The sequence below is a fragment of the Streptomyces sp. NPDC027189 genome, assembly GCF_055566975.1.
Window position 1 is genome coordinate 1 of the sequence record NZ_JBVHRI010000008.1, and the last position, 230,686, is coordinate 230,686.

The 230,686-nt window shown below is 69.8% G+C and carries 191 protein-coding genes, 5 tRNA genes, 5 pseudogenes and 2 riboswitches (1 of these 203 cut by a window edge); of the genes and pseudogenes, 143 read left to right on the plus strand and 58 right to left on the minus strand.

The window, feature by feature from the left end; translation table 11 throughout:
• Positions 1-380: 380 nt before the first annotated feature.
• The 3 genes from ACZ4RZ_RS20755 (at position 381) to ACZ4RZ_RS20765 (ending at position 3,034) form a co-directional block, all read left to right on the plus strand.
• Positions 381-1,154, plus strand: a complete 774-nt coding sequence (locus tag ACZ4RZ_RS20755) for a polysaccharide deacetylase family protein (RefSeq protein WP_467746966.1) — start codon at positions 381-383, stop codon at positions 1,152-1,154.
• Entirely contained in the window at positions 1,154-2,335 is a 1,182-nt protein-coding gene (locus ACZ4RZ_RS20760) for a YncE family protein (RefSeq protein WP_467746494.1), read from the plus strand. The genes ACZ4RZ_RS20755 and ACZ4RZ_RS20760 overlap by 1 nt, the downstream gene beginning before the upstream one ends.
• A gap of 90 nt (positions 2,336-2,425) precedes the next feature.
• The gene (locus ACZ4RZ_RS20765) at positions 2,426-3,034 is read left to right on the plus strand and encodes an ADP-ribosyltransferase (RefSeq protein ID WP_467746495.1); all 609 of its coding nucleotides are present in this window, start codon (positions 2,426-2,428) and stop codon (positions 3,032-3,034) included.
• Positions 3,035-3,059: 25 nt separating this feature from the next.
• On the opposite strand, the gene ACZ4RZ_RS20770 is transcribed toward ACZ4RZ_RS20765, so the two are convergent.
• Complete coding sequence (locus ACZ4RZ_RS20770) at positions 3,060-3,698, minus strand: GNAT family N-acetyltransferase (protein WP_467746497.1); 639 nt, start codon at positions 3,696-3,698, stop codon at positions 3,060-3,062.
• 82 nt (positions 3,699-3,780) lie between these two features.
• On the opposite strand from ACZ4RZ_RS20770, the gene ACZ4RZ_RS20775 reads away from it, so the two are divergent.
• Entirely contained in the window at positions 3,781-4,695 is a 915-nt protein-coding gene (locus tag ACZ4RZ_RS20775; protein ID WP_467746498.1) for a helix-turn-helix domain-containing protein, read from the plus strand.
• 48 nt (positions 4,696-4,743) lie between these two features.
• Positions 4,744-4,956: an EF-hand domain-containing protein gene (locus ACZ4RZ_RS20780; RefSeq protein ID WP_467746499.1), complete on the plus strand. Its 213-nt coding sequence runs from the start codon at positions 4,744-4,746 to the stop codon at positions 4,954-4,956.
• A 65-nt stretch (positions 4,957-5,021) separates the two neighbouring features.
• Here ACZ4RZ_RS20780 and ACZ4RZ_RS20785 read toward each other — a convergent pair whose 3' ends face one another.
• On the minus strand, positions 5,022-5,942 hold the full coding sequence (locus tag ACZ4RZ_RS20785) for an AraC family transcriptional regulator (RefSeq protein WP_467746500.1): 921 nt from the start codon (positions 5,940-5,942) through the stop codon (positions 5,022-5,024).
• A gap of 101 nt (positions 5,943-6,043) precedes the next feature.
• Here ACZ4RZ_RS20785 and ACZ4RZ_RS20790 point away from each other — a divergent pair, with 101 nt between their 5' ends.
• Together ACZ4RZ_RS20790 and ACZ4RZ_RS20795 are read left to right on the plus strand one after the other, a co-directional pair.
• Complete coding sequence (locus tag ACZ4RZ_RS20790; protein ID WP_467746502.1) at positions 6,044-7,039, plus strand: zinc-dependent alcohol dehydrogenase family protein; 996 nt, start codon at positions 6,044-6,046, stop codon at positions 7,037-7,039.
• A gap of 81 nt (positions 7,040-7,120) precedes the next feature.
• Positions 7,121-7,801, plus strand: a pseudogene (locus tag ACZ4RZ_RS20795) (NADPH-dependent F420 reductase); the annotation flags it as partial.
• Positions 7,802-7,853: 52 nt separating this feature from the next.
• Here the strand turns inward: ACZ4RZ_RS20795 and ACZ4RZ_RS20800 are convergent.
• A complete protein-coding gene (locus ACZ4RZ_RS20800) occupies positions 7,854-8,399 on the minus strand; it encodes an MOSC domain-containing protein (RefSeq protein ID WP_467746503.1) in 546 nt (181 codons plus the stop codon).
• A 38-nt stretch (positions 8,400-8,437) separates the two neighbouring features.
• Here ACZ4RZ_RS20800 and ACZ4RZ_RS20805 point away from each other — a divergent pair, with 38 nt between their 5' ends.
• Positions 8,438-9,112, plus strand: coding sequence for an HAD-IA family hydrolase (locus ACZ4RZ_RS20805; RefSeq protein ID WP_467746505.1), 675 nt, complete (start codon positions 8,438-8,440; stop codon positions 9,110-9,112).
• Here ACZ4RZ_RS20805 and ACZ4RZ_RS20810 read toward each other — a convergent pair.
• Positions 9,086-9,643, minus strand: a complete 558-nt coding sequence (locus ACZ4RZ_RS20810; protein ID WP_467746507.1) for a glycoside hydrolase family 25 protein — start codon at positions 9,641-9,643, stop codon at positions 9,086-9,088. The genes ACZ4RZ_RS20805 and ACZ4RZ_RS20810 overlap by 27 nt on opposite strands.
• A 209-nt stretch (positions 9,644-9,852) precedes the next feature.
• On the opposite strand from ACZ4RZ_RS20810, the gene ACZ4RZ_RS20815 reads away from it, so the two are divergent.
• The 5 genes from ACZ4RZ_RS20815 (at position 9,853) to ACZ4RZ_RS20835 (ending at position 14,969) form a co-directional block, all read left to right on the plus strand.
• Positions 9,853-10,752, plus strand: a complete 900-nt coding sequence (locus ACZ4RZ_RS20815) for a helix-turn-helix domain-containing protein (RefSeq protein WP_467746508.1) — start codon at positions 9,853-9,855, stop codon at positions 10,750-10,752.
• 182 nt (positions 10,753-10,934) lie between these two features.
• A complete protein-coding gene (locus ACZ4RZ_RS20820; RefSeq protein WP_467746510.1) occupies positions 10,935-11,900 on the plus strand; it encodes an SMP-30/gluconolactonase/LRE family protein in 966 nt (321 codons plus the stop codon).
• Between the two features lie 35 nt (positions 11,901-11,935).
• Positions 11,936-12,832 (plus strand): MBL fold metallo-hydrolase, encoded by an 897-nt coding sequence (locus tag ACZ4RZ_RS20825; protein WP_467746967.1) that lies wholly within the window; start codon positions 11,936-11,938, stop codon positions 12,830-12,832.
• A gap of 82 nt (positions 12,833-12,914) precedes the next feature.
• Entirely contained in the window at positions 12,915-14,360 is a 1,446-nt protein-coding gene (locus ACZ4RZ_RS20830; protein WP_467746512.1) for a carboxylesterase/lipase family protein, read from the plus strand.
• Positions 14,361-14,468: 108 nt separating this feature from the next.
• On the plus strand, positions 14,469-14,969 hold the full coding sequence (locus ACZ4RZ_RS20835; protein ID WP_467746514.1) for an SRPBCC family protein: 501 nt from the start codon (positions 14,469-14,471) through the stop codon (positions 14,967-14,969).
• A 233-nt stretch (positions 14,970-15,202) separates the two neighbouring features.
• On the opposite strand, the gene ACZ4RZ_RS20840 is transcribed toward ACZ4RZ_RS20835, so the two are convergent.
• From ACZ4RZ_RS20840 to gcvT, 5 genes are all read right to left on the minus strand, one after another.
• Positions 15,203-15,817 (minus strand): type IV toxin-antitoxin system AbiEi family antitoxin domain-containing protein, encoded by a 615-nt coding sequence (locus ACZ4RZ_RS20840; protein WP_467746515.1) that lies wholly within the window; start codon positions 15,815-15,817, stop codon positions 15,203-15,205.
• A gap of 261 nt (positions 15,818-16,078) precedes the next feature.
• Entirely contained in the window at positions 16,079-17,446 is a 1,368-nt protein-coding gene (locus tag ACZ4RZ_RS20845; RefSeq protein WP_467746517.1) for an L-serine ammonia-lyase, read from the minus strand.
• Between the two features lie 155 nt (positions 17,447-17,601).
• Positions 17,602-18,864, minus strand: a complete 1,263-nt coding sequence (gene glyA, locus ACZ4RZ_RS20850; RefSeq protein ID WP_467746519.1) for a serine hydroxymethyltransferase — start codon at positions 18,862-18,864, stop codon at positions 17,602-17,604.
• Between the two features lie 13 nt (positions 18,865-18,877).
• Entirely contained in the window at positions 18,878-19,255 is a 378-nt protein-coding gene (gcvH, locus tag ACZ4RZ_RS20855) for a glycine cleavage system protein GcvH (RefSeq protein ID WP_399081345.1), read from the minus strand.
• Positions 19,256-19,375: 120 nt separating this feature from the next.
• Positions 19,376-20,494, minus strand: coding sequence for a glycine cleavage system aminomethyltransferase GcvT (gene gcvT / locus ACZ4RZ_RS20860; protein ID WP_467746521.1), 1,119 nt, complete (start codon positions 20,492-20,494; stop codon positions 19,376-19,378).
• A gap of 34 nt (positions 20,495-20,528) precedes the next feature.
• Positions 20,529-20,641: riboswitch (glycine riboswitch) on the minus strand.
• Positions 20,642-20,744: riboswitch (glycine riboswitch) on the minus strand.
• A 174-nt stretch (positions 20,745-20,918) separates the two neighbouring features.
• Here gcvT and ACZ4RZ_RS20865 point away from each other — a divergent pair.
• From ACZ4RZ_RS20865 to ACZ4RZ_RS20910, 10 genes are all read left to right on the plus strand, one after another.
• The gene (locus ACZ4RZ_RS20865; RefSeq protein WP_467746522.1) at positions 20,919-21,587 is read left to right on the plus strand and encodes an AAA family ATPase; all 669 of its coding nucleotides are present in this window, start codon (positions 20,919-20,921) and stop codon (positions 21,585-21,587) included.
• A 130-nt stretch (positions 21,588-21,717) separates the two neighbouring features.
• Entirely contained in the window at positions 21,718-22,494 is a 777-nt protein-coding gene (locus ACZ4RZ_RS20870) for an enhanced serine sensitivity protein SseB (RefSeq protein WP_467746524.1), read from the plus strand.
• A 180-nt stretch (positions 22,495-22,674) separates the two neighbouring features.
• Positions 22,675-23,472, plus strand: a complete 798-nt coding sequence (locus ACZ4RZ_RS20875) for an enhanced serine sensitivity protein SseB C-terminal domain-containing protein (RefSeq protein WP_467746525.1) — start codon at positions 22,675-22,677, stop codon at positions 23,470-23,472.
• A 464-nt stretch (positions 23,473-23,936) separates the two neighbouring features.
• A complete protein-coding gene (locus ACZ4RZ_RS20880; RefSeq protein ID WP_467746527.1) occupies positions 23,937-24,935 on the plus strand; it encodes an ABC transporter permease in 999 nt (332 codons plus the stop codon).
• 59 nt (positions 24,936-24,994) lie between these two features.
• On the plus strand, positions 24,995-26,746 hold the full coding sequence (locus tag ACZ4RZ_RS20885; protein ID WP_467746529.1) for an ABC transporter substrate-binding protein: 1,752 nt from the start codon (positions 24,995-24,997) through the stop codon (positions 26,744-26,746).
• 72 nt (positions 26,747-26,818) lie between these two features.
• Positions 26,819-27,826, plus strand: coding sequence for an ABC transporter permease (locus tag ACZ4RZ_RS20890; RefSeq protein ID WP_467746531.1), 1,008 nt, complete (start codon positions 26,819-26,821; stop codon positions 27,824-27,826).
• The gene (locus ACZ4RZ_RS20895) at positions 27,823-28,920 is read left to right on the plus strand and encodes an ABC transporter ATP-binding protein (RefSeq protein WP_369249329.1); all 1,098 of its coding nucleotides are present in this window, start codon (positions 27,823-27,825) and stop codon (positions 28,918-28,920) included. Before ACZ4RZ_RS20890 ends, ACZ4RZ_RS20895 begins: the two co-directional genes overlap by 4 nt.
• Positions 28,917-30,428 (plus strand): ABC transporter ATP-binding protein, encoded by a 1,512-nt coding sequence (locus ACZ4RZ_RS20900; RefSeq protein ID WP_467746533.1) that lies wholly within the window; start codon positions 28,917-28,919, stop codon positions 30,426-30,428. The genes ACZ4RZ_RS20895 and ACZ4RZ_RS20900 overlap by 4 nt, the downstream gene beginning before the upstream one ends.
• A 96-nt stretch (positions 30,429-30,524) precedes the next feature.
• Positions 30,525-31,916 carry a M1 family metallopeptidase gene (locus ACZ4RZ_RS20905; RefSeq protein WP_467746535.1) on the plus strand — a complete coding sequence of 464 codons (1,392 nt, stop codon included), beginning with the start codon at positions 30,525-30,527 and terminating at the stop codon, positions 31,914-31,916.
• A 66-nt stretch (positions 31,917-31,982) separates the two neighbouring features.
• The gene (locus ACZ4RZ_RS20910; RefSeq protein WP_467746537.1) at positions 31,983-32,648 is read left to right on the plus strand and encodes a trimeric intracellular cation channel family protein; all 666 of its coding nucleotides are present in this window, start codon (positions 31,983-31,985) and stop codon (positions 32,646-32,648) included.
• On the opposite strand, the gene ACZ4RZ_RS20915 is transcribed toward ACZ4RZ_RS20910, so the two are convergent.
• A complete protein-coding gene (locus ACZ4RZ_RS20915; RefSeq protein ID WP_467746538.1) occupies positions 32,548-33,789 on the minus strand; it encodes an alpha/beta hydrolase in 1,242 nt (413 codons plus the stop codon). The two genes, ACZ4RZ_RS20910 and ACZ4RZ_RS20915, sit on opposite strands and share 101 nt — an antisense overlap.
• Before the next feature lie 154 nt (positions 33,790-33,943).
• Here ACZ4RZ_RS20915 and ACZ4RZ_RS20920 point away from each other — a divergent pair, with 154 nt between their 5' ends.
• On the plus strand, positions 33,944-34,804 hold the full coding sequence (locus ACZ4RZ_RS20920; RefSeq protein WP_467746539.1) for a thioesterase family protein: 861 nt from the start codon (positions 33,944-33,946) through the stop codon (positions 34,802-34,804).
• Between the two features lie 14 nt (positions 34,805-34,818).
• On the opposite strand, the gene ACZ4RZ_RS20925 is transcribed toward ACZ4RZ_RS20920, so the two are convergent.
• Positions 34,819-35,427 (minus strand): TIGR03086 family metal-binding protein, encoded by a 609-nt coding sequence (locus tag ACZ4RZ_RS20925; RefSeq protein ID WP_467746541.1) that lies wholly within the window; start codon positions 35,425-35,427, stop codon positions 34,819-34,821.
• A gap of 103 nt (positions 35,428-35,530) precedes the next feature.
• Here ACZ4RZ_RS20925 and ACZ4RZ_RS20930 point away from each other — a divergent pair, with 103 nt between their 5' ends.
• Positions 35,531-36,493 (plus strand): helix-turn-helix transcriptional regulator, encoded by a 963-nt coding sequence (locus ACZ4RZ_RS20930; protein ID WP_467746543.1) that lies wholly within the window; start codon positions 35,531-35,533, stop codon positions 36,491-36,493.
• Between the two features lie 136 nt (positions 36,494-36,629).
• Positions 36,630-37,025 carry a hypothetical protein gene (locus ACZ4RZ_RS20935; protein WP_467746544.1) on the plus strand — a complete coding sequence of 132 codons (396 nt, stop codon included), beginning with the start codon at positions 36,630-36,632 and terminating at the stop codon, positions 37,023-37,025.
• Positions 37,026-37,071: 46 nt separating this feature from the next.
• Here the strand turns inward: ACZ4RZ_RS20935 and ACZ4RZ_RS20940 are convergent, their stop codons facing one another.
• The gene (locus tag ACZ4RZ_RS20940; protein ID WP_467746545.1) at positions 37,072-37,698 is read right to left on the minus strand and encodes a TetR family transcriptional regulator; all 627 of its coding nucleotides are present in this window, start codon (positions 37,696-37,698) and stop codon (positions 37,072-37,074) included.
• A 183-nt stretch (positions 37,699-37,881) separates the two neighbouring features.
• On the opposite strand from ACZ4RZ_RS20940, the gene ACZ4RZ_RS20945 reads away from it, so the two are divergent.
• From ACZ4RZ_RS20945 to ACZ4RZ_RS20955, 3 genes are all read left to right on the plus strand, one after another.
• The gene (locus ACZ4RZ_RS20945) at positions 37,882-38,049 is read left to right on the plus strand and encodes a hypothetical protein (RefSeq protein ID WP_467746547.1); all 168 of its coding nucleotides are present in this window, start codon (positions 37,882-37,884) and stop codon (positions 38,047-38,049) included.
• A gap of 77 nt (positions 38,050-38,126) precedes the next feature.
• A complete protein-coding gene (locus ACZ4RZ_RS20950; RefSeq protein WP_467746549.1) occupies positions 38,127-38,444 on the plus strand; it encodes a DUF4190 domain-containing protein in 318 nt (105 codons plus the stop codon).
• A 275-nt stretch (positions 38,445-38,719) separates the two neighbouring features.
• Positions 38,720-39,889: a cysteine desulfurase family protein gene (locus ACZ4RZ_RS20955; RefSeq protein ID WP_467746551.1), complete on the plus strand. Its 1,170-nt coding sequence runs from the start codon at positions 38,720-38,722 to the stop codon at positions 39,887-39,889.
• Between the two features lie 42 nt (positions 39,890-39,931).
• On the opposite strand, the gene ACZ4RZ_RS20960 is transcribed toward ACZ4RZ_RS20955, so the two are convergent.
• Positions 39,932-40,594, minus strand: coding sequence for an N-acetylmuramoyl-L-alanine amidase (locus tag ACZ4RZ_RS20960; RefSeq protein WP_467746552.1), 663 nt, complete (start codon positions 40,592-40,594; stop codon positions 39,932-39,934).
• Positions 40,595-40,654: 60 nt separating this feature from the next.
• On the opposite strand from ACZ4RZ_RS20960, the gene mnmA reads away from it, so the two are divergent.
• A complete protein-coding gene (gene mnmA, locus ACZ4RZ_RS20965; protein ID WP_467746554.1) occupies positions 40,655-41,776 on the plus strand; it encodes a tRNA 2-thiouridine(34) synthase MnmA in 1,122 nt (373 codons plus the stop codon).
• A gap of 52 nt (positions 41,777-41,828) precedes the next feature.
• On the opposite strand, the gene ACZ4RZ_RS20970 is transcribed toward mnmA, so the two are convergent.
• Positions 41,829-42,605, minus strand: coding sequence for an alpha/beta fold hydrolase (locus tag ACZ4RZ_RS20970; protein ID WP_467746556.1), 777 nt, complete (start codon positions 42,603-42,605; stop codon positions 41,829-41,831).
• A gap of 37 nt (positions 42,606-42,642) precedes the next feature.
• Positions 42,643-42,966, minus strand: a complete 324-nt coding sequence (locus ACZ4RZ_RS20975) for a DUF427 domain-containing protein (RefSeq protein WP_467746557.1) — start codon at positions 42,964-42,966, stop codon at positions 42,643-42,645.
• Positions 42,967-43,016: 50 nt separating this feature from the next.
• Here ACZ4RZ_RS20975 and ACZ4RZ_RS20980 point away from each other — a divergent pair, with 50 nt between their 5' ends.
• The 15 genes from ACZ4RZ_RS20980 (at position 43,017) to ACZ4RZ_RS21050 (ending at position 61,974) form a co-directional block, all read left to right on the plus strand.
• On the plus strand, positions 43,017-43,556 hold the full coding sequence (locus tag ACZ4RZ_RS20980; RefSeq protein ID WP_467746558.1) for an LOG family protein: 540 nt from the start codon (positions 43,017-43,019) through the stop codon (positions 43,554-43,556).
• A gap of 7 nt (positions 43,557-43,563) precedes the next feature.
• Complete coding sequence (locus ACZ4RZ_RS20985) at positions 43,564-44,262, plus strand: SDR family oxidoreductase (protein ID WP_467746559.1); 699 nt, start codon at positions 43,564-43,566, stop codon at positions 44,260-44,262.
• 31 nt (positions 44,263-44,293) lie between these two features.
• Positions 44,294-45,301 carry a methionine synthase gene (locus ACZ4RZ_RS20990; protein WP_467746561.1) on the plus strand — a complete coding sequence of 336 codons (1,008 nt, stop codon included), beginning with the start codon at positions 44,294-44,296 and terminating at the stop codon, positions 45,299-45,301.
• Between the two features lie 15 nt (positions 45,302-45,316).
• The gene (gene ligA, locus ACZ4RZ_RS20995) at positions 45,317-47,509 is read left to right on the plus strand and encodes an NAD-dependent DNA ligase LigA (RefSeq protein ID WP_467746562.1); all 2,193 of its coding nucleotides are present in this window, start codon (positions 45,317-45,319) and stop codon (positions 47,507-47,509) included.
• A gap of 260 nt (positions 47,510-47,769) precedes the next feature.
• A complete protein-coding gene (locus tag ACZ4RZ_RS21000; protein WP_467746564.1) occupies positions 47,770-50,010 on the plus strand; it encodes a putative bifunctional diguanylate cyclase/phosphodiesterase in 2,241 nt (746 codons plus the stop codon).
• 421 nt (positions 50,011-50,431) lie between these two features.
• Positions 50,432-50,728, plus strand: a complete 297-nt coding sequence (gene gatC, locus ACZ4RZ_RS21005) for an Asp-tRNA(Asn)/Glu-tRNA(Gln) amidotransferase subunit GatC (RefSeq protein WP_015036350.1) — start codon at positions 50,432-50,434, stop codon at positions 50,726-50,728.
• Positions 50,729-50,732: 4 nt separating this feature from the next.
• Positions 50,733-52,226 (plus strand): Asp-tRNA(Asn)/Glu-tRNA(Gln) amidotransferase subunit GatA, encoded by a 1,494-nt coding sequence (gatA, locus tag ACZ4RZ_RS21010; protein ID WP_467746566.1) that lies wholly within the window; start codon positions 50,733-50,735, stop codon positions 52,224-52,226.
• Positions 52,223-52,465, plus strand: a complete 243-nt coding sequence (locus ACZ4RZ_RS21015; RefSeq protein ID WP_189188880.1) for a hypothetical protein — start codon at positions 52,223-52,225, stop codon at positions 52,463-52,465. Before gatA ends, ACZ4RZ_RS21015 begins: the two co-directional genes overlap by 4 nt.
• Positions 52,466-52,481: 16 nt before the next feature.
• The gene (gene gatB / locus ACZ4RZ_RS21020; RefSeq protein ID WP_467746568.1) at positions 52,482-53,996 is read left to right on the plus strand and encodes an Asp-tRNA(Asn)/Glu-tRNA(Gln) amidotransferase subunit GatB; all 1,515 of its coding nucleotides are present in this window, start codon (positions 52,482-52,484) and stop codon (positions 53,994-53,996) included.
• A gap of 100 nt (positions 53,997-54,096) precedes the next feature.
• Positions 54,097-54,390 carry a hypothetical protein gene (locus tag ACZ4RZ_RS21025; RefSeq protein WP_467746570.1) on the plus strand — a complete coding sequence of 98 codons (294 nt, stop codon included), beginning with the start codon at positions 54,097-54,099 and terminating at the stop codon, positions 54,388-54,390.
• Positions 54,391-54,573: 183 nt separating this feature from the next.
• A complete protein-coding gene (locus ACZ4RZ_RS21030) occupies positions 54,574-56,817 on the plus strand; it encodes an MMPL family transporter (protein WP_467746571.1) in 2,244 nt (747 codons plus the stop codon).
• On the plus strand, positions 56,795-57,370 hold the full coding sequence (locus ACZ4RZ_RS21035) for a GNAT family N-acetyltransferase (protein WP_467746573.1): 576 nt from the start codon (positions 56,795-56,797) through the stop codon (positions 57,368-57,370). Before ACZ4RZ_RS21030 ends, ACZ4RZ_RS21035 begins: the two co-directional genes overlap by 23 nt.
• 35 nt (positions 57,371-57,405) lie before the next feature.
• On the plus strand, positions 57,406-58,032 hold the full coding sequence (locus ACZ4RZ_RS21040; RefSeq protein WP_467746575.1) for a hypothetical protein: 627 nt from the start codon (positions 57,406-57,408) through the stop codon (positions 58,030-58,032).
• A gap of 490 nt (positions 58,033-58,522) precedes the next feature.
• Positions 58,523-61,636, plus strand: coding sequence for a helix-turn-helix transcriptional regulator (locus ACZ4RZ_RS21045; protein WP_467746576.1), 3,114 nt, complete (start codon positions 58,523-58,525; stop codon positions 61,634-61,636).
• Between the two features lie 38 nt (positions 61,637-61,674).
• The gene (locus ACZ4RZ_RS21050; protein WP_467746578.1) at positions 61,675-61,974 is read left to right on the plus strand and encodes a DUF6191 domain-containing protein; all 300 of its coding nucleotides are present in this window, start codon (positions 61,675-61,677) and stop codon (positions 61,972-61,974) included.
• A 57-nt stretch (positions 61,975-62,031) separates the two neighbouring features.
• Here the strand turns inward: ACZ4RZ_RS21050 and ACZ4RZ_RS21055 are convergent, their stop codons facing one another.
• Both ACZ4RZ_RS21055 and ACZ4RZ_RS21060 read right to left on the minus strand, forming a co-directional pair.
• Positions 62,032-63,195, minus strand: coding sequence for a PQQ-dependent sugar dehydrogenase (locus ACZ4RZ_RS21055; protein ID WP_467746579.1), 1,164 nt, complete (start codon positions 63,193-63,195; stop codon positions 62,032-62,034).
• Positions 63,196-63,287: 92 nt separating this feature from the next.
• Complete coding sequence (locus ACZ4RZ_RS21060; protein ID WP_467746581.1) at positions 63,288-64,295, minus strand: aldo/keto reductase; 1,008 nt, start codon at positions 64,293-64,295, stop codon at positions 63,288-63,290.
• Between the two features lie 75 nt (positions 64,296-64,370).
• On the opposite strand from ACZ4RZ_RS21060, the gene ACZ4RZ_RS21065 reads away from it, so the two are divergent.
• From ACZ4RZ_RS21065 to serA, 6 genes are all read left to right on the plus strand, one after another.
• On the plus strand, positions 64,371-65,312 hold the full coding sequence (locus tag ACZ4RZ_RS21065; protein WP_467746582.1) for a 2-hydroxyacid dehydrogenase: 942 nt from the start codon (positions 64,371-64,373) through the stop codon (positions 65,310-65,312).
• A gap of 388 nt (positions 65,313-65,700) precedes the next feature.
• Positions 65,701-68,787, plus strand: a complete 3,087-nt coding sequence (locus ACZ4RZ_RS21070; RefSeq protein ID WP_467746584.1) for a putative bifunctional diguanylate cyclase/phosphodiesterase — start codon at positions 65,701-65,703, stop codon at positions 68,785-68,787.
• 227 nt (positions 68,788-69,014) lie between these two features.
• Complete coding sequence (locus ACZ4RZ_RS21075; protein WP_467746586.1) at positions 69,015-70,871, plus strand: acetolactate synthase large subunit; 1,857 nt, start codon at positions 69,015-69,017, stop codon at positions 70,869-70,871.
• A 20-nt stretch (positions 70,872-70,891) separates the two neighbouring features.
• Positions 70,892-71,419, plus strand: a complete 528-nt coding sequence (gene ilvN, locus ACZ4RZ_RS21080; RefSeq protein WP_189188894.1) for an acetolactate synthase small subunit — start codon at positions 70,892-70,894, stop codon at positions 71,417-71,419.
• A 156-nt stretch (positions 71,420-71,575) separates the two neighbouring features.
• Positions 71,576-72,577: a ketol-acid reductoisomerase gene (gene ilvC / locus ACZ4RZ_RS21085; protein WP_189188895.1), complete on the plus strand. Its 1,002-nt coding sequence runs from the start codon at positions 71,576-71,578 to the stop codon at positions 72,575-72,577.
• A 419-nt stretch (positions 72,578-72,996) separates the two neighbouring features.
• Positions 72,997-74,586 carry a phosphoglycerate dehydrogenase gene (gene serA, locus ACZ4RZ_RS21090; protein WP_467746588.1) on the plus strand — a complete coding sequence of 530 codons (1,590 nt, stop codon included), beginning with the start codon at positions 72,997-72,999 and terminating at the stop codon, positions 74,584-74,586.
• 60 nt (positions 74,587-74,646) lie between these two features.
• Here the strand turns inward: serA and ACZ4RZ_RS21095 are convergent, their stop codons facing one another.
• Both ACZ4RZ_RS21095 and ACZ4RZ_RS21100 read right to left on the minus strand, forming a co-directional pair.
• Positions 74,647-77,622, minus strand: coding sequence for an ATP-binding protein (locus ACZ4RZ_RS21095; protein WP_467746590.1), 2,976 nt, complete (start codon positions 77,620-77,622; stop codon positions 74,647-74,649).
• A 316-nt stretch (positions 77,623-77,938) separates the two neighbouring features.
• Positions 77,939-79,507, minus strand: a complete 1,569-nt coding sequence (locus ACZ4RZ_RS21100) for an MFS transporter (protein WP_467746592.1) — start codon at positions 79,505-79,507, stop codon at positions 77,939-77,941.
• A gap of 110 nt (positions 79,508-79,617) precedes the next feature.
• Between ACZ4RZ_RS21100 and ACZ4RZ_RS21105 the strand changes: the two genes are divergently transcribed.
• On the plus strand, positions 79,618-80,229 hold the full coding sequence (locus ACZ4RZ_RS21105; protein ID WP_467746594.1) for a TetR/AcrR family transcriptional regulator: 612 nt from the start codon (positions 79,618-79,620) through the stop codon (positions 80,227-80,229).
• A 251-nt stretch (positions 80,230-80,480) separates the two neighbouring features.
• Here the strand turns inward: ACZ4RZ_RS21105 and ACZ4RZ_RS21110 are convergent, their stop codons facing one another.
• Positions 80,481-81,833: a PucR family transcriptional regulator gene (locus ACZ4RZ_RS21110; RefSeq protein ID WP_467746596.1), complete on the minus strand. Its 1,353-nt coding sequence runs from the start codon at positions 81,831-81,833 to the stop codon at positions 80,481-80,483.
• 168 nt (positions 81,834-82,001) lie between these two features.
• On the opposite strand from ACZ4RZ_RS21110, the gene ACZ4RZ_RS21115 reads away from it, so the two are divergent.
• From ACZ4RZ_RS21115 to ACZ4RZ_RS21125, 3 genes are all read left to right on the plus strand, one after another.
• The gene (locus ACZ4RZ_RS21115) at positions 82,002-82,928 is read left to right on the plus strand and encodes a proline dehydrogenase family protein (protein WP_467746597.1); all 927 of its coding nucleotides are present in this window, start codon (positions 82,002-82,004) and stop codon (positions 82,926-82,928) included.
• 236 nt (positions 82,929-83,164) lie between these two features.
• Positions 83,165-84,796 carry an L-glutamate gamma-semialdehyde dehydrogenase gene (pruA, locus tag ACZ4RZ_RS21120; RefSeq protein ID WP_467746599.1) on the plus strand — a complete coding sequence of 544 codons (1,632 nt, stop codon included), beginning with the start codon at positions 83,165-83,167 and terminating at the stop codon, positions 84,794-84,796.
• An 86-nt stretch (positions 84,797-84,882) separates the two neighbouring features.
• Entirely contained in the window at positions 84,883-85,746 is an 864-nt protein-coding gene (locus ACZ4RZ_RS21125) for an alpha/beta fold hydrolase (RefSeq protein ID WP_467746601.1), read from the plus strand.
• Positions 85,747-85,777: 31 nt separating this feature from the next.
• On the opposite strand, the gene ACZ4RZ_RS21130 is transcribed toward ACZ4RZ_RS21125, so the two are convergent.
• The 3 genes from ACZ4RZ_RS21130 to ACZ4RZ_RS21140 all read right to left on the minus strand — a co-directional run bounded on the left by ACZ4RZ_RS21130 (position 85,778) and on the right by ACZ4RZ_RS21140 (position 89,008).
• Complete coding sequence (locus tag ACZ4RZ_RS21130) at positions 85,778-85,984, minus strand: DUF5988 family protein (protein ID WP_467746603.1); 207 nt, start codon at positions 85,982-85,984, stop codon at positions 85,778-85,780.
• Positions 85,985-86,059: 75 nt separating this feature from the next.
• Positions 86,060-86,944: an alpha/beta fold hydrolase gene (locus ACZ4RZ_RS21135; protein WP_467746605.1), complete on the minus strand. Its 885-nt coding sequence runs from the start codon at positions 86,942-86,944 to the stop codon at positions 86,060-86,062.
• A gap of 105 nt (positions 86,945-87,049) precedes the next feature.
• A complete protein-coding gene (locus ACZ4RZ_RS21140) occupies positions 87,050-89,008 on the minus strand; it encodes a glycoside hydrolase family 97 protein (RefSeq protein ID WP_467746606.1) in 1,959 nt (652 codons plus the stop codon).
• A 152-nt stretch (positions 89,009-89,160) separates the two neighbouring features.
• On the opposite strand from ACZ4RZ_RS21140, the gene ACZ4RZ_RS21145 reads away from it, so the two are divergent.
• Entirely contained in the window at positions 89,161-89,700 is a 540-nt protein-coding gene (locus tag ACZ4RZ_RS21145; protein ID WP_467746608.1) for a GNAT family N-acetyltransferase, read from the plus strand.
• A 7-nt stretch (positions 89,701-89,707) separates the two neighbouring features.
• On the opposite strand, the gene ACZ4RZ_RS21150 is transcribed toward ACZ4RZ_RS21145, so the two are convergent.
• Positions 89,708-90,640 carry a LysR family transcriptional regulator gene (locus ACZ4RZ_RS21150; protein ID WP_467746609.1) on the minus strand — a complete coding sequence of 311 codons (933 nt, stop codon included), beginning with the start codon at positions 90,638-90,640 and terminating at the stop codon, positions 89,708-89,710.
• 66 nt (positions 90,641-90,706) lie between these two features.
• Between ACZ4RZ_RS21150 and ACZ4RZ_RS21155 the strand changes: the two genes are divergently transcribed.
• Both ACZ4RZ_RS21155 and ACZ4RZ_RS21160 read left to right on the plus strand, forming a co-directional pair.
• A complete protein-coding gene (locus tag ACZ4RZ_RS21155; protein ID WP_467746611.1) occupies positions 90,707-92,140 on the plus strand; it encodes an MFS transporter in 1,434 nt (477 codons plus the stop codon).
• Between the two features lie 204 nt (positions 92,141-92,344).
• Complete coding sequence (locus ACZ4RZ_RS21160) at positions 92,345-92,473, plus strand: hypothetical protein (RefSeq protein WP_467746612.1); 129 nt, start codon at positions 92,345-92,347, stop codon at positions 92,471-92,473.
• 112 nt (positions 92,474-92,585) lie between these two features.
• Here ACZ4RZ_RS21160 and ACZ4RZ_RS21165 read toward each other — a convergent pair whose 3' ends face one another.
• Positions 92,586-94,145, minus strand: coding sequence for a purple acid phosphatase family protein (locus ACZ4RZ_RS21165; RefSeq protein WP_467746614.1), 1,560 nt, complete (start codon positions 94,143-94,145; stop codon positions 92,586-92,588).
• Between the two features lie 142 nt (positions 94,146-94,287).
• On the opposite strand from ACZ4RZ_RS21165, the gene ACZ4RZ_RS21170 reads away from it, so the two are divergent.
• The 4 genes from ACZ4RZ_RS21170 to ACZ4RZ_RS21185 all read left to right on the plus strand — a co-directional run bounded on the left by ACZ4RZ_RS21170 (position 94,288) and on the right by ACZ4RZ_RS21185 (position 100,075).
• On the plus strand, positions 94,288-95,331 hold the full coding sequence (locus ACZ4RZ_RS21170; protein ID WP_467746616.1) for a 3-isopropylmalate dehydrogenase: 1,044 nt from the start codon (positions 94,288-94,290) through the stop codon (positions 95,329-95,331).
• A 376-nt stretch (positions 95,332-95,707) separates the two neighbouring features.
• Entirely contained in the window at positions 95,708-96,796 is a 1,089-nt protein-coding gene (locus ACZ4RZ_RS21175; protein ID WP_467746618.1) for a branched-chain amino acid aminotransferase, read from the plus strand.
• A 124-nt stretch (positions 96,797-96,920) separates the two neighbouring features.
• Positions 96,921-99,566 carry a CHAT domain-containing protein gene (locus ACZ4RZ_RS21180; protein ID WP_467746620.1) on the plus strand — a complete coding sequence of 882 codons (2,646 nt, stop codon included), beginning with the start codon at positions 96,921-96,923 and terminating at the stop codon, positions 99,564-99,566.
• Entirely contained in the window at positions 99,563-100,075 is a 513-nt protein-coding gene (locus ACZ4RZ_RS21185; RefSeq protein ID WP_467746622.1) for a hypothetical protein, read from the plus strand. Before ACZ4RZ_RS21180 ends, ACZ4RZ_RS21185 begins: the two co-directional genes overlap by 4 nt.
• Here the strand turns inward: ACZ4RZ_RS21185 and ACZ4RZ_RS21190 are convergent.
• A complete protein-coding gene (locus ACZ4RZ_RS21190; protein WP_467746624.1) occupies positions 100,000-101,454 on the minus strand; it encodes a cytosine permease in 1,455 nt (484 codons plus the stop codon). The genes ACZ4RZ_RS21185 and ACZ4RZ_RS21190 overlap by 76 nt on opposite strands.
• A 145-nt stretch (positions 101,455-101,599) precedes the next feature.
• Between ACZ4RZ_RS21190 and ureA the strand changes: the two genes are divergently transcribed.
• The 5 genes from ureA (at position 101,600) to cimA (ending at position 107,732) form a co-directional block, all read left to right on the plus strand.
• The gene (ureA, locus tag ACZ4RZ_RS21195) at positions 101,600-102,292 is read left to right on the plus strand and encodes an urease subunit gamma (protein WP_467746625.1); all 693 of its coding nucleotides are present in this window, start codon (positions 101,600-101,602) and stop codon (positions 102,290-102,292) included.
• Complete coding sequence (locus tag ACZ4RZ_RS21200; RefSeq protein ID WP_467746627.1) at positions 102,289-103,959, plus strand: urease subunit alpha; 1,671 nt, start codon at positions 102,289-102,291, stop codon at positions 103,957-103,959. The genes ureA and ACZ4RZ_RS21200 overlap by 4 nt, the downstream gene beginning before the upstream one ends.
• A gap of 9 nt (positions 103,960-103,968) precedes the next feature.
• Positions 103,969-105,036 (plus strand): agmatine deiminase family protein, encoded by a 1,068-nt coding sequence (locus ACZ4RZ_RS21205; RefSeq protein WP_467746629.1) that lies wholly within the window; start codon positions 103,969-103,971, stop codon positions 105,034-105,036.
• A gap of 19 nt (positions 105,037-105,055) precedes the next feature.
• Entirely contained in the window at positions 105,056-105,667 is a 612-nt protein-coding gene (locus tag ACZ4RZ_RS21210; protein WP_467746630.1) for a TetR/AcrR family transcriptional regulator, read from the plus strand.
• 460 nt (positions 105,668-106,127) lie between these two features.
• Positions 106,128-107,732 carry a citramalate synthase gene (gene cimA / locus ACZ4RZ_RS21215; protein ID WP_467746632.1) on the plus strand — a complete coding sequence of 535 codons (1,605 nt, stop codon included), beginning with the start codon at positions 106,128-106,130 and terminating at the stop codon, positions 107,730-107,732.
• A gap of 158 nt (positions 107,733-107,890) precedes the next feature.
• Here cimA and ACZ4RZ_RS21220 read toward each other — a convergent pair whose 3' ends face one another.
• Entirely contained in the window at positions 107,891-109,768 is a 1,878-nt protein-coding gene (locus ACZ4RZ_RS21220) for a ricin-type beta-trefoil lectin domain protein (RefSeq protein ID WP_467746633.1), read from the minus strand.
• A gap of 273 nt (positions 109,769-110,041) precedes the next feature.
• On the opposite strand from ACZ4RZ_RS21220, the gene ACZ4RZ_RS21225 reads away from it, so the two are divergent.
• Both ACZ4RZ_RS21225 and ACZ4RZ_RS21230 read left to right on the plus strand, forming a co-directional pair.
• The gene (locus tag ACZ4RZ_RS21225) at positions 110,042-113,062 is read left to right on the plus strand and encodes a glycoside hydrolase family 3 protein (RefSeq protein WP_467746635.1); all 3,021 of its coding nucleotides are present in this window, start codon (positions 110,042-110,044) and stop codon (positions 113,060-113,062) included.
• 214 nt (positions 113,063-113,276) lie between these two features.
• Positions 113,277-114,629, plus strand: a complete 1,353-nt coding sequence (locus ACZ4RZ_RS21230; RefSeq protein WP_467746637.1) for a hypothetical protein — start codon at positions 113,277-113,279, stop codon at positions 114,627-114,629.
• Between the two features lie 360 nt (positions 114,630-114,989).
• Here the strand turns inward: ACZ4RZ_RS21230 and ACZ4RZ_RS21235 are convergent, their stop codons facing one another.
• Entirely contained in the window at positions 114,990-115,607 is a 618-nt protein-coding gene (locus tag ACZ4RZ_RS21235) for a YceI family protein (RefSeq protein ID WP_467746639.1), read from the minus strand.
• A gap of 275 nt (positions 115,608-115,882) precedes the next feature.
• On the opposite strand from ACZ4RZ_RS21235, the gene ACZ4RZ_RS21240 reads away from it, so the two are divergent.
• The 4 genes from ACZ4RZ_RS21240 (at position 115,883) to ACZ4RZ_RS21255 (ending at position 120,706) form a co-directional block, all read left to right on the plus strand.
• On the plus strand, positions 115,883-116,380 hold the full coding sequence (locus ACZ4RZ_RS21240) for a hypothetical protein (protein WP_369249404.1): 498 nt from the start codon (positions 115,883-115,885) through the stop codon (positions 116,378-116,380).
• Positions 116,381-116,382: 2 nt separating this feature from the next.
• The gene (locus ACZ4RZ_RS21245; RefSeq protein WP_467746641.1) at positions 116,383-118,704 is read left to right on the plus strand and encodes a polysaccharide lyase 8 family protein; all 2,322 of its coding nucleotides are present in this window, start codon (positions 116,383-116,385) and stop codon (positions 118,702-118,704) included.
• A gap of 154 nt (positions 118,705-118,858) precedes the next feature.
• Positions 118,859-120,457, plus strand: a complete 1,599-nt coding sequence (locus ACZ4RZ_RS21250; RefSeq protein ID WP_467746643.1) for an acyl-CoA carboxylase subunit beta — start codon at positions 118,859-118,861, stop codon at positions 120,455-120,457.
• A 57-nt stretch (positions 120,458-120,514) separates the two neighbouring features.
• On the plus strand, positions 120,515-120,706 hold the full coding sequence (locus ACZ4RZ_RS21255) for an acyl-CoA carboxylase subunit epsilon (protein ID WP_467746645.1): 192 nt from the start codon (positions 120,515-120,517) through the stop codon (positions 120,704-120,706).
• Between the two features lie 148 nt (positions 120,707-120,854).
• On the opposite strand, the gene ACZ4RZ_RS21260 is transcribed toward ACZ4RZ_RS21255, so the two are convergent.
• The 8 genes from ACZ4RZ_RS21260 to ACZ4RZ_RS21295 form a co-directional block, all read right to left on the minus strand.
• Positions 120,855-121,436, minus strand: coding sequence for a GTP-binding protein (locus ACZ4RZ_RS21260; protein ID WP_099502672.1), 582 nt, complete (start codon positions 121,434-121,436; stop codon positions 120,855-120,857).
• Positions 121,417-122,007: a DUF742 domain-containing protein gene (locus ACZ4RZ_RS21265; protein ID WP_362032203.1), complete on the minus strand. Its 591-nt coding sequence runs from the start codon at positions 122,005-122,007 to the stop codon at positions 121,417-121,419. The genes ACZ4RZ_RS21260 and ACZ4RZ_RS21265 overlap by 20 nt, the downstream gene beginning before the upstream one ends.
• A gap of 94 nt (positions 122,008-122,101) precedes the next feature.
• Positions 122,102-122,515, minus strand: a complete 414-nt coding sequence (locus ACZ4RZ_RS21270) for a roadblock/LC7 domain-containing protein (RefSeq protein WP_054219305.1) — start codon at positions 122,513-122,515, stop codon at positions 122,102-122,104.
• 10 nt (positions 122,516-122,525) lie between these two features.
• A complete protein-coding gene (locus tag ACZ4RZ_RS21275; RefSeq protein WP_467746648.1) occupies positions 122,526-125,765 on the minus strand; it encodes a nitrate- and nitrite sensing domain-containing protein in 3,240 nt (1,079 codons plus the stop codon).
• Positions 125,766-126,115: 350 nt separating this feature from the next.
• On the minus strand, positions 126,116-126,691 hold the full coding sequence (locus ACZ4RZ_RS21280) for a GTP-binding protein (protein ID WP_054235412.1): 576 nt from the start codon (positions 126,689-126,691) through the stop codon (positions 126,116-126,118).
• Positions 126,672-127,070, minus strand: coding sequence for a DUF742 domain-containing protein (locus ACZ4RZ_RS21285; protein ID WP_095936861.1), 399 nt, complete (start codon positions 127,068-127,070; stop codon positions 126,672-126,674). The genes ACZ4RZ_RS21280 and ACZ4RZ_RS21285 overlap by 20 nt, the downstream gene beginning before the upstream one ends.
• Before the next feature lie 112 nt (positions 127,071-127,182).
• Complete coding sequence (locus tag ACZ4RZ_RS21290; RefSeq protein ID WP_037764993.1) at positions 127,183-127,596, minus strand: roadblock/LC7 domain-containing protein; 414 nt, start codon at positions 127,594-127,596, stop codon at positions 127,183-127,185.
• A 9-nt stretch (positions 127,597-127,605) separates the two neighbouring features.
• Positions 127,606-131,388, minus strand: coding sequence for a sensor histidine kinase (locus ACZ4RZ_RS21295; RefSeq protein ID WP_467746649.1), 3,783 nt, complete (start codon positions 131,386-131,388; stop codon positions 127,606-127,608).
• Between the two features lie 598 nt (positions 131,389-131,986).
• Between ACZ4RZ_RS21295 and ACZ4RZ_RS21300 the strand changes: the two genes are divergently transcribed.
• From ACZ4RZ_RS21300 to gltX, 3 genes are all read left to right on the plus strand, one after another.
• Positions 131,987-132,175, plus strand: coding sequence for a hypothetical protein (locus ACZ4RZ_RS21300; protein WP_467746650.1), 189 nt, complete (start codon positions 131,987-131,989; stop codon positions 132,173-132,175).
• Between the two features lie 120 nt (positions 132,176-132,295).
• Positions 132,296-133,072, plus strand: a complete 777-nt coding sequence (locus ACZ4RZ_RS21305; RefSeq protein ID WP_467746652.1) for a fumarylacetoacetate hydrolase family protein — start codon at positions 132,296-132,298, stop codon at positions 133,070-133,072.
• Positions 133,065-134,540 carry a glutamate--tRNA ligase gene (gene gltX, locus ACZ4RZ_RS21310; RefSeq protein WP_467746654.1) on the plus strand — a complete coding sequence of 492 codons (1,476 nt, stop codon included), beginning with the start codon at positions 133,065-133,067 and terminating at the stop codon, positions 134,538-134,540. Before ACZ4RZ_RS21305 ends, gltX begins: the two co-directional genes overlap by 8 nt.
• 423 nt (positions 134,541-134,963) lie before the next feature.
• Here the strand turns inward: gltX and ACZ4RZ_RS21315 are convergent, their stop codons facing one another.
• On the minus strand, positions 134,964-135,200 hold the full coding sequence (locus ACZ4RZ_RS21315) for a hypothetical protein (protein WP_467746655.1): 237 nt from the start codon (positions 135,198-135,200) through the stop codon (positions 134,964-134,966).
• A 90-nt stretch (positions 135,201-135,290) separates the two neighbouring features.
• Positions 135,291-135,629: a hypothetical protein gene (locus ACZ4RZ_RS21320; protein WP_467746657.1), complete on the minus strand. Its 339-nt coding sequence runs from the start codon at positions 135,627-135,629 to the stop codon at positions 135,291-135,293.
• 386 nt (positions 135,630-136,015) lie between these two features.
• Here ACZ4RZ_RS21320 and ACZ4RZ_RS21325 point away from each other — a divergent pair, with 386 nt between their 5' ends.
• The 7 genes from ACZ4RZ_RS21325 to ACZ4RZ_RS21355 all read left to right on the plus strand — a co-directional run bounded on the left by ACZ4RZ_RS21325 (position 136,016) and on the right by ACZ4RZ_RS21355 (position 138,353).
• On the plus strand, positions 136,016-136,975 hold the full coding sequence (locus tag ACZ4RZ_RS21325) for a FlgD immunoglobulin-like domain containing protein (protein ID WP_467746658.1): 960 nt from the start codon (positions 136,016-136,018) through the stop codon (positions 136,973-136,975).
• A 36-nt stretch (positions 136,976-137,011) separates the two neighbouring features.
• Positions 137,012-137,746 (plus strand): HAD family hydrolase, encoded by a 735-nt coding sequence (locus ACZ4RZ_RS21330; RefSeq protein WP_467746659.1) that lies wholly within the window; start codon positions 137,012-137,014, stop codon positions 137,744-137,746.
• Between the two features lie 91 nt (positions 137,747-137,837).
• A tRNA-Gln gene (locus ACZ4RZ_RS21335) sits at positions 137,838-137,909 on the plus strand.
• A 42-nt stretch (positions 137,910-137,951) separates the two neighbouring features.
• Positions 137,952-138,024: transfer RNA gene (locus ACZ4RZ_RS21340), tRNA-Glu, on the plus strand.
• A gap of 62 nt (positions 138,025-138,086) precedes the next feature.
• A tRNA-Glu gene (locus ACZ4RZ_RS21345) sits at positions 138,087-138,159 on the plus strand.
• 21 nt (positions 138,160-138,180) lie between these two features.
• Positions 138,181-138,252 (plus strand) — tRNA-Gln (locus tag ACZ4RZ_RS21350).
• A 28-nt stretch (positions 138,253-138,280) separates the two neighbouring features.
• Positions 138,281-138,353 (plus strand) — tRNA-Glu (locus tag ACZ4RZ_RS21355).
• Between the two features lie 53 nt (positions 138,354-138,406).
• Here ACZ4RZ_RS21355 and ACZ4RZ_RS21360 read toward each other — a convergent pair.
• Complete coding sequence (locus ACZ4RZ_RS21360) at positions 138,407-139,051, minus strand: MerR family transcriptional regulator (RefSeq protein WP_467746661.1); 645 nt, start codon at positions 139,049-139,051, stop codon at positions 138,407-138,409.
• Positions 139,052-139,160: 109 nt separating this feature from the next.
• Between ACZ4RZ_RS21360 and ACZ4RZ_RS21365 the strand changes: the two genes are divergently transcribed.
• Positions 139,161-139,679, plus strand: coding sequence for a DUF4188 domain-containing protein (locus ACZ4RZ_RS21365; RefSeq protein WP_467746663.1), 519 nt, complete (start codon positions 139,161-139,163; stop codon positions 139,677-139,679).
• 74 nt (positions 139,680-139,753) lie between these two features.
• Here ACZ4RZ_RS21365 and ndgR read toward each other — a convergent pair whose 3' ends face one another.
• Positions 139,754-140,470: an IclR family transcriptional regulator NdgR gene (gene ndgR, locus ACZ4RZ_RS21370; RefSeq protein ID WP_015036427.1), complete on the minus strand. Its 717-nt coding sequence runs from the start codon at positions 140,468-140,470 to the stop codon at positions 139,754-139,756.
• 191 nt (positions 140,471-140,661) lie between these two features.
• On the opposite strand from ndgR, the gene leuC reads away from it, so the two are divergent.
• The 4 genes from leuC (at position 140,662) to ACZ4RZ_RS21390 (ending at position 143,997) form a co-directional block, all read left to right on the plus strand.
• The gene (gene leuC / locus ACZ4RZ_RS21375; protein ID WP_467746664.1) at positions 140,662-142,086 is read left to right on the plus strand and encodes a 3-isopropylmalate dehydratase large subunit; all 1,425 of its coding nucleotides are present in this window, start codon (positions 140,662-140,664) and stop codon (positions 142,084-142,086) included.
• A gap of 5 nt (positions 142,087-142,091) precedes the next feature.
• On the plus strand, positions 142,092-142,685 hold the full coding sequence (gene leuD / locus ACZ4RZ_RS21380; RefSeq protein ID WP_467746665.1) for a 3-isopropylmalate dehydratase small subunit: 594 nt from the start codon (positions 142,092-142,094) through the stop codon (positions 142,683-142,685).
• 301 nt (positions 142,686-142,986) lie between these two features.
• Entirely contained in the window at positions 142,987-143,217 is a 231-nt protein-coding gene (locus tag ACZ4RZ_RS21385; RefSeq protein WP_189188943.1) for an SCO5555 family protein, read from the plus strand.
• A 138-nt stretch (positions 143,218-143,355) separates the two neighbouring features.
• On the plus strand, positions 143,356-143,997 hold the full coding sequence (locus ACZ4RZ_RS21390) for an HU family DNA-binding protein (RefSeq protein ID WP_467746667.1): 642 nt from the start codon (positions 143,356-143,358) through the stop codon (positions 143,995-143,997).
• Between the two features lie 78 nt (positions 143,998-144,075).
• Here ACZ4RZ_RS21390 and ACZ4RZ_RS21395 read toward each other — a convergent pair whose 3' ends face one another.
• Complete coding sequence (locus tag ACZ4RZ_RS21395; protein ID WP_189188945.1) at positions 144,076-144,279, minus strand: hypothetical protein; 204 nt, start codon at positions 144,277-144,279, stop codon at positions 144,076-144,078.
• 102 nt (positions 144,280-144,381) lie between these two features.
• The gene (cofC, locus tag ACZ4RZ_RS21400; protein WP_467746668.1) at positions 144,382-145,020 is read right to left on the minus strand and encodes a 2-phospho-L-lactate guanylyltransferase; all 639 of its coding nucleotides are present in this window, start codon (positions 145,018-145,020) and stop codon (positions 144,382-144,384) included.
• A 144-nt stretch (positions 145,021-145,164) separates the two neighbouring features.
• Between cofC and ACZ4RZ_RS21405 the strand changes: the two genes are divergently transcribed.
• From ACZ4RZ_RS21405 to ACZ4RZ_RS21415, 3 genes are all read left to right on the plus strand, one after another.
• Complete coding sequence (locus ACZ4RZ_RS21405) at positions 145,165-145,953, plus strand: lysophospholipid acyltransferase family protein (RefSeq protein WP_467746669.1); 789 nt, start codon at positions 145,165-145,167, stop codon at positions 145,951-145,953.
• Complete coding sequence (locus ACZ4RZ_RS21410; protein ID WP_467746670.1) at positions 145,950-146,960, plus strand: NAD(P)H-dependent glycerol-3-phosphate dehydrogenase; 1,011 nt, start codon at positions 145,950-145,952, stop codon at positions 146,958-146,960. The genes ACZ4RZ_RS21405 and ACZ4RZ_RS21410 overlap by 4 nt, the downstream gene beginning before the upstream one ends.
• A 208-nt stretch (positions 146,961-147,168) precedes the next feature.
• Positions 147,169-148,326, plus strand: coding sequence for a D-alanine--D-alanine ligase family protein (locus ACZ4RZ_RS21415; protein ID WP_467746671.1), 1,158 nt, complete (start codon positions 147,169-147,171; stop codon positions 148,324-148,326).
• A gap of 21 nt (positions 148,327-148,347) precedes the next feature.
• Here the strand turns inward: ACZ4RZ_RS21415 and ACZ4RZ_RS21420 are convergent, their stop codons facing one another.
• Entirely contained in the window at positions 148,348-148,857 is a 510-nt protein-coding gene (locus ACZ4RZ_RS21420; protein WP_467746672.1) for a DUF3515 domain-containing protein, read from the minus strand.
• A 20-nt stretch (positions 148,858-148,877) separates the two neighbouring features.
• Positions 148,878-149,111 carry an Lrp/AsnC family transcriptional regulator gene (locus ACZ4RZ_RS21425; RefSeq protein WP_028802415.1) on the minus strand — a complete coding sequence of 78 codons (234 nt, stop codon included), beginning with the start codon at positions 149,109-149,111 and terminating at the stop codon, positions 148,878-148,880.
• A 206-nt stretch (positions 149,112-149,317) separates the two neighbouring features.
• Here ACZ4RZ_RS21425 and ACZ4RZ_RS21430 point away from each other — a divergent pair, with 206 nt between their 5' ends.
• Positions 149,318-150,283 (plus strand): thiamine-phosphate kinase, encoded by a 966-nt coding sequence (locus ACZ4RZ_RS21430; protein WP_189188951.1) that lies wholly within the window; start codon positions 149,318-149,320, stop codon positions 150,281-150,283.
• Positions 150,280-151,077, plus strand: a complete 798-nt coding sequence (gene thiD / locus ACZ4RZ_RS21435) for a bifunctional hydroxymethylpyrimidine kinase/phosphomethylpyrimidine kinase (RefSeq protein ID WP_467746673.1) — start codon at positions 150,280-150,282, stop codon at positions 151,075-151,077. The genes ACZ4RZ_RS21430 and thiD overlap by 4 nt, the downstream gene beginning before the upstream one ends.
• A gap of 105 nt (positions 151,078-151,182) precedes the next feature.
• Here thiD and ACZ4RZ_RS21440 read toward each other — a convergent pair.
• Together ACZ4RZ_RS21440 and rpmB are read right to left on the minus strand one after the other, a co-directional pair.
• Positions 151,183-151,647 (minus strand): annotated as a pseudogene (locus ACZ4RZ_RS21440) (hypothetical protein); the annotation flags it as partial.
• 427 nt (positions 151,648-152,074) lie between these two features.
• A complete protein-coding gene (gene rpmB, locus ACZ4RZ_RS21445; protein ID WP_003993230.1) occupies positions 152,075-152,260 on the minus strand; it encodes a 50S ribosomal protein L28 in 186 nt (61 codons plus the stop codon).
• Between the two features lie 259 nt (positions 152,261-152,519).
• Between rpmB and ACZ4RZ_RS21450 the strand changes: the two genes are divergently transcribed.
• A complete protein-coding gene (locus ACZ4RZ_RS21450; protein ID WP_467746674.1) occupies positions 152,520-154,253 on the plus strand; it encodes a DAK2 domain-containing protein in 1,734 nt (577 codons plus the stop codon).
• A gap of 281 nt (positions 154,254-154,534) precedes the next feature.
• Here ACZ4RZ_RS21450 and ACZ4RZ_RS21455 read toward each other — a convergent pair whose 3' ends face one another.
• Together ACZ4RZ_RS21455 and ACZ4RZ_RS21460 are read right to left on the minus strand one after the other, a co-directional pair.
• On the minus strand, positions 154,535-157,558 hold the full coding sequence (locus ACZ4RZ_RS21455; RefSeq protein ID WP_467746675.1) for a tetratricopeptide repeat protein: 3,024 nt from the start codon (positions 157,556-157,558) through the stop codon (positions 154,535-154,537).
• Positions 157,555-159,393: an HSP90 family protein gene (locus tag ACZ4RZ_RS21460; RefSeq protein ID WP_467746677.1), complete on the minus strand. Its 1,839-nt coding sequence runs from the start codon at positions 159,391-159,393 to the stop codon at positions 157,555-157,557. The genes ACZ4RZ_RS21455 and ACZ4RZ_RS21460 overlap by 4 nt, the downstream gene beginning before the upstream one ends.
• Before the next feature lie 167 nt (positions 159,394-159,560).
• Here ACZ4RZ_RS21460 and recG point away from each other — a divergent pair, with 167 nt between their 5' ends.
• From recG to mutM, 8 genes are all read left to right on the plus strand, one after another.
• On the plus strand, positions 159,561-161,774 hold the full coding sequence (gene recG / locus ACZ4RZ_RS21465; protein ID WP_467746678.1) for an ATP-dependent DNA helicase RecG: 2,214 nt from the start codon (positions 159,561-159,563) through the stop codon (positions 161,772-161,774).
• Between the two features lie 91 nt (positions 161,775-161,865).
• Positions 161,866-162,498, plus strand: a complete 633-nt coding sequence (gene rsmD, locus ACZ4RZ_RS21470; protein ID WP_467746969.1) for a 16S rRNA (guanine(966)-N(2))-methyltransferase RsmD — start codon at positions 161,866-161,868, stop codon at positions 162,496-162,498.
• A 26-nt stretch (positions 162,499-162,524) separates the two neighbouring features.
• Positions 162,525-163,004: a pantetheine-phosphate adenylyltransferase gene (coaD, locus tag ACZ4RZ_RS21475; RefSeq protein WP_467746971.1), complete on the plus strand. Its 480-nt coding sequence runs from the start codon at positions 162,525-162,527 to the stop codon at positions 163,002-163,004.
• A 99-nt stretch (positions 163,005-163,103) separates the two neighbouring features.
• Entirely contained in the window at positions 163,104-164,174 is a 1,071-nt protein-coding gene (locus ACZ4RZ_RS21480) for an ATP synthase F0 subunit B (RefSeq protein ID WP_467746680.1), read from the plus strand.
• Between the two features lie 237 nt (positions 164,175-164,411).
• Complete coding sequence (locus ACZ4RZ_RS21485; RefSeq protein WP_467746681.1) at positions 164,412-165,056, plus strand: YceD family protein; 645 nt, start codon at positions 164,412-164,414, stop codon at positions 165,054-165,056.
• A 2-nt stretch (positions 165,057-165,058) separates the two neighbouring features.
• Positions 165,059-165,232 (plus strand): 50S ribosomal protein L32, encoded by a 174-nt coding sequence (gene rpmF / locus ACZ4RZ_RS21490; RefSeq protein ID WP_028802425.1) that lies wholly within the window; start codon positions 165,059-165,061, stop codon positions 165,230-165,232.
• Positions 165,233-165,251: 19 nt separating this feature from the next.
• The gene (rnc, locus tag ACZ4RZ_RS21495) at positions 165,252-166,109 is read left to right on the plus strand and encodes a ribonuclease III (protein WP_467746683.1); all 858 of its coding nucleotides are present in this window, start codon (positions 165,252-165,254) and stop codon (positions 166,107-166,109) included.
• A gap of 169 nt (positions 166,110-166,278) precedes the next feature.
• Entirely contained in the window at positions 166,279-167,139 is an 861-nt protein-coding gene (gene mutM / locus ACZ4RZ_RS21500) for a bifunctional DNA-formamidopyrimidine glycosylase/DNA-(apurinic or apyrimidinic site) lyase (RefSeq protein ID WP_467746685.1), read from the plus strand.
• Here the strand turns inward: mutM and ACZ4RZ_RS21505 are convergent.
• Positions 167,112-167,522, minus strand: coding sequence for a winged helix-turn-helix transcriptional regulator (locus ACZ4RZ_RS21505; protein ID WP_467746687.1), 411 nt, complete (start codon positions 167,520-167,522; stop codon positions 167,112-167,114). The genes mutM and ACZ4RZ_RS21505 overlap by 28 nt on opposite strands.
• 100 nt (positions 167,523-167,622) lie before the next feature.
• Here ACZ4RZ_RS21505 and ACZ4RZ_RS21510 point away from each other — a divergent pair, with 100 nt between their 5' ends.
• Entirely contained in the window at positions 167,623-168,222 is a 600-nt protein-coding gene (locus ACZ4RZ_RS21510) for a flavodoxin family protein (protein WP_467746689.1), read from the plus strand.
• 72 nt (positions 168,223-168,294) lie between these two features.
• Here ACZ4RZ_RS21510 and ACZ4RZ_RS21515 read toward each other — a convergent pair whose 3' ends face one another.
• The gene (locus ACZ4RZ_RS21515; protein WP_467746691.1) at positions 168,295-168,474 is read right to left on the minus strand and encodes a hypothetical protein; all 180 of its coding nucleotides are present in this window, start codon (positions 168,472-168,474) and stop codon (positions 168,295-168,297) included.
• A gap of 144 nt (positions 168,475-168,618) precedes the next feature.
• Between ACZ4RZ_RS21515 and ACZ4RZ_RS21520 the strand changes: the two genes are divergently transcribed.
• From ACZ4RZ_RS21520 to ACZ4RZ_RS21540, 5 genes are all read left to right on the plus strand, one after another.
• A complete protein-coding gene (locus ACZ4RZ_RS21520) occupies positions 168,619-169,845 on the plus strand; it encodes an acyl-CoA dehydrogenase family protein (protein WP_467746693.1) in 1,227 nt (408 codons plus the stop codon).
• 5 nt (positions 169,846-169,850) lie between these two features.
• The gene (locus ACZ4RZ_RS21525; RefSeq protein ID WP_467746694.1) at positions 169,851-171,083 is read left to right on the plus strand and encodes a CaiB/BaiF CoA transferase family protein; all 1,233 of its coding nucleotides are present in this window, start codon (positions 169,851-169,853) and stop codon (positions 171,081-171,083) included.
• Positions 171,080-171,862 carry a crotonase/enoyl-CoA hydratase family protein gene (locus ACZ4RZ_RS21530; RefSeq protein WP_467746696.1) on the plus strand — a complete coding sequence of 261 codons (783 nt, stop codon included), beginning with the start codon at positions 171,080-171,082 and terminating at the stop codon, positions 171,860-171,862. The genes ACZ4RZ_RS21525 and ACZ4RZ_RS21530 overlap by 4 nt, the downstream gene beginning before the upstream one ends.
• Positions 171,863-171,930: 68 nt before the next feature.
• The gene (locus tag ACZ4RZ_RS21535; protein ID WP_467746698.1) at positions 171,931-172,917 is read left to right on the plus strand and encodes a 3-hydroxyacyl-CoA dehydrogenase NAD-binding domain-containing protein; all 987 of its coding nucleotides are present in this window, start codon (positions 171,931-171,933) and stop codon (positions 172,915-172,917) included.
• On the plus strand, positions 172,914-173,816 hold the full coding sequence (locus ACZ4RZ_RS21540; RefSeq protein WP_467746700.1) for a 3-hydroxyacyl-CoA dehydrogenase: 903 nt from the start codon (positions 172,914-172,916) through the stop codon (positions 173,814-173,816). Before ACZ4RZ_RS21535 ends, ACZ4RZ_RS21540 begins: the two co-directional genes overlap by 4 nt.
• 100 nt (positions 173,817-173,916) lie before the next feature.
• On the opposite strand, the gene ACZ4RZ_RS21545 is transcribed toward ACZ4RZ_RS21540, so the two are convergent.
• Positions 173,917-174,882, minus strand: coding sequence for a CAP domain-containing protein (locus tag ACZ4RZ_RS21545; RefSeq protein WP_467746973.1), 966 nt, complete (start codon positions 174,880-174,882; stop codon positions 173,917-173,919).
• A 153-nt stretch (positions 174,883-175,035) separates the two neighbouring features.
• Here ACZ4RZ_RS21545 and ACZ4RZ_RS21550 point away from each other — a divergent pair, with 153 nt between their 5' ends.
• The 4 genes from ACZ4RZ_RS21550 to ACZ4RZ_RS21565 all read left to right on the plus strand — a co-directional run bounded on the left by ACZ4RZ_RS21550 (position 175,036) and on the right by ACZ4RZ_RS21565 (position 181,761).
• Complete coding sequence (locus ACZ4RZ_RS21550; RefSeq protein WP_467746701.1) at positions 175,036-175,317, plus strand: acylphosphatase; 282 nt, start codon at positions 175,036-175,038, stop codon at positions 175,315-175,317.
• Positions 175,318-175,697: 380 nt separating this feature from the next.
• On the plus strand, positions 175,698-175,901 hold the full coding sequence (locus ACZ4RZ_RS21555; protein WP_028802434.1) for a hypothetical protein: 204 nt from the start codon (positions 175,698-175,700) through the stop codon (positions 175,899-175,901).
• A 208-nt stretch (positions 175,902-176,109) separates the two neighbouring features.
• Positions 176,110-180,093, plus strand: a complete 3,984-nt coding sequence (locus ACZ4RZ_RS21560) for an AAA family ATPase (RefSeq protein WP_467746703.1) — start codon at positions 176,110-176,112, stop codon at positions 180,091-180,093.
• A 249-nt stretch (positions 180,094-180,342) separates the two neighbouring features.
• A complete protein-coding gene (locus ACZ4RZ_RS21565) occupies positions 180,343-181,761 on the plus strand; it encodes a sugar porter family MFS transporter (protein WP_467746704.1) in 1,419 nt (472 codons plus the stop codon).
• Positions 181,762-181,853: 92 nt separating this feature from the next.
• Here the strand turns inward: ACZ4RZ_RS21565 and ACZ4RZ_RS21570 are convergent, their stop codons facing one another.
• Together ACZ4RZ_RS21570 and ACZ4RZ_RS21575 are read right to left on the minus strand one after the other, a co-directional pair.
• Positions 181,854-182,843 carry an LLM class flavin-dependent oxidoreductase gene (locus ACZ4RZ_RS21570; protein WP_467746706.1) on the minus strand — a complete coding sequence of 330 codons (990 nt, stop codon included), beginning with the start codon at positions 182,841-182,843 and terminating at the stop codon, positions 181,854-181,856.
• 47 nt (positions 182,844-182,890) lie between these two features.
• Positions 182,891-184,351: a cytosine permease gene (locus ACZ4RZ_RS21575; protein WP_467746707.1), complete on the minus strand. Its 1,461-nt coding sequence runs from the start codon at positions 184,349-184,351 to the stop codon at positions 182,891-182,893.
• A 130-nt stretch (positions 184,352-184,481) separates the two neighbouring features.
• Here ACZ4RZ_RS21575 and ftsY point away from each other — a divergent pair, with 130 nt between their 5' ends.
• On the plus strand, positions 184,482-185,693 hold the full coding sequence (gene ftsY / locus ACZ4RZ_RS21580; protein ID WP_467746709.1) for a signal recognition particle-docking protein FtsY: 1,212 nt from the start codon (positions 184,482-184,484) through the stop codon (positions 185,691-185,693).
• A gap of 108 nt (positions 185,694-185,801) precedes the next feature.
• Here the strand turns inward: ftsY and ACZ4RZ_RS21585 are convergent, their stop codons facing one another.
• Positions 185,802-186,464, minus strand: a complete 663-nt coding sequence (locus tag ACZ4RZ_RS21585; protein WP_467746710.1) for a bifunctional DNA primase/polymerase — start codon at positions 186,462-186,464, stop codon at positions 185,802-185,804.
• 447 nt (positions 186,465-186,911) lie between these two features.
• Here ACZ4RZ_RS21585 and nsdA point away from each other — a divergent pair, with 447 nt between their 5' ends.
• From nsdA to ftsH, 6 genes are all read left to right on the plus strand, one after another.
• A complete protein-coding gene (nsdA, locus tag ACZ4RZ_RS21590; RefSeq protein WP_467746712.1) occupies positions 186,912-188,387 on the plus strand; it encodes a transcriptional repressor NsdA in 1,476 nt (491 codons plus the stop codon).
• 337 nt (positions 188,388-188,724) lie between these two features.
• Positions 188,725-190,065 (plus strand): ammonium transporter, encoded by a 1,341-nt coding sequence (locus ACZ4RZ_RS21595; RefSeq protein WP_467746713.1) that lies wholly within the window; start codon positions 188,725-188,727, stop codon positions 190,063-190,065.
• Positions 190,062-190,400, plus strand: coding sequence for a P-II family nitrogen regulator (locus tag ACZ4RZ_RS21600; protein ID WP_054235369.1), 339 nt, complete (start codon positions 190,062-190,064; stop codon positions 190,398-190,400). Before ACZ4RZ_RS21595 ends, ACZ4RZ_RS21600 begins: the two co-directional genes overlap by 4 nt.
• A gap of 41 nt (positions 190,401-190,441) precedes the next feature.
• Complete coding sequence (locus ACZ4RZ_RS21605; RefSeq protein WP_467746715.1) at positions 190,442-192,889, plus strand: [protein-PII] uridylyltransferase; 2,448 nt, start codon at positions 190,442-190,444, stop codon at positions 192,887-192,889.
• Between the two features lie 132 nt (positions 192,890-193,021).
• Positions 193,022-194,572 (plus strand): signal recognition particle protein, encoded by a 1,551-nt coding sequence (ffh, locus tag ACZ4RZ_RS21610; protein ID WP_467746716.1) that lies wholly within the window; start codon positions 193,022-193,024, stop codon positions 194,570-194,572.
• A 118-nt stretch (positions 194,573-194,690) separates the two neighbouring features.
• Positions 194,691-196,616, plus strand: a complete 1,926-nt coding sequence (ftsH, locus tag ACZ4RZ_RS21615; RefSeq protein ID WP_467746717.1) for an ATP-dependent zinc metalloprotease FtsH — start codon at positions 194,691-194,693, stop codon at positions 196,614-196,616.
• A gap of 152 nt (positions 196,617-196,768) precedes the next feature.
• On the opposite strand, the gene ACZ4RZ_RS21620 is transcribed toward ftsH, so the two are convergent.
• Positions 196,769-197,626, minus strand: coding sequence for an SAM-dependent methyltransferase (locus ACZ4RZ_RS21620; protein WP_467746719.1), 858 nt, complete (start codon positions 197,624-197,626; stop codon positions 196,769-196,771).
• Between the two features lie 198 nt (positions 197,627-197,824).
• Between ACZ4RZ_RS21620 and proS the strand changes: the two genes are divergently transcribed.
• The 21 genes and pseudogenes from proS to ACZ4RZ_RS21725 all read left to right on the plus strand — a co-directional run bounded on the left by proS (position 197,825) and on the right by ACZ4RZ_RS21725 (position 217,288).
• Entirely contained in the window at positions 197,825-199,240 is a 1,416-nt protein-coding gene (proS, locus tag ACZ4RZ_RS21625) for a proline--tRNA ligase (protein WP_467746721.1), read from the plus strand.
• Between the two features lie 250 nt (positions 199,241-199,490).
• A complete protein-coding gene (locus ACZ4RZ_RS21630; protein WP_054235363.1) occupies positions 199,491-200,087 on the plus strand; it encodes a hypothetical protein in 597 nt (198 codons plus the stop codon).
• A gap of 389 nt (positions 200,088-200,476) precedes the next feature.
• Positions 200,477-200,896, plus strand: a complete 420-nt coding sequence (gene rpsP / locus ACZ4RZ_RS21635) for a 30S ribosomal protein S16 (protein WP_467746723.1) — start codon at positions 200,477-200,479, stop codon at positions 200,894-200,896.
• Between the two features lie 2 nt (positions 200,897-200,898).
• Positions 200,899-201,138 carry an RNA-binding protein gene (locus ACZ4RZ_RS21640; RefSeq protein WP_005479813.1) on the plus strand — a complete coding sequence of 80 codons (240 nt, stop codon included), beginning with the start codon at positions 200,899-200,901 and terminating at the stop codon, positions 201,136-201,138.
• A gap of 84 nt (positions 201,139-201,222) precedes the next feature.
• Complete coding sequence (gene rimM, locus ACZ4RZ_RS21645; RefSeq protein WP_467746725.1) at positions 201,223-201,771, plus strand: ribosome maturation factor RimM; 549 nt, start codon at positions 201,223-201,225, stop codon at positions 201,769-201,771.
• Complete coding sequence (trmD, locus tag ACZ4RZ_RS21650) at positions 201,771-202,592, plus strand: tRNA (guanosine(37)-N1)-methyltransferase TrmD (protein WP_467746727.1); 822 nt, start codon at positions 201,771-201,773, stop codon at positions 202,590-202,592. The genes rimM and trmD overlap by 1 nt, the downstream gene beginning before the upstream one ends.
• 132 nt (positions 202,593-202,724) lie before the next feature.
• Positions 202,725-203,075, plus strand: a complete 351-nt coding sequence (gene rplS, locus ACZ4RZ_RS21655; RefSeq protein WP_030675924.1) for a 50S ribosomal protein L19 — start codon at positions 202,725-202,727, stop codon at positions 203,073-203,075.
• 45 nt (positions 203,076-203,120) lie between these two features.
• Positions 203,121-203,837 carry a signal peptidase I gene (gene lepB / locus ACZ4RZ_RS21660; RefSeq protein ID WP_467746729.1) on the plus strand — a complete coding sequence of 239 codons (717 nt, stop codon included), beginning with the start codon at positions 203,121-203,123 and terminating at the stop codon, positions 203,835-203,837.
• Positions 203,830-204,924 carry a signal peptidase I gene (lepB, locus tag ACZ4RZ_RS21665; RefSeq protein ID WP_467746730.1) on the plus strand — a complete coding sequence of 365 codons (1,095 nt, stop codon included), beginning with the start codon at positions 203,830-203,832 and terminating at the stop codon, positions 204,922-204,924. Before lepB (ACZ4RZ_RS21660) ends, lepB (ACZ4RZ_RS21665) begins: the two co-directional genes overlap by 8 nt.
• Positions 204,809-205,741 carry a signal peptidase I gene (gene lepB / locus ACZ4RZ_RS21670; protein ID WP_467746731.1) on the plus strand — a complete coding sequence of 311 codons (933 nt, stop codon included), beginning with the start codon at positions 204,809-204,811 and terminating at the stop codon, positions 205,739-205,741. The genes lepB (ACZ4RZ_RS21665) and lepB (ACZ4RZ_RS21670) overlap by 116 nt, the downstream gene beginning before the upstream one ends.
• A 182-nt stretch (positions 205,742-205,923) precedes the next feature.
• Positions 205,924-206,700, plus strand: a complete 777-nt coding sequence (lepB, locus tag ACZ4RZ_RS21675; RefSeq protein ID WP_467746733.1) for a signal peptidase I — start codon at positions 205,924-205,926, stop codon at positions 206,698-206,700.
• 1 nt (position 206,701) lies between these two features.
• A complete protein-coding gene (locus tag ACZ4RZ_RS21680; protein ID WP_467746974.1) occupies positions 206,702-207,229 on the plus strand; it encodes an NUDIX hydrolase in 528 nt (175 codons plus the stop codon).
• A 55-nt stretch (positions 207,230-207,284) separates the two neighbouring features.
• Positions 207,285-207,593, plus strand: coding sequence for a DUF2469 domain-containing protein (locus ACZ4RZ_RS21685; protein ID WP_003965949.1), 309 nt, complete (start codon positions 207,285-207,287; stop codon positions 207,591-207,593).
• Positions 207,594-207,748: 155 nt separating this feature from the next.
• Positions 207,749-208,120, plus strand: coding sequence for a YraN family protein (locus tag ACZ4RZ_RS21690; protein ID WP_467746735.1), 372 nt, complete (start codon positions 207,749-207,751; stop codon positions 208,118-208,120).
• A pseudogene (locus ACZ4RZ_RS21695) lies at positions 208,120-209,172 on the plus strand (YifB family Mg chelatase-like AAA ATPase); the annotation flags it as partial. The gene ACZ4RZ_RS21690 and the pseudogene ACZ4RZ_RS21695, both read left to right, overlap by 1 nt.
• 158 nt (positions 209,173-209,330) lie before the next feature.
• Positions 209,331-210,425: a site-specific integrase gene (locus ACZ4RZ_RS21700; RefSeq protein WP_467746736.1), complete on the plus strand. Its 1,095-nt coding sequence runs from the start codon at positions 209,331-209,333 to the stop codon at positions 210,423-210,425.
• Positions 210,422-213,070, plus strand: a complete 2,649-nt coding sequence (locus tag ACZ4RZ_RS21705; protein WP_467746738.1) for a tyrosine-type recombinase/integrase — start codon at positions 210,422-210,424, stop codon at positions 213,068-213,070. Before ACZ4RZ_RS21700 ends, ACZ4RZ_RS21705 begins: the two co-directional genes overlap by 4 nt.
• Entirely contained in the window at positions 213,067-213,642 is a 576-nt protein-coding gene (locus ACZ4RZ_RS21710; protein ID WP_467746740.1) for a DUF6262 family protein, read from the plus strand. Before ACZ4RZ_RS21705 ends, ACZ4RZ_RS21710 begins: the two co-directional genes overlap by 4 nt.
• A gap of 274 nt (positions 213,643-213,916) precedes the next feature.
• Complete coding sequence (locus ACZ4RZ_RS21715; RefSeq protein ID WP_467746742.1) at positions 213,917-214,981, plus strand: ABC-three component system protein; 1,065 nt, start codon at positions 213,917-213,919, stop codon at positions 214,979-214,981.
• Positions 214,978-215,454 carry an ABC-three component system middle component 2 gene (locus ACZ4RZ_RS21720; RefSeq protein ID WP_467746743.1) on the plus strand — a complete coding sequence of 159 codons (477 nt, stop codon included), beginning with the start codon at positions 214,978-214,980 and terminating at the stop codon, positions 215,452-215,454. Before ACZ4RZ_RS21715 ends, ACZ4RZ_RS21720 begins: the two co-directional genes overlap by 4 nt.
• Positions 215,447-217,288: a hypothetical protein gene (locus ACZ4RZ_RS21725; protein ID WP_467746744.1), complete on the plus strand. Its 1,842-nt coding sequence runs from the start codon at positions 215,447-215,449 to the stop codon at positions 217,286-217,288. The genes ACZ4RZ_RS21720 and ACZ4RZ_RS21725 overlap by 8 nt, the downstream gene beginning before the upstream one ends.
• Before the next feature lie 365 nt (positions 217,289-217,653).
• On the opposite strand, the gene ACZ4RZ_RS21730 is transcribed toward ACZ4RZ_RS21725, so the two are convergent.
• The gene (locus ACZ4RZ_RS21730) at positions 217,654-220,068 is read right to left on the minus strand and encodes a DEAD/DEAH box helicase (RefSeq protein ID WP_467746746.1); all 2,415 of its coding nucleotides are present in this window, start codon (positions 220,066-220,068) and stop codon (positions 217,654-217,656) included.
• Between the two features lie 358 nt (positions 220,069-220,426).
• A pseudogene (locus ACZ4RZ_RS21735) lies at positions 220,427-220,984 on the minus strand (3'-5' exonuclease); the annotation flags it as partial.
• 1 nt (position 220,985) lies between these two features.
• Between ACZ4RZ_RS21735 and ACZ4RZ_RS21740 the strand changes: the two are divergent.
• Both ACZ4RZ_RS21740 and ACZ4RZ_RS21745 read left to right on the plus strand, forming a co-directional pair.
• Complete coding sequence (locus ACZ4RZ_RS21740; RefSeq protein WP_467746747.1) at positions 220,986-227,888, plus strand: polymorphic toxin-type HINT domain-containing protein; 6,903 nt, start codon at positions 220,986-220,988, stop codon at positions 227,886-227,888.
• An 83-nt stretch (positions 227,889-227,971) separates the two neighbouring features.
• Positions 227,972-228,337 (plus strand): DUF2750 domain-containing protein, encoded by a 366-nt coding sequence (locus ACZ4RZ_RS21745; RefSeq protein ID WP_467746749.1) that lies wholly within the window; start codon positions 227,972-227,974, stop codon positions 228,335-228,337.
• Between the two features lie 267 nt (positions 228,338-228,604).
• Here ACZ4RZ_RS21745 and ACZ4RZ_RS21750 read toward each other — a convergent pair.
• A pseudogene (locus ACZ4RZ_RS21750) lies at positions 228,605-229,322 on the minus strand (group II intron reverse transcriptase/maturase); the annotation flags it as partial.
• A 352-nt stretch (positions 229,323-229,674) separates the two neighbouring features.
• Here ACZ4RZ_RS21750 and ACZ4RZ_RS21755 point away from each other — a divergent pair.
• Positions 229,675-230,686: the 5' portion of an MFS transporter gene (locus ACZ4RZ_RS21755; RefSeq protein WP_467746751.1), read on the plus strand. It continues 287 nt past the right edge of the window; 1,012 of the gene's 1,299 nt are visible here — the first part of the coding sequence; its start codon is at positions 229,675-229,677; its stop codon lies off the right edge, out of view.

The window sequence follows — 230,686 nt, forward strand, 5'->3', positions numbered from 1 at the left end:
GGCGGGCAGGCGAAACCACCCACTGGCGGGCAGGCGAAACCACCCACTGGCGGGCAGGCGAAACCACCCACTGGCGGGCAGGCGAAACCACCCACCGGCGGGCAGGCGAAACCACCCACCGGCGGGCAGGCGAAACCACCCACCGGCGGGCAGGCGAAACCACCCACCGGGGCAAGCCCGACCCACCCACTGGGGCAAGCCCGACCCGCCCACCGGCGAACGCGACCCGCGCAGCCCTCTGAGCGGGCCAATCGCCGCTTTTTAGGTCAACTCGCCCTTAAATGGTGCGAGTGACCACGCCCGCGCACCCCGCGCACCCCCCTCACCCTTCCCGCGAGGCCGACACCGTCGCCCACCCCGCACCGGACCGACGTACGGCGCTGCGCACGGGCGTCGCACTCGCCGCCGGAACACTGACCGCCGGCTGCTCCACAGCAGGCGCCGCAGCCCCACCCCCGGCGGCCCACAGCGCACCCCGGGCCACCCCTGCCACCCACACCGCGTCCCAGGCCCCAGTCCCACCCCCCGCCCGCACCCCCCGCCGCTTCCCGAACCAGCCCGAGCAGATCACCCACGGCCCCCGCACCCGCCCTCAAGTAGCGCTCACCTTCCACGGCCAGGGCGACCCCACCATCGCCGAGGCGGTCCTCGGCGAAGCCGAGAAGGGCGGCGCCCGCGTCACCGTGCTCGCGGTGGGCACCTGGCTCGACGAGCACCCCGACATCGCCCGCCGCATCCTCGACGGCGGCCACGACCTCGGCAACCACACCCTGCGCCACCTGGACATCAACGCGATGTCGGAGGCGGACGCGCACGCGGAGATCCGCGGCTGCGCGGAGCGCCTGACGCGGCTCACCGGCTCGATCGGCACCTGGTTCCGACCGTCCCGCACTCCCCACGCCTCACCCCTCGTAGCACGGCTCGCCCGCACCGCGGGCTATCCGCACACGCTCTCCTACGACGTCGACTCGCTCGACTTCACCTCGCCGGGCGCGCCTGCCGTCACCCGCAACATCCTGGGCGAAGTCCGCGCCGGATCGATCGTGAGCCTGCACTTCGGGTACGCGGACACGGTCGCCGCACTCCCTGCCGTCCTCGAAGAACTCCACCGCCGCGGCCTGCACGCGGTCACCACCACGGAGCTGCTGAGCTGATGCACCACACCACCATCAAGCGCGTACTGATCGCCGGCGCCGTCCTCGCCGCGCTCGCGGGCTGTGGCAGTGAGCCAAAGGAACACGCGAACGAGGCCCTCGGCACCAAGGCCGCCATCCAGCCCGCCCCGCCGACGAAGAAGGCGGTCCAAGGGCTGCCCGGCATGCCCCCCGTGCTGGACCCGACGGACGTCTACGCCGCCGACCGCCCGAACAGGCTCTCCCCAGTGGTCAAGGACTTCCCCGCCCGCGTCTACGTCCCCAACACCCAGTCCAACACCGTCACGGTCATCGACCCGCGTACGTACCAGGTCATCTCGACGATCCCGGTCGGCGCCCTGCCCCAACACGTGGTCCCCTCATGGGACATGAAGACCCTGTGGGTCAACAACGACAAGGGCAACACCCTCACGCCCATCGACCCGAAGACCGGCAAGGCGGGTAAACCGGTCAGCGTGCACGATCCCTACAACCTCTACTTCACGCCCAACGGCACGTACGCCATCGTGATGGCCTCCCTCGACCGCGAACTGGTCTTCCGTGACGCGCACACCATGAAGCGCGTGAAGACCGTGCCGGTCAGCTGCTACGGCGTCAACCACGCCGACTTCTCCCTCGACGGGCGCTACTTCATCGTGTCGTGCGAGTTCAGCGGCGAACTGCTGAAGGTCGACACGCAGAAGATGAAGGTGGTCGCGCAGGAGAAACTGCCGTTCAACGGCTCCATGCCGCAGGACGTGAAGATCTCGCCGGACGGCAAGAGGTTCTACATCGCCGACATGATGGCCAACGGCGTATGGGTCCTGGACGGCGACAAGTTCACCAGGCCGACCCTGCTGCCATCCGGCAAGGGTACCCACGGCCTGTACGTCAGCCGCGACTCGCGCGAGATGTACATCTCCAACCGAGGCGAAGGCACCATCTCCGTCTTCGACTTCACGCAGAACAGGCTCACCAAGAAGTGGTACCTGCCCCAGGGCGGCAGCCCCGACATGGGTGGCGTCTCCGCGGACGGCAAGGTCCTGTGGCTCTCCGGCCGCTACAACTCCGAGGTGTACGCCATCGACACCCGTACCGGCATCCTGCTCGCCCGCATCCCGGTCGGTAGCGGCCCGCACGGCCTCGCGGTGTACCCGCAGCCGGGCCGCTACTCGCTCGGCCACACGGGCATCTTCCGCTGACGGGCCCGCAGTTGACATCGGGCGGATGACACGCCGCCGTACGGGTGATGATCCCCGACCCGCCGCCGCGGAACCGTGATCGTGCTCCTCGTGATCACAACTCGCCTGCGGCGGCGGGCCGCTGCCGTCGTCCTCTCCCTCGGGGCCGTCTTCGCGACGTCCGCCGCGACCCCCGCCTCTCCCGTCCCGGCGACGGCAACCAAGTCGGCCGCGCCCGTCTGTCCCCAGTTCGCCGACCCGATCAAGGCGGCCGCCGACCGCCGCGTGAACGTCGCACGCATCACCCCCGACCCGGTCTGGCGCAGGACCTGCGGCACGCTCTACCGCAGCGACAGCCGTGGCCCGGCGACCGTGTTCGAGCAGGGCTTCTACCCGAAGGACGTCGTCAACGGGCAGTACGACATCGAGCAGTACGTCCTCGTCAACCAGCCCTCGCCGTACGTGTCGACGACGTACGACCACGACCTGTACAAGACCTGGTACAAGTCCGGCTACAACTACTACATCGACGCGCCCGGCGGCGTGGACGTCAACAAGACCATCGGCGACACCCACAAGTGGGCCGACCAGGTCGAGGTCGCCTTCCCGGGCGGTATCGCGCGCCAGTACATCATCGGCGTCTGCCCGGTCGACAAGAAGACCAAGACCGAGATCATGAGCGACTGCGCGAGCAACCCGAACTACGAGCCCTGGCACTGACCTCCGAGCGACCCCGGGGACCCGCTCAGCGGGTGATGAGCAGCGCCTCCGACCCCACCGGACGGTAACCGGCCGCCTGGAACGCCCGCAGACTGCGGGCGTTCCCCGGCGAGATCTGGGCCCACACCGGTTCGCCCCCGCTCAGCTGCCGGGCCGCCGAGACGAGCGCACGCCCCAGCCCTCGGTGCCGTACGCCCTCGTCGACCTCGACCGCGGCCTCCAGCCGGCCCGCGACGCCGCGCCCCATCACGAGCACGCCGCCCTCGGTGGCCCACACCCGCACGTCGTCGCGGCGCCTGCGGGAACTGACGACCCGCGGATGGTCGGGGTCGTGGATCTCCTTCAGCTCGAGCGGTGGCTCGCCCGGGAGCGGGGAGCCGACCGTGAGCACGTCGATGGTGTCGCCGGCCCGCCCGGTACGCTCCATCAGCGCCGCGAGGAACCGCGCGTTCATCGGCGCGGCGAGCGCGTCGCAGTCCACCGAGGCCAGCGCCTCGCGCACCCACCGCGGATCCTCGTCGGTGAAGACGACCGTGTGCGCCGTGAAGGCGATGACCCCCGCGTCCCGGTGGGAATGCTGACGCACGACGGTGAGAGAGCCGTCGGGAGGCGGAAAGACACCACGAGCCGCCGCGTTCAGAATGTCCCGCAGAGTGTCAGCCACGACCGCGCCCCCGCACCTCGAGTCCCCACGTTTGCGTGCTCACCTTGAGTCTCCACCCACTGGAAGGCCCACACTCCCAGACATGATCGATGACGGCACCGGACTTTTCACCATCGGAGAGCTGTCCCGGAGCACCGGCCTGTCCGTCCGCACCATCCGCTACTGGTCGGACGAGGGTGCCCTGCCTCCGGTGGCCCGCTCCTCGGGCGGCTACCGCCTGTACGACGCCGCGTCCGTCGCCCGCCTGGAGCTGATCCGCACCCTGCGCGAACTGGGCCTGGGCCTGGACGACGTACGCAAGGTGCTGGCGGGCGAGACGACGGTCGCGGAGGTGGCGGCCGCGCACGTGGTGGCGCTGGACGCGCAGATCCGGTCCTTGAAGGTGACCCGGGCGGTGCTGTCGACCGTGGCGCGACGCGGTTCCACCGCGGAGGAGATGACACTCATGAACAAGCTGGCGCGGCTGTCGGCCGCGGAGCGCAAGCGCATCGCCGACGACTTCATGGAAGAGACCTTCGGGGGCCTCGACACCGCGGACCCCGACATCCGCACCAGGATGCGATTCGGCCTCGCCGAGTTGCCCGAGGACCCCACGCCGGAGCAGGTGGACGCGTGGGTGGAGCTGGCCGAGCTGTTGCAGGACAAGGGCTTTCGCGCGCGCATGCGGAAGATGATCGAGTTCAACGCGGCGGACCGGGGGCCGGACGTACCGGCCGGCACCTCCCTGTGGTTCATGAGCCGCCTGGTGCAGCTCGCGGGCGAGGCCCTGGAGCAGGGCGTCGACCCCGAGTCGCCCGGGGCCGAGGAGGTGCTGGGCCCGTTGCTCGGCAACGCCGACCGGGCGGCCGTACTGGAACGCCTGGAGTCCGCGGCGCATGTCGAGATGGCCCGTTTCCGGGAGCTGAACGCGCTGGTCCGCGGCACGGAGCCGCTGTCCGCGCACCGTGCGGAGTTCGCCTGGGTGGTCGCCGCACTGCGTGCTCGGCTCGCCCGTTAATCTGACCTCCGTACACATGGCAGTAATGCACTACGAAGGGGCGGATCGGTGGCGGACATCGAGGAAGCACGCAAGCAGTTCGAGCGGATCGATACGGACGGTGACGGTTTCATCACCGCTGCCGAGTTCAAGACCGCCCTCGCCCAGGGCGGCGACTGGAACGTCACCGAGTCGGTGGCGGAGGTCATCATCGCCAGCCGTGACCTCAACGGCGACAAGGTCCTCTCGTTCGACGAGTTCTGGGCCCACCTGAGCAAGTGACACCCGCGAAGGGGCGCCCCCGGTGATCCGGCGGGCGCCCCTTCGTCACGCAGCGCGGGAGGCGCTCAGGAGGCGCGCCTGCGGTACTGCCCCGGCGCCACCCCGTACTCCCGCTTGAACGCCTTGGCGAAGGCGAACTCGGAGGTGTAGCCGGTGCGTTGGGCCACCTGGCGCAGGGGGATGTCGCCGGTGCGGAGCAGGCGGCCCGCGGTCGTCATGCGCCACCAGGTGAGGTACGTGAGCGGGGGCTCGCCCACCAGCGCGGTGAACCGTCGGGCGAATGCCGCGCGGGAGAGGCCGCCGAGGGCGCCGAGTTCCTCGACCGTCCAGGGGTGGGACGGGGCGCCGTGGATGGCACGCAGGGCCGCCGCGACCGCCGGGTCGGCGAGCGCGGCCGACCAGCCGGTGGGATGCCCTGAGCCGTGCCGCTCGCGCTGCCACCAGGCGCGCAGGATGTACAGCAGGAGCGTGTCGAGGAGCGAGTTGACGATCGTGTCGGAGCCCGGCTGGGGCTCCTCCAGCTCCATGCCGAGCAGTTCGACCGCGGCTCGCAGCGAGCGGTGGGCGCCGACGCGGGCGGGGAGGTGGACCACCTCGGGCAGCTCGGACAGAAGCGGATGCGCGCGGGCTCGGTCCAACTGGTAGGCCCCGCACAGCAGAACGGTCGACGTGCCTGTCGACGGCCGTGGAGGCGGAGGTTCCGGCCACGTACCGTCGGGCCGCAGCCGTACGTCTACGAGCGGTACGTCCACGCCGCTGGCCAGCGCGTGACCGCGGCCGTGCGCGAGGAATGCGATGTCGCCGGGGCCGAGCGCCACCGGCTCCCCCTCCGCGGGAAGCAGCCACGCCGAACCCTGCAGCACCACATGGAACCCGGCCCCGTCCGAGGACTCGAAGCGCATCCCCCAGGGCGCGTACTCGTCCCGGCGCGAGGAGTGCGGGCGCCCGGTGCGCATCGTGGCGATGGCGTCGCTGAGTACGTCCATGCCCATACGGTAGCGCGCGGGCACCATGGCGAGACGAACGGACAGAAAAGCGAGACCAACAGGCATGGATCGTCTCGCACCGTGCTCCTAGCGTCATGGGTATGTCATCAACCGCTTCACGCACCGTGCTCTTTCACGAACTCGGCGGCCCGGACGTCCTGAAGATCGAGGACGTCGAGGTGGCCGCCCCCGGCCCCGGTGAAGTCCTCGTACGCGTCGAGGCGTTGGGCCTCAACCGCGCCGAGGCCCTGTTCCGCGCGGGGACGTACTACTACCAGCCCACCCTGCCCGCCTCGCGGCTCGGCTACGAGGCGTCCGGCACCGTCGAGGCGGTCGGCGAGGGCGTCACCGACTTCGCCGTGGGCGCCCCCGTGACGACCGGCCCCGGCATCGAGATGAGCGCCCAGGGCGTGTACGCGGAACGCGTCGTGCTGCCCGACACCGCGGTCGTGCCGCGCCCGGAGACGGTGGACGCGGTCACCGGCGCCGCGGCGTGGCTGACGTACACGACGGCGTACGGCGCGCTCCTGGAGACCGCGGGACTGAAGCCCGGCGACCATGTCCTGATCACCGGCGCGTCCAGCGGTGTCGGCACCGCCGCGATCCAGGTCGCCCGCCGCATCGGTGCGATTCCGCTGGCCACCACCCGGTCCGAGGCGAAGAAGCGCCGGCTCCTCGATCTCGGGGCGGAGCATGTGATCGTCTCCGACGACGAGGACGTGCCGAAGGAGGCCCGGCGGCTCACCGGCGGGCGCGGGGCGGAGGTGATCTTCGACGCGATCGGCGGTCCCGGCTTCCGTCCGCTGGGCGAGGCGCTCGCGGAGGGCGGTGCGATGCTCGTCTACGGCTGGCTCGATCAGCGACCGGCCGAGCTCCCCTGGAACTGGCCGCTCACCGTCCACGCGTACGCCCATCCCGCCCTGACCTCGACGCCGGCAGGCCGCCGCCGCTCCACGGCCTTTCTGAACGCGGGCCTGCGCGACGGTGGCTTCCGGCCACCGGTCGCCGAGGTCTTCGAGGGGCTCGACCGCATCGGGGACGCCCACCGTCTGATGGAGAGCAACGCGCACTTCGGCAAGATCGTGGTGAAACCCTGATGGCGGTCACCCGGGTGCCGTACACCCCGGAATAGCGAGTCCGCACCCGGGGTTGGTGACCCCCATCAGGACCATCAACCCCGGAAGGGCCTGGCACTCATGAAGATCGGCATCATCGGCGCGGGCAACATCGGCGGCAACCTCACCCGGCGGCTCACCGCCCTCGGTCATGACGTCTCCGTCGCCAATTCCCGCGGTCCCCATACACTCACCGCGCTCGCCGAGGAGACCGGGGCGACACCCGTCAAGGTCGAGGACGCGGCACGCGGCGCCGAGGTCGTCGTGATCACGGTCCCGGTGAAGGCGGTCCCGGACCTGCCGTCCGGGCTGCTCGACGAGGCGGCGGACGGTGTCGCCGTCATCGACACCGGCAACTACTACCCCCAGCAGCGCGACGGCAGGATCGCCGCGATCGAGGACGAGGGCCTCACCGAGAGCCGCTGGACGGCCCAGCAGATCGGCCACACCGTCATCAAGGCCTTCAACGGCACCTACGCCCAGGACATCCTGGACCGCCCCCGCCCGGCCGGCGCCCCCGACCGCATGGCCCTCCCGGTCGCCGGTGACGACGAGGCCGCCAAGCGCGTCGTCCGCGCCCTCGTCGACGACCTCGGCTTCGACACCGTCGACGCCGGCGGCCTCGACGACTCCTGGCGCCAGCAGCCCGGCACCCCGGTCTACGGTCTCCAGGAGGGCCTCGACGCGGTGACGAAGGCCCTCGCCGAGGCACCCCGGGGGCGCTCGGCGGACTTCCGAGCGTGATCCCGGGTGCTCCAAGCGGTCTCGGGGAGTCCAGGCACGCCCCCGAGACCGCTTAGACGATCCGCAGCGGCTGGTGCGGCCCGTCCGGCAACTCGACCTCGACCGGGTCCCCGGGCCGCACCACACCGGCTTTCCGTACGACACTCATGACACCGGACTTGTAGACGACGCCGTCGCCCCCGTCCTCCCTTCCGACGACCTGCTTCAGCAGCCCCTTCTGGAAGTTGTCGATCTGTGCGCACGGATTCCGCAGCCCGGTTATCTCGACGACGGCGTCGTCCCCGAGGCGCAGCAGCGCCCCGACCGGCAGCCCCAGCAGGTCGACCCCCCGAGTGGTGACGTTCTCCCCGAGCTCCCCGGGAGCGACGACGAACCCGGCCTCGCGCAGCTCGTCGAACAGCTCCTCGTGCATGAGGTGCACCTGCCGCAGATTCACCTGCGACGGATCCTTCTCCATCCGGAACCGGTGCTTCACCGTCGTCCCGGCATGCACGTCCCCCTCCACCCCGAGCCCGGCGAGCAGCTTGATGCTCTCCCGGTTCGGCTTGGTGAACGAGTACGTCCCGTTGCTGCTGACCGCTGTGACGGTCCCGCCCATGTCCTGCTCTCCGCTCGGCCGATGGCATGATCACGTCCGTGACCAGCGAAATCGTAAGGCCCGCTGCCGGAAAGTACGTCCTGTTCGACGTCGACGGAACGCTGATTGACGCGGTGGACAACCAGCGCCGTGTCTGGGGGACATGGGCGACGCGTTACGGGCTGGACCCTCAGCAGGTCCACCGCGTGGCGCTGCGCACCCGCCCCATGGAGACCTTCGCGACCGTCGCCCCGGATCGCGACCTGCGGGAGTGCCTGGCCGCCCTGCACGAGCTGGAGGACGAGGACGTACGCTCCGGCGTCTACTCCGCCTTCGAGGGTGCCGCGGAGCTGCTCGCCGCGCTGCCGCCCAGGCGCTGGGCGCTGGTCACGTCGAACTACGAGCACCGGGTGCGCGGCCGGTTCGCCCGGACCCGTCTACCCGTTCCGGAGGTGCTCGTCGACGCCGCCGCCGTCGAGGAGGGCAAGCCGTCGCCGGGGCCCTACCTGCTGGCGGCGAAGCTCCTCGGCGCCGAGCCGGCCGACTGTCTCGTGGTGGAGGACGCGCCGTCGGGAGTGGAGGCCGGGCTGCGTGCCGGAATGACGGTGTGGGGAGTCAACGCTCCCGAAGTGGACGGCGTCCACCGCCACTTCGGGAGCCTGCGCGAGGCGGTGCCCGAGATCCTGGCCTTCGCGGCCGGGGAGCGGTCAGTCGCCGCCCGCCCAGTCGACTAGCGCCGCCTTGCTCGTGAAGTCGGCGACGTCCTTGTCCAGGGGGTCGTCGGTGTACTGGTGGAAGCGCCACTTCGCCTGGATGCGGGGCTTGCCCGCGGTCACGTAGTCGGCGATCCACAGGCCGTCGCCCGCATACGAGGTGGTGTCGACGTTCAGCCAGTAGTTGCGGTTGGTGTAGAGCACGACCCGGTGATCGGGGCGGAGTTCCTTCACCTTGCGGATGAAGCGGTCCTTCTCCGCGTTGCTCGCGTGGGTGCCGTCGCCGGTCGTCTCCCAGTCGACGGCGAGCAGGTCGCCCGCCTTCTCCGGGGCCTTGCTGACGAAGTACTCGGCCTGCGCCGTGATGTTGCCGGGCCACAGGAAGTGGTAGAAGCCGACCACGCAGTCGGCGTCACGGGCCGTCTTCACCTGGGCGGTCAGCTTCGGATTGACATACGAGCGGCCCTCCGTCGCCTTGATGAAGACGAAGGAGAGGCCGTCGGTGTCGTACGAAGAGGACTGGTAGGCGCTCACGTCGATGCCGCGCAGCATGGGGACTCCCTGAAGTGCCGGTGGGGGGAACAGGAGTTGTGGTTGATTCCTGCCCCACCCTGGCACGAGTGATCCCCGCCCGCGGCGGGAACCTCAACCTCCGCTCTGCGGGGGCAAGTTCACACTGTCCGGCCGGTGAGCCTGACCCGCTGATGCCTATCCACAGCTGGGGCAGGCTGTGCGTTTCGGGTCGGCCCATACTCGGATCCATGACCGGAAAATCGCAGCTCGGGGACTTTCTGAAGGCGCGGCGCTCTCAGCTGCGTCCCGAGGATGTCGGGGTGCCCACCTACGGGGAGCGTCGGCGTGTGCCGGGTCTTCGGCGCGAGGAGTTGGCGCTGCTGGCGGGTGTGAGCGCCTCGTACTACACCCGGCTGGAGCAGGGGCAGTCACTGAGTGCGTCGCCCGAGGTGCTGGACGCGATCGCCGGGGCTCTGCGGCTGGACGAGTCCGAGCGGCGGCACCTGCACGACCTGGCCCAGGTGGACAGGCATCGCCTTCGGAGCCGGCGGCCTGCGCCGGAGCGTATGACGGAGGCGACGGGTCAGTTGCTGGACGTGCTGGCCGATGTTCCCGCGATCGTGCTCGGCCGGCGCAGTGACGTCCTGGCGTGGAATCGCCTGGGCCACGCGCTGTTCGCCGGGCACCTGGACCCTGGCGCCCCGGACCTGTCGGCGCAGCGTCCCAACATGGCCAGACTGGTGTTCCTCGACTGTCATACCCGCGACCTTTACACGGACTGGCCGAGCAAAGCCAGGGCGGTGGTGGGGAATCTGCGCCTGGTGGCGGGCCAGTACCCGGATGACGCGGCGTTGCACGCGCTGGTGGGTGAACTGAGCGCAAAGAGCACGGAGTTCGCCTCGATGTGGGCCGACCATCGGGTCAGGGCGTGCACCGTCGCCGCCTATGAGATGCGGCACCCGCTGGTCGGCCTGCTGACCGTCGTTCAGCAGACCCTGAGCCACGGGCCGGGACCCAACGTCGTGGTCGCCACCACGGAGGCGGGCTCGCCCTCGCGGGCGGCGCTGGCCCTGCTCGCCCAGGCCATCACCCAGGACCCCATTACGGCCGACCCGGCGCAGCCGGGGCCCCGGGCCGGCACTGGCTGACCTCACACAACGTCACCGGGCGCTCGGCCTGCATCGGCGAGCACCCTTCCCACCCGGGCACGGCCGACGACCGGCCGCGCCCGGAGCAGCCCCGGGGCCGCATGGCCCCGAGCAGAAATTCACCCACCCAACCCGTGCGTCGACGTGTTGCTGCCGCATGCCCGAAAACCAGTGAAGGAACGATGCTCAAGAAACTCTCCACGTCCGCGGTGTCGGCGGCCGCCCTTGTCGTGGCCGCTGCCGCGGCGCTCACTCCGGCGTCGGCGTCGGCCGGCTCCGCCCCGCTGAGCAGCGCGCGGATCGCCGTGCACTTCGACCTGGCCAAGGGCCAGACGCCGGAGAACATCGCTCTGGCACCCCACGGCGCCGCGTACGTCACCTTCGCCCAGGGCCGCCAGATCGCCGAGGTCTCCCCCAAGGGCAGCACCCGGATCCTGGCCACCCTGCCCAAGCCGGCCGACGGCGGTATCCACACCCCGGTGCTGGGCTTCCCGCTGACCGTCGGCATCGTCCTTGCCCACGACGGCACCCTGTACTTCCTGTACGCCACAGGCACCCCCGACCTGACCGGCGTGTGGCGCCTGCGCCCCGGTGGCGAACCGCAGCGGATCGCCGCGCTACCCGCCAACGGCCTGCCGAACGGCCTGGCGCTGGACCGGCGCACCCGCACCCTCTACGTCGCCGACTCCGTGCTCGGCACCGTGTGGAGCGTGCCCACCACCGGGGGCACCCCCACCGCCTGGTCCACCGCACCCGAACTGGCCTCCACCGGCTTTCTCGGCGCCAACGGCCTGAAGATTCACAACGGGGCGGTCTGGGCCACCAACCTCGACAAGGGCACCGTCCTGCGCATCCCCATCCTCCGGGACGGGCGCGCCGGTTCGGTCCGGACCAAGGCCACCGGTCTGCCGGGGATCGACGACTTCGCCTTCACCGGTCGCGGCGACCAGTTGCTGGCCGCCCTCGACGGCCCGAGCGAGGTCGCGCTTGTCCAGCCCGACGGCAGCCACTCCACCGTGCTGAGCTCCGCCGACGGCCTGCAGAACCCCACGTCCATCGCCCTGCGCGGCGACACCGTCTACGTGCTGAGCGCCGGCTGGATCACCGCCAAGGACCCCAACCTGATCCTCGCCCACCTGAACGACTAGGAACCCACACCGTACGGAGAAGAACCATGCAGGAGATACACGAGATCACCTTGGGCGATGTCACCATCACCCGGATCGAAGAGATGCACGGGCCGATCATGCCCGCGGACCAGTTCTTCCCGGACCTGCCCGAGCAGGCATGGCAGGACCATCGCGAGACGCTCGTGCCCGATCACCTGGGCGCCGATGACGCCATGGTCCATGTCGCCATGCAGACCTGGCTGCTGCGCAGCGGCGGCAGGACCATCCTGGTCGACACCGGCGTCGGCAATGACAAGCCCCGCCCGGCCGTCGCCGTGTGGGACCACCTGCAGCTGGACTACATCGGCAACCTCGCCCGCGCCGGTGTGCGGCCGGAGGATGTCGACCTGGTGGTCAACACCCATCTGCACGTCGACCACGTCGGTTGGAACACCCGGTTGGTCGACGGCGCCTGGGTACCCACGTTTGTGAACGCCACCTATCTGATTCCCAAGGCCGACTTCGAGTTCTGGAACCCGGCGAACAATCCGGACGTCGCCGGCGGCGTCAACGAGAACGTGTTCGAGGACAGCGTCGCCCCCGTGCACGCCGCAGGCCAGGTCCAGCTTTGGGAGAGGAGCCACGCCATCGACGTGCACCTGCGCCTGGAAGCAGCCCCCGGCCACACTCCCGGATCCAGCGTCGTCAAGCTGGAGTCCGGCAGCGACCGGGCTCTGCTCGCAGGCGACTTGATGCATACGCCGCTGCAGGTCACACACCCGGACCACAACAGCTGCTTCTGCCAGGACCCCGCGCAGGCCCGCACGACCCGCCGCAGGCTGCTCGGTTGGGCCGCCGACGTCAACGCCCTCGTGCTTCCTGCCCACTTCAGCGGCCACAGCGCCCTGGAGGTCGAGGACAAGGGAAGCGGCTTCGCGATCAAGAAGTGGGCGCCGTTCGCCCGGTACTGACACCGGCTCCCCACCCGCCGCCGCTCCGGCCGACCCGGAGCGGCGGCGCCCACAGGAGCAACCAGCAGCGAGGAGAAGCGAGATGGCGCCTGCCGATTCCGCCACTGTCACCACTACCTCCGGCCCGATCCATGGCCGCCACCATGTACACGGCACGACCTTCCTCAACGTGCCCTACGCCGCACCACCCGTCGGGCACAGGCGTTTCGCCGCGCCAAGCCCTCACACCAGGTGGACCGAGGTCCGTGACGCGACACGGCCTGGACCGACCGCACCCCAGCCCGTCCGGGACGCCTTCGGCACCCTCGACATGTCGCCTTACTTCGGCCCGGGCTGGCAGCGCTGCGACGACTACCTCACCATGAACATCTGGGCACCTCTGCCGGACGGACCGACGCGGCCGGTCATGGTGTTCGTGCACGGCGGAGGTTTCGTCGCCGGCTCCAACCGTGCACCGCTCTACGACGGAACGGCATTCGCCCGCGACGGCGTCGTCCTGATCACCGTCAACTACCGCCTGGGCGTCCCCGGCTTCCTGCACCTGCCGGACGCGCCGGACAACCGCGGAATGCTCGACGTCCTCGCCGCCCTGCGCTGGATCCAGGACAACATCGCCCGCTTCGGCGGCGACCCCGGCAACGTCACCCTCTTCGGCCAGTCAGCAGGAGCCGCCATCGTCGGCGGCATCCTCGCCGACCCGGTCTCCTGCGGCCTTGTCCGGCGGGCCATCATCCAAAGCGGCACCGGCACCGGCGCCTTCACCCCGGACCAGGCAGGCATCGTCACCACGCAGGTCGGACGCGAGCTGGACATCGAGCCCACCGCCAAAGCCCTGGCCGACTTCCCCGCCGCGCGCCTCGTCGGCATCCTGCCCCGCCTGACCGGCCTGGATCTGCGCACGCCCACCCACCACGATCCGCTCGGCGGCATCACCGCCTTCAGCCTGGTCAGCGAGCAACAGCCCGCCACCGCGGTCGCCGCCGGCCGCGGAAGCGACATCGACCTGCTGATCGGCTCCAATCTCGACGAGGGCAGCCTCTACCTGGCCCCGCTGGGAGTCCTGGCAAGCACCACCGAGACCGATGTCCGAGACACCGCAGCACGCTTCCACTCCTGCCCCGACGACGCCGTCCGCGCCTACCGAGCACAGCACCCGTCCGCTACCGCCGCGGAACTGCGCACCATCATCCTCGGCGACGGGCTCTTCAGAGCCGGCACCCGGCAGCTGGCTGCCGCACACGCGATCGCCACGCCCGGGCGGACGTACTGCTACGAATTCGCCTGGCGCTCCGACGCGGTCGACGGACAACTGGGCGCCAGCCACGTGATGGAGTTGCCCTTCGTCTTCGACCGCTTGTCGCTGCCCTCGCTGCGCGGCCCCCGAGGACTGCTCGGCAGCGCCGAACCGCCCGCCGCGCTCGCCACCCGGGTCCACCGATCATGGGTGAGTTTCGCCGAGACCGGCAGCCCCGGCTGGCCCGCCCACCAATCGGCCGGGGGGTACGTCCAGCACCTCGGCGCCACCTGACAGGCACTTGCCACCAGTACCAGCGACCCGTCCCGTGTCCGGCGGCTCAGCCCTGGCAGCACCCCGGAGCGCATAGCCCCCGCTGCCGCACCACTCCCAGGAGATTCCATGAGCATCACGACCCCCGACCAGAACACATGCGAACGCCCGCAGGCCGAGGACTTCCACTTCACTCGGAAGGCGTGGATCGCGGCCGCCCCGTCGAAGGTCTACGACCTTGTGAGCGACGTGTCGATGATCAGCACCTGGAGTCCGAGCGCGAGTCAGGTGAGCTACGACGAAGGAGCAGGCCCGCAGACCGGCTCCCGGTTCAGCGGACGGAACAGGCGCGGCGGGAAGGAATGGACGAGCCGCTCGCAGGTGCTCCACGCCCAGCCCGGCGAGGAGTTCGCCTTCGTCGTCGACGGTCTTGTGCAGTGGACCTGGACCTTCCAGCCGCTCGGCACCGGGACGGTGGTGCAGCAGTCCTGGCAACTGCTGGGCCTTGACCCGGTGCTGGGCAGCACTCGCGCGGACCTGGAGGCCCTGCTCGCGCACATGGCGGACAGTGTCGAGACCACGCTGGTCTCCCTCGCGCACTGGGTCAGCGAGGAGAACGCCACCTGCTGACCCCCACGGTGCCCCTGGGCTGCACGAGCAGGGCCGGCGAGCCGAACTTCGCTGAGGTCCGCTCAGGTCTGCGTTGTCGTTGACCAGCCTGGTTCCTGTGCGATAACGACTCGGGTTGACCATCAGGCGAGCACCGGGCCCAGCTCGTCAACACTCCGGTGCCACGCGAGCCGCACGACGAACCGGCGTACTCGTAACGCGGCCGGCGGTGGTGTCGCGTGTGGGGTTGGCCATCAGGCGAGCACCGCTTCCACGGCGGGGCGGATGGTGGAGAGTGCGCCCAACTCGCGGGCGATGTACTGGAGTTCGCTGACCCCGCCGCGTCCGCTTCGGCGCAGGTAGCGGCCGAGTGCGGACAGGGCGAGGGTCTCGCCGATGCGGCTGCGGTGGCGCATCGCGTCGACGACGCTGCGGGCCGCGTTGTACAGGGGGATGGTCTCTCCCGGGGCTGCTTCGAACCGTTCGACGCCGAGAGTGAAGGTCTTCGAGGTGTACTGCGCCACTACGGTCGGCGGATAGGAAATCGTGGGGCGGCGTGAACCGCGCGGTACGGCGATGTGTACTGCTGCCGGGATGTCGTCGATCAGCTCGTGCAGGGCCAGGGCGGACTCACCGCACACGACGGCGCGAGGAGCCCGCGCGCACACGGCCAGCAGATCCGCGTGCGCGGTCTCCGGCGCGTCTGCCCGCCGGTACACCCCACGGGACAGTTCGTCTATCTCCCCCTCCGCGACCAAGGACGCCAGATCGCGGGGGGAGAGCAGTGCCTGTCGTGCCTGTGCCGTCGTGAACGTGGGGGCGAGGCCGGCCAGCCGCTGCTCCAGGCGCGGGTTCTCCGCAGCACTCATGTATCGAATGGTACCCCTCCACCGAGCTTGGGGGATCGATTTGATACATTCTGGCGGCGGCTGACGGTCAGGGCGGATCGGAACCGTGACCGAGGATGTCACGAACCCCCAGGTCGGACGCCTGTCCCGGGGGATTTCCCGGGGAATTTTCGGGGACTTTCAAGCCTGTCTCAGGGACATTTCGGGGACTTTCCGCCGTGTAAGCAGGGAAGGCCCTGACAGCGCTGAAAGTTACGAACGCGCAGGTCAGGGCCCATCCCCTCAACACTCGATGATGTTCACCGCGAGCCCGCCCCGCGCCGTCTCCTTGTACTTGACGCTCATGTCGGCGCCGGTTTCCTTCATGGTCTTGATGACCTTGTCGAGGGAGACCTTGTGGGAGCCGTCGCCGCGCATGGCCATCCTGGCGGCGGTCACGGCCTTCACGGACGCCATGCCGTTGCGCTCGATGCAGGGGATCTGGACTAGGCCGCCGACCGGGTCGCAGGTCAGGCCGAGGTTGTGCTCCATGCCGATCTCGGCGGCGTTCTCGACCTGTTCGGGGCTGCCGCCCAGGACCTCGGCGAGGGCGCCGGCGGCCATCGAGCAGGCGGAGCCGACCTCGCCCTGGCAGCCGACCTCGGCGCCGGAGATGGAGGCGTTCTCCTTGAAGAGCATGCCGATGGCGCCCGCGGCCAGCAGGAAGCGGACCACGCCGTCCTCGTCGGCGCCCGGCACGAAGTTGATGTAGTAGTGCAGGACCGCCGGGATGATGCCCGCGGCGCCGTTGGTGGGGGCGGTGACCACGCGGCCGCCCGCCGCGTTCTCCTCGTTCACGGCCATCGCGTAGAGCGTGATCCACTCCATCGCGTGGGCCAGCGGGTCACCCTCGGCGCGCAGCTGGCGGGCCGAGACGGAGGCGCGGCGGCGGACCTTGAGTCCGCCGGGCAGGATGCCCTCGCGGGACATGCCGCGCGACACACACGCCTGCATCACGCGCCAGATGCCGAGGAGCCCTTCGCGGATCTCCTCCTCGGTGCGCCAGGCCCGCTCGTTCTCCAGCATCAGGGCGGAGATCGACAGGCCCGTCTCGCGGGTCAGTCGCAGCAGCTCGTCGCCCGTGCGGAAGGGGTACTTCAGGACCGTGTCGTCCAGCTTGATGCGGTCCTCGCCGACGGCGTCCTCGTCGACCACGAAGCCGCCGCCCACGGAGTAGTACGTCTTCTCCAGCACGAGCTCACCGGAGGCGTCGTACGCGAAGATCGTCATGCCGTTCGCGTGGTACGGCAGCGCCTTGCGGCGGTGCAGGATCAGGTCGTCGTCGAAGGAGAAGCCGATCTCGTGCTCGCCGAGCAGATTGATCCGCCCCGAGGACTTGATCTGCTCGACCCGCTCGTCGGCCCCCTCCACGTCGACCGTCCGCGGTGACGCGCCCTCCAGGCCGAGCAGCACCGCCTTGGGGGTGCCGTGTCCGTGTCCGGTCGCGCCCAGGGAGCCGTAGAGCTCGGCGCGTATGGAGGTCACCGGGGCCATCAGTCCCTCGTTGCGCAGCCGCCGGGCGAACATGCGGGCCGCGCGCATCGGCCCCACCGTGTGGGAGCTGGACGGCCCGATGCCGATCGAGAACAGGTCGAAGACCGAGATGGCCACGGGGACTCCTTGGTGGGTTTCGCCTGACGCCGTTGTCGGGCGGAGGTGGTGCATGGGGCGGGGCACCGCGCTCGTTGTCCAGTGTGCGCGGTGCCCCGGACGTTCGTACGAAAGGAACCGTACGAACCAAAACGTACGACAGAAAGCGTACGAAATTACTTCAGGCCGGGGTACAGCGGGTGCTTGTCGGCCAGAGCGGACACCCGGGACTTGAGGGCCTCCGCGTCGTAGGACGGCTTCAGCGCCTCGGCGATGATGTCCGCGACCTCGGTGAAGTCCTCGGCCGTGAAGCCGCGGGTGGCGAGGGCGGGCGTGCCGATGCGCAGGCCGGAGGTGACCATCGGCGGGCGCGGGTCGTTCGGGATGGCGTTGCGGTTGACCGTGATGCCGACCTCGTGGAGGCGGTCCTCGGCCTGCTGCCCGTCCAGCTCGGAGTTGCGCAGGTCGACCAGGACCAGATGCACGTCCGTGCCGCCCGACAGGACGTCCACGCCCACGGCCTTCACGTCGTCCTGGACCAGGCGCTCGGCCAGGATCCGCGCGCCGTCGAGCGTGCGCTGCTGGCGCTCCTTGAAGTCGTCCGAGGCGGCGATCTTGAACGAGACGGCCTTGGCGGCGATCACATGCTCCAGCGGACCGCCCTGCTGACCCGGGAAGACCGCGGAGTTGATCTTCTTGGCCAGCTCGGCCGTCGAGAGGATCACGCCACCGCGCGGGCCGCCCAGCGTCTTGTGGGTGGTGGTCGTGACGACATGGGCGTGGGGCACCGGGTTCGGGTGCAGGCCCGCCGCCACCAGGCCGGCGAAGTGCGCCATGTCGACCATGAGGTACGCGCCGACCTCGTCCGCGATCCGGCGGAACTCGGCGAAGTCCAGCTGGCGCGGGTACGCCGACCAGCCCGCCACGATCAGCTTCGGCCTGGACTCCTTGGCGAGGCGCTCGACCTCGGCCATGTCGACCTGACCGGTCTCGTCGTTCACGTGGTACGCGACCACGTTGTAGAGCTTGCCGGAGAAATTGATCTTCATGCCGTGGGTCAGGTGCCCGCCGTGCGCGAGGTTCAGACCCATGATGGTGTCGCCCGGCTTGAGCAGCGCGAACATCGCGGCAGCGTTGGCCTGGGCGCCCGAGTGGGGCTGCACATTGGCGTGCTCGGCGCCGAACAGCGCCTTGATGCGGTCGATGGCGATCTGCTCGACCACGTCGACGTGCTCGCAGCCGCCGTAGTAGCGGCGACCCGGGTAGCCCTCCGCGTACTTGTTGGTCAGGACCGAGCCCTGGGCCTCCATGACCGCGACCGGAGCGAAGTTCTCCGAGGCGATCATCTCCAGGGTGGACTGCTGGCGGTGCAGCTCGGCGTCGACGGCGGCGGCGACGTCCGGGTCGAGTTCATGCAGGGGCGTGTTCAGAAGCGACATGTTCTACGACCTCTCAGCCGGCGGAAAAGGCGGTGTACTCGTCGGCGGAGAGCAGGTCGGCCGGCTCCTCCGCGACGCGCACCTTGAACAGCCAGCCGCCCTCGAAGGGCGCGGAGTTCACCAGCGACGGGTCGTTGACCACGTCTTCGTTGATCTCGGTGATCTCGCCGTTGACCGGGGAGTACAGGTCGCTGACCGACTTCGTCGACTCCAGCTCGCCGCAGGACTCACCCGCGGTCACCGTGGAACCGACCTCCGGAAGCTGGGCGTAGACGACATCGCCGAGCGCGTTGGCCGCGAACTCGGTGATGCCGACCGTCGAGACGCCGTCCTCGGCGACCGACAGCCACTCGTGCTCCTTGCTGTAGCGCAGCTGCTGGGGGTTGCTCATGGCCTGAATTCTCCTGTACGCGGGGGAGTGCTGGTGAATGGGGGGACTGCTGGACCTGCCGGTGAGCAGGGAAGAAGCGCGCGGTGTCGCCTTTGGCTACGTCTGGACCGCGCTCAGTCTCTACTTCTGACGCTTGTAGAACGGCAGCGCCACGACCTCGTACGGCTCGTGGCTGCCCCGGATGTCCACACCGACTCCGGCCGTGCCCGGAGCGGCGTGCGCGGCGTCGACGTACGCCATCGCGATCGGCTTGCCCAGCGTGGGGGACGGGGCGCCGGAGGTGATCTCGCCGATCACCTTGCCCTCGGCGACGACCTGGTACCCGGCGCGCGGGACGCGACGGCCCTCGGCGATCAGGCCGACGAGCACCCGTGGCGGGTTCGCGGCAGCACGCTCGGCGGCGGCCTCCAGGGCGGCACGCCCCACGAAGTCGCCCTCCTTCTCGAACTTCACGACCCGCCCGAGCCCGGCGTCGAAGGGGGTCAGCGAGGTGCTCAGCTCATGCCCGTACAGCGGCATGCCCGCCTCCAGGCGCAGCGTGTCGCGGCAGGACAGGCCGCAGGGGACCAGCCCGACCGGGGCGCCCGCCTCGGTCAGCGCCTGCCACAGCTTCTCGGCGTCCGAAGGGGACACGAACAGCTCGAAGCCGTCTTCGCCGGTGTAGCCGGTGCGCGCGATCAGCGCCGGGACGCCCGCGACCGTGCCGGGCAGACCCGCGTAGTACTTGAGGCCGTCCAGGTCGGCGTCGGTCAGCGACTTGAGGATGCCGGGGGACTCGGGGCCCTGCACGGCGATCAGCGCGTACGCGTCACGGTCGTCGCGCACCGACGCGTCGAAGCCCGCGGCACGCTCCACCAGGGCGTCGAGCACGACCTGCGCGTTGGAGGCGTTGGCGACGACCATGTATTCGGTGTCGGCCAGCCGGTACACGATCAGGTCGTCGAGGATGCCGCCGTCCGCCTGGCAGATCATGGTGTAACGGGCGCGGCCCACGCCGACGGAGGCGATGTTGCCGACGAGGGCGTGGTTCAGGAGCTCGGCCGCCTGCGGGCCGGTGACGGTGATCTCGCCCATGTGCGAGAGGTCGAAGAGACCGGCCTTCGTGCGGACGGCGAGGTGCTCGTCGCGCTCGGAACCGTAGCGCAGGGGCATGTCCCAGCCCGCGAAGTCGGTCATCGTCGCGCCGAGCGAACGATGCAGGGCATCGAGCGCGGTGTGACGGGGTGCGTTGCTGCTCATCGGTGGGGCTCCCAAGGCATGACGGCGAGGTCGTTCCTCCCCATCTGTCATCGGAACCTGAGAGGTTCATCACGACCCCGCGAAACGGTGGTCCTGACTTGCACCTTGGGTGGAGCCACTGGTCAGCGGCCCGCTTTTCAGATGTGCCTCGCCCGCGCGGTAACGGGGCCTGAGAGATTCAAGGGAGGGACTTGCTCCTTCGGCGCCCCGGCACGTCGTACGTGACCGGGAACTCTCCCGCGCGGATTCAAGCGGCCGGTATGCAGTTGGCGGGCACATCATTGCACGCGCCGTCCGATCCCGGCAGTCCGCATCTGTAACCGGCCTGTGGCAGTCCGAGTACGGAAACAGGAAGCATCGCGCATTACCTTCTCTTTACACTCGACGGGGATGGGACTCCAGACCCAAGGGGAGGACGATCACGGTGAACAGGACCTCGGCGTACGCGACGACCTCGGGCATCGCGCTGCCCAAGCAGCCCGGCGCCCGGGCCCGGGAGGCGTGCGGCCCGCTCCCGACGGCCGTCGTCCGCGACCTCAGGGACCGCGCGGGACGCAGCCCGCACGGGCTGTACTTCGGGGCGTCCGACCTCGTCGTGGTCACCGGGCTGCCGGGCAGCGGCAAGTCGACGCTGATGCGCCGGACCGTCACGGGCGCGCGCATCGACTCCCAGGACACCCGCGACCGCTGGGACGACCGGACGGCCCGCTGGCTGCCGTACGCGGTCTACCGCCCCCTGGTCCGCCTCGCGCACTACGCGGGACTGCGCCGCGCCCTGCGCTCCGGCGCCGGAGTCGTCGTGCACGACTGCGGTACACAGGCCTGGGTGCGCCGCTGGCTCGCCCGCGAGGCGCGGCGCCGGGGCGGCGCGCTGCACCTGCTGCTGCTCGACGTCACGCCGGGAACCGCCCTCGAGGGCCAGCGCGAGCGCGGCCGCGGCGTCTCGCGGTACGCGTTCGCGCGCCACCGCGGCGCGGTCACCCGGCTGCTGCGCTCCGTCGAGAAGGGCGACCTGCCGGAGGGCTGCGGCTCGGCGGTCCTCATGGACCGGGACGCTGCGGACGTGCTGCGCCGGATCGACTTCGGCGGCTGAAGGACCGTACGAGCCGATGCCGGCAAAGGTCGTACGAAACAGGCGTACGAGATGGTCGTACGAGCCCACTAACCTTGCCAGCCGGAACACCGGAGCACCCGAACAGCGGTTCACAGCAGGCGGTAGACAGATGGACTTCCCCGACTTCCCGGCACAGGCGCACCCCCATCCGCACGGCGGATGGCCAGGCAACGAACTGGAGGAGGTGCTGTCGGCCTCCCTCGGCGTGCCCTCGGCGGGTGCCCGCATCGTCGAGGTCCTCGGCCGCAGCTTCGTCTGGGTACCCCTGCCGAACGGCGGCGGGCCGCAGTCCGGGCCGCTCGACCTGCCCACGCTGGAGATCGAGGGCCAGGCGTACGTCCCTGTCTTCAGCTCCGAGGAGCAGTTCCGCCAGGTCACCGGCGGACACATGGCGTACACGATCGCGCCCGCCGTCGAGTTCGCCCGCGGGCTGCCCCCGCAGGTCGGCATCGCGGTCAACCCGGACGGCGTGGTCGGCGTACCGCTGCCGCCGCTCGCCGTCGCCGAGCTGTGCCGGGCCGGGCGGACCCCGCTGGACGGGCCCGCGAGCGGCGGCCGGGTGCGGCTGTTCGAGCCCGACTGGCAGGAGGACCCGGTGGACTTCCTGTCCGCCGCCTCCGCCGAGTTCGCCGAGACCGGCGTCGTGCTGACCGCCCGCCGCTGCCTGGCCAGTATCGAGACCGCCGACCCGGTCATGTTCATCGGTGTCGAACTCTCCCAGTGGGAGGGCGACCTGCGGCCGCTCCCCATGGAGGCGTTGGGCCGAGCCCTGAACAAGGTCGCGGTGCGGTGGCCGGTGAACCTGGTCCTCCTGGACGTGGCCCAGGACCCGGTGGGCGACTGGATGCGCGCCCAAGTGCGGCCCTTTTATCAGCAGGCCCACTAGGAGCGCCCTTCTTGGGCGCGGGGCTGTGACCTATGCGGCTCCGCCGCGTGGGCACGAGGAACCACGGTCGGCCCGCAGCCGCGAGACGACATCAAGTCCCGAGCTCTTGCGCGGCTGCTGTCGGCGGCTCCACTTAAGCTGGTTTCATATCCGGGGCAACTTCTCGAAGGGGCGGTACAGGTGAGCGCCAGCAGCACCGCGGCCGGGCAGGTCGAGCACATGCTGCGCCAGGTGACGCCCGGGCGCTACGACGCCTACGAGGCGCTCCTTCGCGCGCTCGCGACCCCGTCGTCCGGCCAGATCTGGATGCTCCTCTGGCACGGCCAGGCCGGTTCTCCGGACGCCCAGTACGGGAACATGGAGGTGGACGGCTTCGGTTACGCGCCCTGTGTCACCTCCGCCCAGGAGCTCTCGGCCAGCGGCTGGAACCGCTCGTACGAGGTCGTCGACGGCCTCGACGTCGCCCGCACCCTGTACCCCGACCACTTCGGTCTCTGGCTCAATCCGCACGCCCCGGGCGGCGGCGTCGGCATCCCCTGGCTGGACCTGCGCCGCATCGCCACCGGCCTGGAGCGCCAGCCCGCGGGCCCGCTCCGGCTCTCCGAACCGGGCATCGAGATCCCGCAGTTCTACGCCCTCCTCTCGCAGAACGCGCACCGCACCTCGGCCGTGCGCTCGCTGCGCCGCGCCTGGGTGCAGCCCGCGCTCGGGGCGCCGTATCTGGCCATCGGCCTTGACGTGTACGACACTTCGCCGCCCGCCGTCGACTCGGTGCGCGCGATGATGCAGCAGTCCATCGGCGCGGTCCCGGACGGGCTGCCCGTCTCGACCGTCGCGATGTCCGACGAGTACGACCCGGTGGCGATGTGGCTGCGGGCCAACGCCCGGCCGTTCTACGACCGCGAGGCGCACGCGGCTCCGGCGCAGGCACCGATGGCCGGCGGCTACGGCTATCCGCCGGCCCGCGGCGGCTACTGACCGCGGGACCGGGGCCCGGGGATCCCGGATCGGGCCCGGCTGTCATCATGACCTCGTGCGGCCGTGTCGCGCCCCGCGCCTCGCGGCTGACCTGCGCGGGAGGGAGCGTAAGGGTCAAATGTCCGCATTGCGGATGATGCATACCGAAAGGGTGCCTCTTGGGTCTTTTCGACCCAATTGCCCCCCGTCCGGCCCGCGTTACCCACTGTTCGGATAACGGAATCCCCTTGAGCGCATCACGGTTGCGCATACTTTCTCCGTCAGGCCTGGCACGTGATCGTGCGGGCACTGAAGACTCCCCTGTCAGACATGGGGTCATCGATCCTGTGAGCGAGTGCAAGTCGAAGGATCAGCCGGGAAACCACTCCGCACCATCTGCGGTCCCTCCCGGCATGCAAGTGAACCAAGCCGCAGACAGCGGCGGGCGTAGGCCGGTCACCACCGGTCAGAGGGGTCGGGTCACTGTGACCGCACCGATCGAGACCACCGGGGCGGCAACGGAAGCACAGCCGGAGGCCGTGCTTGCCGGTGTCGACAAGGGGCAGATCGAGGGCCGTTCCCTGGGACAGATCGCCTGGACGCGCTTCAAGCGCGACAAGGTGGCGGTCGCCGGCGGTGTCATTGTCGTGCTGCTCATCCTGGTGGCCGTGCTCGCGCGGCCCATCCAGGCGATGTTCGGGCTGGACCCGAACGCGTTCCACCAGGAGCTGATCGACCCGAACACCTCGCTGCCCAAGGGCGGCATGGGCGGGATGAGTGGGGACCACCCGCTGGGTGTGGACCCGAAGTTCGGGCGCGACATCGCCACTCGCATCCTGGAGGGCTCCTGGGTGTCGCTGGTGGTCGCCTTCGGCGCCACGATCCTGTCGAACGTGATCGGCGCGATCCTGGGCGTCGTCGCGGGCTACTACGGCGGCCGGGTCGACTCGATCATCAGCCGCCTGATGGACACCTTCCTCGCCTTCCCCCTCCTGCTCTTCGCCATCTCCATCTCCGCCACCCTGCAGGGCGGCGCGTTCGGCCTCGAAGGGCTCCCGCTCCACCTGAGCGTGCTGATCTTCGTCATCGGCTTCTTCAACTGGCCCTACCTGGGCCGGATCGTGCGAGGCCAGACCCTCGCCCTGCGCGAGCGGGAATTCGTGGACGCCTCCCGGGGCATGGGCGCCAAGGGCCCGTACATCCTCTTCCGGGAGCTGCTGCCCAACCTGGTCGGCCCGATCATCGTCTACTCGACGCTGCTCATCCCGACCAACATCCTCTTCGAGGCGTCCCTGAGCTTCCTCGGGGTCGGTATCCAGCCCCCGCAGGCGTCCTGGGGCGGCATGCTCAGGGAAGCGGTCACCTTCTACGAGGTCGACCCGCAGTACATGATCGTGCCTGGCCTCGCCATCTTCGTGACCGTGCTGGCGTTCAATCTGCTCGGCGACGGTCTCCGCGACGCTCTCGACCCGCGCAGCCGCTGAGGCCGGCGGCACACCGAGAGCCCATCAAGTTTCCGACAATGGAGGGGAACCCGCCCATCATGCGAAGGTCAGCGCTGGCCGCAGTTGCGGCCATCGGCTCCGCGAGCCTGCTTCTCGCAGGCTGCAGCAAGGCCGATGACAACAAGAACGACGACAACACCAAATCAGCTGGGGCCAACGCAGCGACCAAGGATGTCGTCAACGCCTCCACGAAGAAGGGGGGCACGGTCACTTACGAGCTGTCCGATGTCCCGGACTCCTTCGACCCGGGCAACACGTACTACGCGTACATGTACAACTTCAGCCGGCTGTACGCCCGCCCGCTGATGACGTTCCAGCCCGGCGCCGGCGAGAAGGGCAACACCCTCGTCCCGGACCTCGCCGCGAGCAAGGGCGTCCCGAGCGACGGCGGCAAGACCTGGACGTACAAGCTGCGTACGGGCCTGAAGTACCAGGACGGCTCGGCGATCACGTCGAAGGACGTCAAGTACGCCGTCGAGCGCTCGAACTTCGCGCGTGACGTGCTCTCCCTCGGCCCGAACTACTTCCAGCAGTTCATGGCCGGCGGCGACAAGTACAAGGGCCCCTACAAGGACAAGAGCGCCAAGGGCCTGTCGTCGATCGAGACGCCGGACGACACCACCATCGTCTTCCACCTGAACCAGGCCTTCCAGGAGTTCGACTACCTGGTCGCGGCGCCGCAGACGGCTCCGGTGCCCCAGGCGAAGGACAAGGGCGTCGACTACGTCAAGAACATCGTCTCCTCGGGCTCGTACAAGTTCCAGAGCTACTCCGAGGGCAAGCAGGCCGTCCTCGTGCGCAACGAGAACTGGGACGCGGCGACCGACCCGCTGCGCAAGCAGTACCCGGACAAGATCGTCGTCAACCTGAAGGTCAACGCCGAGACGATCGACAAGGACGTCCTGGCCGGCGACGCGATCGACCTCGGTGGTACGGGTGTCCAGGCCGCGACCCAGGCCCAGGTTCTCGCCTCCGCCGACAAGAAGGCGGGCACGGACAACACCTACGGTGGCCGTCTCGTCTACATGGCGATCAACACCAAGGTGAAGCCGTTCGACAAGGTCGAGTGCCGCAAGGCCGTGCAGTACGCGATCGACAAGGTCTCGGTGCAGACCGCCGAGGGCGGCCCGATCCGCGGTGACATCGCCTCCACCGTCCTCCCGCCGGACATCCCGGGCTACGAGAAGTCGGACGTCTACGCGTCCGCCGGCAACAAGGGCGACGCGGCCAAGGCCAAGGAGCAGCTCAAGGCCTGCGGCAAGTCGACGATCAGCACGAACATCTCGGCGCGCAGCGACCGCCCGCAGGAGATCGACGCGGCCACCGCGATCATCAACTCGCTGAAGCAGGTCGGCATCAACGCCAGCCTGAAGCAGTACCCGTCGGGCAAGTACTTCACCGACTACGCCGGTGTCCCGAAGTTCACCGAGAAGAACAACATCGGTCTGATCATGATGCAGTGGGGCGCCGACTGGCCGTCCGGCTACGGCTTCCTGCAGCAGATCCTGAACGGCAAGGCGATCAGCCAGTCGGGCAACACGAACCTGTCGCAGTACGACAACAAGGACGTGAACTCCCTCCTGGCGAAGGCGATCGGCACTCAGGGCACCACTGAGCGCAACAGCCTTTACACCCAGATCGACAAGCAGACCATGGACGACGCCGTCCTCGTCCCGCTGACCTACTTCAAGGTCCTGCTGGCCCGCCCGCAGAACGCCACCAACGTGGTGTCCACGGCAGCCTTCAGTGGTCAGTACGACTACCTCAACATCGGCACCACGAAGAAGTAGCAGCCCCGGAAGGCAGGTGAAGGCATTGGTGCCCGCGGGCTTCGCGGCCCGCGGGCACCAGCGCCGATCCCCGTGATCTCGTACATCCTCCGTCGGACGGTAGCGGCAGTGATCCTGCTGCTGGTCGTCTCCGCGGTCACCTTCGCCATCTTCTTCCTGTTGCCACGGATGGCCGGCCAGACCGCCGACCAGTTGGCGCAGCAGTACATCGGCAAGAGCCCGTCGAAGGCCGACATCATCGCGGTCAAGCACAACCTCGGTCTGGACCAGCCCCTTTATGTCCAGTACTGGCACTTCATCAAGGGGATCGTGGCCGGCGCCACCTATAACCTGGGCCCCACCACGGTGCACTGTGACGCGCCGTGCTTCGGTTACTCGTTCAAGGACCACGTGGCGGTCTGGCCGGAGCTCACCTCCCGCCTTCCGATCACCCTCTCGCTGGCCGGGGGCGCCGCCGTGCTGTGGCTGATCTCGGGTGTGACGGTCGGTGTGATCTCCGCGCTCAAGCCGCGCTCGTTCTTCGACCGCACCTTCATGGGCGTCGCGCTCGCCGGTGTCTCGCTGCCCATGTTCTTCACGGGCAACCTGGCGCTCCTCCTCTTCACCTACCAGTGGCCGATCTTCGGCCGCACCTACGTCCCGTTCACCGAGAACCCCGCGCAGTGGGCCAACACGCTCTTCCCGGCGTGGTGTTCTCTCGCACTCCTGTACTCCGCCATCTACGCGCGGCTCACCCGCTCGGGCATGCTGGAGACGATGAACGAGGACTTCATCCGCACGGCCCGGTCCAAGGGCCTGCGCGAGCGCAACGTGGTGGTCCGGCACGGACTGCGCGCTGCGCTCACCCCGATCATCACGGTCTTCGGCATGGACCTCGGCCTGTTGCTCGGCGGCGCCGTGATCACCGAGACCGTGTTCTCGCTGCACGGCATCGGCGAGTACGCGGTGGATGGCATCACCGACAACGACCTGCCCAAGATCCTCGGCGTGACCCTGCTCGCCGCCTTCTTCGTAGTGATCGCAAATCTCCTGGTGGACCTGCTGTACGCCGCCGCCGACCCGCGGGTGAGGCTCTCGTGACCGAACTGTCCAAGACCGGCGCCGCGGTCGGCGAGCCCGTCTCCGCCCCGTCGGACGCGCCGAGCGCCTTCCTCGAAGTGCGCGACCTCAAGGTGCACTTCCCGACCGACGACGGCCTGGTCAAGTCCGTCGACGGGCTCAGCTTCTCGGTGGAGAAGGGCAAGACCCTCTCCATCGTGGGCGAGTCGGGCTCCGGCAAGTCCGTCACCTCGCTGGCGATCATGGGCCTGCACCGGCTCGGCGCGCGCGGCAAGAACGTCCAGATGTCCGGCGAGATCTGGCTGGGCGGCAAGGAACTGGTGAACGCCGACCCGGACGAGGTGCGCAAGCTCCGCGGCCGCGAGATGGCGATGATCTTCCAGGACCCGCTCTCGGCGATGCACCCGTACTACACGATCGGCAACCAGATCGTGGAGGCGTACCGCGTCCACCACAAGGTCGACAAGAAGACCGCGCGCAAGCGCGCCATCGAGATGCTCGACCGGGTCGGGATTCCCGAGCCCGCCAAGCGCGCCGACAGCTACCCGCACGAGTTCTCCGGCGGTATGCGCCAGCGCGCGATGATCGCGATGGCGCTGGTCAACAACCCCGAGCTGCTCATCGCGGACGAGCCGACGACCGCCCTCGACGTCACCGTCCAGGCGCAGATCCTCGACCTCATCCGTGATCTGCAGAAGGAGTTCGGCTCCGCGGTCGTCCTCATCACCCACGACCTGGGTGTGGTCGCCGAGATCGCCGACGAGGTCCTGGTGATGTATGGCGGCCGGTGCGCGGAGCGCGGTCCCGTCGACACGATCTTCGAGCAGCCGCAGCACCCGTACACCTGGGGTCTGCTCGGCTCGATGCCCCGCATCGACCGGGAGACCTCCGACCGGCTCATCCCGGTCAAGGGCCAGCCGCCGAGCCTCATCAACGTCCCCTCGGGCTGCGCCTTCCACCCGCGCTGCCCGTACGCGGACCTGCCCAAGGGCGATGTCACCCGTACCGTGCGCCCCGAACTGCAGCTGGTCGGCAGCGGGCACTACACCGCCTGCCACCTCTCGCAGGAGGACCGTACGCGGATCTGGACCGAAGAGATTGCGCCGAAGCTGTGAGTGAGACAAAGAAAACGGACGCCGCCGACGCGGTGATCCCGCAGCAGGCAGCGGCCGCCGAGGACCGCGCGGACTCCGCGAAGGGTTCGGACGAGCGCGAGGTCCTGCTCCGGGTCCAGGGGCTGAAGAAGCACTTCCCCATCCGGAAGGGCGTCCTCCAGCGCCAGGTCGCCGCGGTCAAGGCGGTCGACGGCATCGACTTCGAGGTCCGCAAGGGCGAAACCCTCGGCGTCGTCGGCGAGTCCGGCTGCGGCAAGTCGACCATGGGCCGGGTCATCACCCGCCTCCAGGACCCGACCGGCGGCACCATCGAGTTCGAGGGCCAGGACATCACCTCGCTCAGCGCGGGGAAGATGCGCCCGCTGCGCCGGGACATCCAGATGATCTTCCAGGACCCGTACGGGTCGCTGAACCCCCGGCACACCATCGGCTCGATCGTCTCGGCGCCCTTCCGGCTCCAGGGCGTGGAGCCCGAGGGCGGCGTGAAGAAGGAGGTCCAGCGGCTGCTCGAGCTGGTGGGCCTGAGCCCCGAGCACTACAACCGCTACCCGCACGAGTTCTCCGGCGGTCAGCGCCAGCGCATCGGCATCGCCCGCGCGCTCGCCCTGAAGCCGAAGCTGGTCGTGGCGGACGAGCCGGTCTCCGCGCTGGACGTGTCGATCCAGGCGCAGGTCGTGAACCTGATGGACGACCTGCAGTCCGAGCTCGGCCTGACGTACGTGATCATCGCGCACGACCTCTCCGTCGTCCGCCATGTCTCGGACCGCATCGCGGTGATGTACCTCGGCAAGATCGTCGAACTCGCCGACCGCACCTCGCTGTACGAGGCGCCGATGCACCCGTACACCAAGGCCCTGATGTCGGCCGTGCCGGTGCCGGACCCCAAGCGCCGGGGCGCCAAGAGCGAGCGGATCCTGCTCAAGGGCGACGTGCCCTCGCCGATCTCGCCGCCGAGCGGCTGCCGCTTCCACACGCGGTGCTGGAAGGCCACGGAGATCTGCAAGACGACCGAGCCCCCGCTGCTCGAGCTGAAGCCCGGTCAGCAGGTCGCCTGCCACCACCCGGAGAACGCCGAGGACCAGGCGCCGCAGGACACGGTGCTGCTGTCGGCGGCGAAGGAAGCGGTGGAGCTGGTGATTCCGGCGCAGTCCTCTCCGGAGGCGCCCGAGGCGTCGGAGGAGACTTCGGAGCCGGAGGCCGCCGAGCCGGTGGTCGCAACGGCGGCGGTCGCAACGGCGGCTGCCGACGAGGAGACGCCTGCCGAGGCCGAAGCCGAGGAAGCCGAAGCCGAGGAAGCCGACGACCCCGCGGAGGCGGAGACCGAGGCCGCCGAGACTGACGGCTCCGCCGAGACTGACGCCTCCGCCGTGACCGAAGCAGAGGAGACTGACGCCTCCGCCGAGGCCGAAGCCGAGGAGACTGACGCCTCCGCCGAGGCCGAGACCGAGGCCGCCGAGGCGAAGCCCGATGCGGCGGAAGCTGATCGTCAGGAGTCAACTGGCAAGTAGGCCATGACGGCTTGGCAAAGTCATGAACATGCTCGTACGGGAGAGTGCAGAGTCTCGCGTGTCCGTTAGTTCGGAACACGTTCGAAAGGGACGCTCATGGCACTCTCCCGTTCGGCACGTTCAGGAGCCCTCGCCACCGCGGCGGCCTCCTTCCTCCTCATCGCCGCCTCCTCCGCCCCGACCCCGGGCGCCGACGGCATCGGCGACCCCTACTTCCCGCAGCTCGGCAATGGCGGCTTCGACGCCAGCCACTACGACCTCGACGTGGCGTACAACCCGGACACCGACCGTCTCGACGGCCGTACGACTCTCACGGCGCGCGCCACCCAGAGCCTCTCCGCCTTCGACCTGGACCTCCAGAAGCTGGACGTCACGAAGGTCGAAGTGAACGGCAGACGCGCCGACTTCACACGGTCGGGCGACGAGATCCACATCACTCCGCGCGGCGCCCTGCCCAAGGGCAGGACCTTCACGGTGACCGTCACCTACGGCGGTGTCCCCGAAGCCCTCAACGGCCCCATCGTCTTCGGCTCCGACTACGGGTGGATGAAGACCACCGACGGCGTCTTCGTCGCCTGTGAACCCAACGCCGCCTCCACCTGGTTCCCGTCCAGCGACCACCCGTCCGACAAGGCCACCTACGACATCCGCATCAAGGCCCCCAAGGGCCTGACCGGCGTCTCCAACGGACGCCTCATATCGACGTACGACAGGGGCGGCCAGACCGTCACGCACTGGCGCGAGAGCAGGCCCATGGCCACCTATCTCGCGACCGCCACCATCGGCAGGTTCGACGTGAAGACGGGCACGACCCCCGCCGGGACGCCCATCTACGTCGCCATCGACCCGGTGCTCGCGAACAGCAACAGCGTCGACGTGTACAGCGTCACGGCCGAGGCCACCGACTACTGGTCGCAGGTCTTCGGGCCCTACCCCTTCGAGGAGACCGGAGCGATCGTCGACGACATGCCGGAGGCCGGCTTCTCGCTGGAGGTCCAGTCGAAGCCCGCGTACTCCGCCGTGCGTTCCGAGACGACCATCGTGCACGAGCTGGCCCACCAGTGGTTCGGCGACTCCGTCTCGGTGGAGCGCTGGAAGGACATCTGGCTGAACGAGGGCTTCGCGACCTACGCGCAGTGGCTGTGGTCCGAGCACAAGGGCATCCGCTCGGCGCACGACTCGTTCGTGGCCGGGTACAACGCGCGGCCCGCGGACTCCGCCTTCTGGCAGATCACGGTCGCCGACCCGCAGCGCGACACCATGTTCGCCTCCGCGGTCTACCAGCGCGGCGCGATGACGCTCCAGATGCTGCGCGAACGCATCGGCGACACCGCCTTCTTCAAGCTGCTGCCCGCCTGGACGAAGCTGCACCGCTACGGCAACGCGAACACCGCGGACTTCATCCGGCTCGCCGAGAAGATTTCCGGCCGGCAGCTGGACGACCTGTTCCAGACCTGGATCTACACCACCGGCAAGCCCGTGGTGTAGGTCGCAGGACCTGCCGCGAGCCTTGCTTTGTAAGGTGCACGCCCGTCGGCGGGTGAGAATGTTCGGGTGCTTCAGGAACTGTTCACCCCCTCCGTCCAGCATGTGCTCGACCTCGTGGGGATCTTCGTCTTCGCGATCTCCGGCGCGCTGCTGGCCGTCCGCAAGAACTTCGACGTCTTCGGCATCGCCGTACTCGCCGAGGTCACGGCGCTGGGCGGAGGGCTGTTCCGGGACGTGGTCATCGGGGCCGTGCCCCCGGCCGCGTTCACCGACCTCGGCTACTTCAGCACCCCGCTGCTCGCCGCCCTGCTCGTCTTCTTCCTCCACCCGGAGGTGGAGCGGATCCAGGTCGCCGTCAACGTCTTCGACGCGGCGGGGCTCGGCCTCTTCGCCGTGGCGGGCACCACGAAGGCGTACGAGTACGGGCTCGGCCTGACCCAGTCGGCCGCCCTGGGTCTCGCCACCGCGGTCGGCGGCGGTGTGCTGCGCGACGTGCTCGCCAACGAGGTGCCCTCGCTGCTGCGCTGGGACCGCGACCTGTACGCGGTGCCCGCGATGGTGGGCGCCACGATGGTCGTGCTGTGCATCCGCTACGACGTGCTGTCCCCGTTCACCAGCGGACTCGCGGTGGTCACCGCCTTCGTCCTGAGGCTGCTCGCGATGCGGTACCACTGGCGAGCGCCGCGTGCCTGGCACCGTCGCTCGACGGCAACTGAGCCGGAGACCCTGTAGCCGACTTGGCTCCCTTGGCGCCGGTGCCGATCTGCTGGGTCAGCCAGCGGAACACCTCCGGCACCTGTGGCCGCCACAGCCCCATGTCGTGACCGCCCGCGCTCCTCGGCAGCAGCACCACGTCCACGGTCGTCGGCGGCTTCGCGATCTGCTGGAGCGCCGCGCCCGCCTGGTAGCCGTCGCCGGACTCGCCGGAGAAGTAGAGCGCGACGCGCGGCGGGGTGCGGTAGGCGCGCAGCAGCAGGTAGGGGTTGTTCTGCCGGCGCAGTGACAGGCTCTGCGCGGCGAGGGACTTCCGTTCGCCGATCGGGTCGTTGTAGCCGGACAGGCTCGCCGCCGCCCGATAGCGGTCGGGGTGGGCGACGGCGAGCTTCGTCGCGCAGTGCGCCCCCGCCGAGTAGCCGGCGGTCGCCCAGCCGTCGGGAGCCGCCTCGGCGCGGAAGTTGTCCGTCACCATCTTGGGCACGTCGATGCTGAGCCAGCTGTCGGCGTTCACCGTGCCCGGGATGTTCGCGCAGCCCGTGTCCACCTTGGCCAGCAGCGTGGTGCGCGGGGCGACCAGGATGAACGGTGCCACCTGGCCTGCGCGCATCATCGGCAGCAGTTGCTCGTGCACCTTCAGCGAACCGAACCAGGCCTTGGCCGAACCCGGATAGCCCGGCAGCAGCTCGACGACGGGGAACTTCCGGTGCCGGTAGGCGGCTTCGTGGTACTGCGGTGGCAGCCAGACGTAGACCTCCGCGTTCACCCCCGACACCCGGCCCTTGAGCTGGGTGACGCGCACCCCGCCCGCCTGGTGCATGCCGGGACCGTCGGCCTGGGCGAACGTCTGCCGGACCTTGGGCAGTTGCTCGAGGGCGATCCCGCCGGTGCCGTCCGTGCCGAGGTCGGCGGCCTGCTGGACGTGGTTGCCGGTGCCGAGGAGGTCGGCCCAGTTGTCGTACAGGCTGTTGGCGTTGTTGACGAGGACGAAGACGAGGGTGATCGCGGTGCCCTGGGCGAACAGCAGCATCAGCAGCCGGGCGGCGCTGCGCACGGGCGCGGGGCCGCGGACTCGGGACCAGAGGGCCAGGGGCAGGACGAGGGCGAGGGCGAACAGCGCGATCGCGGTGAAGAGGAACGGCGTCCCGGTGAGGCTCATGTCAGTTCAGAGGAGAGACAGAGGCGATTGGTCACGGTCCATAACGGACACTTACCGAGAAATTGCCTAATCCTCACCCGGGGTGCCGGGCGGTGTCACATGGCCGAAACAGTCAAAGCTACCGCTTAGTAATTTCCTGTTGTACCGTTCAGGCATGCCAGAAGCAGCTTCGGTACAGGCCGTACGGGCCACGATCGGCGACAGCGAGTTCGACCGCGACACCGCGGTCACCCTGCGCGAACCCGGCGTCTATGACATCGACCTCTCCGCCGGGTGGACGATCATCAACGCCGTCAATGGCGGCTATCTGCTGGCCGTCCTGGGCCGCGCGCTCGCGGACGCCCTGCCGCACTCCGACCCGTTCACCATCTCCGCGCACTACCTGACCGCGTCCCAGCCGGGACCGGCCGTCGTCCGCACCGACGTCGTCCGCACGGGGCGGACGCTCTCGACCGGCCAGGCGTCGCTCCTCCAGTACGACGAAGAGGGCCGCGAGGTCGAACGGATCCGCGTCCTCGCCTCGTACGGCGATCTCGACACCCTGCCCGACGACGTCCGTACGACCGCGGAACCGCCCGCGATCCCGCCGATGGACCAGTGCTTCGGACCGCAGGACGCGCCCGCTCCGGTCCCCGGCAGCTCGGCCATCGCCGACCGGCTGTTCCTCAAGCTCGACCCGTCGACCCTGGGCTGGGCGCTCGGCGCGCCGTCCGGGAAGGGTGAGATGCGGTCCTGGTTCGGGCTCGCCGACGGCCGCGACGCGGACCCCCTCTCGCTGCTCCTCGCGGTCGACGCCCTGCCGCCGACCGCCTTCGAGATCGGCCTGTCCGGCTGGGTGCCGACCGTCGAGCTGACGGTGCATGTGCGCTCCCGTCCGGCCCCCGGCCCGCTGCGGGTGTCGATCACCACGCGCAACCTCGCCGGCGGCTTCCTGGAGGAGGACGCCGAGGTGTGGGACAGCGCGGACCGGCTGGTCGCGCAGTCCCGCCAGCTCGCGCGGGCCAGGCTCGGCTGAGTCCCGGCCCTGCCTCACACGGTGACGAGCGGCCGGCGGCCGAGCCAGGCCGCCAACCGCCCGTAGGCGTCGGCCCCTTCGGGGGCCGGCACCGCCGAGTCGAAGGGCAGCTCTTGGTCGTCGCGCTGCCCGTCGGGCAGTACGCGGTGGGCGATCGCGAGCGCGAACTCGGCCAGTTCCGGGTCGAGTTCGCACGGTCGGCCGAGACCCTCGGACAGGTCCCAGGTGTGGGTGACGGCCTCCATGACGTACCCGGAGAGCGCGTTGCGGCCGGGCGCCTCGCCCCACGGCACGCGCACGGGCGCGTCCATCCGGGTGTCGTCCGCCCAAGCCTTCAGGACCCGCGTCCTGGCGCCGTCGTACGCGGCCGGCCAGCCGTCGTCCCCGACCTCGTCCGCGAACGGGCGTACGGCGATCCCGTCGCCGCCCTCGCCGATCACCGCGATACGGCGGGTGCCGCCGACGATGTGCGACAGCAGGGTCCGTAGGTCGAAGTCGGCGCACGGAGTCGGAGCGTTGAGCTGCTCCGGTCGTACCGTCTTGACCAGCGCGGCGATCTGCTCGGCGGCGCGGGTGTACAGGGGGCGGGGGTCGATGGTGTTCGCGGTGCTCTTGGTGTTCATGGCTGACCTCTTCCGTGTGGCGGTGTGCCCCCACGTTCGCCGCATAACCTGACAGTTTCCGTCAACATTTGCACGGTCCTTCGACGAGCGCGATTCTGGGGGCGTGAAGTCCGACCGCCTGCTCTCGATCCTGCTGCTCCTGCAGACCCGCGGCCGTGTCCCCGCGCACGAACTCGCCGACCGCCTCGAGGTGTCGGTGCGCACCATCTACCGGGACGTCGAGGCCCTGTCCGCCTCCGGTGTCCCGGTCTACGCCGAGCGCGGGCGGCACGGCGGCATCGAACTGCTCGCCGGATTCCGTACGGACGTCACGGGCCTGACCGCCGACGAGTCCCGCGCGCTGTTCATCCTGGCCGCGCAGGGCGCGCACGCCGCACTCGGCCTGGACGCGGCGCTCGGCTCGGCGCTGCGCAAGGTGATGGCCGCGCTCCCCGCGCCGCACCGGCCCGCCGCCGAGGTCACCAGCCGCCGCATCCTGGTCGACGCGACGCGCTGGAAGGGCGGTCCGCAACCGGCTGTCGACCTGGAGGTGCTGCAGGACGCGGTCTTCAGCGACCGCCGGCTGCGGCTGCGCTACCGGCACAGCGGGGCCGCCGAGCCCAGCACGTACACCGTCGACCCGTACGGGCTCGTGTCCAAGGCCGGCGTCTGGTACCTGGTCGCGGACCGGCGCGGCAGGCCCCGGCTGTTCCGTGCCGACCGGGTGCGGACGGCCACCGTTCTGCCGGACCCCGTGAGGCGGCGTCCGGGCGTCGAACTCGGCGACGCCTGGGAGGTGTTGCGGCGCCAGGTCGAGGAACGTCCGGGCGGTCTCGATGTCACAGTTCGGGTACAGCGCTCCCGCCTCGACATGTTCCTGCGTCTCAATGCCTCCTCGCTCTCGGCGTTGCCCGAGGACGACGGCGCGAGCGAATGGGTCCTGGCCCGGCTGTCGTACGGCTTCATCCGCGAAGCGCGCACGTTGCTGGCCTTCGGGGACGCGGTGGAGGTCCTGGAGCCGCCGGAGGCGCGGGCGGAGCTGGCGGAAGCGGCCGCCGCCATCAGCGCGGTGTACGAGGGGGATTGAGCGCTGCGCGGGGGCCGTTGGTCCACAGCAAGGCACAGCTTCGGCACAGCGTGGCCCTACGTGGATCTGGTGCTCTGGCTCCCCGCTCATCCGGCTTTCATAAACCGGCCTCGTGACCTGACTGGGAGTCACCCTCATGAACCGTCGTGCGCGACTTGTCCCCGCCGTTGCCCTGCTGGCGCTCTCGCCGCTGCTCGCGGCCTGCGGCTCGGGCGACTCCTCGTCGTCCTCGAACAGCGGCACCTCCGGGCAGAACTGTCAGCGGCCGTCCGGCATGCCGAGCGGGGGTCCGTCCGGGCGTCCCAGCGGTGCGCCGTCCGGGATGCCGTCGGGCGGCGCGTCCGGGACGCCGTCGAACATGCCCACCGGGAAGGCGCCGTCCGGCAACCCCTCGGGCATGCCGAGCGGCGGTCCCGGTGGCGGTATGGGCGGCGGTCAGGGCGGCTGCGGCGGCGGCCCCGGCGGCCAGCAGGGCCAGGGCCAGCAGGGTCAGGGGCAGCAGGGTCAGGGGCAGCAGGCTGCCCAGGGCTGACCCAGGTCGGCTCTCCCAGGGGTGACGCGCTCGGTGAACGGGTGTGTCACCCCAGCCAGTTGTGGCGGCCGATGCTGATCAGCCGCATCTGGCGGCTCGTCACGCAGGCCACCCGCTCCCGCTCCTGATCGGACCCCTCCAGCGCTTCCAGGAAGGCGGAGGCCGCCATCAGCATGTGGTCGACGTACAGGCCCGCGAGCATCAGCAGATCGTCGTCGCTCCACCCCTTCGACTCGGGGTGTTCGGCCAGCGCGACCTTCACCTCCTCGGCGAACCGGGCCAGTTGCGCCCTGATCGCCTCCCGCACCGGCTGGACGCCGCCGTGCCGCTCGCGCGCGATGAAGCGGACGTGCGCCGGGTACGCCTCGACATGGCGGGCGATCAGGTCGACGGCGCGCGCGATGCGCTCGTCGCTGTCCCCGGGCGCGGACACCGTGTCCTCGATCATCGGGTGCAGGCTGCCCAGTGCCTCCTCGACCAGTGCCACACCGAGATCCGCCGTGGAGCGGAAGTGCCGGTAGAAGGCGGTCGGGGCGACTCCGACGGCGCGGGTGACCTCGCGCAGACCCAGGCTGCTCAGGCTCTGCTCCTCCAGGAGTCCCAACGCCGCGTCCAGGAGCGCCTGTCGGGTCTTCTGCTTCTGGGCCTGTCGGATGCCGAGAGTGTGACTCATACCATGCAGTTAACAACTGTTCTCTGTAATTGGAAAGCCGGGCGACGCGCTAGACTCAAGAGTCAGTGAACAAGTGTTACTACAACCGTTCACTGAGTCGTCAAGTCCCCGAAACAATCGGGCCTCACTGTCGAGGCATCGATCCCGGGGTCGGGACATCGAGACTTCCACGAGAGGCTTCTCATGCTGTTCCTCGTCGCCGCCCTCCTGCTGCTGGGTGTCGTCATGGGCTCCGTGGCCCACGCGCCGCTGCCCGTCACCCTCGTCGCCGCCGTCGTCATCGGCATCTGGCTCGCCGTCTTCGCGGTCCGCGAGCGCAACGCCCGCCGGCGCCACACCTCCGCCAACTGACCGCGGCGTCACACCTCCGCCAACCGACCGTTGGTGCCAATCCTCAACCAACCGACCGTTGGGAGCTGACCCACATCATGGAACTCACCACTACCCCCGCCAGCCGGACCGCTACCCCCGCCAGCCGGACCGCCACCCCCGCCACCCCCGCCAGCCGGACCGCCACCCGGGACGCCGACGGCATGGCCGTCGCCTCCTTCATCCTCGGCCTCCTCGGCCTCCTGGTCCTCAACGTCTTCCTGGGCCCCATCGCCATCGCCCTCGCCTCCGTCGCCCTCTGGCGCGGCACGACCCGCCGCGGCCGCGCCTTCCTCGGCCTCGGCCTCGGCGTCGCCGACCTGGTCGTCCTGGTGGCCTTCATGCAGTTCGACAGCACGGTGTCCTGGAACTTCTAGGGATACGGCTACCGTCTGCGGGCCCCGCAGGCGCTGTGGACAATCGTTCCGCAGGGCGCAGGGCGCAGGGCGCAGGGCGATAGGGGTCCCCCCTGTTCGAGCGAGGCCGAGAACTCGGGGGAGGGTGGGCACAGCCCGCAGCGCCGGGCGCGCCGCACAGGGGCCCAGCCCCGACGCCGGGAAGGCGCATCGCCAACCCCGGGTGCGGGCCAGGCGTACGACTACCCGTGGGGGGCAGAGGCCGTGGAGCGCGGGCCCGTAGAATCGGGCCCACCATGGCTTACCTCGACCACGCCGCGACCACCCCCATGCTCCCCGAGGCGGTAGAGGCACTGACCGCCCAGCTGAGCATCACGGGCAACGCCTCCTCCCTGCACGCAGCCGGCCGCCGCGCACGGCGAACCGTCGAGGAAGCCCGCGAAACCCTGGCGGACGCCCTCGGCGCACGCCCCAGCGAGGTGGTCTTCACCTCCGGCGGCACGGAGGCCGACAACCTCGCGGTGAAGGGCCTGTACTGGTCCCGCAGAGACGCCGACCCGGCCCGCACCCGCGTCCTCGCGAGCCCCGTCGAGCACCACGCCGTCCTCGACGCCGTCCACTGGCTCGGCGAACACGAGGGCGCCACGGTCGAGTACCTGCCCGTCGACTCGTACGGCCGCGTCCACCCGGACGCGCTGCGCGAGGCCATCGCCCGCAACCCCGACGATGTCGCCCTCGCCACCGTGATGTGGGCCAACAACGAGATCGGCACCGTGCTGCCGGTCCGCGAACTGGCCGACGCCGCCGCCGAGTTCGGTGTCCCGCTGCACTCCGACGCCGTCCAGGCCTTCGGTCAGGTCCCCGTCGACTTCGCCGCCTCGGGCCTCGCCGCGATGACCGTGTCAGGCCACAAGGTCGGCGGCCCGTACGGCATCGGCGCGCTGCTGCTCGGCCGCGAGTACAGCCCCGTACCCGTGCTGCACGGCGGCGGCCAGGAGCGCCACGTCCGCTCCGGCACGCTCGACGTGCCCGCGATCGCGTCCTTCGCCGTCGCGGGGCGGCTCGCCGCCGAGCAGCGCGAGTGGTTCGCCCGCGAGATCGGCGCCCTGCGCGACGACCTGGTCGAGGCCGTACGCAAGGCCGTGCCCGACGCGATCCTCGGCGGCGACCCGGCCGCCGGAGGCCGCCTGCCCGCCAACGCGCACTTCACCTTCCCCGGCTGCGAGGGCGACTCCCTGCTGCTCCTCCTGGACGCACAGGGCATCGAGTGCTCCACGGGCTCGGCGTGCACGGCGGGCGTGGCCCAGCCCAGCCATGTCCTCCTCGCCACCGGCACCGACCCCGACCTCGCCCGCGGCACCCTCCGCTTCTCCCTCGGCCACACCTCCACGGACGCCGACGTCGAGGCGGTGGCGAAGGCCATCGGCCCGGCGGTGGAACGGGCGCGCACGGCGGGACTCAGCTAGCGGAGGCCGGGCCTTCGCGCGCCGGGCCCTCCGGCGCGGGGGTCAGGTCTTCGCCGTACGAGCCTCACGGACGAGCCGTATGTACCGGTCCCAGTCCCAGTACGGCCCGGGATCGGTGTGGTCCGTCCCCGGCACCTCCACGTGGCCGATGATGTGCTTCCGGTCGACGGCGATGCCGTACCGGCCGCAGATCCCGGCGGTGAGCCGCGCCGAGGCCGCGTACATCGCGTCGGTGAACGACGAGGCGCGCTCGACGAAGCCCTCGTGCTCGATGCCGACGCTCCGCTCGTTGTACTCCCTGTTCCCCGCGTGGAACGCCACGTCCAGCTCGCGGATCATCTGTGTGATGTGGCCGTCCTTGCGGACGACGTAGTGGGCGGCCGCGCCGTGCCCCGGGTCCTGGAAGACCTTCACCGCGCTCTTGAAGCCGCCCTGGGTGACATGGATGATCACCCGGTCTATCGAGTAGTCGTCGGGCCGGTCCGCGCGCCGCCAGTTCGCCGCCGACGCCGCCACCCACTGGGCGCCCCGGAAGTCGACCGCACCCGCCACCCGCGGCTTCTCCACGCCGGGCAGCCGCCACCACAGGTGCCCGAGCTCGTCCCGCGCCAGCGCGGCCGTGCCCACGGCGGCCGCCGCACCGCCGATGAGCAGCGCCCGGCGTCCGATGAGCCGATCGCTGTCCCCGCCCTTTTTCTCCCCCATGCGATCTTCAACGGATACTCGCGGGCTCCGGTTCCCACGGCCCCGTACTCTGGAGGGGTTATGACTGACACCTCGCAGCGCCCCCTCCGCGTCCTCGCCGCCATGTCGGGTGGAGTGGACTCAGCCGTAGCCGCCGCCCGCGCGGCGGAAGCAGGCCACGACGTGACGGGCGTACACCTCGCGCTCTCCGCCAACCCCCAATCGTTCCGGACCGGCGCGCGGGGCTGTTGCACCATCGAGGACTCGCGCGACGCCCGCCGCGCGGCGGACGTCATCGGCATCCCCTTCTACGTGTGGGATCTTGCCGAGCGCTTCCGCGAGGACGTGGTCGAGGACTTCATCGCCGAGTACGAGGCGGGGCGCACCCCGAACCCGTGCCTGCGCTGCAACGAGAAGATCAAGTTCGCCGCCCTGCTCGACAAGGCGCTGGCGCTCGGTTTCGACGCCGTCTGCACCGGCCACTACGCCAAGGTGATCGTCCGCGACGACGGCACACGTGAGCTGCACCGCGCCTCCGACATGGCCAAGGACCAGTCGTACGTCCTCGGGGTGCTCGACGACCGCCAGCTCGCCCACGCGCTGTTCCCGCTCGGCGACACGGTCACCACCAAGGACGAGATCCGCGCCGAGGCCGAGCGCCGGGGCCTCGCCGTCGCCAAGAAGCCGGACTCGCACGACATCTGCTTCATCGCCGACGGCGACACCCAGGGCTTCCTGGCGGGCCGGCTCGGCAAGTCCGAGGGCGACATCCTCGACGAGTCCGGCGCGAAGCTGGGCACCCACGAGGGCGCGTACGGCTTCACGATCGGCCAGCGCAAGGGGCTGCGCATCGGCACCCCGGCCGCCGACGGCAAGCCGCGCTACGTCCTGGACATCTCGCCGGTCGACAACTCGGTGACGGTCGGCCCCGCGGCGTCCCTCGATGTGAGCGCGTTGACGGCCGTCAAGCCCCGCTGGTGCGGCGCGGCCCCGACCGGTCCCGGCACGTACACCGCTCAACTCCGCGCCCACGGTGGCGAGACGAGGGTGACGGCAGAGCTCGTCGAAGGCTCCCTGGAGGTCGCCTTCACGGAGCCGGTCCGCGGCGTCGCCCCCGGCCAGGCGATCGTGCTGTACGAGGGCACGCGTGTGGTCGGCTCGGCGACGATCGCGACGACCACGCGCGCGAAGGCAGCCGTTTAGCCGGCCTCTCGGCCGGTTCGACCGGTTTCTTCGGCCTCCTCCGTCGGCCGGCTCAGCCGAAGAACTCCGCCAGGAGCGGCGCGAGGGCCTGAGGGTCCACCATGTGGGTCTGGCCCTCCAGCGTGCGGTACGACCCCTCGGGCGCCGTGTCCGCGACGGCACGGGCCGCCGCACGCAGCCACTCGGGGCTCGCGCCGCCGGCGACGGAGAGCACGGGCACGGTGACCGAGGCCAGCCGGTTCCGGGGCACCAGGCCGTCGCCCATCGCCGCGTTGTCGTACGCCAGCGTGGGCGCGATCGCCTCCATGTCCGGCCAGGCCGGGGACTGGCGGGCGCCCGCGATCATCTCAGGGGGAGTGCCGGCGAGCGCCATGAAGAGCTCGACGGCGTCCCCGCGCCGGTCCTCGCCGAGGAGCTCGGTCAGCCGCTCCGTGTACTCCCGGCGCTCCTTGCCGCCGCCCTCGTAGACGGCGAACGGCGTTTCGTAGACGGCGACTTTGCTCACGGGCAGTCCGCTCGCCGCCGCCTCCAGGACCAGTGCGCCGCCCGACGAGATGCCGTAGAGCGCGGCGCTGCCCCCGGACGCCTCGATCAGGGCCGCGATGTCCTCGACCTCACGGGCCACCGCGAACGGCGCGGTGTCGCCGCTGTCGCCGCGCCCCCGGCGGTCGTACGTGACCGCGCCGAAGCGGTCGGACAGGGCCGCCGCCAGGGGCGCCAGCGTGGCGCCCGTACACATGGCGCCGCCGACCAGGACGACCGCCGGGCCGTCACCGTGACGTTCGTACGCGATGGGGGTTCCGTCGCGCGAGAGGGTCTTCTTGTCCATGCCTGTGGAGACTGCCGCAGGGCACGGAACTAATCGGTCATGACACTTCCACTTCGTAGAAGCAAAGGTGGTCCTTGATCTGGGCAACGTCCGGCTTGGGGTCGGGGTAGGACCAGACGAGGTCGGGAGCGTCCGGCAGTGACCAGTAGGACGCGTCGCCCTTGAAGGGGCAGTGCGTGTGGGTGTCGGAGGCCGTCAGCAGGTCCAGGCGGACGTCCTCGGGCGGGAGGTAGTAGCGCACGGGGCAGCCGGTCTCGCGCAGCACCAGGGGCCGGGCGCTCTCCGCCAGGACCTGGTCGCCGTGCACGACGCGTACGCGCTCCGTGCCCTGTTCGATCGTGATCGTGTGTCCGTTAGCCATACCTGGACAGCACACGCGGGACCCGTGTTCTTCCCTCGTACCGTAGGCACATGAATATCTGCGTCTTCCTCTCCGCCGCCGACCTCGACGACCGTTACACGCGTCCCGCGCGGGAGTTCGCCGAACTCCTCGGCAAGGGGGGTCACACGCTGGTGTGGGGCGGTTCGGACGTCGGTCTGATGAAGGTGGTCGCCGACGGTGTGCAGGAGACGGGCGGGCGGCTGCTGGGCGTCTCCGTGGACTTCCTGGCGGCCAAGGCCCGCACGGGCGCCGACGAGATGGTCATCGCACGTGACCTGGCCGAGCGAAAGGCGCTGCTCCTGGCGAAGGCCGACGCCGTCGTGATCATGGTGGGTGGCACCGGGACGCTGGACGAGGCGACCGAGATCCTGGAGCTGAAGAAGCACGGGAAGACGGAGAAGCCGGTCGTGCTGCTCAACACGGAGGGCTTCTACGACGGCCTGAAGCAGCAGTTCCGGCGCATGGAGGACGAGGGTTTCCTGCCCAGGCCCCTCACCGACCTGGTCTTCTTCGCCGAGGAGCCGGTGGGCGCGCTGGCCTACCTGGAGGAGAGTCACGGCACCCAGTGATGCGAGCATGGCGGGCATGGCTACACATGTGATCACCGGGGCGGGTTCCGGCATCGGCGCGGCCGTCGCCCGCCGCCTCCACGCGCGCGGGGACGAACTCGTGCTGCACGCGCGCGACGCCGGCCGCGCCAAGGAGCTGTCGGCCGAGTATCCCGGGGCGAAGACCCTGGTGGGCGACCTTGCGGACCCGGACAGGCTCTCCTGGGCGTTCTCGCACCAGACGCTCCCGGACCGCATCGACTCCCTTCTGCACATCGCGGGAGTGGTCGACCTGGGCCCGGTCGGCGAGCTGACCCCGAAGTCCTGGCGCCACCAGCTCAACGTCAATCTGATCGCCCCCGCCGAGCTGACCCGCCACTTCCTGCCCCAACTCCGGGTCGCTCACGGCCACGTGGTCTTCGTGAACTCCGGCGCCGGCCTCAACGCCCACGCCGACTGGTCCGCGTACGCCGCCTCCAAGCACGGCCTGAGGGCCCTCGCGGACTCCCTCCGCCACGAGGAACACGCGAACGGCGTCCGCGTCACCTCCGTCTACCCCGGCCGCACGGCAAGCCCCATGCAGGCCAAGGTCCACCAGCAGGAGGGCAAGCCGTACGACGCCTCGAAGTGGATCGACCCGGAGTCCGTGGCGACCACGATCCTGATGGCCATCGACCTGCCGCGCGACGCGGAGGTCAACGACCTGACGGTACGACCGGGGCGCTGACCTCACGGGAAGCATTCCGTAGGCTTCCGGGGTGAGCGAAAACAGCGAGTTCAGGTTCGGTCCGGCGACCGGGGTCGGGTCCATGCCGGGCGGGGATGCCCGGGAGGCCGCCAAGACGGTCACGGGGTCCTTCGAGGACTTCCCGTATCTGCCCGAGCTGCCCGCCCGCGGGCCCGGCGCGGACATGATCGGGCGGACCGCCGGGATGCTGGTCGAGCTGTACGCGCGCGTGGAGCCCAGCGGCTGGCGGATCGGGGACCGGCCCGGGCGGGACACCAAGCGGGCCAGGTCGTGGCTGGGGGAGGACCTCGACGCCCTGGAGGAGTTCACGCAGGGGTACGAGGGCCCGCTGAAGGTGCAGGCCGTCGGCCCCTGGACGCTCGCCGCCGCGCTGGAGTTGAAGAACGGCGAGGTGGCCCTCTCCGACGCGGGTGCGTGCCGGGACCTCGCCGGGTCGCTCGCCGAGGGGCTGAGGCTCCACCTCGACGAGGTGCGGCGGCGCGTCCCCGCTGCCCGGATCGTCCTCCAGCTCGACGAGCCGTCGCTCATCGCCGTGTTGCGCGGGCAGGTCAAGACCGCCAGCGGCTACCGGACCCACCGGGCCGCGGACCGCCAGGTCGTCGAGGCCACGCTGCGGGACGTCATCGGGGTTCACGGAGGCGGCCCGGTCGTGGTCCACTCATGCGCACCGGACGTGCCGTTCGCCCTCCTGCGCCGGACGGGCGCGGCGGCGATCTCCTTCGACTTCGCACTCCTCACCGAGCGTGACGACGATGCGATCGGTGAGGCCGTGGAAGGCGGTACGCGGCTCTTCACCGGTGTCGTCCCCAGCGTGGACGGCCCGTTGTCGGACCCTGCCGGTAGCGTCATGGGTGTCAGAACGCTGTGGCGCAGGCTGGGGCTGCATCCGGGACTTCTCGCGGAGGCGGTCACGGTCACTCCGTCGTGCGGGCTCGCGGGAGCTTCCCCCGACTTCGCCCGCAAGGCACTCGCCCACTGCGTCCGGGCGGCGAGATCCCTCGCGGACAACCCAGAGTAACGGGAGGACAACACGGTGGCCGGCGACAAGCAAGCGGAGACGACGGTGCCCGCCGAGGCACGGGAGAAGCACGCGCAGCTCGCTGAGCAGATCGAGGAGCACCGCTTCCGGTACTACGTGAAGGACGCCCCGGTCGTCAGCGACGCGGAGTTCGACAAGCTCCTGCGTTCCCTGGAGGCGCTGGAGGAGGCGTACCCCGAGCTGCGCACCCCCGACTCGCCGACCCAGAAGGTCGCGGGGGCGTACGAGACGGAGTTCACCGCCGTCCAGCACCGCTCGCGCATGCTCTCCCTCGACAACGCCTTCAGCGACCTGGAGCTGGCCGCCTGGGCCGAGCGCGTCGCCAAGGAAGTGGGCACCTCCGACCACCACTTCCTGTGCGAGCTGAAGGTCGACGGCCTCGCGGTCAACCTCACCTACGAGCACGGCCGCCTCACCCGCGCGGCGACCCGCGGCGACGGCCGTACGGGCGAGGACATCACCCCCAATGTCCGTACGATCGCGGAGATTCCGGACCGCCTGAAAGGTGACCGAGTCCCGGACCTCGTGGAGATCCGCGGCGAGGTCTACTTCCCGATGGAGAAGTTCGAGGAGCTCAACGCCCGCCTGGTGGAGGCCGGCGACAAGCCCTTCGCCAACCCGCGCAACGCGGCGGCGGGTTCGCTGCGCCAGAAGGACCCGCGCGTCACCGCGACCCGCCCGCTGCACATGGTCGTCCACGGCATCGGCGCCCTGGAAGGTTTCGAGGGCCTCACCCGTCTCTCCGAGGCGTACGAGTTGCTGCGCTCCTGGGGCCTGCCGACCACGCGGTACGCCAAGGTGGTCGACGACCTCGACGGCGTACGGGAGTTCATCGCGTACTACGGGGAGAACCGCCACTCCGTGGAGCACGAGATCGACGGCGTGGTCGTCAAGCTCGACGAGATCCCGCTCCAGGGTCGGCTCGGCTCCACCTCGCGCGCGCCGCGCTGGGCGATCGCCTGGAAGTACGCGCCCGAGGAGGTCAACACCAAGCTGATCAACATCCGCGTCGGTGTGGGGCGTACGGGCCGGGTCACGCCGTACGCGCAGGTCGAACCGGTCACGGTCGCGGGCTCCGAGGTCGAGTTCGCCACCCTGCACAACCAGGACGTGGTGAAGGCCAAGGGCGTCCTCATCGGCGACACGGTCGTGCTGCGCAAGGCCGGTGACGTCATCCCGGAGATCCTCGGCCCGGTCGTCGACCTGCGCGACGGCAGCGAGCGGGAGTTCGTGATGCCGGCCGAGTGCCCCGAGTGCGGTACGGCGCTGCGGCCCATGAAGGAGGGCGACGTCGACCTGCGCTGCCCGAACGCGCGTACGTGCCCGGCCCAGTTGCGCGAGCGGCTCTTCTACCTCGCGGGCCGCAAGGCGCTGGACATCGAGCACTTCGGGTACGTCGCCGCGGCGGCCCTCACCAAACCGCTGGAGCCGGCCGAGCCGCCGCTGGTGGACGAGGGCGACCTCTTCGACCTCACCATCGAGCAGCTGCTGCCCATCAGGGCTTACGTCCTCGACCAGGACAGCGGTCTGCCCAAGCGCGACCCGAAGACCGGCGAGGAGAAGATCGCCACGGTCTTCGCCAATCAGCAGGGCGAGCCCAAGAAGAACGCGATCGCGATGCTGGACAACATCGCGGCCGCCAAGGACCGTCCGCTCGCCCGCATCCTTACGGGTCTGTCGATCCGTCATGTCGGGCCGGTCGCGGCCGAGGCGCTGGCGCGCGAGTTCCGCTCCATCGACCGGATCGAGCAGGCCACCGAGGAGGAGCTCGCCACCACCGAGGGCGTGGGGCCGATCATCGCCGCCTCGCTCAAGGAGTGGTTCGCCGAGGACTGGCACCGCGAGATCCTCCGCAAGTGGCGGGCCGCCGGGGTGCGGATGGAGGAGGAGGGTGCCGGCGAGGACGAGGGGCCGCGCCCGCTCGAAGGGCTCACCGTCGTCGTCACCGGCACGCTCGAACACCACACGCGGGACGGCGCGAAAGAGGCTCTGCAGAGCCGAGGAGCGAAAGTGACCGGTTCTGTCTCGAAGAAGACATCATTCGTCGTGGTGGGCGAAAATCCTGGTTCGAAGTACGACAAGGCAATGCAGTTGAAGGTTCCGGTTCTGAACGAGGAGGGCTTCGCCGTCCTGCTCGAACAAGGGCCGGACGCAGCGGCGGAAGTCGCGCTTTCGATCGAGGAGTAGCGGTTGAAGGCCACCCGTTCGGCGCATATCAGATGCATACGGGTGGCCGGGTCGCATTCGGGCAACCGTCGACGACCGGTGCCCGTGGAAGCCTTCTGCGGCCTACTGTTGAGGTGTGCGCCTGCCGTGCCCAGCTGCGGTTGGGGCATCCCCTGCTCTTCGAGAGCCTGGGGAAGGGTTTTCAGACGCGGCGCCGTTGGCAGTTGTCGCCGTCAACGGACCGAGTGGCGTGGGCACCGCCGGCTGTGAGAGGGACGGGAATGGAACCGACCGAGAGCGCCGCCCCCGACTCACGGCTGCGCCTGCGCCGGATGACCGGCGCATGGATGGCCGGACTTCGAACGGGGCGGCCTTCGGAGCACGTCGGCACGGACGGCCGAGACTCCGACTCCCTCACGGCACCCACCGCTCCCGGCGTCGGCAGGCTCACCGCCGAGCGCGGCACCGGCCTGCCCGGTCACGATTCCGAACGGCACGTGTCCTGGCCCGTGCTGCCCGCGGCGGTCGTCGCGGCGGCCGGGTTCGTCCTGGGCGCCGGCTTCTACCGGGCGTTCAGCGGCGACCACGCGCTCTTCCCGTCGGGGACCGTCGGCTGGTCGCTGGCCGTGCTGACCGGCATCATCGTCGGCCATCTGGTCGCCCTCGGCCGGGCCCGCTGGTGGGGCGGCACCGGCTCCGGCGCGGCGCTCACTCTCGCGGTCCTGCTGCTGTACGGCTGGGTGCCGGCCGGAATGGTCAGCCTGACCGTCGTCGTCCTGGTCGGCGTCGCGCGCCGCAACCGCTGGCGTCAAGGCGTGCTGCACGGCGCGGTCGACATCCTCGGCATCGGCGCCGGAGCGCTGGTCCTGGCCGCGTGCGGGCGGTTCCCGTCCGTCGAGACGCCCTGGAACCCGGAGAACTGGACGTTCGCCGCCGCTCCCGAGGTGGCGCTGGTCGCGGCCGCGTATCTCGCGGTGACCCGCACCCTGCTCTGGTACCTGCACGCGCCGCGCACCGGCGGTCTGCCCACCGTCGCCCGTACGGCGCTGGTCAGACAGGGGCTCGTCGCGGTCGCGCTGCTCGGGATCGCGCCACTGATCTGCGTGGTCGCCATCGCGCTGCCGATCCTGCTGCCGCTGTTCTCGATACCCCTGATCGCCCTCGACTCCACGCTGTGGATCGCCCGCGCCCGGGCGGAGGAGCAGCTGCGCGACCCGCTGACCGGGCTGCCCAACCGGCAGTGGCTGCTCGAACGCACGTGGACGGCCCTGGACGATGCCGAGCGCATTGGTGCGCGTTCCGCCCTGATGTTGATCGACCTCGACCGTTTCCGTTCCGTGAATGACACGCTGGGGCATCTCGCCGGCGACCGGCTGCTCCTCCAAATAGCCGACCGGCTGCGGCTGGCGCTGCCGCGCGGGGCGGAGGCCGCGCGGCTCGGCGGCGACGAGTTCGCCGTGTTACTGCCGGTCGCCGACTCCACCACGTCGGCCACTCGGGTCGCCCGGGGCCTCGTCGCCGCACTCGGCTCGCCGCTCGACCTCGACGGACTCACCCTCGTGCTGGAGGCCAGCGCCGGGCTCGCCGTCTTCCCCGACCACGCGCTCGACGCGGAGGGGCTGCTGCGGCGGGCGGACGTGGCGATGTACCAAGCGAAGCGGGACCGTACGGGGGTGGAGGTGTACGAGTCCAAGCGGGACTCCAACACCCCCGACCGGCTCGGTCTGCTCGGTGATCTGCGCCGGGCCCTCGACGCCGGTGACGTCGAACTGCACTATCAGCCGAAGGTCCGCTTCGACGGGCAGGTGGCCGGCCTCGAGGCGCTGGTCCGCTGGGTGCATCCCGAGCGCGGGAAGGTGCCGCCGGACGAGTTCATCGCCATCGCCGAGTCGTCCGGGCTGATGCCCCACCTCACCGAGTACGTGCTGGAGACGGCGCTCGGACAGGTCGCGCGCTGGCGGGCGCAGGGCCTGAACGTGCCGGTCGCGGTGAACGTGTCGCCACGCGATGTGCACACCCCCGGGTTCGCCGGCGCGGTCGCCGCGCGGCTCGCCCGGCACGGGGTCCCCCCGGGGGCCCTGCAGCTGGAGATAACGGAACACGTACTCCTGGAGGACCCGCAGCGGGCCGCGGACACCCTGGCCGGGCTGACCGGGCACGGCGTGAAGATGTCGCTGGACGACTTCGGTACGGGGTACTCCTCGCTCGTTCATCTGCGCCGGCTGCCGGTCAGCGAGCTGAAGATCGACCGCTCGTTCGTCGCACGGCTCGCCGTGGACACGGAGGACGCGGAGATCGTGCGCTGCACGGTCGACCTCGCGCACTCGCTCGGGCTGCTCGTCGTCGCCGAGGGCGTCGAGGACGACGAGACGTGGGAGCGGTTGCGGGACCTCGGCTGTGACGCGGTGCAGGGGTGGCTGGTCGCCGCCGCGATGCCCGCCGATGAGGCCACGGCGTGGCTCCGCGCCCGGGGCTCGCGGGGGTGGCAGCGGCCGCGGGCGGCCTTGCCGGCCGCCGAGTAGGCCCGACGGTTCGCTGTCGGGTGCGGGTGCGGGTGCGGGTGCGTGGGCGTTTCGCCTTCGTCTCCCACCCGCGCACCGCCCGTCACTGTTACCCGCGCAGTGGACCTCTCCCGTGGGGGATCACCACCACCTTCGGCCACCCGTAGCGGGCAGGTTCCCAGCGCCCCTTCAGGTGCGCGGGGAACTGCGCGACCAGCCACAGTCGGCCCGCAGATGAAGAACGTCGGGGCCGTCGGGAGCCACGGACGGACGGGCGGGCGCCGACGGTGAGGAACCCCCACAGGAGAGGTCCACTTGTCGGGTAACCGGCACGGTCGGTGCGCGGGTGGGCGAGCCCCGGAAGAAACCCGTGCGCGGGCATCCGTACCGGCGCCATAGGATTGGGCCCAAACCACACACACTCACCCCAGAGGATCGCTGCATGCCTGGCATCACGCGCGAGGAGGTCGCCCACCTCGCACGGCTGGCGCGTCTGGAGCTGAAGGGCGAAGAGCTCGACCACTTCGCAGGCCAGCTCGACGACATCATCGGCGCGGTCGCCCGCGTCAGCGAGGTCGCCGACCAAGACGTACCGCCGACCTCCCATCCGCTGCCGCTGACGAACGTCATGCGTGCGGACGAGGTCCGTCCGTCGCTCACCCCCGAGCAGGCGCTCTCCGGCGCCCCGGCCCAGGAGCAGCAGCGTTTCAAGGTGCCGCAGATCCTGGGGGAGGACTAATCACATGACGGACATCATCAAGCTGACGGCGGCGGAGATCGCCGCCAAGATCGCGGCGGGCGAGCTCACCGCCGTCGAGGTCACCGAGGCCCACCTCGCCCGTATCGAGGCCGTCGACGAGAAGGTGCACGCCTTCCTGCACGTCGACCGGGAAGGGGCGCTCGCCCAGGCCCGCGCCGTCGACGCGAAGCGTGCGGCGGGCGAGAAGCTCGGGCCGCTCGCCGGTGTGCCGCTCGCGCTCAAGGACATCTTCACCACCGAGGGCATCCCGACCACCGTCGGGTCGAAGATCCTCGAGGGCTGGATTCCGCCGTACGACGCGACCCTCACCAAGAGGCTGAAGGCCGCCGACGTCGTCATCCTCGGCAAGACCAACATGGACGAGTTCGCCATGGGCTCCTCCACCGAGAACAGCGCGTACGGGCCCACGGGCAACCCCTGGGACCTCACCCGCATCCCCGGTGGCTCCGGCGGTGGCTCCTCCGCCGCTCTCGCCTCTTTCCAGTCGCCCCTCGCGATCGGCACCGACACCGGCGGCTCCATCCGCCAGCCCGCGGCCGTCACCGGCACGGTCGGCGTCAAGCCGACGTACGGGGCCGTCTCCCGTTACGGCATGGTGGCGTTCTCCAGCTCCCTCGACCAGGGCGGGCCGTGCGCCCGTACGGTCCTGGACGCGGCGCTTCTGCACGAGGTCATCGCCGGGCACGACCCGATGGACTCCACGTCCATCGACGCGCCCGTCCCGCCGGTCGTGGAAGCGGCGCGCAACGGCTCCGTCGCCGGCATGCGCGTCGGGGTCGTCAAGCAGTTCCGCGGCGAGGGCTACCAGGCCGGTGTCGTGCAGCGCTTCGACGAGGCCGTCGCCGTGCTCAAGGAGCTGGGTGCCGAGATCGTCGAGCTGGACTGCCCGTCCTTCGACCTCGCGCTGTCGGCGTACTACCTGATCGCCCCGTCCGAGTGTTCGAGCAACCTCGCGCGCTTCGACGGCCTGCGCTACGGCCTTCGCGTCGGCGACGACGGCACCCGCTCCGCCGAGGACGTCACCTCCCTCACCCGTGAGGCGGGCTTCGGCGACGAGGTCAAGCGCCGCATCATGCTCGGCACGTACGCGCTCAGCTCCGGCTACTACGACGCGTACTACGGCTCCGCGCAGAAGGTCCGTACGCTCATCACGCGCGACTTCGAGAAGTCGTTCGAGCAGGTGGATGTGATCGTCTCCCCGACCACCCCCACCACTGCCTTCCCGATCGGCGAGCGCGCCGACGACCCGATGGCGATGTACCTCGCGGACCTGTGCACCATCCCGACCAACCTGGCCGGCAACTCCGCCATGTCGCTGCCCTGCGGTCTCGCGCCGGAGGACAACCTCCCGGTCGGTCTGCAGATCATCGCCCCCGCGATGAAGGACGACCGTCTGTACAAGGTCGGCGCCGCCGTCGAGGCCGCCTTCGTGGAAAAGTGGGGCCACCCGCTGCTCGAGGAGGCTCCGTCGTTGTGAGTAAGGCACTGTCCAAGGCCAAGGGCTTCAAGAAGTCCAAGTCCGGTACGTACCTGTCCATCGCGACCACCGCGTTCGGTGCCGTCAGCGTCGCCAAGCAGGCCAAGAAGGCCCGCTCCGAGCACGACACGCTGCGCCTGATCGACGCGGCCGTGTCCGCCGCCGCCATCGTCACCGGCCTCGCCATCCTCTACCGGGAGCTCAAGCGCCTGGGCGACGACGACGTCCTGCTGGGCTGAGAGGGAAGTTTTCACCGTGACCACCACGACCGACCTGGTGCCGTACGAGGACGCGCTGGCGTCGTACGACCCCGTCATGGGCCTCGAAGTCCATGTCGAACTCGGCACCAGGACCAAGATGTTCTGCGGCTGTTCGACCGAGCTGGGCGCCGAGCCCAACTCGCAGACCTGCCCGACCTGCCTCGGCATGCCCGGCTCGCTCCCGGTCGTCAACGCGACCGGCGTCGAGTCCGCCATCAAGATCGGTCTCGCGCTGCACTGCGAGATCGCCGAGTGGTGCCGCTTCGCCCGGAAGAACTACTTCTATCCGGACATGCCGAAGAACTTCCAGACCTCCCAGTACGACGAGCCGATCGCCTTCAACGGCTACCTCGACGTGCAGCTGGAGGACGGCGAGGTCTTCCGCGTGCAGATCGAGCGCGCCCACATGGAGGAGGACACCGGCAAGTCGACCCACGTCGGCGGTGCCACCGGCCGCATCCACGGCGCCTTGCACTCCCTGCTCGACTACAACCGCGCAGGCATCCCGCTCATCGAGATCGTCACCAAGCCGATCGAGGGTGCCGGCGAGCGCGCTCCCGAGGTCGCCAGGGCGTACGTCGCCGAGCTGCGCGAGCTCATCAAGGCGCTCGGAGTGTCGGAAGCCCGCATGGAGATGGGGCAGATGCGCTGCGACGTGAACCTGTCGCTGCGCCCCAACGGCACCGAGAAGTTCGGTACCCGCTCCGAGACGAAGAACGTCAACTCCCTGCGCTCCGTGGAGCGTGCCGCCCGCTACGAGATCCAGCGGCACGCCGCGGTGCTGAGCTCCGGCGGCACGATCATCCAGGAGACCCGCCACTTCCACGAGGACACCGGGTCCACGACCTCGGGCCGCGTGAAGGAGGAGGCGGAGGACTACCGGTACTTCCCGGAGCCCGACCTGGTGCCGGTGGCGCCCGCCCGCGAGTGGGTCGAGGAGCTGCGCGCGGGTCTGCCGGAGCAGCCGCTCGCGCGTCGCAACCGCCTCCGTGAGGAGTGGGGTGTCTCGGCGCACGACATGCAGTCGATCCTCAACGCCGGTGCCATCGACCCGATCGTCGCCACGATCGAGGCCGGTGCCGACGCCACCTCCGCCCGCAAGTGGTGGATGGGCGAACTGGCCCGCAGCGCCAACGAGTCGGGCAAGGCCCTGGAGGACCTGCCCATCACTCCGGCGCAGGTCGCCCGGGTGACGGAGCTCGTCTCCTCCGGAGACCTGAACGACAAGCTCGCCCGGCAGGTCATCGAGGGCGTGCTCGCCGGCGAGGGCACCCCGGACGAGGTCGTCGAGAAGCGCGGTCTGAAGGTCGTCTCGGACGAGGGCGCGCTGACCGCCGCCGTCGACGAGGCCATCGCCGGCAACCCCGGCGTCGCGGAGAAGATCCGCGGCGGCAAGGTCGCCGCGGCCGGCGCCCTGGTCGGCGCGGTCATGAAGGCCACCCGCGGCCAGGCCGACGCGGCCCGCGTGAAGGAGCTCATCCTGGAGAAGCTGGGCGGCAGCGAGGGCTGAGTTCCAGGTTTTCCAACTCCCTAGGGGGATGCATCGGTTCCGATGCATCCCCCTAGGCACGTCAACACCCGCACAGGTGTGCGCGCTACGCTGCCCCGCCATGAGTGGAAGCACTGACTCCGACACGCACGACTTCGAGGATCCGGCGCGCGAGGCGCGGCGGGCCCGTTGGACGGCGGCCGGAACCGGAGCCCTGCTGACCCTCGCCGGCCTCACGGCGTCGGCACTGCGCTCCACCGGTTCCGCGACCGCGCTCATACCCGTGTCCTACGCCTCGGGCGCCGCCGTGTGCGCCATCGCCTCCGTGCTGGGGGCCCGGGGGCGCACTCGGCGGGCCCTATGGCTCATGGTCGCCGGAGTAATGATCATGGCGGTGGGTGACCAGTTCGACTGAGCGTTGCCTCGCGGGGCGACAGAGTTCACGGGAATGTCCTGTGAGTTGGGCCGCACTCCTGCGAGTAAACCCATGAATGAGGCAAACGATCACTTCCGGCTGAAAGAGTGATGGCATATAAGTCATGCGTTCTTTGCGGGCAGTTCCCGATAAAGATCCACAAATCACTCAGGGAGCTGGTCCGTGGCAGCCCTCGCGCGTTGGTGTGTCCAGCACCGCCTCGTCGCCGTACTGCTCTGGCTTGTCGCCTTCGGTGGCATCACCGCCGCCGCGGCCGTCACGGGCTCCGCGTACTCGAACGACTACGAAGCACCCGGCACCGAGTCGGGCCGCGCCACCCAGCTCCTGCGGGACGGCTTCCCGGGCCTCGGCGGCGACAGCGACACCGTCGTCTGGCGCACCACACCAGGCAGCGTGCGCTCCACCGACGTCGAACAGACGATGACCCGCACCCTGGACCGGATCGCGGGGCTGCCCGGCGTGGCCGCCGTCGTCAGCCCCTACGAGGGCCGGGGCGCGGGCCAGATCAGCGCCGACGGACGCACGGCCTACGCCGCCGTCACCTTCCGCGCCCAGGCCGAGAACATCGACAAGGGCGAGGCCCGGGCCGTCGTCGACACCGCGAAGGCCGCCGAGACCAAGGGGCTCCAAGTCGAGCTCGGCGGCAGCGCCATTGGGCTCACCGAGTCGTCGGGCGGGCATCTCGCCGAGATCGTCGGCGTGGTCGTCGCCGCTGTGGTCCTCTTCCTCGCCTTCGGCTCGCTCGCCGCCTCTCTGCTGCCCATCGCCACCGCCCTGGTCGGGGTCGGCACCGCGTACGCCGGAATCGTGCTCCTCGGACACGCCATGACCGTCGCCGACTTCGCCCCCATGCTCGGCATGCTGATCGGGCTCGGCGTCGGCATCGACTACGCGCTGTTCATCGTGACCCGGCACCGGCGGGGGCTGAAACGCGGGCTCCCGGTCGCCGAGGCCGCGCGGAACGCCGTCGCCACCACAGGGCGGGCCGTCGTCTTCGCGGGCGCCACCGTCTGCATCGCCCTGCTCGGCATGCTCATCCTGCGGCTCGGCTTCCTCAACGGCGTGGCGATCGCCGCCTCCTTGACGGTCATCCTCACCGTCGCGGCCTCCGTGACTCTGCTGCCGGCGCTGCTCTCCTTCATCGGTCCACGCGCGTTGAGCCGCCGCGAGCGGCGCAGGCTCTACGAGCACGGGCCCGAACCGGAACTCCCGACCGGGTTCGCCGCCCGCTGGTCCGCCTTGGTGGAACGGCACCCGAAGCTGCTCGGCGCTGTCGCCGTCGTCGTCATGGCGCTGCTCGCCCTGCCCACGCTCTCGCTCCACCTGGGCACCTCCGATCAGGGCAACGACCCGAGGTCGGCGACCACGCGACAGGCGTACGACCTGATCGGGGAGGGATTCGGACCGGGCGTGAACGGGCCCTTCACCCTCGTCACGAAGGTCCGCGGTGCCGAGGACAAGCTCGCGCTCGACAACCTGGACGCCACGCTCCGGGCGACCAAGGGCGTCGCGTCGGTGACCCCTGCGACGTACAACACCGGTGGTGACACCGCCTATCTCACCGTCGTCCCGGACTCCGCCCCGCAGTCCCAGAAGACCAGCGACCTCGTCAACCGGCTGCGCACCGAGGTCCTGCCGCGCGCCGAGGCGGACACCGCGCTCGATGTGCATGTAGGTGGTGTGACGGCCAGTTACGACGACTTCGCGGACGTGATCGTCGGCAAACTGCCGCTGTTCGTCGGCGTCGTGATCGGGCTCGGCTGCATCCTGCTGCTGCTCGCCTTCCGCTCGATCGGCATCCCCGTCAAGGCCGCCGCGATGAACATCGCCGCCGTGGCGGCCGCCTTCGGAGTCGTCGTCGCGATCTTCCAGTGGGGCTGGGGCAGCGAACTGCTCGGCCTCGGCCGCGCGGGCCCGATCGAACCCTTCCTGCCGGTGATCATGGTGTCGGTCCTCTTCGGACTCTCCATGGACTACCAGGTCTTCCTGGTCAGCCGGATGTACGAGGAGTGGCTGGAGACCGGCGACAACCGGCGCGCGGTCCGGGTCGGCCTCGCCGAGACCAGCCGTGTGATCAACTCCGCCGCCGTCATCATGATCTCCGTCTTCCTGGCCTTCGTGCTCAGCGGCGACCGCGTCATCGCGATGTTCGGCATCGCCCTCGCCTCCGCCGTCGCCCTCGACGCCTTCGTCCTGCGTACGCTCCTGGTGCCCGCCCTGATGCACATGCTGGGCGGCGCCAACTGGTGGCTGCCCCACTGGCTCGACAAGCGGCTGCCGCGCATCAGCATCGAGCCGCCCGAGTGCCGCGCCGCCCATGAGAGGCTGGCCGCTGCGACGGACGCCGAGGTGGCGGACGTACTGGCGAAGGAGCGGCAGCGGGATGTACGCGATATCTCTGGGTGACGACGGAGCCGAACTGCGCCCCCTGGAGCCATGGCACGCCGAGGAGTTCCTGGCGCATCTGGACCGGGGGCGGGAGTTCATCCAGCAGTTCATCCCCTTCGGATCGAAGACCACGGACGTGGCCTCCGCGCGGGAACAGCTCCAGAGGTACGCCGACATGCGCGCCGCCGACACCGGGTCCCTGCACGGCCTGTGGCTGAACGGGAAGCTCGTGGGCGGGGTGCTCTTCCTGAACTTCGACGCGGAGAACGGCAACTGCGAGGTCGGCTGCTGGCTGGAACCCGCCGGCGCCGGACGCGGACTGGTCACCCGCGCCATGCGCGTGCTCATCGACTTCGCCGTCGAGCAGCGCGGTATCCACCGGATCGAGTGGGTCGCCGCCTCGGGGAACGAGCCGAGCCTGAACGTGGCGCGGCGGCTGGGCATGACCCGGGACGGAGTGCGCCGGGAGGCCCATCCGTATCGAGGCGTACGGCACGACCTCGAGGTGTGGTCCGTCCTCGCCCCCGACTGGCGCGAGGAACGCGCGCGTGGCGCTCACAACGATCATTAAGAGACTTCTCAGAGAGCGTCCGTACGGTGCGGGGCATGGGAACCAAGACTGTTGACGAGGCCGTGGACGAGAACGGCACCGAGGCGAAGAACGACCAGGAGCCCGTGGACGCCACCACGGCCGACGGACCTGCGAAGACCGTGGACATCACCAAGGCCGACGGGCCTGCCGACACCGACACCGACACCGAAGCCGAGGCCGAAGCCGAGGACGAGGCCGAGGACGAGATCGAGGCGGGCGACGACGCCCCCGAGGCCGAGAAGGGTGCCTCCGGAGTCGGCCAGGGCGCCGCGGCCGTGGTCTCCGCCGCGCTCGGCCTCGTCTCGCTCTCCGGCGGCTGGATAGGCACCGTGGCCGCCGCGCGCGAGACGCTCGTCGGCCAGCTGCAGACCTCGCAGACCGCGAGCGTCGCCAAGCAGGTCAAGGAGATCTACGGCGACGCCTGGGCGACCACGGCGTTGGTCGGCGGCCTCTTCGCCCTGGCCGCACTGATCGTCGGCGTCGTGGTCCTGGTCCGGCCCGCCTTCGGGGCCCCCGGCAAGCCGCAGGCCGCCTGGATCAAGTCGGTCGCCTGGGCGGGCGTCTCGCTCGGCGTCATCGGCCTGGTCCTCGCGGTCGCCAAGTACTCCGACATCCTGCTCGGACTGCCCTCCACCAGCTGAATCTCCGTACCTCTGAGGGGCCTTAGGGCCGGCCCGAGTTCACTTACGGCCGCCCTAAGGCCCTTCGCGTGCGCAAGATGCGGAACTCTCCCGATGTGGCGCACCCCCCTGGGAGACGAAGGTTGAGGCATCGCAGACAAGCGAGGCCGAAACCGACTCTTCACGAGGGGTACCAGATGTTCGAGTACGAGCTTCACCAGATCCGATCCGCAGAGCTGATCCGCGAGGCCCAGAACCACCGACTGGCGAAGGAGGCCCTCCGCGGCCGCCGTGCCGCACGTCGCGCCGCCGCCCGTGAGTCCGCTCAGCACGAATCCGAGGGGCAGGGCCATACCCGGTGCCCCCGCCGGAACCGGTTCGCCCGCGCCGCGTGAGCGCCGGGGCACGGGAGGACGGCCGTACGGGGGTCGGTCGTCGTCCCGGGCCGGTGCCGCCCGGATCAACCGCCGTCCTCCCGATAACCGGTGCCGCGCTGTCGGACCCCTGTGCGATGCTCGGGCCTGTGGAGTCCAGGTCCGTCAGCCCGGTGTTCGTCGGACGCGCCGACGAACTGGGGGTGTTGAACGATGCGCTCGCCCGTGCTGCCGCCGGGGGTACCTCCCCGGCGTCCAGCACTGGGGGAGAGCCGCAGGCGTTGCTGCTCGGCGGCGAGGCCGGGGTCGGCAAGACCCGCCTCCTCGAGGAGTTCGCCGCCATCGCCGCTCGCGAGGGTGCCGTCGTCGCCTGCGGCGGCTGCGTCGAGATCGGCGCCGACGGGCTGCCCTTCGCACCGTTCTCCACCGCACTGCGCGCCCTGCGCCGCCTGCTGCCGGACGAACTCGCCGCCGCGGCCGCCGGACAGGAGGAGGAGCTGGCCCGGCTGCTGCCCGAACTGGGCGAGGCGGCCCGAGGACGGCCGTACGACGAGGAGGGCATGGCCCGCCTCTTCGAACTCACCGCACGTCTCCTGGAGCGAGTCGCCGCCGACCGCACAGTCGTCGTCATCCTCGAAGACCTGCACTGGGCCGACGCCTCCACCCGCCACCTGCTCGCCTATCTCTTCCGCACGTTGCGCAGCGGCCGCCTCGTCGTGATCGCCACCTACCGCGCCGACGACATCCACCGCCGCCACCCGCTGCGCCCCCTCCTCGCCGAACTCGACCGCCTTCGCACGGTCACCCGCATCGAACTCGGCCGCTTCAGCCGCGCCGAAGTCGGCCGCCAGATCGCCGGAATCCTCGCCCACGAACCCGACCCGGCCCAGGTCGACGAGATCTTCGCCCGCTCCGACGGCAACGCGTTCTTCGTCGAGGAACTCGCCGTCGCCGCGCACGAGGGCTGTCGTACGGGGCTCACGGACTCCCTCCGCGACCTGCTCCTGGTACGCGTCGAAGGCCTGCCCGAGAGCGCCCAGCGGGTCGCCCGGATCGTCGCCGAGGGCGGTTCCACCGTCGAGTACTCCCTGCTGGCCGCCGTGGCCCGGCTCGCCGAGGACGACCTCATCGAGGCGCTGCGGGTCGCCGTCGGCGCCAACATCCTGCTCGCCTCGCCCGGCGGCGACGGCTACCGCTTCCGCCACTCCCTGGTCCGCGAGGCCGTCAGCGACGACCTGCTGCCCGGCGAGCGCTCCCGCTTCAACCGCCGCTACGCGGAGGCCCTGGAGGCCGACCCGACGCTCGTCCCGGCCGACGAGCGGCCCACCCGCCTGGCCAGCTACTGGTATCACGCCCATGACGCCGCCAAGGCCCTCCCCGCCGTCCTCGACGCCGCCGCCGAGGCGCGCTGCCGTCACGCCCACTCCGAGCAACTGCGGCTCCTGGAGCGGGCGATGGAGCTGTGGGACGTCGCCCCCGACGCCGTACGGGCCGAACTGCGCCCCGTTGACTACGTGGAGATCTACCCTCCCCCACTGCCTAAAGGGCGTGGGGGGACCCCCAGCGGCTGCGACCCGGAGACCACGCCGCTGCGCTATCTCGACCTGATGGCCGAGGCGGCCGTCGCGGGCCGGCTGTGCGGGGAGCGCGAGCGCGCCCTGAAGATCACCAGGAAGGCGCTGCGCCTCCTGGAGGACGAGGACGACCCCCTGCGCGCCGCCTGGTTCTGGATCCAGCGCTCCCGCCTGGTCCAGGCGCAGGCCCGCGGCGACGGCCGGCAGGAGCTCGCCACCGCCCAGGACCTGGTGCGTGGGCTGCCGCCGTCGGAGGTGCACGCCGAGGTCCTGTCCACCGTCGCCGCCTGGTGCATGCTCCACGAGCCGGGCCCGGGCGCGCTGTCTGCCGCCGAGCGAGCCGTGGAGTACGCGCGCATGGTGGGCGCCCGGGACATCGAGCTGAACGCCCGGCTCACGCTCGGCGGCCTCATGGTCGACGCGGGTGACGTCGAGGCGGGGCTCGCGGAGATGTACGAAGTCAGGGAGCGGGTGAGCCGCTACGGCACCTCCGTCGTCGTGGGCCGCCTGCACATCAACCTGCCGTCCCATCTGGAGTCGGTCGGCCGCTCCCGCGAGGCCGTCACGGTCTTGCGGGAGGGCGTCGAACTCGCGCGGAAGAACGGCCTGTTGGACACCCAGGCCTGGATCTGGGGCAACCTCTCGGAGTCGCTCTACGCGCTCGGCCGGTGGGACGAGGCCCTGGAGGCCGCGCGGAACACGCTGCGCATCGGACTCAGCGGCAAGCCGTCCGGCGTCGGCGCCTCCCGCCTGGCGCGCCTCGCCCTCGCCCGCGGCGACCTCCCCGAGGCCGGACGCCAACTGGCCGCCGCCCGCGACCACTTCGGCACCCACGACCCCACGCCGCAGCACTCCCTGCCGCTGGTGCGCACCGCGATCGGCATCGCCGCCGCCGAGGGCCGCCTCCTCGACGTCCGCGCCACCCTGGAACAGACGCTGGACGCGGGCTTCCCGCCCGGCACCCAGCGCTATGGCTGGCCACTGCTGCTCGCCGCCGCCACGGCGGAGGCGGACGCCCACGGACTGCCCGCCACCGAACCGGGCCGCGCCGAGACCGTGGAGCGCATCCGCAAGGCCGCGAAGTCCCTGGCCACGGGCGCGCCCATCTGGCTCGCCCACCAGGAATGGGTGCGCGCCGAACTCCGCCGCGCCGAGGGCGTGACCACCCCGCACGACTGGTCCGAGGCGGTCACCGCCTTCGAGCCCCTGGAGCGCCCCTACGACCTCGCCCGTGTCCGCCACCGCCTTGCCGAGGCCCTGCTGACGTCGGGCGCCGACGAGGGCGACCGTACCCGCGCCACGGAGCTCCTGCGGCTGGCCCGGGCGGTGGCCGACCACCTGGGCGCGCGTCCGCTCGCCGACGCCGTCGCGCTGCTCGCCCAGCGGGCCCGCCTCGCCCTGGTCCACGCCCCCGAGCCATCCGTCCTCGCCCCTGTGGACCCGGCACTGGCGCTCGGCCTCACCAGCCGCGAGCGCGACGTCCTCCGCCTGGTCGCCGCCGGCCGCAGTAACCGCCAGATCGCCGAGGAACTCTTCATCTCCCCGAAGACGGCCAGCGTCCACGTCTCGAACATTCTGGCCAAGCTGGACGTCTCAGGACGGGGGGAGGCGGCGGCCCTGGCGCACCGGCTGCGGCTGTTCCCGCCGGAGGCCCCCGCTGCCCAGGTGGTGGGCTGAGACCTACGCTGTAAGGGATCCGGGCCGAGGGAGGCGCCGTGTTCAACATGTTCGAGGAGCTCTTCGCACCAGGCCGCAAGCACACCAACGACGAACGCAAACGCCTGGAACTGACCCGTGTGGACCTGAACGACGCCGACCCTGGCCGCGGCCCCATAGACCTGTCCTCGGGCAAGGTGGTCGTACGGCTGCCGAAGCACGAGCCGGAGCCGCCGAGCCCGGACGAGGCCGGCGCGGGGGAGGAGCCCGTCTCGAAGCGGGCGAGCACCGCGGAGGAACCCGTGGCGGAGCGAGCGGGCACCGCGGAGAAATCCGTGCCGGAGCCCGGCGAGTCCTGAGGCCCCGTGCGTCTGCCTCCTCCTCTACCTCACCTCCTACGCCTCCTACGTCACCTCCTACTTCACCTCCAGCTCCAGAATCCTGTCGTCCCCCTTGCCGGGGCTCCCGCGCCCGTCCGTCTCGCTCGTCGTCAGCCAGAGTTTGTCGCCGCCCGCGGAGACGACCGTGCGCAGGCGGCCGTATGTGCCCGTGAGGAAGGCCTCGGGGGCGGCGGAGGCCTTCGTGCCGTTCAGGGGAATGCGCCACAGGCGTTCGCCCTTGAGGCCCGCCATCCATATGGAGCCCTCGGCGTAGGCGATGCCGCTGGGCGAGGCGTCGTCCGTGTGCCACTGGGCGATCGGGTTGTGGTACTTGGGGTTGTCGCCCTTGCCCTCGACCACCGGCCAGCCGTAGTTGTCGCCCGGCTTGATCTGGTTGAGCTCGTCCCAGGTGTCCTGGCCGAACTCGGAGGCCCACAGGCGCTGTTTGTCGTCCCAGGCGAGGCCCTGGACGTTGCGATGCCCGTACGAGTAGACGACCGAGTCGCCGAATGGATTGCCCGGCGCCGGCTCGCCGTCCGGTGTCATGCGAAGGATCTTGCCGCCCAGCGCCTTCTTGTCCTGGGCCAGCCCCCGGTCACCCGTCTCGCCCGCGCCCGCGTACAGCATCTTGTCCGGGCCGAACGCGATCCGGCCGCCGTTGTGGATCACTCCCTTGGGGATGCCCTTGAAGATCGTGTCCGGCGCGCCTAGCTGCTCCCCGGCGGGCTTCCGCTCGTCGTACAGCATGCGGACGATGCGGTTGTCCGAGGCCGTTGTGAAGTAGGCGTAGATCATGTGGTCGGACGCGTAGCCGGGGGAGAGCGCGATGCCCAGGAGGCCGCCCTCCCCGGCGGGGGCCACCCCCGGCACCTGGCCCAGCTCCGTCTTCTTGCCGGTCCTCTCGTCGACCCGCGTGATCGTCCCCTCGTCCCGCGAGGACACCAGCAGGCCGCCCTCGGGCAGCGGTGCCAGGCCCCAGGGGGTCTTGAGGTCCTCGGTGACGGTGCGCACGACCTTCACCGAGCCCTTGGCGGGTGGTGTCTCCTCGGCGGCCTGCTCCGAGGGCGACGATCCCGGCTTCGTACTCCCCGTGCTCGGGAAGCCGCCGTCCGACTTCCCTCCGCCGTCGGAGGAACAACCGGCCGTCACCAGAAGCGCGGCCGCGGCCAACACGGCTGTCACTGCTCGACGTTGCACCATCAAGGTCCCTTCGACGCGGCGGTCCTACTGTTCATACACCGCTCGCGTGTCCCAGGTTCCCGATCACACCCGAGGACTCCGCGCACCGGGCCTCAGTCCCAGGATCCCCGCGCCCCCGGCAGCCCCGCCACCTCCGCGAGATCCTCCGCCGTCAGCCGCAGCCCGGCCGCCCCCGCGTTCTCCGTGACCCAGCGCTCCCGCTTGGCCCCCGGCACCGGCACCACGTGCGGCCCCTGCGCCAGCACCCACGCCAGCGCCACCTGCGCGGGCGTGACCGTGTTCTCGTCGTCTCCGTGCCGCCGGGCGATGCGCCGCAGCCCTGCGACGATGGGCTGGTTCGCGGCCATCATCTCGGCGGTGAAGCGGGGGTGGCGGGCGCGTACGTCGTCGGGTTCGAAGCCCTCGCCCGGGGTCAGCGTGCCGGTCAGGAAGCCGTTGCCGAGCGGCATCGCGGCCAGGAAGCCGACCCCGCGCGCCGTGCACCACGGCAGGAGTGCGTCCAGCGCCTCCGTCGACCACACGGACAGCTCGGCCTCCACAGCACTCACCGGGAAGACCTGCTGCACCCGCTCCAGCTGCCGAATCGTTCCGTCGTGCAGCCGTGCCCCCGAGCGGCGGGCCGATCGGGCACCCACCGCGCACAGTCCGAGCGACCGCACCTTTCCGGCCGACACGAGTTCGGCCATCGCTCCCCAGGTCTCCTCGACCGGAACCTCCGGGTCCGCGCGGTGCAGCTGATAGAGGTCGATCACCTCCGTCTGCAGGCGCCGCAGCGAGGCGTCGCACGCCCGCTTCACATAGCCGGGGCGGCCATTGGCCACGATGTGCTGCTCGCCGACCAGCAGGCCGACCTTGGTCGACACGAAGGCCTCGGAGCGTCGCTCCTTGAGCACCCGCCCCACCAACAGTTCGTTGGTGAAGGGCCCGTACATGTCGGCGGTGTCGAGCAGCGTCGAACCCCGGTCGAGCGCCGTGTGCACCGCGCGGAGCGACTCCTCACCGCGCTGCCGCGAACCGGTGTACGCCCAGCTCATCGGCATGCACCCGAGCCCGACCGCCCCCACATCGAGCGCCGCAGCCCCGATCGTCCTGCGCTCCACCTGGCCGCACCCTCCCTTTCCTGGCACCCCAAACTAACCTCTGCACGCGCGGGCGCTTCGCATAGCCTCCGGACCATGACTTCCGATGTGTGGCTTCCTTTTCACGGCGACGAGATCGACGGCCTCCCCGAGGGCCTCAACTACCGCTTCTGGGACGGCGACCAGGAGTTTCCCGCTGATCCCGCCGCCTGTGAGTTCTATGTCGTGCCCTATATGAAGGGGCCCGTCGTCTCGCAGCGGCCCATGGCCGAAATGACATCGGTCCAGGTCGTGCAGACGCTCTCCGCCGGTGTCGACCACGTCCAGCCGAGCCTCAAGTTCCTGCGCCCGGGCGTGCGGTTGTGCAACGCCCAGGGGGTGCACGAGGCGAGCACCGGCGAGCTCACCCTCGCCCTGATCCTCGCCTCGCTGCGGGGCATCCCCGGCTTCGTGCGAGGCCAGGACAAGGAGGAGTGGCGCTCGGGCTTCTATCCCGCGCTGGCCGACAAGTCCGTACTGATCGTCGGGTACGGGTCGATCGGGTCCGCCATCGAGGACCGGCTCGCGCCCTTCGAGCTGGCGCGGGTGGCGCGCGTCGCGCGCTCTGAGCGCACCACGGCGCGCGGTCTGGTGCATCCGCTCACAGAACTGCCTTCTCTGCTTCCGGAAGCCGACATCGTGGTGCTCTCGACGCCCCTCACGGACAGCACGCGTGGCCTGGTGAACGCCGATTTCCTGTCCCGGATGAAGGACGGCGCGCTCCTCGTGAACGTCGCCCGCGGCCCCGTCGTCGACACCAAGGCGCTCCTCGCCGAGCTGGAGAGCGGGCGCATCACCGCGGCCCTCGACGTCACCGATCCCGAGCCGCTGCCGAAGGGCCACCCCTTGTGGCACGCGCCCGGCGTGCTCATCAGCCCCCATGTCGGCGGGCCCACCTCGGCGTTCCTGCCGCGCGCCAAACGGCTCCTGGTGGAGCAGTTGAACCGTTTCGTGAACCGGGAGCCGCTGCGGAACGTGGTCCTTACCACCGGCGCGTAAGTCACGGCCCGTTCGCTCCACGTCCGCTTCGAGCACCCTCCGCAGTTACTCGAACGCGGGCAGTGCGGGCATCTTCCCTGGTCGTTACGGAGCGTAGAGGAACTATGTCCCTGAGTGACGAGACTGGTGTATCGTCCCGACAGGGGATGCGCCGCGCACCGTTCGGCGCCGGGGATGGACATTTGAGACTGCGAGGGGGGCGACGGGCGATGCACGGCCTATGGACGAACCATCCGACGCGGCGGGGCCGCCGACGACCCTGGCGCGCGGCCACGCGCAGACGTGGCCACGGTGGCCATCCCCACCGCAGGCACAGCGGCCGCCGGAGGCATGCGCACCCAGCGCACGGGGACCAGCGGGACCCCGGAGCGCGGACCGGGTGGGTCCGGTGAGTTCCCCAGTGGCGCTGCTGACCCGCCGGCCGGTATTCGGCGGCGGGACGGGCCTGGTCTCGCAACTCGTACTGGCCCTGGTGTGCGCGGGATACGCCGTCGGTTCCGCGATCGGCTGGGGCTCCGCGGGCCTCGCGCTGATCATGGGCGACTTCGGGCTGAGCGCCGCGGCGGGCACCGCTGCGGTCTCCTGCTTCCGCTACGCGCGCAGCCGCCGCAGCCGCTTTCGACCCGCATGGCTGCTGTTCGCGCTCTCCTCCGCCATGGCCTCGCTCGGCAACCTGGTCTGGGGGTGGTACGAGGTCGTCCTCAGCCGCCCGGTGCCCAGCCCGAGCTACGCCGACCTGTTCTTCCTGTGCTTCGCGCCGCCCGCCATCGTGGGACTGCTCGTGCTCGCCAAGAGGCCCGTCACCAAGGCGGGTTGGGTGTGTCTCGCGCTGGACGCCTGGCTGATCGGCGGCTCGCTGCTCACGCTGTCCTGGAGCCTCGCGCTGGCCCAGGCCGCGAAGTTCGACGGGCCGAGTGTCGCGCACACGGCACTGTCGCTGGCGTACCCGCTGCTGGACATCGCCCTGGTCAGCATGGTGCTGGCGCTGCACTTCCGGCGCTCGTCGGTGAACAGATCGGCGGTGAACACGGCGATCGGGGCACTCGCCCTGACCGTGATGTGCGACGCCCTGTTCACCTCGCCCCTCCTGCACAACAGCTACCACTCCGGGCAGCTCCTCGACGCTGGCTGGTTCGCCGGCTCGCTGCTCCTCGCGTACGCCCCCTGGGTGGGCACCCGGCACGGACAGCCAGACGCGGACGGGCCGGCGAACGGGCACGCGCGCGTGGTGCACGAACACATCCCGGGACAGCGCCAAGAAGGGCACCAGGAGCAGCACGGACATCAAGCTCGACAAGGCCATCACGGCCAACAGCGGCAGCACGGACATCAGGCGAAGCGGCAGGACGGACAGCAGGGAGGACACATGCACGTGCTCCTCCAGGAAGGTGGCCACAGCCTCCTTCAGGAAGGTGGCCACAGCCTTCTCCAGGAAGGCGGCCACAGCCGGTACCCGGCCACGCGCCCGATCGCCGGATCGCTGGCCGCGCTCACGCCCTACCTGGCCGCCGCCGTCTGCACGCTGGGGATCCTCTACAACGTCCTGAACGGTCGCAATGTAGACCGCGTGGTGCTCATCACCGCAGGGCTCGTCGTGCTCGCCCTCGTCGTGCGCCAGGGCATCATGCTGCTCGACAACATCACCCTCACCCAGGAGCTGGCCCAGAAGGAGAACCACTTCCGCTCCCTGGTGCAGGGCTCCAGCGACGTGATCATGATCGCCGCGCCCAACGGAATCCTGCGGTACGTCAGCCCGGCCGCCGCCGGGGTCTACGGACGCGACGCCGACGAACTCGTCGGCTCCGAGCTCGCCTCGCTCATCCACCCCGAGGACCTCGGCTGCGTAGTGCACGAAGTGCGACGTTTCCTGGCGGCCAGCCACATCGAGGAACCCACCACCCGCATCGAGTGCCGCTTCCGGTCCGGCGACGGCGGCTGGCTCAATGTCGAGTCCACCGTCAACCGGCACCAGGGCGGCCTCATCTTCAACAGCCGTGACGTGACCGAACGGGTGCGTCTGCAGGCGCAGTTGCAGCACAACGCCGAGCACGACCCGCTCACCGACCTGCCCAACCGCGCGCTGTTCACCCGGCGCGTCCAGCAGGCGCTCTCCGGCCGCCGCTCCTCCGACCGCGGCACCGCCGTCCTGTTCATCGACCTCGACGGCTTCAAGGCCGTCAACGACACGATCGGGCACCAGGCCGGCGACGAGCTCCTCGTCCAGGCCGCCCGCAGACTCCAGGACTCGGTGCGGCACGGCGACACCGCCGCCCGCCTCGGCGGCGACGAGTTCGCGGCCCTGATCGTCGGCGACGGCACCCGCGACCGCGCCCCGCGCGAGCAGCAGATCCTGGAGCTGGCCGACCGCCTGAGGATCAAGCTCTCACAGCCGTACGCCATCGACGGCAACGATGTCCGGGTCGCCGCGTCCATCGGAGTCGGCTTCGCCGAACCGGGCCTGGGCGCCGGCGAACTGCTGCGCAACGCCGACCTCGCCATGTACCGCGCCAAGGCGGCCGGCAAGGGACGCGTCGAGTTGTACGCGCCCCAGATGCAGCAGGACGTCGTACGGAAGGCTGAGCTGGCCACCCGGCTGCGCTCGGCTCTTCAGGACGGCGAGTTCACGCTGCTGCACCAGCCCGTAGTGTCGCTCGAAAACGGCCGGATCACATCGGTCACCGCGCAGGCGCGCTGGCGCTCCTCCCAGGGGGTGCTCTTCATGCCCGCCGAGTTCCTGCGCGTCGCCGAGGACAGTGACAAGACCGCCGAGCTGGGCCGGTGGATGCTCGAAGAGGCCGTCGAGCAGGCCGCCCAGCGCGCGGCCGCGGGCGCCGCCGTGCCCGTCGCCGTCCGGATGAATGCCCGGCGCCTGCTGGACCGCTCGCTGCCCGTCGGCTCCGTGGAAGCTCTGCTGACCCGGCACGGCCTTCCCTCCGGCGCCCTGATCGTGGAGCTGTCCGACACTGACCCCCGGGTCTCCCTGGACGAGCTGGAGCGCCGGCTGAACGCGCTCAGGCGGCTCGGCGTCCGGGTCGCCCTGGATGGCTTCGGCAGCGGATATGCCGCCATCACGGCACTCAGAAGGCTCCCCATCGACATGCTCAAACTCGACAGAGGTCTCGTCGAAGGTGTCGTCGAGTCCGCCCGGTTGCACAAGATCACCAGCGGGCTGCTGCGGATCGCCACCGACCTGGGGCTGCAGTCCGTGGCCGACGGGGTCGATCTTCCGGAACAGGTCATCGCCCTGCGCGCGATGGGCTGCACCCATGGGCAGGGCATGGCCTTCTCGGGGCCGCTCGACGAGTACCGGCTGCGCCGGGCGCTGTCTTCCGGCCACTATCCGGTGCCGCACGGGCCGGTCGAGCCAGCGTTCGCGGGCGGCCGCGCAGGGGTGTATACGAGTGGTGTGCCCGCTGTTTTCGGGGGCGGAACTGCCCTCCGCTCACATAATGAGACTCCCGTCCCACCCACTTGACAGTCAGTGCGTGCCGGGGGGAGGGTCAATGCCATGCGCACCCGAATTCTCGTACTTGGAAAGCGCGTCGGCTGAAGCTTGGTGACCACCGGACGGACCCGGAACACCCAGCGACCGCACCCGGCGCGCTCCCCTCGCTTGCCTCACGGCACGAGGGGTTTTTTGTTGCACAGGCACCAGTCGTACACCGCACAAAACTCGCAAAAACCCTCAGCATCGAGAAGAGAATGCCGATGACCGAGCAGGCCACCGGGGCCCACCATCCGCAGCCGCGGCCCCGTTCCGGAGGACAGCAGTCCGCCCCCGAGCGCGTCACGGGTGCGCAGTCCCTCATCCGCTCTCTCGAGGAGGTCGGGGCCGAGACGGTATTCGGCATCCCCGGCGGTGCGATCCTCCCGGCCTACGACCCGCTGATGGACTCCAAGCGCGTGCGGCACGTGCTCGTCCGCCACGAGCAGGGCGCGGGCCACGCGGCCACCGGCTACGCGCAGGCCACCGGCAAGGTCGGCGTCTGCATGGCCACCAGCGGCCCGGGCGCCACCAACCTGGTGACCCCGATCGCCGACGCGCACATGGACTCGGTGCCGCTCGTGGCGATCACCGGGCAGGTCGCGTCCAAGGCGATCGGCACGGACGCCTTCCAGGAGGCGGACATCGTCGGCATCACCATGCCGATCACCAAGCACAACTTCCTGGTGACCAAGGCCGAGGACATTCCGCGGACGATCGCGGAGGCCTTCCACATCGCCTCCACCGGCCGCCCGGGGCCCGTCCTCGTCGACATCGCCAAGGACGCCCTTCAGGCGCAGACCACCTTCCAGTGGCCGCCGACCCAGGACCTGCCCGGCTACCGCCCGGTCACCAAGCCGCACGCCAAGCAGATCCGCGAGGCCGCCAAGCTGATCACCCAGGCCAAGCGGCCCGTCCTGTACGTCGGCGGTGGCGTCCTCAAGGCGAACGCCACCGCCGAGCTGAAGGTCCTCGCAGAACTCACCGGAGCGCCCGTCACCACCACACTGATGGCGCTCGGCGCATTCCCCGACAGCCACCCGCTGCACGTGGGAATGCCGGGCATGCACGGTGCGGTCACCGCCGTCACCGCGCTGCAGAAGGCAGACCTGATCGTCGCCCTCGGAGCCCGCTTCGACGACCGCGTCACCGGCAAGCTGGACAGCTTCGCCCCGTATGCCAAGATCGTCCACGCCGACATCGACCCGGCGGAGATCGGCAAGAACCGCGCCGCCGACGTGCCGATCGTCGGTGACGCCCGTGAGGTCATCGCCGACCTGGTCCAGGCGGTGCAGAAGGAGCACAGCGAGGGCCACCAGGGCGACTACACCACTTGGTGGAAGGACCTCAACCGCTGGCGCGAGACATACCCGCTGGGCTACGAGCAGCCCGACAACGGTTCGCTGTCGCCGCAGCAGGTCATCGAGCGCATCGGCAAGCTCGCCCCGGAGGGCACGATCTTCGCCGCGGGCGTCGGCCAGCACCAGATGTGGGCCGCGCACTACATCCAGTACGAGAAGCCCGCCACCTGGCTGAACTCCGGCGGCGCCGGAACGATGGGCTACGCGGTCCCGGCGGCGATGGGCGCGAAGGCCGGGCAGCCGGACCAGACGGTCTGGGCGATCGACGGCGACGGCTGCTTCCAGATGACCAATCAGGAGCTCACCACCTGCGCCCTGAACAACATCCCGATCAAGGTCGCCATCATCAACAACGGTGCCCTCGGGATGGTCCGCCAGTGGCAGACCCTCTTTTACAACCAGCGCTACTCCAACACCGTGCTGCACTCGGGCCCCGAGGCGACCGGCAAGGAGCCGAGCGCGGGCACCCGCGTTCCCGACTTCGTGAAGCTGTCGGAGGCCATGGGCTGCTACGCCATCCGCTGCGAGTCCCCGGACGACCTCGACAAGGTCATCGAAGAGGCGAACTCGATCAACGACCGCCCCGTCGTGGTCGACTTCATCGTCCACGAGGACGCGATGGTGTGGCCGATGGTCGCCGCCGGCACCTCGAACGACGAGATCATGGCCGCTCGGGACGTCCGCCCCGACTTCGGCGACAACGAAGACGACTGAGAGAGAGCCGAGTCAGAACCATGAGCAAGCACACCCTCTCCGTCCTCGTCGAGAACAAGCCAGGCATCCTCGCCCGGATCGCCGCCCTGTTCTCCCGGCGCGGCTTCAACATCGACTCGCTCGCCGTCGGTGTCACCGAGCACCCCGACATCTCCCGCATCACCATCGTGGTGAACGTGATCGAGGCACTCCCGCTCGAGCAGGTCACCAAACAGCTCAACAAGCTCGTCAACGTTCTGAAGATCGTCGAGCTGGAGCCGTCCTCGGCGGTGCAGCGCGAACTCGTTCTGGTGAAGGTGCGCGCCGACAACGAGACGCGCTCCCAGATCGTCGAGATCGTCCAGCTGTTCCGCGCCAAGACCGTGGACGTCTCCCCGGAGGCCGTCACCATCGAGGCCACCGGCGGCAGCGACAAGCTGGAGGCCATGCTCAAGATGCTGGAGCCCTTCGGCATCAAGGAGCTCGTCCAGTCCGGCACGATCGCGATCGGGCGCGGGGCGCGTTCGATCACGGACCGCTCGCTGCGCGCGCTGGACCGATCGGCGTAAGTCTTTAAACGGTCTCCATGAGGCCGTAAACGGTCTTGGTACGGGCGGTAGGTGATCGCCGACCGCCCGTATGCCGAGACCCGAAAACTTCCCTTCCCCCGCCCGCCGTACGGTGGGACGCAACACCGGCAATACCGGAAAACAAGGAGAACCCCAGTGGCCGAGCTGTTCTACGACGACGACGCCGACCTGTCCATCATCCAGGGCCGCAAGGTCGCGGTCATCGGCTACGGCAGCCAGGGCCACGCCCACGCGCTGTCGCTGCGTGACTCGGGTGTCGACGTCCGCGTCGGTCTGCACGAGGGCTCCAAGTCCAAGGCGAAGGCCGAGGAGCAGGGCCTGCGCGTGGTGACCCCGTCGGAGGCCGCCGCCGAGGCCGACGTCATCATGATCCTGGTGCCGGACCCGATCCAGGCCCAGGTCTACGAGGAGTCCATCCAGGGCAACCTGAAGGACGGCGACGCGCTGTTCTTCGGCCACGGCCTGAACATCCGCTTCGGCTTCATCAAGCCCCCGGCCGGCGTCGACGTCGCCATGGTCGCCCCCAAGGGCCCGGGTCACCTCGTGCGCCGCCAGTACGAGGAGGGTCGCGGCGTTCCCTGCATCGCGGCCGTCGAGCAGGACGCGACCGGAGGCGCCTTCGCGCTCGCGCTGTCGTACGCCAAGGGCATCGGCGGCACCCGCGCCGGCGTCATCAAGACGACCTTCACCGAGGAGACCGAGACCGACCTGTTCGGTGAGCAGGCCGTCCTCTGTGGTGGTACCGCCGCGCTGGTCAAGGCGGGCTTCGAGACGCTGACCGAGGCCGGCTACCAGCCGGAGATCGCGTACTTCGAGTGCCTCCACGAGCTGAAGCTCATCGTCGACCTCATGTACGAGGGCGGCCTGGAGAAGATGCGCTGGTCCGTCTCCGAGACGGCCGAGTGGGGCGACTACGTGACCGGCCCGCGCATCATCACCGACGCCACCAAGGCCGAGATGAAGAAGGTCCTCGCCGAGATCCAGGACGGCACGTTCGCCCGTAACTGGATGGAGGAGTACCACTCCGGTCTGAAGAAGTACAACGAGTACAAGAAGCAGGACGCCGAGTCCCTGCTGGAGACCACCGGCAAGGAGCTGCGCAAGCTCATGAGCTGGGTCAACGACGACGAGGCGTAAGCCTGACGACGATGGGGCCGGAACATACGTTCCGGCCCCATCGTCGAACCCCGGGTAACGCTGTTGTCCACCGAGGCAGCCACGTCCGGGTGATCCTTCCACGGAGGCGCAAGACGCCCCCCGTAGCGCTACTACACTGCTGCATATCAACAACGCGTCAGGCCCACAACGTCGTGCGTCTTCCACGCGGCTCAAGCGACACCGAGGAAGTGCAGGCACGCCCCCACGCCGCCCGGCACGCACTCTCGCCGCACCGGCCGAAGGCCCAAGTAGCTCCGCTACGAGAGCCTTCGTCCGGCACACCGAGAGCACGCACCGAACGACGCGGGAACGCACCCGCACTTCCCCGGCGCCGCTACACCCCTCCACCGCCTGCGGCCGTCGGGACGGCCGTCCGCATTGGACTTGTGAGGACTCACGTGAGCTCGAAACCTGTCGTACTCATCGCTGAAGAGCTGTCGCCCGCGACCGTCGACGCCCTGGGCCCGGACTTCGAGATCCGGCACGCGAACGGCGCGGACCGCGCCGAGCTGCTGCCCGCGATCGCCGACGTCGACGCGATCCTGATCCGCTCGGCCACCAAGGTCGACGCCGAGGCCGTCGCCGCCGCCAAGAAGCTGAAGGTCGTCGCACGAGCCGGTGTCGGCCTGGACAACGTCGACGTCTCCGCCGCCACCAAGGCCGGCGTGATGGTCGTCAACGCCCCCACCTCGAACATCGTAACCGCGGCCGAGCTGGCCTGCGGTCTCCTCCTCGCCACCGCGCGCCACATTCCGCAGGCCAACACGGCGCTGAAGAACGGCGAGTGGAAGCGCAGCAAGTACACCGGTGTCGAGCTCGCCGAGAAGACCCTCGGCGTCGTCGGCCTTGGCCGCATCGGCGCGCTGGTCGCCCAGCGCATGTCGGCGTTCGGCATGAAGGTCGTCGCGTACGACCCCTACGTCCAGCCTGCCCGGGCCGCGCAGATGGGCGTCAAGGTGCTGTCCCTCGACGAGCTGCTCGAGGTCTCCGACTTCATCACCGTGCACCTGCCCAAGACCCCCGAGACCGTCGGTCTCATCGGTGACGAGGCGCTGCACAAGGTCAAGCCGTCGGTACGGATCGTCAACGCCGCGCGTGGCGGGATCGTCGACGAGGAGGCGCTGTACTCGGCGCTCAAGGAAGGCCGCGTCGCCGGCGCCGGCCTCGACGTGTACGCCAAGGAGCCCTGCACGGACTCCCCGCTCTTCGAGCTCGACCAGGTCGTCTGCACCCCGCACCTCGGCGCCTCCACGGACGAGGCGCAGGAGAAGGCCGGTATCTCCGTCGCCCGCTCGGTGCGCCTCGCCCTCGCCGGTGAGCTGGTCCCGGATGCGGTGAACGTCCAGGGCGGTGTCATCGCCGAGGACGTCAAGCCGGGCCTGCCGCTCGCCGAGCGCCTCGGTCGCATCTTCACCGCCCTCGCGGGCGAGGTCGCGGTCCGCCTCGACGTCGAGGTGTACGGAGAGATCACCCAGCACGACGTGAAGGTGCTCGAACTCTCCGCGCTCAAGGGTGTGTTCGAGGACGTCGTCGACGAGACCGTGTCGTACGTCAACGCCCCGCTGTTCGCGCAGGAGCGTGGCGTCGAGGTGCGCCTGACGACCAGCTCGGAGTCCCCCGACCACCGCAACGTGGTCACCGTGCGCGGCACGCTCGGCAACGGCGAGGAGGTCTCGGTCTCCGGCACGCTCGCGGGCCCGAAGCACCTGCAGAAGATCGTCGCCGTCGGTGACTACGACGTGGACCTCGCGCTCGCCGAGCACATGGTCGTGCTCCGCTACGAGGACCGTCCCGGCGTCGTCGGCACCGTCGGCCGCATCCTCGGCGAGGCGGGCATCAACATCGCCGGTATGCAGGTCGCCCGCGCGGCGGCCGGTGGCGAGGCCCTCGCGGTCCTGACCGTCGACGACACGGTCTCGCAGGCCGTCCTCTCCGAGCTCGCCGAGGAGATCGGCGCGACGTCGGCACGTTCGGTGAACCTCGTCTGACATCCGCCACTGAGGGCCGGACCACCTTCGGGTGGTCCGGCCCTCAGTCGTTTGACGGGGTCAGCCGGACGTCGTCGTCTCCGGCTCGATCAGGCCCTCGCGGTAGGCGATGGCCACCGCCTCCGTGCGGCTGGCGGCGCTGAGTTTGGCCAGGATGTTGGAGACGTGGACGCTGGCCGTCTTGCCGCTGATGAACAGCTCCTCGCCGATCTGGCGGTTGGTGCGCCCACGCGCGAGCAGCCGCAGGACGTCGCTCTCGCGGGCCGTCAGTACGGCGATGCGGTCCTGGGTGGACGGTGACTCGGCGAGGCGGCCGCGACGGATGAGGGCGTCCAGGTCCTCCCGCAGCGGTACGGCGCTGAGGCGGACGGCCGTGTCGCGGGCCGCGCGCGCGTGCTCGGCGGCCTCCGCGCGGCGATCGGCCGTCAACAGGGCTTCCGCGAGCCGCCGACCGCAGCGCGCCAGTTCGTACGGATCGCCGTAGCCGAACGCGGCGACGGCCTTCTCCCAGGCCGCGACGTCCGGCCCGGTGCGGGCGCGGGTCCACTCCGCCTCGGCGCGGGCGAGCCAGGCCCGGCCCTCGGGGCCCTGCTCGGTGCCGTCCTCGCCCCTGGCCGCCGTGGTCCTGGCCAGCTCCACCAGCCCGGTCGCGGTGGCCGTCCAACGGCGGACCCCCACCGGGTCACCGGACAGCCGCGCCTCCTCGGCCGAGTCCGCGACCGCGGCCAGGGCCAGCGCCGCCAGCCGCACACCGACGTCGGGCCGGTCGGCGCCAACAGCGTCCGTGAGGGTTTCGAGCGCGCTGTGCACCCGCTCGACGGCCGCCTTCGCGTCGCCCCGCAGTGCCGCGGCATCGGTCAGGACGATGCTCGCGACGAGGGTCGCCATCCAGTCGAAGGGCCCGTCGAGCAGAGCACGGGCCCCTCCGACGGCCGTCTCCTGATCGCCGCGCGCCAGGGCGACGTACAGCGCGGGACCGGTCGCGAACCCGCCCGCCGCGGGCAGCCGTTCGGCATCCGCGGCGGCCGCTCGCGCGCACTCGTCCCAGCGGCCCAGCGTGTAGAGCACCAGGGACTGGAGGTAGCGCAGCTCCAGTGCGTACGGCGAGGAGAGCAGACCGGCGCGGCGGGCGCGGTCCAGGCCGTCGGCGAGCGAGGTCAGACACTCGTCGAGGTCGCCGGATTCGTAACAGCCGATGGCGAGGTTGTAGAGCGCGCGCATCTCGACCGGGATGTTGCCCGCGCTGCGGGCCAGCTCGCGGGCCTGCCGCAGCCGGTCCCGGCCCTGAGGCGTACGCCGGTTGTGCGCCTCCAGGCCGACCAGGGAGATCATCAAGTCGGCCTGTGCGTCGGCGAGTTCGAGCTCCTCGGCGGTGCGCAGCGCCTGGCGGGCGACCCGCTCGGCGTCCTCGTCGTGCCCGACGTACCGCGCGGCCACGACGTACGTCGCCGCCGCCCACACCCAGGTGTACGACGGAGGCTCGGCGGGGATCATGGCGAGCGCCTCGCTGCTGTACGTGAACGCGGCCTTCAGGTTGTCGATGCGCATCAGGTTGCCCGCGAGTGTGTAGCGGACGCGGGCGGCGAGTTCCGAGTCGGCGTCCGAACCGGCTCTGGCGAGCGCGGCGCGGGTGAGGTGGACCGCCCGGTGCGCCTCGCCGGCGCGCGCGGCGGCCGCGGAGGCGCGCAGCGTGAGGGTCACCGAGTCGCCGCCCTGGGGGCGGGCGGCCGGGTCCACCGTGGTCCACAGTTTGAGTGCGGTCTCCAGATGGTGCAGCTCTTCCGCCGGCGCGCCGACTCGCTGGGCGTGGTCGGCGGCTTCGAGCGAGGCCGTGAGCGCGTCGGGGAGGTCGTGACTCTCCCGTGAGTGATGGGCCCGCTCCGCCGCGCTCTCCGCCGAACGGCCGTGCCCCGCAAGCAGTTTGGCGAACGCCCCGTGCACCCGGACGCGCTCGCCGGGCAGCAGATCGGCGTACACGGCCTCGCGGGTGAGGGCGTGCCGGAACGAGTACGTGGCGTCCTCGCCGGGGACCAGCAGCTGCCGGCCGACGGCCTCGCGCAGCGCCGACTCCAGCTCGTCCTCCGGCAGTTGTACGGCGTCCCGCAGCAGGTCGTGCTCGACACGGCGCCCGGCGACGGCGGCCGTGCGCAGGACCTGCTGGGCGGTCTCGGAGAGCTGCTCGATCCGGATGAGGAGTACGTCGGCCAGCCCGCTCGGCATGGCGGGCGAGGCCGGGTCGAAGTCGCCCGGCAGGGCGGCGAGCAGCTCCTCCGCGTAGAAGGCGTTGCCCTCGGCCCGGTCGACGATACGGCGGACCGTGGTGTCCGACACGGGGTCCGTCCGAAGCGCGCGGACGAGCCGGGCCACTTCGGCGTCGGCCATCGGCCGCAGCTCCACACGGTCGACGGCGGGCAGCCTGATCAGCTCGGCGAGCAGCGGGCGCAGGGGATGGCGGCGGTGCAGATCGTCCGCACGGTACGAGGCGAAGATCGCCAGGCGGTGGGCGGGGGCGCCGGGTCTCGGGCGCTGGAGGAGCCCGCGGCTGAGCAGGAAGCGCAGGAGATCCCGGGAGGACTGGTCCGCCCAGTGCAGGTCTTCGAGGATCAGGAGGAGCGGGGCGATGTCGGCGAGGTCGGCGAGGAGACCGGCCAGGCCCTCGAAGAGCTGCAGGCGGCTGCCGGGGTCGGGCGCGGTGTCGGTGCCGGATCCGGTGCTCAGCAGGCGGTCCACCGCCGGGTGCGCCGCGAAGGCGGGGGCGAACCTGTCGTCCGCGGCCAGTACGCCGAGGATTTCCGTGAACGGCAGATACGGCAGGCCCACGTCGCCCAGGTCCACGCAGTGGCCGGTGAGGACGGTCAAGCCGGTGGCTGCGGCGTGGGTCGCGGCTTCCGCCAGCGTGCGGGTCTTGCCGACGCCGGCGTCGCCCGCCACCAGTACGGCGCGCGGGTCGCCGTGCTTCGCCCGCTCCAGCACGCCGGTGAGCCGGGCGAGTTCGTCCTCCCGGCCGATGAACGGCGTACCGAATGTCTGTGTCACGGGGACCATCCTGGCACGCGGCACTGACACCCGTACGGCGGCACTGTGCGGCCCACCGGATGGGTGTTCGCCCCCTTCGCCCCTGCCCGTCCCGACCAGCCTTCGGCTGCGGGTGGGCGGGGGTTGCTCGCGCAGTTCCCCGCGCCCCTAAAAGGAGCGCGGGGAACTGCGCGATCTTTTAGGGGGGTCTGGGGGCGCAGCCCCCAAGTACGGGAATGGGCAGGGGCGGAGGGGGCGAAAACCCCTGCGGCTCCGACCACGGGGAAACGCCGGACGGGGCCGGGGAAAACCCCGGCCCCGTCCCGGAAGCGCGCCCTCAGGCGAGCGACTCCGCGCTCTCTGCGCTCTCCGCGGCCTCGCGCACCTGCACCTTGCGCAGCGTCGTCGTGGCGAGCACCGCCGCCCCCAGCAGCAGCACCGCCCCCGCGATCGCCGCGGCCTGCATCCCACTGGTGAAGGCCTCCCGCGCGGCCGTCGTCAGGGCCTGCCCCGCGTCGCCCGGCAGTTGCCGGGCCACGGCCAGCGCGCCGCCCAGGGTCTCGTGGGCCGGGGCCGGAGCGCCGGCCGGGATCTCGTGGCGGTAGACCGCCGTGCCGATGGAGCCGAGGACGGCCATGCCCAGCGCGCCGCCGAACTCCGCGCCGGTCTCCAGCAGGGAGGACGCGGCGCCCGCGTTGCCGACGGGGACGGTGCCGAGGGCGAGGTCCATCATCTGCGACATCACGGTGACGATTCCGGCGGCGAGGACACCGGCACCGGCGAGGACGAGCCACATCGAGTCGGTACCGGCGAGCGTCAGCAGCCCGTAGCCGCAGGCGGCGGTGACGAAGCCGCCGGAGACGACGTGGGCGCGGTGGACACCCTTCTGCACGAGCTGCGCGGCGACCGGGGCCGCGACGCCGACCAGGACCGTGGGGAGCAGCGCCCACAGCGCGGCCTCCATGGAGCTCTTGCCGAGCACGGACTGCAGGTACTGGGTGGTGAAGTACGCCGAACCCATCATCCCGAAGGAAGAGATCAGGTTGAGGACGACGGCCGGCGCGAAGCCGCGGCCGCGGAACAGAGCCGGGGAGATCAGCGGGGACTTCGCGGTGCGCTGGCGGTGGACGAAGAGCGCGGTGAAGACCAGGCCGACGAGGATCGAGACGACGTACTCGAACTTCCAGCCCTCGGACGGGATTTCCTTGATGCCGTAGATGACGGGCAGGACCGCCGCCATCGACAGCGGCACGCTGAGCAGGTCGAAGCGGCCGGGCTCCGGGTTCTTGGACTCCGGGAGCATGATCGGGCCGAGGGCCAGCAGCAGCACCATCGCGGGCAGGTTGACCAGGAAGACCGAGCCCCACCAGAAGTACTCGACCAGCACACCGCTCATCACCGAACCGAGCGCGACGCCGCCGGTCATGACGCCGGACCAGATGCCGATCGCCTTCGCGCGCTGGCCGGAGTCCGTGAACATCGTCCGGATGATCGCCATCGTCGACGGCATCAGGGTCGCGCCGCCGATCCCGAGGAGCGCGCGGGCGGCGATCAGGGTCTCGGGGCTGTTGGCGTAGGCGGCGATCACCGAGGCCGTGCCGAAGGCGGCGGCGCCGAGGAGGAGGAGCTTGCGGCGGCCGATGCGGTCGCCGAGCGAGCCCATCGTCATCAGCAGTCCGGCGAGCACGAACGCGTAGATGTCGAAGATCCACAGCTGCTGGGTGCCGCCGGGTTCCAGGTCCGCGCTGATCGAGGGGATCGCGAAGTAGAGGACCGAGACGTCCATCGAGACCAGGAGCAGCGGAAGCATCAGGACGCCGAGGGCGGTCCATTCGCGGCGGCCGGCGAGGGCGGCGGGGCCACCCGGTGTGCCGGGTGCGGGAGTTGTGCTCGTCGAGTTCGTCATGGCAGCGACTGTACGCACGTCTTAAACGCTTGTCTAGTACGAGCGTTTAAGACGTGCGTTTTGGACGTCGGTATAGGACGGTTGTATGGATCGGGGGTACTCTGGTCCGCATGGGACACCGTGAGGATCTGCTCGAAGGCGCCAAGCGCTGCCTGCTGGAGAAGGGGTTCGTGCGCACGACGGCGCGCGACATCGTCAAGGAGTCGGGGACGAACCTGGCGTCCATCGGCTACCACTACGGATCGAAGGACGCGCTGCTGACGCAGGCCTTCGTGGAGCTGATTCAGGAGTGGGGCGAGAAGTTCGCCCCGGCTTCGGCGCTCGAAGTCGAGCCCGGGGGCTCCGTAGAACGGTTCCACAGCGTGTGGGCGCGGATGCTGGAGTCCTTCGAGGAATTCCGGCCCGTATGGGCGGCCAGCCTGGAGATTGCCACGCAGGGGGACCGGGTGCCGCAGCTCCGGGATCTGATGGCGAAGGCCCAGATCGAGGGGCGGTCCGGGCTCGTCGCGGTGATGACCGGCCTGGACGAGGAGACGCTCGACGAGCGGACCGTGCGGTCGCTCGGCGGCTTCTACCAGGCGCTGCTCAACGGTCTGATGGTGCAGTGGCTCTTCGACCCGCCGAGTGCGTCCACTGCGGACGACCTCACGGAAGGGTTGCGGCGAGTGATCGACGCGGCCGCTGCCGCGGAGACGAAGGGGCAGCGGCAGGGGCAGGGCTGAGGCGCCAGGCAGGTACGAGTCTGCCTGCGCGCAACTCGATCGCGCGGTCCGCGACATGGCGTACGGCCGCGTGCAGCTCGCCCGGCCATGCCAGGGGTTCGGCGATCTTCGGGTCCTGCAGGCGGCCCGCCGGTTTTACGTTGACCGCCCGCACCGTCCCCGAGCGCATGACCAGCAGAAAGTCCGGATTTGCGTACTCACTGCGCATCCTCAGCCGACACTGCGCATCGACTCGCGGATGCCAGAGCCGTTCAGAGCCGCGCCCCCTTCAACGCCATGTGCAGCAACAGCCGGTCCTCGCCGTCGTCCAGGTCGAGGCCCGTGAGCTGTTCGACCCGCGAGAGACGGTAGTAGAGCGTCTGCCGGTGGATACCCAACTCCGCCGCTGTGCGCCCGGCTTGGCCCGCGCAGTCGAGGAAGACCTCGGCCGTGCGGGCGAGTTCGCGATGTGCGGGGGAGAGCAGGACCCGTACGGCAGGGTCCTGGGCGGCTTCCGGAGGCAGGGAGGTCAGGAGTCGGAAGGGCCCGATGGACCCCCATTCGGCGACCGGGCCGAGGCGCGGCTCGGCCAGCACGGCGCGCGCGGCGGCGGACGCCTCCTGCCAGGTCGTGCCGAGTTCGGCGAGCCCCACGCGGGCGGTGGCGACCCCGGCCGCGGCACGCCGGGGGCGATCACTCCCGGCCGCCCCGCCCGATGCGGCTCCGGTCGTCCCGCCGGATACAGCTCCGGTCGACCCGCCCGGCTCAACTCCTCCCGCGCCACCGCTCGCCGCGCCACCGCCCGTGGGCCGGTCCACCCCGCGCCCACCCTCCGCCTCCCGCACGAACCGCGAAGCCGCCGTCAGTGCCGGAGTCAGTACCTCAGCCGAGCGCAGTCGTACGAGGAGCGCCAGGCTCTGTCCGGTCGCCCCCCACGGCACCGTGCACAGCGCCGTGGCCCCCGGCACCGTACGGGCGGAAGGGGCGTCGTCCGGGTCGGCCGAGGGCCACGGGGCGACACAGACGAGGGTGTGCAGTCCGTCGCCGCGCGGGCCGAGGGCGGTGCGCAGTTCGGCGACGGCCATGTCGCGCTGCCAGCCGCGCTCGGCGGTGAGAACGGCGCGCAGCTCGCGGGTGAGGTCCGCGCCGGCCTGGGCCTCGTCGGCGAGCAGCGCGCCGATCCGGGAGGCGACCTCCATCGCGGCGGCCAGCTGGGCGTCGGTGGGCCCGGGCTCGTCGGCCAGCAGCCATACGTAACCGAGGACGACCCCCCGATGGCGTACCGGGAGGCAGATTCTCCCTCTGTACACCCCGGCTTCCGGAGTCGGGGGAATGCGCACCGGACCCGTCGCGCGCGCGATGCCGAAGCTCTCGAACCACGTCCGGACCGCCGACGTGGAACGGCGCGTGAGGATCGAGCGGGTGCGGACGGGGTCGAGTGAGGCCTCGTCGAAGTCGCCGTCGCTGTCGTACGCGCCGAAGGCGATCAGCTCGAAGTCGCGGTTCTCCAGCGTCGCGGGGGCGCCGAGGAGCGCCGAGATCTCGTCCACCAGCTCCTGGTACTCACCGCGGCCTGCCCCGCGGACCGCCTTGAAATCGCCCGTCACACGGGCATTCTGCCCCATTTTCCACGGCGCCTCATACAGATGTCTGAGATCCAGGGCACGGATGCGTGACAGCTGTCGATGGTCGACGATCGGAGGGATCCTTAGGTTTCACGGTGGTTCTCCGTGCCGTACCCGAAAAGTCTCTTGAGGGGCCGCGGCCGTCCGTTCTTTCCGTGGAGGTGCCCCGTGCTGGGTCCCGTGATTCTCGCCGCGTCGCGCAGCGACAAGATGCGCCGCTTCGTGTCGGCGGCCCCCGGCACCAAGCAGGTGGTCGCCCGTTTCATCGCCGGCGAGACGGTCGACCAGGTCATTCCGATCGTTCAGGACGCCGTCGCAAAGGGACTCGAGGTCACCCTCGACGTCGTCGGCGAGGACATCACCACCCGCGAGCAGGCCTTCGCCGCCCGGGACGCGTACCTGGAGCTCATCGAGCACCTCAAGGACCTGGACCTCGGCACCAAGGCGGAGATGTCCATCAAGCTGTCGATGTTCGGGCAGGCGCTGGAGGGCGGTCACGAGCTCGCCCTCGCCAATGTCCGCCCGGTCGTCGAGGCCGCCGCCGCGATCGGCACCACCGTCACGCTGGACGCCGAGGACCACACCACCCTCGACTCGATGTTCGCCATCCACGAGGAGCTGCGGAAGGACTTCCCGGGGACCGGCTGCGTCATCCAGGCCTACCTGTTCCGCACCGAGGCCGACGCCCGCCGCCTCGCCGCGAGCGGCAGCCGCGTACGCCTGGTGAAGGGCGCCTACAAGGAGCCCGCCGAGGTCGCCTACCAGCAGAAGGCCGAGACCGACAAGGCGTACGTCCGCATCCTGAGGATCCTCATGGAGGGTGAGGGGTACCCGATGATCGGGTCCCACGACCCGCGGCTCATCTCCATCGCGCAGGAGCTCGCGCGCCAGGCCGGGCGCAAGCTGGACGAGTACGAGTTCCAGATGCTGTACGGCATCCGCAGCGAGGAGCACCTGCGGCTCGCCGCCGAGGGCCACCGCATGCGGGTCTACACCGCGTACGGCACCGACTGGTACGGCTACTTCATGCGGCGCCTCGCGGAGAAGCCGGCCAACCTCCTCTTCTTCGCACGCTCGATCCTCACCAAGGGCTGAGCGGTAGCTGTCGGCATCCGGGTACATCCTGGGTAACGGCAGCTGCCGCCCATCGGTCGGCTGAGCCGACCCGGTTCCGGAAAGGACTACGGAACCCGTGACTCCGCCCCCGTGGGGGCTTCTCACTCGCCCGCCGCGGCGAGCTCGTGAAGGTCAAGCCCTGACCGCCGACCAACATACGCACATGGCTTCGGTTCTCCGGCTGAAGTCAGGGATTCACTCGGAAGAGGTAGCTCATGGACGCTGTGACCCAGGTCCCCACCCCCGTCAACGAGCCGGTGCACGGCTACGCCCCCGGCTCGCCCGAGCGCGCCCGTCTGGAGGTCAAGCTCAAGGAGCTGGCCGAGAACCCGATCGAGCTGCCCATGACCATCGGCGGCGAGAGGCGACTCGGCGGCGGTGAGCGCTTCGAGGTCGTGCAGCCGCACAACCACAAGGCCGTCATCGGCACCGGCGCCCACGCCACCCAGCAGGACGCCCAGGACGCCATCGACGCGGCCCTCGCCGCCGCCCCGGCCTGGCGCGCGATGTCCTTCGACGACCGCGCCGCGATCATCCTGCGCGCCGCCGAGCTGCTGTCGGGCCCGTGGCGCGAGACCCTCGCGGCCTCCACCATGCTCGGCCAGTCGAAGACCGCCCAGCAGGCCGAGATCGACTGTCCCTGCGAGCTGGTCGACTTCTGGCGCTTCAACGTCAAGTACGCCCGTGATCTGCTCGCCGAGCAGCCCCCGGCCAACTCGCCGGGCGTCTGGAACCGCCTCGACCACCGCCCGCTGGAGGGCTTCGTCTACGCGATCACGCCGTTCAACTTCTCGGCGATCGCCGGCAACCTGCCGACCGCGCCCGCGCTGATGGGCAACGTGGTCGTGTGGAAGCCGTCCCCGACGCAGACCCACGCGGCCGTGCTGCTGATGCAGCTCCTGGAGGAGGCGGGCCTGCCCAAGGGCGTCATCAACCTCGTCACCGGCGACGGCATCGAGGTCTCCAAGGTCGCCTTGGAGCACCGCGACCTCGCGGGCATCCACTTCACCGGCTCGACCAAGACCTTCCAGTACCTGTGGAAGACGGTCGGCAACAACATCGAGAAGTACCGCTCGTACCCGCGCCTGGTCGGCGAGACCGGCGGCAAGGACTTCCTGGTCGCGCACCCCAGCGCCGACCGCGCGGTCCTCAAGACCGCCCTGACCCGTGGTGCCTTCGAGTACCAGGGCCAGAAGTGCTCCGCCACCTCCCGTGCGTACGTCCCGGCCTCCATCTGGAACTCCGGCTTCAAGGAGGAGTTCGCGGCCGAGGTCGACTACCTGACCATGGGTGACGTCACCGACCTGTCGAACTTCATCGGCGCGGTCATCGACGAGCGGTCGTTCGCCAAGAACAAGGCCGCCATCGACCGCGCGAAGGCGGACGAGTCCTGCACGATCGTCGCGGGCGGCTCGTACGACGACTCGGTCGGCTACTTCGTGCGCCCGACGGTCGTCGAGTGCTCGGACCCGGAGAACGAGGTCTTCAAGACGGAGTACTTCGGTCCGTTCCTCGCCGTGCACGTCTACGAGGATGAGAACTACGACGAGATGCTGACGCAGATGGAGTCGGCGTCCGACTACGCGCTGACCGGCTCGGTCATCTCCAACGACCGTGCGGCGGCCGCGTACACGATGGAGAAGCTCCGCTACGCGGCGGGCAACTTCTACATCAACGACAAGTCGACCGGTGCCGTCGTCGGCCAGCAGCCCTTCGGCGGCGGCCGCGCCTCCGGCACCAATGACAAGGCCGGCGCCCCGCAGAACCTGATGCGCTGGACGCTGACCCGCGCCATCAAGGAGACGCTGGTCCCGCCGACCGACTACGGGTACCCGCACATGGGCTGACACGCCCCGCACACCCGGGCCGGGAAGCCTGACCCCCGAGCAGGCTTCCCGGCCCGTTTCCATGTCCGCCCGGGCAGACTTGCCCCGTGAGCCGGGTGAAGAGCGAGACGGTTGAGGCCGATGACGGCGGGCGCCTCTGGGCGGCGAGGTCGGGTCCGGGGGCACCGCTGGTGCTGTGCCACGGCGGGCCGGGACTGTGGGACATGTTCGCGGTCGTGGCCGAGCTGCTGGCGGACGTGATCCCGGTCGTCCGCTGGGACCAGCGCGGGTGCGGGCGGTCGGAGCGGTGCGCCGGCCCCTGGACGAGCGAGCGTTTCGTCGCGGATCTGGACGCCGTGCGACGGCACTTCGGGCTGGAGCGGATGGCGCTGCTCGGCCACTCCTGGGGCGCCCAGCTGGCGCTGAGCTACGCGCTGGCCCACCCGCGGCGGGTGAGCGCGCTGGTGTATGTGTCCGGTACGGGCATCGGCCCGGACGCCGACTGGTACCCCGCCTTCGTGGCCCGCTTCCTCGCCCGGCTCCGTGAAGATCCCGAACGTCGGGCCCGCTGGCAGGAGTTGACGGACCGTCCGCACCGGACCGAGGACGAGGACCGGGAGCGGGCGGCGCTCCAGTGGTCGACCGAGTTCGAGGACCGGGAGCGGGCGCCGGCACACGCCCGGCGCATGGCCGACCCGTGGTTCGGGATCAACGACGTGTGCAACAAGGCCCTCAACGAGGAACGGAAGCGGATCTGGGGCACGCCGGAGCTGTACGCCGCCTGCGCGTCCCTCGACGTGCCCGTGCTGATCGTCGACGGCGCCCGGGACATCCGGCCGCGCTCGGCGGTCGACTCGCTGGAGCGGGCGCTGCCCCGGGTACGGCGGGTGATCCTGCCGGAGGCCGGGCACATGCCGTGGGTCGAGGACCCGAAGGGCTTCCGGGAGGCGGTGACGGCGGCGGTGCGGTGATCAGCCGTCCCTCGCCGCGCCGGACGTGGCGTTACCCGGCGAACTCCGTCCGCTCCCACCACTCGTACACGGGCAGCCTGCCCTCCGGCGTGTTCGCGTGCCGAGGGGTCGCCCTGAAGTGTTCGTATCCGTTGCGCAACTCGATCTTCACATCCGTTCCAGGGGGCGGGATCGGGACGATCCGTTCGGGCAGGTCATCCGGGCCGCCCTCGAGCAGTGCTTTGGTCGTGTCGCTCATGACGTCACCGTTCCCCCTGCCGGAGCCCGATGCCGCATGCCGCGCGGAGGATCAGTCGTGTGGGCGATCCGCCGCTCAGCCGTGGGCCGTCGTCAGATGCTGGTCGAGGAAGTCCCGCATGAGCCGTGCGATCCGGTCGGCGTGCGTCTCCAGGGCGAAGTGCCCCGTGGGCAGCAGGTGGATCTCGGCCTTCGGGAGGTCGCGCTGGAAGGCGAGCGCGCCCGCCGGGACGAAGATCTCGTCGTGCGCGCCCCAGACGGCCAACAGGGGGACCTGACTGGAGCGGAAGTATGCGTGGAAGGTCGGGTAGAGGGCGAAGTTGGAGCCGTAGTCGGAGATCAGGTCGAGCTGGATCTCGGGCTGCCCGGGGCGGGCCATCAGGGCCGCGTCGTGTGCGTAGGCGTCGGGGCTCACGAGCGTGGGGTCGGGGACACCATGCAGGTACTGCCACTTGATGCCGTCGGGGCTGCTGATCTCGCGGACCGGCGCCTCGGTCTCGGGCGAGCGCTCGGCGATCAGCGCGAGGACGGGCGCCCAGGCCTCGGCGCCCAGCCCCTCCTCGTACGCGTTGCCGTTCTGGGTGATGATCGCCGTCACCCGCTCGGGATGCACGAGCGCGAGGCGCAGACCGATCGGAGCGCCGTAGTCCTGGATGTAGAGCGCGTACTCCTTCAGCCCGAGCTGCTCGGTGAACTCGCCGGTGATCTCGGCCAGCCGGGCGAAGGAGTACGGGAATTCGGTGGCCGCGGGCGCCGCCGAGCGGCCGAATCCCAGGTGGTCGGGGGCGATCACGTGATAGCGGTCGGCGAGGAGCGGCATCAGGTCCCGGAACATGTGCGAGCTGGTGGGGAAGCCGTGCAGCAGGAGCAGCACCGGGGCGTCCGCGGGCCCTGCCTCCCGGTAGTGGATCTCGTGGCCGCGGACGGTGGTCGTGCGGTGGTGGATCCGGTGCGCGTTCATGAGCGGCTCCCCTAACCCCTGAAACTATCTTTGACGGTTTCAGCAGTGCATCACGCTCACCTATAACTAGTCAAGATAGTTTCAGAGGTTAGAGGGGTTGATGGGTCAGTCCTCGCAGGTCGTACGGCCCTCGTGCGCGCGGCAGGCGATCGCCGCGAAGCCGCCGTCCGTCGTCACCGGTACGGCGAGGGTGTCGCCACCGCGTACGGCGCGCGTCTCGCGCACCAGCCCCGACGGGCCGTCCGTCACCGTCTCCATCAGCCAGCGGCCGGCGCCCAGGCGCATCGGTATGTCGACCGTGCGGGCCGGGCCGGTGAACGTGCCGCCGATGAACCAGCGGCCGTCGGCGGCGCGTCGCGCCAGGACCGCCGAGCGGCCCGGGTCGCCGGCGAGGAGGCGGCTCTCCTCCCAGCGGGCGGGAAGCTGCTCCAGATAGCGGCGGGCCTCGGGGCGGGCGTCGTACGACTCGGGGGTCCCGGAGAGGTTCTGGATACCGGACTCGTAAAGGACCGTCAGACCCAACTCGCCCGCGTCCGAAGCGACGTTGGGACGGTACGGGCGGTGGAACGCGCCCGGAGTGAAGTCCATGGAGCCGATGACATTGCGGGTGAAGGGGAGCGAGGCCAGCTGCTCCGGAGTGTTCGTGCGCTTCTCCTCGCCTCCGACGCCCTCCATCGTCATGACCTGCGGCCAGGTGCGCTGAATGCCCTTGGGGATCGTCGAGCCGTGGAAGTTCACCATGAGGTGGTGGCGGGCGGTGGACTGCAGTACCTCGTCGTACCAGCGCATCCGCTCCTGGGACTCCGAGTCCATGAAGTCGATCTTCACTCCCTTGACGCCCCAGCTCTCCAGCGTCCCGAGCCACTTCTCACGCTCGGCCGGGTCGGTGAGCAGGCTGTAGTGCAGCCAGACGTGGATGCCGACACCCTTCGCCGCCGCGTAGCGCACCAGCTCCGGCATCCAGCTGTCCGTCTGCCAGTCGGGATCGACTACGTCCCAGGCGTCGGTCCTGAAGTACCAGCCCGCGTCCACGACTTCGTACGGCCAGCCGCGATCGGCCGCGTAGTCCACGTACTTCTCCTGGGCCGCCAGACTCTGCCCCGCCTCCTTGCCGCCGGCCAGCCAGGTCCACAGAGCCGGGCCCGGTTTGATCCAGGAGGTGTCGCGGACGCGGGACGCCGGGGCGAGGTCGTCCACGAAGGTCGACTCGGTGACGGTCGCGAGATCGCCGGTGACGAGCGCGCGCCAGGGGGTGGTGAGCGCGCCGGACGTCTGGATCGGCTCGTCGTTCCACAGGCTCAGGCCATACGTCGAGGAGTCCGCCGCGTGCGTCAAATGGGCGCCCGCGTAGCTGCCGTTGACGTCCGACTCGGCGATCAGGGCGTACCCGCCCGGGGTTCCGAAGAGTGCCTGCATCATGTACGCGCCCGCCGGCGCCGTCGCGGCCGAGTCATAGCGTGAGAAGCGCAGTTCGTTGTCCGCGCGATAGCCGCCGAGGAGGGCGTTCGAGCCGGCGGGGAGGGTGAAGGCCGAGGTCTCGCGGAGCACGTCGCCGTGGGCGCCCGGCAGCACGTAGCGGTAGGCGACACCGTCCGGGGCGACCCGGGTCACCAGATCGAGCCGGGCGCCGGCCGCGGTGCGGAAGCGGAAGCGGGCCTCGGTCATATGGACAACGCGCTTGCGGGACTTGCCCGTTGGGCTCGTGTAGTGCTCGGTGACCGTGCGGTCGGAGCGTCCGGCGTAGGTCAGTCCCCGGGAGAAGTCGGCCTGTTCGGTGACCAGGCCGACCGGGGAGGGCTCCAGGACCGTTCCGCCGTCACGTCTCACCGCGAGCGTCGCGTGCCCGTCGGCGGGATCGAGCGCGACGACCGCCGTCGGCGAGCCGTGGGGTCCCCTCACCTCCCAGGCCGTTCCGCTCGGCGCGGCGGCGTCGGCGCGACTCGGCAGTGCGGTGGCGGCGGTGGCGAGCAGGGCGGAGCAGAGCGTCAACACGATGGTGCGGGCACGCAATGGGGCCGAGCGGGCCCGCAACTGGGCCGACCTGGCCGGTAATTGGACCGACATATGGCACCCTCCTTCTCGCAGTCATCCGATGATTGTGAGGGTGGAGTGGCTCTGTGGGGCTGTCAAGGTGTCTCACAGGATCAGAGATAGGAGCAATCTGCGATGCGGTCGATCCGCTTCTGCACCAGTGGGGCCCCGTGAATACTGGGCCGATGACCATCCGACTGCGCACCGCCCACACGGCGGACCTCACCCCCGCGGAACTCCGCGCCGCCCGCGACCTCCTGGACGACGCCTTCGACGGGGACTTCAGCGACGAGGACTGGGACCACGGGCTCGGCGGCATCCACGCCCTGGTGCACGACGAGCGCGGTCTCGCGGCCCACGGCTCGGTGATTCAGCGGCGCGTCCTGCATCGCGGCCGCTCGCTGCGCGTCGGATATGTGGAGGCGGTCGGGGTACGTGCCGATGCGCGCCGCACGGGCCTCGGCGGACGGGTGATGGCCGAGCTGGAGCGGATCGTCGAGGGGGCGTACGGGCTCGGGGCGCTCTCCGCGAGCGAGCAGGGAGCCACCCTGTACACGGCCCGGGGCTGGCAGGTCTGGCCGGGCCGGATCTGCGCGCTCGGCCCGGACGGCGTCGTGCGGCTGCCGGAGGAGGAGGGCACCACCTTCGTGCGCCCCGCGACGGCGGGTCCCCTCGACCCGGCGCACGAACTGGTCTTCGACTGGCGTGACGGCGACGTGCTCTGAGTGGCCGTCATCGAGCCGGGGCGGTCGTGGCGGCCACTCTGGCGAGTGCTCCCCGCAGCCACCGATGCGCCGGATCGGTGTCCACCCGAACATGCCAGGCCTGGCCCGTCGCGACCGTCGGCAGGTCCAGCGGAATCTCCAGTACCGCGAGCGGCAGCACCCGGGACGCCTCGGTCGCCACCTCCGACGGAACCAGCGCCAGCGCGTCCGTGCGGAGGGCGAAGAAGCAGGCCGCGCCATAGGTCGGCGCGGTGGCCAGAATGTCGCGGCGCAGGCCGAGTTCGGCGAGGCGTTCGTCCACCACGCTGTGCGTGCGGCCGCGCCGGGTCACCGTGATGTGCGGCAGCGCGGCGAACCGGACGGCGGTCAGCGGCCCGCGCGCGAACCCGGCGTCGGCGCGCGCGACGGCCACGTAGTGGTGCTCGTGCAGGGGCGCGCTGCGCACATCGTGCGGCAGTGGGTCCGGCAACTCGCCCACGTCCAGGTCGACATGGGTGCGCAGGTCCGCCGGATCCTCGTCGCCCTCGGGCAGCAGCCGCAGCCGTACACCGGGTGCCTCCCGGGCCGCCAGCTCCAGCAGCGGGGCGCCCAGCGACATGGCAACCCCGTCGTTCGTGCGGATCCTGAACTCCCTTCGCAGGGTGGAGAGTTCCGCCTCACGCGGCGGCCGCAGCGCCGCCACCGCGCCGGCGAGCGCCGCCTGCACCCGGGGCTGCATCTCGTGCGCGCGCGGCGTGCGCGTCAGGCCCCGGCCGGACGGTACGAGGAGCGGGTCGCCGACCACCCGGCGCAGCCGGCCGAGGGTGCGGCTCATCGCCGACGGGGACACGTTCAGCTCGGCCGCCGCACCCGCGACGCTGCCCGCGCGGAGCAGGGCGTCGAGGGCCGGGAGGAGGTTCATGTCCGGAAGAGGTGCTGCCACGTCCGATGACTGCTGCATGAGACGCAATTCTGCATGAAGCAATCGGACCTTGTGTGCAGCAAAGGCCGCCCCGAACCTGGACCCATGTTGGATTCGCGCCAGCGCGGCACCGCGCTCCTGGTCGCGGGCTGCTTCTTCATGGAGATGCTGGACGGCACGATCGTGTCGACGGCCGCCCCGCAGATGGCCCACGACCTGCACACCAAACCTGCCTCCGTGGGCCTGATCATCACGGCCTACCTCGTCACCCTCGCCGTCCTCATACCACTCTCCGGCTGGCTCACCGCCCGCTTCGGGCCGCGCCGCGTCTTCCTCGCCGCGATCGCGGTCTTCACCCTGGCCTCGCTGGCCTGCGCCGTCGCGCCCCACCTCGGCGTCCTCGTCGGGATGCGCGTCCTGCAGGGCGTCGGCGGCGCGATGATGGTGCCGGTCGGCCGCCTCGTCGTCCTCGCCGGCACCCCCAAGCAGGACCTGCCGCGCGCGGTCGCCTACATCGTGTGGCCCGGGCTCGCCGCCCCGGTCGTCGCGCCCCTGCTCGGCGGCGTGATCACCACGTACGCCTCCTGGCACTGGATCTTCCTCCTGAACGTGCCCCTCGGCGCCCTCGCCCTCCTCGTCGCGCGCCGCCTGATCGCGCCGGGCACGCCGGGGGAGACACCGCCGCTCGACGTGACCGGCGTCCTGCTCACCTGCACCGGCCTCGCGGCGCTGACCTGGACCGCGCACCTGGTCTCCGAGACCCGGAGCACCCCGGCGGAGGCGGCCGTGACCGGCGCGATCGCCGTCGTCGCCCTCGTGGCTGCCGTACGCCATCTGCTCGGCACCCCGCACCCGCTGGTCAACCTCCGCACCCTGGACGTCCCGTCCTTCCGGGCCGCGGCGCTCGACGGCTCGCTCTACATGGCGGTCGTCTCCGCCATCCCCTTCCTGCTGCCGCTGCTCTTCCAGGAGGTCTTCGGCTGGAGTGCGGTGAAGTCGGGCGCGGTCGTGCTCTTCGTCTTCGTCGGCAACATCGGGATCAAGCCCGCGACGACGTATCTGATCAACCGGTTCGGTTTCCGGCCGCTGCTGATCGTCTCCACGCTGGGGCTCGCGGCCGCGACCGCGGGCTGCGCGCTGTTCACCGCGGCGACTCCGGTCGCGGTGATCGCGGTCGTCGCGGTGCTCGGCGGAGTCGCCCGTTCGGTCGGGCTCAGCAGCTACGCGACGATCGCCTTCAGCGAGACCCCGCAGGAGCGGCTGCGCGACGCCAACGCACTCTTCGCGACCGCGCATCAACTGGCCGCGGGCCTGGGCGTCGCCATCGTCACGGTCGCACTGCGCGGGGGCGCGGCGCTGACCGAGGGTCCGCGCTCGGCGTACGCCGTCGCGTTCGTGGCGCTCGGTGTGCTCTGCCTTCTTCCGACGGCGGGCGCCCTCCGTCTGCACCCGACGGCGGGTGACGCCGTTCGGGCGGTCGTCCCAGGTCAGGGGCGTGTGCCCCAATCCGCCGTCTCAGATAGTAGGAAGTCCGAGTAATTGTGGAGACAGATGCCCGCTCCTCGCCTAGTTTTGTAGGAGCCGAACGTCTCGCTCGACCCAGCGAATGGCGGTCGTGAGCCGGAGCCCCTGGCAGGCAACCCCTGCGGCACCGCTCCCCGCCCCTTCCGGCGTCTCGTTAATTCCTCACCGCACTTCCGGCTGCCCTTCCCGGGCCTCTCGGAGGCAAGGAGTCGATTCATCATGGCCGAGACGACCGTCCGCCGAGTCCGTCACATCTCCCGTACGAGCGAGTCCGACCGCAGGAACGCCGCCGCCGCGCTCCAGCGCGCCCTCGACCGCAGGGACAACGGCGGGGCGACGGGCCACTGACCCGTCGCACCACCTCACATACCGGGAGCCGCACCCGCACGGGGTGCGGCGCGAGGCCCCTGCCCCGCGCCGCACCTCGGAGTGCTGAGCCTCGGCGCCGCGCCTCGGCGGCTCATTCGCCGCGCCGCACCTCGAAGTAGTCGATGCGCTTGCCGCTCTGGGTGAGCGCCGACACCTTGAGCTTGGGTGACGTGCCCGCCTCCGCCTCCACCGAGAGGAAGGAGAATCCGGTGTACCTCACCCGCGACCAGTCCACGGTGTCCGGCTTCTGGTGCTGCGACTTCGTCCAGTGGAAGGTCTCGATGGACTCGCGGTGCGTGACCTTCCCCTCGTAGCTGTCCTTCACCCCGGCGGGGAACCGGTACAGGCTCTTGCCCGCCCCGCCCGCCGTGACGTACACGATCCCGTCCCGTGTCGGATCGGTGGACGCGCCGACCGGCACCTGCTTGCCCACCTTGCCGCCCTTGATGGCGTCGGTGCGCTCGTACACGTGGTTGTGCCCGTTGATCACCAGGTCCACCTGGTGCTTGGCGAACAGCGGCAGCCAGGCGTCCCGTACGCCCCCGTCGGAGGCGTGCGTCGACGTCGAGTACGCGCAGTGGTGGAAGAAGACGACGATGAAGTCGACCGTCCCGCGCAGTTCTCCGAGCCGCTTGTCGAGCCAGGCCGTCTGCTTGCCGTCCGTGTAGCCCTTGTTGGCCGGGATCTCGTACGACACGTCGTTCGCGTCGAGAGCCACGATCCCGACATTGCCGTACGTGAACGAGTAGACGCCCGGCGCGTTGCGCGCGTCGAAGCCGTTGTCCGGGAGCGTCCAGCGTGCGGACTGGCCCCCGTACCCGTTCGGCGAGTACCACGCCTCCATGTCGTGGTTGCCGGTCGTCACCATCCACGGCACCGACTTCGCCACCGACTCGGTCTGCTTGAGGAACAGGTCCCAGGCGCTGGGATCGTAGATGTCGGAATCCTTGCCGAGGCCGACGGAGTCCGCGTAGCAGATGTCGCCCGCGTGCAGATGGAAGGACGGATGCCGGCCAAGGAGCACCTTGTCGTTGGCGAGCGCGTCCGGGGTGACGCCCTGGTCGCCGAAGGCGGTGAACACGAACTTCCCGGGACTGGCGGGCGCCGTACGGAAGGAGCCGATCGTGGAGTGCCGCTCCCGGGACGCGGGATCGAATCCCTCGTGGCCGACGCCGTAGTAGTACGTCGTTCCGGGGCGCAGGCCGTCGAGTGCCGCGTGCAGGTAGTACTGGTCCAGCGCGAACCGCTGCCCGGTGAGCCCCGGCGTGTGCAGATCGCGGACCTCGGCCTCGATCTTCCGGCTCAGCCCCCAGGGCGTCAGCCCCACACGCACGTACGGCTTCTTGACCGCGAACGGCACCTGCCAGGAGATCCGCATCTGGGTCTTGGGGTCCGCGCCGAAGGCGAGGTGGCGGCCGAAGGGCGCGACGACGGAGCCGGGTACGCGGCTGGTGGCGGGGCTCGGCGTCGTGGTGGACGTGCGCGTCGCCGTCCCCGAGGCGCAACCGGCCAGCAGCCCGCCGCCCGCGAACGCGCCCGCCGTCACCAGCGCGCGGCGCCGCGTGAGCTTCGTCCGCAGATACTCGTGCTGCTCCGCCATGCTCATACCGCGCGCGAGCTGCTCGGGAATGCCGACGTCAGGGGTGTCCATGACTGGGAACTTCCCAGCAAGTCCCAACAGCCGCCATACGTAAGGGTGAACACAGACTTACGAGTGTCCTCCGCGACACTCCACCATGTCCGTATGGCGGACACCGCGTGTCATCCCATGGGACAAGGAGTACGGTGCCGTCATGTCTCGCAGCATCAATCTCGCAGTGATTCCCGGTGACGGCATCGGCCAGGAGGTCGTGGCCCAGGGGCTCAAGGTCCTCTCCGCCGTCCTTCCGCAGGATGTGAAGCTGGAGACCAAGGAGTTCGACTTCGGCGCCAAGCGGTACCACGCCACCGGTGAGACCCTCACCGAGGCGGACCTGGACGCCCTGAAGCAGCACGACGCGATCCTGCTCGGCGCGATCGGCGACCCCTCGGTCCCGTCCGGTGTCCTGGAGCGCGGTTTCCTGCTGAAGCTCCGCTTCGCCTTCGACCACCACGTCAACCTGCGTCCGTCGAAGCTGCTGCCGGGTGTCGCCACCCCGCTGGCCGGCCAGCCGGAGATCGACTTCGTCGTGGTCCGCGAGGGCACCGAGGGCCCGTACACCGGCAACGGCGGCACCATCCGCAAGGGCACCGAGCACGAGGTCGCCACCGAGGTCTCCGTCAACACGGCCTTCGGTGTCGAGCGGGTCGTCCGCGACGCCTTCGCCCGCGCCCAGGCCCGCCCGCGCAAGAAGCTGACGCTGGTCCACAAGAACAACGTGCTGACCTTCGCGGGCCACCTGTGGACGAATGTCTTCAACCGGGTGGCCAAGGAGTTCCCCGAGGTCACCACGGACTACATCCACGTGGACGCGGCGACGATCTACCTCGTCACGGACCCCGGGCGCTTCGACGTGATCGTCACCGACAACCTCTTCGGCGACATCATCACCGACCTCGCCGCGGCCGTCTCCGGCGGCATCGGCGTCGCCGCCTCCGGCAACATCAACCCGAGCGGCGAGTTCCCCTCGATGTTCGAGCCCGTGCACGGCTCGGCCCCCGACATCGCGGGCCAGGGCAAGGCCGACCCCAGCGCCACCGTCCTGTCCGTCGCCCTCCTGCTGCGCCACCTCGGCTACGAGGCCGAGGCCGCCCGCATCGAGGACGCCGTCTCGGCCGACCTCGCGGAGCGCGTGGGCAAGCCCGCCCGCAGCACCGGCGAAATCGGCGACGCGCTCGCCGTACGAGTAGCCGGCTGACCTTCCCCACTGCCTTAAGGGCGTGGGGGGACCCCCACCGCCACTTACGCAACGAAGTAGCCGCCGGGTCGCATCCGCACCCGGCGGCTTTTCCTATGCCCTCGCCGGGTGCCACCATCAACCCCTGGGCAATCCCATTGGGGTCGCATTCACGCCGTTTTCGTCCACGGTCCTCCGCGCGCGATAATCGAACGCGGAGCCGCGGAATGAGGGAATGCTCGGACGTCCTAACACTGGCCACTGGCAGTTGTGGGCGTGAGCGCGGCCCCTCACACACAACCGGTACTGCAATTCCCGGGGGACAACCCCCGGACCCCCGGCCGAAAGAACGGGGTTGCACTCACGCCCGCCTGGGACACACGAAGGACACCTACTCATGACGCAGCCCACGATCGAGCTCAAGCCCTCCGCCACTCCGCTGTCCGCCGCGGAGCGGGAGGCGATCCTGGCCAACCCCGGGTTCGGCCGCCACTTCACCGATCACATGGTGACGATCAAGTGGACGGAGGGCCGCGGCTGGCACGACGGCCAGCTCGTTCCGTACGGCCCGCTCTCCCTCGACCCGGCGAACATGACCCTGCACTACGCGCAGGAGATCTTCGAGGGCCTCAAGGCCTACCGCCAGGCCGACGGCTCCGTCGCCACCTTCCGCCCGGACAAGAACGCCAAGCGCTTCCAGGCCTCCGCCCGCCGGCTCGGCATGCCGGAGCTGCCGGTGGAGACGTTCATCGAGGCCTGCGACGTGCTGGTCCAACAGGACCGCGACTGGGTCCCGGCGCACGGCGGCGAGGAATCCCTCTACCTCCGCCCCTTCATGATCGCGACCGAGGTCGGCCTGGGCGTGAAGCCCGCCAACGAGTACCTCTTCCTCGTCATCGCCTCGCCCGCGGGCGCGTACTTCGCGGGCGGCGTGAAGCCGGTCTCCATCTGGCTGTCGGAGGACCGCGTGCGCGCCGTGCCCGGCGGCATGGGCGACGCCAAGACGGGCGGCAACTACGCGGCCTCTCTCCTCGCCCAGGCCGAGGCCGCGGCGAAGGGCTGCGACCAGGTCTGCTACCTCGACGCGGTCGAGCACAAGTGGGTCGAGGAACTCGGCGGCATGAACCTGTACTTCGTGTACGGCGACAAGATCATCACCCCGTCCCTCACCGGCTCCATCCTGGAGGGCGTCACCCGCGACTCCCTGCTCACCGTCGCCCGTGACCTCGGCTACGAGTCCGAGGAGGGCCGCGTCTCCATCGACCAGTGGCAGCGCGACGCGGAGAACGGCACCCTGACCGAGGTCTTCGCCTGCGGCACCGCCGCCGTCATCACGCCCGTCGGCACGGTCAAGCGCACCGCCGCCGAGTGGCAGCACTCGGGCGGCGAGCCCGGCGAGGTCACCCTGAAGCTGCGCGAGGCTCTGCTCGACATCCAGCGGGGTGTCACCGAGGACAAGCACGGGTGGATGCATCCGCTGGGCTGACGTGTGGATGGCGGGTCCGCGCCGGAAGTGAACCGGGGCGGGCCCCGCCGTTTCCCCGCCTCAGGCCCCGCCCGCGTGGGATGGTGAACTCCTGCCACTGGGGGACGACGGGGGTGGTATCGGGATGGACGCACTCGACTTCCAGGTCGAGATCGGCGCCCGGGGCGCGGACGGCTACGCAGTGACGGTGCGCGGTCCCGACGGGGGCGAGGCGACAGCAGCGATGCGACTGCCCGAGGAGCGGCTGCGCAGCCTGAGCGCCCTGATACCCCACGTGGTGATCGCCTCCTCCGAGCCGGTACGGCGCAGCGCCACCCCTGAGGAGCAGCCTGTCCAGGAACTCGGCCGCCTCCTCTTCGACGCGCTGCTGGCCGACGAGGGACGGGCTCTGCTGGCCGCGGCCCGCCATCACGCGGCACGTCAGGAGCGGCCCCTGCGCCTGGTGTTGCGCGTCCAGCCGCCCGAACTCGCCGCTCTCCCCTGGGAGTTCCTCTTCGACGCGGGTCGCAACAGTTACGTATGCCCGACCATTCCACTGGTCCGGCACCCGAAGATGACCGACCCGCTGCGCCCGCTGGCCGTCGAGCCGCCCCTGCGGGTGCTGTGCATGATCGCCGGCCCGGACGACCAGGAGCCGCTCGCGGCCCGGGCCGAGCAACAACGGTTGCGGGAGACCCTCGCAGGACTGGAGCGCGAGGGCCTGATCGAACTCGGCTGGACGCGGGGTGAGACCTGGCGGGATCTGCGCGCCGCGCTGCTTCCGGGAAACGGGCCCTGGCACGTCTTCCATTTCATCGGCCACGGAGGCTTCGACGCCGCCGCCCAGGAGGGCACGCTGGCACTGACCGGCGAGGACGGCGGTACGTACCACCTGGGTGCGGAGAACCTCGCCATGGTCCTCAACCGGCAACCCTCACTGCGCCTGGTGGTCCTCAACGCCTGTGAGACCGGGCGGTCGAGCACCCGCGATCCCTTCTCCAGCGTCGCGGGCGCCCTCATGCGCGAGGGGATTCCGGCCGCGCTGGCCATGCAGTACCCGATCTCCGACAGGGCCGCAGTCGAGTTCAGCCGGACCTTCTACGAAGGGCTCACCCATCGCCTCGCCGTCGACATCGCGGTGACCGAGGCCCGCCAGGCCGTACGACTGGCCCTCCCGGGCACGCTGGAGTGGGGCACGCCCGTGCTCCACATGAGGTCTCTCGACGGACGACTGTTCGACATCGGGGAGACCGCGCCCAGCCGTCGCGCCCGCTTCGAGGAGCAGCACTTCGCCGAGGAGTGCGAGGACTTGTACGTTCAGGGGCTGGGTGCGCTCTACACCCGCCGCTGGGACGAAGCGGTTGCGGCCTTTCGTGCGGTGCTCGCCACGGACCCCGGGTACAAGAACTGTTCCGCCAAACTCGACGAGGCCCTGCGCGGGCGAAGGCTCGTGAGCCTCTACGCCGCGGGGACCGGCGCGGCGGACGCGGGTGACTGGGAAGAGGCCGTCGAACACCTGGCGACGGTGGTGGCGGTGGACCCGGGATACGAGGACGCCGCGGCCCTTCTCGAAGCGGCACGGCGGGCGAGGGACGTCTCGGCGTTGCGGGCCGAGGCCCGGGCCCTGCACGGCGCGGGGGAGTGGGAGGCGGTGCTGGCGGTGGGGGAGCGGCTGGCGCGGCTGTGCCCGGAGGATCCGGATCCGGACGGGGTGGTCGAGGCGGCGCGTGCGGCCGTGCGGCCGGCGGCGGTGGACGCCGCCCCGGATGACTCGGCGTCGCGTACGTCGCGCGGCGCCTCGCCCGGGCTGAGGCCCGCTGCCGATTCCGAGGAGTGGCAGCGACTCAGTGCCCAGGCCCAGCGTCCCCAGGAGGTGCACATTCCCCTCTGGCACGACGCCCGAGCAGCCGCACTCTGCGCGGCCGGCCGGGGCAGCGTGGCGTTCGGATGCGACGCGCGGCACGCTTTCGTGGCGGACCTCCGCGGCGAGACCAAGTGCATCGTCAAGCACGGAACTATGCTGAACTGGGCCACGGACGCCGCGTTCGGCCTGCCGACTCCCGTGAGGTGCGTGGCGTTGTCCGGTGACGGTTCCCACTTCGCCACCGCGGCGCGCGACGACGTGCGCCTCTGGAGCACGTCAGGCACCCAGCGGTACAAGACGATGTGGGGTGGGGTGTGCGCGCTGGCACTGAATCATGACGGGACGCAGGCGCTCCTGGCGACGGAGTCAAGGAATCTGTATCTCTGGTCGCTACCGGGCTCGACTCCTGCTCTCCTGCGGGTCGAGACGACGGCACCCTCGCACGCGGTGGCGTTCAGCCCGGACGGCCGACAGTGGGCGGCCTGTGAGGGGTTGAGGGTCCGCATCGGACAGGGAGTCGGCGAGCGGGGGAGCGACAAGGACCTGACCAAGTTGTCCAGCAACGCCGAACTGCTGTCGCTGGCGTTCAGCCCCGATGGGTACAGCCTGGCCGTCGGCGACGTGGACGGGACTGTTCGCATCTGGGACATTCGTACGCGTGCCAAAGGAGTACGACTGGCACACAAGCGCCCCGTACACGCGCTCGCCTACGACCGGCACGGAACAAGACTGGTCACGGCTGCCGCGTCGGTGGTGACCGTCTGGGACCTGCGGACCGGGAAGGCAACGGCCCGACAGGTGCGGCCCTCCCCCCAACAGGTTGCCGCAGTGGAGTTCGCCCCCGACGGGGAGGCGGTCGCGGTGGTTCACCAGGGGCGGTCGTCCTGGCTGACACGGGTCCGGGAGCCCGAGGCAGGTGAGCGATGACCATTGAACCGCCTGTGACCGCACGGCTCTTCGTGTACGGGCCCTACGAAGCCGACACCGCGGACCCCCTGGTGGAAACGCTGACCGACCTGGGCATCACCACACGGGCCAGAGCCGTCCCACCCCGGCGCACCACCGACCAGCTCCAGTGGCTGGTGCTCGTGGCCCTCCCCCTCCATGCCTTCCTCAGCGGCCTCGGCGGCAAGTTCGCCGAGGACGCTCACCGGGCACTGCGGTCCGCCGTGGCCAAGGTCTTCCGTCGCGCGGAGGTCACCGCACCTGCGTCCCAACCCGCTCCACCGCGACGGAGGGCCATCGTGCTGCAGGATTCCGCGACCGGGCTCGACATCGTCCTCGGCCCGTATCTCGACGAGACCGCGTACAAGAAGCTCCTGGAGCTGGACCTGTCCCGCTTCCGGCACGGCCCTCTGCGCTACGACGCCGTCGAACTGCGCTGGCTCTCGGACCTGGACGAGACCGAGCCCGCGTCGGAGCCGACCGCTGGCTGAGTCGCTCGCGAAGTCAACGCCAGATAGACGACCCCGCCCACCACCCCCGACAGCAAGAAACTGCAGTCCACCCCGCCCGTCAGTGACAGCAGCGGACCCTCGTACGAGGGGAGCGACACCGCCAACAGGCCGGTGCACGCGCCGAGGGTCCACGACACCACGGCCTGGACGTTCCAGCCGCCGCGGTACCAGTAGACGCCGCCCCGCGAGCGGCGGTTGAAGACCTGGAGGGCGTCGGGGTCGTAGACACCGCGGCAGCGGGCGAAGCCGATGAGGGTGATGACGGCCCAGGGGGTGCCGATCGCGGTCAGCAGGAGTACGAAGGACGTCATCGCGGACTGCGCGTCCCAGGCGTAGTGGCCGACGAAGACGCAGACCGTGGCAACGATGGCGACGGTGTAGGTGGCACGGGCGCGCGAGGCGCGGGGCAGGATCGCGTCGAGGTCGAGGCCCATGGAGTAGAGCATCAGACCCGCGTTGCCGACCGAGCCCGCGGAGGCGGCGAGCAGGAGCGGGATCAGGTACCAGGCGGGGGAGGCGGAGACCAGCGGCCCCGCGTAGTCGAGGGCCGCGCGGGCCGCGTAGGCCGTGAAGGTGCCGAACAGCTGAGGGACGAGGAGACCGGCGATCAGGCCGAGCCAGGTGGCGTGCAGGACGGTGCGGGAGGAGTGGCGGGCCGGCGAGATGTAGCGCGTGTAGTCGCCGAGCAGCGTGATGAAGGCGATCGGACCGGACAGGCCCGCCGCCACCGCCGCCAGCAGCCAGGTCGGCCAGAAGGAGCCGAGCAGATAGCCGCCGGTCTCCGGGAGCGCGGAGGTGGTGAAGTGCGGGGCATACGCGATCACGCCCACGACCAGCAGGGCCGTCATGCCGATCGCCAGAACGCGGGACATCGCGAGCAGCACCCGATAGCCGTACACGGCGCCCGCCACGGTCGCCGCGGCGAGCAGTCCGTAGACCACCGCGTACGAGACTCCCGACACCGGCAGTCCGAACAGGCGGTTCAGCACGCCCACCATCACATCGCCGCCGATCCACACGGTCAGCGCGGTGTAGCCGAGCGCGAGGAGCAGGCCGACGACCGAGCCGACCAGACGGCCGCGTACCCCGAACTGGGCGCCGGAGGAGGTGGAGAGGTTGGTCGCGGTGCGCAGCGACACCAGGGCCAGCGGTGCCGTCAGCGCCGTGCCGAGCACCGTGCCCGCCACGATCGAGCTCACCGACGCCCACCAGCCGAGCCCGAAGGACGGTGGCAGCCAGCCGAAGATGATCACGCCGAGACACAGATTGGACCCGAGCAGGATCGACATCAGGTCACGCGGACCGCTGGTGCGCTCCTCGTCCGGGATGGTGTCGACCCCGCGCTGTTCTATCGGCATGGCTGGTCTCCTTCGATCGGCCGCCTAGATGTTTGAGCGACGTTCAATGTGACGTCTTCGAAGGTGGCTAGTCAATGTTTCCCATTCACGAATCTGCCATTTAGAGTGATGCTCTAAAGTGAGGAAGGCAAGGAGGTGTCGTGGCGTGAGACTGACCCCTACGGAACGTGACCGGCTGCTGCTGTTCTCGGCCGCCGAACTGGCCCGAGCCCGCAAGGCGCGCGGCCTCCGGCTCAATGTGCCGGAGGCGACCGCGCTCATCGCGGACACCGTCTGCGAGGCCGCCCGCGACGGGCGCAGGCTCGCGGAGGCCATCGAGGCGGCCCGCTCCGTGCTCGGCCCCGACGATGTGCTGCCGGGCGTCGCGGACGTCGTCAGCGAGGTGCACGTCGAGGCCGTCTTCGACGACGGTTCACGGCTCGCGGTCGTCAGCGACCCCATCGGCGGCGGCCTCGGGGACCGGGCTCCTGGCGCGCTGCTGCCTGGGCCGGAGCACACCGAGCCCGAGGCGGACCTGCGGCTCCTCGTGCGGAACACGGCCACCGTGCCCGTCTCCGTCACCTCCCACTTCCACTTCTTCGAGGCCAACCCGCGGCTCGACTTCCACCGGGCGGCGGCCTACGGCATGCGGCTCGCCGTGTCCGCCGGCTCGTCCGTCCGCTTCGGGCCCGGCGAGAGCGTCGAGGTCGGGCTGCTGCCCATCGGCGGCGAACGGATCGCGATCGGGTTCGCCGGTCTGGTCGACGGGCCGCTGGACGCGCCGGGGGCGAAGGAGGAGGCCCTGCGCAGGGCCGCCGCCTGCGGATATCTCGGGACCGAGGGGGCTGGGCAACGATGAATCCCTACGAGTACGCCGCCACCCATGGTCCGCGTGCGGGCGACCGTGTCCGCCTGGGCGACTCCGGGCTGACGATCCGCGTCGAGTCCGACGCCCAGAAGCACGGCGACGAGTTCCTCGCCGGCTTCGGCAAGACCGCGCGCGACGGGCTGCACCTCAAGGCCGCCGCCGTCCGTGAGACCTGCGACGTCGTCATCAGCAATGTCGTGGTGATCGACGCGGCGCAGGGGATCCGCAAGGTCTCCATCGGTATCCGCGAGGGGCGGATCTGCGCCATCGGGCGGGCCGGAAACCCCGACACCCTCGACGGCGTCGACGTCGTGGTCGGCACGGGCACGTCCATCGTGTCCGGCGAGGGGCTCATCGCCACCGCCGGAGCCGTCGACACGCATGTCCACCTGCTGTCGCCGCGCGTCATGGAAGCGTCGCTCGCCTCCGGCGTGACGACGATCATCGGCCAGGAGTTCGGCCCGGTGTGGGGCGTCGGCGTCAACTCACCCTGGGCGCTGCGCCACGCCTTCAGCGCCTTCGACGCCTGGCCGGTCAACATCGGTTTCCTGGGCCGGGGTTCGTCGTCCTCCGACGCGCCCCTGGTGGAGGCCCTCGCCGAGGGCGGCGCGAGCGGCTTCAAGGTCCACGAGGACATGGGCGCCCACACCCGCGCGCTCGACACCGCCCTGCGGGTCGCCGAGGACCACGACGTCCAAGTCGCCCTGCACAGCGACGGATTGAACGAATGCCTGTCCGTCGAGGACACGCTGCGGGTACTCGAAGGCCGCACCATCCACGCCTTCCACATCGAGGGCTGCGGCGGCGGTCACGTACCGAATGTGCTGAAGATGGCGGGAGTTCCGAACGTCATCGGCTCCTCCACCAACCCGACCCTGCCCTTCGGCCGGGACGCGGTCGCCGAGCACTACGGGATGATCGTCTCCGTCCACGACCTGAAGACCGATCTGCCGGGCGACGCGGCCATGGCCCGTGACCGGATCCGGGCCGGCACGATGGGTGCCGAGGACGTGCTGCACGACCTGGGCGCGATCGCCATCACCTCGTCGGACGCGCAGGGCATGGGGCGGGCGGGTGAGACCGTACGCCGGACCTTCGCGATGGCCGGAAAGATGAAGGCCGAGTTCGGGGCCCCCGAGGACCACGACAACGAACGCGTCCTGCGCTACATGGCCAAGCTCACCATCAACCCCGCCATCGCGCACGGCCTCGCGCACGAGGTCGGCTCCATCGAGGTCGGCAAGCTCGCCGACATCGTGCTGTGGCGGCCCGAGTACTTCGGCGCCAAGCCGCAGCTCGTGCTGAAGTCCGGCTTCCCGGCGTACGGAGTCGTCGGCGACCCGAACGCCGCCACCGACACCTGTGAACCCCTCGTCCTGGGGCCGCAGTTCGGGGCGCACGGCGCGACACCCGCCGAGATCTCGGTGGCCTTCGTCGCGCAGGCCGCGCTCGACCAGGGCAACGACCGCATGCCGACGCGCCGCCGGCGAGTCGCCGTGCGTGGCACCCGCGGCATCGGCCCGGCCGACCTGCGGCTCAACTCCCGCACCGGAGCGGTCGACGTCGACCAGCGCACGGGCCTGGTCACCCTCGACGGCGACCCGCTGCACTCCGAACCCGCCGACTGCGTATCTCTCAACCGCCTGTACTTCCTTTAAGGATCACCCATGTCTGCTGCCGCCCACGGCTTCCGAATGCCCGCCGAGTGGACCCCGCACCAGCGCACCTGGATGGCGTGGCCGGGCTCCAACCCCACCTTCGACACGCCGGACGACCTCGCCGAGTCGCGGGCGGCCTGGGCGGCGGTGGCCCGAACGATCCGCCGCTTCGAGCCGGTCACGGTCGTGTGCGGTCCGGGAGAGTCCCAGGAAGCCTCCGAGCTCCTCGGCGTCGGCATCGAGACCGTCGAACGGGAACTCGACGATGCCTGGATGCGTGACATCGGCCCCACCTTCCTCACCAACGGGAAGGGCGAACTCGCCGCGGTGGACTGGACGTTCAACGGCTGGGGCGCCCAGGACTGGGCCCGCTGGGAGCACGACTCCAAGATCGGCGCGTACGTCTCCGACCTCGCCGGAGCACGGACGTACGCCTCGAAACTGGTCAACGAGGGCGGTGCGATCCACGTCGACGGCGAGGGCACCGTGCTGCTCACCGAGACCGTGCAGCTCGGCCCCGAGCGCAACCCCGACTGGACCCGCGAGCAGGTAGAGGCGGAGATCCATGCCCAGCTCGGCACCCGCAAGGCGATCTGGCTGCCGCGCGGACTGACCGGCGACTATCCTCCCCCGCTGCCTGAAAGGCGTGGGGGGACCCCCAACGTCTTCGGCACGCTCGGCCATGTCGACATCGTCGCCGCCTTCGCGCGCCCCGGTGTGATCGTCGCGCACTCCCAGCAGGACCCGGCGCACCCCGACTACGAGGTCAGCAAGGAGATCATCGGGCTGCTCGGCGCGCAGACCGACGCGCGCGGCCGCCGTATCGAGGTCGTCGAGGTGCCCGCCCCGACCGTCCTTGAGGCCGACGGCCACTGGGCCGACTACTCGTATATCAACCACTACCTCTGCAACGGCGGCGTCGTGCTCTGCGCCTTCGACGACCCGCGCGACGAGATCGCGGCCGGGATCTTCCGCCGGCTGTTCCCGGAGCGGACCGTGACACTGGTGGACGCACGTACGATCTTTGCGGGCGGCGGTGGCATCCACTGCATCACCCAGCAGCAGCCGAAGGTCTGAGGAACGACAGGAGGCACGGATGGCCGGTGCGCGAAAGAACGCGCCACCGCGGGAGGACGTGCTCGTCGCCGCCATGAACATGATCGCCGAACGCGGTCTGGAGAAGCTGACCATGGCGGCGCTCGGCCGCGAGGTCGGCATGAGCAGCGGGCATCTCCTCTACTACTTCCGCTCCAAGGACGAGTTGCTGCTGCAGACCCTGGAGTGGAGCGAGGGCCGCCTCGGCGCCGAGCGGAGCCGACTGCTGGCCGCCCGGGGAACCGCCCGCGAACGCCTCGACGCGTACGTCGACCTGTACGTCCCCGACGGTCACCGAGACCCGCACTGGACGCTCTGGCTGGAGGTCTGGAACCGCTCGCAGAACGCCGACGATGACGCCCGCGAGCGCCAGGTCGCCATCGAGGGCGCCTGGCACCGGGACCTGGTGGCGCTGATCGCCGAGGGCGTCTCGCGCGGCGAGTTCCGCGCGGTCGACCCGGACCGTTTCGCCGCCCGGCTGCGCGCGCTCCTCGACGGGTTCGCGATCCATGTGGCCATCGGTCTGCGGGGTACCGATCGTGGCCAAATCCTGTCCCACGTACGGGAGTTCCTGGACGAGTCGCTGGGGCGGCCGGGGCTCGCGGACGCATGACGAGCCGCCCGGGTTGTACGTAAACGAGCGCATTGCGGTTGGACGGGGCGTCCTACGACCCGGCGATGGGGGAGGGCCGAGTCGTCGCCTTCACCACGGAGGAGGCCGGCGGGCCGAACGACACCGACGCGTTCGTCCGCCACCTGCGGTGATCAACCGAGTGCTCGCATCCTGAGACGGACGGTGAGCGCGGGGGCGACTTGTGCCAGACTGCCCCCGTGCTCTCGTTCGCCATGATTATTGGCAGCAGGCGCGCCGGTCCGCAGTGACCGCCACGTACCACCACGTACGGGCGGACACCGTCGTCCTCGACCCGCGCGCAGACCTCTCGCACCCGCGAGAGGTTTTTCGTTTTCCTGGCCCACCTCAAGCCGGGAGGAGAGCGCGAGGGATTATTGGGTGGACGGTGGAGCCGGTCATTCCGGTACAGACCGAGATCCAACATCAGGAGCCGAACACCATGACCGAAACCAGCGAGCTCGACGATTCGTTCCACGTCTTCGACACGACCCTGCGCGACGGCGCGCAGCGTGAGGGCATCAACCTCACGGTGGCGGACAAGCTGGCCATCGCACGGCACCTGGACGACTTCGGGGTGGGCTTCATCGAGGGCGGCTGGCCCGGCGCCAACCCGCGCGACACCGAGTTCTTCGCCCGCGCCCAGCAGGAGATCGACTTCAAGCACGCCCAGCTGGTGGCCTTCGGCGCGACGCGCCGGGCGGGCGGCAAGGCGTCGGAGGACCCGCAGGTCAAGGCGCTCCTGGATTCCGGTGCCCAGGTGATCACCCTCGTCGCCAAGTCCCACGACCGGCATGTCGAGCTGGCTCTGCGCACCACCCTCGACGAGAACCTGGAGATGGTGCGTGACACGGTCTCGTACCTGCGCGCGCAGGGCCGCCGGGTCTTCGTCGACTGCGAGCACTTCTTCGACGGCTACCGCGCGAACCCCGAGTACGCGAAGGCCGTGGTCCGCGCCGCCTCCGAGGCCGGCGCCGACGTGGTCGTGCTCTGCGACACCAACGGCGGCATGCTCCCCGCCCAGGTCCAGGCGGTCGTCGCCACGGTCCTCGCCGACACCGGCGCCCGGCTCGGCATGCACGCCCAGGACGACACGGGCTGCGCGGTCGCCAACACCCTCGCCGCCGTCGACGCGGGCGCGACCCATGTGCAGTGCACGGCGAACGGCTACGGCGAGCGGGTCGGCAACTCGAACCTGTTCCCGGTCGTGGCGGCCCTGGAGCTGAAGTACGGCAAGAAGGTGCTGCCCGAGGGCGCCCTGCGCGAGATGACGCGCATCTCCCACGCGATCGCCGAGGTCGTGAACCTCACCCCCTCCACGCACCAGCCGTACGTGGGCGTCTCGGCCTTCGCGCACAAGGCGGGCCTGCACGCCTCCGCGATCAAGGTCGACCCGGACCTGTACCAGCACATCGACCCCGAGCAGGTCGGCAACACCATGCGGATGCTCGTCTCCGACATGGCGGGCCGCGCGTCGATCGAGCTCAAGGGCAAGGAACTCGGCGTCGACATCAGCGGCGACCGTGAGCTGGTCGCCCGGGTCGTCGAGCGGGTCAAGGAGCGCGAGCTCCAGGGCTACACCTACGAGGCGGCCGACGCGTCCTTCGAACTCCTCCTCCGAGCCGAGGCCGAGGGCAAGGACCGCAAGTACTTCGAGGTCGAGTCCTGGCGCGCCATCGTCGAGGACCGCCCCGACGGCATCCACGCCAACGAGGCCACGGTCAAGCTCTTCGCCAAGGGCGAGCGCATCGTCGCCACCGCCGAGGGCAACGGCCCGGTCAACGCCCTCGACCGCGCCCTCCGCGTCGCCCTGGAGAAGATCTACCCCCAGCTCGCCAAGCTGGAGCTCGTCGACTACAAGGTCCGCATCCTGGAGGGCAAGCACGGCACCCAGTCCACGACCCGCGTCCTGATCTCCACCTCGGACGGCGCCGGCGAGTGGTCCACGGTGGGCGTCGCCGAGAACGTCATCGCGGCGTCGTGGCAGGCACTGGAGGACGCGTACACGTACGGCCTGCTGCGGGCCGGGGTGGAGCCGGCGGCGTAAGCCGCCCGGGCTCCACGCTTCGGCCTGAACGGCCTGTGCCTCAAACGCCGGAGGGGCTGATTTTCAGCCCTCCGGCGTTTGAGGAGCGGGGGTCCGGGGGCGGCGCTCCCGGTACGGGACGGGTAGGGGCGGTGGGGGCGAGGACCCCGGCCGTGTGCCTACTGCAGCCGCCACTTCTGGTTGGCGGCCCCCGTGCAGCTCCAGATCTGCGCCCGCGCCCCGTTCGCCGACGAGTTGTCCGTCACGTCGAGACACTTGTTGGCAGCAGTATTGACCACGTCCCCGGTCGAAGAGTTGTACGACCAGCGTTGTGCGCCCGTACCGTTGCAGTCGTAGAGCTGGACCTTCGCGCCGTCGGCCGTGGACGCCGAGGTGACGTCGAGGCACTTGCCCAGCGCCTGGATCGAGCCGTCGGCCTTGACCGTCCAGATCTGGGCCGTCGAGCCGTTGCAGTCGTAGAGCTGTACGGCGGTGCCGTTCGCGCTCGAACCGCCCGCCACGTCCAGGCACTTGCCCGCGAGCCCGACAAAGGATCCTGACTGTTCGGCGCCGCCGGCCTGCGTCCCCGACCAGGTGAACGTGGCCGACGTCTTGCCCGGCAGGGAGTAAGTCGCGTGCTGCGAGCCCCAGTTGATGGTCACCGTCTTCGCCGTCGACGCGTCGTTGTACGCGATCAGTGCCTTCGAACCGTCCGGGTTGCGCCACGCGACGTTCGGGACGGACGAGCTCGCGGTCGACGCGATGCGCTGTGCGCCCGGCCGTACGAACTTCGTCAGATGCCCCATCGTGTAGTACTCGATGGTGTAGTCGACCGTCCCGCTCTGCCCGTCACCGTTGTGGACCGTGATGAGACCGGTACAGGTGCCGCAACCGCCGTTGTGCGGGCCCATGTTCTGGTCCACCGCCAGCGACCACTTGGTCACCGACTTCGCCCAGTTCCGGGTGTAGTCGACGATGTTGAGCATGTCCTCGCGCTGCTGGTTGGCGATCCAGGTGCCGCCCGAGTGCTCGGTACCGAAGGCGTCCAGCGAGGGATACTGGTTGTGCACGGTCGTCTGCTTGGTGACGTCGCCGCCGTAGCCGTGCCACGCGATCCCGCCGAAGTTCGGGTGCGAGCGCACCGCCGCGTCGTCGACCGTCTGGGCGGCGTACGAGTCGTACACGTCCCAGTTCCAGTCGTGCGCGAGCACCTTGGTGGACAGCCCCGCCGCCTGGAGCTTCGGCAGCAGCTCGCTCTTGGTGAAGTAGGCGAGACCCGAGGCGTTCCAGCTCATCGAGGGGTACCCCGAACAGCACGTCGGCTCGTTCTGCGCGGTGACGTACGAGACCGGGACGCCCTGGTCGCGGTAGGCCTGGAGGTACTTCACGAAGTACGAGGCGTAGGCCCCGTAGTCCTCCGCCTTCAGCCAGCCGCCGTTGAGCGACCCGCTGTCCTTCATCCAGGCCGGCGCCGTCCACGGCGAGGCCATCACGGTCAGCGACGGGTTCAGCTGGAGGGCCTGCCTGGTCAGCGGCACCACGTCCGCCAGGTCGTGTGCGATCGAGAACTGGGTGAGGTTCGGGTCGGTCTGCCCGGCCGGCACGTCGTCGTACGTGTAGCCGTACCGGGCGAGGTCCGAGGCGCCCATCGGATTGCGCAGGAAGGACAGGCCGATGCCGTCGGCCGGTGAGAACAGCTTCGTCATCGTGGCGTTGCGTGTGCTCTGCGACAGCGCGCCGCTGCTGTTCATCAGCCAGGCCGCGGTGTCCGTGAAGGACGCGCCGCCGCCGGTGAACGTCTGATACCGGGTGTTCTCGTCGACGCTGATGTTCTCGCCGCTGCCGCCGCTGCCGGACTGGAAGGCGAAGGGAGTTTGCGCCTGCAAGCCGCGCACGACATGGCGTCCGCCGCTGTCGTCGGTCGTGGTCAGCCAGGCCGTGACCTGCTCGCCCGCGGCGTGCGCGGGAGCGGAGCCGACGGCTGTCAGCCCCGCGGTCGTCAGCAGCCCGGCCAGCAGCAGCCGTGCTGTCCGGGTGGGTCGTCTCAGGAGCCTCATGTGCGCAGCCCTTCTGGGGGTGGGGGAGTGGGGCATGCGAGGCGTGAGTAAATGACGGCTGCGGACGCGCGTCAAGGGGGTGCGCGTTCACAGGCTGAAGGAACAACTGCCCTGATCCCGCCGCACATTGGCTGTGTACCGGTTCTGACGTGAAGTCTTGACGGGTTCCCGGGGCGCCAGTTAACTCACGCCGGGATCTAAGTCGTAAGACTATTGAGTCGCAAGCGTACTGAAGAACCCTGAAGTGGATTTCCGAGAGTCGAGGGAAGGTCCATGCGAAGAACCGCCCTGCTCGCCTCCGCCGCCTTGCTCACCGGGCTGCTGCCCCTGGCCTCCGCGGGAGCCGCCGCGGGGGCCGACGACCCGGCCCCGGTCCTCGTCGACACCTTCGAGGGCGAGGTCCCGTTCGCGAATCCGCCCGCCGACGGCATCTTCGCCTGGGGAAGCGACACCGACGATCCGCCCCAACTCGCCCTGACCGCACGGTCCGACGCCCCCGAGGGGGCCAAGGTCCTCACCGGCAGCTACGACATCAGCGGCTACGGCGGCTTCACTCATGACTTCGCCTACGCCCAGCCGGCCCAGGACTGGTCCGCCCACAAGGGCATCCGCTTCTGGTGGGACGGCCAGAACAACGCCAAGAAGGTCGCCTTCGAGATCAAGGACGGCGGCGCCAACGGCGAGGCCTCCGAACTGTGGACGACGTCCTTCACCGACGACTTCACCGGCTGGAAACAGATCGAGATCCCCTTCACCGACTTCACCTATCGCACGGACTACCAGCCCGTCGGCGGCATCGATCAGGTCCTTGGCCTCACCCAGATGTGGGGATACGCCGTCACCCTCCCCGTCGGCGTCAAGGGCAAATTCGCCATGGACGACGTCGAGTTGTACGGCAAGGCCGACCAGTCCCTGCGGGCATCCGTCATGACGGACTCCGCCGTGTACCCGGTGAAGGAGGGCGGCACGGCCGCGGTGAAGATCTCCGTCGCCACCACCGGCGCCGCCCCGATCGACGAGCCGGTGACCGTCGCGTACGAGAGCGCGGGCGGCACCGCCGAGTCCGGCAAGGACTACACGCCGGTCAAGGGCCAGATCACCTTCCCGGCGGGTACGGCCTCCGGCACCTCGCGCACGATCCAGGTGTCCGCGCTGAAGGACAAGTCCGCCGAATCCGCCGAGACGATCCCCCTGAAACTCACGGTCACCGGCGCGAAGGCCCCCGCCGAGACCCCGCAGGTGGTCATCGACGCCCACGGACTGCCGTATCTGGACCCGAAGTTGCCCGTGCGGAAGCGGGTCGCCGACCTCGTCTCCCGGATGTCCCTGGAGGAGAAGGCCGGGCAGATGACCCAGGCCGAGCGCGGGGCGCTCACGGCCCAGGGCGACATCGCGGCGTACGACCTCGGATCGCTCCTGTCCGGCGGCGGCTCGACCCCGACGCCCAACACCGCCGGGGCATGGGCGAAGATGATCGACTCCTTCCAGCTCCGCGCCCAGGCGACGAGATTCCAGATCCCGCTGATCTACGGCGTGGACGCGGTGCACGGTCACAACAACCTCGTCGGCTCGACGATCATGCCGCACAACATCGGCATCGGCGCGACCCGTGATCCGGGGTTGGCCCAGAAGGCGGGCGCCGTGACCGCCGCCGAGGTCCGCGCCACCGGAATTCCCTGGGACTTCGCCCCCTGCCTGTGCGTCACCCGCGACGAACGCTGGGGCCGCTCCTACGAGTCCTTCGGCGAGGACCCGGCCCTGGTCAAGTCGATGGAGACGATCATCCAGGGCCTCCAAGGTGCCGCCAGCGGCAAGGACTTGAAGGACGACGACAAGGTGCTGGCCACGGCGAAGCACTTCGTCGGCGACGGCGGTACGGCGTACGGCTCGTCGACGACGGGCTCGTACACCATCGACCAGGGCGTCACCAAGGTCACCCGGCAGCAGCTGGAAGCGATCCACCTCTCCCCGTACCAGACGGCGGTCGACCGGGGCATCGGCTCGGTCATGCCCTCCTACTCCTCGCTCGACATCCTCGGCGACGGCCAGGGCCCGGTGAAGATGCACGCCCGCGCGGACATGATCAACGGCGTGCTCAAGGACCGCATGGGCTTCGACGGCTTCGTCATCAGCGACTGGGCGGCCATCGACCAGATCCCGGGCGACTACGCGTCCGACGTCCGTACGTCGGTCAATGCGGGCCTCGACATGATCATGGTCCCGTACGCGTACAAGGACTTCCGTACGACACTGATCGACGAGGTGGGGGCGGGCCGGATCAGCGAGAGCCGGGTCGACGACGCGGTGGCGCGCATCCTCACGCAGAAGTTCAAGCTCGGCCTGTTCGAGAAGCCGTATGCGGACACCACGGGTGCCGCTCGGATCGGCTCGCCGGAGCACCGGGCCGTGGCCCGTCAGGCGGCGGCCGAGTCCCAGGTCCTGCTCAAGAACGCGGGAGGCGTGCTCCCCCTCAGGAAATCCCAGAAGGTGTATGTCGCCGGATCGAACGCCGATGACATCGGCAACCAGACCGGCGGATGGACGATCACCTGGCAGGGCTCGTCGGGTCCCATTACGGACGGCACGACGATCCTGGAGGGCATGCGTCGGGCCGGCGGTGACGTCACCTACTCGAAGGACGCCTCGGCGCCGACGGGCGGTTACGACGTGGGTGTGGTCGTCGTCGGCGAGACCCCGTACGCCGAGGGTGTCGGTGACGTCGGCAACGGCAACGACCTGGAGCTGACCGCCGCCGACAAGGCCGCCGTCGACAAGGTGTGCGGCGCCATGAAGTGCGTGGTCCTGATCGTCTCCGGCCGGCCGCAGCTGGTAGGGGACCGCCTGGGCTCGATCGACGCGCTCGTCGCCTCCTGGCTGCCGGGCACGGAAGGCGACGGTGTCGCGGACGTGCTGTACGGGAAGCGGGCCTTGACCGGCCAGCTCCCCGTCACCTGGCCGAAGTCCGAGTCCCAACTGCCGATCAACGTCGGTGACACGTCCTACGATCCCCAGTTCCCGTACGGCTGGGGCCTCACGACCCTCACGAAGGTGCCGGCCGGGGGCACCTCGACCCTGAAGGTCCTCGCCCTCGTCGCCGAGGCGGCAGACCGAACCGGTGCGTCCGAAGCCGGCCGCGCCGCCGTGACCAAGGCCCGGCTCCTCGTCCAGCGGAAGCTCGGCTCCACCATCACTCCCGCGACCGCGAAGCCCTTCGCCGACGCGGACCATCTCCTGCTCACGGGACGGTACGCGGCCGCGGTCGCGAAGCTGAAGGAGGCCTACCTGGCGAGCTGAGGCCAGGCTCTCGCGGCTGGTCGCGCAGTTCCCCGCGCCCCTTTTGGGGGCGCGGGGAACTGCGCGATCTTTTGGCGGGGGTCTGGGGGCACAGCCCTCAGGTACGGGACGGGTAGGGGCGGAGGGGGCGAAGAAACCCTCCGGGCACCCCACCGTGACCACTCCCACCGGCCCCGATGTCCACATTTGCGCCCCTTCGGGTAGCTTCGAAGACATGAAGGCCGCATTCACCCGAGCACTCCCGGGCCTGCTGATCGCGCTGGCCCTCGCCGCCCTGGCGGTACTCGCGGTCGGCGCGCCCAGCGCCCACGCGGCCACCAGCGTCGACACCGTCGCCGCAGCCCTCCGCAAGAGCCCGGTATACGTGGACCCCGCCGCCTCCGCCCAGCTGTCGGCCACGGATGCCGACTCCCTCGCGAAGAAGATCAAAAACGCGGACAAGCCCATCTTCGTGGCGGTATTCCCCGCCGGCTTCCCCGCCCAGAACCTCTTCCAGAATCTGCGCACCGCCACCGGCATCACCGGCCTGTACGCCATCAGGCTCGGCGACCGCTTCGACGCGCGGGCCGACTCCTCGGTGATGTCCCGCACGGGCGTGCAGAACCTCGTCACCAGCGTCCAGGGCGAACCCGCGAAGACCCAGCTGTACGACTTCACGGACCGCGCGCTCACCAACATCGGCGGCTCGGCCCCCGCGAGCTGGAGCGGCGGCGACACGGGAAGCGGCGTCTCCGCGGGCGCCCTGATCACCGTCGCCGCCGTGGTCGTGGCCGGCGGCGCGGGCGCGTACACGCTCGTACGCCGCAACCGTCGCCGCAAGGAGGAGGAGCAGCAGGCAGCGCTCGACAAGCTCCGCGTGGTCGTGGACGAGGACATCACGGCCTTCGGCGAGGAACTCGACCGGCTCGACTTCCACCCCGCGGAGGTGGGCGCGGACGACGCGATGCGCGCGGACTACGAGCGCGCACTGGACGCCTACGAGGAGGCGAAGTCGTCCATGGCCGCGGCCCGGCGCCCCGAGGACGTACGAGCCGTCACCCAGTCCCTGGAGGACGGCCGCTTCTCGCTCGCGGTGCTCGCCGCGCGCCGCGAGGGCCGGCCCATCCCCGAGCGCCGCGCCCCGTGCTTCTTCGACCCGCGCCACGGCCCGTCCGTCGCCGACGCCGCCTGGACGCCCGTCGGCGGCGCACTTCGCCAGGTCCCGGTCTGCGCGGCGGACCGGGCCCGCCTCGCCGACGGCGCCGACCCTGCGATCCGCGAGGTCGACACGGACTACGGCCGCCGCCCGTACTGGGACGCGGGCCCGGCCTACGGCCCCTGGGCCGGCGGCTACTTCGGCGGTGGCCTGCTGCCCGGCCTCCTCGTCGGCACGCTGCTCGGCAGCGTGATGTCCAGCCCCTCGTACGCGGCCGACTACGGCTCCGGCTACGGCGACTTCGGCGGCGGCGGTTACGGCGGCGGCGACGTCTCGGGCTCCGACTTCGACCCCGGTGACTTCGGCGGCGGATTCGGGGACGGCGGAGGCGGCGACTTCGGCGGGGGAGGGGACTTCGGCGGCGGCTTCTGACGGTTCGCCGGGCGGAACCCGATCCACCGCCTCGCCGTGAGACACGATGAAAGGCATGACGAGTCTCTACGGACACGCGGTCGGCGACGAGGCCCTGCACCGTCCGGAGGAGCTCCCGTTCATGGCCACGCCGTCCGGCGAGGAGTTCGAGATCCTCGGCGAGGACAGGCTCCTGCTCCGGGAAGCCCGAGATCAGGGCGGCACGGCTGCGCGCCGTGATCTCCAAGCTGGAGGTGGGGCGGCGGGTGAAGTAGCACCCGCGCGGACGGGCAGCCGTCCGGACATGCCGGAGCGCCCGCCTTCCGGATACGGGGGAATGGGAAGGCGGGCGCGCTCAGGGTGCCGACAGGAGCGAAAGGCTCAGCCGGCGTTCTTGATCGCCGAGATGTCGAAGTTCAGCTTGATCTTGTCGGAGACGAGGAATCCGCCGGTCTCCAGGGCCGCGTTCCAGGTCAGACCCCACTCGGAGCGCAGGATCTCGGTCTTGCCCTCGAAGCCCACGCGCTCGTTGCCGAACGGGTCCTTCGCGGAGCCGTTGAACTCCAGGTCGATGCTGATCGGCTTCGTCGTGCCGAGGATCTCCAGGTCACCGGTGATCCGGTAGTCGTCGCCGCCCAGGGCCTCCGCCTTGGTGGAGCGGAAGGTCATCGTCGGGAACTCGTCGACCTTGAAGAAGTCGGAGCTCTTCAGGTGGCCGTCACGGTCCGCGGACCCGGTCTCGACGCTCTCCATCTTGATGTCGATGGCGGCCGTGGATTTGGAGGGGTCCGTGCCGTCCAGGTGCAGGCTGCCCTCGAAGTCCTGGAAGCTTCCCTTGACGTTCGTCACCATCGCGTGGCGCGCGACGAAGCCGAACGACGAGTGTGACGGGTCGATCGTGTAGTCACCGGTCAGCGCGGCCAGGTCGGGGCTGACGGCGGTGGCCGCCGTGGTGACGCTGGTGTCCTTGGTGTCGCTCTTGCGGCCGAAGATGCCCATGACGTGCTCCTTGGGGGGGATGGGTAGGCGATTCTGTTGAATCTTCAATGAGGTCAACATGGGCGACAGTAGACCTATTCCGTTCAATTTTCAACATCATCCGTAGCGTGTTCACGACGTTACTTGGGGTGGATTTCGCTCGTCCTCTGGCCGACGCGCGTAGACCTCGGGCACCATCTCCCTGCACCGCCTGCACCGCCTGCACCGCCTGCACCGCCTGCACCGCCTGCACAGCCGCCCCACAGGAAGCACGGTCGTCCGCAGGAAGGGTCCCCATGAAGTTCCGCTCCGCTCTGACCGCCCTCGCCCTCGTCGTCGCCCCGGGTGTCGCGGTCGTCGGCACCGCCACCGACGCCTTCGCCGTCACCAAGATCAGCCACGCCACGGCGACCTCGATGTTCCGCGAGGTCGGCATCACCTGGTCCTCGTCCGGCGGCTGTTCCGACCGGAACAACCCCACCTGTACGTCCTTCGAGCAGCTCAACCTCGCCACCGCCCAAGGCGCCCAGACCCTCAAGCGGGCCAGTGGCTGCGCGCTCAACATCACCGGCGGCACCGAGACCGGCCACGCGAGCGGTACGTACTCGCACTGGAACGGCTACAAGCTCGACTACGGCAAGAACACCTGCGTCACCGCCTACATCAAGAACAACTTCACCTACATCGGCCTGCGCGGCGACGGTGCCCCGCAGTACAAGTCCGGCTCCGGCAACATCTACGCCGACGAGGGCAGCCACTGGGACGTCCTCTACTACAACTGTGGCGGCTGTTAGGCGTGAAGGCCACTCGTCGTACGTTCCTGCTCGCGGCCGCCTTTCTGGCGGCCGCGGCACCCCCCGCCGGGGCCGCCGACGAGGATGACGAATACACCAAACTCCGGCACCGCTGGCTCGACATCGCCCTCGGCACCGGCTACGACCCCACGGCCGAGCCCTACGCCTCCCGTCTGCGCGAAACCGGCGAACTCGCCCGCGGCTTCGGCGCGACGATGGCTCCGACGGCCGTATCCCTCTGGCCCGGCTACCCCTTCGACCCGCCCTCCGGCATCACCCAGAGCTACAGCAGGCTGTGGACGATGACGCAGGCGTACGTCCAGGAGGGCACCGGATCGACCGGGGACGAGACCCTCCTCGCGCAGGTGCTCAGCGGCCTCGACCACCTCTCCGCGACGGTCTACAACCCCTCCACCACCCGCTACGGCAACTGGTGGGAGTGGCAGATCGGCAGCCCTCGCCTCCTCATGGACATCGTCGCCGCCCTGCACGACGAGCTGACCCGGCCTCAGCGGGAGGCCGCCTGCGCCGCCGTCGACCACTTCATCCCCGACACCATGCTCCGCGACTACTCGGGCACCTCCACCGGTGCCAACCGCGTCGACCTGTGCCGGTCCGTCGCGCTGCGCGGCGTCATCGGACGGGCCCCCGACAGGATCGCGCTCGCCCGGGACGCGCTCTCGCCCGTCTTCCCGTACGTGACGACGGGGGACGGGCTGTACGCGGACGGCTCGTTCGTGCAGCACACCTGGGTCGCGTACTCGGGGACGTACGGCCAGGTCATGCTGGACGGGCTCGGGCGGCTGTTCGCGCTGCTCGCCGGATCCACCTGGGAGGTGACGGACCCGAACCGGCAGATCGTCCTGGACAGCGTCGAGCACGCGTACGCCCCGCTCGTCCACGACGGGCTGGTGATGGACAGCGTCAACGGGCGGGCCATCAGCCGGGGGTACCTGAAGAGCGACGACCGGCACGTGATGCGCAGCGACCACTTCCACGGGCAGGGCCTGATCGCCGCGATCGCGCTGCTGGCCGGGGGAGCGAGCGCGGCCGAGCGGAAGCGCTGGCACGGGCTGATCAAGGGGTGGATCGAGCGGGACACGGTGACCCCGATCCGCACGGCGCCCCAGTTCGGGGTCGCCGATCTGGCCCGGCTGCACACCATCGCCGACTCGGCCGCGGAGCCCGCACCCGAGACCGCCGGACACCACCTCTTCGCGGCCATGGACCGCGCCGTGCACCGCGGCCCGGGGTTCGCCGCAGGCATCTCCATGGCCTCCGAGCGGATCGCGCACTACGAGTGCGGCAACGGGGAGAACCCGCGCGGCTGGCACACCGGTGCCGGGATGACGCTGTGGTGGGCCGACGGGCACTCGGGGCGGTTCGATCAATACACCGACTGGTTCTGGCCCACCGTGGACTGGTACCGGCTGCCCGGAACGACCGTGTCCACCAAGCGACTTGCCGACAGAGAGGGCGGAGAGTGGGGTGCGGCGAGGCCCGCCGTGCGCTGGGTCGGCGGCGCGACGGACGGCACGTACGCGGCCGTGGGACAGCACCTCAAAGGGCTCGGCTCCACCCTCGAAGCCCGCAAGTCGTGGTTCTGCGTCGCGGATGCCCTCATCTGCCTGGGCGCGGGGATCACCGCCACCGACGGCGTGCCCGTGGAGACGGTGGTCGACAATCGCAACCTGGGGGAGGGCGGCACGCAGCGGTTCACCGTCGCCCCCGGATGGGCTCATCTCGAGGGCCACGGAGGGTGGGTGTTCCCGGGCGGTACGTCGGCCCTGCGCACCCTCCGCGAGGACCGCACCGGCGCCTGGTCCGACATCAACACCACCAGCACCACCGAACGGCGCACCCGGCGCTGGCAGACCCTCTGGCTGGACCATGGCACGGACCCGGCCGGGGCGACGTACGCCTATCTCCTGATGCCCGGCGCCTCGCGCGGCGATGTCGCGGCCCGTGCGGCGGACCGCGACTGGCTGTGCGTCCTCGCCAACGATGCCGGCTGCCAGGCCGTTCAGGTGCGGTCCCTCGGCCTGACGGCCGCGAATTTCTGGGTGGCCGGCACGGTGGGCCCGCTGAGCGCCTCGGCGGGCGCGAGCGTGCTGGTACGGCGCCGGGGGCGTACCGCTACCCTCTGTGTGAGCGAGCCGCCGCGTACCGGGGAGCCACTGGAGATCGTCTGGGACTGGCCGGTGCGCGGGGTCGTCAGCGCGGATCCGGCGGTCGAGATCCTCGGGACGGGCCGCCGGCTCAGGGTCCGTGTCACTCCAAGGATGGCATGCGCCACTCATGAATGTGAGGTGGCTCTCAGGTGACTCCTTTGTGTGACCTCTACAAGCAGAAGGCCCTCTGAGCAGTCAGATTGCCTGCATGTAGTCGTGGTTCTGTTCAGGGGTACCAGGAAAACGGGCTGGAGACTGTACGGAGTCGACGGCTCGCTTTCCTTGGTGGGCTTCGTAAGGTCACTACATGACCGTTTTGGATGAGGCTGGATCCGCAAGCTCCACAGGCGAGCCCACGGACGCGCGCGGGCGCGTGGCCGAACTGCACGCGATCCGTGCGGAGGCGCTGCGGGGGCCCAGCGAGAAGGCGACCGAGGCGCAGCACGCCAAGGGCAAGCTGACCGCCCGTGAGCGCATCGAGCTGCTGCTGGACGCGGGCTCGTTCCAGGAGGTCGAGCAGTTGCGCCGGCACCGGGCGACCGGGTTCGGCCTGGAGGCCAAGAAGCCGTACAGCGACGGTGTCATCACCGGCTGGGGCACGGTGGAGGGCCGTACGGTCTTCGTGTACGCGCACGACTTTCGGATCTTCGGCGGCGCCCTTGGCGAGGCCCACGCCACGAAGATCCACAAGATCATGGACATGGCCATCGCGGCCGGTGCGCCGCTGGTCTCCCTGAACGACGGCGCGGGCGCCCGTATCCAGGAGGGCGTCAGTGCCCTCGCCGGCTACGGCGGCATCTTCCAGCGCAACACCAAGGCGTCCGGTGTCATCCCGCAGATCAGCGTGATGCTCGGCCCGTGCGCGGGCGGCGCGGCCTACAGCCCCGCCCTCACGGACTTCGTGTTCATGGTCCGCGACACCTCGCAGATGTTCATCACGGGCCCGGACGTGGTCAAGGCCGTCACCGGCGAGGAGATCACGCAGAACGGCCTGGGCGGCGCCGATGTGCACGCCGAGACGTCGGGCGTCTGCCACTTCGCGTACGACGACGAGGAGACCTGCATCGCCGAGGTGCGCTATCTCCTGTCGATGCTCCCGCAGAACAACCGCGAGAACCCGCCGCACGTCGCCTCCGAGGACCCGGCGGACCGCCGCTCGGACGTCCTGCTGGACCTGGTCCCCGCGGACGGCAACCGCCCGTACGACATGGCGAAGGTCATCGAGGAGCTCGTCGACGACGGCGACTACCTGGAGGTCCACGAGCGCTGGGCCCGCAACATCATCTGCGCGCTGGCCCGCCTGGACGGCCAGGTCGTCGGCATCGTCGCCAACCAGCCGCAGACCCTCGCGGGCGTGCTGGACATCGAGGCTTCCGAAAAAGCTGCGCGCTTTGTCCAGATGTGTGACGCTTTTAACATTCCGATCGTGACCCTCCTGGACGTCCCCGGATTCCTCCCGGGCGTCGACCAGGAACACGGCGGGATCATTCGGCACGGCGCGAAGCTCCTCTACGCCTACTGCAACGCGACCGTTCCGAGGATCTCGCTCATCCTGCGCAAGGCGTACGGGGGTGCCTACATCGTCATGGACAGCCAGTCCATCGGTGCCGACCTCACCTACGCCTGGCCGACCAACGAGATCGCCGTGATGGGTGCGGAAGGTGCCGCCAACGTCATCTTCCGCCGCCAGATCGCCGAGGCAGCCGATCCCGAGGCGATGCGGGTGCGCATGGTCAAGGAGTACAAGGCCGAGCTGATGCACCCGTACTACGCGGCGGAGCGGGGCCTGGTCGACGACGTCATCGACCCGGCGGAAACCCGCGAGGTCCTGATCAAGTCGCTCGCGATGCTGCACACCAAGCACGCGGACCTGCCTTCGCGCAAGCACGGCAACCCCCCGCAGTAACCCTGCGGATCCTCCGCGGCAGCCCCGCGGAAACCTCTCTCACGGAGACTGAGACCTATGAACACCCCTGACATCCGCGTCGAGAAGGGCCACGCCGAGCCCGAGGAAGTCGCCGCCATCACGGCCATCCTCCTGGCCCGCGCGGCCGCCGCTTCCACTGATGCTCCGGCCCACCGCGGCCGCCTCAAGGCCGGCTGGCGCCGCCTGGAGCGCGAGCCCGGCTTCCACGCTCCGCACAGCTGGCACTGACTTTTCCAGCGCACACGGCCCCGTCCTCCTTCGGGAGGGCGGGGCCGTGGTGTTGTCGGGTGCAGTGGTGAACGGAGGCGCATGAGAACGGCCCCCGTGCCTCTTGAGGGAGGGGCGGGGGCCGTTCTCGGAGTGTGCGGTGCCCGCGCTAGCGAAGGCGCGCCATCAGCGCGTGCTCGACCAGCGTGATGAGCGTCGACTTGGCGTCGGCGCGGTGTCGGGCGTCCGTCGTGATGATCGGAGCGTCCGGGCCGATCTGGAGCGCCTCGCGGACCTCTTCGGGGTTGTACGGCTGGTTGCCGTCGAAGCCGTTGAGGGCGATGACGAACGGCAGGCCGCTGTTCTCGAAGTAGTCGACCGCGGGGAAGCAGTCGGCGAGACGGCGGGTGTCCACCAGGACGACGGCGCCGATGGCGCCGCGGACCAGGTCGTCCCACATGAACCAGAAGCGGTCCTGACCGGGGGTGCCGAACAGGTACAGGATCAGGTCCTGGTCCAGGGTGATGCGGCCGAAGTCCATGGCGACGGTGGTCGTCGTCTTGTCTCCGGTGTGCGTGAGGTCGTCGATGCCCGCGGAAGCGGACGTCATGACGGCCTCGGTGCGCAGCGGGTTGATCTCCGAGACGGCGCCGACGAACGTGGTCTTGCCCACGCCGAAGCCGCCCGCCACCACGATCTTCGCGGACGTGGTGGAGCGGGAAGGCCCTCCGCTAGAGCTTGCGAAGTCCACTGAGCACCCTTTCGAGCAAAGTCACGTCTGGCTGGCCACCGGCGTTCTCGTCGCCGCCGGGCTGATGGATGGCGACCAGGCCCGCCTCCGCCAAGTCGGCGACGAGGATCCTGGCCACGCCGAGGGGGATCGTGAGCAGCGCCGAGATTTCGGCGACCGACTTGATCTCTCGGCAGAGGTTGCAGATCCGCTGATGCTCGGGCAACTGGCCCTGCATCTGGTGCGGCTGCGCGGTGGTGTGCACCAGCGCCTCGATGGCGAGCTGGTAGCGGGGCCTGGTGCGGCCGCCCGTCATGGCGTACGGGCGCACCAGAGGGTTGTTCGACGCCCCCGCGGGCGACGGCTCGGGTGAGCGTCGCTGCGGTTGCACAGGCTGGATACGCGGTGCCGGAGGCTGGTCGTACGGTGAGGGACCGGGGCCCTGGGGCGCGTACGGCTGACGCCGGTGGCTGGGAGCGGAGGGGAAGTTGTACCGGTTCGGGTTCTGCGAACCGTCGCCCTGGCCGCCCTGCCCCTGGCCGGGGCCGTACGACCAGTTGCCCGAAGACGAACCGCCTGGGGGTGTTGCCACTTTCTCCTCCTCCGACTGTGCCGGGCACCCATGACTGAGGGACCGCGTCCCGAAACCTTACGGCCCCGGGACGCCAATACACACCGTCCGTCAGCTAGTTGAGAAGGCTCCCCTGGAGCTCTGCTCGAAGGTCCGGGGTCAGGACCGTACCCGCACGGTCCACCAGAAGTGCCATCTCGTACCCAATGAGACCGATGTCCGCCTCCGGGTGTGCAAGGACGGCGAGCGATGAACCATCGGAAACGGACATGATGAAGAGGAATCCTCGCTCCATCTCCACAACCGTCTGGTTCACATGGCCGCCCTCGAAGATGCGGGAGGCACCCGCGGTCAACGAGGTCAGACCGGACGCGACGGCCGCCAGCTGGTCGGCGCGGTCACGGGGAAAGCCTTCGGACATCGCCAGAAGGAGTCCGTCGGCGGAGACCACCACCGTGTGCGACACCCCGGGGGTGTTGTCCACGAAATTGGTGATCAACCAGTTCAGGTTCTGTGCCGCCTGGCTCATCGGGCTCACACTAACGCTCCTGGTTGTAGGTGCTGTCAGGACCGAAGCCCTGGCCGTTCGTGTCACTACCTGCATTGCGTCCCCGCTGTACGCCGCGGCGCAGGTTGCTCAGCCTGCCCCGGACGTCCTCGGGAGCGCGGGAGACCTGGGGGCCGCCCTGGGGGGTCGATTCCGCGGTTCCCTCGACCAGGTTGGCCTTGGGCACCCGCCGCGGCAGACCGGACGAGGTGACCCCGCCCGCCTTGGGCTTCCGGAGCTGTGCGGCCTGCTGCCACCGGTCGTCGTTGGACGAGCGCCAGTCGCCGTTGCTCTCCGCGGCCGAAGCCGTGGCCGCCGGCCCCGCCTGCTCCCTCTGGTCCACGAGGCGCTGGCCGTTGCCGTCGACATTGCCGCCTCCGGTGGATCCGCGGCGGGGCAGTCCGGCGTCGGTCAGCGCGTGGGTGGCGGAGGGGGCCGGTCCCGGACGGGTGAAGCCTACGCGGTCCCGCTCACTCGCGTCAGCGGCCTGCGAGGATTCCGTTTCCGGAGCGTAATCGGACCGGTACGAGCCCTGGTACGTGTCCTGCTGCGGCCAGTCGTCCTGGTAGGGCGACTCTTCGAAGGCGCGGAACGTCTCCGAGGCGGCACCTCGGGCTCCCGAGTGCTCCTCCTGGACCGGCTCCGCATACGTGGGCTCCGGGTAGCCGCCGTTGGACGGGAAGTACGTCTCGTCATACGACGGCCGCTGCGGCTCGTCGTATGCCGTCTGCTGGTCGTACGTGGTCTGCTGCTCCTCGTACACACCCTGCCCGTTGTCGTACCCGGGCCCGCCGTCGTACCCGGGCTGCTGGGCGTCGAAGTCGTTCCGGTAGCCCTGCGGGCCCTCGATGGCCTCCTGGCCGTGCGCCTGTGCCTCCAGGGCCGCGCGGCGCTCCTCACGCATCAGCGAGCGGCCCACGGGGTCCAACTCGCGGATGTCGTCGGGCACTTCGGTGTAGCGGCTGTCGTCGAAGCCGAGCTCCGCTGCGGTGCGCAGCGGCTGCTGCTGGCCCCCGAAGTCCTCGCCCTGGAACGGCTGCTGCTCCGGGATGATCTGCGAAACGGTGAACTCGTCGCGCATCGGCTGCTGTTCGCCGCCACCACCGTGGGTGATCGCGTCGGGAAGCATGACCAGCGAGGTGGTACCGGCCTGCTCGCCCGAGGGGCGCAGCTGGACGCGGATGCCGTGCCGGTCGGACAGCCGGCCGACCACGAAGAGGCCCATGCGCTGCGAGATCGCGACGTCCACGGTCGGCGGGTTGGCCAGCTTGTGGTTGATGTCCGCGAAGTCCTCGGCGGTGAGGCCGATGCCCTTGTCGTGGATCTCCACCATGATGCGGCCGTCCGGCAGGCGGGTCGCGGTGACGCGGACCTTGGTCTGCGGGGAGGAGAACGTGGTGGCGTTCTCCAGGAGCTCGGCGAGCAGGTGCACGAGGTCGGTCACGGCACGGCCGTGGATCTCGGCCTCCGGGACGCCGGAGAGCTCGACGCGCTCGTACTGCTCCACCTCGGAGGAGGCGGCGCGCAGCACGTCGACCAGCGGGACCGGCTGGTCCCAGCGGCGGCCGGGCTCTTCGCCGGCGAGGACGAGGAGGTTCTCGCCGTTGCGGCGCATACGGGTCGCGAGGTGGTCCAGGCGGAAGAGGTTCTCCAGCTGGTCCGGGTCGGCCTCGTTGTTCTCCAGGTCGGTGATGAGGGTCAGCTGGCCCTCGATCAGCGACTGGTTGCGGCGCGACAGGTTGGTGAAGATCGCGTTGATGTTGCCTCGCAGAAGGGCCTGCTCGGCGGCGAGTCGGACGGCCTCGCGGTGGACCTGGTCGAAAGCGCGGGCGACTTCGCCGATCTCGTCCGTGCTGGTGATCGGGATGGGCTGCACGCGGGTGTCGACGCGGCCCGGATCCGTCCGGGAGAGCTGGTCGACCAGCATCGGCAGACGCTGCTCGGCGACACCGAAGGCCGCGTTGCGCAGCTGGCGCATCGAGCGGCTCATCTGGCGCGCCACCATGCCGGCCAGGATGAACGCGGCGAGCAGGGCGACCAGGACGACGGCACCGGTGATGAAGGCGTCGGTCTTGGCGCTGTCGGAGATGTCCGCGGCCTCGGACACGGCCTTGTCGGCGAGGTCCGACTCGATCTGGCGGTAGGCGTTGTACTTGGCGGTGTTGACCGCCCACCAGTTCTGCGCGGTGATGCCCTTGGTGGCGAGCTCATCGAGGGCGGGCTGCTGGGTGGACTGGAGCCCCGCGAGACCCGCGACCATCGCGTTGGGGTTCTTGGGGTCCGACGGCGGCGGCACGTAGGTCTGGTTCTTGGCCGCGGCGGCAGCGGCCGCCTTCGTGGCCTCGGCCGTGAGATCCGTCTTGATCTTCTTCTTGGCCGCGTCCAGCTTGGCCGCGTCGGCCTCGGTGCCACCACCGATGTACTCCTCGACGGCGATGCCTTCGAGGTAGGCGTACGAGGAGAGCGCGACGCGCTGGCTCGCCAGGCTGCCGGCGCCCGGGCCGGGCTTGACCAGCATGTGCATGCCGATGGAACGCTCCAGCGACAGCGCGGCCTTGGACAGCGAGATCGCGTAGACCGTACGGCCGTAGCTGGTGATGTTTCCGGTGCCCAGACCGAGTTCGTTGGCGAACTCCATCAGTGGGTGCTGGATCTGCGTGTAGCCCTCTTCGGTCCGCACGCCGGTGAGCCTCGGGGTGTACGCGATCTTGCGCAGCGAGTCGAGACCGGGCTCGACCTTGCGGAAGATGGCCAGCCGGCGCTCCAGACCAGCCGTCTTCGGCATGTTCTGGGCGGCCTCGTCGAAGGCGTCGGCGGCGGCGTCCGTGTCCTTGCGGACCGCCGTGACCGTGGCCTTGTCCTCGGCGGTCTGGGCGCTGCCCTTCAGCAGCGGGGCGGCGGTGGCATCACGCTCGACGTACAGCTTGTCGCCGTAGGTCAGCGCGGCCTGCACCAGACGTGCCGTCTTCTCCGCGTCCTGCGCTTCCTGCCAGGTGTCGATCGAGCCCTTCACCTGGAAGCCGCCCATGACAAGGCCGACCACCACGGGTATGAGCAGGATCGCGTTCAGCCTGGTCGGCACGCGCCAGTTGCGCGGGGAGAAGCGACCGCCGCTCGGCGCGGGCGCCGCCGTGGGCTCCGGGCCGGGCACTTGTGCGGGCGCCGCTCCGCGCGGCGGCGGGGTGAAGTTGCCCCGCGCCGACGGCTCGGGACCGTTCTTGCTTCGCCTCACTCGACCAACAACCTCTCGGCGTCGGCACCTACGTTGTGCCGCGGTGTCTCCAGCGCCCTTGACTACTGGGCAGTTCAGCGCATTCCAGCACGTCAGGCGGCGCCCTTCCAAACACTCGGAACCAAGGGTTCCGGGCGATGTATGCCCCAGATAAAACGGTCATAAAGAGCGAGCCCCGCCAAAAGGCGGGGCTTTTATGAGCACAGCGACACCGGGTGACCGCGATGCGTGTCGGTGCCAGCGAAATTCTCTGTCGAAACGTTATGAACACTGTGGCCGACCGTGTCAAACGACACAGCCGGCTCCAATGCGTCTACGACAACTGCCTTATGGAACTGTCGACTTGGCTACTACCGCAGCCGTGCCATGAGCGCGTGCTCGACCAGCGTGATCAGCGCGCTCTTCGCATCCGCGCGGTGCCGGGCGTCCGTCGTGATGATCGGGGCGTCCGGACCGATCTGCAGGGCCTCACGGACCTCTTCGGGGTTGTACGGCTGGTGCCCGTCGAAACCGTTGAGGGCGATGACGAACGGCAGGCCGCTGTTCTCGAAGTAGTCGACCGCGGGGAAGCAGTCGGCGAGACGGCGGGTGTCCACCAGGACCACCGCGCCTATGGCGCCGCGGACCAGGTCGTCCCACATGAACCAGAAGCGGTCCTGGCCCGGCGTACCGAACAGGTACAGGATCAGGTCCTGGTCCAGGGTGATCCGGCCGAAGTCCATGGCCACCGTGGTGGTGGTCTTGTCCCCGGTGTGGGTGAGGTCGTCGATGCCCGCCGAAGCGGACGTCATGACGGCCTCGGTGCGCAGCGGGTTGATCTCGGAGACGGCGCCCACGAACGTGGTCTTGCCGACGCCGAAGCCGCCCGCCACGACGATCTTCGCGGAGGTGGTCGTACGACCTCCGTCAGAGCTTGCGAAGTCCACTGAGCACCCTTTCGAGCAAAGTCACGTCCGGCGCGCCGCCGTTGTTCTCGTCGCCACCCGGCTGATGGATGGCGACGAGTCCGGCCTCCGCGAGGTCCGCGACGAGGATCCTGGCCACACCGAGCGGCATGGACAGGAGGGCCGATACCTCGGCCACCGACTTGACCTCTCGGCAGAGGTGGCAGATCCGCTGGTGCTCGGGGAGCAGCCCCATCAGCTGCGCCGGATCGGCCGTAGTGCTGATCAGAGCCTCGATGGCGAGCTGGTAGCGCGGCCGGGTCCGGCCGCCGGTCATCGCGTAGGGACGTACCAGCGGCTGGTCGCCCTCATCCTCGTACGGCTGCGCGTACGGATCATGAGAGGCGGTGGGCGGGGTCATGAATCCTCCGGGCGGGACAGCAAGTCGGTCAGTCGTGCCGTCTGTTGGGGCCGGTGGGGGGGAGTGTGGCGGCCGGACGGTGATTTCGTGCTGAGGGTAGAACCCAGGGCCGTCAGTGGAGCAGACTTCCCTGTAGTTCGGCGCGCAGGTCCGGCGTGAGCACTGCGCCCGCGCGGTCGACGAGCAGCGCCATCTCGTAGCCGACAAGGCCGATGTCGCACTCCGGGTGGGAGAGAACCGCCAGGGACGATCCGTCCGAGATGGACATCAGGAAGAGAAAGCCGCGTTCCATCTCCACGACCGTCTGGGCCACCGTGCCGCCCTCGAAGATCCGGGATGCCCCGGCCGTCAGCGAGGTGAGCCCGGAAGCGACGGCCGCGAGCTGGTCGGCGCGGTCACGGGGGAAGCCTTCGGACAGTGCCAGAAGGAGTCCGTCGGCGGACACGACGACGGTGTGGGACACCCCGGGGGTGTTGTCCACGAAGTTGGTGATCAACCAGTTGAGGTTCTGTGCCGCCTGGCTCATCGGGCTCAACTAACGCTCCTGCTGGTGAGTGGGGCTGGGGAAGCTGCCGGTCTGGCCGTTGGGAGCGGCCTGTCGACCCTGCTGAATGCCCCTACGGAGATTGGTCAGCCGACCGCGTACGTCATCGGGCGCACGCGAGACCTGCGGACCGGTTTGGTGCTGTTGCTGCTGTGCCGTGCCCGCGACGAGGTTGGCTCGCGGGACGCGGCGCGGCAGGCCTGAGGTGGTGACCCCGCCCGCCGACGGCTGACGGACGCGTTCTGCCTGCCGGACGAGGTCGTCGTTCGGCGAGCTGCGCCAGGAGGCCTGGGCGGCAGGGGCCGGTGCGGCAGCCGGCCGCTGCGGAGCCGGGGGCGCCTGCCGCTGCGGCTGAGCGGCCTGTGGCGAACCCTGGGAACCGTTGTGGTGAGCACCGTTGGTGGGTGTGCCGTTCGCCTGACCGTGGAACCAGTTGGTCTCCAGCGTGTCGTACAGCGGCGTACGTCCGTCACCGGGGCCCGACGCCGGAGGCAGCGACTCGGGCTCCTGCGGACGGGCGGGCCGCTGCTGCGGACGCTGCGGGGCCGGCTGCCGGGGAGCGCCGAAGTCGGCGTTGTCCCGGCCGACGCCCTGCTGCGGCCGCTCGAACTGGCCGGTGGACGACGGGTCCTGGCCGTAGCCCGGCCGGGCGAACTGGCCGGTGGACGACGGGTCCTGGGAGGCGCCGTAGCCCGGGGTGGCGAACTGGCCCGTGGTGGTGGACGGGTTGGAGGTGCCGAACACGTCGGGGCGGACGAACTGCCCGGTGTTCTGGCCACTGTTCTGGCCGAAGTTCTGCGGCGCACTCGCACCGGGGCGAGGGGCGTCGAAGTCGGGTCGGGCGAACTCGGACGTCGAGCCGGGTCCCTGGCGGTCGTCGATCCGGGGGATCTCCGAGGTGGCCCCCGGACCCTGACGGTCGTCGATCCGCGGCATCCGCGAGGTGGCGTCGGGCTCCTCGTGGCCACGCGGCGTGTCGAGGGACGCGCGCGGCACCGGCGGCTGCGCGTTGTCGTCGCTCCAACTCGGCGTGCGCGGCTGCGGGTTGGCACCGGGCAGCTCGGCGCGCGCACCACCGCGTCCCGGAAGCTGCGGCCGGCGACGGCTGCCCTTGCCGCCCGACGGCTGCTGCGGGGGCGCGGCCGCGGGGCCGCTGTCACCGAAGCCGCTCTGACGGTTACCGGATCCGCTCCGGCCCGCCCCGGGCCCGTCACCGAAGCCCTGCGGCGAACCGGTCCCGGCGGCCTGGAGGCCCTGCGGGACGCTCGGCGTGTTCTGCCCGTAGGCACCGGCACCGGCCGGAGCCTGCCTGCCCTGCTGCGGGTTCCCCGGGCCCTGCGGTCCACGTGCTCCGCCCGGAGCACCCGGGCGATTGCCCTGGCTGCCGCCCGGCAGCGCGGGGCCGCCCTGGTTGCTTCCGGGCAGTGCCGCCCGCGGACCCTGGCCCGCGCCGACCTGTCCGCGCTGCGGCGGGGCGCCGAGGCGGCCACCACCGGCCGCCGGAGCACCGGCACCGAGCGAGGGACCGCCCTGCGAACCGCCTCCGCGACGGGCCGCGGCGACACCGGCAGAGGCCTGTGCGGCGGCCGGACCACCGGTGCCCGGACCGCCCTGGCCCGGCTTGCCCGGAGCCTTCTTGCCGCCCTGGGCGACGTCGACGGGGAGCATGACGAGCGCGGTCGTACCACCGGAGTCGGACGGACGCAGCTGGATACGGATGCCGTGGCGCTGCGACAGACGACCGACCACGAAGAGGCCCATGCGGCGGGAGACGGAGACGTCCACGGTGGGCGGCGAGGCGAGCCGCTCGTTGATCGCCGCGAGGTCCTCGGGGGAGAGGCCGATACCGGTGTCGTGGATCTCGATCAGGACGCGGCCGTCGGGCAGCGCGTGACCGGTGACCTTGACCTTGGTCTGCGGCGAGGAGAAGGAGGTCGCGTTCTCGAGCAGCTCTGCGAGCAGGTGCACGAGGTCGTTGACGACGCGGCCGGCGACCTCGGTGGTCGGTACCGCGGCCAGCTCGATGCGCTCGTACTGCTCCACCTCGGAGGCGGCGGCACGGAGCACGTCGACCAGCGGGACCGGGCGGGTCCAGCGGCGGCCGGGCTCTTCACCGGCGAGGACGAGGAGGTTCTCGCCGTTACGGCGCATGCGGGTCGCGAGGTGGTCGAGCTTGAACAGCGAGGACAGCTGGTCCGGGTCGGCCTCGCGGGACTCCAGTTCGGAGATCAGCGAGAGCTGACGCTGGATAAGACCCTGGGAGCGGCGCGAGAGGTTGGTGAACATCGCGTTGACGTTGCCCCGGAGAAGGGCCTGCTCGGCGGCCAGTCGTACGGCCTCGCGGTGCACGTCGTCGAAGGCCGCGGCCACCTGGCCGATCTCGTCCCGGGAGTGCACACCGACCGACTCGACGGAGGTGTCGACGTCCTGCGGGTCCGACTCCGACAGCTGCTTGACCAGCTCGGGCAGCCGGTCCTGGGCGACCTTGGTCGCGGTGTCCTGCAGGCGGCGCAGCGAGCGGATCATGGAGCGGGCCACCACGAAGGCGCCGACGAGCGAGACACCGAGGACGAGGAGGATCAGCGCACCCGAGATGATCGCTTCGCTCTCGGACTCGTTGCGCAGCTCACGCGCCTTCTGCTCCATCTGGCCGAGCAGCGTGGTCTCGATGTTCGACATCTGCTGGATCTTGGCGGTGTCGTCGTCGACCCAGTCCTTGTACGAGCGCTTGGTCTGGGTCCTCAGACCGTCGGGGCCGCTCAGCACGCGCTTCGCGTACTGGTCGGCGGACTCGATGGTCGGGTTGCCGCCCTCGATCGGCTTGAGCAGTTCGGCGAAGCCGTCGCCGTAGATGTTCTTGAAGCCGCTGATCTCGGATTCCTGGCTCTCCTGTGCGGAGAGCGCGTACTGCCGGTCGTTCTCCGACAGCGTGCCGAAGGTCGTCGGGCGCTCGGGCAGCGCGGCGGCGATGACGGCCCGCTGGACGGAGGCGTACTCCTTGGCGGAGGAGAAGGCGGACAGCGCGCGGGTGCGCTGGATCATCTCCGGGTTGCTGGTCGCCTCGGCCATGTCCTGCGAGAGCGCGAGCAGCTGAGTGACGAGGCGGTGGTAGGCCTCGACCGTCTGCGTCGAGTTCTTGGGGTCCGCGTAGGCCTCTTTGCGGATGCTGCTGAGCTTGTACAGCTCGCCCGCGATGCCGACCAGGCTGTCCCGGACGCCGGAGAGCTGTCCGTTCGCCGTGGCGTCGTCGATCTCCTGGGTGCCCTCGAGGAAGTGCCTCTTGGCTACGTCCGTCGCGTCGCGGACGCCTTTGACCGTGTAGTCGTTGGACGCGGCGCCGTGCGCGAGCGGACCCGAGGACAGGTCGCGCTCCTTCTGGAGCGCGGCGGCGAGCTCGGTCGCCTGCTTGGTCATGTCCGTCAGCAGCTTCATGTTGTCGAGCTGCTGAATGCTGTCCATGTTGTCGTTGATGCGCAGCGCGCCGAGCGAGGTCGCGGCGACCACGGGGAGCGCGAGCAGCGAGACCAGACGCGTCGAAATGCGCCAGTTGCGCAGCGCTATTCGCGAGCCGGGACCCGTGGGGCCCGTCGGCTTCGCGGCCGGTGTGGCGGGAGCCTTGGGCTTCGCGCCGGCGCGAGCGGAGTGTTCACCGCTGCCGCCGACCTCTGCCGGTCCCGGGTTCTGGGCGTGCTGGGGCGAGGAACCGCGGTCGGTCCCGCCGTGCGGCTCCGGCTCCGCCGAAGCGCTGCCATCCCTCTTGAAACGTCCCTGCACTAGCGTCGCAACCTCTGGACCAGGCGCCCCTCCGCGAAAACGGCGGGACGGTGTCGGCGTCGTACAGGGGCGCAGATGCGCCCCCTGGTGGTCGTGAGTGACCGGCGCAGGCTCCCCCTTCCCGCCGCCACTCGGCGCTGCGTTGCGCCCCTGCGCGCCGGTTTCGATCCCGCGGCGGTTCCGTGGAATTCCAGCACAGTGCCGGATCTCCAACAAGGCCCGAGTACCAGGCTGTGACCTCCGTGACAGCTTGTGAGTGGTGCGTTACGAGACGTAGAAAGTGATCTCGTACATAACGGGCGTATGCCTACGAGGTGTTGTGGAGCGCAGGGTGTCCCAGTCGCCATGATCAGGAGCGGAATGTCTGCTTCAACAGGGCAATGTCCGTTTCGCCGGGCGGGGTTGGAGGTCTGAATTGACCGGTTTGCCTGCTAGTAAGTGAGGAAACTCACATGGCGATCATGGCGTCTTCACGGCTTCGCCCGGGAATTGCATGTTTAGCCTGACGCTTTACAAGGATGGCGAATCCGACAACCCGCGCCGACGCGGGGGCCTTTGAGCCCACCCGGCGCTCGCGACGACAAGGTCGAGTACAACAGTGAAGACGACGATGATGTTCCGCAACATAGCCAACCCGCGACGCACCACGCTGGCGCACCTCGAGGACGCCGACGCGCTGCAGACGCCGGAGCAGCAGGAGCACTCGGCCGACCTCCCCGCCCAGACCGCCAACCCTCGCCGGACCATCCTGATGGAAGCCCCGGTCATGGCCTCCGTCGCGGAGTAGTACGCACACACTCCGCCGCGCGCTCACCGTGCCGGTCGATATACGCGAAGCTCGCACCCCTCCCCGCGTTAGCCTGGAGCGTCAGACTTCAGCCAGCTCAGTGAGGGGCGCAAGGATCCCGTGCGCATCGCCAGGTTCTCCATCGACGGCAACGTCGCTTTCGGCGCGGTCGAGGGCGACAAGCCGGACGAACTCGTCCTCGACATCATCAAGGGCATCCCGTTCGCGGACTTCGAGCTCTCCGGTACGAAGGTCCCGCTGAGCAAGGTCAGGCTGCTGCCGCCGGTGCTCCCGAACAAGGTCGTGGCCTTCGGCCGCAACTACGCGGAGCACGCGAAGGAGCTCGGCAACGAGGTGCCCGAGGCCCCGTTCGCCTTCTTCAAGCCGTCGACCTCGGTGATCGGCCCCGGCGACGACATCCAGTACCCGTCCTTCTCGAACGAGCTGCACCACGAGGCCGAGCTCGCGGTCGTCATCGGCCGCATGTGCCGCGAGGTCCCGCGCGAGCGCGTCAAGGACGTGATCCTGGGCTACACCTGCGCGAACGACATCACCGCGCGCGACGTCCAGAAGCGCGAGAAGCAGTGGGCGCGGGCCAAGGGCTTCGACAGCTCCTGCCCGCTCGGCCCCTGGGTGGAGACGGACCTCGACCCGAGCGACCTCACCATCCAGTGCACGGTCAACGGCCGGCAGCGCCAGCTCGGCCGCACCAGCGAGATGATCCACTCCATCGAGGATCTGATCGTGAACATCACCGAGGCCATGACGCTGCTCCCCGGCGACGTGATCCTCACGGGCACCCCGGCTGGGGTCGGCCCCCTGAACGTCGGCGACGAGGTCGCCGTCACCATCGAAGGCATCGGCACTCTCACCAACAAGGTGATCAAGCGTGGCTAACGCGAACGTCCGCGTACGTTTCTGTCCCTCCCCGACCGGCAACCCGCACGTGGGCCTGGTCCGCACCGCCCTGTTCAACTGGGCGTTCGCCCGGCACAACGAAGGCACCCTGGTCTTCCGCATCGAGGACACCGACGCGGCCCGCGACTCCGAGGAGTCGTACAACCAGCTGCTCGACGCGATGCGCTGGCTGGGCTTCGACTGGGACGAGGGACCCGAGGTCGGCGGCCCGCACGCGCCGTACCGCCAGTCGCAGCGGATGGACATCTACCAGGACGTCGCGCGAAAGCTCCTGGACGCCGGGCACGCGTACCACTGCTACTGCTCGACGGAGGAGCTCGACGCCCGCCGTGACGCCGCCCGCGCCGCCGGCAAGCCGTCCGGTTACGACGGCCACTGCCGCGACCTGAGCGCCGAGCAGAAGGCCGCCTACGAGGCCGAGGGCCGGGAGCCCATCGTCCGCTTCCGCATGCCCGACGAGACGATCACCTTCACGGACCTGGTCCGCGGCGAGATCACGTACCTCCCGGAGAACGTCCCGGACTACGGGATCGTACGAGCCAACGGCGCGCCCCTGTACACGCTGGTCAACCCGGTCGACGACGCCCTGATGGAGATCACCCACGTCCTGCGCGGCGAGGACCTGCTCTCCTCCACCCCGCGCCAGATCGCCCTCTACAAGGCGCTCATCGAGCTGGGCATCGCCAAGGAGACCCCGGCCTTCGGCCACCTCCCGTACGTCATGGGAGAGGGCAACAAGAAGCTCTCCAAGCGCGACCCGGAGTCCTCGCTCAACCTCTACCGGGAGCGCGGTTTCCTCCCCGAGGGGCTGCTGAACTACCTCTCCCTGCTCGGCTGGTCGCTCTCGGCGGACCGCGACATCTTCTCCATCGACGAGATGGTCGCCGCCTTCGACGTCACGGACGTGAACCCGAACCCGGCCCGCTTCGACCTGAAGAAGGCCGAGGCGATCAACGCCGACCACATCCGCATGCTCGACGTGAAGGACTTCACGGAGCGCTGCGCCCCCTGGCTGCGCGCCCCGTTCGCCGCCTGGGCGCCGGAGGACTTCGACGAGGCCAAGTGGCAGGCGATCGCCCCGCACGCCCAGTCCCGTCTGAAGGTCCTCTCCGAGATCACCGAGAACGTGGACTTCCTGTTCCTGGCCGAGCCCGTCCACGACGAGGCGTCCTGGTCGAAGGCGATGAAGGAGGGCTCGGCCGAGCTGCTGAGCACGGCCCGCGCCAAGCTGCTCCAGGCCGACTGGGCCAGCCCGGAGTCGCTGAAGGACGCCGTCCTCGCGGCCGGCGAGGAGCACGGCCTCAAGCTCGGCAAGGCCCAGGCCCCGGTCCGCGTCGCGGTCACGGGCCGCACGGTCGGTCTGCCGCTGTTCGAGTCCCTGCAGGTCCTGGGCCAGGAGAAGACGATCGCGCGCATCGACGCGGCGCTGGCGAAGCTGCCGGCGTAGTCACAGCGCAAGCACTACGCGTACCCGCATGGCGTACGCACAGGGGGCGGCGTCCGGTTCGGACGCCGCCCCCTTCGTATGCACCGAGCCGTCACCCGGAGTTCACCCGTCCAGTGAACTCCCGCTCCCGCAGCAGAAGTTGCATGTCCCCTGCGCACATGATGCGCGTGTTCATCCTGTTTCAGGTGAGGGGAACGTGACCCGTTCACGAAGACTTGCCGCAGTGGCCCTCGGCGGGGCCGTGGCCCTGATGTGCGCCGTGCCGACCGCGCCCGCACAGGCCGCGCCCGGCGCCGACACGCCGGTCGCCACCGTGCAGCTGAGCCTGACCGTGCCGACCGAGGTCGGCTACCGGTGGGCGGGCGCTTCCGGATTCCGCTACTGGCTGCCGGAGAGCGGTTCGGGCGGGACCCACGAGGTCGACTACCCGGGCGTCACTCCGCCGGCGCACGCGGGCCCGGACGACCTCGCCACCGGCACCGACGTCATCAGCACCAGGTCCGGCACGACCGTCGCACAGCAGCACCGCTCCACCGGCGTAACCGCCACCGTCACGATCCCGGCGGGCCAGACGTACCGGGCCGCGTCGGGCTGGAGCGTGCTGACCCAGGACGCCGCGGGCGCCCTGCACGTCCTGCGGGCGGCCGCCGACGGGACCACCGCGGACCTCCCGGTGACCGGGCTCCCCTCGGGCGCCCAGCCCAACGGCACCTACGTCACCGGCGGATCCGTCCGGCGCCTCGCCGTCGTCTACACCCTGGACGGCGCCACCTCCGTGGGCCTGGTCGACCTCGCGGACGGCACCTTCCGCACGTACCTGACGAACGCCGGCAGCGAGCCGCGGGTGGTCTTCAACGACCGCTGGCTCGTCAACGGCAACACGTCGATCCGCGTGGACTCCGCCCCCGGCACCGAACCCGCCACCATCACGGCCGCGTACCTCGGCGAGGCCCAGGCCGTCGTCGGCGACCAACTGCTCACCGGCAACGCCTCGTTCCTGCCCGGCGGCGCCACGCCCGAGCTCACGGCCGTCTCGCTCACCACCAACACGACACGCACGGCCCTCGCCAACGCGAAGGGTGCCTTCATGGCCACCCCGGACGGCGGCGCCCTCGCCACGGCCGGGCCGTCGAGCGTCGACTGGCATGTCTACCGGGTCACCCCCACCGAGGACGGCGCGACCACCGCCCAGAAGGTGCTCGACGTACCCGCCTGGCAGGCCGGGGTGGACGGCCTCGCGCTCGCCGGGGGCGAGCTGCTGATGTACGGCAACACCACGCGCGCCGGCGGCATATTCGGCTTCTACGGCATCCCGCTCGACACCACGGGCAAGCCCCACCGGCCTCCAGACCCGCCGCAGCCCCACACTGCAGCCCACGACCTGCCTCACCGGCGACGCGGCGTGCCCCCAGCTCGAAGCGCTGGGCGACGGCAGGATCGCGTACCTGTGGACCGACGCCAACGGCCAGGAGTCCGTGAACGTCGTCGGGCTCGACACGAGCGCCATCGCCACCGAACCCACCGGGGACTCGGCCGGCCGCCTGGGCACCGGCTCCGGGCGCTACGTCCTCTACAACGGCGGCACCGCCGGCAGCCAGAAGGTCGCCGACTTCCCGCGCGGCGCCGCCGGCGAGACCGCGCTCGACCGCACCCGCACCGCCGCCGCGATCTGGGGCCAGCGTCTGTGGACCCCCGGCAGCACCCAGGGCAGCGTCGTCGCGTACGACCTGAAGGCCAAGAAGAACGTCGCCACCGTCGACACCGGCGCGCCCTGCACGCCCACCGAGATCCAGGCCGTCAACACCTGGCTGTACTGGTCCTGCGGCTCGGCCGGCCCCGCCGGTGTCTACGACCGCGCGGCCGGCCGCGCCATCACGGTCCCGGCCGGGCAGGGCCGCCTCGCCGACGGCTATCTCATCCGCGAGAACCGCACCACGCACGAGCTGCTGCTCACCGACTTCCACACCGGTACGGCGACCACCCGGACCGTCGCCGTGCTGCCCACCGCGGACCAGAACACCGGCGGCAACACCGGCCGCTGGGCCGTCGACCGCTTCGGCGGCAATGTCGCCCATCTGACGCAGCAGCGCCAGGTGGCGATCGTCACCGCGGGCGTCCCCACCTCGCCGCTCGCGCAGATGGAGGCGCAGACCGACCCCCAGCCGGGCGGCCCGAGCCTCTCCAACCCGTGGCGGCCCGTGTGGCAGCTGAACAAGCCGTCGGCCTGGACACTGACCGTGAGCAGCACGGCGGGCACCGTCGTGCGCACCCTGACCGGCGCCTCCACCGCCGCCGCGGTCCGCGCCTCGTGGAACGGCCAGAGCGACTCCGGCGCCTATGCGCCGCGCGGCACATACATCTGGAAGCTCACCGCCGAGCCGCGTGACGGCCAGGGCCCCGACCTGACCCTGACCGGAACGACAACCGTGAACTGAACGACACGCCCGCCACGCCCGGGATACGGTCGATTCATGAGCATCAGGGCCGTGGTGTGGGACATCGACGACACGATCTTCGACTACACGGCCGCGGACCGGGCCGGGATGGGCGGGCACTTGGCGGCCGAGGGCCTGCTCGACGGGTACGAGTCCGTCGAGCAGGCCCTCGCGCGCTGGCGGCAGATCACCGATGCCCAGTGGGCGAGGTTCTCGGCGGGGGAGACGGACTGGCAGGGCCAGCGCCGGCAGCGGGTCAGGGTGTTCCTGGAGAAGCCACTGAGCGATGCCGAGGCCGACGCGTGGTTCGACCGGTATGTCGCGCACTACGAAGCCGCCTGGGCCCTCTTCCCGGACGTGCTGCCCGCCCTGGACGCCCTCGCCGCCAGCCACCGGCACGCCGTGCTGTCCAACTCCAGCCTCCGGGTGCAGGACGGGAAGCTCCGTGTCCTCGGCGTCCGCGACCGCTTCGAGGCCGTTCTGTGCGCGGCCGAGCTCGGCGTCTCCAAGCCCGCGGCGGAGGCCTTCCACGCCGCCTGCGACGCCCTCGGCCTGCCCCCGCACCAGGTCGCGTACGTCGGCGACCACCCGGAGATCGACGGGCGCGGCGCCGCCGACGCGGGTCTGCTCTCCGTCTGGATCGACCGTGGCGGCGCTCACACCGTCGCCCAGGGCGTACCGGCCGGCCCGCGCCGGATCGCCTCGCTGGCCGAACTCCCCGCGATCCTCGGCGCGGATACCCGTTTTGGAGCGCCGTCCACCTTCAGGTAATGTTCTCCCTGCGCCGCCGGAGAGCGGGCCGAAAGGCCGGGAACCGGAGGCGCAAGCTAAAACAAGATCCCCACGGGGGATTGAGTTTCAGTGGCCTATGGTGTAATTGGCAGCACGACTGATTCTGGTTCAGTTAGTCTAGGTTCGAGTCCTGGTAGGCCAGCTCGCAGAGCTCATCTGCAACCGCGGAGATCAACTCCGCAACGCCCCCGTTGTGTAGCGGCCTAGCACGCTGCCCTCTCAAGGCAGTAGCGCCGGTTCGAATCCGGTCGGGGGTACAGATCCTTCCCAGGGAGACAGTCCGGGTCGCACCCGCTGACTCTCATGCAGGATCGCTAGGGCCCCCGTTGTGTAGCGGCCTAGCACGCCGCCCTCTCAAGGCGGTAGCGCCGGTTCGAATCCGGTCGGGGGTACGCAGTTGGTCTAAACCATATTGGTCTATGGTGTAATTGGCAGCACGACTGATTCTGGTTCAGTTAGTCTAGGTTCGAGTCCTGGTAGACCAGCTCGGGTCTGCGGAAACGCAAGATCCACGCCCCCGTTGTGTAGCGGCCTAGCACGCCGCCCTCTCAAGGCGGTAGCGCCGGTTCGAATCCGGTCGGGGGTACAACAAGAAGGCCCTCCACTTCGGCGGAGGGCCTTCGTCGTGCCCGGCGCCGGCTACTCGAAGCCGTACCGCCGCGTCGTCTCCTCCTCCTGGGCCAGCCGGTGCAGCGCCTGCAGCACCGGCTCGTTGAGGATCGCCCCCAGGACCGCGAACTCGATCTGCTCCGCCTCCGACGGATGCGTCTCCATGTTGTCCAGGTCGAGGACGGCCGTTCGGTGCATCAACTCGGCGTACGGCGCGAGCCGTTCGGCCCCCCAGTCGTAGCCGAGCCGGCGGAACGCGGCCACGGTCACCACCAGCGAGCGGTACGCGGGGGAGACGGCCGTGAGCCGCTTGGCGTTCTCCCAGCCGAGCCGGTCCAGGAGCGTGGTGACCTCCTGGTGTGCGGCCTGGACGTATTCGTCCTCCTCGTCCGGCTCCGGTACCTGCGGCAGCGCCCACACCGCCGCGCCCAGGCGGATCGCGCGGCCCAGGGAGTCGTCGTCCACATGCCCGAGCACTTCGCGGACCGTCGCCACCGGCGCCCGGCCGACCTGGATCATCGCGCGCACCAGCCGCAGCCGGCGCAGATGCTCCTCGTCGTACTCGGCCGTAGTCGAGTTGACCTGGCGGCCGGGCGTCAACAGCCCTTCGCGCAGGTAGTACTTGATCGTCGCGACGGACACACCGCTGCGCTCGCTCAACTCGGCCAGCCGCATCTCTCGCGCCTCTCTTCGGGGGCTTGCGCCGCTCCTTGGGAAGTGTCACTATCCAAGCATTGATCAGAAGGATAGTGCTGGTATCCGATCGGAGATCCGGGGGATCGTCATGTTCGCGAAACCGATACCGGGCCACACCACCGCCGCAGTCGAAGGTGACGCGGTCGTGCTGCTGATCGGCATGCGCATCAACCACTTCTGGGCCGTGCACCACTGGCTGCCGGTGCTCCTCGCGATGCCGCGCATGCTGCGCGAACCGCAGAAGGACAAGAGCCGCGGACTGCTCGGCCACGTGCTGCTGACGGCGTCCCCGCGGACGTACTACGTCGTCCAGTACTGGGAGTCGAAGGAGAAGCTCTACGCGTACGCGAGCTCGCCCGACATGCTCCACCACAAGGCGTGGGCGAACATCAACCGCCAGGAGCGGGCCGGAAAGGTGCGCGCACACGTCGGGCGGTGGCACGAGAGCTATGTCGTGCCGGAGGGGGCGTACGAGTCGATCTACGCCCACATGCCGGCCTTCGGGCTCGCTGCGGCGCACGGTCAGGTGCCGCTGGAGAAGCGGGGCCGGCGGGCCAAGGACCGGTTCGCATACCGGTCGGCGGAGGGTGCCGAAAAGGCCGGGTGACCGGGGGGGATCGGGGGAGCGAAGGGGCCTGCCGCGGCGTTGAGGCAGGCCCCTTCGTCGACGTCCCGGAACAGTCAGCCGGTGCGGCGCAGGGCCTCCGAGAGGCGGGCGGCGGCGTCGATGACCGCCTGGGCGTGCATACGGCCGGGGTGGCGGGTCAGGCGCTCGATCGGTCCGGAGACCGAGACGGCGGCCACGACGCGGTTCGAGGGACCGCGTACCGGCGCGGAGACGGACGCGACGCCCGGCTCGCGCTCGCCGATGGACTGGGCCCAGCCCCGGCGTCGTACGCCGGAGAGCGCGGTGGCGGTGAAGCGGGCGCCCTGGAGGCCGCGGTGCAGGCGCTCCGGCTCCTCCCAGGCCATCAGGATCTGGGCCGAGGAGCCGGCCTTCATGGTGAGCGTGGAGCCGACCGGGACGGTGTCCCGAAGGCCCGACAGGCGCTCGGCCGCCGCGACGCAGATGCGCATGTCGCCCTGGCGGCGGTAGAGCTGCGCGCTCTCGCCCGTGACGTCGCGGAGGTGCGTGAGCACCGGTCCCGCGGTCGCGAGGAGGCGGTCCTCGCCGGCGGCCGCGGCCAGCTCGGCGAGGCGGGGGCCGAGAATGAAACGGCCCTGCATGTCACGCGCCACCATGCGGTGGTGTTCAAGTGCCACGGCGAGGCGATGTGCCGTGGGTCGTGCCAGTCCGGTCGCCGCGACCAGGCCCGCGAGGGTGGCCGGACCGGACTCCAGAGCGCTCAGGACAAGGGCTGCCTTGTCCAGAACGCCGACGCCGCTACTGTTGTCCATGCAACGATACTCGCGTCTCACTCTGTGAAACGCAAGTTCAATTTTCCGTGGAACGCGCCACCCTTGTAGACACAGCGGCCCGCGGACCAACGGGCCCGGCGGACGACGTCCGGTACGAGGGGTACGAACGTTTGCCGCCCCGGAAATCTCTAGTTGGGCCGGCGCCACACAGGCCGGCCGGAGGGAAAGCGATGGGTAGGACACTCGCGGAGAAGGTCTGGGACGACCATGTCGTCCGGCGCGCCGAGGGCGAGCCCGACCTCCTCTTCATCGATCTGCACCTGCTGCACGAGGTGACCAGCCCGCAGGCCTTCGACGGCCTCCGTCAGGCGGGGCGTCCCGTGCGGCGTCTCGACCTCACCATCGCGACCGAGGATCACAACACCCCGACCCTCGACATCGACAAGCCCATCGCGGACCCGGTCTCCCGGGCCCAGCTGGAGACGCTGCGCAAGAACTGCGCCGAGTTCGGTGTACGACTGCACTCGCTGGGTGACGTCGAGCAGGGTGTCGTCCACGTGGTGGGACCGCAGCTGGGCCTGACCCAGCCCGGCACCACGGTCGTGTGCGGTGACTCCCACACCTCCACGCACGGCGCCTTCGGCGCGCTGGCGTTCGGCATCGGCACCTCGCAGGTCGAGCACGTGCTGGCCACCCAGACGCTGCCGCTGGCCCGCCCCAAGACCATGGCCATCACGGTCGACGGCGAACTGCCCGAGGGCGTCACCGCCAAGGACCTGATCCTGGCGATCATCGCCAAGATCGGTACCGGCGGCGGCCAGGGCTACATCCTGGAATACCGCGGTTCCGCCATCGAGAAGCTCTCGATGGAGGCCCGGATGACCATCTGCAACATGTCGATCGAGGCCGGCGCCCGCGCGGGCATGATCGCCCCTGACGAGACCACCTTCGCGTATCTCAAGGGCCGTGCGCACGCCCCCGAGGGCGAGGAGTGGGACGCCGCGGTCGCGTACTGGAAGACCCTGAAGTCGGACGCGGACGCGGAATTCGACGCGGAGGTCGTCATCGACGCCGCCTCCCTGTCGCCGTTCGTCACCTGGGGCACCAACCCGGGCCAGGGCGCGCCGCTTTCGGCGTCCGTCCCCGACCCGGCTTCGTACGAAGACGCTTCGGAGCGCCTGGCCGCCGAAAAGGCCCTGGAATACATGGGGTTGGCCGCCGGACAGCCGCTGCGCGACATCAAGGTCGACACCGTCTTCGTAGGTTCGTGCACCAACGGCCGTATCGAGGACCTGCGTGCGGCCGCCGCGATCGTCGAGGGCCGCAAAGTCGCCGACGGCGTACGGATGCTGGTGGTCCCCGGCTCCGCGCGGGTCGGTCTGCAGGCCGTCTCCGAGGGCCTGGACGTCGTTTTCAAGGGGGCCGGCGCCGAATGGCGGCACGCGGGCTGCTCGATGTGTCTGGGCATGAACCCCGACCAGCTGGCCCCCGGTGAGCGCTCCGCGTCCACCTCCAACCGCAACTTCGAGGGCCGGCAGGGCAAGGGCGGCCGTACGCACCTGGTCTCGCCGCAGGTCGCCGCCGCGACCGCCGTGCTGGGCCATCTGGCCTCGCCCGCCGACCTGTCCGACGCCCCCGTGCCCGCTGGAGTCTGAGAGCCATGGAAGCATTCACCACGCACACCGGCCGGGCCGTCCCGCTGCGCCGCAGCAACGTCGACACCGACCAGATCATCCCCGCCCACTGGCTCAAGAAGGTGACCAGGGACGGTTTCGAGGACGGGCTCTTCGAGGCCTGGCGCAAGGACTCGTCCTTCATCCTCAACCAGCCCGAGCGCAAGGGCGCCACGGTCCTGGTGGCCGGTCCCGACTTCGGAACGGGCTCCTCGCGCGAGCACGCCGTCTGGGCGCTGCAGAACTACGGCTTCAAGGCCGTCATCTCCTCCCGCTTCGCGGACATCTTCCGGGGCAACTCGCTCAAGAACGGCCTGCTCACGGTGGTTCTGGAGCAGAAGATCGTGGACGCGCTGCAGGAGCTGACGGAGCAGGACCCGCAGGCCGAGATCACGGTCGACCTGGAGGCCCGTGAGGTGCGCGCCGAGGGCATCACCGCCGCCTTCGAACTCGACGAGAACGCCCGCTGGCGGCTGCTGAACGGCCTGGACGACATCTCCATCACCCTCCAGAACGAGGCCGACATCGCGGCGTACGAGGCCAAGCGTCCGTCCTACAAGCCGAAGACGCTGCACGTCTGACGTGCGGGCCGGACTCAGGTCCGGTAGAGCGCCTGATACGCGGATGACGCAAGGCTGATTTCGGCCACCGCAACACCCTTCTGTACCCCCAATCGTGGACGGTTGGGGGTACAGCTGTGTCTGCCCTCGGACGGCTCCGGCGCGCCGCTTCGGAGGGCTCCAACTCCCCCAGTTATAAAGGCGGTTGCCTGGGTACGCGCACCGTGGTCCCGCGACGCGCCGCGGTGCCCGGAACCCCTTCCGGGGACGGCAGTTACCCCCTGCGCAGGCGACAACTCGCCCCAGATGGCACAATCTGTGCATGGAACACGACGGCCAACTCGAGCTCTACGTGGCAGTCGCGGCCCAACTCAAGGAAGCGCACACAAGAGTGCGCGCACTGCAAGTCCCGGAGGGCGTACGGATGGCGCTGACCCGGAAGCTGCTGGTCATTACGGCCGTGGCCAAGCACGATCTCGCCGATGCGACAAGGCGGCTGGAGCGGTTCATCAACGACCTCGACGAGGGTCGATTCCTCGAAGAGGAACGCTGAGGAACTCCGCTACAGCCCGAGTTCGTTGCGGCACAAGGGTGATTAGCCCGTTTCGTGTTTGATTTGCGGTATATATCTGCCTAACGTGCGAAAAAGCTTGAACGCATTCGTTCGGGCAATGTCTCCGAAGGGGAAGACGTGAACAAGGCGCAGCTCGTAGAAGCGATTGCCGACAAGGTCGGCGGGCGTCAGCAGGCCGCCGACGCGGTCGACGCCGTACTGGACGCCGTCGTCCGTGCAGTTGTCGGCGGGGACCGGGTCTCGGTCACCGGCTTCGGTTCCTTCGAGAAGGTCGACCGTCCGGCCCGTTACGCCCGCAACCCGCAGACCGGGGAGCGCGTTCGGGTCAAGAAGACCTCTGTGCCGCGCTTCCGCGCGGGCCAGGGCTTCAAGGACCTGGTGAGCGGCTCGAAGAAGCTCCCGCGCGGTGGCGAGGTCGCCGTCAAGAAGGCGCCCAAGGGCAGCCTGACCGGCGGTGCCGCCGCCACGGTCAAGAAGGCCGCGGCCAAGAAGGCCACCGCGAAGAAGGTCGCCGCCAAGAAGGTCACAGCGAAGAAGGTCACCGCCAAGAAGACCACGGCGGCTGCCAAGAAGACCACGGCCAAGAAGACGACCGCCAAGAAGACCACGGCGGCCGCCAAGAAGACCGCGGCGAAGAAGACGACCGCCAAGAAGGCGACGGCCAAGAAGGCCCCGGCGAAGAAGGCGACGGCCAAGAAGGCCCCCGCCAAGAAGTCGACCGCCCGCAAGACCACCGCCAAGAAGGCCACCGCCCGCTAGTCGGCAGGGGCGCAGGGGCAACTCACGCGCCGGGCCGGGCTTCCCTCGGGAGCCCGGCCCGCGGCGTGTGCGCGACGCCTAGAGCGTCTGCAGGGTGACGAGGGTGATCCGCAGGGCCTCGCCCTCGCCCTCGGTCTCGATGCGCACCCGCTGACCCGGGCGCAGCAGCCGCAGCCCGCCGGCGTCGAACGCCGGGCCGTCGAAGGGCACAGGGGTCCCGTCGTCGAGCAGCACCTGGCCGCTACGGGTCTCGGGGTCGTACGTGTACGCGGTCGCCTGCATGGGGGCAGCCTACGGGTCCCCCAAGGGCCGCGCCGCTGTGACCCAGGGGCTCCGCCGCGTGGGCGCGACCGGCCACGGGCGGCCTGTGGAGTGCGAACCCGCCTACTGCCCGGGAATCAGCAACCGCGCCGCCGCTTCCGCCGTACGCGGCCCCACCCCCAGCGCCAGCGCCGCCCGCAGATCGTCCCCGGTGTCCACGTCCTGCCGTACGGAATCCACGGCGTGCAGCCGGAGTTCCATGGCGCCAGAGGCGCGATGACGGGCCCGGGAATCCGTACCGAAAGCCGGAAGCAATTCCCGCCCCGGCCCGGCGGCCAGCAGAGTTGTACCGATTGCGGCGGCATCCGGCAGAAATGCGCGAGGGAATTCCGCAGCCGCGTCGAGTACTCGCCTCAATTCCGCGGACCGCAGGGCGGGAAGATCGGCGTTGAGGGCCGCGACGGCACCGTCGGGGCGCCAGGACCGTACGACCCCCGCTCCGTGCGCCAACGCGGCGTTCAGACCGCCGCCCGGCTCGTCCGGGACGATCCGGGCGCCCAGCGCGGCCAGCTCCCGCCCGGCCAGGGCATCGTCCGTGACTACCGCCACATCGCGGACCATCGCGCAGGCCAGCGCGGCCGCCACGGTGTCCTGTGCGAAGGCGAGGGCGAGCCCGGGGCGCATTCCGTCGGCGGCCGTGTCCGCCAGCCTGCTCTTGGCCCGCGCCAGGGGTTTGAGGGGTACGACCACAGTCCACCGCACCAGCGTTCCGCCCTCCCTTGTCGCGCCCCATTGTGACCCGGCCGCCCTGGCGCTCCGGACGCCGGGGCGTACCGTGTTCTCGACAGACAGGCGGCCTGGGGCGACACTTGTGCGGCCCCCCAGGCCCTAGAGGAAGGTGTCCGCGTGCCCCGCCGCAGAATCGGCTTCTGGTACCGCTTCGCAGCGGTCCTCTGCAAACCGCCGCTGGTGGTTCTGATCAAGCGGGACTGGCGCGGAATGGAGAACATTCCGACCGACGGCGGATTTATCACCGCGGTGAACCACAATTCGCATGTGGACCCCTTCGCGTATGCGCACTATCAGTACAACACCGGGCGTGTTCCGCGATTCCTGGCGAAGGCGGGCCTTTTCAAGAAGGGATTCGTGGGGGCCGCCATGCGCGGCACCGGACAGATCCCCGTCTACCGCGAGAGCACCGACGCGCTGAGCGCCTTCCGGGCCGCGATCGACGCTGTGGAGCGCGGCGAGTGCGTCGCGTTCTACCCCGAGGGCACCCTCACCCGCGACCCCGACGGCTGGCCGATGACCGGCAAGACGGGTGCCGCGCGGGTCGCGCTGCAGACCAAGTGCCCGGTGATTCCGGTCGCCCAGTGGGGCGCCAACGAGCTGCTGCCCCCGTATGCCAAGAAGCCCAACCTCCTTCCGCGCAAGACCCACCGCGTGCTCGCCGGCCCGCCGGTGGACCTCTCGCGCTTCTACGACAAGGAGATGAGCCCGGACCTCCTGAAGGAGGCCACCGAGGTCATCATGGCCGCCATCACCGCGCAGCTGGAGCAGATCCGCGGCGAGAAGGCGCCCGAGAAGGCGTACGACCCCCGCGAGGTGCGCATCGCACAGCGCCGCAGGGCGGCGGCGAAGGAAAAGGCACAGGCACCGGCACAGGCACAGCAGGAAGAGGGGCAGGCCACGTGAGCAAGCCGGTCAAGGCGGCCGTCTTCGGGACCGGATCGTGGGGCACCGCGTTCGGCATGGTGCTCGCCGACGCGGGATGCGACGTCACCCTGTGGGGGCGCCGCGGCGAACTCGCCGCGGCGGTCAACTCCACCCGGACGAACCCGGACTACCTGCCCGGTGTCGAACTCCCCGAGAACCTGCGGGCCACCTCCGATCCCGCCGAGGCCGCCGCGGACGCCGACTTCACGGTCCTCGCGGTGCCGTCCCAGACGCTGCGCGGAAACCTCGCGGAATGGGTGCCGCTGCTCGCGCCCGAGACCGTCCTCGTCTCCCTGATGAAGGGCGTCGAACTCGGCTCCACCATGCGGATGAGCGAGGTGATCGAGGACGTCGCCAAGGTCGGCGCGGACCGGATCGCCGTGGTCACCGGGCCCAACCTCGCCCGGGAGATCGCCGCGCGGATGCCGGCCGCCGCCGTGGTCGCCTGCCGCTCGGAAGCGGTCGCCCGGCGCCTCCAGTCCGCCTGCCACACGCCGTACTTCCGCCCGTACACCAACACCGACGTGGTGGGCTGCGAACTCGGCGGCGCCGTCAAGAACGTGATCGGTCTCGCCGTCGGCATCGCGGACGGCATGGGTCTCGGCGACAACGCCAAGGGCTCGCTCATCACGCGTGGCCTCGCGGAGACCACCCGGCTCGGACTCGCCATGGGCGCCGACCCGATGACGTTCTCCGGACTCGCCGGCCTCGGCGACCTGGTGGCCACCTGCTCCTCGCCGCTGTCGCGCAACCACACCTTCGGCATCAACCTCGGCAAGGGCATGACCCTCCAGGAGACCATCGCGGTCACCAAGCAGACCGCCGAGGGCGTCAAGTCCTGTGAGTCCGTGCTGGATCTGGCCCGCAGGCACGGCGTCGACATGCCCATCACGGAGACCGTCGTCGGCATCGTCCACGAGGGCAAGCCGCCGGTCGTCGCTCTCAAGGAACTGATGTCGCGCAGCGCGAAGCCCGAGCGCCGCTGAACCATCAGGCGCGCGGCGCCCTGCGACGGCTCGTACGACGCCAGGAATCGCTGCTCCGCGACGGCTCGTACGACGGCAGGAATCAATGCACCGCGACGGCTCGTACGACGCCAGGAATCAACGCTGTGCGACCACTCGTACGACGCTGAGCAACGGCCCCGGTGGGGCGCTGACTCACCGCCGTACCAACGGGTACTCTCAACGCGATATGAGCACCGAGAACCTCCCCCAGAGCCCTGAGCAGCCGCCTCGCAAGCCGCGTGTGGCCGTCGTCTTCGGCGGCCGCAGCTCCGAACACGGGATCTCCGTGGTCACGGCCGGCGCGGTGCTGCGCGCCATCGACCGTACGAAGTACGACGTCCTGCCGATCGGCATCACCCGGGACGGCCGTTGGGCGCTCACCGCCGACGAGCCGGAACGGATGGCCATCATCGACCGGCAGCAGCCGAACGTCGAGCAGCTCGCCGAGTCGAGCGAGGGCGGCGTGGTGCTCCCCCTCGACCCGGCCAACCGCGAAGTGGTCTACAGCGAGCCCGGATCGGTCCCCAAGGCCCTGGGCGAGGTCGACGTCGTCTTCCCCATGCTGCACGGCCCGTACGGCGAGGACGGCACCCTCCAGGGCCTCCTGGAGCTCTCCGGGGTCCCGTACGTCGGTTCGGGCGTGCTCGCCTCGGCCGTCGGCCAGGACAAGGAGTACATGAAGCGGGTGTTCACCTCCTTCGGGCTGAAGGTCGGCCCGTACGTGGTGATCCGGCCCCGCGAGTGGGAGCTCGACCCGGCCGCCGCCCGTAAGAAGATCATCGACTTCGCGGGCGACCACGGCTGGCCGCTGTTCGTGAAGCCCGCGCGCGCGGGGTCGTCCTTCGGCATCACCAAGGTCGATTCCTTCGAAGGTCTCGACGAGGCGATCGAGGAGGCCCAGCGGCACGACCCGAAGATCATCGTGGAGGCGCTGCTGCGCGGCCGCGAGATCGAGTGCGGGGTGCTGGAGTTCGAGGACGGGCCGCGCGCCTCCGTGCCCGCGGAGATTCCGCCCGTGCAGTCCCACGACTTCTACGACTTCGAGGCGAAGTACATCGACTCGGCGTCCGGGATCGTGCCCGCGCCGCTCACCGAGGAGCAGACGGCCGAGGTGCGGAGGCTGGCCGTGGAGGCCTTCGACGCGGCGTCCTGCGAGGGTCTCGTCCGCGCGGACTTCTTCCTCACCGAGGACGGGGAGTTCGTGATCAACGAGATCAACACGATGCCGGGCTTCACGCCGATCTCCATGTATCCGCGGATGTGGCAGGAGACGGGCGTCAGCTATCCGGAGCTGGTGGACCGCCTGGTCCAGGCGGCGCTGCGACGGTCGACCGGGCTGCGCTGAGCGCCTCGCACCGCCCTCGTGTCAGTTGGCGATCCCCTTGGGGATCGCCTTCTTGATGGAGGCGGCCATGTCGACGAGCATGCCGGAGGTGTCCCGCCCCTTGGGCACGGTCACCTCGACGTACGCGCCGCGGTTCGCGGTGGTGAAGCGGGTCGACCCGTCGTCCCGCTTCTCCATCAGCCAGTCGACGCCGTTCACGGTGCCACCGACCGCCTTCGGGTCGTCGCCGAGCGCCACCTTCGGATCAATCATCTTCGGAGGCCGCTCGACACCGCAGCGCAGTATGATCGCCGGGCTTCCCCAGCCCGCGGTCAGCGCGGACCGGGGCTCGGGATCCTTGCGGCCGAGGCCGTCCACCTTCCGCGGCAGCACCTTGTCCAGGTTCTGGCACAGCTTGGTGACCTTCGCGTTCGGGCTCGGAACCGAGACCGACGCGTTGTCGTCTGCTGAGGAGCAGCCCGCGATCGTGATCAGCATCGCGAGGGCGGGCAGCCCGAAGAGAGCGGTGTGCCGGTGACGGAAGAAGTTCACCGGCCAAGGGTAGACGGGGGCTAGAGGTGCACGACCGGGCAGGTCAGGGTGCGGGTGATGCCGTCCACTTGCTGGACCTTCGCGACCACCATGCGACCGAGTTCGTCGACGGTGTCGGCCTGGGCACGCACGATGACGTCGTACGGTCCTGTCACGTCCTCGGCCTGGATCACCCCCGGGATCTTGCTGATCGTCTCGGCGACGGTCGACGCTTTGCCGACCTCCGTCTGGATCAGGATGTACGCCTGTACCACGGAACCTCCAGGGCGGCCACGAGGATCATGTGGGGAAAAGGAACGCCACGGTATCGCGTTGCCGCTCGCCGCGGGGAGACCCGCGGTGGCTGGGGCTTGCGCGCCGGGGTGCACGGACTGCACAAGTTGACGGTCAACTCGACCGTACCGAGTACGGAGACGGCTCGCGACCGGGCACGGGTAGCGACAGAGGGAGCAACACGATCATGAAGGGCACCGTGGGCGAGTTGGGGGAGTTCGGGCTCATCCGAGAGCTCACCTCGCGTCTCACCACCACCCCGGCGGTCCGGGTCGGCCCCGGCGACGACGCCGCGGTGGTGGCCGCGCCCGACCGCAGGGTCGTGGCGAGCACCGACATCCTCCTGGAGGGACGGCACTTCCGGCGCGACTGGTCCACGGCGTACGACGTGGGGCGCAAGGCGGCCGCGCAGAACCTCGCGGACATCGCCGCGATGGGCGCCGTACCGACCGCGCTGCTGCTCGGCCTGGTCGTCCCGGCCGAACTCCCGGCCACCTGGCCCTCCGAGCTGATGGACGGGCTGCGCGACGAATGCCAGGTCGCGGGCGCGGCCGTGGTCGGTGGCGATGTCGTACGCGGTGACACGATCACCATCGCGATCACCGCGCTGGGCGATCTGCGCAACCACGAGCCGGTCACCCGGGCCGGCGCCCAGCCCGGTGACGTCGTCGCCGTGACGGGCTGGCTGGGCTGGTCGGCGGCGGGGTACGCGGTGCTCTCGCGGGGCTTCCGCTCACCGCGCGCCTTCGTCGAGGCCCATCGGCGTCCCGAACCGCCATATCACGCGGGTCCCGCGGCGGCAGGGCTCGGCGCGACCTCGATGACGGACGTCAGCGACGGGCTGATCGCCGACCTCGGGCACATCGCCGAGGCCAGCAAGGTGCGCATCGACGTCCGCTCCGGCGACATCGACGTCCCCTCCCAGATGAACGACATCGGGCAGGCCGTCGGCGTCGACCCCCTCCAGTGGGTGCTCACCGGCGGCGAGGACCACGCGATCGTCGCGACCTTCCCGCCCGACGTGAAGCTGCCCGCCCGCTGGAAGGTGATCGGCGAGGTGCTCAACCCGTCGGCGCTGCCGCAGGTCACGGTGGACGGCGCGCCCTGGACGAGCAAGGGCGGCTGGGACCACTTCGGGGACATCGAGTCGTGAGCGCGCCACCCAGGGTTCTGACGGTCGCGGGTTCCGACTCCGGTGGCGGGGCCGGGATCCAGGCCGACCTGAAGACGATGCTCGCGCTCGGGGTGCACGGCATGAGCGTGATCACCGCAGTCACCGCGCAGAACTCCCTCGGCGTACAGGGTGCTTGGGAGCTGCCGGTGGACGCGGTGCGCGCCCAGTACCGCAGCGTCGTCGACGACATCGGCGTCCAGGCGGTCAAGACCGGCATGCTCGCCTCGGCCGAACTCGTCGAGGCCGTCGCCGAGTTGATCGGCACCACGGACGCGCCGGCCGTCGTCGACCCGGTCGGCATCTCCAAGCACGGGGACGCGCTGCTCGCCGAGTCGGCCCTCGACTCCGTCCGGACCAAGCTGCTGCCGGTCGCGACCGTCGCGACGCCGAACCTCGACGAGGTGGCCCAACTCACGGGCGTGCGGGTCGAGTCGGAGGAAGATCTCCGGCGAGCCGCGGCGGCCGTGCTGTCGTACGGGCCGAAGTGGGTCCTCGTCAAGGGCGGTCATCTGCCCGGTGACGCCTTGGACTTGCTGACCGACGGCTCCGAGGAGCACTGGCTGCGGGCCCCGCGCCACGACAACCGGCACACGCACGGCACGGGCTGCACCCTGGCGTCAGCGATTGCTTCTGGGCTGGCGAAGGGGCAGAGCGTGCCGGAGGCGGTGGCGGCGGCCAAGGAGTACGTCACCGGGGCGATCGCGGCCGGGTTCGCGCTGGGGGGCGGGGTAGGACCGGTTGATCACGGGTGGCGGTTCAGGGACGGCGCGTAACCGTTTCTGTGCGGGCGCGTATGTGCTTGCGTACGGCGGGTGCGCCAGGGAGCGCTGTGTGTGCGGGGCGCGCGCAAGCGCGTGCGCAAACGCTTGCGCAAGCGTTTACGTGCGCGGGTACTCCCGCAGCTTGATGTCGGTGGCCGTCTTCTCGGTGAGCTTCTTGAAGAAGCGGGCCAGGGGGCGGGAGCTAGCGGGCCAGGGGGCGGGAGCTGAGGATCCGGTACGTCCGGTCGCGGCCGCGGATCCGCCGCTCGGTCGGCGGGGCGAAGGTCGGCGGGGCGAAGAACGGGCCGGCATTGCCGGAGATCTTCTGGCAGCCCTTGGGGAAGTCCCGGATCCGCGTCTCGTACTCGGCGAACGCGGTGCCCGCCACATAGTGGTCGAGAAAGCGCAGGTAACGGGACTCGTTCCCGAAGGCCGGACGGCGGGTGGGGGAGTGCAGTCCTTCGGCGCCCACGACGAGGTCGAATCGGCGGGGCGCGCCGCGTTCGAGGTGACGTCGACGCCTTCGGGGGACTCGGTGAGCGTGGCGATCGAGTCGCCGAAGACGTACTCCACGCTGTCCCTGGGACTGGAGAGCGTTGGCGGCCCCGGTCGGCGGATCGGCCCCGTACAGGCCGTCCGTCAGCCGTTTCGCGGAGACCGTGCGCCCCGCGTCCAACAGGAGCAAGGTGAGCAGGGCGCGCGGGCGGGGGCCACCGGGGTCCAGGGGGTTGCCGTCTTCGGTGCGGATCTCGCGGGGGCCCAGGATGCCGAAGCGCATTGGGCAGATTCTGGCAGGTCCCGCGGAGACGGGGGGAAAACGGGGTCTACGCGCGCGTGAGAACCGCGTGGGGTGGAAAAGAACCGGGACGGAAGAGAACCCGCGGCGGAAGAGAACCCGGGGCGGAAGAGAACCCGGGGCGGAAATGAGCCGGGCAGCAAAAAACCGGCCCACCGTGAGGTGGACCGGCTCAGTGCAAGCGAACCAGCAGTGGCCGCGCGCTAGCGGTTGTCAGCGCGAGACCTTGCCGGCCTTGATGCACGAGGTGCAAGCGTTCACGCGCTTCGGCGTCCCGCCGACCACGGTACGGACGCGCTGGATGTTGGGGTTCCAGCGACGGGACGTACGGCGGTGCGAGTGCGAGATGTTGTTGCCGAAGCCCGGCCCCTTGCCGCAGACGTCGCAGTTGGCAGCCACGGGTCACTCCAAAGACTTCAGATGCACTTACGGTTGATCCCGGCATGCCGGGATCAAGATCTAGGATCTGAGTGGCGGTGCCAGGGGGAAGGCCCGATTGGATCGGGCAACTGGAGCAGCATACAACGACTGCGTCCGGAGAACGAAACTACCATGGCTGCCCCGGGCCCCGCTCCGGCCCTCCTCAGGGCCCCCTACCGGCAGTAATCCGTCCTGGGTCTACGCTGCGTCCCACGTCCAGCAGCTCAAGGAGGCGCAGGTGCCGCAGGTGCCGCAGACATTGGATGCTCTCGCGGTGCGCACCTGGTGCGGGCTCGCGCTGGAGGCGCTGGGACGGGCGCGCGAGGAGATCGACGCGATCAATGTCTACCCGGTGGCCGACGGAGACACCGGGACGAATCTGTATCTGACGGTCGAGTCGGCTGCCGCGGCGGTCGAGGCGGTCTTCGCGGGCTACGAGACCGTCGCCGACCCGAGCGAGGCCGATGCGGGCCATGACGCCGCGTCCGCGGGGGCCGGGCGGCCCACCGTCGCCGACGCCGTGCGGGCGATGGCGCACGGAGCGCTGATAGGGGCCCGCGGCAACTCCGGGACCATCCTCGCGCAGCTGCTGCGCGGCATGGCACAGGTGCTCGCCGCCGACAGTGAGACCGCCCACACCGACGGCCAGGGCCTCCGGCTCGCCCTCCGGCAAGCCGCGGACTCCGCGCGCCAGGCGGTCGCACACCCCGTGGAGGGAACGGTCCTCACGGTCGCCTCGGCCGCCGCCGACGCGGTCACCGGCGCCGAGGGCGACTGCGGAACGGTCGCGCGCGCGGCGTACGAGGGTGCGCGGGCGGCCCTCGCGGCCACCCCCGGGCAGCTGGCCGTCCTGGAACGCGCCGGTGTGGTCGACGCGGGCGGACGGGGGCTGGTGGCCGTGCTGGCGGCGCTGGTGGAGACGTTCACGGGGGAGGCGCCGGGGGCGCTGGCGCCTGTGGAGGTCCACGCGCGCGTGGTCGAGTCCGTGACCGGTGTCGCCGACGCGCATCCCGAGGTGTGTGGGGACGGGGCACCGGAGGAAGGGGGGCCCGCCTTCGAGGTGATCTACCTGCTGGAGGCTGACGACGCGGCGGTGGCCCGGTTGCGGAACCGGCTCGACGGCTTGGGGGACTCCCTCGTCGTGGTGGGCGGTGACGGGCTGTGGAACGTCCATGTACACGTGGACGACGCGGGCGCCGCCGTGGAGGCGGGCGTCGAGGCCGGGCGGCCGTACCGGATCAGGATCACGCACTTCGGGCTCGGGGACGTCCACACCGCGGGCGCGGCCGGGCGGCCGCCCCGGGAGCGGGCGCAGCGCGCCGTCGTGGCCGTCGTGCCCGGTGAGGGTCTGGCCGGGCTGTACACGGAGGCCGGGGCGACCACCGTGCTCGCGCGGCCCGGGGAGCCGCCCGCCAGCGGGGAGCTCGTCGAGGCCGTACGGCGTGCCCACGCGCGCGAGGTGGTGCTCCTGCCGAATGACGCGGACCTGCGGCACACGGCGGCCGCGGCTGCCGAACAGGCCCGCGCGGAGGGCGTCCGGGTCGCGCTGATCCCGACCCGGTCCGCCGTGCAGGGCATCGCCGCACTCGCCGTGCACGAGCCGGAGCGTCGCTTCGACGAAGACGTCGTCGCCATGACCTCTGCGGCCGGGGCCACGCGCTACGCCGAGGTCGCCGTCGCCGAGCGGCAGTCCTGGACCATGGCCGGCATCTGCCAGGCCGGCGATGTCCTCGGCCTCATCGACGGCGATGTCGCCGTGATCGGCTCAGACATCACCGGCACCGCCGAGACCGTCCTCGACCGCATGCTCGCCGCCGGCGGCGAAATGGTCACCCTCGTCCTCGGCGACGAGGCTCCCGAAGCCATCGCCGCGCATCTCGAATCCCGGGTGCGGGAGTCGTACCTGGCGGTGGACACGGTGGTGTACCGGGGTGGGCGGCAGGGGGCGTTGTTGTTGATCGGGGTTGAGTAGCGGCTGCGCGTGTGCGGGGCGAGTTCCGGGTTTTCGCCCCCTCCGCCCCTACCCGCTCCCGTCTCTTGGGGGCTCCGCCCCCAAACCCCCGTTCGGCCTGAACGGCCTCGTCCTCAAACGCCGGACGGGCTGATCCTGCCGGCCGAGGCTGGAAAGTTTTAGCCCGTCCGGCGTTTGAGGACGAGCGCGAAGCGCGACACGGGGGGTTTGGGGGCGGAGCCCCCAGGTACGGGACGGGTAGCGGCGGAGGGGGCAAAACGCACCACACCGCCCCCGTCACCTCACCGCTCCTCCTGCGCCCCCACCAGCCCCAGCAAGTTCTCCGCCTCAGCGCGCCGGGCCTCCGCGGTCTCCCCCTCCACCCCCGCGCACGCGGACAGCACCGCACGCGCGCGTACCCCCGCCGCGGCGGGACGCCGAAGGTCGGCCTCCAGCCACCCGGCGGCCAGTTCGGCACCGGTCCGGGCATCAAGCGCATCGTCCCCGAGGGAGCCGAACACCGAGATCGCCTGAGTGATGTGGGCCAAGGCCTCCTCGAACGCGCCCTGGCCGGCAGCCTCGTCCGAGTCCTCGTCCTCGGGCACGGACCGGGCCACAAGGTCCCCGAACTGGCGGTAGGTGTGGCCGAGTTCGGCGACGAGGCGACGACGCACGTCGTCGTCCTCGGACGAGCCGGCCGACGAGCCAGCCGTCGAGTCGGACGCCGAGCCGTACGGCGACTCGGACAGCGAACCAGGGGCGGCTGACGCCCCCTCGACCGCCGACTCGCACTCCCGCACAGCCAGAGACATCAACTCCCGCGCCCCGTCGAGCCCCGCATCCGTACGAGCTGTGGCCCACGCACGCGCCCGCAGCGACCGGACGAGCCCGTGGACGTTGCCGAGGGCGCGCCAGAGGTCGCCGGCTCGGGCGTACGCCTGGTCCGCCTGGGCGGTCAGCCCGGCGTGGCCGAGGGCCTCGGCGGCGAGATGCGCGAGCATCGCGTGGTCGCGCTGCTCGGGCCAGTGCCGGGCGATGTCCGCGGCCCGCAGCCAGTGTTCGGCGGCCTCGCGGTGTTCGGCGAGCTCCGTGAGACAGTCGCCGAGCCACCACCGCGTCTGCACGATCGCTCCGTCGCCGTGCATCTCGGCGGTCAGATCGGGCAGCGCCGACTCCAGCACCTCGGCGGCCTCCGCCCACCGCCCCTGACGGAGCAGGAAACCACCGAGCTGGTGCCGGGCCCAGGCGCCGAGCGTGCCGGCCTCGCCCGCCTCGTCGGCCCAGTGCGCGGACTCCAGGGCGTGCTCCGCGGCGGGCCGGAACTGCCCCGTGGTGCCGAGGATCTCGGCGAGCTGCAGGTGCAGCTGGGCCTGACCCATGGGTTCCAGGTACGTCCCCCCATGGTCCAGCGCCGCGCGCGCCGCCTGCTCCGCACCCTCCGTGTCGCCGAGGTGCAGGGCGATCCCGGCGAGCCGGGAGTCGTACTCGACGGCGAACCACGGCAGCCCGGCCGCCACGAACGTCTGCACGGCCCGCGAGAGCAGCTCCGCGGCCGCCTCGGCGTCCCCGGAACGCGCCGCGAGCTCCCCGAGCATCGCCTGCGCCTCCGCCGCCCGGGAGGCCAACGCCACGTCGTCCGCGACGTGCGGTTCGGCGAGCGCCAGCAACTCCTGCGCGGCCTCCTCGGCGCCGGTCACCACAACGCCCATGGCCTCCGCTTCACCCCCGGCCTCATCCAGGCGGTGCATCAATATCCGCGACCGCCCCACCAGCACGGACGCCGTCTGAGACACCCCTGTCCCGCCCTCCGCGAAGAGGGCGAGCACCTTCTCGTACAGCTCTGAGACGGCCGCCAGGGCCTCGTCGGTCGCGCCGGACAGGGCGTGGACGTACGCGGCGCGGGCGCGGGCGGCGAGCGCCTCGCCGGGGTCGCCCGCCTCGGCGTACAACTCGGCCGCGCGGTGGAAGAGTTCGATGCCCTCCGGACCGCGGCCCATCGCCGCGTGATCGGCCATCTCCGCGCGATCGCGGACATCCAGCTCGTGGCCCTCGGCAGCCCGCGAGACCGTGGCCCACGCCTCGACGGCGTCGGGGCTCCGCAGGGCCGAGAGCCGCCGGGCCTCGGCGAGCAGCGCGGACAGCTCCGGCTCGGCGGCCGGTCGCGCGACGGCGCTCGTGTGCGGCGCCGGTACGAGGGTACGCGCCGGGCGTGTGGAGCGCACGCCCAGTGGCAGCCGGTCCACGAGCGGCGGCTGATCCATCCGCGCACGGGCGCGCTCACTGACGTACGGGGTGCCGTTGCGCGCGTCGAAGCGCGCCGCCAGCGAAAGGGCCTCCCCGCGCGCGTGGACGGCGAGTTCACCCGCGGTCCACGCCCGTCCGGCAGGTCCCGGGACCGTCTGATCGCCGAGCCCGAGGGACGTCAGGCGGTCCATCAGGAGGGCCACCACCGCCATGAAGTCCAGCTTGCTGCGCGGGTCCCCGGAGTCCGTGAAGTACGCGGGCCGCTCCGCGAGCAGCTCCAGGGCGCGTGCCTCGTTGCCGGAGAGCGCGCAGAACTCCACGTGGTCCGCGTACGCGCCGCGCATGCTCTCCATGGCGCGCACCAGCCGGAAGCCCCGCAGGTGATGGCCGCGCGCCTCGTCGACGCGTCCCAGCCGCAGCAGGGGGAGCAGGGAGGAGGCGAGAACGGTGTGCGGCTCGTGGGCGCAGGTGTACTCGCCCTCCAGGACCGGGCGCCACAGCTCCAGCGCCTCCGTGTCCGCGTCGCGCTCCGCCCGCCACCAGCCCTGGCCATGCAGCTCGCACGCGTGGCAGTCGGCCATGCTGTCCCGGTCGGCGGCCAGCCAGGCGGCGTAGGCCCGCTCGGCGCGCTCCAGGTCGCCCAAGTGGGCCGCGACGCTGAACTCGGCGCCGCGCACCGCCCGTTCGGAGTGACCGGCCAGCCGGTAGCGGTGCTCCATCTCGCCGAGCCACTTCTCTATGGAGGCGAGCGGAATGTGCGGCTGGTCGAGCATTCCGGCGGACATCCACTTGAAGACCCAGTGCAGGGAGTGGATCTCGTACTCGTCGAAGTCCTCGGGGCGCTCGTCCCACATGCGCAGCAGGCGCGCGAAGGGGACGAACATCTTGTCCTTCTCGGAGCTGTAGTTGTAGACCTTCAGCTGGTGTCCGAGCGCCTCGATCACGGCGAGCGGGATGTTCAGTTTCTCGGCCTCGACGAGCAGCTGCTCCGCGCGCGCGTTGCGGGCGGGGCCCTCCGGCTGCTCGTAGTTGTCCGCCATCGCCTGGCGCAGGGTGTCGAAGTCCATGGCCTGGCTGCTCATCGGCGGTCGTCCTTCCCTGGATCGGTGTGCGTGGCCCACTCCAGGAGGCCGATGAACGCGCGGTTGAGGAGCGCGGAGTCCGCGGGCCGCAGCGGGCGCTGGGCCATCAGCAGGGCCTGCCCGTAGAGGGACTCCGTGGCGGTGCCGATCAGCTCCGGGTCGCTGAGTGAACTGATCCTTCGGATCAGCGGGTTGAGGTGGTTGAGGACCAGGCGCGCGCGTGGGGCGCTGCCGCGCAGCGAGCCGAGGATGCCCGCCCAGAGGTCGTCGGCCTGCTCCTCGGCCTCCGCGCGGGCCTGCTCGTGCCGGGCCGCCCGGTCGTCCAGGTGCAGCGCCGGGACCGACAGCGGGTGGAAGGCGCGCAGGGCCACGTCGCAGCCCAAGGGGTCGAGTCTGGCCCGCGCGGCGGCCAGGAAGGCCGACAGGGCCAGCTCCTCTGCCGGGTCGACCGCGTCCAGGTGGGCCGTCACGGTGTCGGCGTCGAGCTCCGACACGGCCGTCCCCGGGCGCACGGACGGCAGTGCCTCGATCAGCTCGCTGTCGTACGTGTAGCCGCCGTTGATCACCCCGATGCCCTGTGCGGAGGCGATCGGCGCGACCTGCCGGTACTCCTCCACGGTCCGCGTGAAGTGCACTACGGGGTGCCGCTGCGCGAACTCCTCCAGGGACAGCCGCCCGTCGGTCGTCTCGAAGGGCAGCCACGGCAGCATCGTGCGCAGCATCTCCTTGTCGTGCCGCGCAAGGGACTTCACGCCCAGGTAGTGCACCGAAAGGAAGGCGGCAAGCCGCTCCGGATCGCCTGCCGCGAGCCCGGTCAGCCAGGCGCGAATCCGTTCGCCCAGCGCCTCCCGTACGGCCGCGAGCGTCTCGTCCTCGTACAGCGACTCCCGTGACGCGGTGGGCCGCAGGCTGTCCGTGTCGAGGACGCAGCGCACGAAGAACGCCCAGTCGGGCAGCAGCTGTTCGGCCCGCTCGGTGAGCAGCATGCCCTTCAGGTGCACCCGGTGGCCGGCACGCTGGGCCGGGCTGACCGCGGACGGCAGGACGTACGCCACGCCTCGGATCCCGGCGAGCGGCACGTCCAGGTCGATCGAGTCCAGCGGCGTGAAGCCGAACAGGTCGTGGCAGTGCCGGACCAGGGCCACCCTTCGGGTGGCGGGGCTCGGATAAGGACGGTCCCAGGGCGCCGGAAGGTCCGCGATCACCTCGTCGCCGACCCGTACGTCGTACGGCAGCAGCGACCCGAAGTCCCGCGCCAGCGACCGCACCCGCTCCTCGCTCAGCCACTCGCCGGCCCCGGCGCGCGCCACCAGGTGCACGGTGGTGCCCGGTTCGGAGCGCGCCTCGTGCGGCAGCGTGCGCACGGTGTACGAGCCGTCGTCGGCCGCCGTCCACTCCACGGGTGCCGCGTCGGGCGTCCGCGCGCTGCGGCTGACGACCCGGATGCGTTCGGCGACAACGAAACACGCCAGCAACCCGATGCCGAACTGCCCGAGGAAGTCGGAACGGGCCGACTCCAGAGCGTCGTTCCGCTTGGAGCTGCGGCCGATGGTCGCGAGGAGGTTGTGCACGTCGGACTCGGTGAGCCCGACACCGGAGTCCTCCACTCGCAGGGCGCCGCCCTCGGCGTACAGGCGCACGGTGGCCGGCGCGTCCGGCTGCTCGGCGCGCCGCGCGGTGATCGCGTCCACCGCGTTCTGCAGCAGCTCGCGCAGATAGACCTTGGGACTGGAGTAGAGGTGATGGGAGAGCAGGTCCACCAAACCGCGCAGGTCGACCTGGAACGTATGAGGTGACTGGGGTGCCTGTGATGGCTGTGAAGTCTGGGAGTCCATCGTCGCTGCGCCGGTGGGTGGGGGGACGGGCGACGGCGCGGGGTCGGGCGGTCCCGGCGGACGGTGACCGCGAAGAGGGCCGGAGCGAGCCATCCTAGGCCCGGAACGACCCGCCTGACCAGCGGATTTCCGGGACGTATACGGCATTGTCAGTCCAGTGGTGTGCAATGGATCTCGTGCCCGTGCTCGAAGAACCACTGAAGAAGGTGCTCGGTCCCGCCACCGCGAAGGTGATGGCCGAGCACCTCGGCCTGCACACCGTCGGCGATCTGCTGCACCACTATCCGCGCAGATACGAGGAGCGCGGGCAGCTCACCCACCTCGCCGACCTGCCCATGGACGAGCATGTGACAGTGGTCGCCCAGGTCGCCGACGCGCGCCTGCACACCTTCGCCTCGTCCAGGGCTCCCCGCGGCAAGGGCCAGCGCCTCGAAGTGACCATCACGGACGGCAGCGGCCGCCTCCAGCTGGTCTTCTTCGGCAACGGCGTGCACAAGCCCCACAAGGACCTCCTGCCCGGCACGCGCGCGATGTTCTCCGGCAAGGTCTCCGTCTTCAACCACCGCCTCCAGCTTGCCCATCCGGCGTACGAGTTGCTGCGCGGCGACGGCGACGACGCAGCCGAGACCGTCGACTCCTGGGCGGGCGCGCTCATCCCGATCTACCCGGCCACCGCCAAGCTGGAGTCCTGGAAGATCGCCAAGTCGGTGCAGACGGTGCTGCCGAGCGCCCAGGAGGCCGTCGACCCCCTCCCGGACTCCCTCCGGGAGGGCCGCGGCCTGGTCGCCCTCCCCGAGGCCCTCCTGAAGATCCACCGCCCGCACACCAAGGCGGACATCCACGACGCCCGTGCCCGCCTGAAGTGGGACGAGGCCTTCGTCCTCCAGGTCGCCCTGGCCCGCCGTCGCCACGCCGACGCGCAGCTCCCGGCAGTGGCCCGCACCCCCAAGCCGGACGGCCTGCTCAGCGCCTTCGACGCCAAGCTGCCCTTCACCCTCACCGAGGGCCAGCAGAAGGTCTCCAAGGAGATCTTCGACGACCTCGCGACCGAGCACCCGATGCACAGGCTGCTCCAGGGTGAGGTCGGAAGCGGCAAGACAATGGTGGCCCTGCGCGCCATGCTCGCCGTCGTCGACGCGGGCGGGCAGGCCGCGATGCTCGCCCCCACCGAAGTGCTCGCCCAGCAGCACCACCGGTCGATCACGGAAATGATGGGGGAGTTGGCCGAGGGCGGCATGCTCGGAGGGGCCGAGCACTCCACCAAGGTCGTGCTGCTCACGGGCTCCATGGGTGCGGCCGGCCGGAGGCAGGCGCTGCTCGATCTGGTCACCGGCGAGGCCGGGATCGTCATCGGCACACATGCGCTGATCGAGGACAAGGTGCAGTTCCACGACCTGGGCCTGGTCGTGGTCGACGAGCAGCACCGCTTCGGAGTCGAGCAGCGCGACGCCCTGCGCGGCAAGGGCAGGCAGCCACCGCACCTGCTGGTCATGACCGCCACGCCCATCCCGCGCACCGTGGCGATGACCGTCTTCGGCGATCTGGAGACCTCCGTCCTCGACCAGCTCCCCGCGGGCCGCTCTCCGATCGCCAGCCATGTCGTCCCGGCCGCGGACAAGCCCCACTTCCTCGCGCGCGCGTGGGAGCGCGTGCGTGAGGAAGTGGACAACGGCCATCAGGCGTACGTGGTCTGCCCCCGTATCGGGGACGAGGAGGACGACCCCAAGAAGACCAGGAAGAAGTCCCCCGAGGACGAGGCGGAGAAGCGCCCGCCGCTCGCCGTCCTCGATGTCGCCGACCAGCTCGCCAAGGGCCCCCTCCAGGGCCTCAAGGTCGAAGTCCTGCACGGCCGTATGCAGCCCGACGACAAGGACGCCGTCATGCGCCGCTTCGCCGCGGGCGAGACCGACGTCCTGGTGGCGACGACCGTCATCGAGGTCGGGGTGAATGTGCCGAATGCCACAGCGATGGTGATCATGGACGCCGACCGGTTCGGCGTCTCCCAGCTCCACCAGCTGCGCGGACGGGTCGGCCGGGGCTCGGCCGCCGGACTCTGCCTGCTGGTCAGCGAGATGCCCGAGGCCAGCGCGGCCCGCCAGCGGCTGAACGCGGTGGCGTCCACGCTCGACGGCTTCGAGCTCTCCCGCATCGACCTGGAACAGCGTCGCGAGGGCGACGTCCTCGGCCAGGCCCAGTCCGGCGTCCGCTCCTCGCTGCGCATGCTCGCCGTCATCGACGACGAGGAGATCATCGCCGAGGCCCGCGAGGAGGCCGCGGCGGTGGTGGCCGCCGACCCGGATCTCGAGCGGCTCCCCGGACTGCGCACGGCTCTCCAGGCCCTGCTCGACGAGGAGAGGGAGCAGTACCTGGACAAGGGGTGATGACAGCGCCCCGGAAAGGGGCGCGGGGAACTGCGCGAGCAACCAGAACGAACCCGCGGCCGCCCCGACGCAAAGCACCTCCCACCCCCGCCTGCCAGACTGGAGCCGTAACCATCCCCTCGAACAAGGACCCGAGATGACCCGCGTGATCGCCGGCGCGGCCGGCGGACGCCGCCTAGCCGTCCCACCGGGCACCGGCACCCGGCCCACCTCAGACCGGGCGCGCGAGGGCCTCTTCTCCACCTGGCAGTCCCTGCTCGGCGGCCCGCTGGAGGGGGAGCGTGTGCTCGACCTGTACGCCGGTTCGGGCGCCGTCGGCCTGGAGGCACTCAGCCGCGGCGCCGGACACGCCCTGCTCGTCGAGGCGGACGCCCGCGCGGCCAGGGTCATCCGCGAGAACGTGAAGTCGCTGGGTCTTCCGGGCGCCGAGGTCAGGTCGGGCAAAGCGGAGCAGATCATCCAGCAACCGGCGCCGGCAGACCCGTACGACCTGGTCTTCCTGGACCCGCCCTACGTCGTCTCGGACGACGATCTTCGCGAGATTCTGCTCACACTCCGGGCGCAGGGCTGGCTAGCGGCCGAAGCCCTGGTCACCGTGGAGCGCAGCACCAGAGGTGGCGAATTCCGGTGGCCGGACGGCTTTGCAGCACTCCGGGCCCGTCGTTACGGCGAGGGGACGTTTTGGTACGGTCGCGCCGCCTCTACGTGCGAAGACGCACGATGACCGGACCGGAGAGCGAGGGACCACAGTTGCGCCGCGCCGTCTGTCCGGGGTCATTCGACCCCATCACCAATGGACACCTCGACATCATCGCCCGCGCCTCCAGGCTCTACGACGTCGTGCACGTCGTGGTGATGATCAATCAGGCGAAGAAGGGCCTGTTCACCGTCGACGAGCGGATCGAGCTGATCCGCGAGGTCACCGCCGAGTACGGCAATGTCCAGGTCGAGGCCTACCACGGCCTGCTCGTCGACTACTGCAAGCAGCGTGACATCCCCGCGATCGTCAAGGGCCTGCGCGCGGTCAGCGACTTCGACTACGAACTCCAGATGGCCCAGATGAACAACGGCCTCTCGGGCGTCGAAACGCTGTTCATCCCGACCAGCCCCACCTACAGCTTCCTGTCGTCCTCACTGGTCAAGGAGGTCGCGACCTGGGGCGGCGACATCTCCCACCTGGTGCCACCGGTGGTCCTCGAGGCGCTCAAGGGGCGGCTCGGCCAGGGCTGAACCCCTGACAGTCCGTCACCCGGTGTCGGGCGGGGCAGGAGTGGCCGTACAGTCGATCCGTCCGTCTCCATCACAGCTGTAGAGAGTGGCGAGCACACGGTGGACGTGCAGAAGAAGCTCGATGAGATCGTGTCGACGGTCGGCAGCGCCCGTTCCATGCCCATGTCGGCCTCGTGCGTGGTCAACCGCGCCGAGCTGCTCTCGATGCTCGAAGAGGTGCGCCAGGCCCTGCCCGGCTCCCTCGCCCAGGCCGAGGAACTGATCGGCGGCCGCGAGGAAATGGTGGAGCAGGCCCGTCAGGAGGCCGAGCGGATCATCCAGTCCGCGCACGCCGAGCGCGGCTCCCTGATCTCCGACACCGAGGTCGCCCGCCGCTCCCAGAACGAGGCGGACCGCATCCTCGACGAGGCCCGCAAGGAGGCCGAGGAGATCCGCGCGGAGGCCGACGACTACGTCGACTCCAAGCTCGCCAACTTCGAGGTCGTCCTCACCAAGACCCTCGGCTCCGTGGGCCGCGGCCGCGAGAAGCTCCTCGGCACCGGCCCCGGGGTCGACGAGCAGGGGTACGAGGACGAGGACGCCCCGGAGCGCAGCCACGACCCGGAGACCCTGCGCCGCAACGCCGACGAATACGTCGATGTGAAGCTCGGCGCCTTCGAGGCCGTCCTGGCCAAGACCCTGGAGGCCGTCGGCCGCGGCCGGCAGAAGCTGCACGGCCGGATCGCCAGCGACGACCTGGGCCTGCTCACGGACGACGGGACGACGGTCCAGCACACCAGCGACGCCGACTACCTGGCCGGCCTCGCGGAGCTCTCCGACGCCCCCGAGCAGGCCGTCCAGACGCCCGAGGTACCGGCTCAGCCGTCCTACGGGCAGCAGGACGCCTACGCGTACCAGCAGCAGGCCGATCCGTACGGCTATCAGCAGCAGTACGCCCAGCAGGACGCGTACGGCTATCAGCAGGCCGATCCGTACGCCGCCTACCCGCAGCAGCAGGGCTACGACCAGCAGCAGGCGTACGACCAGAGCGGGCAGCAGGCCTACGCCCAGCCGCAGGCGCACGCGCTGGACTCGCAGGCGCACGCGCTGGACGAGACCAGCCTCTTCGACACCAGCATGATCAGCGCCGAGCAGCTGCGGGCGTACGAGCAGGGGCGCGGCGGCCACTGAGCGCGGGGCGCGGCGGGCACGGAGTCCGGGGCGCGGCGGGCACGGAGTCCGGGGCGCGGCCGGGCTCTGGGCAAGGGGCGTACGCCGGGTGCGCGGGACCTGCAGCGCGCACCGGATTGGGCCGAGAGCGAAAGGTCCAGTATCCTGGCTCTTCGGTCGCGCGTACGTCCGCGATCAACGCTGCCCACGGAACACCAGGGGCCGCGTCCCCTTGGGCTTCGAAGATCGAAAGCAGGAATGGCTCTGAACACCCGCCTCGACCACCGCAACCCTCTCGTGTTCGACACACACGAGCTGGGGCGGCGTCCTGGCGCGCTGCAGCGCTTGACCCGCACGATCGACGCTCCCAAGGATCTCGGGATCCAGGGAGTCATCGGAGTGCCGGAAGGCGCCCCGGTGGAGCTCGAACTCCGCCTCGAGTCGGTCATGGAAGGTGTGCTTGTCACAGGCACCGCCCGTGCACAGGCCGAGGGGGAGTGCGTAAGGTGTCTGGAGCCGCTTGAGCAGCAGCTCGAAGCGGACTTCCAGGAGATGTTCTCGTACCCTGACGCCGATGACCGGGGCCGCCCCAAAGCGGAACCGGCCGACGACGCCGAGGAAGACGAGGACAGGCTCTTCCTCGAGGACGGCCTGTTCGACCTCGAATCCGTGCTGCGTGATGCGGTGGTGCTCGCACTGCCGATGCAGCCGGTGTGCCAGGACGACTGCCCCGGCCTGTGCTCCGAGTGCGGAGCCCGGCTCGCGGACGACCGGGACCACCACCATGATGCCGTCGACATCCGTTGGGCGGCACTGCAGGGACTCGCCGGTTCACTCGAAGATGGCGAGAAGGACGAGATGAGCGGCGCCGAAGCGGGCGTCGACGAGAAGCAGGAGAAGTAGCCGTGGCTGTTCCGAAGCGGAAGATGTCGCGCAGCAACACGCGCCACCGCCGGTCGCAGTGGAAGGCTGCGGTCCCCACCCTGGTTGCGTGCGAGCGCTGCCACGAGCCCAAGCAGCAGCACATCGCCTGCCCCGCTTGCGGCACCTACAACAAGCGCCAGGTCCTCGAGGTCTGAGCGGCTGGTGAGAGGTCTGATGTCTGACGCCAAGGCGGACTCAAACGCCAAGAACAAGGCGGACAACACAGCCTCGTCCCACACGCTTCTGGAAGGGCGGCTCGGGTACAAGCTCGAGTCCGCCCTTCTGGTGCGTGCGCTCACCCACCGTTCCTACGCATACGAGAACGGCGGTCTGCCGACCAATGAGCGTCTGGAGTTCCTCGGGGACTCCGTGCTCGGCCTGGTGGTCACGGACACGCTGTACCGCACCCACCCCGACCTGCCCGAAGGCCAGCTGGCCAAGCTGCGGGCCGCGGTGGTCAACTCGCGTGCGCTGGCGGAAGTGGGCCGCGGCCTCGAACTCGGCTCCTTCATCCGGCTCGGCCGGGGCGAGGAAGGCACGGGTGGCCGGGACAAGGCATCCATCCTCGCCGACACCCTTGAAGCGGTGATCGGCGCGGTCTATCTCGACCAGGGTCTGGACGCGGCGGGCGAGCTCGTCCACCGGCTCTTCGACCCGCTGATCGAGAAGTCCTCGAATCTGGGCGCGGGACTGGACTGGAAGACCAGTCTCCAGGAACTCACCGCGACCGAGGGACTCGGTGTGCCCGAGTACCTGGTCTCGGAGACCGGCCCGGACCACGAGAAGACCTTTACTGCTGCCGCCCGCGTCGGAGGCGTCTCGTACGGCACCGGCACCGGCCGCAGCAAGAAGGAAGCGGAGCAGCAGGCCGCGGAGTCCGCGTGGCGTGCGATCCGGTCCGCCGCGGACGAACGCGCGAAGACGGCCAAGGCCGCCGACCAGGCGGCTCAGGCCGCTGAGCAGGCGGCCCAGGACGCCGAGGGGTCCGCCGACACCCCCTCGGCCCCGACGAGCGACCCGGCCACGGCCTGATTCCTTCACAACTGAAGTAGCGCAGTACACGAGCCCCGCCGCAGCGCAATCACGCTGCGGCGGGGCTCGTGTATGGACGGGAGGCCCGACGGCCGCCCGGCTGCCCCCAGTTGACCGCGCGGTACGCTGCGGGCATCGCCCTGTGTCCCGCCCCCTTCGGAGGAGTTCCGTGCCCGAGTTGCCCGAGGTCGAAGTCGTGCGGCGGGGCCTGGAGCGCTGGGTCAGCGGGCGCGTCGTGAAGACGGTCGAGGTGCGGCATCCGCGGGCCGTACGGCGGCATCTGGCGGGGCCCGAGGGCTTTGCGAAGGCCCTCGCCGGGCAGCGCGTGGGCGAGGCCATGCGGCGCGGCAAGTATCTGTGGCTGCCCCTCGACGACTCCCCGTACTCGGTGCTCGCGCACCTCGGCATGAGCGGCCAGCTCCTGGTGCAGCCGGAGGACGTCCCGGACGAGAAGCACCTGCGCGTCCGGATCCGCTTCGAGGACGGCCAGGGCACCGAGCTGCGCTTCGTCGACCAGCGCACCTTCGGCGGGCTCTCCCTGCACGAGAACACCCCGGACGGCCTGCCGGACGTCATCGCGCACATCGCCCGCGACCCGCTCGACCCCCTGTTCGACGATGCCGCGTTCCACGCGGCCCTGCGCGCGCGGCGTACCACGATCAAGCGCGCCCTGCTCGACCAGTCGCTGATCAGCGGAGTCGGCAACATCTACGCGGACGAGGCGCTCTGGCGCTCCAAGCTGCACTACGAACGCCCCACGGCCGCCTTCACCCGGCCGCGCACCGCCGAGCTCCTCGGCCACATCCGCGACGTCATGAAGGACGCCCTGGCCGCCGGCGGCACCAGCTTCGACAGCCTGTACGTCAACGTCAATGGGGAGTCGGGCTACTTCGACCGCTCGCTCGACGCGTACGGGCGCGAGGGTGAGCCCTGCCGACGGTGCGGCACTCCGATGCGGCGGCGCGCCTGGATGAACCGCTCCAGCTACTTCTGCCCGCAGTGTCAGAGGGCGCCTCGCGTCGCGTCGTAACGCTGACGCGACTCGAGCACGTCGTCCATGCGGCCCTCCACGAACTGGATGAGCGTCATCAGGCGCTCGGCGACGTCGCGCCCGAGCGGGGTCAGTTCGTAGTCCACGCGGGGCGGGTTCGTCGGCTGTGCGTCACGGTGCACGAGGCCGTCGCGCTCCAGCGCGTGCAGCGTCTGCGACAGCATCTTCTCGCTCACACCGTCGACGCGGCGGCGCAGCTCATTGAAGCGGAGCGAGCCCTCGTGCAGGGCGCCGAGGGTGAGCGCCCCCCAGCGTCCGGTGACGTGCTCCAGCGTGCCCCGGGAGGGGCAGCTCCTCGCGAACACGTTGTACGCGAGGTCCTGACACTCACCGCTCTCGGCGGTCCGCACGCTGGGCTTCATGAGCTCACCATACTCCGGCGCAGCGCTAGCCAGAAGGTTGCACTAACTAAAAGGTGGTGCTTTCCTTTGGTTATTGCCCCCCGTCAGAGGAGTCCCCATCGTGAGTACCCCCGTCGTCTCCGTCGCCTACCACTCCGGCTACGGTCACACCGCTGTCCTCGCCGAGGCCGTTCGTTCCGGTGCCGTCGAGGCCGGCGCCCAGGTCCACCTGGTCAAGGTCGACGAGATCACCGACGCCGAGTGGGAGCTGCTCGACGCCTCCGACGCGATCGTCTTCGGCTCGCCGACCTACATGGGCACCGCGTCGGGCGCCTTCCATGTCTTCGCCGAGGCGTCCTCGAAGCGCTGGTTCGGGCAGGACTGGAAGGACAAGCTCGCCGCCGGTTTCACCAACTCCGGCTCCAAGAGCGGCGACAAGCTGCACACCCTGCAGTTCTTCCAGATCCTGGCCGCGCAGCACGGCATGAACTGGATCAACCTCGGTCTGCACCCCGGCTGGAACAGCAGCTCCGCCTCCGAGCACGACCTCAACCGTCTCGGCGTCTTCGCCGGCGCCGCCGCCCAGACCAACGTCGACGAAGGTCCCGAGACCGTGCACAAGGCCGACATCGCCACCGCCGAGCACCTCGGGCGTCGGATCGCGCAGGCGGCACGGGTGTTCGCGCTGGGGCGCGCGGCTGCTGCCGAGGTGGCCGCGTAAGCGCCGTATGTGTCTATGAATGCCCATGGCGCGTAAGCCTTTGCGCAAACGTTTGCGCAAGCGTTTACGCGCCTACGAAGAAGCCGCGCACACCATGTCCAGGTGGGCGCGGCCTTCGCGTACCTGTTTCTTGCCCACCGGCAGCGGCTGCTCCATCGCCGCTTCCGGCATGACGTTCTGCCAGCCCTCACAGCCCCGCCTCACCACTCCCGCACCGGCGGCGACGGCCACTGGGGTGGACTGCGGCGACACGGCACCCACTGCGCGGCGCGGGTCCGTGGGACCGGCCCCGGATCCGCGTTCAATCACGCCGGGGAACCGATACGCCGGGTGCGGAGAGCCGCTGATGGGCGCGGATCTCCGAGCCACGTCCCACAGCGCTTGAGGGAGATTGCCATGAGCGGCGCAACGACCTTGCCGACACCATCCGGTCCCTACCTGGACAAAGGGCTGCTGCCCGCCGACTTCTTCGCCTACGAGGAACTGCTGTCGGACGGGGAGCGGGAGCGACTCGAGTCCGTCCGCGAGTTCCTCCGCACGCAGGTCGCGCCGATCGTCGACGACCACTGGGCCCGGGCCGAGTTCCCCTTCCAGCTGGTCGAGGGCCTCGGGAGGCTCGGTCTTATGGACTGGGCCGACCCGGACTCCCCGGAATCCAGGCCGAGCAACCTCCTCGCGGGCTTCCTCGCGCTGGAGTTGGCGCATGTCGACGCGTCCGTGGCCACGTTCTCCGGCGTGCACACGGGTCTGGCCATGGGCACCATCCTCACCTGCGGCTCCGACGAACAGAAGCGGCGGTGGCTGCCGGCGATGAGCCGCTTCGAGAAGATCGGCGCCTTCGGGTTGACCGAGCCGCACGGCGGCTCCGACGTGGCCGGCGGTCTGCAGACGACCGCGCGCCGCGACGGCGACGCATGGATCCTCGACGGCGCGAAGCGGTGGATCGGCAACGCGACGTTCGCCGACCTGGTCGTCATCTGGGCCCGTGATGTCGAGACCCGTCATGTGCTGGGCTTCGTCGTGGAGAAGGACACCCCCGGGTTCACGGCGACGAAGATCGAGAACAAGATGGCGCTGCGGATCGTGCAGAACGCCGACATCGTGCTCGACGGCTGCCGCGTTCCGGAGGCCAACCGGCTGCAGAACGCGAACTCGTTCAAGGACACCGCCAAGATCCTGCGCCAGACACGCAGCGGCGTGGCGTGGCAGGCGGTGGGCGTGATGTTCGCCGCCTACGAGATCGCGCTGCAGTACGCGAAGGAACGGGAACAGTTCGGGCGCCCGATCGGGGGCTTCCAGCTCGTGCAGGACCTGCTCGTGAAGATGCTCGGCAACGCCACGGCCTCGTGCGGGATGATGACGCGCCTGGCCCAGTTGCAGGACGCCGGGGTATTCCGGGATGAACAGTCCGCCCTGGCGAAGGCCTACTGCACCGTGCGGATGCGCGAGAACGTGGGGTGGGCGCGGGAACTGCTGGCCGGCAACGGCATCCTCCTCGACTACAAGGTCGGCCGCTTCGTCGCCGACGCCGAGGCCATCTACTCGTACGAGGGCACGCGCGAGATCCAGACCCTCATCGTCGGACGCGCCGTCACCGACGGCCTGAGCGCCTTCGTGAGGTGATGACGATGACCATCGAATCCGTCTTCACCGGCCTGAAGGTCCTCGACGCGTCGAGCTTCATCGCGGGACCGGCCGCGGCCACCGTGCTCTCCGACTTCGGAGCGGACGTCATCAAGATCGAGCCGCCGGGAACGGGCGACCCCCAGCGACGGCTCAGCTCCGTGCCGCCCAGCCCCCGGGCGCAGGCCAACTACAGCTGGCACCTCGCCAACCGCAACAAGCGCGGCATGGTGATCGACCTGAAGTCACCGGCTGCCACCGAGGTCCTCAAGCGCCTCGTCGAGTGGGCCGACGTGGTGATCACCAACTTCCCGCACGGCACGCGCGAGAAGCTGCACCTCGGCTACGACGAGGTCGCGGGCTGGAACCCGCGGGTCGTCTACGCCGACATCACCGGCTTCGGGGATTCCGGCCCCGACGCCGGGCAGCCGGGCTTCGATCTGACCGCCGCCTGGTCGCGCAGCGGGCTGCTGGCCTCCACCCGGGACGCGGGAGCCCCGCCGACGGTGCCGGTCTGGGGCAGCGGCGACTACATGTCGGCGATCGCCATCTACGCGGCGATCGTGACCGCCCTCTACCGCCGTGAGCGCACGGGACAAGGAGCCAGTGTCGGGACGTCGCTGCTCGCCGCGGGCGTCTGGGCCACGGGAACGCTCGTGGCCGGCGCGCTCGCCGGCGGCACACCGTTCGAGCTGCACGACCGGAAGGCGCCGGCGAACCCGCTGATCAACCCCTACCGGACCGCGGACGATGAGTGGTTCATGCTGGTCGCCTCACCCCCGCACTGGCCGGGACTGACGCGGGCCATCGGGCACCCCGAGCTGCTCGAGGATCCCCGTTTCGCGGACGTCGAGGGCTTCGTCAAGAACTCCGCCGCGCTGAGCGAGCTGCTCGACGCCGAGTTCCGCACGCAGCCCTTCGCCCACTGGAAGGACGCCCTGGGCCGGGAGCGCGTCACCTACAGCCTCATTCAGACGCCGGAGGAGGCCGCGCAGGACCCGCAGCTGCGCGCGAACGACATCGTCGTACCCCTGGAAGGAGTCAGCGGGCTGGAGGAAACCATCAACAGTCCGGTCAACCTCCGAGGGGTGCCGAAGGTGCCGGCGAAGCGAGCGCCCGATCTGGGCGAGCACAACGACGAGATCCTCGCCGAGCTGGGATTCGGCCTCACCGAGATCGCCGAGCTACGCGCCAAGGGAGCGATTCCCGGCGCGACGGAAGCGGAGGCGCCGCGATGAGCACGGCGTCCGAAGCCTCCGACACGGTGCTCCACGAGCGCCGCGGCGGCGTGCTGACCATCACCCTTAATCGCCCTGCCCAGAAGAACGCCGTCGACCACGAGGCCGCGGTACAGCTCGCGGCGGCCGTGGATCTGCTCGACGCGGACCCGGAGCTGGCGGTCGGCGTCCTCACGGGCGCGGGCGGGGTGTTCAGCGCCGGCATGGACCTGAAGGCATTCGCCAAGGGGGAGCTGCCGGTGATCCCCGGCCGGGGATTCGGCGGGCTCACCGGCACGGCGGTGCGCAAGCCGTTGATCGCCGCGGTCGAGGGCTGGGCGCTCGGCGGCGGCTTCGAGATGGTGCTCGCCTGCGACCTGATCGTCGCCGCGGAAGACGCCCGGTTCGGGCTTCCCGAGGTCACGCGCGGTCTCGTGGCGGCGGCGGGCGGACTGGTCAGGCTGCCGCGCCGCCTTCCCTACCACGTCGCCGCGCGCGTACTGCTCACCGGCGAGCCGCTGACCGCCGCCGAAGGCAGGGAGTACGGCCTCGTCAACGAGCTGGCCCCACCGGGCACCGCGCTGGACGTGGCCCGGGAACTGGCGGAGCGCGTCGCGCGGAACGCACCGCTGGCGCTGGCGGCCGTCAAGGAGGTCCTGCGCGAAACGCAGGGCCTGAACGAGAGTGACGCCTTCACCCGCCAGGACCAGATCACGAGTGGGGTGTTCTCCAGCGAGGACGCGCGAGAGGGCGCGCGGGCGTTCGCCGAGAAGCGTGCCCCCGTCTGGCACGGCCGCTGATGGCCGCCACGCCGGCCGCTTCCCTTGCCCCACCGCCCGTGTCCGACTTCCAGGAGCAGTGACCAGCCATGAATACGCACACACCCGTCCACCGCGTGGCGATCGTCGGCACCGGCACGATCGGTGCGAGCTGGGCGACGCACTATCTCGTCCGGGGCTTCGACGTGACGGCGACCGACCCCGCCCCGACCTCGGAGGCGGCCCTGCGGTCGTACGTGGAGGCGGCGTGGGACGCGGCGGCCTCGATCGGCCTCGCGCCCGGAGCCTCGCCCGATCGCCTGAGGTTCACCGCGGACCTGCGGCAGGCCGTCGCGGACGCGGATTTCGTGCAGGAGAACGCGCCGGAGCGCCCGGAGCTCAAGGTGCGGCTGTTCGCCGACATCGACGACGCCACGCCGCCGGACGCGATCATCGCGTCGAGTTCGTCCGGCATCACGATGAGCGTCATCCAGGCCGAGTGCCGGCGTCCGGAGCGGACCGTCATCGGTCATCCCTTCAACCCCCCGCACATCGTCCCGCTGGTCGAGGTCGTCGGCGGTACGAAAACCGCCCCGGAGACGATCCGGGATGCCATGTCGTTCTACGCCGCGATCGGCAAGAAGCCGATTCACCTCAAGAAGGAGCTTCCCGGGCACGTCGCCAACCGCATCCAGGCCGCGCTGTACCGCGAGGTCGTGTACCTGGTCCAGGAGGGAGTGCTCGACGTGGTGGACTCCGACGACGCGGTGTCCTGGGGGCCGGGGCTGAGATGGGGTGTCATGGGCCCCCATCTGCTGTGGCATCTCGGCGGAGGAGAGGGCGGCATCCAGCACTTCATGGACACCCTCATGCCGCGGATGGTGGCGTCCTGGGAGGAACTGGGCACCCCCAGGTTCACGCCCGAGCTCAAGGAGCAGATCGTCAACGGTGTCCTGGAGGAGGCGGACGGCCACTCGGTCGACGATCTGGCCGCCCGGCGCGACGCGATGCTCTCGGCCCTGCTCGCCGTGCGCGCCCAGTACGACCCGTCCGGTCCGAGTGCCGCAGCCGGTCCCGAGACGAAGGAGGGACCGTGACGCAGCATCAGGAAAGACTGTTCGTGCTCGAGGCCAGCAGTGGCGGCCGGCTGTTCTCCGTGAACCCCGACGGCTCCGACAAGAAGTTTCTCGTCACCGAGTGCAGGATCCCCGACGGGGTCGCCGTCGATGTCGTGGCCGGGTACATCTACTGGACCAACATGGGTATTCCGCCGGAGAACGACGGCTCGATCGAGCGCGTGGACCTGGACGGAGGCAACCGGACGACGATCGTCCCCAGCGGCGTCACGCACACCCCCAAGCAGCTGCACCTGGAGGCCGCCGGCCGGAAGCTGTACTGGGGTGATCGCGAGGGTATGCGCGTGATGCGCTGCGACCTCGACGGCTCGCACGTCGAGACCCTCGTGCAGACGGGACAGGGAGAGGACGACCGTCGCGACGAGACCCGGTGGTGCGTGGGAGTCGCCGTCGACACCGTCGGCGGACACCTCTACTGGACGCAGAAGGGCCCGAGCGACGCGGGACTAGGGAAGATCCTGCGGGCCGGAATCGACCTGCCCGCCGGGGAGGGAGTGGCCGAACGCGGCGACATCGAGGTGCTGTTCGAGGGGCTGCCCGAGCCGATCGACCTGGAGCTCGACCTCGCGAAGCGCATGCTGTACTGGACGGATCGCGGGGACCCGCCGCGGGGCAACAGCGTGAACCGCTCGCCGATGGATCCTCCGGGCGGGCAGCGGACGTCCGAGATCCTGCTGACCCACCTGATGGAAGGCATCGGCCTCGCCCTCGATTTGGACGCCGGCCGCATGTACGTGACCGACCTGGGCGGAAACGTCTACGCGGCCGATCTCGACGGATCGAACCGGAGGGAGATCCTCGTCGCGCAGGGCAATCTCACCGGTATCGCCCGTGCCGTGCTGACCGGAACGAGGGGCTGACCCCCGGGCCGCCGTTGATCGAGTCTTCGAGGACGATGAGCCTGCGGACTGCGGTCCCGAGCAGGACCAGAGCGGAAAGTGCCTCTGACCTGCGGTTATCTCAGTAGCCGAAGTCCTGCGTCCACCACGGGCCGCCCGAGCCGAAGTGGGCTCCGACGCCGAGGGTCTTGAAGTCGCAGTTGAGGATGTTGGCGCGGTGGCCGGGGCTGTTCATCCAGGCTTCCATCACCGCCGCGGCGGTGGTCTGACCGCGGGCTATGTTCTCGCCGCCCAGGCTGGTTATCCCGGCCTTCGCCGCCCGGTCCCAGGGGCTGTGCCCGCTCGGGTCGGTGTGGTCGAAGAAGTCGCGCGCGGCCATGTCCTCGCTGAAGGTCTGGGCCAGGTCGGTGAGGGCACTGTTCGCCGACACCGCGCTGCAGCCCACCTTGGCCCGCTCCTCGTTGACGAGCTTGAGTACCGCGGCCTCGGCCGCGGCCTCGGCGGAGACCGTCACCGGGGCGGTGGTCTTCGGCGCCTTCGTGTGGGGCTTGGCGGGCTTCGCGGGCTTCGGAGCCTTCGTCTTGCTGGGCTTGGCGGTGGGCTCCTTCGAAGGCGTCGTCGTCGGAGCGACGGGCGACGTTGCGGGAGCGGCCGAGTCCGAGGGCGATGCGGAGCGGTCCGCGTCACGGCTCGTCGACGTGCCTTCGCGGGAGTCCGCGCTGCCGGACGTGCCGCCCTGCTGGGTCTCCAGACCGGACGGAGAGCTCGCGGCCTGCACGCTGTCGGAGTTGTTGCTGCCGCCGCCGAGCGAGTAGTTGTCGCTGCCGGGCAGCACTCCGGTCGCCACGGCGACGGTGCCCAGCGCCACGGCCGCCGAGACGCCGAGCAGACCCGTGCGGACGGGGGTCGCGGCCTTCCTCTTGCGGTGTGAGCGGGCAGCGGCGGTGCGCGGGAGGTCGGCGACTGCGGCGTAGCCGTACAGATTCTCCGGACCGTAGCTGTCCGTCTGCGTCCCGTTCGTTTCCGTGACCCCGGTGGCGCGGCCAGTGGCGGCGCGGCCGGCGGCGGAGCGTCGGTGGCGTCCCATCTCCTGGGCCTTCCTCGTCTTGCGGTCAGCGGTCCTCAGCCGAACCTCACCCGAAAGAGTGAGTTTCATATGAGACTCATTGGGTCGGGACGGTACCGCATGGCGCGAGGGGAGGAAGTGCTCCGCGAGACATTGTCCGGTTAGCGTGCACCCATGAACGAGGTTGCACGGCTGGTCGTCTGGGTGCGCGGAAGGGTCCAGGGTGTGGGTTTCCGCTGGTTCACGCGGGCCAAGGCGCTGGAGATCGGCGGGCTGAGTGGTTTTGCTCTCAATTTGGACGACGGACGGGTCCAGGTGGTCGCGGAGGGCTCCCGGGACGGATGCCAGAGCCTGCTGGACTGGCTCCAGGGCGACGACACGCCCGGGCGGGTAGACGGAGTCACTGAGATCTGGGACACGCCCCGGGGGAACTACGACGACTTCGCCATCCGCTGACGGTGACTGGTGCAACGGCCCAGGCGGAAGCGGTATGGCATGCCACCGGCACCTGCCAGAAGCAGAAATGACCTGGTGGTTGCCAAGAACGGCTTGTCGTGGCAGGCTCCGCAGTTAAGGATGATCTCCACGCCCTGAGGACCCCGCAGGAGTCGCAGCGCTGCCGTTCAAGGGCCGCGCGACAGCGGGTTGCCCGCCGATACGGGGCGTGATCGTGTTGACCGTCAAACTTTTTGGTGAGACGCTGAAAGCCCCGCGCACCTTAGCTGTTTGGCATGTGGAACGGCAGCAGGACATCAGCAGTGTCAAGCATCGCGGGTGCGATTCCCTCACGACCCACACCGCTTCGGTCGGTCACTCAGTGTGGAGGACCATCCATCATGGCAAAGGCGCTTCTCGGTTACGTCGGCGGTTCCGACCCGCGACTCATTGCCGAGATGCGACGGCTCCAGCAGCGCGTACAGGACCTCGAATCCGAGCTCGTACGGATTCAGGCCGAGAACGACGCGCTCGCGGCTGCCGCTTCTCACGATTCGCTTCTCGAGAGCATCGACGTACCCCAGGCGGAGCCTGCGCTCACCTGATCACTGCACCGCACTACGACAGCAGTGGTTGGGCAGCCCCTATCAACCGCTAAGTTGTCAGATTTGCAAGGGACGCCCCTCGGCGTCCCTTCTTTCTTTCCCCCGCGCACAGTTCCACTGTCTTTAACGTCTGGTGTGCCCTGCACGTTCACGGGTGAAACCGCGCGTTCATGGAGTGAGACCAGCACGAAAGGTAGAGTCCAGCGGCGTGCACCTCAAGGCCCTGACCCTGCGCGGGTTCAAATCGTTCGCCTCGGCGACCACGCTGCGGTTCGAGCCGGGTATCACCTGTGTCGTGGGGCCCAACGGTTCGGGCAAGTCCAATGTCGTGGACGCCCTGAGCTGGGTCATGGGCGAGCAGGGGGCCAAGTCGCTGCGCGGCGGCAAGATGGAGGATGTCATCTTCGCCGGCACGACCGGCCGTCCACCGCTCGGCCGCGCCGAGGTGTCGCTGACCATCGACAACTCCGACGGGGCGCTGCCCATCGAGTACGCCGAGGTCACCATCACGCGGATCATGTTCCGCAACGGCGGCAGCGAGTACCAGATCAACGGTGACACCTGCCGTCTCCTCGACATCCAGGAGCTGTTGTCCGACTCCGGCATCGGCCGCGAGATGCACGTCATCGTCGGCCAGGGCCAGCTCGACTCCGTCCTGCACGCCGATCCGATGGGCCGCCGCGCCTTCATCGAGGAGGCGGCGGGCGTCCTCAAGCACCGCAAGCGCAAGGAGAAGGCGCTGCGGAAGCTGGACGCGATGCAGGCGAACCTCGCGCGCGTGCAGGACCTCACGGACGAACTGCGGCGGCAGTTGAAGCCGCTCGGCCGCCAGGCGGCCGTCGCCCGCCGCGCCGCCGTCATCCAGGCCGACCTCCGGGACGCGCGTCTGCGCTTGCTGGCCGACGATCTCGTACGACTCCGCCAGGCACTGCAGACCGAGATCGCCGACGAGGCCGCACTCAAGGAACGCAAGGAAGCCGCCGAGGCGGAGCTGAAGAAGGCGCTCCAGCGGGAAGCTCTCCTGGAGGACGAGGTACGGCAGCTGACGCCGCGACTCCAGCGCGCCCAGCAGACCTGGTACGAACTCTCGCAGCTCGCCGAGCGGGTGCGCGGCACGATCTCGCTGGCCGACGCGCGCGTGAAGAGCGCCACATCGGTGCCCGCCGAGGAGCGGCGCGGCCGCGACCCCGAGGACATGGAGCGCGAGGCCGCGCGGATCCGCGAGCAGGAGGCCGAGCTCGAAGCGGCCCTGGAGGCGGCCGAGCGCGCGCTGGAGGACACCGTCGCGCACCGCGCCGAGCTGGAGCGCGAGCTCGCCGTCGAGGAGCGCCGCCTCAAGGATGTGGCCCGCGCCATCGCCGACCGCCGCGAGGGTCTTGCCCGCCTCAACGGCCAGGTGAACGCCGCCCGTTCACGCGCAGCCTCCGCCCAGGCGGAGATCGACCGGCTCGCCTCCGCCCGCGACGAGGCCCAGGAGCGCGCGGTCGCCGCCCAGGAGGAGTACGAGCAGCTGAAGGCCGAGGTCGACGGCCTCGACGCGGGCGACGCGGAGCTGACGGACCGGCACGAGGCGGCCAAGCGGGCGCTGGCCGAGGCGGAGGCCACGCTGACGGCGGCCCGCGAGGCGGCCACGGCGGCGGAACGCAGGCGCGCCGCCACCCAGGCCCGCCACGAGGCGCTCGCCCTCGGGCTGCGCCGCAAGGACGGCACGGGAGCGCTGCTCGGGGCGAAGGACCGGCTGACGGGGCTGCTCGGGCCGGCGGCCGAGCTGCTGTCGGTGACCCCCGGCTTCGAAGTTCCCCTGGCCGCCGCCTTCGGCGCGGCAGCGGACGCGATCGCGGTCACCACCCCCGCCTCCGCCGCGGAGGCCATCCGCCTGCTGCGCAAGCAGGACGCCGGGCGGGCGGCGTTGCTGCTGGCGGGCGCACCGGAGGAGCCCGGAACGGGCGCGGCGCGGCGCGACGGCTCCGGCCCGGCGACCGGAGGCGTACGCAGGGACGTTCCGGCGGGACCGGGCTCTCCTGGGGCAGGGCAGGCGGTGGCCGGCCCGGCAGGGCGGCCCGCGGACGGTTCGCACGCTCCCGCAGCGGCGCGGCCCGCGGTCTCGTCGACGGACCGCGGCGCCACCGATGACGTACGCGGCGCGGCGGGGATCGGGGAGCACCGGGCGCCAGGTACCGCGGGCGGTGCTCCCGGCGAGGCGCTCGCGACGGAGCGCGAAGACGTGTACGGCGCCACGGGTGACGTACGCCACAGGGCCGGGAGCGGCACGGGGACCGGGGCCGAGGCCGGTGAGTACCGGGCGCCAGGTGTCGCGGGCGATGCGGAGCGGCGCGGCGACGCCTACGGCGCGCCCGACGGTGTATCCCGTCCCGATCACCGGGCCGACGGGCCCCCGTACGCCGCCGACCTCGTCCGGGGCCCCGCCGAACTCATGCCCGCCGTACGGCGACTGCTGCGCGGGATCGTTGTCGTGGGCACCCTCGAAGACGCCGAGGACCTCGTCTACGCGCGGCCCGAACTCACCGCCGTCACCGCAGAGGGCGACCTGCTCGGGGCGCACTTCGCGCACGGCGGGTCCGCCGGGGCGCCCAGCCTGCTCGAAGTGCAGGCATCGGTCGACGAGGCAGCGGCCGAGCTCGAAGAACTCGCGGTCCGCTGCGAGGAGTTGACCGAGACCCAGCACCTCGCCACCGAGCAGAGGAAAGAACGGGCAGCGCTCGTCGAGGAGTTGGGCGAGCGGCGGCGGGCCGCCGAGCGGGAGAAGTCGTCCGTGGCGCAGCAGCTCGGGCGGCTGGCCGGACAGGCGCGGGGAGCTGCCGGGGAGGCCGAGCGGAGTACGGCCGCCGCCGCGCGGGCGCAGGAGGCGCTCGACCGGGCCGTGGAGGAGGCCGAGGAACTGGCCGAACGGCTCGCCGTGGCCGAGGAGATGCCCGTCGAGGAGGAGCCCGACACCTCCGTGCGCGACCGGCTCGCCGCCGACGGCGCCAATGCGCGGCAGACCGAGATGGAGGCCCGGCTCCAGGTGCGTACGCACGAGGAGCGGGTCAAGGGGCTCGCCGGGCGGGCCGACGGACTCGACCGGGCCGCGCGCGCCGAACGCGAGGCACGCGCGCGTGCCGAGCAGCGGCGGGCCCGGCTGCGGCACGAGGCGGCGGTCGCCGAGGCCGTCGCCTCCGGTGCGCGCCAGCTGCTCGTGCACGTCGAAGTCTCGCTCACCCGGGCCGAGGAGGAGCGGGTCGCCGCGGAGAACGCCAAGACGCACAGGGAGCAGGCGCTCGGCGTCGCCCGCAACCTGGGCCGCGACCTCAAGGCGGAACTCGACAAACTCACGGATTCGGTTCACCGAGGCGAGGTACTCGGCGCCGAGAAGCGGCTGCGCATAGAGCAGCTGGAGTCGAAGGCGCTGGAGGAGCTCGGTGTCGAACCGGCGGGACTCGTCGCGGACTACGGTCCCGACCAGCCCGTGCCGCCCTCGCTCCCAGCCGAGGGCGAGGAACTGCCCGAGGACCCGGAGCATCCGCGCAACCAGCCCCGGCCGTTCCACCGTGCCGAGCAGGAGCGGCGGCTCAAGTCGGCGGAGCGGGCGTACCAGCAGCTGGGCAAGGTCAACCCGCTCGCTCTGGAGGAGTTCGCCGCGCTGGAGGAACGCCACAAGTTCCTCAGTGAGCAGCTCGAGGACCTCAAGAAGACGCGTGCCGATCTGCTTCAGGTGGTGAAGGAGGTCGACGAGCGCGTCGAACAGGTCTTCACCGAGGCGTACCGGGACACGGCCCGGGAGTTCGAGGGGGTCTTCAGCCGGCTGTTCCCGGGAGGGGAGGGGCGGCTGATTCTGACCGACCCCGACAACATGCTCACCACGGGTGTGGACGTCGAGGCGCGGCCCCCGGGCAAGAAGGTCAAGCGGCTGTCCCTGCTCTCCGGCGGTGAGCGGTCGCTGACCGCCGTCGCGATGCTTGTGTCGATCTTCAAGGCGCGGCCCAGCCCGTTCTATGTGATGGACGAGGTCGAGGCGGCGCTCGACGACACCAACCTGCAGCGGCTGATCCGCATCATGCAGGAGCTGCAGGAGGCCTCGCAGCTGATCGTGATCACACATCAGAAGCGCACGATGGAGGTCGCCGACGCGCTGTACGGCGTCTCCATGCAGGGCGACGGTGTGTCGAAGGTCATCAGCCAGCGGCTCCGCTAGATACATGTAGGCCACACCGGTCATGACCTGGGCTTCTTCTGAGTTCAAGTATTGAACACACGCTCACCACTCCTGTGCTAAAAATTCACAGCAAGCGAGCTGTTGACTTCGAAACTTGAAGGCATAGTCTCTGCAACGTTGCTTTTACCTTCAGGTGGTGGGCGGCGCGAGGTTATGCGCCACTGGAACCACCCTGAAGGGCTTGCCCCCACCCCCCGGCAGCGAGGCCGGTGGCCCGAGGAGTTTCACGTGACCAGCACCGCGCAGGCACCCCAGCCAGGAGCCAGGACGGCTCACCCCGAACATCTCGGGCATGTCATCTTCATCGCGGCGGCGGCCGCGATGGGCGGCTTCCTGTTCGGCTACGACAGTGCCGTGATCAACGGCGCCGTCGAAGCCATCCGCAGCCGTTACGACATCGGCTCCGCGACCCTGGCACAGGTCATTGCCATCGCGCTGATCGGCTGCGCCGTCGGCGCCGCGACCGCGGGTCGCATAGCCGACCGCATCGGCCGCATCCGCTGCATGCAGATCTCCGCCGTCCTCTTCACGGTCAGCGCCGTCGGTTCCGCGCTGCCCTTCGCGCTGTGGGACCTCGCCTTCTGGCGCATCATCGGCGGTTTCGCCATCGGCATGGCCTCCGTCATCGGCCCCGCCTACATCGCCGAGGTCTCCCCGGCCGCGTACCGCGGACGCCTCGGATCCTTCCAGCAGGCCGCGATCGTCGTCGGCATCGCCGTCTCGCAGCTGGTCAACTGGGGCATCCTGAACGCCGCCGGCGGTGACCAGCGCGGCACGCTCCTGGGCTTCGAGGCCTGGCAGGTCATGCTCGGCGTCATGGTCATCCCGGCCGTCCTGTACGGTCTGCTCTCCTTCGCGATCCCCGAGTCGCCGCGCTTCCTGATCTCCGTCGGCAAGGACGAGCGCGCCCGTGAGGTGCTCAAGGAGGTCGAGGGCGACAAGGTCGACCTGAACGCCCGCGTCGCCGAGATCGAGCACGCCATGAAGAGCGAGCACAAGTCGACCTTCAAGGACCTGCTCGGCGGCAGCTTCTTCTTCAAGCCGATCGTCTGGGTCGGTATCGGCCTCTCGGTCTTCCAGCAGTTCGTCGGCATCAACGTCGCGTTCTACTACTCCTCGACGCTGTGGCAGTCGGTCGGCGTCGACCCGACGGACTCGTTCCTCTACTCGTTCACGACGTCGATCATCAACATCATCGGCACCGTGATCGCCATGATCTTCGTCGACCGGATCGGCCGTAAGCCGCTCGCGCTCATCGGTTCCGTGGGCATGGTCATCGGTCTCGGCCTCGAGGCCTGGGCCTTCTCCTTCGACCTCGTCGACGGCAAGCTGCCGGCCGCCCAGGGCTGGACCGCCCTGATCGCCGCGCATGTCTTCGTCCTCTTCTTCGCCCTCTCCTGGGGTGTCGTGGTCTGGGTCTTCCTGGGCGAGATGTTCCCGAACCGGATCCGCGCCGCCGCGCTGGGCGTCGCCGCCTCCGCGCAGTGGATCGCCAACTGGGCCATCACCGCGAGCTTCCCGTCGCTGGCCGACTGGAACCTCTCCGCGACCTACGTGATCTACACGATCTTCGCCGCGCTCTCCATCCCCTTCGTGCTCAAGTACGTGAAGGAGACGAAGGGCAAGGCCCTGGAGGAGATGGGCTGAGCCTCCTGAGAAAGGCTCCCCGAAACTCGGGGAGAAGGGCCAAGTCCCCGCTGCCCCTCTCCTCGTACTCGTAAGAGACGTACTGCCCCGGCTCAGCCCCCGATTCCCTCGAGGTCCTTGAGCCGGGGCAGTACGTTTTCGCAGAACAGGTGCAGGCTGCGCCAGCCCTCGTCGATCGGCATCCCGCCGGACAGCGGATGCAGCACAAAGTTGTCCAGGCCCTGCTCCACGCACGCGTCGGGCGTGAGGATCCGGTAGACACCCTCCGCGCGCAGCTCGTCGACCGAGGTGGCCGCCGACTTCACCGCGGAGCGGATGTCGCCGGACTGCCAGGAGGCGTAGGTCCGCGCCTCGTGCAGGAAGTGCCCGCCGTACTCGGCCCACGCCCGGTCCGGGTCCTCGGCGATGTGCAGCAGCGGGGTCTCGGCGGCGGGCATCATGGTCCAGCCCTCGGTGCCGTACTCGAGGAGCCGCTCCTTGTAGTACGCCTCCAGCTCGGGAAGGTGCGCGCTGGGGAAGAACGGCAGCCCGAGCCGGGCGGCGCGCCGGGCCGCGGCCTTGGACGAACCGCCGACCAGCAGCAGGGGGTGCGGATCCGAGAAGGGGCGCGGGGTGACCCGTACCGTACGGCCCCGGTACCCGAACTCCTCGCCGGTCCACGCCTTCAGCACCGTCTCCAGCAGCTCGTCCTGGAGTGTGCCGCGCCGCTTCCAGTCGACGTCGAAGAGGGCGTACTCCTCGGGCCGGTAGCCGATTCCGGCCACTGTGACGAGCCGTCCGCCGCTGAGCAGATCGAGTACGGCGATGTCCTCGGCGAGGCGCAGCGGGTCGTGCAGCGGACCGATGACCGCCGACACCGTGACCGCTATGTGCCGGGTGGCGCCGAAGACCGCGCCCGCGAAGGCGAACGGCGAGGGCAGCCAGTTGTTGGCGACACCGTGGTGTTCCTCGGTCTGCACGGTGGTGATCCCGCGGTCGTCGGCGTACGCGGCCATCTCGACCGCCGCCTTGTAGCGGGCACTGAGCGACGCGGGTGTGGCGTCGGGGTCAACGAGGTTGAAGCGTACGACGGTTACGGGCATGGGGAGTCCCCCTTCGTGTGTGAAGGGGGACGGTAGCTGACGGTACGTCAGACGGCCATAGCGGCGGGCTCTTTGACGGGCTCGGTCCCGGGTGCGACCACCGCGGGCTTCGGCAGGACGACGTAGAGGAAGAAGGAGACCACGATCGTCGCCACCCAGCCCAGGCCGTACTCGCCGATGGGGTTGTTGGAGGCCAGCGGGCCCGTGAACCAGTCGGACGTCGTGAACAGCAGTCCGCTGCCCAGTCCCACCGCCCACGCGGCGACCGCGGCGGGACTGAAGCCGCCGCGGTACCAATAGGCGCTGGTCCGCGTGGTGTCGACCAGGGCCTCGGCGTCGTACTCCCTGCGGCGCAGCATGTCCGCTCCGAACACGCCCACCCATGCCGAGAAGGCGACGGCGAGCAGCGACAGGAAGGCGATGAACGAGCCCATGAAGCTGGTCGCGACCAGCATCAGGACGCCGCCGAAGACCAGCGAGATCACGGCGTTGACCGAGACCGCCCAGTGGCGCGGCACCTTGAAGCCGAGCGTCTGCGCGGTGAATCCCGCCGAGTACATCGACATCGCGTTGATCAGCAGCATGCCGACCAGGGCGATCAGCAGATACGGCACCGCGATCCACAGCGGCAGGACCGCGCCGAGGAAGGAGACCGGGTCGGCGGCCGAGGCCAGATCCGGCGTGGAGACCGCCATGACGGCGCCCATCAGGACCATGGGCAGTACGACGATGCCGGCGCCGCCGATGGAGTTGCGCACGATCGCCGCGGACGACGCCGTACGCGGCAGATAGCGCGTGAAGTCGGGGGAGGAGGGCACCCAGCTGATGCCGCCCGCGGCGATGAGGCCGACGCCCGTGATCATCAGGGACGTCTGGCCCGCCGCCTGTCCGAAGACCTTGCTCCAGTCCGTGTCCACGATCAGATGGCCGAGGACGAGCACCGAGAAGCCGCCGAAGAGGTACATCGCCCACTTGTTGCACTTCTGGACGGCCATGATGCCGAGGCCCGAGATCCCGAACGTCGTGAGGACGAAGAGCAGCAGCGTCACGATGATCAGGAACGTGTTGCTCTTGATGCCGAAGAGAATGTCGAGGACGGTGAGCAGCGCGTAGGCGCCGGTCACCGCGTTGATCGTCTCCCAGCCCCAGCGGGCGATCCAGATCAGTGAGCCGGGGAGGAGATTCCCGCGCTGGCCGAAGACCGCGCGGGACAGGGCCATGCCGGGAGCGCCGCCGCGCCTGCCCGCGATACCGATCAGTCCGACCAGGCCGTACGACACGATCGGCGCCGCGACGCCGACGACCAGGGCCTGCCAGAAGTTGAGCCCGTACGTGACGGCCAGGCTCGCGCCCATGGTCAGCAGCAGGACGCTGATGTTGGCGGCAACCCAGGTGGGGAACAGGTCGCGGGTTCTCGCGGTGCGTTCGGAGTGGGGGACCGGCTCGATGCCGCGGGTTTCGAGGGCAGGAGCTTCGAGGGCGCCATCGGAGGGCTCGGTGGTGCTCATGGCGAATCATCATACTTTGGCTGGAGTGATGACTCTTTGTGACTTATGTCCTTTGGAGGAAGCCACGGAATCTCGCCTTGGAATGGGAATCCGCCTCCCGCGGGAGGGATGGCCGATACTGGGGGACGTTATGGAAACCGTCATCCTTGCTGTAGTCATCGCCTTGGTCGTGATCGGCGCGCTCGGCGGGCTCGTCGTCGGCAGTCGCAAGCGGAAGCAGCTGCCCCCGCCGCCCCCCGCCGCCCCCGACATCACCGCCCCTCCGGCCGAGCCGCACGTCGGCGACGAGGCCGAGACGCCGCGCGAAGAACCGCGCCGCACGATCGAGGAGGTGGATCTTCCCGAGGGCTCGGCGGGCGCGCCGGTCGCCGTCGAGGAGCCCGAGCCTCTTGTCGAAGCTCCCGCGATCGAGATCCCGGAGCCGACCGCCGGACGGCTGGTACGTCTGCGCGCCCGTCTCTCCCGCTCGCAGAACGCGCTCGGCAAGGGGCTGCTCACGCTGCTCTCGCGCGAGCACCTCGACGAGGACACCTGGGAGGAGATCGAGGACACGCTGCTCACCGCCGACGTCGGCGTCCAGCCCACCCAGGAGCTGGTCGAGCGGCTGCGCGAGCGCGTCAAGGTGCTCGGCACGCGCACTCCGGACGAGTTGCGCGGCCTGCTGCGCGAGGAGCTGCTCAACCTGGTCGGCACCGACTTCGACCGCACCGTCAAGACCGAGCCCGAAGCCAGCAAGCCCGGCATCGTGATGGTCGTCGGCGTCAACGGCACTGGCAAGACCACCACCACCGGCAAGCTCGCCCGCGTGCTGGTGGCCGACGGTCGCACCGTCGTCCTGGGTGCCGCCGACACCTTCCGTGCCGCCGCCACCGAGCAGCTGCAGACCTGGGGTGACCGGGTCGGCGCCTACACCGTGCGCGGGCCCGAGGGCGGCGACCCCGCTTCCGTCGCCTTCGACGCGGTCAAGGAAGGCAAGGAGATGGGCTACGACGTCGTGCTCATCGACACCGCGGGCCGGCTCCACACCAAGACCGGCCTCATGGACGAGCTCGGCAAGGTCAAGCGCGTCGTCGAGAAGCACGCGCCGCTGGACGAGGTGCTGCTGGTGCTCGACGCCACGACCGGGCAGAACGGTCTCGTGCAGGCCCGCGTCTTCGCCGAGGTCGTCGACATCACCGGCATCGTGCTGACCAAGCTGGACGGCACCGCCAAGGGCGGCATCGTCGTCGCGGTGCAGCGCGAGCTGGGCGTACCGGTCAAGCTGGTGGGTCTGGGCGAGGGCGCGGACGACTTGGCGCCGTTCGAGCCGGAGGCCTTCGTGGACGCGCTCATTGGCGAGTAATCCCGGCTTACGCGAAGAAGAAGGGCCCCGCCGCATGGTGCAGATGAGGCGGGGCCCTTCGCCGTTGTCGCCCGGCGGAAGCCGGGCGCGCCACCCGTGTGCCGGGAGCTATACGCGCGACCGATGCGCCACGTACGCCAACGTGCCGAGCAGCAGCCGTGCCTGCGGTGGCTTCGTCGCCGAGTCCAGGGCGGGGGAGCGCAGCCACTGGACCGGGCCGCGGCCACCTCGGTCGGAGGGTGGCGCCGTGACATACGTACCGGGGCCCAGGCCGTGCAGGTCGAGGGACGCGTCGTCCCAGCCCATCCGGTAGAGCAGCTCGGGGAGTTCGGCCGCCGCGCCGGGGGCGACGAAGAAGTGGGCGCGGCCGTCCGGAGTGGCCGTGACGGGTCCGAGGGGGAGCCCCATGCGTTCGAGACGGACGAGCGCGCGGCGCCCGGCGGGTTCGGCGACCTCGATCACGTCGAAGGCGCCGCCGACCGGCAGCATCACCGCGGCCCCCGGGAACTCGGCCCAGGCCTCGGTCGCCTCGTCGAGTGTGGCCCCGGCCGGGATGGTCGGCGCGAAGTCCAGCGGATGCGCGCCCGGTGCGGGGCAGTCGGCCTGGCCGCACGAGCATGCCCCGGCGGCGGTGCGGGCGCCCGGGACCACGTCCCAGCCCCACAGCCCGGTGAACTCGGCCACGGCGGTGCACTCCGAGGAGCGGCCGCGGCGCCGCGAGCCGGGCCGGATTTCGCGCATCCCCCGACTGCTGCCGATCGTGAAGCCCATGCCCCCTCCAACGGGTTTGACGCACCGGTGGTTACGTTAGGAAAGCAGAACGTAACTCTCTGTTCCCGACTTCCCCGTGCCGCGCGGTCCAGGCGGCGCTTTGTGGTGCCCCGGGTGGTGCACTCGGCTGTGTGCGCCCCGGTGTACACCGCTCCGCCCACTCCCGGCCGTCATGTGTCAAGTGAATCGCGCACAGGCCACGCGGAGTTCATTCGAAGGGGTGGCGAATGGTGGCGATTCCGGGATCGCCATGGCTGGACGGGTGATCGTAGGATTACTTTGAGTGCACGAGTCCTGGGGACGTATGCACTCGTGGGTATGCCAAGGGCAAGTCGGCTTCCCGTTCGAAGGGTGAGAACTGCCGGACGGGCGGCTGTATTTACCGGCATTCTGATAGGGCTTGGGCGCACGCAGCGTGCAAGTGGTCTCAGGGATGGGGGCGTTCCAGTGGGCGGCAACGGCGGAAGCGGGATGAACGCTGACAAGCGCCCCAATGAGCTGCTCGGCTCGTGGTTCGTGCGCAGCGGCTGGTCGAAGGGTGAGCTCGCACGTCAAGTGAACCGCAGGGCCCGCCAGTTGGGGGCCAATCACATCTCCACGGACACCTCGCGGGTGCGCCGCTGGCTGGACGGTGAGAACCCGCGGGAGCCGATCCCGCGGATCCTGTCCGAGCTGTTCTCCGAGCGGTTCGGCTGTGTCGTCGCCGTCGAGGACCTCGGTCTGCGCGCCGCCCACCAGTCACCGTCCGTGTCCGGCGTCGATCTGCCCTGGACGGGCCCGCAGACCGTGGCGCTGATCAGCGAGTACTCGCGCAGCGACCTGATGCTGGCGCGCCGCGGCTTCCTCGGCAGCTCGCTGGCCCTCTCCGCCGGCCCGGCACTCATCGAGCCCATGCAGCGCTGGCTCGTGCCCACGCCCGCATCGCCGCACGAGGAGCCCGAGCCCCCGGCCTCGACCCGCCGCGGCGGCCGGCTCTCCAAGCCCGAGCTGGACCTCCTGGAGTCCACCACCGTCATGTTCCGGCAATGGGACGCCCAGTGCGGTGGCGGCCTGCGCCGCAAGGCGGTCGTCGGCCAGCTGCACGAGGTGACGGACCTGCTGCAGGAGCCCCAGCCCGCCGCGACCAACAAACGCCTGTTCAAGGTCGCCGCGGAGCTGGCCGAGCTGGCGGGCTGGATGAGCTACGACGTGGGACTCCAGCCCACCGCGCAGAAGTACTTCGTGCTCGCCCTGCACGCCGCCAAGGAAGCGGGCGACAAGCCGCTCGGCTCGTACATCCTCTCCAGCATGAGCCGCCAGATGATCCACCTCGCCCGGCCCGACGACGCCCTCGAACTCATCCATCTCGCGCAGTACGGAAGCCGTGACTGCGCGAGCCCGCGCACCCAGTCGATGCTGTATGCGATGGAGGCCCGCGCCTACGCCAGCATGGGCCAGCCCGGAAAGTGCAAGCGGGCCGTCCGGATGGCCGAGGACACCTTCGCCGACGTCCATGAGTGGGACGACCCGGACCCCGACTGGATCCGCTTCTTCTCGAAGGCCGAGCTGTACGCCGAGAACTCGCACTCCTACCGCGACCTCGCCTACGTCGCCGGGCGCAGCCCCACGTACGCGTCCATGGCCGAGCCCCTGATGCAGCAGGCCGTCGACCGCTTCGGCAAGGACCAGGAGCACCAGCGTTCGTACGCACTCAACCTCATCGGCATGGCCACCGTGCACCTCCTGCAGCGCGAGCCCGAGCAGAGCGCGGTGCTGGCCAAGGAGGCGATGGCGGTCGCCAAGAAGGTGCGCTCCGAGCGTGTCAACACTCGTATCCGAAAGACGGTCGACACGGCGGCCCGCGACTTCGGGGACCTCGCCGAGGTCGTCGATCTCACCGACCAGCTCGCCATCGACCTGCCCGAGACCGCCGAGGCGGTCTGACCGGGCCGCGCGAGCGGCCCCGGCCCAGTACTCCGGCCACGGCCGGCTGTCCCGAACTGCCCGACTCGGCTCCCCCTATGCCAGGTCATCGGACGGCCGGCCGTGGCCGGTTCATGCACCTTCGAAGAAGGTTGCGCCACGATAACGATCGCTCGGCCCGGTATCAGGCAGTTCATGGACGCGTAACACGCAGGACCTCTTCGTCACGGGTGCGAAACATCGAGGGGCTTCGACGGAAACGGCGCTGCGCCAATCTCATGGCGCATAACCGGCCCGCCCCTCACGCCCACTCAGGCTTCGCCCGCACGGGGCCGTACCAAACGACGAGGAGACGCCGATGGCACCAGCCATCACCCTTGCCGCAGAAGCACCCAAGCTGTCTGCCGCCAACACAGGGTTCATGCTCATCTGTTCCGCCCTGGTGCTGATCATGACGCCCGGCCTGGCCTTCTTCTACGGAGGCATGGTCCGCGTCAAGAGCACCCTGAACATGCTGATGATGAGCTTCATCAGCATAGGGATCATCACGATCCTGTGGGTGCTGTACGGCTTCTCGCTCGCCTTCGGTACCGACCACGGCTCCCTCATCGGCTGGAACTCGGACTGGGTCGGCCTCAGCAACATCGGCCTGACGGAGCTGTGGGACGGCTACACCATCCCGATCTTCGTCTTCATGGTCTTCCAGATGATGTTCGCGATCATCACGCCCGCCCTGATAAGCGGTGCCCTCGCGGACCGCGTCAAGTTCACGGCGTGGGCGCTGTTCGTCGCGCTGTGGGGCACGGTCGTCTACTTCCCCGTCGCCCACTGGGTCTGGGGCGCCGGCGGCTGGGCCTTCGACATGGGTGTGATCGACTTCGCCGGTGGTACGGCGGTCCACATCAACGCGGGTGCCGCGGCGCTCGGCGTGATCCTGGTCATCGGCAAGCGCGTCGGCTTCAAGAAGGACCCGATGCGTCCGCACAGCCTCCCGCTGGTCATGCTCGGCGCCGGTCTGCTGTGGTTCGGCTGGTTCGGATTCAACGCCGGTTCGTGGCTCGGCAACGATGACGGCGTCGGCGCGCTCATGTTCGTCAACACGCAGATCGCCACCGCCGCCGCCATGCTGGCCTGGCTCATCTACGAGAAGATCCGCCACGGAGCGTTCACCACGCTGGGCGCCGCCTCCGGTGCGGTCGCGGGCCTCGTCGCCATCACCCCGTCCGGCGGCTGTGTGACCCCGATCGGTGCCATCGCCGTCGGTGTCATCGCCGGTCTGCTGTGCGCCATGGCTGTCGGCCTGAAGTACAAGTTCGGCTACGACGACTCCCTCGACGTCGTCGGTGTCCACCTGGTCGGCGGTGTCGTCGGCTCCCTGCTCATCGGCTTCTTCGCCAGCGGCAAGGGGCAGTCCACCGCGACGGGCGTCTTCTACGGCGACCACACGTTCGACCAGCTGTGGAAGCAGTGCGCCGCGGTCGGCGCGGTTCTCGCCTACTCCCTCATCGCCTCCGCGATCCTCGCCTTCCTGATCGACAAGACGATCGGTATGCGGGTCACCGAGGACGAGGAGATCGCCGGTATCGACCAGGCCGAGCACGCCGAGACCGCATACGACTTCAGCGGAGCGGGTGGCGGCGTCGTCGGAGGCGCCGTTTCCGCCCTCGCGGGTACGGAGACCAAGAAGGTGGACGCATGAAGCTCATCACCGCCGTCGTGAAGCCCCACCGGCTCGATGAAATCAAGGAGGCCCTGCAGGCCTTCGGGGTGCACGGTCTGACGGTCACCGAGGCCAGCGGCTACGGTCGGCAGAGGGGCCACACCGAGGTCTACCGTGGCGCCGAATACACGGTCGACCTGGTCCCCAAGATCCGCATCGAGGTGCTGGCCGAGGACGACGACGCCGAACAGCTCATCGACGTCGTCGTGAAGGCGGCCCGCACCGGCAAGATCGGTGACGGCAAGGTCTGGTCCATCCCGGTCGAGACAGCCGTCCGGGTCCGGACCGGCGAGCGCGGCCCGGACGCGCTCTAACCGGACCCGCTCGAAGAAGAAGAAACGACAGGAGTCGCTGGGTGACGAGTACGGACATGCGTACGGAAGCAGAGGACTCGGGACCCAGCGGCTACGCGGCGGCCCGGCTGCGCCTCCTCCAGGAGGGGGCGCGGTCCGGGCCGCCGCGCCGTGCTGCCCTCGCGGAACTCACCGACGACTGGCTGACCGGCCTGTTCACCGCCGGCTCCGAAGGACTGCGCGGGGTGTCGTTGGTCGCCGTCGGCGGCTACGGACGCGGCGAACTCTCTCCCCGCAGCGACCTCGATCTGCTGCTCCTGCACGACGGCAGCGACTCCGGCGCGGTCGCCGCCCTCGCCGACCGCATCTGGTATCCCATCTGGGACCTGGGCCTCGCCCTCGACCACTCCGTCCGCACGCCCGCCGAGGCCCGCAAGACCGCGGGCGATGACCTCAAGGTGCAGCTGGGGCTGCTGGACGCCCGGCATCTCGCGGGCGACCTCGGCCTCACCGCCGGATTGCGTACGGCCGTCCTCGCCGACTGGCGCAATCAGGCGCCGAAACGGCTCCCCGAACTGCAGGAGCTGTGCGCCGAGCGGGCCGAGCGCCAAGGAGAGCTGCAGTACCTCCTCGAGCCGGACCTGAAGGAGGCGCGCGGCGGGTTGCGCGACGCCACCGCCCTGCGCGCCGTCGCCGCCTCGTGGCTCGCGGACGCCCCCCGCGAGGGCCTCTCCGACGCCCGGCGCAGGCTCCTCGACGTACGCGACGCGCTGCATCTCACCACCGGACGCGCCACCGACCGCCTCTCGCTCCAGGAGCAGGACCAGGTCGCCGCGGAGCTGGGGCTGCTGGACGCCGACACCCTGCTGCGCCAGGTGTACGAGGCAGCGCGCGTCGTCTCGTACGCCAGTGACGTCACCTGGCGCGAGGTGGGGCGCGTGCTGCGTTCGCGCGCCGTTCGTCCGCGGCTGCGCGCCATGCTGGGCGGCGGCGCCAAGCCCGCCACGGAGCGCTCCCCGCTCGCCGAGGGTGTGGTCGAGATGGACGGCGAGGTGGTGCTCGCACGCGCCGCACGCCCCGAGCGCGATCCCGTACTTCCGCTCCGCGCCGCGGCCGCGGCGGCACAGGCGGGGCTCCCGCTGTCCCTGCACGCCGTACGGCGCATGGCCGCCGCCGCGCGTCCGCTGCCCACGCCCTGGCCCGCCGAGGCCCGCGAACAGCTCGTCACGCTCCTCGGCTCGGGCCGCCCGACCGTCGAGGTCTGGGAGGCGCTGGAGGCTGAGGGCCTGATCACCCGGCTCCTGCCCGACTGGGAGCGGGTCCGCTGCCGGCCGCAGCGCAACGCCGTGCACATCTGGACCGTCGACCGCCACCTCATCGAGACGGCCGTCCGCGCCTCCGAACTCACCCGCCGCGTGGGCCGCCCCGACCTCCTGCTCGTGGCCGCCCTGCTGCACGACATCGGCAAGGGCTGGCCCGGCGACCACTCCGTGGCGGGCGAGATCATCGCGCGGGACGTCGCCGTCCGGATCGGCTTCGACCGCACGGACGTGGCGGTGCTCGCCGCACTCGTACGCCACCATCTGCTGCTCGTCGACACCGCGACCCGGCGCGACCTGGAGGACCCGGCCACGGTCCGCTCGGTCGCCGAGGCGGTCGGCTCGCAGGGCACCCTCGAACTGCTGCACGCCCTCACCGAGGCGGACGCCCTGGCCACCGGCCCCGCCGCCTGGTCCTCGTGGCGCGGCTCCCTCGTGGCCGACCTGGTCAAGCGGGTCTCGGCCGTACTCGCCGGCGACGCCCCCGAGGAGCCCGAGGACGCGGCGCCCACGGCCGAGCAGGAGCGGCTCGCGATCGAGGCGTTCCGGACGGGCGGGCCGGTACTGGCGCTGCGTGCGCAGACCGAGCCGCCGGCCGAGGAGACCGCCGGCGACCCGGAGCCGCTGGGTGTGGAGCTCCTCATCGCCGTGCCCGACCAGCCCGGCGTACTCCCCGCGGTCGCGGGCGTGCTCGCCATGCACCGGCTGACCGTCCGCACCGCCGAGCTGCGCGCCCTGGACCTGCCCGACGGCGTGGAGGGCTCGGTGCTGCTGCTCAACTGGCGGGTCGCCGCCGAGTACGGTTCCCTGCCGCAGGCCGCCCGGCTGCGCGCCGATCTCGTACGCGCTCTGGACGGCTCCCTCGACATCACGGCCCGGCTCGCCGAACGGGACGCCGCCTACCCCCGCCGCCGGGGGACGGTCGCGCCGCCGCCCCGTGTGACGGTCGCCTCGACGGCCTCCCGCCACGCCACGGTCATCGAGGTCCGCGCCCATGACGCCCCCGGTCTGCTGCACCGCATCGGGCGGGCCCTGGAGGACGCGAACGTCCGGGTGCGGAGCATGCACGTCTCCACGCTCGGCGCGAACGCCGTGGACGCCTTCTACGTGACCGGCACGAAGGGCGCGCCCCTGCCGGGGGAGGAGGCGGCCTCGGTGGCCCGCGCCCTGGAGGAGACGCTGCGGGGCTAGAGCGCCTGTCCCGTACGGGATCGGGGGGTGCCCGCGGTCTCGTACGAACGCGGTGGAGACCGCACCGCACGCGGCCAGATACCCTGGAGGGCGATTCCCTTCGCCCCCGACCCCTGAGGACCGACGAGCGCCGTGTTCGATACTCTCTCCGATCGCCTCTCAGCGACGTTCAAGAACCTGCGGGGCAAGGGCCGGCTGTCCGAAGCTGACATCGACGCCACCGCACGCGAGATCCGTATCGCGCTCCTCGAGGCCGACGTGGCCCTGCCGGTCGTGCGGACCTTCATCAAGAACGTCAAGGAGCGTGCGCTCGGTGCCGAGGTCTCCAAGGCGCTGAACCCGGCCCAGCAGGTTCTCAAGATCGTGAACGAGGAGCTCGTCACGATCCTCGGCGGCGAGACCCGCCGCCTCCGGTTCGCCAAGAACCCGCCCACCGTGATCATGCTCGCGGGTCTCCAGGGTGCCGGTAAGACCACGCTCGCCGGAAAGCTCGGCAAGTGGCTCAAGGACCAGGGCCACTCCCCGCTGCTGGTCGCCGCGGACCTCCAGCGCCCGAACGCCGTGAACCAGCTCAGCGTCGTCGCCGAGCGCGCCGGCGTCGCGGCGTACGCGCCGGAGCCGGGCAACGGCGTCGGCGACCCGGTCAAGGTCGCCAAGGACTCCATCGAGTTCGCGAAGACCAACGTCCACGACATGGTGATCGTGGACACCGCCGGCCGCCTCGGCATCGACCAGGAGATGATGAAGCAGGCCGCGGACATCCGCGACGTCGTCTCCCCGGACGAGATCCTCTTCGTCGTCGACGCGATGATCGGTCAGGACGCGGTCAACACCGCCGAGGCCTTCCGCGACGGCGTCGGCTTCGACGGCGTGGTGCTCTCCAAGCTCGACGGTGACGCCCGCGGTGGTGCGGCCCTCTCCATCGCGTCGATCACCGGCAAGCCGATCATGTTCGCGTCGAACGGCGAGAAGCTCGACGACTTCGACGCCTTCCACCCGGACCGGATGGCCTCCCGCATCCTCGACATGGGTGACCTGCTCACCCTGATCGAGCAGGCGGAGAAGACGTTCAGCCAAGAAGAGGCCGAGAAGATGGCCTCCAAGCTGGCGTCCAAGAAGGGCCAGGACTTCACCCTGGACGACTTCCTGGCCCAGATGGAGCAGGTCCGGAAGATGGGCAGCATCAGCAAGCTGCTCGGCATGCTCCCCGGCATGGGCCAGATCAAGGACCAGATCAACAACCTCGACGAGCGCGACGTCGACCGCACGGCCGCGATCATCAAGTCGATGACCCCGGCCGAGCGCCAGGAGCCGACGATCATCAACGGCTCGCGCCGCGCCCGTATCGCCAAGGGCTCCGGCGTCGACGTCAGCGCCGTCAAGGGCCTGGTCGAGCGCTTCTTCGAGGCCCGCAAGATGATGTCCCGAATGGCTCAGGGCGGCGGAATGCCCGGGATGCCTGGGATGCCGGGCATGGGTGGCGGCCCCGGCCGCACCAAGAAGAAGGCGAAGCAGGCCAAGGGCAAGCAGCGCTCCGGCAACCCGATGAAGCGCAAGCAGCAGGAGCTCGAGGAGGCGCAGCGCCGCGAGGCGGGCGCCCAGGGCGGCAACGCGTTCGGTCTGCCGCAGCAGGGCGGCCAGGACTTCGAGCTGCCGGACGAGTTCAAGAAGTTCATGGGCTGACGGTTCGATCCGTACGGGCGTTTGCGCCGGTACGTCACTGGGGCGCCCCTCGTCCGAGGGGCGCCCCAGTGTGTTGTGTGCGGGTGCTGGCGGGCGTTTCGTGTCGTAACGTCCAAATATGAGCAACCCTGCGCCGCCACGCAAGGACCCTGACCAGCCGTGGCGTACCGAGGGAACCCCGCCGGAGCCGACCGGGCCACCCTCCGGGAGAAGGAAGATGCCCGGCGGCTGGATCGGCCTGGTCATTGCCGCCCTGGTCGTGTTCGTCGTCGCCATCCTGGTGCTGTCCTTCTTCAATGAGGGCAACGAGCCGACGATCTCGTACACGGAGTTCAGCAAGCAGGTCGACAACGGCAACATCAGCAAGATCTACTCCAAGGGCGACGCGATCCAGGGTCAGCTCAAGAACGCCCAGGACAACCCGGAGGGCGGCGGGAAGTACACCAAGTTCAAGACCCAGCGCCCGTCCTTCGCGGACGACAAGCTCTGGCAGAACCTGGAGAAACACCAGGCCACGGTGACCGCCTCACCGGTGGTCCAGCAGCGCAGCTTCCTCTCCAACCTGCTGCTCTCCCTGGCCCCGATCGTGCTCCTGGTGGTGCTGTGGATCTTCTTCGCCCGACGGTTCCGGGCGGGCATGGGCGGCGCGGGCGGCATGCTCGGCCGCAAGGCACCCCCGAAGCCGGTCGAACTGCAGCCCGGCGCCCCGCGTACGACCTTCGCCGACGTGGCCGGCATCGACGAGGTCGAGGGCGAACTGAACGACGTCGTGGACTTCCTCAAGAACCCGGACGCCTACCGAAGGATGGGCGCGAAGATGCCGCGCGGCGTGCTGCTCGCCGGTCCGCCGGGTACGGGCAAGACGCTGCTCGCACGGGCGGTTGCGGGGGAGGCGGGGGTTCCCTTCTTCTCGGCTTCCGCCTCCGAGTTCATCGAGATGATCGTCGGCGTCGGCGCGTCCCGCGTCCGCGAACTGTTCGCCGAGGCCCGCAAGGTGGCCCCTTCCATCATCTTCATCGACGAGATCGACACGATCGGCCGGGCGCGGGCGGGCGGCTCCGCCATGGGCGGCCACGACGAGCGTGAGCAGACGCTGAACCAGATCCTCACCGAGATGGACGGCTTCTCGGGCTCCGAAGGCGTCATCGTCATCGCCGCGACGAACCGCGCGGACATCCTCGACCCGGCGCTCACCCGCCCCGGCCGCTTCGACCGCATCGTCAACGTCGCGCCCCCCGACCGCGGCGGCCGCGAGGCGATCCTGGAGATCCACACCCGCGACATTCCGATGTCTCCCGATGTGGACCTCTCCCAGGTGGCTGGTACGACCCCGGGCATGACCGGAGCGGACCTCGCGAATCTCGCCAACGAGGCGGCCCTGCTGGCGGTCAAGCGCAAGCAGGAGCAGGTCACACAGACGGACCTCTCCGAGGCGCTGGAAAAGGTGCAGCTGGGCGCGGAACGCGCGCTGGTCATGCCGGAGGCGGAGCGCCGCCGCACGGCCTACCACGAGAGCGGCCACGCCCTCCTCGGCATGCTGCAGCCGGGCGCGGACCCGGTCCGCAAGGTCACGATCGTCCCGCGCGGCCGGGCCCTGGGCGTGACGTTGTCGACTCCGGAAGCGGACAGGTACTCGTACACGGAGGAGTACCTCCGCGGTCGCATCATCGGCGCCCTGGGCGGCATGGCCGCTGAACACGTCGTCTACGGAGTCATCACGACGGGCTCGGAGAACGACCTCGAACAGGTCACCAACATCGTCCGCGGCATGGTCGCCCGCTGGGGCATGAGCGAACGGGTCGGCCGCCTCTCCGCCCTCCCGAACGACGCCCAACAGGCCTACGGTCTTGCCGCCGCGCCCGCGACCCTCGACTCCATCGACCACGAGATGCGCCGCATCGTCGACGAGTGCTACGAGGAGGCCTGCGACAAACTCCGCGACCACCGTGACCAACTCGACGCCCTAGCGGAGGCGCTCCTGGCGAATGAGACGCTGGAGGAGGCGGAGGCGTATCGCATCGCGGGGGTCAAGAGGCTGGGCTAGGGAGGGTTTCGCCCCGCGCCCCTGAAGGGGCGCGGGGAACTGCGCGACCAGCCCCCACCGGTCCGCACCTGGAGAACAGCCCAGCGGGGTCCGGGGCGCAGCCCCGGGTACGGGACGGGTAGGGGCGGAGGGGGCGAAAAGCGCCTGCGACCTCAGCCCGTACGAGCGATCAGGTACCGGAACACATTGGGCATCCACACCGTCCGGTCCGCCCGCTGGTGCGGATGAAGCGCCTCGGTCAGCTCCTTGTCCACCTGCACCTGATCCGTCGCGTCGACCGCCGCGTCGAACAACCCCGTCGACAACAGCCCCCGCACCGCACTGTCCAGATCGGCGTACCCGAACGGACAAGCGACCCGCCCGGACCCGTCCGGCCGCAGCCCGGCCCGCTGAGCGACCTCCTCCAGGTCGTCCCGACCGGCGGCCCGCCAACTCCCCGCCCCCCGCAGGGGATCGGCCAACTTGGTGGCGACCCGCAGCACGGCGGAGGTGGTGCACCGCTCCGGCGGCCCCCACCCGACCAGCACCACAGGCGCCCCCCGCTCGGCATGCGGCGTGGCCGAGCCGAGCAGCGAACCCAGCGCTTCGGAGTCCCCGGCCACACACCCGATCGGCTCGAACGCGGTCACGAGGTTGTACGCCGGCGCTCCCGCGACGGCCACGTTCGCGGGGGAGCCGTCCACGAGCCGGGTGTCCGCACGCGCGCACGTGCCCCATGCCTCCGGCAGCAACCGCTCCCGCGCGAGGGTCAGTCGCTCGGGCGACGAGGAGTCGACGCCGGTGACGGCGGCACCCCGAGCGGTCGCCATCAGAAGGGCGAGCCCCGACCCGCAGCCGAGGCCGAGCAGCCGCGTCCCGTCGCCCACTTCGAGTCGCTCGTAGACGGCCTCGTAGAGCGGTACGAGCATCCGCTCCTGGATCTCTGCCCAGTCACGCGCGCGTGCAGACTGATTCACCCGGGGTACCGCCCCCGCGTGAGGTAGGTGCTGCCGCACGAGCGTAGGTGTCATCGAAAGCGCCCCAATCCGCCGAGAGTTGCCGCTGTGCCCCGTTTCCCTGGCCCCCGTGCAGTGCGCCGCACTCCCCCCGTATGTCAGGAAACTCCGCGCTCGACGTGGCGTCCAGGGGTTGCGGCGCCCGGCTTGTGCGCTCCCCGTGCGCGCGGCGAGAATTCACATTCCGGCAACGTGGGCCCGTACCATCGCCGCATGGCCAAGGCACCCGTTCTCACGCCCCAGGCGGATGATTTCCCGCGCTGGTACCAGGATCTGATCAACAAGGCCGAACTGGCCGACAACGGTCCGGTGCGCGGCACCATGGTCATCCGACCGTACGGGTACGGGCTGTGGGAGCGGATGCAGCAGGAGATGGACGCCCGCATCAAGGAGGCGGGCGCCCAGAACGCGTACTTCCCGCTCTTCATCCCGCAGTCGTATCTGACGAAGGAGGCCGAGCACGTCGAGGGCTTCGCCCCCGAGCTCGCGGTCGTCACGCACGGCGGCGGCAAGGAGTTGGAGGAGCCGGTCGTCGTCCGCCCCACCTCCGAGACGATCATCAACGACTACTTCTCCAAGTGGGTGCAGAGCTACCGCGACCTGCCGCTGCTGATCAACCAGTGGGCGAACGTGGTCCGTTGGGAGATGCGCCCGCGCGTGTTCCTCCGTACGACGGAATTCCTCTGGCAGGAGGGCCACACCGCCCACGCCACGTACGAGGACGCCCGGGACTACGCCGCGTACATCCACGAGAAGGTCTACGCGGACTTCATGGTGAACGTCCTCGGGATCGACGTGGTGCTCGGGCGCAAGACACCCAGCGAGCGCTTCGCGGGTGCCATCAACACCCTCACGCTCGAAGCCATGATGGGCGACGGCAAGGCCCTCCAGATGGGCACCAGTCACGAGCTCGGGCAGAACTTCGCCAAGGCCTTCAACACCCAGTACCTGTCCAAGGACGGCAAGCAGGAGCTTGTCTGGCAGACCTCGTGGGGTTCGTCGACCCGCATGGTGGGTGGCCTGATCATGTCGCACGGCGATGACAATGGGTTGCGGGTGCCGCCGCGGCTCGCCCCTGTACAGGTGGTCGTCCTCGCGATCAAGGGGGACGATGCGGTTCTGGCCAAGGTCCGCGAAATCGGCGATCAACTGAAGGCGGCGGGTGTACGCGTCCAGGTGGACGACCGTACGGACACCCCGTTCGGGCGCCGCGCCGTCGACTGGGAGCTCAAGGGCGTACCCGTTCGCGTCGAGGTCGGCCCCCGTGACCTGGAGAACGGCACCGCGATGCTGGCCCGCCGCATCCCCGGCGGCAAGGAACCGGTGGCGATCGACGCGCTCGTAGGCCTGCTCCCCACGATCCTCGAAGAGGACCAGGCGCTGCTTCTGAAGCAGTCGCGCGAGCGGCGCGAGTCCCGTACGTCGGAGGTGTCGACGATCGAGGAGGCCACCGAGGTGGCCACCGCCGGCGGCTGGGCGCGCATTCCCTGGGCCGACCTCGGCGAAGAGGGCGAGGCCAAGCTGGCCGAGCACTCCGTGACCGTACGGTGTCTGGTCGCCGAGGACGGGTCGGTGCCGGACGCCGACGACGCACCGGGTAACGTCGCCGTCGTGGCGCGCGCTTACTGAGTAGCTCTCAGAGCGACCGAAACGCCTCTTGCGCATCTGATGACCACAGGTGCCCCGGCGCGCGGACATCGTCTACGCGCCGGGGCGTACGTGCCCCTACGTACCGCCTTGGTACGAGCTGTGAGGCTTCTCCGCAGATCAGCGCACCCGCCCTCGTCAGGACGCATCAGCGGCAACTGACGGGTACGTGCAAATTATTTGGGATGCCCCGGAATAGGAACACAGAGGCACCCCGGCTCGTTGTCATTACGTGAGCACGACACCACCTGTTCTCGCCGCAGAGCTGGCAGGGGCGTGGGCCGACATTCAGCGGCACCACCCCGAACTGCCGGATCTTGCCGCGCCAGAGTCCCTGATCGGAGAGTCGTCGTCCGCCTGCGGGCACGAGCTCTCTTTCGAGCGACTGCTTCATGAAGCAGTCCACGGCATCGCCGCCGCCCGCGGAGTCCGCGACACCTCGCGCGCCGGCCGGTATCACAACCGCAGATTCCTCGCGATCGCCGAGGAGCTGGGCCTCGACCATCCCGAGGAGCCGCATCCCAGCAGTGGCTTCTCCCTGGTCACGCTCAACCCCGAGGCGAAGCGGCGCTACCGCCCGACGATCGAGCGCCTGCAGCGCGCGCTCAAGGCGCACACGGCCGCGACCGCCGCCGACACCGCCCGCTCGTTCCGCGGCCCGGCCGCCCGCCACGGCTCCTCCGGAGGAGGGGTCCGCGTCAAGGCGGTGTGCGACTGCGGCCGCAACGTACGGGTCGTCCCGTCGGTACTGGCCCAGGCGCCGATCGTGTGCGGCGGATGCGGAAAGCCTTTCCGGATCCCGGAGGTCGTGGGCGCGGCGGCGAGCTGAGAACGCGGCTGCTCGTGGCAGCCGCGCTCAGTCGCGCTCGGCTGCGGGCAATCGTGCCGCCAGGGGCGGCACGATTGCCCGCAGCCGAACCCCGCAAGCACCGGGGTTGCGCCGACGTCCTGAGCGTGAGGCGGCATCTCGTGGGTGCCGGGTTGCGCACCGGGACGTCGGGCTCCCCCCGCTGCCGGGTGCCGATGAGGCGTGGGCGGACGCACCCCGCTCGGTGAAGGCGCCCCGCCAGCATGTGGCACAATGGCTAGCTGTACTCGACAGCCGCACAGGACCCCTCTCTCCTCCGGCTGACGCGTCCATCGGGCACTCGGGTACCGCAACCCCACGCGGCCATCTCGCCGTGCCCAACCACGTCAAGACCAGGAGACACCACTCCCGTGGCAGTCAAGATCAAGCTGAAGCGTCTGGGCAAGATCCGTTCGCCTCACTACCGCATCGTCGTCGCCGACTCCCGTACCCGCCGTGACGGCAGGGCCATCGAGGAGATCGGTCTGTACCACCCGGTGCAGAACCCCTCGCGCATCGAGGTCGACTCGGACCGTGCGCAGTACTGGCTGGGTGTCGGCGCGCAGCCGACCGAGCCGGTTCTCGCCATCCTGAAGCTGACCGGCGACTGGCAGAAGTTCAAGGGCGAGCCCGCCCCTGCGCCGCTGCTCGTGGCCGAGCCGAAGGCCGCGCGCCCGTCGTTCGAGGCCCTCGGTGGCGACGACGAGGGCAAGGGTGAGGCCATCACCCAGAAGAAGAAGGCTGAGAAGAAGGACGAGGCTCCGGCCACGTCCGAGTCGACCGAGGCCTGAGCATGCTCGAGGAGGCTCTCGAGCACCTCGTGAAGGGCATCGTCGACAACCCCGACGATGTGCAGGTCGCCTCGCGCGACCTGCGCCGCGGACGCGTTCTCGAGGTCCGGGTGCACCCCGACGACCTCGGCAAGGTGATCGGCCGCAACGGCCGCACCGCGCGCGCTCTGCGCACCGTCGTGGGCGCCATCGGCGGCCGCGGTGTCCGCGTCGACCTTGTCGACGTGGATCACGTCCGCTGACGTAACAGGCAGCACCGGCTCGGGCCGGGGAGGGCTTACGAGCCGTCCCCGGCCCGTAGTCGTACCGACAGGAGATCAAGCACAGTGCAGCTGGTAGTCGCTCGCGTCGGCCGCGCCCACGGGATCAAGGGCGAGGTCACCGTGGAGGTGCGTACGGACGAGCCGGAGCTCAGGCTCGGGCCCGGCGCCGTCCTGCTCACCGACCCGGCCTCGGCCGGACCGCTGACCATCGAGACGGGCCGGGTGCACAGCGGTCGTCTGCTGCTGCGCTTCGAGGGCGTACGGGACCGGAACGCCGCCGAGGCGCTGCGCAACACCCTGCTGATCGCCGAGGTCGACCCGGACGAGAAGCCCGAGGACCCGGACGAGTACTACGACCACCAGCTGATGGACCTGGACGTGGTCACCAAGGACGGTGTGGAGGTCGGACGGATCACGGAGATCTCGCATCTGCCTTCGCAGGACCTGTTCGTGGTCGAGCGTGCGGACGGGACCGAGGTCCTGATCCCGTTCGTCGAGGAGATCGTCGTCGAGATCGACCTGGAGGAGCAGCGGGCCGTCATCGACCCGCCGCCCGGCCTGATCGACGACCGGGCCGAGATCGTCTCCTCCCGGGACGAGGACGAGGCGTAATGCGGCTCGACGTCGTCACGATCTTCCCCGAGTATCTGGACCCCCTGAACGTCTCGCTCGTCGGCAAGGCACGCGCGCGTGGACAGCTGAATGTGCACGTGCATGATCTTCGGGAGTGGACGTACGACCGTCACAACACGGTCGACGACACCCCGTACGGCGGCGGCCCCGGCATGGTCATGAAGACCGAGCCCTGGGGCGACGCCCTGGACTCCGTACTGGCGGACGGCTACGAGACGGGCTCCCACGGGCCTGTACTGGTGGTTCCCACGCCCAGCGGGCGCCCCTTCACCCAGGAGCTCGCCGTCGAGCTCTCCGAGCGCCCCTGGCTGGTCTTCACGCCCGCGCGCTACGAGGGCATCGACCGCCGTGTCATCGACGAGTACGCCACCCGGATGCCCGTCTACGAGGTGTCCATCGGCGACTACGTACTCGCCGGCGGCGAGGCGGCAGTCCTGGTCGTCACGGAGGCCGTGGCACGGCTGCTGCCCGGCGTCCTCGGCAACGCCGAGTCCCACAGGGACGACTCCTTCGCCCCCGGTGCCATGGCCAACCTCCTGGAGGGGCCGGTGTACACCAAGCCTCCGGCGTGGCGCGGCCGCGAGATCCCGGAGGTACTGGTCAGCGGCCACCACGGGAAGATCGCCCGCTGGCGCCGCGACGAGGCCCTGCGCCGTACGACGGCGAACCGACCCGACCTCATCGAGCGCTGCGACCCTTCCGTCTTCGACAAGAAGGACCGCGAAATGCTCTCGATCCTGGGCTGGCAGCCGGGTCCCGACGGCCGATTTTGGCGCAGCCCAGAGGCCGTGGAAGAATAGACCGCTGCTGTACGTCGTCCGGCGTGCGCCCCTGCCACAGGGGGACACGACGCCCGCCCCGCCGCGGCAGCACCCTCTTGGAAAACTATCTCCCGTTGATGACCTGTGGCATCAGCGAAGAAAGCAGACGAAATGTCTCACCTGCTCGACTCCGTCGACAGCGCGTCGCTGCGCAGCGACATCCCGGCCTTCCGTCCGGGTGACACCGTCAACGTCCACGTCCGCGTCATCGAGGGCAACCGCTCCCGTGTGCAGCAGTTCAAGGGCGTAGTCATCCGCCGCCAGGGCGCCGGTGTCCGCGAGACCTTCACGGTCCGCAAGGTCTCCTTCTCGGTCGGCGTCGAGCGCACCTTCCCGGTGCACACCCCGATCGTCGAGAAGATCGAGCTCGTCACCCGTGGTGACGTGCGTCGCGCGAAGCTGTACTACCTGCGTGACCTCCGCGGCAAGGCCGCGAAGATCAAGGAGAAGCGCGAGAGCTGAGCTCACATCGGGGTTCAAAGCGGGGCCGGATAACATCTGGCCCCGATGGACACCGAAGCACAGCCTGTGGAGCGCGACCGCTCCTCCCGCCCTTCCGAATCCGAGAACGCCTCGGACACGGAGGGGCCGGAGGGCCGGTCGCGTTTCGCGTTGGTGGACCGGGTCGCGGACTGGCTCCCGGGCGGGCGAATCACCCTGACCGTGCTGGTCTGCCTGGTTTTTCTGCTGCTCGTCAGCAGGTTTGTGATGCAGCCGTTCCAAATTCCCAGCGGCTCCATGGAGTCGGGATTGAGGATCGGGGACCGCGTTCTCGTAAATAAGTTGGCGTACCGTTTCGGTGCTGAGCCGCAGCGGGGCGACGTCGTTGTGTTCGACGGCACTGGGTATTTCGGGAACGCCGACTACATCAAGCGCGTAGTCGGTGTGGGGGGAGACCATGTGGTCTGCTGCGACAAGGAAGGGAGGCTCGAGGTGAACGGCCGGTCGGTCGACGAGTCGACGTTTCTGTATGCCGGGGACAGCCCGTCCGATGTGAGCTTCGACGTCGTCGTCCCCGACGGCACCCTCTTCCTGCTCGGCGACCACCGCAGCGACTCCAGAGACTCCCGTGACCACCTGGGCTCGCCCGGCGGCGGCATGATCCCCGTCTCCGACGTCATCGGCAGAGCCGACTGGATCGCCTGGCCCGCCGACCACTGGACCCGGCTGACGCGTCCCGACGCCTACGCGCGTGTGCCCGCCGCGGACGGTGCCCATGGGTAACCGTGGCAAACCGCGCGGGGTTTCCACCAGCGCCGCGGACAACCTGCTGCCCACTGGCACCCGGCGCGCCTCCGGGGGCGCGGCCCGGCCCAGCCGTGTGGAGCGCCGCAAGCTCGCCCGCAAGATCAAGCGACGCAGGCGGCGCTCGGCGATCAAGGAGATACCCCTCCTGGTCGGCGTCGCGGTGCTGATAGCGCTGGTCCTCAAGACCTTCCTTGTCCAGGCCTTCGTGATCCCGTCGGGCTCCATGGAGAACACGATCCAGATCGGCGACCGCGTTCTGGTCGACAAGCTCACCCCCTGGTTCGGCTCCAAGCCCCAGCGCGGTGACGTCGTGGTCTTCAAGGACCCCGGGGGCTGGCTCACGGCCGAGGAGACCAAGAAGAAGGACGACCCCGTGGTCGTCAAGCAGGTCAAGGAAGGGTTGACCTTCATCGGCCTGCTGCCGTCCGACAACGAGAAGGACCTCATCAAGCGGGTCGTGGGCGTCGGCGGCGACACCGTCAAGTGCTGTGACACCCAAGGCCGGGTGACCGTCAACGGCACGCCGCTGACCGAGCCCTACATCTACGCCGGCGACAAGCCGTCGGACTTCGCCTTCGAGGTGAAGGTGCCCCAGGGCCGCCTGTTCGTGCTGGGCGACCACCGAGGCAACTCCGCCGACTCCCGCTACCACCGCACCGACAAGTTCAGCGGTACCGTCGCCGAGAAGTCGGTCGTCGGCCGGGCCATGCTCATCGGGTGGCCCATCGGTCACTGGACCCGCCTGAAGGAGCCGAACACGTTCGCGACTGTGGCCGACGCGCCTGGCGGGTCGACGTCCGCTCTCGCTCAGTCGCATAGGGTGGCCCCTGCGGATCCAGATGGATTGATCCCCCTCCCGAGCCCTGCGGAACTCCCGCTCGTTATGGGAGTGGTGGGCCTGCGCCGAATTCGACGACGCGGGCGGCGGCACGGAGTGAGGAGTGGATGTGGGGGATGTGGCGGTCGGCGCACGGTCCGGACACGAAGGTCCCGAAGGGCAGCCGGAGCGGCCCGACGATTCGGCTTCCCCGGCCGTAGAGGGCGCATCCGGTTCCGGGAGTGACTCCGAGGACGGCAGCGCTGCGACCGAGCGCGCCGAGCAGGACGCGAAGTCGAAGAAGCAGCGCTCCTTCTGGAAGGAGCTGCCGATCCTGATCGGCATCGCCCTGGTCCTCGCGCTGCTGATCAAGACGTTCCTGGTGCAGGCGTTCTCGATCCCCTCGGACTCGATGCAGAACACCCTCCAGCGAGGCGACCGTGTCCTGGTCGACAAGCTGACCCCGTGGTTCGGCTCCGAGCCGGAGCGCGGCGAGGTCGTCGTCTTCCACGACCCCGACAACTGGCTGAAGGGCGAGCCCACGGCCAACCCGAACGCTCTGCAGACGGTCCTCAGCTGGATCGGCCTGATGCCGTCCGCCGAGGAGAAGGACCTCATCAAGCGGGTCGTCGGCGTCGGCGGCGACACCATCCAGTGCAAGGGCACCGGCCCGCTGACCGTCAACGGCAAGGCGCTGAACGAGCCGTACGTGTACCCGGGCAACACCCCGTGCAGCGTCGACGAAGAGGGCGGCCAGTTCAAGGTCAAGGTGCCCAAGGGCATGATCTGGGTGATGGGTGACCACCGCCAGAACTCGCGCGACTCGCGCTACAACCAGACGGACAAGCACCACGGCATGGTCCCCGTCGGCAAGGTCGTCGGCCGCGCCATCGTGAAGGCCTGGCCCATCAACCGCTGGGGCACCCTCCCGGTCCCGGACACCTTCGGCCAGACCGGCCTGAGCGACCAGGCGGCGGCCGCGGTCACCTCGCCGGCTGCCGTGGCGCTCGTGGGCGCGGTACCGCTGGTGCTGGTGCGACGGAAGCGGAAGTCGTCCAAGTAACGCGCTGAAGCGTCCCCTTGGGGCCGGTCGGCTCGGATTCGTCCGGGCCACCGGCCCCTCGGTCGTATCGGGTGCTCGGCAGCACGTCGAGGCATCGGCCGGCCGGGCGCGTTCCGGAACCCGTAGATGTGATCAGACCATGGGCTGACCGGACACCGTACCCCCGGGTAAGGTGCGGACCCATGGGTGGCGAGAGCACGACACGTACGGCCCCGCGCAGCGGTGGCGCAAGCAAGGCCCAGGCGGGTGGCCGGGTCGGACAGAGGCTGTCCGGACTGGCTGTCGCGCTGGGCCTGGTGCTGTTCCTCGGGGGGTTCGCCTGGGGGGCGGTGGTCTACCGGCCGTACACCGTGCCCACCAGTTCGATGACGCCCACGATCGACGCCGGTGACCGGGTACTGGCGCAGCGCATCGACGGCAGCGAGGTACGCCGCGGTGACGTCGTCGTCTTCCGCGACAAGACCTGGGTCACCAACGCGGCCGTGGTCAAGCGGGTGGTCGCCGTCGGCGGCGACACGGTCGCCTGCTGCACCAACGGCAAGCTGACCGTCAACGGCAAGCAGATCGACGAACCGTATCTGCCCAAGGGCAGTCTGGCCGAGATCACGAAGATCCCGACCGTGAAGGTGCCCGAGGGACGCCTGTTCCTGCTCGGCGACGAACGCCAGGGCTCCCTGGACTCCAGCGCCCACCTCACCGACGCGGCCAGCGGCACGGTGTCGCGCGATGCCGTGACCGCCAGGGTCGACGCCGTCGCCTGGCCCATGAACGGCATGCTGAAGCGGCCGACCGGCTTCGAGACCCTGGGCAGCCTTTCCCAGCCGGGACCGCTGCGCCTGATGGTCGGCGCGGTGATCGCGGGTGCGGTGCTCGTCCTGGGTGGCGCGGCGTACGGTCCGATCGCGAGCCGCGCGGGTCGGCGTAGCCGGGCCCGGACGGAGCTCGCGGGTGCCCGCTGAGGTGTCCTACGACGAACCTCCGCACGACGGCGGAACCGGGACCCCGGACGAGTTCCGAAAGGTCGCCCGTGTGGTGCTGCTCGACCCCGAGGAGCGCATTCTGCTTCTGCACGGGCACGAGCCGGACGATCCCGCCGACGACTGGTGGTTCACGCCCGGCGGTGGCCTGGAGGGCGCCGAGACCCGTGAGCAGGCCGCGCTGCGCGAGCTCGCGGAGGAGACCGGAATCACCGAGGTCGAGCTGGGTCCGGTGCTCTGGCGGCGGATGTGCTCCTTCCCGTTCGCGGGGCGCCGCTGGGACCAGGACGAGTGGTACTACCTGGCCCGTACGACCCAGACGGCCACGGTGGCCGCAGGGCTGACGGACCTGGAACGGCGCAGCGTCGCCGGAGCACGCTGGTGGACGTGCCAGGAACTGACCGAGGCACATGAGACGGTGTATCCGACCAGACTCGCCGAGCTGCTGCGCAGGGTGCTCGACGAGGGTCCCCCGGCCACGCCCGAGGTCCTCGACACGGAAATCGTCTAGGGGCTCGCGGGGCTGGCGCACAATAGGGGGACGCACGGCTGAAGGGGAACATGCCATGAGCGCCGAGGACCTCGAGAAGTACGAGACCGAGATGGAGCTGAAGCTCTATCGGGAGTACCGCGATGTCGTCGGTCTGTTCAAATATGTGATCGAGACCGAACGGCGCTTCTACCTCACCAATGACTACGAGATGCAGGTGCACTCGGTCCAGGGCGAGGTGTTTTTCGAGGTGTCCATGGCGGATGCCTGGGTGTGGGACATGTACCGACCCGCTCGCTTCGTGAAGCAGGTACGCGTACTCACGTTCAAGGACGTGAATATCGAGGAGCTGAACAAGAGCGACCTGGAGCTGCCCGGCGGCTGATGACGCGCGGTGCGACGCGCGGCTGTGACGTGCCGCGGTGACGTGCGGCGACCGCTCGTGTGGGTGACAGGGTTTTCCACAATCATCCGCTCATTCACCAAGATCCAATAGCACGTCGAAGTGGCCTCAATGTTGGCGCCGGAGGTGGTGCCGACATGAACACACCCAAGGCACACAGGGCACTCGGCAAGTACGGCGAGGATCTGGCCGCGCGGCGGCTGACGGAGACCGGGATGACGGTCCTGGCACGCAACTGGCGCTGCGGCAGGACCGGCGAAATCGACATCGTGGCACGCGACGGCGACGCGCTGGTCGTCTGCGAGGTCAAGACCCGCAAGGCGGCCGCCTTCGAGCACCCGATGGCGGCCGTCACGCCTGCCAAGGTCCAGCGCCTGCGCGGCCTGGCCGAGCGCTGGCTCCAGGAACACGGCGGGGCGCCACCCGGCGGCGTCCGCATCGACCTGATCGGCGTGGTCCTCCCCGACCGCGGCGCGCCCGTGGTCGAGCACGCGCGGGGGGTGGCCTGATGGGATTCGCGCGTACGTGTTCGGTGGCGCTCGTTGGCGTCGAGGGCGTCGTGGTCGAGGTCCAGGCCGACCTGGAGCCCGGCGTCGCGGCCTTCACCCTGGTCGGCCTCCCCGACAAGAGTCTGACGGAGAGCAAGGACCGGGTTCGGGCGGCGGTGGTGAATTCCGGCGCGTCCTGGCCCCAGAAGAAGCTCACGGTGGGGCTGAGTCCGGCGTCGGTGCCCAAGGGCGGCAGTGGGTTCGATCTCGCTGTTGCCTGTGCGGTCCTCGGGGCTTCCGAGCGGATCGATCCACGGGTGCTCTCCGACATCGTGATGATCGGGGAGCTCGGACTGGATGGACGCGTGAGGCCGGTGCGGGGTGTGCTGCCGGCGGTGCTGGCCGCGGCGGACGCCGGATACGAGCAGGTGGTGGTGCCGGAGTGCGCGGCGGCCGAGGCCTCGCTGGTGCCGGGGGTCTCGGTGCTCGGGGTGCGCAGTCTGCGCCAGCTGATCGCGGTGCTCACGGACGAGCCGGTGCCCGAGGAGGAGCAGGACGAGCAGGGGCGGCCGGATCCGCTGCTGGCCGGCTTGCGTGTGCCCGGCACGGGGGAGGCGACCGGCCTGTGCGGCATCGCCGCGTCCGAGCACGACCAGGGGCACGACCTCGCCGACGTGGTCGGCCAGATGTCGGCTCGCACCGCGATGGAGGTCGCGGCAGCCGGTGGGCACCATGTGTTTCTGCAAGGGCCACCCGGCGCGGGCAAGACGATGCTCGCCGAGCGGATGCCGTCGCTCATGCCGCGCCTCACCCGGCAGGAATCCCTTGAGGTGACGGCGATCCACTCGGTCGCGGGCCTGCTGCCGCCGGGCAGGCCGATGGTGGACGTCCCGCCGTACTGCGCACCCCACCACTCGGCGACGATGCAGTCCCTCGTCGGCGGCGGCAAGGGGCTCGCCCGGCCGGGCGCGGTGTCGTTGTCGCACCGCGGTGTGCTCTTTCTCGACTTTTCCAACCGCTCTGCGAGTGTCCGTGTCCCTCGTTTGAGTGCTCCTCGCGGCCATGCCGTGCTGATTTACCGACTACTCAAGTTCTCGTCAGTACGTAGGGGAGATTGGGTGGGGAGGCAGGGGTGGCACGCAGTCGAGTTGTCCTCGGAGACCTGCGCGTCCAGGTACTCAAGCGGGCTGGCGGCGGCTGGTCGTACACGATCTTGTGGCCGGACGGTTCGGTGGATGAGGAAGCGGACTCGTATCTGAGGCTGTACGAGGGCTCGGGGACCCAGAAGACGTACGCGTACTGCTTGGTGGATCACTTGCGGTGGCGGATCCGGGAGGGGCTGACCACCGAGACGATCACGCTTCTCGATGTGAAGCGGTACATGGGAGCGGTCGGTGCCCAGGTCCCGATGCCGTTCGGGCAGCCGTGGCGGGTGCCTCCTCAACGTCCGTACGGCGCCTCGGCCCTCCAGGTCGCGGCGGCGTGCTTGAAGGGCTTCTACCTCAACGCGTGCGCCAGCAGCGGAGTGAATGACGAGCTGAGGGCGGCTCTGACAGCTACCCGGCTGCCGACGAAGGCGGATCGGAGCCGGGCGTTCTTGGGGCACGTGAAGAAGTCGATGCCGGCCAACCCGCTGGCTCCGACGAACCCGCCGCGACGCCGGCACCCGAAGATGCTGCCGGACGGGGCCAAGCCGGATCTGCGGGAGGCCGTGAACACGGCCCGCGACGAGATGGTCGTGCGGTGGCTGTCGGACACGAGTTTGCGGATCGGAGGGCTCACGGGACTTCACTTGGCGGACCTGCATCTGCGGGACAACGCGCCTTGCGGCGACTGCAAGAGCCCCCACCTGCACGTCTGTCATCGCTGGGGCAACCCGAACCGGGCGGCGGCGAAGATCAAGCCGGACTGGGAGATTGTTGACGGCGTGGTCACCAAAGGGGAGATTTACCGTGTCAGTCCCGCGATGATCAGCAGCTACTTCAAGTACATGACGACGGAGTACGCGAAGTACGCCACGGGACACGGCATGCTCCTGATCCAGCTGGCCGGGCCGAACATCGGTGAGCCGTGGACCGCGGACGCGGCCCGCGGGATGCTCAGGCGCGCGGGACGCCGCGCCGACCTTCCCGGACGGATCAAGCCCCAGGCATTCCGGCACCAGATCACCAACGATGTCCTGGACATCTCCAAGGACCCGATGGTGGCCAAGGTGGCCGGGAACTGGGCGTCGGCGCAGATGGTCGACGAGGTCTACGGTCACCCGGACCTGCACTCACCCGAGTTCACCGCTGCTCTGCAGGCGGTCTGGGGTGAAGAAGAATGACGACACCGGGCACGCAGACGCTGAGGCTTATCACCGAGCCCGCCACCACGACCCGCACCGCATCGGATCGCCTGGAACTGCTCCACGCACTGATCGACGCTCCGACCTTCGACCCCGTCCTACGTGACGACGTCATCACGCTGCCCCCGGATCATCATGCCTACGGCTGGAGATGCCAGGTTCCGGATTGCCAGCGGAGCGCGAACGACACGATGCGGTTTTGCTTCACGCACGTGCGGGAATGGTCCGCGACGAAGCGCGCCGGCGGCACCATCACTGACTTCTTCAGGGCAGCCCAGCCATTGCAGCCCCGCGGGGGACGCAACCGAAAGTCATGCCTTCTCTGCCCTGACACACCGGCCTGGAGCACCACTGAACTGTGCTACCTCCACTCAGGCCACTACGGCACCTGGCGGCGAGTTCAGGAGAAGAAGGGGAAGCCCGGCGACCTTGACCTCTGGCTGCCCGACCGGGATCCCTACCCCGACTTCGGCCAGTGCCGCGTGCCATCCTGCCCTGACCACGCAGTCCACTGGATCGGACTGTGCTACGGCCACCTGCAGCGCTACAAGAAGGAAGGGCGGCCGGGTGACGCCCGCCTCATCAAGAACTGGGGACGGCGTCCTGCCGGAGGAAAGCGGAACGCGGCGGTCGTGCTCACCTACAGCGACGAGGCGGCCTTCGACCAGTGGTGCGCGAAGAACCACACGCTCCACCGGGCCGACGGCAAGTTATCCCTGCTCGGCCTGCGGCCGTTGGTGCGCGCAGAGATCAAGTGGGGCCTCTTCCGCCATGCCCAAGGTCCTGAAGAGGGCGCCCGTTGGCCGGTCAACGTCCTGCAGCGCCTGCTTGCCGCATGCCTTCGCCAGGACGTCAGCTCACTGGCCGACATCGATCTTGAGCAACTCCCGGACCACTTACAGAAGATCGCTAGAGCGATGCTCGGCCATCTCAGGCTCGTGTATTTCACCCGGCAGGACACCAAAGAGATCGGATACATCGAGACCGACCTCTATGGGGTCCGGTTCAAGAACTGCAGAAGCTACCTCGATCTGTCCAAGATCACGCAGCGTTGGCTCCGCGACCTGCTCTGGGATTGGACGGACCTGAGACTGAGTACCGACCCGCCTCGCAGCCCTGGCAGCTTCAACACCTCCAGACGCGGCTGCACGGAGCTCAGCGCCTATCTCGAAGCCCAGGCCCCGGCCGGCGGTCACGAGCCCAGCCTGCTGACCAAGCAGCACATGGACGACTTCGTCGCCGATCAGCGGCATCGCGCTGCCCATGGTCTGAAGTCGCTGGCCATTCACGACACCCGCTCTGGAGAGCCCAATGCCGTGAGCAAGCTGTCCATGTCGCGCATCTTCACGGGGACACGCCGCATCTTGCGCGCCGGCATGGACTCAGGCGACGCACAGCAGATCGGGCTCGACCACGCCTTCATCGTCGCGCTGCCCTACGGAGGCAGCACCCGGGGAGGCCGCCGCAAGCCCTTCTCCGACGACACGGCCAGAGCCCTGGCCAGCGAGGGAAACCTTCAGCTCCTCGATGACATGGACTCCGAGGACCGCGGGTTGCGCGATATCTGGGAAGCGCTTGTCGTGACCGGCCGACGCTGCAGCGAGGTGATCGAGGTCCGCCTGGAATGCGTCGACCGCCTCAACAAGCTGCCGATGTTCTGGCACGACCAGACCAAGGTCGGCAACTTCGATGAGGGCATCCGTATTTCCGAGCGGCTCTACCAGCGCATCGTGGCACGTCAGAAGACGACCATCAGCCGGTTCGTCCAGCAGCACGGCCGCGAACCCAGCGCGAAGGAACGGCTCAAACTGGCGCTGTTCCCCCGCAAGAGCACCAACCGCTCGGGCACCAAGAGCATGAGTTACGGCTGGTTTCAGACCCTGTTCGGAACCTGGATCAGCACGCTCGACCTCCCCCACTCAGTCGCACATCAGGCTCGCCACACCCTCGCCACGAACCTCCTCAGGAACGGCGCGAACCTGACCCACGTCAAGCGCTACCTGGGACAGGTCTCGGACTCGATGGCCGAGCACTACGTCCACCTCGCCAACACCGACCCGAAACTCGAGGAAGCCCTCCAAGCGGTCTGGGTCGCAGGCCCCGGGGCATCTGAGCCCGGCTTGGCCCTCTCCAGCGGCGAGCCGATGACCCGAGCGCAGGCCGAGGCCCTGGCCATCGACCTCACGCGCAAGTCCACACCTGCGGAGGGCGGCTTCTGCACCTTTCAAATGGTGGTCGACGGCGGCGCCTGCCCATGGAACTTGGACTGCCACAACTGCGACAAGTTCGTGATGTCCGGCGCCGACCTCGTCTACTGGCACCGCAAGCGCGAGCACTGGCGCGTGGTTGCCGAAGGCGCCCCCGAACCCGCCACCAGGGACTACCTCCACGACCTCTTCGAGCCCACCGCCCGCGCGATCGCCGGCCTGGAGAAGGCACTCGAGGCTGTCGGGCTCCTTGAGGAAGCTCTCGCGCTCGACCTGCGCCGACCGCAGGATTACTTCGGCCGTGTCTGGGCCACTGTCTTCCGCGCCAGCGAACTCGCCCGCCACGAGGCCGAGGTCGACATCGAGGACGAGTACGACGTCAGCGAAGCGGACGACGAAGCCAGGGAGACAGCATGACCTCCGGGGCCGGCGCGACTGCGGCGGCTATCGCCGCTCGGCGAGAACAGACTAAGAACAAGCTCGACCAAGTGCAGAAGGCCATCGGCCAGCTTCGGCGCGAGCGCGGCCGACTCACCGTTCGAGCTATCGCGGAGCGGGCGGGCGTGTCGGCCACTTTCCTCTATGAGAACCACGACGCCCGAAACCTCGTACAGCAGGCTGCTGCCAACAGCAAGAGACAGCGGGACCAGGCCGCCACAGAGGCGCACGAACAGATCGAGGCGTCCTGGCGCGAGCGCGCACTGAATGCTGAAGCCGAGCTCACCCGCACGCAGAAGGAAGTCTTCTCCCAGCGCCAACGCATCGGCGAGCTCATGGGTCAACTCCGCGACTTCGACCAGATGGTCCCCGGCGAATCCGTCCAGGCTCTCACCACGGAGAACACCACTCTCAAACGACGGGTTCACCAGCTCACGCAAGAGCATCGCAAGCTCCAAGAGCGCCTTGAAGGCGCCCGGACGAACCTCCGCTTCGTGGACAAACGGATCGCTGACCTCGAGGTTCAACTCCTCGAACGTGATCGCCCCTGAAGGGCAGCCCCACCAGTTAGCTCTGGCCGGCGACCCGTTGACCGATCTGTTCCAGGAACTTTTGGATGGACACTGTGCGCCGGTGCCGACAGCCCGCGACGTCCTGTCCGGCCTGGAGGTTCCGGCAGGGGATCACACCTCTATGGCGGCCTGTTCTTGAAGGGATTCCGATGGTAAGTGTGGTCACCGGCGTTTGCATGGGGGACCGGCGCACGGGGGCAGGGTGGACGAATTACCGCAGGGCCGCGGCAGATTGGGGGCACAGGACGTCGCCGTGTCGCAGTACGTGCCGGCGCCATCGGTGGTGTCGCACAACCAGTTCGACACGCGGACACCACTTCAGCAGGTGTTCTACTGGGCGCCGGATGAGTGGGAGCAGTTCACCTGTGAGTGGGTCCGCATGCGCAGGGAGGAGCTCGGCTATCTCGGCGTTGAAGTCCTCGGGGGCACCAACGATCGTGGTGCCGACGTCGTGGCGTTCATGAGCGATCAGCGGCTCAACGGTGTCTGGCACTGCTATCAGTGCAAGCACTACGCCGCGGAGCTGACCCTCGACGACGCACTGCCCGAGATGATCAAGCCCTTCGTGGCGACGCTGGAGACGAGCAGAACCCTCCCGACCCGCTATACCTTCGTGGCGCCGAGGATCCACCCGCGCCTGAAGGACATCGTGCTGACCCCGGCTGAGCTGAAGAAGCGGTTCCTGTCCTACCTGGACGGACGGACCCGGCCGGTCGCCGCGCTGTCCCGCGAAACCCGGGACGCCGTGCGCGAGCGGGCTGCCCGCACCGATTTCTCGATGTTCTGGACCGTGAATCTGGACGAGGTCCTGGAGGTCTACAGCAAGTCGCCGCTGTTCGCCTCCCGCTTCAACCTGCCGCCCTCCGGCGAGCCGGCCAAACGGATCCCTCCTCCCGTTCCCGGGGCCGACGAAGCGCGCTACCTCCAAAAGCTCTTGGACGTTTACCAGGAGAAGTTCGGCGCGCACATCGCGACCGTCCAGGATGCGTTCGAACACCCGTCCTCGGGGCAGCATCTGGGACGACAGCGCGTGGCGTTCTTCGACGCGGAGTCCTTGCGCATGTACGCACGGGAGAGCGTTCCCGGGGATGCGTACGAGGAGCTGCAGGACGATGTGCTGACGAGCCTGATCGAGGTGGCTGACATGGACTTCCCCACGGGGTGGGAGAGGCTGCAGACAGTCCTGACAGCGTCCGGCCAACTGACCCCCACCGGCACACCGCTGCTGTCTCTTTTCCGCAACAGCCAGCGCAAGGGTATGTGCCACCAGTTGGCGAACGACGACAAGCTGACGTGGTGCCAAGGGGGCTGCCAATGAATCCGCTCAACAGCCCGGTTGAAGTGGGGATGCGGGCGCTGGTGCTGCTGGCCCGCAGCCACCCAGACCCGCTCGACCTGTCCTGGCTCGTCGTGCTGGACCACGCCATGCTGCACAGCGGTCAGTTCGACGGCCCGCCCAGCCTCCATCCGCAGCTTCCCGCCCAGCCGGGCGAGCTCGGTATGAAGCGCCGCCTGGTACTGGAGGGCCTTGAGGTCTTGATGCGCGCCGGCCTCGCCACGGTCGAGGCGACCGGCGCCGGGCTGGTGTATCAAGCCACCGAGCGCGGATCGGGGTTTGTCGGGATCCTGCAGTCCCCCTACGTCGGTGACCTGAGCCAGCGTGCGCAGTGGGCCATCGATCAGTTCGCGTCGACCACCGACGCCGCGGCCGCAACTCGCGATATCACCGCCGACTGGTACGCGGAGTTCACCGCCGGGACGCAGCACTTGGGGGTCGGCGGCCATGGCTAGCCTCACTCTGACGCATCTGACGTACGCGGGCTCGGGGCTGCCCACCGCCAGCGTGGAATTCGACCCCGCCCTCACGGTGATTTACGGATCGTCCAACACAGGTAAGACGTTCATTGTCGACTCCATCGACTACATGCTCGGCGGTCACGTGCGGCCCTCCATCCCGCGCGCGGACGGCTACAGCCAGATCCTGCTCGGCGTGCTGCTGCCCGACGAGAGCCCGCTGACTCTGGTGCGCAAGCCCGGCGGCAAGAGCATCTATGTGCACCATGCCGATCTGCGTGAACTCGTCCACGACGCTCCCGATGCCGTCGTCTCGGCCCGCAGGATCCGCAGCCGCCGTGACATCTCGCACTATCTCCTCAGCAAGGTGGGCCTGGACGACCGGTACATCCGCACCAACGAGGCCGGGAACACCGAACTGCTCAAACTTGCCGACCTGACGCACCTGTCCGTGGTCACCGACACCCGGATGATCGATCCGAACCCGCCCACGCAGCGCACGCGGGGCACCGCGGCGCGCACCGCAGCACGCTCGGTCATGAAGCTGATGCTGACCGGCGAGGACGAACCTCCGGCCACCAAACTCCCCAACGCCACCCAGCGACGCATCCAGAGAAGCAAGATCAACCTACTGGATTCGCTGGCACTGGACCTGCACGCCAAACTCTCCCGTGACCAGGCCCCGGCACAGGCAGAGCAGCAACTGGCCCGCCTCGAAAACACGCTGCGGGACATGACCCGCTCCCTGGCCCGGGAGTCCGAACAGCAAGCTCAGGCCGTCGCCGCGCGCACGCAACTCGCCGAGAGCGACGCCGAGCTGGAGATGCGCCTGGCCGAGATGCGCGACCTGCTGAGCCGATTCGACATCCTGCGCCAGCAGTACGAATCGGACCTCGCACGCCTGGAAATGGTCAGCGAGGCCGGCAACCTCCTGGGCTACTTTCGGGTCGGGCGCTGTGTCTTTTGCGGGGCGGAGCCGGAACATCAGCACGCCCAGCACGGCCATCAGGAGACCACACGGCTGCACGAGGCCGTCCTCGTCGAATCCGCCAAGACCCACTCGCTGCTCGCCGATCTCCGGCTGACCATCACGGACCTGGAAGCCCAGCGCGACGAACTGACACAACGACGGGCCGACGTGGCGCGCCGCTGCGGTGAAGCGGACAGTGCCCTGGCACAGATCGAGGCACGGCTGGCTCCCCTCAACGAAGGACTGCAAGAGGTCGTCGCCGAACGGCTGCGCCTCGAGCGGGACCGGGAGCTGCGCGCCCGCCTCGACGAACTGGACGCGCACCGCGCCGAACTGGTCGCCCAGGGCGCCCTGCCCTCCCGCCGCACCGAATCCCTCATTGCCGGCAGGATCCTGACCTCCTTCGACCAACTCCTGCAACGCGCCCTGGACTCCTGGCGGATCCCGCACGTTGAAGCAGCAGGCTATGACCCCTACGGCGGGGACGTGAGCGCGGGCGGGACCACCCGCGCCGGCCACGGCAGAGGCATGCGGGCTCTACTGCATGCCGCCTTCTCGATCGCCCTCGCCCGCTACTGCCTGGACCGGCACCTCCCGCACCTCGGATTCCTCGTCCTGGATTCACCCCTGGTGACCTACAAGGAGCCGGACTACGACGCCGACCGCATCCCCCCCAACGTGATCGACCACTTCTACCGCTCGTTCCTCGACTTCCCCGGCCAGGCGATCGTCGTCGAGAACGCAGCTCCGCCGCCCGACGTCGTCGAACATGCCCGCGTCATCACGTTCAGCGGCACCGGAGAACGTCCCGGGTTCTTCCCCGCCAACCCCACCAGTGGCCTTCCCGGAACGCCTGGCTGATCTGCCCGTGCCCTCTTGGCTGAAGAAAGCCGACCCGGAACATGTGAACGCCTTCTCGGTGAAGCTCGCCGTGGCGGCCGCCCCACTGCTGCGGCGCGCCGCGCGGGCCGGAGCCGTCGCGCCGACCGTGATGACCGTCGCCGACCTGGTCCGCTGGTCACGGGCATCGTCCTGGCCACCGAACACCGTCCGGACCCCGCCGCCGAGGCGCACCGACCGCTCGACTTGGCCATCGCGGGAGTCAGTCCTCACAAGGGCGAGTGAGGGGTGGGCTTGCATCTGTTTATGGACACCGCAATCGAGACGCCCGCAGGGCTGGAATGCGGAACCGGGCAGCGGTCATCACCGCTGCCCGGTTCCGCACCTCAGCGGGCGGGCTTCGGCGCCGTCACATAGCGAGCGAGGAGATCGTTTGCCGTGAGGTGATTCGCGGAGACCTGTTCGGCGACCGCAGCAGCGTCCATCCAGCTGCCGCCCTCGGCCAGCGCCTTGACCATGGCGCGTACGGCCTCACGCAGTGCGGTCAGCTTGGGAGCGGTCACGATCCGGCACCCGGGCGGCGCTGTCGCGTTGCGCTCCAGAGTGTTGACCGGATGCAGCAGTACCGGGGTCGCCATGCACGTCGCGTCGTAGGTGTCCGTGAACCAGTTCATCGAGTGCGCCAGCTGCTCGACGGAATCGCGCCAGATCTTTTCGGTAGTGGCCTCGGACTTTGCTTCCAGTACGAGGTAGCGCAGGTTTCCCAACGCCCACAGCACATCGGGTCCGTTACCGAGGGTGCGCTCGGGGCGCTGCGTCTCGAATCCGAGGTGCAGGCCCAGCTTCTCCAGCGCGGCCTCGAAGACGGGGGCACGCGTCGGATAGACAAGATCGTCCAGCAGCGCGTCCACGCCCAGCAGGAGACCGTTGCGGTCGCGGTAGGTGTGGGACAGGTAGCTCGCCGCGAGCCTGGCCTGCACATCGGCGGGGCTGATACGCGTGGCCTTCACGCCGACCAGAGGGCGCGTCAGGGACGGATTGTGGCGCAGCGCCCCCACCAGGGTCTGCTGTGCCTTGGCCGGGTCCAGGAAGTTCTGGTAGGCGGCCAGCTGTTCCTGCAGCATTCCCTTCTCGGCGGGATCTTCGGTCGCGTTCACGGCCTGGCTGGTCAGCGATGCGGCCTGGGCGTACTGCTGGATGACGGCCTGGTCGAACGCCTCGCGGGAGAGCTCGGCGACCGGGGAGACATGTCCGGGAGGGAAGGCGACACCGGCCAGTTTCTGCCGGGAGACCCTCACCCAGTCGGGGTCGCGGTCCAGGACCTGATGGACCACGGCGCGGATCTTCTCCAGCGGCTGTCCCTCCAGTCCGCGGGCGACCTCACGGGACAGGTCGATCTGCGCGCGGGTCGCGGGCCCGAACTGACCGCGGTGCTTGGGGGCTGCCATCAACTGAGACAGACGGGGTCCCATGAGCAGAACCACGCAGTGGTCGTTGACGGACCGAACCCCGCGGCCCATGCCCTGCTCGATGCGCTGCAGCTGCCGGGTGACCATCTCCTCGGAGTCGCCGAGCACGATCTCCTCGCGGCGGGTCAGCCCGCCGTAGGCCTCGGGCAGGCCGTCCACGACCAGGACGTCACAGGCCGAGCGGGGCAGGTCGATGCCGTCGTACTTGTTGACCAGGACGACCAGGCCGACGTGGTCCTCCTCGCGCAGGCGCCGCACGGCGTGGGCGATGTCCTCGGACTTGGCTGCGGTGACGGCCGCGTGTTGCTTCCACTGGGCGGCCTTGGCATACGACGGCGCCAGGACCACGACATTGACGGATGCGGCCAGGTCGGCGGCCATTCCGCGCACGGCGTCGTCCGAGATGGCCGGACTGATTTCGCGCGGCGCCAGGATGAGGCGGTCACCGAGGTATCCGGCGCTCGCGGGCACGATCTGATTCTTCACGGTGTCGGCGGAGGCGGCGAAGTCCGTCACCAGCACGCTGTCGTCGGCCAGCGTGGCGGTGAGGTGGATGCGCCGGCTCGCTCGGGTGAAGCTGGCGATCTTGCCGATTGGCGGATGCGGCGGCTGGATCTCCAGGCCGAACGCCGTGAACACCGCGCGACACAGCGGCAGCACATCCTTGACCAGCGGCCAGGGCCACTGCAGGATTTCGTCCTTGCGCAGCGCATGGAGTTCCGCCGTGACTGCAGGGATGTGACGCTGCCAGGCCCAGAACGGCACCTCCACGGCGGCAGACGGCACGCCGCCGGCGATGTCCAGGAACTGGGGTTCGGACTGCTGGCGCAAGTCGTCCTCGAACAGGTCCAGCAGGGTGTTGAAGGCCTGCTGGTGGTTCGTTTTGGAGACGGTGAGGGTGAACTTCTCCCGCACCGTGGCCAGGGCCGCGTGCGCGTCGTCGACGACGATCGTGCCCACGTTCTTGATGGGCTTGTCCCCGCCTAACAGCCCAAACCCGCTCTTGCCGTTGATGATCCGGTGCAGGCTCAGGACACAGATGGCCTCGCCCCGAATGAAGCGCGGAGCCTCCCGGTCCGTGACGATGTCCAGGCCGAGCTCGGCGGCCTGCTGGGCCGCCTGCTCGGCGAGGTAGGGGTCGGGGGCCAAATAGAGCGCCGGCCCCACCCCTTCGTTGAGGCTGGACTGGCACATGATCAGCCCCACGAGCGTCTTTCCGGCTCCGGTGTTGAGCTTGACGACGAGATCCCGCTCCGTGCGGCGCCGGTACCACTCCTCCAGGACCTGCCCTTGGGGATCGCGGAGGAACTCGTAGTGATCTGCGCGGGACAATGCATTGAAGAGCACCCGCGGATCGGTTGGCGCCGATGCCGACGCGTCGCCGAGGGAAGCAAAGTCAAACCCCACATGAACCCCAATTGTCGTGGCATCTGGCCCAGTTGCGACATCAGCGGACTATCGTACCAATGCGGCACGAGCGCAGACATGCGGTTTGTGTGCCGCGCGGGGCGCCAACGCGATGCCGTCTGGCGATGGCCCGCCCCGGTCACCCGCCGGGCTCCAGTCACCAACAAAGTGCAGGTCTACGTACGGAAGTACGTGCCGTGCGGTCCGTTTGCGGGATCAGTGACGTGCGTCCTGTAAGGCAGTCGTGTTGAGGCTGGCGGCTTCCGGCGCATGCCTTCCTTCTTTAGTAACTCGACCTGGGACGACAGAGTGGCTTGTCCGAGGTGCGGAGCTCGTTCCCGCTTGAGGCCGTGGGGTACATGTCAATCCACGACAGGCCGCCGAGGTCGAGCTGATAGCGAGCCCGAGTCACGGCGACGTAGGCAAGGCGGGCGTCCATGTCGTTGACCGGCTCCGGAATCGGGCGGCCTCGGGCGTCATGCTGGTCGGTGTCCTTGGGCGGAGGGAAGTCGTCGGCGATCTTGACGGAAGGCCATTCGCGGCCCTTGGCCTTGTGGGCCGTGGAGACGGTGACGTCGGCGTGCTTCTCGTCGGTGAGTTCGTCGACGGCGGCAAGGATGGCGTCGGGTCCGTGTGTGTCGACGAGGTCGACGAAGGGCTGGAGGTCGCCTCCGGCGGGGTCATAGGTCGCGTAGTCCTGCAGTTCACCCCAGGACGTGAAAAGGACTAGTTCCGGGTGGCTCGTGCGGCGGCCTTCCTTGAGGTCACGTGCGGCGAGTGCCAACGCGGACAGAGTGTGTCCACCGCGGGTCAGGGCGACGCGGTGGCCTGCAGCGAGCACAGTGACGGCCAGCCCGTCGGCCTCGGCCGGCATCGACGCCACTGAGGTCGCGAACGTCGTCGAGGTCGCACCCGTGGACGACGGGAGTGCTGCCTCGACGCAGCTGTCCCGCTCACAGCTCGCCACCGACGACAACCCTTCAGCGCAGCCGCCCGCGTCAGCCGATCCGTCGCTCCAGCCGGACGACGCCGCCGCCCCGACCGCGGAGCCCTCCGCAACGGACACGCCCGACGCGACGGCATCGGCCTCCGCGGACCCGGAAACGAGCCCGTCGCCTCAGCCCTCGGACTCGGCCTCCACGCCGCCCGCCGCCGACGCGGATACGGTGTCGCCGGACCAGGTCGAGGTACGGGTCCTGGACCACGATGACGTCGCCCCGGCCGGAGGCATCGGCCTGGGCGTGCAGGTGACCCGTACGGACGGTGTCACCACGCCCGGGCAGGTGCAGGTTTCGATCGACTACTCGGGCTTCAAGTACGCCTACGGCGGCGACTTCGCCGACCGGCTGCGTCTGGTGAAGCTGCCCGCGTGTGCCTTGCAGACGCCGGACGCCGAACAGTGCACGCAGCGGGAGTCCGTGCCCGTGGACAACGACACTGCTAAGGGCACGCTGACCGCGACGGTCGAGGCGGAGCCTGACAGCGACGGCCTGTCCTCGCAGCTGGGCAGCGGCTCGGCCTCCGTCTATGCGGTGACCACGGGCTCATCCTCGGTCCAGGGCGACTACCGGGCCTCCACCCTGTCGCCGACTGGCTCGTGGGACGTGTCGACCGGTTCGGGTGCTTTCACCTACGACCTGCCCATCGGCCTGCCCACGCCCGCGCAGGGCAGCGCGCCGTCGCTGTCGATGTCGTACAACTCGCAGTCGGTCGACGGGCGGACCTCGGCGACGAACAACCAGGCGTCCTGGGTCGGCATGGGCTGGGACCTGAACATCGGCTTCATCGAGCGCCGCTACCGCAACTGCACCGAGGACGGCCTGGAGACGATCGGCGACATGTGCTGGGACTCTCCCAACAGTTCGAAGGAGCGGGACGGAGCCGTCTACGTCATCAGCTTCAACGGCGTCACCTCCCAGCTCATCCAGGACGGCACCGGCACCGGGTCCTACCACGTGCAGGACGACCCGGGCTGGCGGGTGCAGCACATCACGTCGGGCGGGTACGGGGCGGATGACGAGTACTGGGTGATTTCCACCCAGGACGGCAGCCGCTACTACTTTGGTTGGGGCCGCAACGAACGCACCCAGGGCTTGACCGGATCGGTTTTCACCGAACCTGTGGTGGGCAATGACGCGGGCGAGCCGTGCCACGCGCAGTTCCCGGAGCCGTGCACGCAGGCCTGGCGGTGGAACCTCGACCGCACCGTCGACTCCAACGAGGTGGAGGCCGCCTACTACTACGACAAGGAGACGAACTACTACCGCTCCGTCGCCAACGCCGACAAGGCCCGCTCCTACACCGCCTCCGGCTACCTCAGTCGCATCGAGTACGGCTGGGCCTCCCAGATCTCCGGTTCGAAGGCGACGGGCAAGGTGGAGCTCAGCCACGTCAAGCGGTGCGTGGAGCGCATGGAGGAGACGGACCCGCTGCGCGACGAGCCGAGGGCATGCCCGTCGATCTCCTCCAGCCCCACGTCCTATCCGGACGTGCCGCTGGACCTGATGTGCGACGGCACCGCCGCGGACTACTACTGCGCGGGCAAGACGTACTACCCCACGTTCTTCAGCACGGACATGTTGTGGGACATCAAGACCTATGTGCTGAACACCACCGCTGACGGGTGGGACCTGGTGCAGCAGTACCAGACCAAGCACGGCCTGCCCAACCCCGAGGGCACCATCGGCAAGACGCTGTGGCTGGACTATGTCCAGCGCAAGGCCTACGGCAATGGCACGGACAAGGTACTGCCCGTCATCAACTTCAACGGCGTCGACCTGGACAACCAGGTGGGCTCCAGCGAGCTGAACTTCCGCCGCGTCAACACGATCCACGGCGACCTGGGCGCCACCACCACCGTCACCTACGGCCAGCCCGACCCCTGCGACATCGACAACCTGCCCAGCGAGTCGTCCAACACCAAGGACTGCTTCTGGCAGAAGTGGACGCCCGAGGGCGGCAGTGAGAAGACGGGCTGGTTCAAGAAGTTCCTGGTCACGAAGGTGACCGTCGACCCGACGGTCACCAGCAGCCAGGACGGCGCCCCGGAGATGACCACCAGCTACACCTACAACGGCGGGGCCGGCTGGCGCTTCACCAACGACCCCCTCACGGCGGACAGCGACGAGTCGTGGTCGGACTGGCGCGGCTACCACGAAGTGGAAGTCACCAGCGGCAGCGGCGCGGTCAAGCACACCAGTGTCAGCTGGCTCTACCGCGGCCTGGACGGCGATCGCACCTCCAAGTCCGACTCGTCCAAGACCCGGTCGGTGTCCGTCACCGACGGCCAGGGCACCAGCTATACGGACTCTGCCTGGCTGCAGGGCCAGACCATCGAGACCTCCAGCCGCGACGACGCAGGCGACTCCCACGAGCGGGTCTTCCACGACTACTGGGTCCACACCACCTCCACGTACGACGGCCTGCCTGACGCCCGCTTCGTCCGCGAGGACCAGACGACCACCGAAACGAAGGTCTCCTCCGGTACCGGCTGGCGCACGCACGTCGTCCAGCACGAGTACGACGAGACCAGTGACCGGTCCACCACGTACGGACTGGCGCTGCGCGTCGACGACCAGGGCGAGAAGGGCGTCGCCGACAACCAGTGCACGACCTGGGGTCGCACCGTTAACACCGACGCGTTCGACGGCTCGGACGTCAAACGCTGGATGATCCTCATCCAGGAGACCCGCCACTACGACACCGTCGGCGGATCCTGCGCGGACCGGACCTCCTCGTCCTCCACCCAGGACTCTTACAGCTACACCCTGTACGACAACGCCGCCTCGGTGTCTGCGAACCACCCGGTCGACGGAAACGTCACCGGAACTGGCACCTACACAGCGGCCGGTGACACCGACCCACAGCGGGCGACGTTCGGCTACGACGTCGCGGGCCGGCAGATCTGGTCTCAGGACGCCGACCTCAACCGCACCACCACCACCTACAACCCGGCCAGCAACTGGCCGGTGGACGGCATCGTCACCACCACCGCTGATCCCGACGGAACCGGATCCACCCATCCCCTCACGCCGTTGACCACCACCGCTTGGCTCTCGCGGTTCTGGGGCGTGCCGTACCAGACCAAGGACGCCAACGGGAACATCACCAAGACCACTCTGGATGCGGCCGGACGCGCCATCGAGGTGTGGAAGCCCACCGAAACAGGCGACAACCCGTCACTGAAGTTCGACTACAGCATCCCCACCACGACCAGCGGCACCGTCCCGGACTCTGTCGTCGGCTACCCCATGACGACGAAGTCCGCCCTGCAGTCCGGCAGCACCTACCTCACGTCCTACGACTACATCGACGGCCTCGGTCGCGCCCGGGAGACTCAGGTCAGCCTCCCGGGCGACCCGCAAACCCCCCCGTACCGGCAGGTCGCGGTGACCCGGTACGACTCGGCCGGCAACGTCACCGGCACCTCCGCCGTCTTCCGCAGCGCAGGCATTGCCGGCGGCCCCAACCCGGTGAGCCCGGCCGTCGAGGACCTGCCGTCCTACACCGACCTCACCCTGGACTGGGCCGGCCGCGCCACCATGTCCCAGACCCTCGTCGGTGATGGCTCCAGCACGCGGCCGATCGCCGAAGGCCAGACCTGGGCCGCCTACTTCGGTGACTACAGCACCGTCACGTCGCGGGTGCCCGGGGCCACCGACGTCTACACCAATGTCTTCGGGCAGACCTCTCAGGTCGTCGAGCACAGCGGCAGCAGCACCTTCACCACCAATTACGCCTACGACGACAAGGGCCAGCTGCAGAAGATCACCGACACCCGTGGCAACACCACCGTCTACAGCTACGACTGGGCCGGGAACCGCACGCAGGTCCACGACCGGGACGCTGGCGACTCCACGACGAAGTACGACCACAACGGCCGCATCAGCTCGGTCTCGAACAAGGTCGACCCGAACAACCCGCAGCTGATGACCAACACCCTCACCTACGGCTACGACCACCTCGGACGAAAGACGTCCGTCAGCAGAGGCCTCACCACGCTGGCTTCCTGGCAGTGGGACGGCGTCGGGGTGAGCGGCGGCAAGGGCCAGATCACCTCCGCCACCAGTACCGACACCAACGGCAACAACTACACCGTCAAGACTGGCCCCTTCGACAGTCGCGGCAGACCAACCAGTACCACCATCACCCTCCCCGCCGTCACCGGCCTGGCTGGCGACTACACCACCAGCTACGACTACGACGCCGCCGACCACATCACCGCAGTCACCTACCCCGCCGCCGGCGGCCTGGCCGCGGAGAAGGTCACCACCACCTACAACGCTCACGGCCAGCCCACCAATCTCGCCTCCACCACGCAGACGTACATCAAGAACACGGTCTACGACTCCTACGGCCTGCTCACCGAGCGCGACTACGGCTCGCCCGTCGTCGGCGCCAACAAGGTCACCGCGCAGCGCAACTACGACTACGACTACACGGACGGCACCCGGCAGCTGACGGGCATCACCACGACCACCAGCGTCGACCAGGTCACCACCCAGCAACGCCAGCAGGACGAGTACACCTACGACGACGCCGGCCGCATCACCGAGATCCGGGAACAGGCCACCGGCCAGACCGCCCAGTCCCAGTGCTTCACCTACGACGATCAGGCCCGGCTCACCGAGGCGTACACCCGCACCGGCAGCTGCCTCTGGCCGTCGGGCTCTGACTTCGTCGGCACGTCCCCGTACCAGACCTCGTACAACTACGACCGGCTCGGCAACCTGCAGTCCGTCACCGACACCGACTCCGCCGGGAAGGCCGTCAACCGGGACTACCTCTACCCCGGCTACGACGACGCCGGAGTCTGGAAGACCGCCAACGCCGCCCAGCCGCACGGCGTCCGCAAGATCAACATCAAGACCGGCAGCACCGTCACCGGCACCGAGGACTTCACCTACGACACCGCCGGGCAGATGCTCAAGCACGTCGAGCCCGGCAAGACCTCCGACTACACCTGGACCCCCCAGGGCCAACTCGCCACCGCCACCACCACCGACTCCGGCGGCAGCAGACTCACCCGCTACACCTACGACGCCGACGGCACCCTCCTCGTGCGTACCACTCCGCAGGAGACGGTCGCCTATCTCGGCGGCATGGAGGTGCGCACCGACGGCAACAAGACCACCGCCACCCGCTACTACACCTGCGGCGGCGCAACTGTCGCCATGCGCACCACCACCGGCACCGACAGCGGCGACACGCTTACCTACCTGATGGCCGACACCCAGGCCTCCACCCAGGTCTCCGTCGATGCTGCCACCGGTGCCACCACCCGCCGCCGCTACACCCCCTTCGGCGACGAACGCTCAGGCACCCTGCCCACAGGCACAAGCAACGGCTTCCTCGGCAAGACCGAGGACACCAGCACCGGTCTCTCCCTCCTCGGCGCCCGCGCCTACGACCCCCACCTCGGACGCTTCCTCAGCCCCGACCCACTCGTCACCCCCGACAACCCGCAGAACCTTTCCGCCTACAGCTACAGCAACAACGACCCCATCGACCTATCCGATCCCTCGGGCCTGGCCGCCTGCATGATGGATGGGCCGTGTGGCGGCGTCCCGCAAATAGAACATTGGGCAGAGCAAGACCAGGAGGCCAATCCGCAGAATTATGATGGCGTAGATAACAGCGGCTCTGACACTGCCTCCTCGGTTGTCTCCGGGATTCCTGGCTCCACCTCCGACGGGTTCTACGATGCCTGGGAGATCGAATACGCCAAGGCGTCGCAGGCGTGGCAGCAGCAATACGGCGAGGACCTTCCCGCGGACCAAATCGGAGCAGTAGGGCAGCAAGTCTGTTGGGAAGTTGGATGCACCGAGGAACAGAGAGGATACTTCTATGACATCTACATGAACCCGGCGAAAATAGCCGACATTGCCGCCCAGGGCGATATACCGATGGGCGAGCTGTACCTATTGGGGATCGGGAAAGGGATCACCAAAGCCAAGACATTTGGCGGCTGTGCGCAGTGCTTCCTGGCCGGCACTGATGTCCTCATGGCCGACGGAAAGACGAAAGACATCGATGATGTGCACGTCGGTGACAAGGTCTTGGCAACTGATCCCAAGACTGGACAGACTGCCTCCCGCGAAGTCTTGCGACTGATCATCACGGAGGACGACAAGCACTTCAACGAACTGTCTATTGCCACAAAGGACGGTATCGAGAAGCTCACAGCCACTAACGAGCACCCCTTCTGGTCTCCCTCTCGAGACGACTGGGTCCCGGCGGAAAAGCTCCGGCCAGGCATGACCCTCCGCACCGACACAGGCGCCACGGTCATCGTCACAGGAAACCGCCCCTTCGCCAAACACGCACGCACCTACAACCTGACGGTTGCGGACCTGCACACGTACTATGTACTTGCAGGTGAGACACCGATACTCGTTCACAACAGCACCTGCCCGTTCGGTGGGCGTTGGAAATTGGGCGAAGATTATTCCAAGCCCAACAAGAATGGCGTCCCGCCAACCATGTCCACCATGCGCAAGCGGTTCTGGAAGAACGAAGCGGCGGAGCCGATGGCCGCAGACCAATATGGTGCCGCGAACATCAAGCGCATGAAGCACGGAATGGCCCCACGGCGGCAACGTCCAGACGGATCTTGGGAATCCATGGAGCTGAGCCATGAACCTATTCCCGAGCGGGATGGCGGTATGTTGCTAACACCACGATGGCCAGAGGATCATGTCATCATGGATCCCGGCGGACACCGTAGGCTCACGCCCGGATACTAACGCTGCGAACGGGGCGCGGCACCGGGCTTCTGGTGCCGCGCTCAAGCGCGTTGCTCAGGTTGGGACGATCTAGGAGACTTCAGGTGAGTATTAGCGGGGCTCAGGCAGCGGCCTTCTTCCGCGATATCGCTCGGACTCGTACGGTCTGGTGGGTTCGAGACGACGACGGCGGTCCGATCCCGGTCGCAACTTCTGGGCACCTGGCTTTCCCCTATTGGTCGACGGAAGCCCGTGCGCAGCGCGCCGCCGAGCTATGGGGTCCTCAATTTCGAGCTGTTTCAATGCCACTGGATCATTGGCGAAGCGCGGCCCTGCCGGACCTAGCCAAGGAAGACCTCCGGGTAGGAATTAACTGGAGCGGACCGCGCCTAACGGGATGGGACTTCACTGTCAGTGAAGTGGTCAATCGTCTCAACCACGCGCTCGGCGAGCCACCATACGGCCAGTAGATTCGGCCGAGTGACGGGATGTCGCAACGATCTCAAAGCGTGCACAGAGACGGAACTGACCCCTTGAAAATAGTGCAGAGGCCCCACCGGGGTTTGCTTCCGGTGGGGCCTCTGGGGCGCTTAACGGCAGTAGTTGACGGCAACGTCAGCGGACGGGGGTGGCGCAGGTTGGCGGTTCGTCGCCGTTGACCGTCCCAGTGGCTTCCGGGCCAGTGAGCGCGGCGCTAAGACCGTGGCCTACGTGGTGAGGCGGACGAGCCGTTTGTAGATTCTGGCCTTGTGCTTGGCGGCCGTCGTCGGCACCGACGAACGGTGCTTGGCCGCAAGAGTCTTGAGCATGGACGTCTCCATGACCCATTGCAGCCGATGCAGCCGGAAGACATCTCCGGCAAGCAGGTAGTACTGGGCTATGCCCCGGTAAACGGCCCCGAACGTCGCAACGATCACGTGATCACTGCTGTTGATCAGAGCCTCTCTCTTCGCGGGTTTCCCGCGGGCAAGATACGGGTAACACTTGGCTTTGATCACGTCCCGGGGGGGCACGGAGTGCGATCTGGCCGTTGACGCGTCGGTAGCATCCGGTCTTCTTCGTGTCGTTGTGCTGGGTCGTAATCTCGTAACCGAGAAACCGCGCTGCCCCGGTGCGGGCGTGAGTGATCAGGATCTTTTCCTGGGACAGCTCCAGCCTGAGTTCATCACGCAAGAACTGGGCCAGGCGCAGCTTGATCTGCTCGGCCTCGGATTTCGGTCCGGCAAAACCCAGGAGATGATCGTCCGCATAGCGGATATAGCGCAGCCTTCGATATCCCGGATCATTCGGATCCGAACTCGGCAGGCTGACCATCCGCTGACGCAGCATGCGGGCCTGGGCCCGGTCACCGCGCCGGCGGGCTTTCGCCAGCAGACTCTGCATCTCCAGATAAGCCGGGTTGCGTGCCCGGCGATCTCCTCGGGTGTACTCCAGGATCAGAACCGTCTCGACGAACTAGAGCCTGTCTCCTTGACTTGACGTGAACTCGAGACGCTGCCGCCTGGCTGTGAGCAGAGTGGCCCGTCACCTGTGCTCGGGGCCGGAGAGCCCGGAGTGGAAGAGAAATAGCGGCAGCAGACGATAGGCCGGGCAAGAGGCCGACAGCTGGTTCCTGTGGTGCCCGTCTCGAACCGGCCAGCCCCTCTGCTCGCAGCCCACGTGAGTTGGCCGGCGCCGGGACGGGGCCCCAGCTGGCGTGGGGGCCCGGCTGCGCTTCTCCCTGGGCAACATCGCATGTGGAAGGTGTGGCGCTTGGGTTGGCTGGTTCGGGCTGTGACCGGAAGTGGTTGCCCTAAAGTGCGTGGCCGTGACAACTGTTTCGCGTGGGGCATCGTTGTGGCGTGACCAGCAGTTCGTGCTGCTTGCAGGTGCGCGGATCATCTCGGTTCTGGGTAACGGGTTTGCGCGGGTGGCGTTGGCGTTCGCGGTGCTGGCACTCCCAGGGGCCAGTGCGGGTCGGCTGTCGCTGGTAGTCGCGTGCCAGGCATTGCCGCAGCTGGTGTTCATCCTGGTGGGCGGCGTGATCGCGGATCGTATGTCACGTGCGCGGTTGATGGTCGTGGCCGATGTGCTGGGAACTGCCGCGTATGCAGGGCTGGCCGCGATGGTGCTGACTGCTCACGCGCCGCTGGTGGCGATGTGCCTGTTGGCGGTGGCGGCCGGAACGGCCACGGCACTGTTTGCTCCGGCGATGAACGGCCTGGTGCCGCTCGTTGTGCCGACGGACCGCTTGCAGCGGGCCAACGGCCTGTTGCGGGTGGGCACCAACAGTTCCATGCTGCTGGGGCTCGCCTTGTCCGGAGTGACCGTGGCACTGATAGGTGCCGGCTGGGCCCTCGCGCTCAACGCCGCCTCGTTCCTCGTCAGCGCCGTACTGACGGCCCGGTTGAAGGTTGTCGCGCGGCCGCGTAAGAAGGCGTCGGGCTGGGACGATCTGCGGGAAGGCTGGCGGGAGTTCGCCTCCCGGCAATGGCTGTGGGCCGTGGTTGCCCAGTATGCGGTCGTGGTGGCCGCGCTGAACGCAAACGTCGGAGTCCTGGGTCCACTGACGGCCGAGCAGCATCTGGGCGGGGCACGGGCGTGGTCGGTGATCGTAGCTGCGCAAGCGGTAGGCACCATCGCCGGTGCCGGACTCGCCGCCCGTGTCCGGGTAAAGCGTCCCATTCTGGTGGCCGTGCTCTGCACATTTCCGGCCGCCGTACCGATCGCTCTGCTCAGCGCCGCAGCGCCCGTCTGGCTGATCGCCGCGGCCATGTTCGGCGCCGGCGTCGCAAGTGACATCTTCGGTGTCCTATGGACCACCACCATCCAGCGCGAGG

Bases quoted from the DNA above. Each gene is read 5' to 3' on its own strand.
- glyA (WP_467746519.1), bottom strand. From the start codon at position 18,864: ATGTCGCTTCTGAACACGCCCCTGCATGAACTCGACCCGGACGTCGCC.
- ACZ4RZ_RS21185 (WP_467746622.1), top strand. From the start codon at position 99,563: ATGACCATTGAACCGCCTGTGACCGCACGGCTCTTCGTGTACGGGCCC.
- ACZ4RZ_RS20975 (WP_467746557.1), bottom strand. From the start codon at position 42,966: ATGGCTAACGGACACACGATCACGATCGAACAGGGCACGGAGCGCGTA.
- ACZ4RZ_RS21135 (WP_467746605.1), bottom strand. From the start codon at position 86,944: ATGAACGCGCACCGGATCCACCACCGCACGACCACCGTCCGCGGCCAC.
- rnc (WP_467746683.1), top strand. From the start codon at position 165,252: ATGTCTGACGCCAAGGCGGACTCAAACGCCAAGAACAAGGCGGACAAC.
- ACZ4RZ_RS20785 (WP_467746500.1), bottom strand. From the start codon at position 5,942: ATGGACGTACTCAGCGACGCCATCGCCACGATGCGCACCGGGCGCCCG.
- ACZ4RZ_RS21210 (WP_467746630.1), top strand. From the start codon at position 105,056: ATGGCCGGTGCGCGAAAGAACGCGCCACCGCGGGAGGACGTGCTCGTC.
- gatA (WP_467746566.1), top strand. From the start codon at position 50,733: ATGACGGACATCATCAAGCTGACGGCGGCGGAGATCGCCGCCAAGATC.
- ACZ4RZ_RS21415 (WP_467746671.1), top strand. From the start codon at position 147,169: ATGAGCACCGAGAACCTCCCCCAGAGCCCTGAGCAGCCGCCTCGCAAG.
- ACZ4RZ_RS21285 (WP_095936861.1), bottom strand. From the start codon at position 127,070: ATGACCCCGCCCACCGCCTCTCATGATCCGTACGCGCAGCCGTACGAG.
- lepB (WP_467746729.1), top strand. From the start codon at position 203,121: ATGGACACCGAAGCACAGCCTGTGGAGCGCGACCGCTCCTCCCGCCCT.
- ACZ4RZ_RS21530 (WP_467746696.1), top strand. From the start codon at position 171,080: ATGAGCACGGCGTCCGAAGCCTCCGACACGGTGCTCCACGAGCGCCGC.
- ACZ4RZ_RS21240 (WP_369249404.1), top strand. From the start codon at position 115,883: ATGAAGTTCCGCTCCGCTCTGACCGCCCTCGCCCTCGTCGTCGCCCCG.
- ACZ4RZ_RS21075 (WP_467746586.1), top strand. From the start codon at position 69,015: ATGCCGATGACCGAGCAGGCCACCGGGGCCCACCATCCGCAGCCGCGG.
- leuC (WP_467746664.1), top strand. From the start codon at position 140,662: ATGGGTAGGACACTCGCGGAGAAGGTCTGGGACGACCATGTCGTCCGG.
- ACZ4RZ_RS20970 (WP_467746556.1), bottom strand. From the start codon at position 42,605: ATGGACAAGAAGACCCTCTCGCGCGACGGAACCCCCATCGCGTACGAA.
- ACZ4RZ_RS21620 (WP_467746719.1), bottom strand. From the start codon at position 197,626: ATGACACCTACGCTCGTGCGGCAGCACCTACCTCACGCGGGGGCGGTA.
- ACZ4RZ_RS20960 (WP_467746552.1), bottom strand. From the start codon at position 40,594: ATGGGGGAGAAAAAGGGCGGGGACAGCGATCGGCTCATCGGACGCCGG.
- ACZ4RZ_RS21520 (WP_467746693.1), top strand. From the start codon at position 168,619: ATGAGCGGCGCAACGACCTTGCCGACACCATCCGGTCCCTACCTGGAC.
- ACZ4RZ_RS21025 (WP_467746570.1), top strand. From the start codon at position 54,097: ATGAGTGGAAGCACTGACTCCGACACGCACGACTTCGAGGATCCGGCG.
- ACZ4RZ_RS21035 (WP_467746573.1), top strand. From the start codon at position 56,795: ATGTACGCGATATCTCTGGGTGACGACGGAGCCGAACTGCGCCCCCTG.
- ACZ4RZ_RS21525 (WP_467746694.1), top strand. From the start codon at position 169,851: ATGACCATCGAATCCGTCTTCACCGGCCTGAAGGTCCTCGACGCGTCG.
- ACZ4RZ_RS20980 (WP_467746558.1), top strand. From the start codon at position 43,017: ATGAATATCTGCGTCTTCCTCTCCGCCGCCGACCTCGACGACCGTTAC.
- ACZ4RZ_RS21600 (WP_054235369.1), top strand. From the start codon at position 190,062: ATGAAGCTCATCACCGCCGTCGTGAAGCCCCACCGGCTCGATGAAATC.
- ACZ4RZ_RS21430 (WP_189188951.1), top strand. From the start codon at position 149,318: ATGAAGGGCACCGTGGGCGAGTTGGGGGAGTTCGGGCTCATCCGAGAG.
- ACZ4RZ_RS21575 (WP_467746707.1), bottom strand. From the start codon at position 184,351: ATGAGCACCACCGAGCCCTCCGATGGCGCCCTCGAAGCTCCTGCCCTC.
- ACZ4RZ_RS21545 (WP_467746973.1), bottom strand. From the start codon at position 174,882: ATGGGACGCCACCGACGCTCCGCCGCCGGCCGCGCCGCCACTGGCCGC.
- ftsY (WP_467746709.1), top strand. From the start codon at position 184,482: ATGGAAACCGTCATCCTTGCTGTAGTCATCGCCTTGGTCGTGATCGGC.
- ACZ4RZ_RS21160 (WP_467746612.1), top strand. From the start codon at position 92,345: ATGGCCGAGACGACCGTCCGCCGAGTCCGTCACATCTCCCGTACGAGC.
- ACZ4RZ_RS21190 (WP_467746624.1), bottom strand. From the start codon at position 101,454: ATGCCGATAGAACAGCGCGGGGTCGACACCATCCCGGACGAGGAGCGC.
- ACZ4RZ_RS21330 (WP_467746659.1), top strand. From the start codon at position 137,012: ATGAGCATCAGGGCCGTGGTGTGGGACATCGACGACACGATCTTCGAC.
- ACZ4RZ_RS21205 (WP_467746629.1), top strand. From the start codon at position 103,969: ATGTCTGCTGCCGCCCACGGCTTCCGAATGCCCGCCGAGTGGACCCCG.
- ACZ4RZ_RS21710 (WP_467746740.1), top strand. From the start codon at position 213,067: ATGACCTCCGGGGCCGGCGCGACTGCGGCGGCTATCGCCGCTCGGCGA.
- ACZ4RZ_RS21535 (WP_467746698.1), top strand. From the start codon at position 171,931: ATGAATACGCACACACCCGTCCACCGCGTGGCGATCGTCGGCACCGGC.
- ACZ4RZ_RS20815 (WP_467746508.1), top strand. From the start codon at position 9,853: ATGACCGGAAAATCGCAGCTCGGGGACTTTCTGAAGGCGCGGCGCTCT.
- ACZ4RZ_RS21110 (WP_467746596.1), bottom strand. From the start codon at position 81,833: ATGGGGCAGAATGCCCGTGTGACGGGCGATTTCAAGGCGGTCCGCGGG.
- ACZ4RZ_RS21170 (WP_467746616.1), top strand. From the start codon at position 94,288: ATGTCTCGCAGCATCAATCTCGCAGTGATTCCCGGTGACGGCATCGGC.
- ACZ4RZ_RS20885 (WP_467746529.1), top strand. From the start codon at position 24,995: ATGCGAAGGTCAGCGCTGGCCGCAGTTGCGGCCATCGGCTCCGCGAGC.
- ACZ4RZ_RS20870 (WP_467746524.1), top strand. From the start codon at position 21,718: ATGGACTTCCCCGACTTCCCGGCACAGGCGCACCCCCATCCGCACGGC.
- ACZ4RZ_RS20905 (WP_467746535.1), top strand. From the start codon at position 30,525: ATGGCACTCTCCCGTTCGGCACGTTCAGGAGCCCTCGCCACCGCGGCG.
- lepB (WP_467746730.1), top strand. From the start codon at position 203,830: ATGGGTAACCGTGGCAAACCGCGCGGGGTTTCCACCAGCGCCGCGGAC.
- ACZ4RZ_RS21320 (WP_467746657.1), bottom strand. From the start codon at position 135,629: ATGAAGGCACCCTTCGCGTTGGCGAGGGCCGTGCGTGTCGTGTTGGTG.
- ACZ4RZ_RS21065 (WP_467746582.1), top strand. From the start codon at position 64,371: ATGACTTCCGATGTGTGGCTTCCTTTTCACGGCGACGAGATCGACGGC.
- ACZ4RZ_RS21235 (WP_467746639.1), bottom strand. From the start codon at position 115,607: ATGGGCATCTTCGGCCGCAAGAGCGACACCAAGGACACCAGCGTCACC.
- leuD (WP_467746665.1), top strand. From the start codon at position 142,092: ATGGAAGCATTCACCACGCACACCGGCCGGGCCGTCCCGCTGCGCCGC.
- recG (WP_467746678.1), top strand. From the start codon at position 159,561: ATGGATCTCGTGCCCGTGCTCGAAGAACCACTGAAGAAGGTGCTCGGT.
- ACZ4RZ_RS21570 (WP_467746706.1), bottom strand. From the start codon at position 182,843: ATGCCCGTAACCGTCGTACGCTTCAACCTCGTTGACCCCGACGCCACA.
- ACZ4RZ_RS21105 (WP_467746594.1), top strand. From the start codon at position 79,618: ATGGGACACCGTGAGGATCTGCTCGAAGGCGCCAAGCGCTGCCTGCTG.
- ACZ4RZ_RS21595 (WP_467746713.1), top strand. From the start codon at position 188,725: ATGGCACCAGCCATCACCCTTGCCGCAGAAGCACCCAAGCTGTCTGCC.
- ACZ4RZ_RS21100 (WP_467746592.1), bottom strand. From the start codon at position 79,507: ATGACGAACTCGACGAGCACAACTCCCGCACCCGGCACACCGGGTGGC.
- rplS (WP_030675924.1), top strand. From the start codon at position 202,725: ATGTCTCACCTGCTCGACTCCGTCGACAGCGCGTCGCTGCGCAGCGAC.
- ACZ4RZ_RS21180 (WP_467746620.1), top strand. From the start codon at position 96,921: ATGGACGCACTCGACTTCCAGGTCGAGATCGGCGCCCGGGGCGCGGAC.
- ACZ4RZ_RS21395 (WP_189188945.1), bottom strand. From the start codon at position 144,279: ATGCAGGCGACCGCGTACACGTACGACCCCGAGACCCGTAGCGGCCAG.
- ACZ4RZ_RS21460 (WP_467746677.1), bottom strand. From the start codon at position 159,393: ATGGACTCCCAGACTTCACAGCCATCACAGGCACCCCAGTCACCTCAT.
- ACZ4RZ_RS21155 (WP_467746611.1), top strand. From the start codon at position 90,707: ATGTTGGATTCGCGCCAGCGCGGCACCGCGCTCCTGGTCGCGGGCTGC.
- ACZ4RZ_RS21045 (WP_467746576.1), top strand. From the start codon at position 58,523: ATGCTCGGGCCTGTGGAGTCCAGGTCCGTCAGCCCGGTGTTCGTCGGA.
- gatC (WP_015036350.1), top strand. From the start codon at position 50,432: ATGCCTGGCATCACGCGCGAGGAGGTCGCCCACCTCGCACGGCTGGCG.
- gcvH (WP_399081345.1), bottom strand. From the start codon at position 19,255: ATGAGCAACCCCCAGCAGCTGCGCTACAGCAAGGAGCACGAGTGGCTG.
- ACZ4RZ_RS20800 (WP_467746503.1), bottom strand. From the start codon at position 8,399: ATGGGCGGGACCGTCACAGCGGTCAGCAGCAACGGGACGTACTCGTTC.
- ACZ4RZ_RS21555 (WP_028802434.1), top strand. From the start codon at position 175,698: ATGGCAAAGGCGCTTCTCGGTTACGTCGGCGGTTCCGACCCGCGACTC.
- ACZ4RZ_RS21225 (WP_467746635.1), top strand. From the start codon at position 110,042: ATGCGAAGAACCGCCCTGCTCGCCTCCGCCGCCTTGCTCACCGGGCTG.
- ACZ4RZ_RS21385 (WP_189188943.1), top strand. From the start codon at position 142,987: ATGGAACACGACGGCCAACTCGAGCTCTACGTGGCAGTCGCGGCCCAA.
- ACZ4RZ_RS21550 (WP_467746701.1), top strand. From the start codon at position 175,036: ATGAACGAGGTTGCACGGCTGGTCGTCTGGGTGCGCGGAAGGGTCCAG.
- ACZ4RZ_RS21150 (WP_467746609.1), bottom strand. From the start codon at position 90,640: ATGCAGCAGTCATCGGACGTGGCAGCACCTCTTCCGGACATGAACCTC.
- ilvN (WP_189188894.1), top strand. From the start codon at position 70,892: ATGAGCAAGCACACCCTCTCCGTCCTCGTCGAGAACAAGCCAGGCATC.
- ACZ4RZ_RS21365 (WP_467746663.1), top strand. From the start codon at position 139,161: ATGTTCGCGAAACCGATACCGGGCCACACCACCGCCGCAGTCGAAGGT.
- ACZ4RZ_RS21270 (WP_054219305.1), bottom strand. From the start codon at position 122,515: ATGAGCCAGGCGGCACAGAACCTGAACTGGTTGATCACCAATTTCGTG.
- pruA (WP_467746599.1), top strand. From the start codon at position 83,165: ATGGACGCTGTGACCCAGGTCCCCACCCCCGTCAACGAGCCGGTGCAC.
- ACZ4RZ_RS21140 (WP_467746606.1), bottom strand. From the start codon at position 89,008: ATGTCGGTCCAATTACCGGCCAGGTCGGCCCAGTTGCGGGCCCGCTCG.
- ACZ4RZ_RS21690 (WP_467746735.1), top strand. From the start codon at position 207,749: ATGAACACACCCAAGGCACACAGGGCACTCGGCAAGTACGGCGAGGAT.
- ACZ4RZ_RS21165 (WP_467746614.1), bottom strand. From the start codon at position 94,145: ATGGACACCCCTGACGTCGGCATTCCCGAGCAGCTCGCGCGCGGTATG.
- ACZ4RZ_RS21640 (WP_005479813.1), top strand. From the start codon at position 200,899: ATGCTCGAGGAGGCTCTCGAGCACCTCGTGAAGGGCATCGTCGACAAC.
- ACZ4RZ_RS21255 (WP_467746645.1), top strand. From the start codon at position 120,515: ATGAACACCCCTGACATCCGCGTCGAGAAGGGCCACGCCGAGCCCGAG.
- ACZ4RZ_RS20760 (WP_467746494.1), top strand. From the start codon at position 1,154: ATGCACCACACCACCATCAAGCGCGTACTGATCGCCGGCGCCGTCCTC.
- ftsH (WP_467746717.1), top strand. From the start codon at position 194,691: ATGAGCAACCCTGCGCCGCCACGCAAGGACCCTGACCAGCCGTGGCGT.
- ACZ4RZ_RS21585 (WP_467746710.1), bottom strand. From the start codon at position 186,464: ATGGGCTTCACGATCGGCAGCAGTCGGGGGATGCGCGAAATCCGGCCC.
- ACZ4RZ_RS21220 (WP_467746633.1), bottom strand. From the start codon at position 109,768: ATGAGGCTCCTGAGACGACCCACCCGGACAGCACGGCTGCTGCTGGCC.
- ACZ4RZ_RS21145 (WP_467746608.1), top strand. From the start codon at position 89,161: ATGACCATCCGACTGCGCACCGCCCACACGGCGGACCTCACCCCCGCG.
- ACZ4RZ_RS21455 (WP_467746675.1), bottom strand. From the start codon at position 157,558: ATGAGCAGCCAGGCCATGGACTTCGACACCCTGCGCCAGGCGATGGCG.
- ACZ4RZ_RS20810 (WP_467746507.1), bottom strand. From the start codon at position 9,643: ATGCTGCGCGGCATCGACGTGAGCGCCTACCAGTCCTCTTCGTACGAC.
- ACZ4RZ_RS20920 (WP_467746539.1), top strand. From the start codon at position 33,944: ATGCCAGAAGCAGCTTCGGTACAGGCCGTACGGGCCACGATCGGCGAC.
- ACZ4RZ_RS20985 (WP_467746559.1), top strand. From the start codon at position 43,564: ATGGCGGGCATGGCTACACATGTGATCACCGGGGCGGGTTCCGGCATC.
- ACZ4RZ_RS21055 (WP_467746579.1), bottom strand. From the start codon at position 63,195: ATGGTGCAACGTCGAGCAGTGACAGCCGTGTTGGCCGCGGCCGCGCTT.
- ACZ4RZ_RS21485 (WP_467746681.1), top strand. From the start codon at position 164,412: ATGGCTCTGAACACCCGCCTCGACCACCGCAACCCTCTCGTGTTCGAC.
- lepB (WP_467746733.1), top strand. From the start codon at position 205,924: ATGGGTGGCGAGAGCACGACACGTACGGCCCCGCGCAGCGGTGGCGCA.
- ACZ4RZ_RS20950 (WP_467746549.1), top strand. From the start codon at position 38,127: ATGGAACTCACCACTACCCCCGCCAGCCGGACCGCTACCCCCGCCAGC.
- ACZ4RZ_RS21200 (WP_467746627.1), top strand. From the start codon at position 102,289: ATGAATCCCTACGAGTACGCCGCCACCCATGGTCCGCGTGCGGGCGAC.
- ACZ4RZ_RS21725 (WP_467746744.1), top strand. From the start codon at position 215,447: ATGGCTAGCCTCACTCTGACGCATCTGACGTACGCGGGCTCGGGGCTG.
- gcvT (WP_467746521.1), bottom strand. From the start codon at position 20,494: ATGAGCAGCAACGCACCCCGTCACACCGCGCTCGATGCCCTGCATCGT.
- ACZ4RZ_RS20830 (WP_467746512.1), top strand. From the start codon at position 12,915: ATGGCGCCTGCCGATTCCGCCACTGTCACCACTACCTCCGGCCCGATC.
- ACZ4RZ_RS20775 (WP_467746498.1), top strand. From the start codon at position 3,781: ATGATCGATGACGGCACCGGACTTTTCACCATCGGAGAGCTGTCCCGG.
- ACZ4RZ_RS21705 (WP_467746738.1), top strand. From the start codon at position 210,422: ATGACGACACCGGGCACGCAGACGCTGAGGCTTATCACCGAGCCCGCC.
- proS (WP_467746721.1), top strand. From the start codon at position 197,825: ATGGCCAAGGCACCCGTTCTCACGCCCCAGGCGGATGATTTCCCGCGC.
- mnmA (WP_467746554.1), top strand. From the start codon at position 40,655: ATGACTGACACCTCGCAGCGCCCCCTCCGCGTCCTCGCCGCCATGTCG.
- ACZ4RZ_RS21000 (WP_467746564.1), top strand. From the start codon at position 47,770: ATGGAACCGACCGAGAGCGCCGCCCCCGACTCACGGCTGCGCCTGCGC.
- ACZ4RZ_RS21250 (WP_467746643.1), top strand. From the start codon at position 118,859: ATGACCGTTTTGGATGAGGCTGGATCCGCAAGCTCCACAGGCGAGCCC.
- ACZ4RZ_RS20790 (WP_467746502.1), top strand. From the start codon at position 6,044: ATGTCATCAACCGCTTCACGCACCGTGCTCTTTCACGAACTCGGCGGC.
- ACZ4RZ_RS20820 (WP_467746510.1), top strand. From the start codon at position 10,935: ATGCTCAAGAAACTCTCCACGTCCGCGGTGTCGGCGGCCGCCCTTGTC.
- ACZ4RZ_RS21290 (WP_037764993.1), bottom strand. From the start codon at position 127,596: ATGAGCCAGGCGGCACAGAACCTCAACTGGTTGATCACCAACTTCGTG.
- ACZ4RZ_RS21360 (WP_467746661.1), bottom strand. From the start codon at position 139,051: ATGCGGCTGGCCGAGTTGAGCGAGCGCAGCGGTGTGTCCGTCGCGACG.
- ACZ4RZ_RS21175 (WP_467746618.1), top strand. From the start codon at position 95,708: ATGACGCAGCCCACGATCGAGCTCAAGCCCTCCGCCACTCCGCTGTCC.
- trmD (WP_467746727.1), top strand. From the start codon at position 201,771: ATGCGGCTCGACGTCGTCACGATCTTCCCCGAGTATCTGGACCCCCTG.
- ACZ4RZ_RS20915 (WP_467746538.1), bottom strand. From the start codon at position 33,789: ATGAGCCTCACCGGGACGCCGTTCCTCTTCACCGCGATCGCGCTGTTC.
- cimA (WP_467746632.1), top strand. From the start codon at position 106,128: ATGACCGAAACCAGCGAGCTCGACGATTCGTTCCACGTCTTCGACACG.
- ACZ4RZ_RS20935 (WP_467746544.1), top strand. From the start codon at position 36,630: ATGAACCGTCGTGCGCGACTTGTCCCCGCCGTTGCCCTGCTGGCGCTC.
- ACZ4RZ_RS21040 (WP_467746575.1), top strand. From the start codon at position 57,406: ATGGGAACCAAGACTGTTGACGAGGCCGTGGACGAGAACGGCACCGAG.
- ACZ4RZ_RS20840 (WP_467746515.1), bottom strand. From the start codon at position 15,817: ATGAGTGCTGCGGAGAACCCGCGCCTGGAGCAGCGGCTGGCCGGCCTC.
- ACZ4RZ_RS21505 (WP_467746687.1), bottom strand. From the start codon at position 167,522: ATGAAGCCCAGCGTGCGGACCGCCGAGAGCGGTGAGTGTCAGGACCTC.
- ACZ4RZ_RS20925 (WP_467746541.1), bottom strand. From the start codon at position 35,427: ATGAACACCAAGAGCACCGCGAACACCATCGACCCCCGCCCCCTGTAC.
- ACZ4RZ_RS20835 (WP_467746514.1), top strand. From the start codon at position 14,469: ATGAGCATCACGACCCCCGACCAGAACACATGCGAACGCCCGCAGGCC.
- ACZ4RZ_RS20945 (WP_467746547.1), top strand. From the start codon at position 37,882: ATGCTGTTCCTCGTCGCCGCCCTCCTGCTGCTGGGTGTCGTCATGGGC.
- ACZ4RZ_RS21685 (WP_003965949.1), top strand. From the start codon at position 207,285: ATGAGCGCCGAGGACCTCGAGAAGTACGAGACCGAGATGGAGCTGAAG.
- ACZ4RZ_RS20940 (WP_467746545.1), bottom strand. From the start codon at position 37,698: ATGAGTCACACTCTCGGCATCCGACAGGCCCAGAAGCAGAAGACCCGA.
- ndgR (WP_015036427.1), bottom strand. From the start codon at position 140,470: ATGGACAACAGTAGCGGCGTCGGCGTTCTGGACAAGGCAGCCCTTGTC.
- ACZ4RZ_RS21130 (WP_467746603.1), bottom strand. From the start codon at position 85,984: ATGAGCGACACGACCAAAGCACTGCTCGAGGGCGGCCCGGATGACCTG.
- ACZ4RZ_RS21230 (WP_467746637.1), top strand. From the start codon at position 113,277: ATGAAGGCCGCATTCACCCGAGCACTCCCGGGCCTGCTGATCGCGCTG.
- ACZ4RZ_RS21720 (WP_467746743.1), top strand. From the start codon at position 214,978: ATGAATCCGCTCAACAGCCCGGTTGAAGTGGGGATGCGGGCGCTGGTG.
- ACZ4RZ_RS20955 (WP_467746551.1), top strand. From the start codon at position 38,720: ATGGCTTACCTCGACCACGCCGCGACCACCCCCATGCTCCCCGAGGCG.